231 protein-coding genes, 5 tRNA genes and 1 pseudogene (2 of these 237 running past the window's edge) are annotated in these 224,832 nt (G+C 69.4%); 114 read left to right on the forward strand and 123 right to left on the reverse strand.

Going from position 1 to position 224,832, the window contains the following annotated elements:
• The 5 genes from AB0230_RS06355 to AB0230_RS06375 all read left to right on the forward strand — a co-directional run.
• Positions 1–358, forward strand: the 3' end of a protein-coding gene (locus AB0230_RS06355; protein ID WP_366374649.1) for an acyl-CoA dehydrogenase family protein. Its footprint begins 803 nt before the window's first position; 358 of the gene's 1,161 nt are visible here — the last part of the coding sequence; its start codon lies beyond the left edge, outside the window; it ends in the stop codon at positions 356–358.
• Positions 358–1,632, forward strand: coding sequence for a DUF445 domain-containing protein (locus tag AB0230_RS06360; protein ID WP_315994702.1), 1,275 nt, complete (start codon positions 358–360; stop codon positions 1,630–1,632). Before AB0230_RS06355 ends, AB0230_RS06360 begins: the two co-directional genes overlap by 1 nt.
• Before the next feature lie 77 nt (positions 1,633–1,709).
• Positions 1,710–2,063, forward strand: a complete 354-nt coding sequence (locus tag AB0230_RS06365; protein WP_363578576.1) for a gamma-glutamylcyclotransferase family protein — start codon at positions 1,710–1,712, stop codon at positions 2,061–2,063.
• Positions 2,060–2,986 carry an arginase family protein gene (locus AB0230_RS06370; protein WP_366374651.1) on the forward strand — a complete coding sequence of 309 codons (927 nt, stop codon included), beginning with the start codon at positions 2,060–2,062 and terminating at the stop codon, positions 2,984–2,986. Before AB0230_RS06365 ends, AB0230_RS06370 begins: the two co-directional genes overlap by 4 nt.
• The gene (locus AB0230_RS06375; protein ID WP_315994705.1) at positions 2,983–3,447 is read left to right on the forward strand and encodes a histidine phosphatase family protein; all 465 of its coding nucleotides are present in this window, start codon (positions 2,983–2,985) and stop codon (positions 3,445–3,447) included. Before AB0230_RS06370 ends, AB0230_RS06375 begins: the two co-directional genes overlap by 4 nt.
• Here the strand turns inward: AB0230_RS06375 and hutI are convergent.
• The 3 genes from hutI to hutH form a co-directional block, all read right to left on the reverse strand.
• Positions 3,437–4,606 (reverse strand): imidazolonepropionase, encoded by a 1,170-nt coding sequence (hutI, locus tag AB0230_RS06380; RefSeq protein ID WP_366375469.1) that lies wholly within the window; start codon positions 4,604–4,606, stop codon positions 3,437–3,439. The two genes, AB0230_RS06375 and hutI, sit on opposite strands and share 11 nt — an antisense overlap.
• A gap of 101 nt (positions 4,607–4,707) precedes the next feature.
• On the reverse strand, positions 4,708–6,408 hold the full coding sequence (gene hutU, locus AB0230_RS06385; RefSeq protein WP_366374654.1) for a urocanate hydratase: 1,701 nt from the start codon (positions 6,406–6,408) through the stop codon (positions 4,708–4,710).
• The gene (hutH, locus tag AB0230_RS06390; protein ID WP_366374656.1) at positions 6,405–7,964 is read right to left on the reverse strand and encodes a histidine ammonia-lyase; all 1,560 of its coding nucleotides are present in this window, start codon (positions 7,962–7,964) and stop codon (positions 6,405–6,407) included. Before hutH ends, hutU begins: the two co-directional genes overlap by 4 nt.
• 61 nt (positions 7,965–8,025) lie before the next feature.
• Here hutH and AB0230_RS06395 point away from each other — a divergent pair, with 61 nt between their 5' ends.
• On the forward strand, positions 8,026–8,799 hold the full coding sequence (locus AB0230_RS06395; RefSeq protein ID WP_366374658.1) for an IclR family transcriptional regulator: 774 nt from the start codon (positions 8,026–8,028) through the stop codon (positions 8,797–8,799).
• 253 nt (positions 8,800–9,052) lie between these two features.
• On the opposite strand, the gene AB0230_RS06400 is transcribed toward AB0230_RS06395, so the two are convergent.
• Complete coding sequence (locus AB0230_RS06400; protein ID WP_363389687.1) at positions 9,053–10,057, reverse strand: LacI family DNA-binding transcriptional regulator; 1,005 nt, start codon at positions 10,055–10,057, stop codon at positions 9,053–9,055.
• 228 nt (positions 10,058–10,285) lie between these two features.
• On the opposite strand from AB0230_RS06400, the gene AB0230_RS06405 reads away from it, so the two are divergent.
• The 4 genes from AB0230_RS06405 to AB0230_RS06420 are packed head-to-tail and all read left to right on the forward strand — an operon-like array spanning position 10,286 to position 15,502.
• Positions 10,286–11,524 carry an extracellular solute-binding protein gene (locus AB0230_RS06405; RefSeq protein ID WP_363389690.1) on the forward strand — a complete coding sequence of 413 codons (1,239 nt, stop codon included), beginning with the start codon at positions 10,286–10,288 and terminating at the stop codon, positions 11,522–11,524.
• A 2-nt stretch (positions 11,525–11,526) separates the two neighbouring features.
• Positions 11,527–12,642 (forward strand): sugar ABC transporter permease, encoded by a 1,116-nt coding sequence (locus AB0230_RS06410; RefSeq protein ID WP_363389693.1) that lies wholly within the window; start codon positions 11,527–11,529, stop codon positions 12,640–12,642.
• A complete protein-coding gene (locus AB0230_RS06415) occupies positions 12,639–13,553 on the forward strand; it encodes a carbohydrate ABC transporter permease (protein WP_363389696.1) in 915 nt (304 codons plus the stop codon). Before AB0230_RS06410 ends, AB0230_RS06415 begins: the two co-directional genes overlap by 4 nt.
• Positions 13,550–15,502, forward strand: a complete 1,953-nt coding sequence (locus AB0230_RS06420; protein WP_366374661.1) for a glycogen debranching N-terminal domain-containing protein — start codon at positions 13,550–13,552, stop codon at positions 15,500–15,502. Before AB0230_RS06415 ends, AB0230_RS06420 begins: the two co-directional genes overlap by 4 nt.
• Before the next feature lie 236 nt (positions 15,503–15,738).
• Here AB0230_RS06420 and AB0230_RS06425 read toward each other — a convergent pair whose 3' ends face one another.
• Positions 15,739–16,215, reverse strand: coding sequence for a YbaK/EbsC family protein (locus AB0230_RS06425; protein WP_366374663.1), 477 nt, complete (start codon positions 16,213–16,215; stop codon positions 15,739–15,741).
• 222 nt (positions 16,216–16,437) lie between these two features.
• On the opposite strand from AB0230_RS06425, the gene AB0230_RS06430 reads away from it, so the two are divergent.
• The gene (locus tag AB0230_RS06430; protein ID WP_366374665.1) at positions 16,438–17,511 is read left to right on the forward strand and encodes a Glu/Leu/Phe/Val dehydrogenase dimerization domain-containing protein; all 1,074 of its coding nucleotides are present in this window, start codon (positions 16,438–16,440) and stop codon (positions 17,509–17,511) included.
• A 62-nt stretch (positions 17,512–17,573) separates the two neighbouring features.
• Here the strand turns inward: AB0230_RS06430 and AB0230_RS06435 are convergent, their stop codons facing one another.
• From AB0230_RS06435 to AB0230_RS06445, 3 genes are all read right to left on the reverse strand, one after another.
• A complete protein-coding gene (locus AB0230_RS06435) occupies positions 17,574–17,912 on the reverse strand; it encodes an Lsr2 family protein (RefSeq protein ID WP_315994716.1) in 339 nt (112 codons plus the stop codon).
• 68 nt (positions 17,913–17,980) lie between these two features.
• Positions 17,981–18,685 carry an acetolactate decarboxylase gene (locus AB0230_RS06440; protein ID WP_366374667.1) on the reverse strand — a complete coding sequence of 235 codons (705 nt, stop codon included), beginning with the start codon at positions 18,683–18,685 and terminating at the stop codon, positions 17,981–17,983.
• Between the two features lie 70 nt (positions 18,686–18,755).
• Positions 18,756–19,097 (reverse strand): Lsr2 family protein, encoded by a 342-nt coding sequence (locus AB0230_RS06445; protein WP_363543930.1) that lies wholly within the window; start codon positions 19,095–19,097, stop codon positions 18,756–18,758.
• A 189-nt stretch (positions 19,098–19,286) separates the two neighbouring features.
• On the opposite strand from AB0230_RS06445, the gene AB0230_RS06450 reads away from it, so the two are divergent.
• The 7 genes from AB0230_RS06450 (at position 19,287) to AB0230_RS06480 (ending at position 27,217) form a co-directional block, all read left to right on the forward strand.
• On the forward strand, positions 19,287–20,786 hold the full coding sequence (locus tag AB0230_RS06450) for an amino acid permease (protein WP_315994719.1): 1,500 nt from the start codon (positions 19,287–19,289) through the stop codon (positions 20,784–20,786).
• Between the two features lie 212 nt (positions 20,787–20,998).
• Positions 20,999–22,051: a hypothetical protein gene (locus tag AB0230_RS06455; RefSeq protein ID WP_315994720.1), complete on the forward strand. Its 1,053-nt coding sequence runs from the start codon at positions 20,999–21,001 to the stop codon at positions 22,049–22,051.
• Entirely contained in the window at positions 22,048–22,926 is an 879-nt protein-coding gene (locus AB0230_RS06460) for an ABC transporter ATP-binding protein (protein ID WP_366374670.1), read from the forward strand. The genes AB0230_RS06455 and AB0230_RS06460 overlap by 4 nt, the downstream gene beginning before the upstream one ends.
• Positions 22,926–24,224 (forward strand): ABC transporter permease, encoded by a 1,299-nt coding sequence (locus tag AB0230_RS06465; protein ID WP_366374672.1) that lies wholly within the window; start codon positions 22,926–22,928, stop codon positions 24,222–24,224. Before AB0230_RS06460 ends, AB0230_RS06465 begins: the two co-directional genes overlap by 1 nt.
• A gap of 171 nt (positions 24,225–24,395) precedes the next feature.
• Positions 24,396–25,139 (forward strand): ABC transporter ATP-binding protein, encoded by a 744-nt coding sequence (locus AB0230_RS06470; protein WP_363578647.1) that lies wholly within the window; start codon positions 24,396–24,398, stop codon positions 25,137–25,139.
• Positions 25,121–26,707, forward strand: a complete 1,587-nt coding sequence (locus tag AB0230_RS06475) for a hypothetical protein (protein WP_366374674.1) — start codon at positions 25,121–25,123, stop codon at positions 26,705–26,707. Before AB0230_RS06470 ends, AB0230_RS06475 begins: the two co-directional genes overlap by 19 nt.
• Positions 26,708–26,779: 72 nt before the next feature.
• Positions 26,780–27,217 carry a VOC family protein gene (locus AB0230_RS06480; RefSeq protein WP_366374676.1) on the forward strand — a complete coding sequence of 146 codons (438 nt, stop codon included), beginning with the start codon at positions 26,780–26,782 and terminating at the stop codon, positions 27,215–27,217.
• A 36-nt stretch (positions 27,218–27,253) separates the two neighbouring features.
• Here AB0230_RS06480 and AB0230_RS06485 read toward each other — a convergent pair whose 3' ends face one another.
• From AB0230_RS06485 to AB0230_RS06535, 11 genes are all read right to left on the reverse strand, one after another.
• Complete coding sequence (locus AB0230_RS06485; protein WP_366374678.1) at positions 27,254–27,451, reverse strand: hypothetical protein; 198 nt, start codon at positions 27,449–27,451, stop codon at positions 27,254–27,256.
• A gap of 495 nt (positions 27,452–27,946) precedes the next feature.
• Positions 27,947–29,428 carry a hypothetical protein gene (locus AB0230_RS06490; protein ID WP_366374680.1) on the reverse strand — a complete coding sequence of 494 codons (1,482 nt, stop codon included), beginning with the start codon at positions 29,426–29,428 and terminating at the stop codon, positions 27,947–27,949.
• A gap of 39 nt (positions 29,429–29,467) precedes the next feature.
• A complete protein-coding gene (locus AB0230_RS06495) occupies positions 29,468–30,682 on the reverse strand; it encodes a hypothetical protein (protein ID WP_366374682.1) in 1,215 nt (404 codons plus the stop codon).
• A 168-nt stretch (positions 30,683–30,850) separates the two neighbouring features.
• Positions 30,851–31,249 carry a 3'-5' exonuclease gene (locus tag AB0230_RS06500; protein WP_366374684.1) on the reverse strand — a complete coding sequence of 133 codons (399 nt, stop codon included), beginning with the start codon at positions 31,247–31,249 and terminating at the stop codon, positions 30,851–30,853.
• A 58-nt stretch (positions 31,250–31,307) separates the two neighbouring features.
• The gene (locus tag AB0230_RS06505) at positions 31,308–32,186 is read right to left on the reverse strand and encodes an IS3 family transposase (RefSeq protein ID WP_366374686.1); all 879 of its coding nucleotides are present in this window, start codon (positions 32,184–32,186) and stop codon (positions 31,308–31,310) included.
• On the reverse strand, positions 32,183–32,398 hold the full coding sequence (locus AB0230_RS06510) for a hypothetical protein (protein WP_366374688.1): 216 nt from the start codon (positions 32,396–32,398) through the stop codon (positions 32,183–32,185). The genes AB0230_RS06505 and AB0230_RS06510 overlap by 4 nt, the downstream gene beginning before the upstream one ends.
• 207 nt (positions 32,399–32,605) lie before the next feature.
• A complete protein-coding gene (locus AB0230_RS06515; protein ID WP_366374690.1) occupies positions 32,606–33,253 on the reverse strand; it encodes a hypothetical protein in 648 nt (215 codons plus the stop codon).
• Positions 33,243–33,398 carry a hypothetical protein gene (locus AB0230_RS06520; protein WP_336543719.1) on the reverse strand — a complete coding sequence of 52 codons (156 nt, stop codon included), beginning with the start codon at positions 33,396–33,398 and terminating at the stop codon, positions 33,243–33,245. Before AB0230_RS06520 ends, AB0230_RS06515 begins: the two co-directional genes overlap by 11 nt.
• 73 nt (positions 33,399–33,471) lie before the next feature.
• On the reverse strand, positions 33,472–34,449 hold the full coding sequence (locus tag AB0230_RS06525; protein ID WP_366374692.1) for an ImmA/IrrE family metallo-endopeptidase: 978 nt from the start codon (positions 34,447–34,449) through the stop codon (positions 33,472–33,474).
• 35 nt (positions 34,450–34,484) lie between these two features.
• Positions 34,485–35,150 (reverse strand): hypothetical protein, encoded by a 666-nt coding sequence (locus AB0230_RS06530; RefSeq protein WP_366374694.1) that lies wholly within the window; start codon positions 35,148–35,150, stop codon positions 34,485–34,487.
• 4 nt (positions 35,151–35,154) lie between these two features.
• Positions 35,155–35,676, reverse strand: a complete 522-nt coding sequence (locus AB0230_RS06535; protein WP_366374696.1) for a sigma-70 family RNA polymerase sigma factor — start codon at positions 35,674–35,676, stop codon at positions 35,155–35,157.
• Positions 35,677–35,864: 188 nt separating this feature from the next.
• Here AB0230_RS06535 and AB0230_RS06540 point away from each other — a divergent pair, with 188 nt between their 5' ends.
• Both AB0230_RS06540 and AB0230_RS06545 read left to right on the forward strand, forming a co-directional pair.
• Positions 35,865–36,326: a hypothetical protein gene (locus AB0230_RS06540; protein ID WP_366374698.1), complete on the forward strand. Its 462-nt coding sequence runs from the start codon at positions 35,865–35,867 to the stop codon at positions 36,324–36,326.
• A 574-nt stretch (positions 36,327–36,900) separates the two neighbouring features.
• Entirely contained in the window at positions 36,901–37,167 is a 267-nt protein-coding gene (locus AB0230_RS06545) for a helix-turn-helix domain-containing protein (protein WP_366374700.1), read from the forward strand.
• Position 37,168: 1 nt separating this feature from the next.
• Here the strand turns inward: AB0230_RS06545 and AB0230_RS06550 are convergent, their stop codons facing one another.
• From AB0230_RS06550 to AB0230_RS06585, 8 genes are all read right to left on the reverse strand, one after another.
• Positions 37,169–38,341 carry a TIGR02391 family protein gene (locus AB0230_RS06550; RefSeq protein ID WP_366374702.1) on the reverse strand — a complete coding sequence of 391 codons (1,173 nt, stop codon included), beginning with the start codon at positions 38,339–38,341 and terminating at the stop codon, positions 37,169–37,171.
• Between the two features lie 62 nt (positions 38,342–38,403).
• Positions 38,404–40,353 (reverse strand): AAA family ATPase, encoded by a 1,950-nt coding sequence (locus AB0230_RS06555; protein ID WP_366374704.1) that lies wholly within the window; start codon positions 40,351–40,353, stop codon positions 38,404–38,406.
• Entirely contained in the window at positions 40,350–43,502 is a 3,153-nt protein-coding gene (locus AB0230_RS06560) for a type I restriction endonuclease subunit R (protein ID WP_366374706.1), read from the reverse strand. The genes AB0230_RS06555 and AB0230_RS06560 overlap by 4 nt, the downstream gene beginning before the upstream one ends.
• On the reverse strand, positions 43,495–44,109 hold the full coding sequence (locus AB0230_RS06565) for a restriction endonuclease subunit S (RefSeq protein WP_366374708.1): 615 nt from the start codon (positions 44,107–44,109) through the stop codon (positions 43,495–43,497). The genes AB0230_RS06560 and AB0230_RS06565 overlap by 8 nt, the downstream gene beginning before the upstream one ends.
• Positions 44,106–45,350: a restriction endonuclease subunit S gene (locus AB0230_RS06570; protein WP_366374710.1), complete on the reverse strand. Its 1,245-nt coding sequence runs from the start codon at positions 45,348–45,350 to the stop codon at positions 44,106–44,108. Before AB0230_RS06570 ends, AB0230_RS06565 begins: the two co-directional genes overlap by 4 nt.
• Positions 45,347–46,147: a hypothetical protein gene (locus AB0230_RS06575; protein ID WP_366374712.1), complete on the reverse strand. Its 801-nt coding sequence runs from the start codon at positions 46,145–46,147 to the stop codon at positions 45,347–45,349. Before AB0230_RS06575 ends, AB0230_RS06570 begins: the two co-directional genes overlap by 4 nt.
• Positions 46,134–47,714: a type I restriction-modification system subunit M gene (locus AB0230_RS06580; RefSeq protein WP_366374714.1), complete on the reverse strand. Its 1,581-nt coding sequence runs from the start codon at positions 47,712–47,714 to the stop codon at positions 46,134–46,136. Before AB0230_RS06580 ends, AB0230_RS06575 begins: the two co-directional genes overlap by 14 nt.
• A 281-nt stretch (positions 47,715–47,995) precedes the next feature.
• Positions 47,996–48,580 carry a hypothetical protein gene (locus tag AB0230_RS06585; protein WP_366374716.1) on the reverse strand — a complete coding sequence of 195 codons (585 nt, stop codon included), beginning with the start codon at positions 48,578–48,580 and terminating at the stop codon, positions 47,996–47,998.
• A gap of 167 nt (positions 48,581–48,747) precedes the next feature.
• Between AB0230_RS06585 and AB0230_RS06590 the strand changes: the two genes are divergently transcribed.
• Entirely contained in the window at positions 48,748–49,866 is a 1,119-nt protein-coding gene (locus tag AB0230_RS06590; RefSeq protein WP_366374718.1) for a site-specific integrase, read from the forward strand.
• A pseudogene (locus tag AB0230_RS06595) lies at positions 49,863–51,032 on the forward strand (recombinase family protein); the annotation flags it as partial. The gene AB0230_RS06590 and the pseudogene AB0230_RS06595, both read left to right, overlap by 4 nt.
• Positions 51,033–51,681: 649 nt before the next feature.
• On the opposite strand, the gene AB0230_RS06600 reads toward AB0230_RS06595, so the two are convergent.
• From AB0230_RS06600 to galU, 4 genes are all read right to left on the reverse strand, one after another.
• Positions 51,682–51,757, reverse strand: a tRNA-Ala gene (locus AB0230_RS06600).
• Positions 51,758–51,902: 145 nt separating this feature from the next.
• A complete protein-coding gene (locus AB0230_RS06605; RefSeq protein WP_366374720.1) occupies positions 51,903–52,958 on the reverse strand; it encodes a large exoprotein in 1,056 nt (351 codons plus the stop codon).
• 168 nt (positions 52,959–53,126) lie between these two features.
• The gene (locus tag AB0230_RS06610; RefSeq protein ID WP_315994727.1) at positions 53,127–53,750 is read right to left on the reverse strand and encodes a GNAT family protein; all 624 of its coding nucleotides are present in this window, start codon (positions 53,748–53,750) and stop codon (positions 53,127–53,129) included.
• A gap of 14 nt (positions 53,751–53,764) precedes the next feature.
• Positions 53,765–54,655 (reverse strand): UTP--glucose-1-phosphate uridylyltransferase GalU, encoded by an 891-nt coding sequence (galU, locus tag AB0230_RS06615; protein ID WP_315994728.1) that lies wholly within the window; start codon positions 54,653–54,655, stop codon positions 53,765–53,767.
• Positions 54,656–54,718: 63 nt separating this feature from the next.
• Between galU and AB0230_RS06620 the strand changes: the two genes are divergently transcribed.
• The 3 genes from AB0230_RS06620 to mscL are packed head-to-tail and all read left to right on the forward strand — an operon-like array spanning position 54,719 to position 56,057.
• Positions 54,719–55,315, forward strand: a complete 597-nt coding sequence (locus AB0230_RS06620; RefSeq protein WP_315994729.1) for a 5-formyltetrahydrofolate cyclo-ligase — start codon at positions 54,719–54,721, stop codon at positions 55,313–55,315.
• Positions 55,316–55,333: 18 nt separating this feature from the next.
• Positions 55,334–55,603, forward strand: a complete 270-nt coding sequence (locus tag AB0230_RS06625; RefSeq protein WP_363389734.1) for an FmdB family zinc ribbon protein — start codon at positions 55,334–55,336, stop codon at positions 55,601–55,603.
• A 34-nt stretch (positions 55,604–55,637) separates the two neighbouring features.
• Positions 55,638–56,057, forward strand: a complete 420-nt coding sequence (gene mscL, locus AB0230_RS06630; RefSeq protein WP_315994731.1) for a large conductance mechanosensitive channel protein MscL — start codon at positions 55,638–55,640, stop codon at positions 56,055–56,057.
• Between the two features lie 436 nt (positions 56,058–56,493).
• On the opposite strand, the gene AB0230_RS06635 is transcribed toward mscL, so the two are convergent.
• Positions 56,494–60,192: an AAA family ATPase gene (locus AB0230_RS06635; RefSeq protein ID WP_366374723.1), complete on the reverse strand. Its 3,699-nt coding sequence runs from the start codon at positions 60,190–60,192 to the stop codon at positions 56,494–56,496.
• A gap of 226 nt (positions 60,193–60,418) precedes the next feature.
• Here AB0230_RS06635 and AB0230_RS06640 point away from each other — a divergent pair, with 226 nt between their 5' ends.
• Entirely contained in the window at positions 60,419–60,952 is a 534-nt protein-coding gene (locus AB0230_RS06640; protein WP_315994733.1) for a methylated-DNA--[protein]-cysteine S-methyltransferase, read from the forward strand.
• A gap of 81 nt (positions 60,953–61,033) precedes the next feature.
• On the opposite strand, the gene AB0230_RS06645 is transcribed toward AB0230_RS06640, so the two are convergent.
• Positions 61,034–62,650 (reverse strand): cation acetate symporter, encoded by a 1,617-nt coding sequence (locus AB0230_RS06645; RefSeq protein ID WP_363389744.1) that lies wholly within the window; start codon positions 62,648–62,650, stop codon positions 61,034–61,036.
• On the reverse strand, positions 62,647–63,000 hold the full coding sequence (locus AB0230_RS06650; protein WP_366374726.1) for a DUF485 domain-containing protein: 354 nt from the start codon (positions 62,998–63,000) through the stop codon (positions 62,647–62,649). Before AB0230_RS06650 ends, AB0230_RS06645 begins: the two co-directional genes overlap by 4 nt.
• Before the next feature lie 140 nt (positions 63,001–63,140).
• On the opposite strand from AB0230_RS06650, the gene AB0230_RS06655 reads away from it, so the two are divergent.
• Complete coding sequence (locus tag AB0230_RS06655) at positions 63,141–63,992, forward strand: LuxR C-terminal-related transcriptional regulator (RefSeq protein ID WP_363389747.1); 852 nt, start codon at positions 63,141–63,143, stop codon at positions 63,990–63,992.
• A gap of 113 nt (positions 63,993–64,105) precedes the next feature.
• Positions 64,106–64,393 carry a Fe-S cluster assembly protein HesB gene (locus AB0230_RS06660; RefSeq protein ID WP_315994737.1) on the forward strand — a complete coding sequence of 96 codons (288 nt, stop codon included), beginning with the start codon at positions 64,106–64,108 and terminating at the stop codon, positions 64,391–64,393.
• Positions 64,394–64,518: 125 nt separating this feature from the next.
• On the opposite strand, the gene AB0230_RS06665 is transcribed toward AB0230_RS06660, so the two are convergent.
• The 7 genes from AB0230_RS06665 to paaA form a co-directional block, all read right to left on the reverse strand.
• Complete coding sequence (locus tag AB0230_RS06665; protein ID WP_366374728.1) at positions 64,519–65,277, reverse strand: hypothetical protein; 759 nt, start codon at positions 65,275–65,277, stop codon at positions 64,519–64,521.
• A gap of 130 nt (positions 65,278–65,407) precedes the next feature.
• Positions 65,408–66,178 carry an enoyl-CoA hydratase-related protein gene (locus AB0230_RS06670; protein ID WP_315994739.1) on the reverse strand — a complete coding sequence of 257 codons (771 nt, stop codon included), beginning with the start codon at positions 66,176–66,178 and terminating at the stop codon, positions 65,408–65,410.
• A 73-nt stretch (positions 66,179–66,251) separates the two neighbouring features.
• On the reverse strand, positions 66,252–67,427 hold the full coding sequence (gene paaE, locus AB0230_RS06675) for a 1,2-phenylacetyl-CoA epoxidase subunit PaaE (RefSeq protein WP_366374730.1): 1,176 nt from the start codon (positions 67,425–67,427) through the stop codon (positions 66,252–66,254).
• Entirely contained in the window at positions 67,427–67,912 is a 486-nt protein-coding gene (paaD, locus tag AB0230_RS06680) for a 1,2-phenylacetyl-CoA epoxidase subunit PaaD (protein WP_366374732.1), read from the reverse strand. The genes paaE and paaD overlap by 1 nt, the downstream gene beginning before the upstream one ends.
• Positions 67,906–68,742, reverse strand: a complete 837-nt coding sequence (gene paaC / locus AB0230_RS06685) for a 1,2-phenylacetyl-CoA epoxidase subunit PaaC (RefSeq protein ID WP_366375471.1) — start codon at positions 68,740–68,742, stop codon at positions 67,906–67,908. Before paaC ends, paaD begins: the two co-directional genes overlap by 7 nt.
• A gap of 107 nt (positions 68,743–68,849) precedes the next feature.
• Positions 68,850–69,155 (reverse strand): 1,2-phenylacetyl-CoA epoxidase subunit PaaB, encoded by a 306-nt coding sequence (paaB, locus tag AB0230_RS06690; protein ID WP_315994742.1) that lies wholly within the window; start codon positions 69,153–69,155, stop codon positions 68,850–68,852.
• Positions 69,155–70,135 carry a 1,2-phenylacetyl-CoA epoxidase subunit PaaA gene (gene paaA / locus AB0230_RS06695; protein ID WP_366374734.1) on the reverse strand — a complete coding sequence of 327 codons (981 nt, stop codon included), beginning with the start codon at positions 70,133–70,135 and terminating at the stop codon, positions 69,155–69,157. Before paaA ends, paaB begins: the two co-directional genes overlap by 1 nt.
• Positions 70,136–70,268: 133 nt before the next feature.
• Here paaA and AB0230_RS06700 point away from each other — a divergent pair, with 133 nt between their 5' ends.
• Positions 70,269–70,931 carry an HAD family hydrolase gene (locus tag AB0230_RS06700; protein WP_366374736.1) on the forward strand — a complete coding sequence of 221 codons (663 nt, stop codon included), beginning with the start codon at positions 70,269–70,271 and terminating at the stop codon, positions 70,929–70,931.
• Positions 70,932–70,980: 49 nt separating this feature from the next.
• Here AB0230_RS06700 and AB0230_RS06705 read toward each other — a convergent pair whose 3' ends face one another.
• The gene (locus tag AB0230_RS06705; RefSeq protein ID WP_315994745.1) at positions 70,981–71,688 is read right to left on the reverse strand and encodes a PAS domain-containing protein; all 708 of its coding nucleotides are present in this window, start codon (positions 71,686–71,688) and stop codon (positions 70,981–70,983) included.
• A 158-nt stretch (positions 71,689–71,846) separates the two neighbouring features.
• Between AB0230_RS06705 and AB0230_RS06710 the strand changes: the two genes are divergently transcribed.
• The 5 genes from AB0230_RS06710 to AB0230_RS06730 are packed head-to-tail and all read left to right on the forward strand — an operon-like array spanning position 71,847 to position 76,075.
• On the forward strand, positions 71,847–72,809 hold the full coding sequence (locus tag AB0230_RS06710; RefSeq protein ID WP_363389764.1) for an ABC transporter substrate-binding protein: 963 nt from the start codon (positions 71,847–71,849) through the stop codon (positions 72,807–72,809).
• A 2-nt stretch (positions 72,810–72,811) separates the two neighbouring features.
• Positions 72,812–73,786: an amino acid ABC transporter permease gene (locus AB0230_RS06715; RefSeq protein ID WP_315994747.1), complete on the forward strand. Its 975-nt coding sequence runs from the start codon at positions 72,812–72,814 to the stop codon at positions 73,784–73,786.
• Positions 73,783–74,565 (forward strand): amino acid ABC transporter ATP-binding protein, encoded by a 783-nt coding sequence (locus AB0230_RS06720; RefSeq protein ID WP_363389767.1) that lies wholly within the window; start codon positions 73,783–73,785, stop codon positions 74,563–74,565. Before AB0230_RS06715 ends, AB0230_RS06720 begins: the two co-directional genes overlap by 4 nt.
• Entirely contained in the window at positions 74,562–75,686 is a 1,125-nt protein-coding gene (locus AB0230_RS06725) for an aminotransferase class V-fold PLP-dependent enzyme (protein ID WP_366374739.1), read from the forward strand. The genes AB0230_RS06720 and AB0230_RS06725 overlap by 4 nt, the downstream gene beginning before the upstream one ends.
• Complete coding sequence (locus AB0230_RS06730) at positions 75,683–76,075, forward strand: RidA family protein (protein ID WP_366374741.1); 393 nt, start codon at positions 75,683–75,685, stop codon at positions 76,073–76,075. Before AB0230_RS06725 ends, AB0230_RS06730 begins: the two co-directional genes overlap by 4 nt.
• A 12-nt stretch (positions 76,076–76,087) precedes the next feature.
• Here AB0230_RS06730 and paaK read toward each other — a convergent pair whose 3' ends face one another.
• The 8 genes from paaK to AB0230_RS06770 all read right to left on the reverse strand — a co-directional run bounded on the left by paaK (position 76,088) and on the right by AB0230_RS06770 (position 84,112).
• Positions 76,088–77,398 (reverse strand): phenylacetate--CoA ligase PaaK, encoded by a 1,311-nt coding sequence (paaK, locus tag AB0230_RS06735; protein ID WP_366374743.1) that lies wholly within the window; start codon positions 77,396–77,398, stop codon positions 76,088–76,090.
• A complete protein-coding gene (paaI, locus tag AB0230_RS06740) occupies positions 77,395–77,937 on the reverse strand; it encodes a hydroxyphenylacetyl-CoA thioesterase PaaI (protein WP_315994752.1) in 543 nt (180 codons plus the stop codon). The genes paaK and paaI overlap by 4 nt, the downstream gene beginning before the upstream one ends.
• On the reverse strand, positions 77,934–79,979 hold the full coding sequence (gene paaZ, locus AB0230_RS06745) for a phenylacetic acid degradation bifunctional protein PaaZ (RefSeq protein WP_366374745.1): 2,046 nt from the start codon (positions 79,977–79,979) through the stop codon (positions 77,934–77,936). The genes paaI and paaZ overlap by 4 nt, the downstream gene beginning before the upstream one ends.
• A complete protein-coding gene (locus tag AB0230_RS06750) occupies positions 79,976–80,902 on the reverse strand; it encodes a 3-hydroxyacyl-CoA dehydrogenase family protein (RefSeq protein WP_366374747.1) in 927 nt (308 codons plus the stop codon). Before AB0230_RS06750 ends, paaZ begins: the two co-directional genes overlap by 4 nt.
• Complete coding sequence (locus AB0230_RS06755; protein ID WP_366374749.1) at positions 80,899–81,774, reverse strand: enoyl-CoA hydratase/isomerase family protein; 876 nt, start codon at positions 81,772–81,774, stop codon at positions 80,899–80,901. The genes AB0230_RS06750 and AB0230_RS06755 overlap by 4 nt, the downstream gene beginning before the upstream one ends.
• Entirely contained in the window at positions 81,767–82,957 is a 1,191-nt protein-coding gene (locus AB0230_RS06760; RefSeq protein ID WP_366375473.1) for a thiolase family protein, read from the reverse strand. Before AB0230_RS06760 ends, AB0230_RS06755 begins: the two co-directional genes overlap by 8 nt.
• A 330-nt stretch (positions 82,958–83,287) precedes the next feature.
• Positions 83,288–83,363 (reverse strand) — tRNA-Arg (locus AB0230_RS06765).
• A gap of 14 nt (positions 83,364–83,377) precedes the next feature.
• On the reverse strand, positions 83,378–84,112 hold the full coding sequence (locus AB0230_RS06770; RefSeq protein ID WP_315994757.1) for an NRDE family protein: 735 nt from the start codon (positions 84,110–84,112) through the stop codon (positions 83,378–83,380).
• A 337-nt stretch (positions 84,113–84,449) separates the two neighbouring features.
• Here AB0230_RS06770 and coaBC point away from each other — a divergent pair, with 337 nt between their 5' ends.
• Complete coding sequence (gene coaBC / locus AB0230_RS06775) at positions 84,450–85,661, forward strand: bifunctional phosphopantothenoylcysteine decarboxylase/phosphopantothenate--cysteine ligase CoaBC (RefSeq protein WP_366374751.1); 1,212 nt, start codon at positions 84,450–84,452, stop codon at positions 85,659–85,661.
• Between the two features lie 64 nt (positions 85,662–85,725).
• Here coaBC and AB0230_RS06780 read toward each other — a convergent pair whose 3' ends face one another.
• From AB0230_RS06780 to AB0230_RS06795, 4 genes are all read right to left on the reverse strand, one after another.
• A complete protein-coding gene (locus AB0230_RS06780) occupies positions 85,726–86,958 on the reverse strand; it encodes a DUF2510 domain-containing protein (RefSeq protein WP_366374753.1) in 1,233 nt (410 codons plus the stop codon).
• Positions 86,959–87,024: 66 nt separating this feature from the next.
• Positions 87,025–90,555 carry an error-prone DNA polymerase gene (locus tag AB0230_RS06785; protein ID WP_366374755.1) on the reverse strand — a complete coding sequence of 1,177 codons (3,531 nt, stop codon included), beginning with the start codon at positions 90,553–90,555 and terminating at the stop codon, positions 87,025–87,027.
• A gap of 66 nt (positions 90,556–90,621) precedes the next feature.
• Positions 90,622–92,166, reverse strand: a complete 1,545-nt coding sequence (locus tag AB0230_RS06790; protein ID WP_363389805.1) for a DNA polymerase Y family protein — start codon at positions 92,164–92,166, stop codon at positions 90,622–90,624.
• Entirely contained in the window at positions 92,166–92,882 is a 717-nt protein-coding gene (locus AB0230_RS06795) for a hypothetical protein (RefSeq protein WP_315994762.1), read from the reverse strand. Before AB0230_RS06795 ends, AB0230_RS06790 begins: the two co-directional genes overlap by 1 nt.
• 304 nt (positions 92,883–93,186) lie before the next feature.
• On the opposite strand from AB0230_RS06795, the gene AB0230_RS06800 reads away from it, so the two are divergent.
• From AB0230_RS06800 to opgC, 4 genes are read left to right on the forward strand one after another with little or no spacing between them, the layout of a single operon-like run.
• Positions 93,187–95,103: a glycosyltransferase family 2 protein gene (locus tag AB0230_RS06800; RefSeq protein ID WP_315995263.1), complete on the forward strand. Its 1,917-nt coding sequence runs from the start codon at positions 93,187–93,189 to the stop codon at positions 95,101–95,103.
• Between the two features lies 1 nt (position 95,104).
• A complete protein-coding gene (locus AB0230_RS06805; protein ID WP_315994763.1) occupies positions 95,105–95,440 on the forward strand; it encodes an STAS domain-containing protein in 336 nt (111 codons plus the stop codon).
• Positions 95,433–95,849, forward strand: a complete 417-nt coding sequence (locus AB0230_RS06810; protein ID WP_315994764.1) for an ATP-binding protein — start codon at positions 95,433–95,435, stop codon at positions 95,847–95,849. Before AB0230_RS06805 ends, AB0230_RS06810 begins: the two co-directional genes overlap by 8 nt.
• On the forward strand, positions 95,846–98,452 hold the full coding sequence (gene opgC, locus AB0230_RS06815) for an OpgC domain-containing protein (RefSeq protein WP_366374758.1): 2,607 nt from the start codon (positions 95,846–95,848) through the stop codon (positions 98,450–98,452). Before AB0230_RS06810 ends, opgC begins: the two co-directional genes overlap by 4 nt.
• Positions 98,453–98,510: 58 nt before the next feature.
• Here opgC and AB0230_RS06820 read toward each other — a convergent pair whose 3' ends face one another.
• The 4 genes from AB0230_RS06820 to AB0230_RS06835 all read right to left on the reverse strand — a co-directional run bounded on the left by AB0230_RS06820 (position 98,511) and on the right by AB0230_RS06835 (position 102,797).
• The gene (locus AB0230_RS06820; protein ID WP_366374760.1) at positions 98,511–99,692 is read right to left on the reverse strand and encodes a GAF domain-containing SpoIIE family protein phosphatase; all 1,182 of its coding nucleotides are present in this window, start codon (positions 99,690–99,692) and stop codon (positions 98,511–98,513) included.
• 401 nt (positions 99,693–100,093) lie between these two features.
• Positions 100,094–100,591 (reverse strand): HNH endonuclease, encoded by a 498-nt coding sequence (locus AB0230_RS06825; RefSeq protein WP_315994767.1) that lies wholly within the window; start codon positions 100,589–100,591, stop codon positions 100,094–100,096.
• A 352-nt stretch (positions 100,592–100,943) separates the two neighbouring features.
• Positions 100,944–101,759 carry a M23 family metallopeptidase gene (locus AB0230_RS06830; RefSeq protein ID WP_315994768.1) on the reverse strand — a complete coding sequence of 272 codons (816 nt, stop codon included), beginning with the start codon at positions 101,757–101,759 and terminating at the stop codon, positions 100,944–100,946.
• A gap of 339 nt (positions 101,760–102,098) precedes the next feature.
• The gene (locus AB0230_RS06835) at positions 102,099–102,797 is read right to left on the reverse strand and encodes a metal-dependent transcriptional regulator (protein WP_315994769.1); all 699 of its coding nucleotides are present in this window, start codon (positions 102,795–102,797) and stop codon (positions 102,099–102,101) included.
• A 99-nt stretch (positions 102,798–102,896) separates the two neighbouring features.
• Between AB0230_RS06835 and serC the strand changes: the two genes are divergently transcribed.
• Positions 102,897–104,018: a phosphoserine transaminase gene (serC, locus tag AB0230_RS06840; protein ID WP_366374763.1), complete on the forward strand. Its 1,122-nt coding sequence runs from the start codon at positions 102,897–102,899 to the stop codon at positions 104,016–104,018.
• 63 nt (positions 104,019–104,081) lie between these two features.
• Here the strand turns inward: serC and AB0230_RS06845 are convergent, their stop codons facing one another.
• Both AB0230_RS06845 and AB0230_RS06850 read right to left on the reverse strand, forming a co-directional pair.
• Positions 104,082–104,714, reverse strand: a complete 633-nt coding sequence (locus tag AB0230_RS06845) for a DUF3027 domain-containing protein (protein ID WP_366374765.1) — start codon at positions 104,712–104,714, stop codon at positions 104,082–104,084.
• Positions 104,698–105,081, reverse strand: a complete 384-nt coding sequence (locus AB0230_RS06850; protein ID WP_307454093.1) for a cold-shock protein — start codon at positions 105,079–105,081, stop codon at positions 104,698–104,700. The genes AB0230_RS06845 and AB0230_RS06850 overlap by 17 nt, the downstream gene beginning before the upstream one ends.
• Before the next feature lie 106 nt (positions 105,082–105,187).
• Between AB0230_RS06850 and AB0230_RS06855 the strand changes: the two genes are divergently transcribed.
• The 5 genes from AB0230_RS06855 to AB0230_RS06875 all read left to right on the forward strand — a co-directional run bounded on the left by AB0230_RS06855 (position 105,188) and on the right by AB0230_RS06875 (position 111,476).
• Positions 105,188–105,469 carry a multidrug ABC transporter ATPase gene (locus tag AB0230_RS06855; protein WP_315994772.1) on the forward strand — a complete coding sequence of 94 codons (282 nt, stop codon included), beginning with the start codon at positions 105,188–105,190 and terminating at the stop codon, positions 105,467–105,469.
• Position 105,470: 1 nt separating this feature from the next.
• Positions 105,471–107,201: a helicase-associated domain-containing protein gene (locus AB0230_RS06860; RefSeq protein WP_366374767.1), complete on the forward strand. Its 1,731-nt coding sequence runs from the start codon at positions 105,471–105,473 to the stop codon at positions 107,199–107,201.
• Positions 107,202–107,248: 47 nt separating this feature from the next.
• Positions 107,249–108,898, forward strand: a complete 1,650-nt coding sequence (locus AB0230_RS06865; protein ID WP_315994774.1) for a DNA repair helicase XPB — start codon at positions 107,249–107,251, stop codon at positions 108,896–108,898.
• A 69-nt stretch (positions 108,899–108,967) separates the two neighbouring features.
• Positions 108,968–109,660 carry a response regulator transcription factor gene (locus tag AB0230_RS06870; protein ID WP_076676776.1) on the forward strand — a complete coding sequence of 231 codons (693 nt, stop codon included), beginning with the start codon at positions 108,968–108,970 and terminating at the stop codon, positions 109,658–109,660.
• Positions 109,661–109,796: 136 nt separating this feature from the next.
• On the forward strand, positions 109,797–111,476 hold the full coding sequence (locus AB0230_RS06875) for a HAMP domain-containing sensor histidine kinase (protein WP_315995264.1): 1,680 nt from the start codon (positions 109,797–109,799) through the stop codon (positions 111,474–111,476).
• A gap of 303 nt (positions 111,477–111,779) precedes the next feature.
• Here the strand turns inward: AB0230_RS06875 and groL are convergent, their stop codons facing one another.
• The 5 genes from groL to AB0230_RS06900 all read right to left on the reverse strand — a co-directional run bounded on the left by groL (position 111,780) and on the right by AB0230_RS06900 (position 115,794).
• Complete coding sequence (groL, locus tag AB0230_RS06880) at positions 111,780–113,399, reverse strand: chaperonin GroEL (protein ID WP_363389829.1); 1,620 nt, start codon at positions 113,397–113,399, stop codon at positions 111,780–111,782.
• A 172-nt stretch (positions 113,400–113,571) separates the two neighbouring features.
• Positions 113,572–113,772 (reverse strand): cold-shock protein, encoded by a 201-nt coding sequence (locus AB0230_RS06885; RefSeq protein ID WP_076676782.1) that lies wholly within the window; start codon positions 113,770–113,772, stop codon positions 113,572–113,574.
• A gap of 130 nt (positions 113,773–113,902) precedes the next feature.
• Positions 113,903–114,505 carry a LytR C-terminal domain-containing protein gene (locus tag AB0230_RS06890; protein WP_315994776.1) on the reverse strand — a complete coding sequence of 201 codons (603 nt, stop codon included), beginning with the start codon at positions 114,503–114,505 and terminating at the stop codon, positions 113,903–113,905.
• A 35-nt stretch (positions 114,506–114,540) separates the two neighbouring features.
• Positions 114,541–114,795, reverse strand: coding sequence for a DUF3263 domain-containing protein (locus tag AB0230_RS06895; protein WP_366374770.1), 255 nt, complete (start codon positions 114,793–114,795; stop codon positions 114,541–114,543).
• Positions 114,796–114,804: 9 nt separating this feature from the next.
• A complete protein-coding gene (locus AB0230_RS06900) occupies positions 114,805–115,794 on the reverse strand; it encodes a DUF2332 domain-containing protein (protein ID WP_363578532.1) in 990 nt (329 codons plus the stop codon).
• Between the two features lie 72 nt (positions 115,795–115,866).
• Between AB0230_RS06900 and msrB the strand changes: the two genes are divergently transcribed.
• Together msrB and AB0230_RS06910 are read left to right on the forward strand one after the other, a co-directional pair.
• Positions 115,867–116,286 (forward strand): peptide-methionine (R)-S-oxide reductase MsrB, encoded by a 420-nt coding sequence (gene msrB / locus AB0230_RS06905; protein WP_315994779.1) that lies wholly within the window; start codon positions 115,867–115,869, stop codon positions 116,284–116,286.
• A complete protein-coding gene (locus AB0230_RS06910; RefSeq protein WP_363389841.1) occupies positions 116,283–116,852 on the forward strand; it encodes a nitroreductase family protein in 570 nt (189 codons plus the stop codon). Before msrB ends, AB0230_RS06910 begins: the two co-directional genes overlap by 4 nt.
• Positions 116,853–116,995: 143 nt before the next feature.
• On the opposite strand, the gene AB0230_RS06915 is transcribed toward AB0230_RS06910, so the two are convergent.
• Complete coding sequence (locus AB0230_RS06915) at positions 116,996–117,937, reverse strand: DMT family transporter (protein ID WP_366375476.1); 942 nt, start codon at positions 117,935–117,937, stop codon at positions 116,996–116,998.
• A gap of 216 nt (positions 117,938–118,153) precedes the next feature.
• On the opposite strand from AB0230_RS06915, the gene AB0230_RS06920 reads away from it, so the two are divergent.
• The 3 genes from AB0230_RS06920 to AB0230_RS06930 all read left to right on the forward strand — a co-directional run bounded on the left by AB0230_RS06920 (position 118,154) and on the right by AB0230_RS06930 (position 120,804).
• Positions 118,154–119,962 (forward strand): amylosucrase, encoded by a 1,809-nt coding sequence (locus AB0230_RS06920; RefSeq protein ID WP_366375478.1) that lies wholly within the window; start codon positions 118,154–118,156, stop codon positions 119,960–119,962.
• Between the two features lie 14 nt (positions 119,963–119,976).
• A complete protein-coding gene (locus AB0230_RS06925; protein WP_315994783.1) occupies positions 119,977–120,258 on the forward strand; it encodes a hypothetical protein in 282 nt (93 codons plus the stop codon).
• Positions 120,259–120,330: 72 nt separating this feature from the next.
• Positions 120,331–120,804 (forward strand): nucleoside deaminase, encoded by a 474-nt coding sequence (locus tag AB0230_RS06930; RefSeq protein WP_315994784.1) that lies wholly within the window; start codon positions 120,331–120,333, stop codon positions 120,802–120,804.
• A 43-nt stretch (positions 120,805–120,847) separates the two neighbouring features.
• Here the strand turns inward: AB0230_RS06930 and AB0230_RS06935 are convergent.
• Together AB0230_RS06935 and AB0230_RS06940 are read right to left on the reverse strand one after the other, a co-directional pair.
• Positions 120,848–120,920, reverse strand: a tRNA-Thr gene (locus AB0230_RS06935).
• A 66-nt stretch (positions 120,921–120,986) separates the two neighbouring features.
• The gene (locus AB0230_RS06940; RefSeq protein ID WP_366374774.1) at positions 120,987–122,105 is read right to left on the reverse strand and encodes a tyrosine-type recombinase/integrase; all 1,119 of its coding nucleotides are present in this window, start codon (positions 122,103–122,105) and stop codon (positions 120,987–120,989) included.
• Positions 122,106–122,791: 686 nt separating this feature from the next.
• Between AB0230_RS06940 and AB0230_RS06945 the strand changes: the two genes are divergently transcribed.
• The 10 genes from AB0230_RS06945 to AB0230_RS06990 all read left to right on the forward strand — a co-directional run bounded on the left by AB0230_RS06945 (position 122,792) and on the right by AB0230_RS06990 (position 129,003).
• On the forward strand, positions 122,792–122,980 hold the full coding sequence (locus AB0230_RS06945; protein ID WP_366374776.1) for a helix-turn-helix domain-containing protein: 189 nt from the start codon (positions 122,792–122,794) through the stop codon (positions 122,978–122,980).
• 74 nt (positions 122,981–123,054) lie between these two features.
• Positions 123,055–123,351 carry a hypothetical protein gene (locus AB0230_RS06950; protein ID WP_366374778.1) on the forward strand — a complete coding sequence of 99 codons (297 nt, stop codon included), beginning with the start codon at positions 123,055–123,057 and terminating at the stop codon, positions 123,349–123,351.
• Positions 123,348–123,965, forward strand: a complete 618-nt coding sequence (locus tag AB0230_RS06955) for a hypothetical protein (protein WP_366374780.1) — start codon at positions 123,348–123,350, stop codon at positions 123,963–123,965. The genes AB0230_RS06950 and AB0230_RS06955 overlap by 4 nt, the downstream gene beginning before the upstream one ends.
• 368 nt (positions 123,966–124,333) lie before the next feature.
• A complete protein-coding gene (locus AB0230_RS06960) occupies positions 124,334–125,113 on the forward strand; it encodes a hypothetical protein (protein WP_366374782.1) in 780 nt (259 codons plus the stop codon).
• Positions 125,110–125,508, forward strand: coding sequence for a hypothetical protein (locus AB0230_RS06965; RefSeq protein ID WP_366374784.1), 399 nt, complete (start codon positions 125,110–125,112; stop codon positions 125,506–125,508). The genes AB0230_RS06960 and AB0230_RS06965 overlap by 4 nt, the downstream gene beginning before the upstream one ends.
• A gap of 192 nt (positions 125,509–125,700) precedes the next feature.
• On the forward strand, positions 125,701–126,243 hold the full coding sequence (locus AB0230_RS06970) for a hypothetical protein (protein ID WP_366374786.1): 543 nt from the start codon (positions 125,701–125,703) through the stop codon (positions 126,241–126,243).
• 188 nt (positions 126,244–126,431) lie between these two features.
• The gene (locus AB0230_RS06975; RefSeq protein WP_366374788.1) at positions 126,432–126,803 is read left to right on the forward strand and encodes a hypothetical protein; all 372 of its coding nucleotides are present in this window, start codon (positions 126,432–126,434) and stop codon (positions 126,801–126,803) included.
• 154 nt (positions 126,804–126,957) lie between these two features.
• A complete protein-coding gene (locus AB0230_RS06980) occupies positions 126,958–127,098 on the forward strand; it encodes a hypothetical protein (RefSeq protein WP_366374790.1) in 141 nt (46 codons plus the stop codon).
• Between the two features lie 128 nt (positions 127,099–127,226).
• Positions 127,227–127,706, forward strand: coding sequence for a hypothetical protein (locus tag AB0230_RS06985; protein ID WP_366374792.1), 480 nt, complete (start codon positions 127,227–127,229; stop codon positions 127,704–127,706).
• On the forward strand, positions 127,654–129,003 hold the full coding sequence (locus tag AB0230_RS06990) for a phage terminase large subunit (RefSeq protein ID WP_366374794.1): 1,350 nt from the start codon (positions 127,654–127,656) through the stop codon (positions 129,001–129,003). The genes AB0230_RS06985 and AB0230_RS06990 overlap by 53 nt, the downstream gene beginning before the upstream one ends.
• Here the strand turns inward: AB0230_RS06990 and AB0230_RS06995 are convergent.
• From AB0230_RS06995 to AB0230_RS07005, 3 genes are all read right to left on the reverse strand, one after another.
• Positions 128,986–129,462 carry a hypothetical protein gene (locus tag AB0230_RS06995; protein WP_366374796.1) on the reverse strand — a complete coding sequence of 159 codons (477 nt, stop codon included), beginning with the start codon at positions 129,460–129,462 and terminating at the stop codon, positions 128,986–128,988. The two genes, AB0230_RS06990 and AB0230_RS06995, sit on opposite strands and share 18 nt — an antisense overlap.
• 89 nt (positions 129,463–129,551) lie before the next feature.
• Positions 129,552–130,064, reverse strand: a complete 513-nt coding sequence (locus AB0230_RS07000) for a hypothetical protein (protein WP_366374798.1) — start codon at positions 130,062–130,064, stop codon at positions 129,552–129,554.
• Positions 130,065–130,140: 76 nt separating this feature from the next.
• A complete protein-coding gene (locus AB0230_RS07005; protein WP_366374800.1) occupies positions 130,141–130,752 on the reverse strand; it encodes a hypothetical protein in 612 nt (203 codons plus the stop codon).
• Between the two features lie 107 nt (positions 130,753–130,859).
• Between AB0230_RS07005 and AB0230_RS07010 the strand changes: the two genes are divergently transcribed.
• A complete protein-coding gene (locus AB0230_RS07010; protein WP_366374802.1) occupies positions 130,860–131,108 on the forward strand; it encodes a hypothetical protein in 249 nt (82 codons plus the stop codon).
• Positions 131,109–131,116: 8 nt separating this feature from the next.
• Here AB0230_RS07010 and AB0230_RS07015 read toward each other — a convergent pair whose 3' ends face one another.
• Positions 131,117–131,695 (reverse strand): hypothetical protein, encoded by a 579-nt coding sequence (locus AB0230_RS07015; protein ID WP_366374804.1) that lies wholly within the window; start codon positions 131,693–131,695, stop codon positions 131,117–131,119.
• Positions 131,696–131,925: 230 nt separating this feature from the next.
• On the opposite strand from AB0230_RS07015, the gene AB0230_RS07020 reads away from it, so the two are divergent.
• Positions 131,926–133,563, forward strand: coding sequence for a hypothetical protein (locus AB0230_RS07020; protein WP_366374806.1), 1,638 nt, complete (start codon positions 131,926–131,928; stop codon positions 133,561–133,563).
• A 19-nt stretch (positions 133,564–133,582) separates the two neighbouring features.
• Positions 133,583–134,743 (forward strand): phage minor capsid protein, encoded by a 1,161-nt coding sequence (locus AB0230_RS07025; protein WP_366374808.1) that lies wholly within the window; start codon positions 133,583–133,585, stop codon positions 134,741–134,743.
• Here AB0230_RS07025 and AB0230_RS07030 read toward each other — a convergent pair.
• On the reverse strand, positions 134,715–135,290 hold the full coding sequence (locus AB0230_RS07030; RefSeq protein ID WP_366374810.1) for an NUMOD4 motif-containing HNH endonuclease: 576 nt from the start codon (positions 135,288–135,290) through the stop codon (positions 134,715–134,717). The two genes, AB0230_RS07025 and AB0230_RS07030, sit on opposite strands and share 29 nt — an antisense overlap.
• Before the next feature lie 171 nt (positions 135,291–135,461).
• Here AB0230_RS07030 and AB0230_RS07035 point away from each other — a divergent pair, with 171 nt between their 5' ends.
• From AB0230_RS07035 to AB0230_RS07145, 23 genes are all read left to right on the forward strand, one after another.
• Positions 135,462–136,202, forward strand: a complete 741-nt coding sequence (locus tag AB0230_RS07035) for a hypothetical protein (protein ID WP_366374812.1) — start codon at positions 135,462–135,464, stop codon at positions 136,200–136,202.
• An 18-nt stretch (positions 136,203–136,220) separates the two neighbouring features.
• On the forward strand, positions 136,221–137,162 hold the full coding sequence (locus AB0230_RS07040; RefSeq protein ID WP_366374813.1) for a P22 phage major capsid protein family protein: 942 nt from the start codon (positions 136,221–136,223) through the stop codon (positions 137,160–137,162).
• Positions 137,163–137,224: 62 nt separating this feature from the next.
• Positions 137,225–137,836 carry a hypothetical protein gene (locus AB0230_RS07045; RefSeq protein ID WP_366374815.1) on the forward strand — a complete coding sequence of 204 codons (612 nt, stop codon included), beginning with the start codon at positions 137,225–137,227 and terminating at the stop codon, positions 137,834–137,836.
• Positions 137,837–137,893: 57 nt separating this feature from the next.
• Positions 137,894–138,202 carry a hypothetical protein gene (locus tag AB0230_RS07050; RefSeq protein WP_366374817.1) on the forward strand — a complete coding sequence of 103 codons (309 nt, stop codon included), beginning with the start codon at positions 137,894–137,896 and terminating at the stop codon, positions 138,200–138,202.
• A gap of 2 nt (positions 138,203–138,204) precedes the next feature.
• The gene (locus AB0230_RS07055) at positions 138,205–138,606 is read left to right on the forward strand and encodes a hypothetical protein (RefSeq protein WP_366374819.1); all 402 of its coding nucleotides are present in this window, start codon (positions 138,205–138,207) and stop codon (positions 138,604–138,606) included.
• Positions 138,606–138,941 carry a hypothetical protein gene (locus AB0230_RS07060; RefSeq protein WP_366374821.1) on the forward strand — a complete coding sequence of 112 codons (336 nt, stop codon included), beginning with the start codon at positions 138,606–138,608 and terminating at the stop codon, positions 138,939–138,941. The genes AB0230_RS07055 and AB0230_RS07060 overlap by 1 nt, the downstream gene beginning before the upstream one ends.
• A gap of 8 nt (positions 138,942–138,949) precedes the next feature.
• Positions 138,950–139,297, forward strand: a complete 348-nt coding sequence (locus AB0230_RS07065; RefSeq protein WP_366374823.1) for a hypothetical protein — start codon at positions 138,950–138,952, stop codon at positions 139,295–139,297.
• On the forward strand, positions 139,294–139,728 hold the full coding sequence (locus tag AB0230_RS07070) for a hypothetical protein (protein WP_366374825.1): 435 nt from the start codon (positions 139,294–139,296) through the stop codon (positions 139,726–139,728). Before AB0230_RS07065 ends, AB0230_RS07070 begins: the two co-directional genes overlap by 4 nt.
• 97 nt (positions 139,729–139,825) lie before the next feature.
• Positions 139,826–140,326: a hypothetical protein gene (locus AB0230_RS07075; RefSeq protein WP_366374827.1), complete on the forward strand. Its 501-nt coding sequence runs from the start codon at positions 139,826–139,828 to the stop codon at positions 140,324–140,326.
• Positions 140,327–140,400: 74 nt separating this feature from the next.
• A complete protein-coding gene (locus AB0230_RS07080) occupies positions 140,401–140,901 on the forward strand; it encodes a hypothetical protein (protein ID WP_366374829.1) in 501 nt (166 codons plus the stop codon).
• A gap of 95 nt (positions 140,902–140,996) precedes the next feature.
• Positions 140,997–141,167: a hypothetical protein gene (locus tag AB0230_RS07085; protein ID WP_366374831.1), complete on the forward strand. Its 171-nt coding sequence runs from the start codon at positions 140,997–140,999 to the stop codon at positions 141,165–141,167.
• 8 nt (positions 141,168–141,175) lie between these two features.
• Complete coding sequence (locus AB0230_RS07090) at positions 141,176–144,466, forward strand: tape measure protein (RefSeq protein ID WP_366374833.1); 3,291 nt, start codon at positions 141,176–141,178, stop codon at positions 144,464–144,466.
• Positions 144,466–145,254 (forward strand): hypothetical protein, encoded by a 789-nt coding sequence (locus AB0230_RS07095; protein ID WP_366374835.1) that lies wholly within the window; start codon positions 144,466–144,468, stop codon positions 145,252–145,254. Before AB0230_RS07090 ends, AB0230_RS07095 begins: the two co-directional genes overlap by 1 nt.
• Before the next feature lie 13 nt (positions 145,255–145,267).
• Complete coding sequence (locus AB0230_RS07100; protein ID WP_366374837.1) at positions 145,268–146,368, forward strand: hypothetical protein; 1,101 nt, start codon at positions 145,268–145,270, stop codon at positions 146,366–146,368.
• Positions 146,369–146,391: 23 nt separating this feature from the next.
• Positions 146,392–147,537, forward strand: coding sequence for a M23 family metallopeptidase (locus tag AB0230_RS07105; protein ID WP_366374839.1), 1,146 nt, complete (start codon positions 146,392–146,394; stop codon positions 147,535–147,537).
• Positions 147,538–147,564: 27 nt separating this feature from the next.
• Positions 147,565–147,729 (forward strand): hypothetical protein, encoded by a 165-nt coding sequence (locus AB0230_RS07110; RefSeq protein ID WP_366374841.1) that lies wholly within the window; start codon positions 147,565–147,567, stop codon positions 147,727–147,729.
• Position 147,730: 1 nt separating this feature from the next.
• Entirely contained in the window at positions 147,731–148,579 is an 849-nt protein-coding gene (locus AB0230_RS07115; RefSeq protein ID WP_366374843.1) for a hypothetical protein, read from the forward strand.
• A complete protein-coding gene (locus AB0230_RS07120; RefSeq protein WP_366374845.1) occupies positions 148,576–149,055 on the forward strand; it encodes a hypothetical protein in 480 nt (159 codons plus the stop codon). The genes AB0230_RS07115 and AB0230_RS07120 overlap by 4 nt, the downstream gene beginning before the upstream one ends.
• A 2-nt stretch (positions 149,056–149,057) precedes the next feature.
• The gene (locus tag AB0230_RS07125) at positions 149,058–149,354 is read left to right on the forward strand and encodes a hypothetical protein (RefSeq protein ID WP_366374847.1); all 297 of its coding nucleotides are present in this window, start codon (positions 149,058–149,060) and stop codon (positions 149,352–149,354) included.
• Positions 149,355–149,399: 45 nt separating this feature from the next.
• Positions 149,400–149,708, forward strand: coding sequence for a hypothetical protein (locus tag AB0230_RS07130; RefSeq protein ID WP_366374849.1), 309 nt, complete (start codon positions 149,400–149,402; stop codon positions 149,706–149,708).
• 110 nt (positions 149,709–149,818) lie between these two features.
• A complete protein-coding gene (locus tag AB0230_RS07135; RefSeq protein ID WP_366374851.1) occupies positions 149,819–150,283 on the forward strand; it encodes a hypothetical protein in 465 nt (154 codons plus the stop codon).
• Positions 150,283–151,713 carry a hypothetical protein gene (locus AB0230_RS07140; RefSeq protein WP_366374853.1) on the forward strand — a complete coding sequence of 477 codons (1,431 nt, stop codon included), beginning with the start codon at positions 150,283–150,285 and terminating at the stop codon, positions 151,711–151,713. The genes AB0230_RS07135 and AB0230_RS07140 overlap by 1 nt, the downstream gene beginning before the upstream one ends.
• Entirely contained in the window at positions 151,710–152,618 is a 909-nt protein-coding gene (locus tag AB0230_RS07145) for a hypothetical protein (RefSeq protein WP_366374855.1), read from the forward strand. The genes AB0230_RS07140 and AB0230_RS07145 overlap by 4 nt, the downstream gene beginning before the upstream one ends.
• Before the next feature lie 70 nt (positions 152,619–152,688).
• On the opposite strand, the gene AB0230_RS07150 is transcribed toward AB0230_RS07145, so the two are convergent.
• Positions 152,689–152,877, reverse strand: a complete 189-nt coding sequence (locus AB0230_RS07150; protein ID WP_366374857.1) for a hypothetical protein — start codon at positions 152,875–152,877, stop codon at positions 152,689–152,691.
• A 62-nt stretch (positions 152,878–152,939) separates the two neighbouring features.
• Between AB0230_RS07150 and AB0230_RS07155 the strand changes: the two genes are divergently transcribed.
• Entirely contained in the window at positions 152,940–153,494 is a 555-nt protein-coding gene (locus tag AB0230_RS07155; RefSeq protein ID WP_366374859.1) for a hypothetical protein, read from the forward strand.
• A gap of 81 nt (positions 153,495–153,575) precedes the next feature.
• Complete coding sequence (locus AB0230_RS07160; protein WP_366374861.1) at positions 153,576–153,896, forward strand: hypothetical protein; 321 nt, start codon at positions 153,576–153,578, stop codon at positions 153,894–153,896.
• Positions 153,897–153,967: 71 nt separating this feature from the next.
• Here the strand turns inward: AB0230_RS07160 and AB0230_RS07165 are convergent, their stop codons facing one another.
• The 6 genes from AB0230_RS07165 to AB0230_RS07190 form a co-directional block, all read right to left on the reverse strand.
• The gene (locus AB0230_RS07165) at positions 153,968–154,357 is read right to left on the reverse strand and encodes a hypothetical protein (protein ID WP_366374863.1); all 390 of its coding nucleotides are present in this window, start codon (positions 154,355–154,357) and stop codon (positions 153,968–153,970) included.
• Positions 154,357–154,800, reverse strand: coding sequence for a hypothetical protein (locus AB0230_RS07170; protein WP_366374865.1), 444 nt, complete (start codon positions 154,798–154,800; stop codon positions 154,357–154,359). The genes AB0230_RS07165 and AB0230_RS07170 overlap by 1 nt, the downstream gene beginning before the upstream one ends.
• Complete coding sequence (locus AB0230_RS07175; protein ID WP_366374867.1) at positions 154,797–154,943, reverse strand: hypothetical protein; 147 nt, start codon at positions 154,941–154,943, stop codon at positions 154,797–154,799. The genes AB0230_RS07170 and AB0230_RS07175 overlap by 4 nt, the downstream gene beginning before the upstream one ends.
• A gap of 334 nt (positions 154,944–155,277) precedes the next feature.
• Complete coding sequence (locus AB0230_RS07180) at positions 155,278–155,559, reverse strand: hypothetical protein (RefSeq protein ID WP_366374869.1); 282 nt, start codon at positions 155,557–155,559, stop codon at positions 155,278–155,280.
• A 465-nt stretch (positions 155,560–156,024) separates the two neighbouring features.
• Positions 156,025–156,399 (reverse strand): hypothetical protein, encoded by a 375-nt coding sequence (locus tag AB0230_RS07185; protein ID WP_315994785.1) that lies wholly within the window; start codon positions 156,397–156,399, stop codon positions 156,025–156,027.
• Positions 156,400–156,453: 54 nt separating this feature from the next.
• Positions 156,454–157,407, reverse strand: coding sequence for a thioredoxin domain-containing protein (locus AB0230_RS07190; RefSeq protein WP_315994786.1), 954 nt, complete (start codon positions 157,405–157,407; stop codon positions 156,454–156,456).
• A gap of 213 nt (positions 157,408–157,620) precedes the next feature.
• Here AB0230_RS07190 and ugpC point away from each other — a divergent pair, with 213 nt between their 5' ends.
• Both ugpC and AB0230_RS07200 read left to right on the forward strand, forming a co-directional pair.
• Entirely contained in the window at positions 157,621–158,724 is a 1,104-nt protein-coding gene (gene ugpC, locus AB0230_RS07195; protein WP_366374871.1) for a sn-glycerol-3-phosphate ABC transporter ATP-binding protein UgpC, read from the forward strand.
• An 81-nt stretch (positions 158,725–158,805) separates the two neighbouring features.
• Positions 158,806–160,128, forward strand: coding sequence for a DUF4032 domain-containing protein (locus AB0230_RS07200; RefSeq protein WP_366374873.1), 1,323 nt, complete (start codon positions 158,806–158,808; stop codon positions 160,126–160,128).
• A gap of 187 nt (positions 160,129–160,315) precedes the next feature.
• On the opposite strand, the gene AB0230_RS07205 is transcribed toward AB0230_RS07200, so the two are convergent.
• From AB0230_RS07205 to cysS, 3 genes are read right to left on the reverse strand one after another with little or no spacing between them, the layout of a single operon-like run.
• A complete protein-coding gene (locus AB0230_RS07205) occupies positions 160,316–160,957 on the reverse strand; it encodes an NAD(P)H-binding protein (RefSeq protein WP_315994788.1) in 642 nt (213 codons plus the stop codon).
• Between the two features lie 19 nt (positions 160,958–160,976).
• Entirely contained in the window at positions 160,977–161,975 is a 999-nt protein-coding gene (gene rlmB / locus AB0230_RS07210; protein ID WP_363578478.1) for a 23S rRNA (guanosine(2251)-2'-O)-methyltransferase RlmB, read from the reverse strand.
• The gene (gene cysS / locus AB0230_RS07215; protein ID WP_363389867.1) at positions 161,968–163,362 is read right to left on the reverse strand and encodes a cysteine--tRNA ligase; all 1,395 of its coding nucleotides are present in this window, start codon (positions 163,360–163,362) and stop codon (positions 161,968–161,970) included. Before cysS ends, rlmB begins: the two co-directional genes overlap by 8 nt.
• A 68-nt stretch (positions 163,363–163,430) precedes the next feature.
• Here cysS and AB0230_RS07220 point away from each other — a divergent pair, with 68 nt between their 5' ends.
• Positions 163,431–163,892, forward strand: a complete 462-nt coding sequence (locus AB0230_RS07220; RefSeq protein ID WP_363389870.1) for a GNAT family N-acetyltransferase — start codon at positions 163,431–163,433, stop codon at positions 163,890–163,892.
• A gap of 9 nt (positions 163,893–163,901) precedes the next feature.
• Here AB0230_RS07220 and ispD read toward each other — a convergent pair whose 3' ends face one another.
• A complete protein-coding gene (gene ispD, locus AB0230_RS07225; RefSeq protein WP_366374876.1) occupies positions 163,902–165,101 on the reverse strand; it encodes a 2-C-methyl-D-erythritol 4-phosphate cytidylyltransferase in 1,200 nt (399 codons plus the stop codon).
• An 89-nt stretch (positions 165,102–165,190) separates the two neighbouring features.
• A complete protein-coding gene (locus tag AB0230_RS07230; protein ID WP_013585821.1) occupies positions 165,191–165,673 on the reverse strand; it encodes a CarD family transcriptional regulator in 483 nt (160 codons plus the stop codon).
• A gap of 172 nt (positions 165,674–165,845) precedes the next feature.
• On the opposite strand from AB0230_RS07230, the gene AB0230_RS07235 reads away from it, so the two are divergent.
• The gene (locus tag AB0230_RS07235; protein ID WP_315994793.1) at positions 165,846–166,409 is read left to right on the forward strand and encodes a DNA modification methylase; all 564 of its coding nucleotides are present in this window, start codon (positions 165,846–165,848) and stop codon (positions 166,407–166,409) included.
• 67 nt (positions 166,410–166,476) lie between these two features.
• Here AB0230_RS07235 and AB0230_RS07240 read toward each other — a convergent pair whose 3' ends face one another.
• Positions 166,477–167,160, reverse strand: coding sequence for a response regulator transcription factor (locus AB0230_RS07240; protein WP_315994794.1), 684 nt, complete (start codon positions 167,158–167,160; stop codon positions 166,477–166,479).
• A complete protein-coding gene (locus tag AB0230_RS07245) occupies positions 167,157–168,371 on the reverse strand; it encodes an ATP-binding protein (protein WP_315994795.1) in 1,215 nt (404 codons plus the stop codon). The genes AB0230_RS07240 and AB0230_RS07245 overlap by 4 nt, the downstream gene beginning before the upstream one ends.
• A gap of 172 nt (positions 168,372–168,543) precedes the next feature.
• Between AB0230_RS07245 and phoU the strand changes: the two genes are divergently transcribed.
• Positions 168,544–169,227, forward strand: a complete 684-nt coding sequence (phoU, locus tag AB0230_RS07250) for a phosphate signaling complex protein PhoU (protein ID WP_315994796.1) — start codon at positions 168,544–168,546, stop codon at positions 169,225–169,227.
• A 57-nt stretch (positions 169,228–169,284) separates the two neighbouring features.
• On the opposite strand, the gene AB0230_RS07255 is transcribed toward phoU, so the two are convergent.
• On the reverse strand, positions 169,285–170,031 hold the full coding sequence (locus AB0230_RS07255; RefSeq protein ID WP_315994797.1) for a phosphoglyceromutase: 747 nt from the start codon (positions 170,029–170,031) through the stop codon (positions 169,285–169,287).
• Between the two features lie 60 nt (positions 170,032–170,091).
• On the opposite strand from AB0230_RS07255, the gene AB0230_RS07260 reads away from it, so the two are divergent.
• Positions 170,092–170,880 carry a class I SAM-dependent methyltransferase gene (locus tag AB0230_RS07260; RefSeq protein ID WP_366374880.1) on the forward strand — a complete coding sequence of 263 codons (789 nt, stop codon included), beginning with the start codon at positions 170,092–170,094 and terminating at the stop codon, positions 170,878–170,880.
• Positions 170,881–170,965: 85 nt separating this feature from the next.
• Here AB0230_RS07260 and AB0230_RS07265 read toward each other — a convergent pair whose 3' ends face one another.
• The 4 genes from AB0230_RS07265 to AB0230_RS07280 all read right to left on the reverse strand — a co-directional run bounded on the left by AB0230_RS07265 (position 170,966) and on the right by AB0230_RS07280 (position 174,183).
• Positions 170,966–172,075, reverse strand: a complete 1,110-nt coding sequence (locus AB0230_RS07265) for an FUSC family protein (protein ID WP_363578472.1) — start codon at positions 172,073–172,075, stop codon at positions 170,966–170,968.
• Positions 172,072–173,160 (reverse strand): folate-binding protein, encoded by a 1,089-nt coding sequence (locus tag AB0230_RS07270; protein ID WP_315994800.1) that lies wholly within the window; start codon positions 173,158–173,160, stop codon positions 172,072–172,074. The genes AB0230_RS07265 and AB0230_RS07270 overlap by 4 nt, the downstream gene beginning before the upstream one ends.
• A gap of 1 nt (position 173,161) precedes the next feature.
• Positions 173,162–173,761: an FABP family protein gene (locus AB0230_RS07275; protein ID WP_366374882.1), complete on the reverse strand. Its 600-nt coding sequence runs from the start codon at positions 173,759–173,761 to the stop codon at positions 173,162–173,164.
• Positions 173,762–173,892: 131 nt separating this feature from the next.
• Entirely contained in the window at positions 173,893–174,183 is a 291-nt protein-coding gene (locus AB0230_RS07280; protein ID WP_366374884.1) for a hypothetical protein, read from the reverse strand.
• 117 nt (positions 174,184–174,300) lie between these two features.
• On the opposite strand from AB0230_RS07280, the gene AB0230_RS07285 reads away from it, so the two are divergent.
• The 4 genes from AB0230_RS07285 to AB0230_RS07300 are packed head-to-tail and all read left to right on the forward strand — an operon-like array spanning position 174,301 to position 178,668.
• Positions 174,301–174,993 carry a response regulator transcription factor gene (locus AB0230_RS07285; protein ID WP_315994803.1) on the forward strand — a complete coding sequence of 231 codons (693 nt, stop codon included), beginning with the start codon at positions 174,301–174,303 and terminating at the stop codon, positions 174,991–174,993.
• A 56-nt stretch (positions 174,994–175,049) separates the two neighbouring features.
• Entirely contained in the window at positions 175,050–177,218 is a 2,169-nt protein-coding gene (locus AB0230_RS07290) for an RNA degradosome polyphosphate kinase (RefSeq protein ID WP_363578468.1), read from the forward strand.
• The gene (locus AB0230_RS07295; RefSeq protein WP_315994805.1) at positions 177,215–178,153 is read left to right on the forward strand and encodes an NUDIX hydrolase; all 939 of its coding nucleotides are present in this window, start codon (positions 177,215–177,217) and stop codon (positions 178,151–178,153) included. Before AB0230_RS07290 ends, AB0230_RS07295 begins: the two co-directional genes overlap by 4 nt.
• Positions 178,150–178,668, forward strand: coding sequence for a hypothetical protein (locus AB0230_RS07300; RefSeq protein ID WP_366374887.1), 519 nt, complete (start codon positions 178,150–178,152; stop codon positions 178,666–178,668). The genes AB0230_RS07295 and AB0230_RS07300 overlap by 4 nt, the downstream gene beginning before the upstream one ends.
• A 61-nt stretch (positions 178,669–178,729) precedes the next feature.
• On the opposite strand, the gene AB0230_RS07305 is transcribed toward AB0230_RS07300, so the two are convergent.
• Positions 178,730–180,028, reverse strand: a complete 1,299-nt coding sequence (locus tag AB0230_RS07305) for a M1 family metallopeptidase (protein WP_366374889.1) — start codon at positions 180,026–180,028, stop codon at positions 178,730–178,732.
• Positions 180,025–183,969: a Pls/PosA family non-ribosomal peptide synthetase gene (locus AB0230_RS07310; RefSeq protein WP_366374891.1), complete on the reverse strand. Its 3,945-nt coding sequence runs from the start codon at positions 183,967–183,969 to the stop codon at positions 180,025–180,027. Before AB0230_RS07310 ends, AB0230_RS07305 begins: the two co-directional genes overlap by 4 nt.
• A gap of 159 nt (positions 183,970–184,128) precedes the next feature.
• Between AB0230_RS07310 and AB0230_RS07315 the strand changes: the two genes are divergently transcribed.
• From AB0230_RS07315 to pstB, 4 genes are all read left to right on the forward strand, one after another.
• Positions 184,129–185,256, forward strand: coding sequence for a phosphate ABC transporter substrate-binding protein PstS (locus tag AB0230_RS07315; RefSeq protein ID WP_315994809.1), 1,128 nt, complete (start codon positions 184,129–184,131; stop codon positions 185,254–185,256).
• Positions 185,257–185,493: 237 nt separating this feature from the next.
• Positions 185,494–186,450 carry a phosphate ABC transporter permease subunit PstC gene (gene pstC, locus AB0230_RS07320; protein ID WP_315995265.1) on the forward strand — a complete coding sequence of 319 codons (957 nt, stop codon included), beginning with the start codon at positions 185,494–185,496 and terminating at the stop codon, positions 186,448–186,450.
• Positions 186,447–187,529, forward strand: a complete 1,083-nt coding sequence (gene pstA / locus AB0230_RS07325; protein ID WP_363389901.1) for a phosphate ABC transporter permease PstA — start codon at positions 186,447–186,449, stop codon at positions 187,527–187,529. Before pstC ends, pstA begins: the two co-directional genes overlap by 4 nt.
• Before the next feature lie 19 nt (positions 187,530–187,548).
• Positions 187,549–188,328, forward strand: coding sequence for a phosphate ABC transporter ATP-binding protein PstB (pstB, locus tag AB0230_RS07330; protein ID WP_366374894.1), 780 nt, complete (start codon positions 187,549–187,551; stop codon positions 188,326–188,328).
• A gap of 69 nt (positions 188,329–188,397) precedes the next feature.
• Here the strand turns inward: pstB and AB0230_RS07335 are convergent, their stop codons facing one another.
• The 4 genes from AB0230_RS07335 to sigK all read right to left on the reverse strand — a co-directional run bounded on the left by AB0230_RS07335 (position 188,398) and on the right by sigK (position 191,932).
• On the reverse strand, positions 188,398–189,282 hold the full coding sequence (locus AB0230_RS07335) for an aminodeoxychorismate lyase (RefSeq protein ID WP_366374896.1): 885 nt from the start codon (positions 189,280–189,282) through the stop codon (positions 188,398–188,400).
• Positions 189,283–189,817: 535 nt separating this feature from the next.
• Entirely contained in the window at positions 189,818–190,456 is a 639-nt protein-coding gene (locus AB0230_RS07340) for a DNA-directed RNA polymerase subunit beta (RefSeq protein ID WP_315994812.1), read from the reverse strand.
• Between the two features lie 64 nt (positions 190,457–190,520).
• A complete protein-coding gene (locus AB0230_RS07345) occupies positions 190,521–191,333 on the reverse strand; it encodes an anti-sigma factor (protein ID WP_315994813.1) in 813 nt (270 codons plus the stop codon).
• Positions 191,330–191,932 carry an ECF RNA polymerase sigma factor SigK gene (gene sigK, locus AB0230_RS07350; RefSeq protein ID WP_366374899.1) on the reverse strand — a complete coding sequence of 201 codons (603 nt, stop codon included), beginning with the start codon at positions 191,930–191,932 and terminating at the stop codon, positions 191,330–191,332. The genes AB0230_RS07345 and sigK overlap by 4 nt, the downstream gene beginning before the upstream one ends.
• Positions 191,933–192,231: 299 nt before the next feature.
• Between sigK and AB0230_RS07355 the strand changes: the two genes are divergently transcribed.
• On the forward strand, positions 192,232–192,906 hold the full coding sequence (locus AB0230_RS07355) for a fasciclin domain-containing protein (RefSeq protein WP_315994815.1): 675 nt from the start codon (positions 192,232–192,234) through the stop codon (positions 192,904–192,906).
• A gap of 110 nt (positions 192,907–193,016) precedes the next feature.
• On the opposite strand, the gene AB0230_RS07360 is transcribed toward AB0230_RS07355, so the two are convergent.
• Positions 193,017–194,069 carry an iron-siderophore ABC transporter substrate-binding protein gene (locus tag AB0230_RS07360; protein ID WP_366374901.1) on the reverse strand — a complete coding sequence of 351 codons (1,053 nt, stop codon included), beginning with the start codon at positions 194,067–194,069 and terminating at the stop codon, positions 193,017–193,019.
• A gap of 23 nt (positions 194,070–194,092) precedes the next feature.
• Here AB0230_RS07360 and AB0230_RS07365 point away from each other — a divergent pair, with 23 nt between their 5' ends.
• The 3 genes from AB0230_RS07365 (at position 194,093) to AB0230_RS07375 (ending at position 196,256) form a co-directional block, all read left to right on the forward strand.
• The gene (locus AB0230_RS07365; protein WP_366374903.1) at positions 194,093–195,145 is read left to right on the forward strand and encodes an iron ABC transporter permease; all 1,053 of its coding nucleotides are present in this window, start codon (positions 194,093–194,095) and stop codon (positions 195,143–195,145) included.
• Entirely contained in the window at positions 195,142–196,140 is a 999-nt protein-coding gene (locus AB0230_RS07370) for an iron chelate uptake ABC transporter family permease subunit (RefSeq protein WP_366374905.1), read from the forward strand. Before AB0230_RS07365 ends, AB0230_RS07370 begins: the two co-directional genes overlap by 4 nt.
• Positions 196,141–196,180: 40 nt before the next feature.
• Positions 196,181–196,256 (forward strand) — tRNA-Lys (locus AB0230_RS07375).
• A 140-nt stretch (positions 196,257–196,396) separates the two neighbouring features.
• Here AB0230_RS07375 and AB0230_RS07380 read toward each other — a convergent pair.
• The 8 genes from AB0230_RS07380 to AB0230_RS07415 all read right to left on the reverse strand — a co-directional run bounded on the left by AB0230_RS07380 (position 196,397) and on the right by AB0230_RS07415 (position 203,299).
• A complete protein-coding gene (locus AB0230_RS07380) occupies positions 196,397–197,590 on the reverse strand; it encodes a low temperature requirement protein A (RefSeq protein WP_366374907.1) in 1,194 nt (397 codons plus the stop codon).
• A gap of 93 nt (positions 197,591–197,683) precedes the next feature.
• Complete coding sequence (locus AB0230_RS07385) at positions 197,684–198,220, reverse strand: hypothetical protein (RefSeq protein ID WP_366374909.1); 537 nt, start codon at positions 198,218–198,220, stop codon at positions 197,684–197,686.
• 157 nt (positions 198,221–198,377) lie between these two features.
• Positions 198,378–199,325, reverse strand: coding sequence for a hypothetical protein (locus AB0230_RS07390; protein ID WP_366374911.1), 948 nt, complete (start codon positions 199,323–199,325; stop codon positions 198,378–198,380).
• Between the two features lie 137 nt (positions 199,326–199,462).
• Positions 199,463–200,068 (reverse strand): ATP-binding cassette domain-containing protein, encoded by a 606-nt coding sequence (locus AB0230_RS07395; RefSeq protein WP_366374913.1) that lies wholly within the window; start codon positions 200,066–200,068, stop codon positions 199,463–199,465.
• On the reverse strand, positions 200,059–201,102 hold the full coding sequence (locus AB0230_RS07400) for a hypothetical protein (protein ID WP_366374915.1): 1,044 nt from the start codon (positions 201,100–201,102) through the stop codon (positions 200,059–200,061). Before AB0230_RS07400 ends, AB0230_RS07395 begins: the two co-directional genes overlap by 10 nt.
• Positions 201,103–201,118: 16 nt before the next feature.
• Entirely contained in the window at positions 201,119–201,745 is a 627-nt protein-coding gene (locus AB0230_RS07405) for a hypothetical protein (protein ID WP_366374917.1), read from the reverse strand.
• 11 nt (positions 201,746–201,756) lie between these two features.
• Positions 201,757–202,017, reverse strand: a complete 261-nt coding sequence (locus AB0230_RS07410; protein WP_315994837.1) for a hypothetical protein — start codon at positions 202,015–202,017, stop codon at positions 201,757–201,759.
• Between the two features lie 340 nt (positions 202,018–202,357).
• Entirely contained in the window at positions 202,358–203,299 is a 942-nt protein-coding gene (locus tag AB0230_RS07415; protein ID WP_315994838.1) for a LysR family transcriptional regulator, read from the reverse strand.
• 120 nt (positions 203,300–203,419) lie between these two features.
• Here AB0230_RS07415 and AB0230_RS07420 point away from each other — a divergent pair, with 120 nt between their 5' ends.
• The 4 genes from AB0230_RS07420 to AB0230_RS07435 all read left to right on the forward strand — a co-directional run bounded on the left by AB0230_RS07420 (position 203,420) and on the right by AB0230_RS07435 (position 206,908).
• A complete protein-coding gene (locus AB0230_RS07420; protein ID WP_315994839.1) occupies positions 203,420–204,403 on the forward strand; it encodes a putative oxygenase MesX in 984 nt (327 codons plus the stop codon).
• 20 nt (positions 204,404–204,423) lie between these two features.
• Positions 204,424–205,452, forward strand: a complete 1,029-nt coding sequence (locus AB0230_RS07425) for a methionine synthase (protein WP_315994840.1) — start codon at positions 204,424–204,426, stop codon at positions 205,450–205,452.
• Between the two features lie 137 nt (positions 205,453–205,589).
• Positions 205,590–206,630, forward strand: a complete 1,041-nt coding sequence (locus AB0230_RS07430) for an aldo/keto reductase (RefSeq protein WP_366374920.1) — start codon at positions 205,590–205,592, stop codon at positions 206,628–206,630.
• A 92-nt stretch (positions 206,631–206,722) separates the two neighbouring features.
• Entirely contained in the window at positions 206,723–206,908 is a 186-nt protein-coding gene (locus tag AB0230_RS07435) for a hypothetical protein (protein ID WP_136586667.1), read from the forward strand.
• A 7-nt stretch (positions 206,909–206,915) separates the two neighbouring features.
• Here AB0230_RS07435 and AB0230_RS07440 read toward each other — a convergent pair whose 3' ends face one another.
• The gene (locus tag AB0230_RS07440) at positions 206,916–207,614 is read right to left on the reverse strand and encodes a hypothetical protein (RefSeq protein ID WP_366374922.1); all 699 of its coding nucleotides are present in this window, start codon (positions 207,612–207,614) and stop codon (positions 206,916–206,918) included.
• A 76-nt stretch (positions 207,615–207,690) separates the two neighbouring features.
• Positions 207,691–208,179 carry an Lrp/AsnC family transcriptional regulator gene (locus AB0230_RS07445; RefSeq protein WP_315994843.1) on the reverse strand — a complete coding sequence of 163 codons (489 nt, stop codon included), beginning with the start codon at positions 208,177–208,179 and terminating at the stop codon, positions 207,691–207,693.
• An 80-nt stretch (positions 208,180–208,259) separates the two neighbouring features.
• Between AB0230_RS07445 and AB0230_RS07450 the strand changes: the two genes are divergently transcribed.
• The 3 genes from AB0230_RS07450 to AB0230_RS07460 all read left to right on the forward strand — a co-directional run bounded on the left by AB0230_RS07450 (position 208,260) and on the right by AB0230_RS07460 (position 212,111).
• Positions 208,260–209,189 (forward strand): DMT family transporter, encoded by a 930-nt coding sequence (locus AB0230_RS07450; RefSeq protein WP_366374924.1) that lies wholly within the window; start codon positions 208,260–208,262, stop codon positions 209,187–209,189.
• Between the two features lie 94 nt (positions 209,190–209,283).
• Entirely contained in the window at positions 209,284–210,870 is a 1,587-nt protein-coding gene (locus AB0230_RS07455; RefSeq protein WP_315994845.1) for a molybdopterin-dependent oxidoreductase, read from the forward strand.
• A 116-nt stretch (positions 210,871–210,986) separates the two neighbouring features.
• On the forward strand, positions 210,987–212,111 hold the full coding sequence (locus AB0230_RS07460) for a PAS domain-containing sensor histidine kinase (RefSeq protein ID WP_366374926.1): 1,125 nt from the start codon (positions 210,987–210,989) through the stop codon (positions 212,109–212,111).
• On the opposite strand, the gene AB0230_RS07465 is transcribed toward AB0230_RS07460, so the two are convergent.
• The 14 genes from AB0230_RS07465 to AB0230_RS07530 form a co-directional block, all read right to left on the reverse strand.
• The gene (locus AB0230_RS07465) at positions 212,100–212,678 is read right to left on the reverse strand and encodes an isochorismatase family protein (protein WP_315994847.1); all 579 of its coding nucleotides are present in this window, start codon (positions 212,676–212,678) and stop codon (positions 212,100–212,102) included. The two genes, AB0230_RS07460 and AB0230_RS07465, sit on opposite strands and share 12 nt — an antisense overlap.
• A gap of 248 nt (positions 212,679–212,926) precedes the next feature.
• On the reverse strand, positions 212,927–213,322 hold the full coding sequence (locus AB0230_RS07470) for a hypothetical protein (RefSeq protein ID WP_315994848.1): 396 nt from the start codon (positions 213,320–213,322) through the stop codon (positions 212,927–212,929).
• 54 nt (positions 213,323–213,376) lie between these two features.
• Positions 213,377–213,910: a hypothetical protein gene (locus AB0230_RS07475; protein ID WP_363578447.1), complete on the reverse strand. Its 534-nt coding sequence runs from the start codon at positions 213,908–213,910 to the stop codon at positions 213,377–213,379.
• Positions 213,911–214,033: 123 nt separating this feature from the next.
• A tRNA-Thr gene (locus tag AB0230_RS07480) sits at positions 214,034–214,106 on the reverse strand.
• 65 nt (positions 214,107–214,171) lie between these two features.
• Positions 214,172–214,843, reverse strand: coding sequence for a deoxyribose-phosphate aldolase (gene deoC / locus AB0230_RS07485; RefSeq protein WP_366374929.1), 672 nt, complete (start codon positions 214,841–214,843; stop codon positions 214,172–214,174).
• A gap of 56 nt (positions 214,844–214,899) precedes the next feature.
• Entirely contained in the window at positions 214,900–216,441 is a 1,542-nt protein-coding gene (locus tag AB0230_RS07490) for an alpha/beta hydrolase (RefSeq protein WP_363389970.1), read from the reverse strand.
• On the reverse strand, positions 216,438–217,616 hold the full coding sequence (locus AB0230_RS07495) for a DNA polymerase III subunit delta' (protein ID WP_366374931.1): 1,179 nt from the start codon (positions 217,614–217,616) through the stop codon (positions 216,438–216,440). The genes AB0230_RS07490 and AB0230_RS07495 overlap by 4 nt, the downstream gene beginning before the upstream one ends.
• 65 nt (positions 217,617–217,681) lie before the next feature.
• Positions 217,682–218,356, reverse strand: a complete 675-nt coding sequence (gene tmk / locus AB0230_RS07500; protein ID WP_366374933.1) for a dTMP kinase — start codon at positions 218,354–218,356, stop codon at positions 217,682–217,684.
• The gene (topA, locus tag AB0230_RS07505; protein ID WP_366374935.1) at positions 218,353–221,262 is read right to left on the reverse strand and encodes a type I DNA topoisomerase; all 2,910 of its coding nucleotides are present in this window, start codon (positions 221,260–221,262) and stop codon (positions 218,353–218,355) included. The genes tmk and topA overlap by 4 nt, the downstream gene beginning before the upstream one ends.
• Before the next feature lie 60 nt (positions 221,263–221,322).
• Positions 221,323–221,652, reverse strand: coding sequence for an Rv3654c family TadE-like protein (locus tag AB0230_RS07510; protein ID WP_366374937.1), 330 nt, complete (start codon positions 221,650–221,652; stop codon positions 221,323–221,325).
• Positions 221,652–222,020: a TadE family protein gene (locus AB0230_RS07515; protein ID WP_366374939.1), complete on the reverse strand. Its 369-nt coding sequence runs from the start codon at positions 222,018–222,020 to the stop codon at positions 221,652–221,654. The genes AB0230_RS07510 and AB0230_RS07515 overlap by 1 nt, the downstream gene beginning before the upstream one ends.
• Before the next feature lie 110 nt (positions 222,021–222,130).
• Entirely contained in the window at positions 222,131–222,367 is a 237-nt protein-coding gene (locus tag AB0230_RS07520; protein WP_363578443.1) for a DUF4244 domain-containing protein, read from the reverse strand.
• A gap of 16 nt (positions 222,368–222,383) precedes the next feature.
• The gene (locus AB0230_RS07525; protein ID WP_366374941.1) at positions 222,384–223,283 is read right to left on the reverse strand and encodes a pilus assembly protein TadB; all 900 of its coding nucleotides are present in this window, start codon (positions 223,281–223,283) and stop codon (positions 222,384–222,386) included.
• Complete coding sequence (locus AB0230_RS07530) at positions 223,280–224,194, reverse strand: TadA family conjugal transfer-associated ATPase (RefSeq protein ID WP_366375480.1); 915 nt, start codon at positions 224,192–224,194, stop codon at positions 223,280–223,282. Before AB0230_RS07530 ends, AB0230_RS07525 begins: the two co-directional genes overlap by 4 nt.
• 501 nt (positions 224,195–224,695) lie before the next feature.
• Between AB0230_RS07530 and acs the strand changes: the two genes are divergently transcribed.
• Positions 224,696–224,832, forward strand: partial view of an acetate--CoA ligase gene (gene acs, locus AB0230_RS07535; RefSeq protein WP_366374943.1) — the start only. Its footprint extends 1,831 nt past the window's final position; only the first 137 of its 1,968 coding nucleotides appear in the window; it begins with the start codon at positions 224,696–224,698; its stop codon lies beyond the right edge, outside the window.

The following is a 224,832-nucleotide window of genomic DNA, read 5'->3' on the forward strand; positions in this document are numbered from 1 at the left end:
GAAGACGGGCACCACCTACGCCAACGACCCCGATATCCGCTGGCGCGTGGCCGACATGGCCCTCGCGTACGAGGCGCTCCCCCCGCAGCTCGCCGCCCTCGCCCACGACGTCGACGCCCTCGCCGACCACGGCGGGCGATGGTTCTCGCTGCTCGCGGGCGTCAAGCATCGGGCCGTGACGATGGCGAAGTCCGTCGTCGATGACGCGATCCTCGTCGGCGGAGGCTCCGCCTACTCGTCCCGCAACGAGCTCAGCCGGCTCTACCGCGACGTGCTCGCCGGGATGTTCCACCCCTCCGACCCGGAGTCCGCGCACTCGACCGCGGCGACCGCGTGGCTCGGACCGGTGACCGCCTGATGGCCCGCACACCCACGGCCGCCCTCAGCCCGGCCGACCAGGAGCGTCGGCGCGCGCTGCGCGTGATGAAGGGAGTGGCCCTCGGGGCGCTGCTGGCGATGGCCCTCGTCTTCGCCGTCTCCTTCTCGCTGCAGCGCGAGGTCGAGTGGTTGCAGTACGTGCGCGCGGCGGCGGAGGGCGGCATGGTCGGCGCCCTCGCCGACTGGTTCGCCGTCACCGCTCTCTTCCGGCATCCGCTGGGACTGCCCATCCCCCACACCGCGATCATCCCGCGCCGGAAGGACGAGATCGGGCGGCAGCTCGGCGAGTTCGTCGAGACGAACTTCCTCGAGGGCGACGTCGTGCGCACGAAGCTCGAGTCGACCCCGCTGTCGGCGCGGGCCGGAGCATGGCTGGCCGATCCTGCCCACGCCGACCGCGTCGCCGCGGAGGGGGCCACGCTCGCCACCAGCGTGCTCACGGCCCTCGACGACGACGACGTGCAGGGCCTGATCGAAGACCTCGCGCGCGAGCACCTGCTCTCGCCCGACTGGGGCCCCTCGATCGGTGGGTGGTTGCAGCGCGTGGTCGGCTCCGGCGCGCACCACGGCGCCGTCGACCTGGCCCTCGACAACATCGCCGTGTGGCTCGCCAACAACCGCGACACGTTCCAGGGGCTCGTGTCGCGGCGTCTGCCCTCGTGGGTCCCGAGCATGGCCGCGCGCCTCGTCGACGACACCGTCTACCGCGAGGCCGTGCAGTTCGTCGACGCCGTGCGCGCCGACCCCCGCCACCAGGCGCGCGGCGCCATCGACGGCTACCTCGCGCGCCTCGCCGACAATCTGCAGCACGACCCCGCCACCATGGTGCGCCTCGAGGAGGCCAAGGCCGCCGTGTTCGACAGCCCCCGGGTGCGCCAGCTCGCCGCCGACGCGTGGAACACCGCCAAGGCCGGACTGCTGCGCTCCCTCGCCGACCCCGAGAGCGCCCTGCGCCGACGGGCCTCCGCCGCGTTGGCCGAGGTGGGCGAGCGACTGCAGCACGACGAGACCCTGCAACGGCGGGTCGACGGCTGGGTCACCGATGCGGCGGTCTTCGTCGTGGGTCGGTACCGGCACGACATCGCCTCGATCATCACCGACACCGTCGAGCGGTGGGATGCCGAGGAGACCACCGAGAAGATCGAGCTCATGGTGGGCCGCGACCTGCAGTACATCCGCCTGAACGGCACGATCGTGGGGGCCCTGGCCGGGGTCGTCATCTTCACCGTGGCCCACTTCATCTGGGGCTCGTGATGATCCGCGGCCGGGCGCGCACATTCGTGTCGCGTCGCACCGCCCGCCGACACGCCGCGCTGGGTAGCCTGAGCCTCGTGAGCGACGGTTCGGGGCCGGCGGAGTGCCTCTTCACCTACGGGACGCTGCAGCTGCCCGACGTGCAGCTCGACACGTTCGGCCGTCTGCTTGAGGGAGAAGACGACGCGCTGCCGGGCTACCGTCTCGAGTGGACCGACGTGGGTGACGAACGGGTCGCCCAGCTGTCGGGGCTCGACAAGCATCCGATCCTTCGCCGCACCGACGATCCGCGCGACCGCGTGTTCGGACGCGTCCTCCGCCTCACGCCCGATGAACTCGACGCGGCCGACGAGTACGAGGTCTCGCTCTACCGTCGCGCGTCGGTCTCGCTGGCGAGCGGCCTGCGCGCCTGGGTCTACGTGGCCGCATGAGCGCGCTGTCGGTCGATCCCCTGTGGCCCCGGGCCGGTGACTGGCCCTCACCGGCGGAGGGGACGGATGCCGTCCTCCTCGGCGTGCCTGCCTGGCGCACCTCTCTGTCGCCCACCGGCGCCGGCGAGACCCCGGCGGCGGTCCGCGCCGCCCTGCGCCGCTTCTCACCGACGCTGATCGGCCCGCCCGCGATCGACCTGACCGCGCACCTGCGCATCGCCGACGCGGGCGACGTCGACGAGCCCGACGGCCGCGACGGCGAAGCTCGGGTGCGCGCAGCCGTCGCCGCGCTGGCGTCGTCGCGACTCGTCATCGCCCTCGGCGGAGACAACTCCGCGACGTACGCGGTGGCGCAGGGCCGCGGCTCACAGGGTCTCATCACCCTCGACGCGCACTTCGACCTGCGCGACGGCGAATCCAACGGCTCGCCCGTCCGCCGTCTCATCGCCGACGGTCTCGACCCTCACCGCATCGTGCAGATCGGTATCGCCGACTTCGCCAACTCGGCCGCGTACGCGCGCCGCGCCGCCGACGCCGGTATCACCGTCATCACCCTCGACGAGGTGCGCCGCCGCGGCATCGACGAGGTCGTGTCGCACGCCCTGCGCGTGGCCGGCGCGGCAGAGGCGCGCCCCACGAACGAGGACGCGGACGCCGCGGCCGCCGCCGGCGGCATCCACCTCGACATCGACGTCGATGTGTGCGACCGCGCCGTGGCGCCCGGATGCCCCGCGAGCGTGCCCGGCGGGCTGGCCGCGTGGGAGTTGCGCGCTCTCGTGCGCGGGCTCGCCCGAGACCCCGGCGTGACCAGCGCCGACATCGTCGAGGTGGATGCCACGGCAGACACCGACGACGCCCGCACGGTGCGACTCGCCGCCCTGTGCGTTCTGGAGCTCCTGGCAGGAATGGCGGAAAGACGATGATCCAACTCGTGCTCGCGCGTCACGCGAAATCCGACTGGGCCGATGAAGGCCTCGACGATCACGACCGGCCCCTCAACGATCGCGGCCGGCGCGACGCCCCGACGGTCGCGCGCGCAGTGCTGCGGGCGGGAGTGCGTCCCGAGATCCTGCTGTCGAGCACGGCCCTGCGGGCGCGCGAGACGGCTGCGGTGTTCGCGCGCACCTTCGACGCCGAGGTGACCGAGCAGGCCGAGCTCTACCTCGCCGAGCCGGATGGACTGCTGGCGGCGGCGCGCGACGCGGGTGGCGACGAGGTCATGGTCGTCGCGCACGACCCCGGCATGAGCGCCCTCGTCTCCCGTCTCGCCGATCGGGACGTGCGCATGGTCACGTGCGCGGTCGCCGTCTTCACGTGGCACGACGGAACCTGGGACGACGTGGATGCCGTCGCCCCCGACGAGTTCGAACTCTTCACGCCATAGGCCGCGGCTCCACGCCGTCCTTCCAGACACGGCGCACGAGCGGCACACCCGGCCGATAGGCGAGATGCACGCGGCTCGGCGCGTCGAGCAGCACGAGGTCGGCCCGCATCCCGGGCGCGATCGCACCGACGTCGGAGCGACGAAGCGCCCGCGCTCCCCCGGCCGTCGCTGCCCAGACCGCTTCGGCCGGCGTCATCCCCATCTCCCGCACCGCGAGGGCGACCATCAGGGGCATCGAGCTGGTGAAGCTCGACCCGGGGTTGCAATCGCTCGCGAGCGCCACGGTGACGCCGGCGTCGAGCAACCGCCGGGCGTCGGGATACGGCTGCCGCGTCGAGAACTCCACCCCGGGCAGCAAGGTCGCCACCGTGTCCGAGGCGGCGAGCGCCTCCACGTCGGCGTCGCTCAGGTAGGTGCAGTGGTCCACGGCGGCCGCACCGCACTCGACGGCGAGCCTCACTCCGTCGCCGTGACCGAGCTGGTTGCCGTGCACCCGGATGCCGAGACCCGCCGCCCGACCCGCCTCGAGCACCCGCCGCGCCTGGCCGGCCGTGAATGCGCCGTCCTCGCAGAACACGTCGATCCATCGCGCGGCGGGTGCGACCGCAGCGAGCATCGGACCGGCGACGAGATCGACGTAGGCGTCGGCCCGGCCGGCGAACTCCGCGGGCACCACGTGCGCGCCGAGGAAGGTGACCTCCTCGGTCACCTCGGCGGCGAGGCGGGCGAGGCGCGTCTCGGTCTCGACGTCGAGGCCGTAGCCGGTCTTGACCTCGATCGTGGTCGTCCCTTGCGCACGGCACTCGTCGACGAGGCTCCGCAGGCGCACGCGCAGATCGTCGTCGGACGCGGCACGAGTCGCGGCGACGGTGGTGCGGATGCCCCCCGCGGCATACGTCTCGCCCGCCATGCGGGCCGCGAACTCCTCCGCGCGATCCCCCGCGAAGACGAGGTGCGTGTGACTGTCGACGAAGCCCGGTATCACCGCGCGGCCCCCGGCATCGATGACGGGGAGACCATCGGGGCCCGGGAGCGGCGAGCCGTCGGCCCCACCCGGCCCGACCCACGCGACGCGCCCGTCGCGGACGAGCACCCCCGCATCGCAGATCGTGCCGCAGGGATCACCGCCGACGGCGACGTTGGTCGTCAGCTCGCCGATGCCGGTGAGCCAGAACGACCCTCCGGCGTCGACGGCCCCGGTCGACTCCGTCGCCGCCGATGCACCATCGACCGGCTCACCCGTGCCCCGCGCGGACGCGTTCACCACATCGGCACCGTCAGGCCGCGTTCGGCGGCGACCTCGCGAGCGCGGTCGTACCCGGCATCCACGTGGCGCATGACGCCGGTGCCGGGGTCGTTGACGAGCACGCGCGCGAGCTTCTCCGCGGCCAGCGGCGTGCCGTCGGCGACGCACACCTGTCCGGCGTGGATGCTGCGGCCGATACCGACGCCTCCGCCGTGGTGGATCGACACCCACGACGCTCCGCTGGCGGTGTTGAGCAGCGCGTTCAGCAGCGGCCAGTCGGCGATCGCGTCGGATCCGTCGGCCATCGCCTCGGTCTCGCGATAGGGCGAGGCGACCGAGCCCGCGTCGAGGTGATCACGGCCGATCACGATCGGCCCCGACAGCTCGCCAGACGCGACCATCTCGTTGAACTTCAGCCCCGCCAGATGCCGCTCCTGGTAGCCGAGCCAGCAGATGCGCGCGGGCAGCCCCTCAAAGTGCACCTGCTCTCCGGCCTTCTCGAGCCAGCGGTGCAGGGCGGTGTCGTGCGGGAACAGTTCCGCGACAGCGCGGTCGGTCTTGGCGATGTCGTCGGGGTCTCCCGACAGCGCCACCCAGCGGAACGGCCCCTTGCCCTCGGCGAACAGCGGGCGGATGTAGGCGGGCACGAAGCCCGGGAAGGCGAAAGCGCGGTCGTAGCCGCCGAGCTCCGCCTCGCGACGGATCGAGTTCCCGTAATCGAACACCGCGGCCCCGGCATCCTGGAAGCCGACCATCGCTTCCACGTGCGCGGCCATGCTCTCGCGCGCCCGGCGGGTGAAGTCCTCGGGGTCGCGGGCCGCCTCGGCCTGCCACTGGTCGACCGAGACGCCGGCGGGGAGGTACGACAGGGGGTCGTGCGCGCTCGTCTGGTCGGTGACGATGTCGATCCGGATGCCACGGGCCAGCAGCTCCGGGAAGACCTCCGCCGCGTTGCCCGCGACGCCGACCGACCGGGCCTCGCCCGCGCGGGCGGCGCTCACGCGCGCGATCGCCGTGTCGAGATCGTCGGCGACCTCGTCGAGATAGCCGTGGGCGACGCGGCGGTCGAGGCGCGCGCGATCGACGTCGACGATGAGCACGGCACCGCCGTTCATGGTGACCGCGAGGGGCTGCGCGCCGCCCATCCCCCCGCACCCGGCAGTGAGCGTGAGGGTGCCCGCGAGCGACTCCCGGCCGAGCGAGCGGGCGACGGCCGCGAAGGTCTCGTATGTGCCCTGCAGAATGCCCTGCGTGCCGATGTAGATCCACGACCCGGCCGTCATCTGGCCGTACATCGTCAGTCCGAGCTCCTCGAGCCGGCGGAACTCCGGCCACGTGGCCCAGTCGCCGACGAGGTTCGAGTTGGCGATGAGCACGCGCGGCGCCCACTCGTGCGTGCGGAAGACGCCCACGGGCTTGCCCGACTGCACGAGCAGCGTCTCGTCGGGCTCGAGCTCGTCGAGCGTGCGCACGATCGCGTCGTACGCGGCCCACGAACGCGCGGCGCGTCCCGTCCCGCCGTACACGACGAGGTCGTCGGGGCGCTCGGCCACTTCGGGGTCGAGGTTGTTCATGAGCATGCGCTTGGCGGCCTCGGCTCCCCAGCTCTTCGCGGTTCGGGTCGCGCCGCGGGCGGCCCGGATCCCGGATGCCCTGCGGCCAGCGTCCGCATCGGACGGGGTCGCGAGAGCGTCGGTCGTGGTGGTGTCGGTCATGCGTGATCTCCTTCGATCAGGGCGAGGGCGGTCCGGGCGACTGCTCCGGAGGCGACGAGCTCGGTGACGGCCTCGATCTCGGGCGCGACGAAGCGGTCGGGTCCCGGTCCCTGCACGCGCGCGCGCACGAGGTCGTGCACGGCTCCCGTGGCCGCCGCGGGCTGCAGCGGCGCGCGCAGGTCGAGGGCGCGGCATCCCGTGAGCACCTCGATGGCGAGCACGCGCGCGAGGCCGTCGACGGCGCGACGGAGCTTTCGGGCCCCGGCCCATCCCATCGAGACGTGGTCCTCCTGCATCGCGCTCGAGGGGATCGAGTCGACCGACGCGGGCGCCGCGAGCCGCTTGAGCTCCGACACGATGCCCGCCGCCGCGTACTGCGCGATCATCAGGCCCGAGTCGACGCCGACCTCGTCGGCCAGGAACGGCGGCAGACCATTGCTGCGCGCCACGTCGAGGGCCCGGTCTGTGCGCCGCTCCGACATGGATGCCACGTCGGCCACCGCGATCGCGAGGAAGTCGAGCACGTACGCCACCGGAGCGCCGTGGAAGTTGCCGTTCGACTCGACGCGTCCGTCGACGGTCACGACGGGATTGTCGACGGCGGATGCCAGCTCGCACTCGGCGATCTGCGCGGCGTGGGTCAGGGTGTCGCGGGCGGCGCCGTGCACCTGGGGCGCGCAGCGCAGCGAGTAGGCGTCCTGCACGCGCGTGCACTCGGGGCCGCGGTGGCTCGCGACCAGCGGTGAGCCGGCTAGCAGCGCACGGAGGTTCGCCGCGGAGGCGGCTTGACCCCGCTGCGGCCGCAACGCCATGAGGTCGGCCGCGAAGACGGCATCCGTCCCCAGCTGGGACTCGATCGAGATCGCCGCGGCGACGTCGGCCGTGGTCAGCAGCGTCTCGAGGTCGTGCACGGCGAGCAGGAGCATGCCAAGCATGCCGTCTGTGCCGTTGATGAGCGCCAGCCCTTCCTTCTCGCGCAGCACGAGCGGCTCGATCCCGGCGGCGGCGAGGGCATCGGCGGCGGGGCGGATCCGCCCCGCGGCGTCCCGGACCTCCCCTTCGCCCATCACGGCGAGGGCGACGTGCGAGAGCGGAGCGAGGTCGCCCGAGCAGCCCAGCGAGCCGTACTCGCGCACGACGGGGGTGATGCCCGCGTTCAGCAGCGCCGCGTAGGTCTCGACGACGGCGGGGCGCACGCCCGTGCGCCCGGTCGCGAGGGTCTGCAGGCGCAGCAGCATGAGGGCGCGGACGACCTCGCGCTCGACCTCCGCTCCGGTGCCGGCCGCGTGCGAGCGGATGAGGCTCGCCTGCAGCTGCGCGCGGCGGTCGTCGGCGATGAAGGTGGTCGCGAGTGCCCCGAACCCGGTCGAGATGCCGTAGTGCGGCTGCGGGTCGTCGGCGAGTGCTTCGATGAGGGCGCGCGTGTCGGCGACGCGCCGCAGAGCATCTTCGTCCACGACCACCCCGGCGCCGTGGCGGGCGACGTCGACGACGTCGTGGGGGCGGAGGGGGGTCGATCCGACGGTAACGGATCCGACGGTGAGGCTCGTGTGCATACGCCGATTCCATCGCGTCCCCTGTCGCGGAACGGCGGGGTTCTGGCATCCTGTGTCTGTCATGCCAGACAATGTCCGCCCGCAGGTGCCCGCCGCCGATCAGACGCTGCGGATCCTCTCGCTGCTCGCGCGGCAGCCGGGCCCGATGGCCGCTCAGACGATCGCGACGACTCTCGGGCTCCCCCGTTCCAGCGTCTACCACCTGCTGGCGACCCTCGAGCAGCACGGCTACGTCGTGCACCTGCCCGGAGAGCGTCGCTGGGGGCTGGGCACCGCCGCGTTCGAGCTGGGCGGCGGCTACGCCCGCCAGCAGCCGCTCGCGCGCCTCGGGCGTCCCCTGCTCGCCGCCCTGTCGGACCGCGTCGGCGAGAGCGCGCACCTCGCCGTGCTCGCCGGTCGCGACGTGCTCTACATCGTCGAGGAGCGCGCTCCGCGGCGCCCGGCGCTCGTGACCGACGTGGGCGTGCGGCTTCCCGCCCACCTCACGGCCACGGGCCGGGCGATGCTCGCCGCCCTCCCCCGCGAGCAGGTGCGGGCCCTGTTCCCGGATGCCACCGCCCTCACGCAGCGGCACGGCGTGGGCCCCGCGACCCCGCGCTCCCTGCGCGAGCTCCTGCGCGAGGTGCGCGCGGCCGGTCACGCGAGCGAGAACGGCGAGGTCACCCCCGGATTCCGCTCCGTCGCCGCCCCGGTGCTCGACCACGCCGGCTGGCCGGCCGCCGCGGTCGCGATCACGTGGCCGGCCGAGGGGCCGCTTCGCGACGCCGACGCGCTGGCGGAGGCCGCGATCGTCTCCGCCACCGAGCTCGCCCGCCGCATCGGCCGCCCCGCCTGACGCGGCCGCACACTCCGACGAGTGTCCACGACACGCCGCAGGCACCCGCGCCGGTACGGCGTCTCTCGGACACTCGAGCGGGCTTCAGGCGTTCCGCGCGGTTTCTCCGTCACGCGCGCCGACGCCCCCGGCAGCCCCACGCCCCGCACGGCGCGTCGATCGTCCACAACACCCGGACGGGTCTCGGAGACGTCCGGGGGTTCCGGACACTCGACAGCGGACTGCGGCCGCGACACGGAAAACGCCCCGCGCGTCAGCGCACGATGAGCCGCGGCTCCACGAGCACGTGCGCGGCTCCCGCCGTCGCGGGGCGGGGCGCCACCACCGTGCCATTCTCGCCCATCAGCAGGTCGAGGGCTCCGGATGCCACCCGCTCGGGCAGCTGTTCGACGCTCGAGAGCCCCAGAGCCTCGGCCGCGGGGGTGTTGTCGAACCCGATGACGCGGATGTCGGGGCGGCCGGTGAGGGCGGTCGCGAGGTGCGCGCCGATGGCGAGAGAGTCGCTCGCGCACACGATGGCGGTGACGTCGGCATCGACGCGCAGGCCCGCCTCGACCGCGTCACGGGCGAGGGCGACGCTGTCTTCGACGACCCAGCGCGGTCCGCGCGCTGCTCCGACGCTCTCGCTCCATCCGCGCTCTCGTTCGTCGCCCGTCCCCGACCCCTCGGGCCACCCGAGGAACGCGACGCGTCCGGTCGCGCGCTCGAGCGCGTGGACGGTCGCCGCCCGCGTCCCCGCCGCGCCGTCGACATCGACCCACAGGTGGGCGGGCGCCTCGACGTCGTCCTCGCCCCACGGCCGACCGAACGACACGAACGGCAGACCCCGGGCGTTCAGCCACCCGGTGCGGGGGTCGCCGTGGAAGGTGCCGGTGATGACGACGGCATCCACCTCTCCCCCCTCCAGCAGATCGGCGAGCCGGTCGATCTCCTCCTCCGCGGTCCGCGCGGCGTACAGCAGCACGCGCATGTCGCGCTCGCCGGCGCTCTCGGTGAGGGCGTGGACGAATCGGTCGAGCACGACCCCGGCGATGCCGCCGGCGTAGGGATCGAGATGGATGCCGATGGTCGAGCTGCGCCGCGTCCGCAGGCGCCGCGCGGCGGCGTGGGGGCGGTAGCCGAGCTCGGCGATGGCGGCCTCGACGCGCAGGCGCGTGGCCTCGCGGACGATGTCGGGAGTGTTCACGACGTTCGACACGGTCTGCCGCGAGACGCCTGCGATGCGCGCGACGTCATCGATGGTGGGCGCCTTGGTCATGTCTTCCTCCCCCCGGGGTGTCAGCCGTCGATCACGTCGGGCGGCCGGATCGGATGCCGTGCCGGCCTCCGTGGACGTGGCGGACGCCCGTCAGCCTAGGCCGCGTGTCGACGGCTTGACATCGCGCCCCGCCGTTCCTTACCGTAGTCGAACCGTCATTTGAACGTTCAAAAGACGGCCCTCCGCGCACTCGGAGGGGTCGCATGCCTCATCGAAGGAGAGAGACACATGACACGGCACCCTGTCCGCCTCTGGCTCACCGCCGGCGCCCTGCTCGCCACCGGAGCCCTCACGCTCACCGCGTGCGGGTCGGGCTTCACCGACACCCCCGGCGAAGGTCAGGCCTCGGGCGGCGGCAAACTCACGCTGCTCATCGGCTCCTCAGGCGACGCCGAGACCACGGCCGTCACCGACGCCGTCGCCGCATGGAGCGAGCAGTCCGGCGTCGAGGCCGAGGTCCAGACCGCCAACGACCTCCCCCAGCAGCTCTCTCAGGGCTTCGCGGCCGGCTCGCCGCCGGACCTGTTCTACCTCGCCCCCGAGGCCCTCGCCGGCTACGCCGCGAACGGCTCGATCCAGGCGTACGGCGACGACCTGTCGAACAAGAGCGACTTCTACCCCTCGCTCGTCGACAACTTCACCGTCGACGGTCAGTTCTTCTGCGCTCCCAAGGACTTCTCCACGCTCGCGCTGATCATCAACACCGACCTGTGGGCGGCAGCGGGACTCACGGATGCCGACATCCCCACGACGTGGGACCAGTTGGCATCCGTCGCCCAGAAGCTCACCACCGACGGGCGCGTGGGTCTGGCCTTCGGCGCCGAGTACCAGCGCGTGGGCGCCTTCATGGCCCAGGCCGGCGGCGGACTGGTCACCGACGGCACGGCCACCGCCGACAGTGCCGCCAACGTCGAGGCGTTGACGTACGTCAAGACGCACCTCAACGACGGCACCTTCGCCTTCGCCTCCGACGTGGGCGCGGGCTGGGGCGGCGAGGCGTTCGGCACCCAGAAGGCCGCGATGGTCATCGAGGGCAACTGGATCTCGGGCGCGATGTCGGCCGACTACCCCACCGTGAAGTACCAGGTCGCCGAGCTCCCCGCGGGCCCCGGCGGCAAGGGAACGCTGCAGTTCACCAACTGCTGGGGCATGGCCGCCGACAGCGCGAACCAGGAGCAGGCCCGTTCTCTCGTGGAGTACCTGACCGGCACCGATCAGCAGCTGGCCTTCTCGAAGGCGTTCGGCCCGATGCCCTCGATCCAGTCGGCCGCCGATGCATGGTCGACCGCCAACCCCGACAAGACCGCGTTCCTCGCGGGTGCCGACTACGCGCAGTTCCCGCCGAACATGGCCGGGGCGGCCGACGTCATCACCGACTTCAACGCCCAGCTGGAGTCGCTGAAGACCGGTGACCCGCAGGCGCTGCTGTCGACGGCGCAGTCCAACCTCGAGGCCATCGTCAAGTAATCATGAGCGCTCTCACCGCAGCGCCTCGTCGGGCCGGATCCCCCTCCGCGGGGATCCGGCGCGGCGAGGCCGCCGCCGGCTGGCTGTTCACCGCCCCGGTGCTGATCATTCTCGGCGTGTTCCTCCTCGTCCCCGTGCTCATGGCGCTGTGGGTGAGCTTCTCCGACTGGACCGGGCGCGGCAGTCCGTTCTCCTCGAACGTCGGCTTCGTCGGCCTCGACAACTACGCCGCCGTGACCACCGGCGGCGGGCTCGCCGAGCGCGACTTCGGCACGGCCCTGCGCAACAACGCCTGGTACGTGCTGCTGGTCGTCCCGCTGCAGACCGCCCTCTCGCTCTTCCTCGCGGTGCTCGTCAACCGCGCCGTGCTGCGCGGTCGCGGCCTCTTCCGCACCGCGTTCTACTTCCCCTCGGTGACCAGCTCGGTCGCGATCACCGTGCTGTGGCTGTTCCTCTTCTCGGCATCCGGGGCGGTCAACGAGGTGCTCTCGTGGCTCGGCATCAACGGGCCGAACTGGTTCAGCGATCCCTCGGGCGTCGTGCACAACCTTCTCGGCGCGCTGGGCGTCACAAGCGGCCCCGCCTTCCTCACCGGCAACACGATGCTCGGCGTGTCGTGGTGGGACTGGCTCGCCGGTCCGTCGGTGGCGATGTCGGCGTTCATCCTCATGGCCGTGTTCACGACCTCGGGCACCTTCATGCTCCTGTTCATCGCGGGGCTGCAGAACATCGGCGCCGACGTGCAGGAAGCCGCGATGATGGACGGCGCGAACGGCTGGCAGCGCTTCTGGCGTGTGACCCTGCCGCAGCTCAAGCCCGTGCTGTTCACCGTGCTGACCCTCGGCCTCATCGGCACCTGGCAGGTGTTCGACCAGATCTATACCGGCACCCAGGGCGGTCCCGGCAAGACGACCCTGACTCCGGCCTACCTCAGCTACTCGTCCGCGTTCCTCTCGCAGCAGTGGGGACAGGGTGCGGCGATCGCCTTCGTGCTGTTCGTCATCATCGTGGCCCTCACGATCCTCCAGCGCTTCGTGCTGCGCGACCGCCCGGTCTCGCGCCGGCGCCTCCGTCAGTACGAACTGCCCCGCGAGGGCGCGAAGGGAGCGAAGCGATGACCGCCACGGCATCCCCGCAGACGACGGTGCTCGCCGAGCAGCGCGTCGACGGCCCCACGCGCCCCGCGAAGCACCGCATGTCGGCGAAGACCCTGCGCTGGCAGATCGGCCTGTACGTGCTGCTGCTCGTGCTCGCCCTCGTGTACATCTATCCGTTCCTGGTGCAGGTGGCGACCTCCTTCAAGTCGGATGCCGCCGCCGCGGCCGACCCGATCTCGCTCGTCCCGCAGCCCTTCACGTGGGCCGCGTACGAGCGCCTGTTCCTGAACTCCGACTTCCCCGTGTGGTTCGGCAACTCCGTCGTCGTGACGGTGTTCGTCACCGCGGGCCGGGTGTTCTTCAACTCCCTCGCCGGCTACGCCCTCGCGCGCCTGCAGTTCCGCGGTCGCGGCATCGTGTTCGCCGGCCTCGTCGCGGTCATGGCCGTCCCGGCGGTGGTGCTGCTGATCCCCAAGTTCCTCGTGATCAATCAGCTGGGCATGTACGACTCGTACGCCGGCATGATCCTGCCCCTCCTCGTGGATGCCGCGGGCGTGTTCATCATGAAGAACTTCTTCGAGTCGATCCCGCCGTCCGTCGAGGAGCAGGCCCGCATCGACGGAGCGGGGACCTTCCGCATCTTCTGGTCGGTCGTGCTGCCGATGGCGCGCCCCGCGCTCATCACGATCGTGATCCTGTCGTTCCAGGGGTCGTGGAACGAGCTCAGCCACTTCGTCATCTCCACCCAGTCGCCCGAGCTGACCACGCTGACCAAGGGCGTGGCATCCCTCGCCAGCGGGCAGCTCAGCCAGGGCAGCCAATTCCCCCTCAAACTCGCGGCCGCGGCCCTGATGACGATCCCGGTCGCCGTGGTGTTCTTCATCTTCCAGCGCCGCATCATGAACGCCAGCGAAGGAGCCGTCAAAGAATGACCACCGCCCCCACCACCTCGCCGAACGGGACGACCACCGAGACCATGCCCCTGCAACCGCTCCTCAACGACGCCCTCATCGTGCTGCGCGCCCCCACCCAGGTGTGGTCGGACGCGACGGGCGCCATCGGCACGGCCGCCGTTCACGGGGTCTACCACGGCGACGTGCGTCACGTCAGCGCGCTCACGGCCTCGTGCGACGACTCGCCGATCGAGTGGATTTCGACCGCCCCCGACGGCGCCTCGCGCGTGGTCTTCGGCGGGCTCCTCCGCGGAGTCGACGACACCACCCCCGACCCGAAGGTGCGGCTGGTGCGCGACCGCCGGGTCGACGACGGTCTCGTCAGCGAGTCGTGGATCATCCGCTCGCGCGTCGACCGGCCCCTCCGCACCACCCTGCGTCTGCGCCTGACGCCGGAGTTCGCCCAGTTGCACGAGGTGAAGTCGGGCCACGCCCACCCCCGGGCCGCCGAGACGGTGCCCGAGCGAGAGGGCGTGCGCGTCGACGCCGGGGCCCAGGGACTCTCCCTCCACGCCCCCGGGGCCGGGATCTCCCTCGGCGACGCGGGCGTCGAGGCCGCGTGGGACGTCGACGTGCCCGCCTTCGGCGAGGTCCAGGTGGGCTTCACGCTGAGCCTTCGCGACGACACGCTCGTCGTCGACTCGCCCGCCGTCCCGGCCCGCTGGGACGCCGCTGCCGTGTCATCCGCCGCCGCCGACCCGCGCCTCGCCCGATGGCTGCGCACGGCGCTCGACGATCTCGACGCACTGCGCCTCGTGCTCCCCGACCACCCCGACGACGAGTTCTTCGCGGCCGGTGCGCCCTGGTTCTTCACGCTCTTCGGACGCGACTCGATCTGGGCCGCCCGCCTGGCCCTCCCCCTCGACCGCGAGATCGCGGCATCCACCCTCCGCGTGCTCGCGCGTCTGCAGGGGACCGACGATGACGCCCAGACGGCGCAGGAGCCGGGCAAGATCCTGCACGAGCTGCGGGCATCGTCGCTGGAGATCCCGGGCGAGGGCATCGTGCTGCCGCCGAAGTACTACGGCAGCGTCGATTCCACCCCCCTGTGGATCTGCCTGCTCGCCGATGCGTGGCGCGCCGGCATGCCCGAGGCCGAGGTGCGGCAACTCCTGCCGGCGCTGCGCGCGGCGCTCGGCTGGATCCGCGACAGCGGCGACAGCGACGGCGACGGCTTCCTCGACTACATCGACCGCCTCGGCACCGGCCTGTCGAACCAGGGCTGGAAGGACTCCGGCGACTCGATCCAGTGGCGCGACGGAAGCCTCGCCGAGGGTCCGATCGCCCTGTGCGAGGTGCAGGCGTACGCCTACGAGGCCGCCCTCGCCGGCGCCGATCTGCTCGAGGCCCTCGGAGCGGACACGGATGCCGACGACATCGCGTTCTGGCGCACGTGGGCGCTCGACCTCAAGGCGCGCTTCGCCGACACGTACTGGGTGCAGACGCCGGAGGGCCGGTACCCCGCCGTCGCCCTCGACAACGCCAAGCGGCCGGTCGACACCCTCACCAGCAACATCGGGCACCTGATCGGCACCGGCATCCTCTCCCCCGACGAGGAACGGCACATCGCGTCGCTTCTGCTGGGCGAGAGCATGTCGAGCGGGTACGGCATCCGCACGATGTCGACCGGCGCCGACGGGTACTGGCCCCTGTCGTACCACGGCGGCAGCGTCTGGGTGCACGACACCGCGATCGCCGCCCACGGCATGCTGCGTGCGGGCCTGACCACCGAGGCCCGGGCCGTCGTCGACGGACTCCTGGATGCCGCCGAGGGCTTCGCATACCGCGTGCCCGAGCTGCACAGCGGCGACCCGCGCACCGACTCCTCCGTGCCCACGCCGTACCCCGCGGCGTGCCGCCCGCAGGCGTGGTCGGCCGCGGCCGCCGTCGTCTGCCTCACCGCCCTCACGCCGTCCCCCCTGGCGTGAGCCCGCTGGGCGGCGCGGACCCCCCGCCGCGCCGCCCGGCCCTTCCCCCTCCGGTCGGGGCGCTCGAGGTGGCCCCGGGCGCCGGAAATGGCCCCGGGCCCACCCCGCGACCCGCTCCATCCCGCCCCGCGCCGGCCAATCACTCCGCCACGTGGCCCCGGGCCCCCGGAAATTGCCTCGGGGCCCACCCCGCGTCGCGTCGCGCCACCCTGACGCCGCGAATCTCCGGCGTGACCTCAGGCGACCCGCGCCACCGTGCCGCCCGTCAGCCGCACGAGCTCGTCGAAGGTCAGCGGGAACACCGTGTGCGGCGTCCCGCCCGCGGCCCAGATCTGCGGGAACGCGGCGAGGTCCTCGTCGACCACGGTCGTCAGCGCAGCGGGGTGCCCGGTCGGCGCGACTCCCCCGATCGGCTGACCGGTCGCGGCGAGGACCTGTTCCGGCGTCGCCCGCCGGATCGCGCCGCGCCCGAGTCTCTCGGCCAGCGCCGTCGTGTCGACGCGGTGCGCGCCGCTGGTCATCACGAGCAGTGGCTCGTCGTCGCTCCAGAACACGAGGCTGTTCGCGATCGCGCCCACCGCGATGCCGAGGGCTGCGGCCGCCAGGGCGGCCGTCGACGCGGCATCCGGCAGGACGACGATCTTCCCGTTGATGCCGGCCGCCTCCAGCGACGCGGCGACGAGGCGACTCCGGGCGGGCAGGGCGTCGGTCATGCCCGTCAGCCTAGGCCCGTCGTCGCGCCGCTCCGCCGCCCGAGGCCGGGCCGAGACCGCACATGCGGTGCGGCTCCGGCGCCGAACGGCGAACCTCGGCGGTCACCCGCGCGCGGCGGCGTCGCGCTCGGCGGCGGCGCGCGCCAGAATGGAGGGTGGATGCCGCAACGCCGCGGCGTTCGAAACGTGCCGCCCACAAGGCGACCGACGACAAGGAACGCGATGACCAACGCCCTGCCCCTGCCCGATTTCGCCCACGAGCGCGTGGAGGTGATGACGGGGCGCCGCAGCGGCCTGTTCATCGCCGTCGCGCTGCACTCCTCGGTCCTCGGCTCCGCCCTCGGCGGAGCGCGACTGTGGACCTACCCCTCCTGGACCGACGCCCTGGGCGACGCCCTCCGCCTCTCGGCGGCGATGACGCTGAAGAACGCGGCCGCCGGACTCGACGCCGGCGGCGGAAAGAGCGTCATCGGCCTCCCCGAGGGCACGGTCCTCGACGCCGAGCGCCGCCGTGCCGCCTTCCTCGACCTGGGCGACGCCGTCGAGAGCCTGGGCGGCCTCTACCGCACGGCCGAGGACGTGGGCTCCACCACCGACGACATGCTCGTGGTGAGCGAGCGCACGGCGCACGTCGTGGGCCTGCCCGACGCCGTGGGCGGGTCGGGCGAGCCGGCCGGGCCCACGAGCCTCGGCGTCTACGCCTCCCTCGTCGCGACGCTGGAGCGCGCGGTCGGCACGAGCGACGTGTCCGGTCGCCGCATCACGATCGCCGGTCTCGGCCAGGTCGGCAGCCGGCTCGCCGAGCGCCTCGCGACCGAGGGCGCGACGCTGACCGTCACCGACGTCAACCCCGCCAAGCGCGCGCTGGCCGCCGAGCTGGGCGCCGCGTGGGTCGAGCCGAGCGAGGCGCACCTCGTGCCGGCCGATGTCTTCGTTCCCGCCGGGATCGGCGGTGTGCTCACCGACGCGGTGATCGACGCCCTCGACGCGCGCGCGGTCTGCGGCCCCGCCAACAACCCGCTCGCCGAGCGTTCGGGTGCCGAGCGGCTCGCGCGGCGCGGCATCCTGTACGCCCCCGACTTCGTGGTGAACGCGGGCGGCGTGATCTACCTCGACCTCGTGGCCAAGCAGCGCGGGACGCTGGAGCAGATCATGGGGCGCGTGGCCGACATCGGCGACACCGTGCGCCGCGTGTTCGACGAGGCGCAGTCGCGCGGGGTCACCCCGCTCGCCGCCGCCGAGGGACTCGCCGCCGAGCGTCTCGCTGTCGGAGCGGGCGACGGCGCCTTCGTCTGACACGCCCGGGACGAAGAAAGCCGGATGCCGTTTCCCACGGCATCCGGCTTTCTTTCGACCACTCAGTGTGCAGCGTCGTACGCCGCGAGGACGACCTCCGAAATACGTCCGCGTGTATTGATGGAATAGCCGTTCTTCTCGGCCCACGTGCGGACGTCGACCAGGTCGCGGGTGGGCGCGGGGCGGCGCCGCGATTCCTTGCGGGCGGACGGCGAAGAAAAGCCGACGGCGCGACCGGCGGAGATGAAAGGCGAAAGAGCCTCGCGAAGCTTGTCGGCATTCTCACTCGAGAGATCGATCTCGTACGAACGCCCTTCGAGGGAGAAGTGGACGGTGGTTCCGTCATCGATGACCGAACCGTCGAGATCGTCGATCACCTGCGTGATGTGCTTTTTCGCCATGCGCCGATCGTAAGGCGGCAATTCGCGCCTCCCCGGGGCGCGATATTACGAATTCACCCGCTTCTTCGTCAGCTTTCACCGGTTTCCGGAACGGCCGGCCGACTCTCGACCGCGACGATCCGATGATCCTCGTCGTGCGTGAGTTCCGTGCGCCGGAATTGCTCGTCGTCCGGCAACCGGAGCGCGAAACGCGCATATGCCGTCATGCGCAGGCTGCCCTCGCCCACGCGCACGTCGAGAACGTGGCCGCCGACGGTGCGATCGTCGGCGAGGAAATGCAGGTGGAGCCCGGCGACCGTGATGCCCTGATAGATCCGGGGCATCCAGAACCCGACGAGAGAACCCGTGCAGTCGGACGCCACCGTTTCGATCTGCTCCGCGGCGACGTCCGCGAGCGGGCGGAACGGCGGCTCCTGCCGTCGCGTGACGCGCGTGCGCACCCGCGCCATCACGCCGTCGAGGCGCACGGCGTGGAAGAGGTTGCGGCTGGCCAGCCGGGCGTCGACGTGGCTCTCGAGGTCGGCGAAGTCGGCGTCGCGCACCACGGTGGCGACCCCCTCGCCCATCGCGCACACGTCGACGAAGGGCAGCGTCTCGCTCGGCTCCATCCGGCGCGGCGGGGCGTCCGGCGTGCACTCGAACGGCGTGCCGTCGAGGATGACGACTTCGCCGCCGAGACCTTCGCAGCAGCCGATCCCGGTGTCTCCGAGCTCCACCGCATCGGAAACCGGAATACCCGCGGAATACACGCCCGCCATCAGCGCGTCGAGCACGGCGAATTGGGTCACCGCGCTCGACGCGATGTCGGCCGTCGGCGAACCGACCGGCGAATCCGGAGCGACCTCAGGAATTCGCGTCGGCGTACGCGTCGAGAATGGTCGAGGGAACACGGCCGCGGTCGCTCACCGTGTGTCCGTTCGCCCGCGCCCATTCGCGGACGGCACCGAGGTCGACGTCGCTGGAGCGGCGGGGGGCGCGTGATCGACGCGTCGTGGAGGCACCGCGCGAGACCGAGCGAGCGGCATCCACGAAAGGTGCGATCGCCGAATAGAACTTGTCCGCATTCCGGTCGGAGAGATCGATCTCATAAGCACGGCCTTCGACCGAGAAAGTGATCTGCTTTCCTTGTCCGTCTTCGAGGACCGTTCCGTCGAGATCATCGACGAGGTGCGTGATGTGCTTCATAGCCATAATACGAAAAACCTTACACCGGCATTCGATGAATTACCCGCACGACTATCCGTGTGATAGCACCGGGACGGCGGGCCGCGTCACCGATAGGCGCGGGGGCGGCGAGGGACTATTCTCCGGGGGTGGTGTTCGCTCCGGGGACACCACCTGAGACAGACATCCGTCGAGACAGGGAAGCGTCGCGTGAGCCTTTTCCGTACCAAGTCGGTGGAGCAGTCCATCGCCGACACCGATGAACCGGAGTTCCGGCTCAAGAAGTCCCTGAGCGCGGTCGACCTGACCGTCTTCGGCGTGGGCGTCGTGATCGGCGCCGGCATCTTCACCCTCACCGGGCGCGCCGCGCACGACGTGGCGGGTCCCGCCGTGGTGATCAGTTTCGTGATCGCCGCGATCGCGTGCGGCCTCGCGGCCATGTGCTACGCCGAGTTCGCCTCGACCGTCCCCGTGTCGGGATCGGCGTACACCTTCTCCTACGCGTCGCTCGGCGAGCTGTTCGCCTGGATCATCGGGTGGGATCTCATCCTGGAGATGTTCCTCGGCGCGAGCGTCGTCGCCCAGGGCTGGAGCGCGTACCTCGGGACGTTCCTCGAACAGATCGGCATCGTGCTCCCGCCGGCCATCTCATACGGCGGTGTCGTCGATCTCCCCGCCATCCTGCTCGTGCTGGTGCTCGGCGGCCTGATGACCCTGGGCATCAAGGAGTCGCTCCGCGTCAACCTCGTCCTCGTGGCGGTGAAGCTGTTCATCGTGCTGTTCGTCATCATCGCCGGCATCCTGTTCATCAACCCGGCGAACTACAGCCCCTTCGTGCCCGACTCCGTGCCGACCGAATCCACGTCGGGACTGACGCAGCCGCTGCTGCAGTTCCTCTCGGGTCTGGAGCCCGCGACCTTCGGTGTCGGCGGCATCCTCGCGGGAGCCGCCCTGGTGTTCTTCGCCTACATCGGCTTCGACGTCGTGGCGACCACCGCCGAGGAGACCAAGCGCCCCCAGCGCGACCTGCCGATCGGCATCATCGCGTCGCTCGTGATCTGCACGATCCTGTACTGCGCGGTCGCCGTCGTGGTCACGGGAATGGTCCCCTACTCCGACCTCAACCCCTCCGCGGCCCTCGCGAACGCGTTCGCCTTCCACGGCCAGACGTGGATGGCGACCGTCATCGCGGCCGGCGCGGTGGCGGGCCTCACGACCGTCGTGCTGACCCTGCTGATCGGCGCCACGCGCATCATCTTCGCGATGTCGCGCGACCGCCTGCTCCCCGGCGGCCTCGCCAAGGTGCACCCGCGCTTCCGCACCCCGTGGGTCATCTCGATCATCGTCACGGTCATCGTGGCGATCGTCGCCGGACTCACCCCCATCGGCGTCCTCGAAGAAATGGTGAACATCGGCACGCTCTCCGCCTTCGTGCTGGTCTCGATCGGCGTCATCGTGCTGCGGCGCAAGCGCCCCGACCTGAAGCGCGGGTTCCGCGTGCCCTTCAGCCCGGTGCTGCCGATCCTGTCGGCGCTCATCTGCACCTATCTGATGCTCAACCTCTCGGTCGAGACCTGGCTGCGCTTCCTCATCTGGCTCGCCCTCGGGTTCGCGATCTACTTCGCCTACTCGCGCAGCCACGCGCGCCTCGCCACCGGCGCCCCGCTCGACCCCACGAAGCCGCACGTCGTGGCGCCGCCGAAGGACTGAGCCTCGCCCACCGGATGCCGCGGCCCCACCGTCTCGAACGGTCGGGGTCGCGGCATCCGTGCCTCCGTCATCCGAGGGGATGACATCGCCGATCGACGTCATCCCATCGGATGATCTCCGGCTCCCACGGCGCCGGGCGATACGTGCGCGATACACGCACCCCCCTAGGGTGGAGACGTTCGATGACGACGATTTCCGTTCCGGGGGGTTTCATGGGGATCGCACGCACGTGGGTCTTTCCGATTCTGCGTATCCTTCTCGTCGCCCTGGTGGCGGCGGCACTCATCAAGCTCGCGTTCTTCCCTGATCGCCCTGCCGACGCGTCTCCCGCGATCCCGACGGGGACCATCGTCGAACCGACGACCGTCGCGGCGTTGGGCACGATCACGAACGACGTGGTCGTCTCGGCCACCGTCTCGGCGGATCCCGCCCTGCCGATGAAGGCCACGGCCGCCGGCACGGTGAACAAGATCTTCATCGCCCAGGGCGCGAACGTGAACCAGGGTGACGTCGTCTTCGACGTCAAGGTCCCCATCGAGCGCGATCCCGCCGACAGCGTGGATGCCGAGGGCAAGCCCAAGCCGGCGATCTTCCGCTACGAGGACGTCACGGCGCCGGCGACCGGCATCCTGAGCTCCCTCTCGGTCATCTCGGGGCAGGACATCACGATCGGGATGACGGCGGGCACCGTGGCCCCGCCGACCTTCTCGGTCAGCGGCTCGCTCGAGCCCGCGCAGCAGTACCGCTTGCTGGACCGCCCGACCGAGGCCACGGTGACGATCACCGGCGGGCCCGCCGCCTTCGCGTGCGGGAACCTCCGCATCACCACTCCCCTGGCCGGGAGCACCGGCGGGAGCACGAGCGACGACACGTCCGCCACGGGCGGAGCGAGCACCGGTGGTGCGGGCGGATCATCGACGACGGCCACGTGCACCGTGCCGGGCGAGGTGACCGTCTTCTCGGGGCTCGCCGCCGAGATGACGATCGCCGGAGGTCGCGCCGAGAACGTGCTCGTCGTGCCGACCACCGCGGTGCGCGGGGCGGCTCAGAGCGGCACGGTGTGGGTGATGAGCGCGGACGGTGCCACCGAGGAGCGCCCGGTGGCGCTGGGCCTCACCGACGGCACGCAGGTGCAGATCACGCAGGGGCTGGCCGAGGGCGACGAGATCCTGGAGTTCGCCCCCGGCGCGATGGCCCCGGCGAACGACGGGTGCACGACCTATCCCGACGGGTCGATGTACTGCGAAGCGGCCCTCGGCGGATGAGCCTGCTCGCGCTGCGGGCGGTCACCCGCACGGTGATCCCGCAGGATCAGCCCGCGCTGACGATCCTGAACGGCGTCGACCTGCAGATCGAACCGGGCGACCACGTGTCGATCGTCGGACGGTCGGGCTCGGGCAAGTCGACGCTGCTGAACATGCTGGGGCTTCTCGACCTGCCCACCAGCGGCGAGATCCTCTTCGACGACCGCCCGGTGCGGTCGTACTCGTCGGCGCAGCGCGATCGTCTGCGCGGAGCGGCGATCGGCTTCGTCTTCCAGCAGTTCAACCTGCTGCCCGGACGCACCGCCCTCGAGAACGTCACGATGCCGCTCCTCTACGCGTCGGGGAGGACGTTCTGGCGACGCAAGAGGATCGCCGCCGACATGCTCGCCCTCGTCGGTCTCGAGCACCGACTGAACAGCATGCCCGATCGCCTGTCGGGCGGTGAGCAGCAGCGGGTGGCGATCGCGCGCTCGCTCGTCCGCGGGCCGCGCCTGATCCTCGCCGACGAGCCCACGGGCGCCCTCGACCTCGACACCGGGCAGAGCGTGATGGAGCTGATCGACGAGGTCGCCGTGCAGACGGGCGCCGCACAGGTCATCATCACCCACGACCCGACCATCGCCCGGCGCGCGCGTCGGCACTTCCGGCTCGACCGGGGCGTTCTGACCCCGGTCGGCGATCCGTCGCTGGAGCCGCTGACGAGACGCGACCGGCGCGAGATGGCTCCGGCGCCGGAGGAGGCGGCGTCGACCGGCACGGACGAGCTCGCCGTCCTCGGGCTCGGCACCGCGACGGCGACCGCCACCCTCTCCGACCCCGCCGACAGCGGACCCACCGACGACGCGCGCCTCGACGCGCCGGAGGGCGAGGACTGATGCGCGGCGTCAGCGCCGTGGTCGGCGCGCTGCTCGAGGCCTGGCAGGAAGTGCGGGTGCATCGCACGCGCGTCCTGCTCTCTCTCGTGGGCGTGGCCGTCGCCGTGTGTTCGCTCACGACCGTCGTCGCCCTCGGCGCGATCGTGCAGCAGGCGAACCAGGAACTCAGCGAGCGGCAGTCCGGGCGCCCGGCGAGCCTGTCCGTCTCGGCCTACCGCACCGACGGCGGCACCCTCGCCCCCGAGGCGATGGATGCCGCGTGGAGCGACGTCGTCGAGCGCTACGACATCTCCTACGCCACCCGCGTCGTGCAGACCACGCAGTCGGTGCCGTTCCGCGACGGCATCGTGCAAGTGCCGACGCAGGCCGTCGACCAGCCGTTCGGCGAGATGCACCGGGTGCGCATGGCCGAGGGCGACTGGTTCACCGAGCGGGACGTGCAGCAGCTGGCTCCTCGCCTCATCGTGAACGAGATCTTCTACGACCGCATGGGCCGCCCGCCCCTCGAGACCCACCCCATGGTGGCGCTCGGGGGCCAGGGCCTGCCGAACGCGGCATCCGGCATCCCCTCCGGCGGCGTGCGCGCCGTCGTCGTCGGCGTGACGCCCTCGGCCACGTGGGAGATCGAACCGTCGATGTACATGCTCGGCTCTCAGCTGCAGGCGATGCAGGCCGCGGCCGCCGGTGAGCGCGGAGACGCCGCCGCCGCGCCGAGCGATCCGTACGGCGGCGGGGGTCCCGTCATCCCGTCCTACGAGATGTGGGTGCCGCCCGAGATCGCCGACCAGCTCACCGAGGTGGTGAAGCGCGATCTGCGCGCGGCCCTGGGCACCGGTGTCGAAGTGACCGCCGATCGACGCGATTGGGCGACGTACGGCGACGATCCGTTCCTCGTCACGAAGATGGTCGTCATCGGCATCGCCGTGCTCGTGCTGCTGCTCGGCGCCCTCGGACTGGTGAACATCGCGCTCGTCACGGTGAAGCAGCGTGTTCGCGAGATCGGCATCCGCCGCAGTTTCGGTGCGACCGCGAGCCGGGTGTTCTTCGCGGTCATGCTCGAGAGCGTCGTGGCGACGGTGGTCGCAGGGGCCGCGGGAGTGACCGTGTCGATCCTCGTGGTGCAGTCGCCGGCCGTGCGCGAGCTCATCGGGCAGGGGATGGTCACCGACTTCCCCCCGTTCCCGGTGGACGCCGCGGTCACCGGCCTCGTCGCCGCCACGGCCGTGGGCGCGATCGCCGGGCTGCTCCCGGCCCTCGTCGCGGTGCGCGTGAAGGTCATCGACGCCATCCGATATTGACCCCCATTCCCCGCGGAGCCTGGCAAGGGTCCGCACCACGCAGATAGGTTCGAGATCGTGACCGACCACTCCCGCGAGACCTCGCAGACCGTGCCCCCGCAACCCGTCACGCCGCCGACCGTCCTTCCGGATGCCGTCGTGCCTCCGGTCGCGACCGATCAGCAGCCCGCGATGCAGCTGAGCGGACTCGCCAAGCGCTTCGGCGAGAAGACAGCCGTCGCAGGTCTCGACCTGACCGTGCCGACCGGGTCGTTCTACGGCCTGGTCGGGCCCAACGGAGCGGGGAAGACCACGACGCTGTCGATGGCCACCGGCCTGCTGCGACCGGATGCCGGGACCGCGCGCATCCACGGCGTCGACGTCTGGGCGCACCCCGTCGAGGCCAAGAAGCTGATCGGCAACCTCGCCGACGGCGTGCGCCTGTTCGACCGGCTCACCGGGGAGCAGCTGGTCACCTACACCGGCATGATGTTCGGCCTCCCCCGCGACGAGGTCGCCTCGCGGACGGCCGACCTGCTGCGCATCATGGACCTCGGCGAGGCCGCCGGCACCCCCGTCGTCGACTACTCCGCGGGCATGACCAAGAAGGTCGCCCTCGCGTGCGCCCTGGTGCACGCCCCGCGGCTGCTCGTGCTCGATGAGCCCTTCGAGTCGGTCGATCCGGTGTCGGCGGCGAACATCGAGGACATCCTCCGCGGCTACACCGCCTCGGGCGGGACGGTCATCGTGTCGAGCCACTCGATGGACCTGGTGCAACGCATGTGCGACCACGTCGCCGTCATCGCGCAGGGCCGGCTACTGGCATCCGGGACCGTCGACGAGGTGCGCGGCACCCAGACCCTGCAGGACCGCTTCGTCGACCTCGTGGGCGGTCGCCACCACTCGGAGGGGCCGCAGTGGTTGCGACAGTCCTGAAGATCCGGTTCCGCGTGCTGGGCAACACCCTCATGCGGAGCCCGATGCAGTTGGTCGGCTTCATCCTCGGCGTGCTCGGCGCGCTGTGGATGCTGCTGCTGGTGGGAACGGGGCTGTTCTTCGTGGGCACCCTCGACGCCGGCATCGCGCGCGCCGCGGTGACGGCCGCGGGCGCCCTGCTCACCCTCGGCTGGGTCATCGGACCGGTGTTCGCCGCAGGAATCGACACCACCCTCGATCCCGCCAAGCTCGCACCGTTCCCGATGACGACGCGCCAGATGATGCTCGCCATCACCGCCGGCGGCCTCACCGGCGTGCCCGGCATCGCGACGACCCTCGGCGCGCTCGCGACGTTCCTCGTGTGGGGGCGCGACCCGGTGTCGGCGATCGCCGCGGTCGTGTGCGTGCCGCTCGGCGTCCTCATCTGCGTCGTCGCGTCTCGTGCCGTGTCGGCTCTGGCGGCGGGCGTGGGCGGCGGCCGACGCACGCGCGAGATCATCGGTCTCGTCGGTTTCGCGGTGCTGATCTTCGCGAGCCCGCTCTTCATCGTGCTCACCAACGGCCTCGTCGCGGTCAGCGCACAGGGCACGCAGCTGCAGAGCATCGTGACCGCGGTGTCGTGGACGCCGATCGGAGCGGTGTGGGCCGTGCCCGGCGACCTCGCCGCCGGCTCCTGGCTGCCCGCGCTGGGCAAGTTCGCGATCGCCCTGGCGACCCTCGCCCTGCTGTGGTGGTTGTGGCGGCGGAGCCTGTCGGCCTCGGTCGTCGCGCCGCCCGCCCGTTCCGCCGCGCGTCGCAGCGCCGGCTCGCTCGGATGGTTCGGCGTCATGCCCTCCACCCCCGCGGGCGCCACCTGGGCGCGAGCGCTCACCTCGTGGACCCGCGACTTCCGCTACCTGCGGCAGATGTTGCTGCTCCCCTTCGCCCCCGTCCTCGTGCTCATCTACGCGGGGGGCGACATCACGGGTCCGTTCTTCGTGCTCTCGGGCGTGCTCGTCGGGTTCTTCGCCGGCACGATCGTCTACGCCGACGTCTCGTACGACGGCACCGCGTTCGCCACCGTCATGCAGACCGGCATCCGGGGGCGCGCCGATCGTCTCGGCCGCATGCTCGGGGCGGCGAGCGTCGGCATCCCCCTCACCCTGCTGGCGGATGCCGTGATCCTGGCGATCGCGAACCGCTGGGACCTCCTCCCGGCCGTCGTCGGCGCCTCGGTCGGCGTCGCGCTCGTGGGCTACGGCGTCAGCGCCGTCACGTCGGCGCTGCTCGTGATCCCCACGCCCGCGCCCGGTGATTCGCCGTTCAAGCGCGTGCCGGGGACGACCTTCACGATGACGCTGCTGTTCTTCCTCTGCTGGATCGTCGCGGCGGTCATCGCCCTGCCGGCCGTGATCCCGGCGGGGATCGCGGCCTTCGGCGGCTCGACGCTCGCGGGGTGGCTCGCCCTCGGGATCGGGCCGGTCTGGGGTGTCGCCGTGTTCGTCGTCGGTGTCGTCGTGGGGGGTCGCACCTTCGATGCGAGCGCGCCCCGCCTGCTCGCGCAGCTGCGTCAGTACCAGGGCGCGTGACGCACCTTCCCTCTCCCCCGCCGCGGGACTAACGTGAGGGCCGATCCGCTCTCGAAGATGAAGGATGCCCCCATGTCGACCTCTCTCGTCGTCTACATCTCGTTCGCCGGCGCCGCCCGCGAGGCGATGACCTTCTACCAGTCGGTCTTCGGCGGCGAGTTGACGGTCAACACGTTCTCCGACTTCGGCATCCCGGACGCCCCCGCCGACGGGGTGATGCACGCGGAGCTGCGCGCCGAGGGGTTCACGGTGATGGGCGCCGACGGCTTCGACGAGCCCGCCCAGGGGTGGGGCGCCAGTCGCACGCACGCCGCGTTCATGAGCGACGAGTTCGACCGCGTCCGCGGCTTCTACGACCGCTTCGTCGAGCGCGGCGCCGAGGTGAAGCAGCCGCTCGAGAAGCAGGTCTGGGGCGACTTCTACGGCGAGGTCGTCGACCCGTGGGGCGTGGCGTGGATGTTCAACGTCGCCGCTCCGGGCGGATGGGCCGAGGGCGCCGCGGCCGACTGACGCGGACGAGCGCACCCGGGCCCGACGGCCCGGTGGTCAGCGCGCGAACGCCTCAATACGGGCGACGAAACGGGCCGGATCGATGAGGTGCGGGTCGTGCGTCGACGGCTGCCACACCTCGTGGACGCTGTACGGGATGGTCTGCTGCAACCACGCGGCGTAATCCGGCCCCGCGTCGAGTCCGGTGATGACGAGATAGGGAACGTCGGCGGGCACCGCCGTGAGCCGGTCCACGAGCGCCGCCAGCTCTTCGGGCGAATGAGAACGGCGCCCCTGTGAGGAGGGACGCCGTTCGAGAAGTGGTGGACCTACTGCACGCCTACTCCAAACATTGCGACGCCCACGCGATACCTGATCTGGTGCGGAAGTCCACGAGATCTTGGCGGCCTGCGCCCATGCCTGCGCGAGCGAAGACGGCGCGCCAACTCCGCCCTGCCGAGGTGGATGCCATGGTCACTCGCTTCCAGGAGCTCGAAAGCGTCGCCGACGTCGCGCGGGAGTTCGGCATCACCCGCCAGACGGTGGGCATGCGCTTAGCCGCTCGTGGCATCAAAACCATCCGTCGGATGAGCGAGGCAGAGATTGCGACCGCCGCGGAACTCTACCGAGACGGCCGCTCCGCCGCGAGGATCGGGCGGCAGCTTGGGTTCAACGCTCAGACCGTACTGACGGCGCTTCGGAGCGTTGGAGTGCCAATTCGGCCACGCACCGGCGCACTGAGAGGCCGATCTACGCCTTCGAGCCGGATGGCTTGTTATCTGCTCGAGCGTCGATGAGTACGATCGAGGGCTCCGCGGCGAGCTTGAGTTCGTTGAGGATCTTATAGACCTTCCGCTCCTCCTCGGCGGTGTAGTAGACGATGACCTTGACTGATGTCCGCGTGTCGTTCGCTCGCTCGTAGATCTCGACTTGGCGCTCCAGGTTGCGCTTCAGCGCTGTATTGCTCGCGAGCTTAACCTCGATCAGGGACTTGTCGATCGATCCCTTACTCACTTTGAAGTCGACGGGACCGCGACCATTGTTCACCTCACGGTTCACGTCGAACTCGCTCCCGAAGAAGATGAGGCCGAAGAAGAGCTGCACGTCGGACTCCCTAGAGAACGGCTTCTTCAGACCTGCCCGGTTCAAGAGTCTGTAGCCATCGGAGTGCTCGACGTATCGTTTGAAGCCCTGCGCCCGCTCAAGCGCCTCGTCGTAGCTCGTCAGAGGTGCCGCATACAACGTGGTGTTCGTCGTGATCGCAGCGACGGCCTTCTGCACCATGTCGACAAGCAGGAGTTCGGTCTCCTCTCGGCGCTTGGCACTCAACCCGACGGCTTGGTCGCCGCGCTCCTCTTGCTGGCGGATGTAATAGTCGATGACCTCGGGGAACTCATGGATCGTTGCCTGCGCCGCCGCCGCGTACTCCCTCTCCGTGGGCTTCTTACTGAGCCGTGAATGAAGGTAATTGTTGACCTGAGCACGCAGTTGTGAGTCGTCTATTGCCTCCGCGATGTGGTGAAATCCACGGATCATGTCGGGACGGCTGATCCAGGTGTCATCGCGCGTCAGCAGATCCGCGGGAGTGAGCAGAACGTAGTCACCATGCAGGATCGGGAGCTCGTACTCTCTCGTCTCCCACGCCTCGGTCTGATAGTTGAAAGCGGCCCGAGTAACTGCGAACATCCCCCGCTGCTCCGCGCTCAGATGCAGATGGGCAAACTCCTGCGTGTACTCAAGAAGAAAGCCCTTGATCAGGTTGGTCGTGAAGTCGCTGATGTTGTCTCGACCGACCCCGTCGGTGATGAGCGCGAGCTTCTCCAGGTGGCTCCCTTGCGTGATCTGCTCCGCTCCAAAGCTCCGAAGGATCGAGCCGAGCGAGTCGTGGAGCGCTGTCGCGAAGGCTTTTCCGAGTCCACTCCCGGCGTTGCCGAGCACAGTGAAACCCAGCCAGTTCTGCTTCACCTCTTTGAACCGGTACCAACTGTCGATCAGGGCCGGATCAAGCTGACCGTCTGCCTTGTCACGAAGGAATGTGAGGTAGGTGACGATCGATTCGTGAAGTTCCTGGTAGCTCGCCTTCTTGCTGTTGAAAAGGAGGAAGGGGTCGATGAACAGGGGCAGATCGGAGACTACGGAAATGTCGAATGCCCCGTAGTCGGCGAGCGTCCGGGGCTCAACATCGAAGTACTGGGTGAAGTAGAGCGGAATCGAGTCGCTGGGCTTCGTCATCCGTGCGCTCGCAATTTTCCTCGTGACTTCAGCCTGGCACTAGGCACTTGGTTTCCCACCCTTGGCGACTGCCCCACCGACCGTGAGCGCGAGTACTCCGACGGCAGCGGCGCTCACCGCAGCCTTCTGCCCAACTTCTTTACCGGCCGTGCGGCGCTGCTGTGGATCGCGGAGCGCGTCTCTCCAAGGCGTTGTGGTGAGGGCCGCGCGCGTCAACTCGATACCCAATGGCGCGTGAAACTCATTGAGGAGGTCGGAGGTGGCGTTCAACGATCCGACCACCGATCGTGCAGCGCGGATGTGCAGAATGATGTTCTCATTCGCCACTCCGCCCGCGGCGTCCATCTGACCCATGAGGGCAACCGTCTCGTTGAGGATGTCTGTGCGTCGTTTGGTTCGCGCCGCACGAAGGCCCTCTCGGTGCCCCTCCAGGTTCTCCGGGGCAGTGGCAAGGACATGGTCGAGTTCGATCACACGAAACTCGTCATGGAGCTCGAAGCAGCGAGCGAGAACCGCGAGCTGGACCGCGACTTCCCGTTCGATCTCCCGCGTGAGCTTCTTGAGTTCTCCCGTGCCACGCTTGCCCTCAACCTTCGCGGCGAGCGAGCCGAGGGCAAGGAGCGCCTCTTCCTGCACGTTGAGAATCGCGGCTGACGCTCCGCTGACTTTGGCCCACAGCGTCATGGGATCTCCGTCGTGCGCACGGAGCAGCATGGCCTCCTCGATCTGAGCTGCGGCTCCCTTCATGCGTGCGAGCACGGCGTTGCGCTGATCTCGTCGCACGTCGTCGAGCTTGTCGTCGATCCTCAGCAGTAGCGCTTTGAGTTCCTTGGCCTCCGCTTGCTGCGCGAACTGGCTCATGAGTCCGCCGAGCCCTGACAGCACCGCGGGGTTGGTCAGAAGCGAGGCACGGCCGTCTTGCACCTGCAACCACTTGAGCGATGTCTTGCCGGTCTCGCCCAGCATTGCGTGGCTGACGCCCTTCGTCTTCGTCTTCATGAGGCCGCCGGCCTCCTTGAGACGCTGCGCGGATTCCGGGGTGAGCTTGAGGTAAAGCGCGGATCGTTCGGCGATCTCGGCCGCCGCCTGCGCCGTGTCTGCTGCACCCTTCAAAAGCTTGATCAGTCTAACCAGGTCGAAGGGAATCGCCTGCGATGAGAGACCTGCCTTCTTGAGGAATCTCTCGATCGCACCCCGGTCGCCCATCACGACCACACCGTCGTCGTCGCCCGCCAATTCGATCTCGTCTGCCACGATGTCTCCCCCTCACGCGGTGCGCTAAACGTAGCAAGGCTCTGCGACAGGCGACTCGGCGGGCACTCCGGCTAGAGCAAGGTGCGGCGCGTCGTGAACGACTTGTGCTGCCCTCGACCGCCGCGCATTAGTAAGGTTTCGAGGATGTGCCATCGTGTGGGTCCGGGCTTAGCGAGCCGCGATGTCCGTCCAACTCACCTGACTTAACCAGGCAACCAGATTCGCGGCGTCACGCGGATGGGCGGACGAAATCTGACCAAGGAACGACGATGGAGTCCGGTTCATGGGTCGGCCGTTGTTCGTCGGGATCGACGCGGCACGGCCCACAATCACGCCATCTCGAGCCCGTGACAGCATGACGGAGAGCACTCGGGCCTCTTCGGCCATCTCGTCAGCAGATGACACGCGGAAATTCGGAATCACGCCTTCCTCAAAACCGACGATTACTACCCAGTCGAACTGCTGGCCTTTGCCGACATGCCCAGTCAGCAAGTGGACACCGGGCGCCGATATCAGCGTGGTTGCGTCACCGACACGGATCCGCGCGCGGATGTCAGCCGGACCCACCCCGTCTGCAACGCGTCGAGGAGGCGGGCGCGAAGAACGAATCGGTGACAGGTGTGGTTCAGGCCGCGAGTGTGAGCGGCTCGGTTAGCTTGGCTTCGAACTCGATGGGCGTCAACCCGCCGAGGGTGTCCTGCGCTCGTTGCCGGTGATATTTCCGTTCGATCCAAACGACGATCGAGAGGCGCAGTTCCTGCCGGGTCGTCCACCTCTGCTGGTTGAGCACGTTCGTTTGCAGCAGCAACCAGAACGACTCCATCGCGGCGTTGTCGCCTGCGGCGTCGACGCGGCCCATCGATCCGACCATGTCGTGATGACGTAGCTCACGAGCCATCGCTCCGCTGCGAAATTGGCTGCCCCTATCTGCATGCAGGATGCAGCCGGCGACCTCACCGCGGCGTGCGACGGCGTTGCGGAGCGCGTCAACGGCGAGTTTCGCGGTCACCCGATCCGAGATCGAGCAGCCCACGATCCGGTTCGAGAACACGTCTTTGATCGCGCAACAGTAGAGCTTGCCCTCGGTGGTGGTGCGGTGCTCCGTGATGTCGGTGAGCCGGAGCCGATTCGGCGCATCCGCACGGAAAATGCGTTGCACGTGGTCGTCGAACACCGGCGGCCTAGCCTTCTGGCCCTTCCCGCGTCGCCGGCGTTGCGCGGACGAGAGGGTCCCGGCCTGCGAGCACAGCTTCCACGCCGCCCGCCGACTCATCCGCCACCCCGCGCGACGAGCTTCGTCGGCCTGGTATCGGTAGCCGAACGTTGGGTCATCGTGGTGCGCATCGTGGAGGGCGTTGAGCCGATACGCCCGAAGCACGTCGGCGTCCAGGATCGGCTCGTTTCGCCACCAGTAGTAGGGCTGTCTTGCGGGCTTCAGGACCCGGCACGACACCGTTACGGGGACTCCCGTTGCGGCGAGCTCAGCAACGAGCGGGTACGTCATTTTCGGGAGCCACCGAGTTTCAGATTCGCCTGCGACAGATACGCCGCCGCACGACGGAGAACTTCGTTCTCCTGCTCGAGCAGCCGGATCCGCTTCTTCAACTCACGGGCTTCCGCCGCGTCCGCGGCGGTCTGGCCGGGACGGCTGCCTTCCTCGATATCGGCGTGGCGGAGCCAGTTCTGAAGCGTCGCTCGGGGATAGGGACCGGGCATGATGACATCCTCCCCGCCAGTGCCTCCCCGCACTAACGATCAGTTGTCACCAGTTCGTTCTTCACGCCGTTCAGTACGAGCCGCTACATCTCCTCGAGGATCTGCCTTCGATTGACCTCCTGCTGGGCGTGCCCGCGAACGCGGTGTCGATGAACCCTTTCGGTTCATGGCCGAGCAGGTGCTTTCCCGACCAGCTGATGAAGACCCCTATGCTGCGGACGCCCACAGGTTGAGGTACTCGTCCAGATACGCGGTGATCGCGGCTTCGCTAGCGCGCACGACGGCGGATTGGGGGACGATGACCGCTCCCCGCCGCGCGTCGACAACGGCGACCCGCCCACCGGGGTACGCGCCCGCCAGAAGGGCGAGCAAGACCCCCGCCGCAACGGGGGTGAGCGGTTCCTTTGCAGTGTGTACGTGCACGAACATGTCCGTACCGTCATGCAAAGTGAGAGCGAACTGGGGGTATACAGATACCAGGTGCTCCCCGTCTGCAGCATGGTAGTAACTGCGATGACGGACGGTGCGCCCGTCAACCGCACCAAGGCCTTTCAAGGCGGGCACAAGACCATCAGCGACCTCCACGAAGGACGGTCGCTGCTGCGTCGACGCGCCGATGATCGCGCGGTCCACTTCGTCAGTGTCGAACCCCGCGCGCACGTGCCGACGAATCGCACCGAAGAGGCGCCCATAGAAGTATGCGAACTGTCGCTGATCGGTGGGTGCCTCGACCTGACGGTGGTGCTTGCGGACGCACGCAGGGCGGCGCGGGCTCTTCAGCATCACAAACTCCGCGAGGTGGGTCGCGGAAGGGATGTGCCGGCGGGCGTTCTCGTCAGCGCTGTCAGCGCTCATTGCGGACCCCCTTGTGCTGCTTCTCAGACCCATTCATAATTCGGCCTGTGGTGGCGTCGCGCTTGAACCACATGCCCTGGTGCTGGAATTCGCTACGCGAGCTGACGGCTCCCTTGCGGTAGCCCTTTCCGGTGTTCTTCGCCATGTTCATCTCCGATCGATGCGAGGAAGGAGTTCGCCCCGCACTAGGTAGTCGGATTCGGGCGATGAAGAGTTAGTCAGCCCCGACACTCCGCACACACACCATCGACGACGGTCGCAGGGGGCCTGAGCACAAAGCACTCCATGCACTGAACGTCCCGTGCGTCCCTGCGTTGATGCGCGCACTTCCCGCACCGAGGACAGAACGGCGCACCACACTCCGAACACGGGAACCCTCTCGTCTGAAACGTTTTCCCGCAGCATTCACCCCTGAGGGTGAGCCGGTCATCCCATTCACGGTCGAGAACCCGCGGCAGTCCGGGCGCACCCCAAAGGTCCTCGGCGGCAAAAACCACAACGATCCCGTGGGGGGTTCCGATGGCATTGACGAAGAAGTCCTCACTCTTGCCGAAGCGCCCCTGCCAGCTCACCCGCCGTGTCAACTCCACCCCGTCGCTGACGTTGCGAAGTTGATGACCGGGAGGAAGCTGCTGGCCGGGCCAGGGATAGATGAAAGACCAACCGTTGTCCGGGTCCGGAGTGACGCTGGAGCTGGTCACTTGCATCGTGGCGCGTTCGATGAGCGCTACGGCCCCGAACTTCGGCAGATAGTGGGCTATTGCTATCGCACAGACGGGTCTACTAGCCGATGAGCCGTCGAACAGGTCCAGCACATCTCGCGCTCGGGGGACCCGACCTTCCAAGAACTCGGCGACCGCGGCCGTGGGGAGCAAAAGCTGCTGGGCAATCTGATCACAGATCGTCTCGAGGATCGCCTCGTGGTCCTCCTGGTCGTAGACCCAGTCCGACACGCGCGCGTCGTTGTTCACCAGGTGGTGACCCACCTCGTGCGCGATGGTGAAGTTATGTCGCCTACTGAACTCCGTCGGAGCATAGAACAAGACGCCGTCGTCCAGGAAGGAAACGCCATCGCACGCGCCGCCCGCACCGCGGCGCTCGGCGAGACCATCAGAAGGCACGGCGCGGATGCCAAAGATGTCCTCGACTGTCCCCACAGGGTCAGCGGCGAAACGGAGCGCTCGCTCCTGCGTCACTCGCCGAAGGATTCGCTCCACTGCCTGCGCGACATTCATGGCATGGGCGGGTGGTCGTCCCCTGGCGACACCAGGTGGGCGAGAAGCTCATGCACCTGCTCTAGGTCCGGTTCTTCCCCGCGATGCACTGTGGCGCCCGCGCGACTCAGCAGTTGAGCTTCGGCAACAGACCTGGCAATACTCCGCATCTGGCGCCATTGGTCCACAAGCGCGTCAAACCAGTCCGTCGCACGCAAGGTCGTGTACAGAGACGGCGTGTTGCCAACTTGCCTGACAGTAAACGCATCAGGCGATGTCGACAACGCGGCACCGATGTCCTCCAGCAGAGCCGGGGAAAGCTCAATACCGGTCCGTGTCTGCCAACTGGCGACCTGTGGGCCGGTGACCTCCCACCCGCGTCCTGCGAGGTAGTCCCGCAGACCGCTGACGCTCACCTTCGATCTCAACCGGGCGGCCTTGAACCCCGCTGGGTCGACGGTCAAGCCCGGGGTCGGGGCGACACCCACCATCGCCGCAATCGGGTCTTCCTCCAGTGGGGGGATTTCCAGATTCGCGACCCATACGGCATCCGCAGTGCGGGCAAGTGTGAGAAGTTCTTCCCGCTCCGAGGCTGTGGCGCCGGCCTGCTCCAGAATAAGACCCCGGTGGGGTGGGTTCTCGATGAGCCGTTCCAGGAGCTCAGCTTTCTGCTGCTCGTTCACGACATCACTCTTTCTCCATGAGCGCGCGGAGCTTCTCCAGCGCGGACTTACGTATCTGGCTGATTCGAGGAGGCGTCACGCCGAGCTCATCGGCAAGCTCTGCTCGACTCGCTTCGTCGTACTCCTGTCGCGTGAGCACATATCTCTCGTTGTCGCTCAGCTGACTCATCGCGTCCATCAGCTCACCTCTGCGGGCAGCGATGTCCATGGCGGTATCCGCACGCTCGATGACTTCCTCGGCTTTGGGGTCGTGGAGATCGAAGTCATCGTCGAACGATGGTCCCCTCTTGTCGGCGTGCTGTTTACGTCCTTGGTCAATGGCGCGCTGTTTCGTGCGCTGCACGAGCAACGCTTCCCACGAGCTGACGTGTCCCATCGGCGGTTTCTGCTGCAGTTCGAAGAACACCTGCTGCACCACGTCCTGGGCTCCATCATGCAACCCGAGTTGGCGCAGCACCGCTGCGGCAACTCGGATCAACTTCTCCCTGTGCTCGAGGTAGAGCGCACCAAGGTTCGGCGTCGTCATCGTCGAATCTTCCTATCCGGCGTCAGCGTGCTCCGTTGCATAGTGTGCTCCTTCGAGGAGTAGTCGTACGAGTGGGCCAAAGAGTTAGCACCCCGAGGATCATCTGGACTGCACTTTATCGACGGCCCACGCTCACGTCTCGGTAGGCAAGACTTCGAGCGCACGCCAGGCGGGCGGGACAATGGCAGATGCCAAGGATCAACAACACCGACTACCGCAACCGCCGAGCCGCACTGCAGGCAGACTGGGAGAACGGTGGCCCGCTTCTTGCGCACCTCACTGGCGAGCAGCAGGACGCGCTGCGTGCGTTCTACCTCTTTGACGTTCCACTGCGCAGTACCAACTTCGCTAGCGCGAGACACGAGGCCATCAAACGCGATGCAAACCTCATCGGACGGGCGGGGCTCGCGTATCGAACCTTCGCCAGGCTCTCGGCGCCACGAAGGACGCCAGGCCAACCCAGTCACCGCTCAGCCCCGTCGTTGCCCTCCGCCACTGCACGCCAATCGACGACACCGCGACGACGAATCACCGTCTTCTCCGAGCTCAATCGGGATGTCGAGCCGGCCCAGATCGCGCGCATCTTCATCGCGATGGCCCAGGAGCAGCTGCTTCGGGAACGGGCACAGGACGAATACGAATCGAGGTGACGACCACTAGTCCAACCTGACCCGCTTGCGTCCGGGATGGACCGATCCCGTCCGACCGCGTATCCAAGTTCATGAGCGATACCGAGAACGCTTCGGCCGGGGGTTTCGGTGGATCGGTAGTCGGGGTGTCATATATCTGGTCGCGATCGATGACCAGCTTGCCTCAAACAATCGTTTCGGGCGGGTGTCCCACGGGCGGGCGCCGAGTGATGTACCGATACCGTGAAACGTACCCGTAGGCACCAGGCGGGATCCAAAACAGGGGGGGCTGAAAAAACCCAGTTCAGCGGGATAAACCCTAGTTCGACCGCGCTTCGCAAGACCGCCTAAACCAGGGAGGTCGCTGCCGGATCGGTACGCACAGGGGACCAAAAACGGCCGATCAGTCATGATTTCTCATGTCCGATCGGCCGTCTGTTCGGTGGACCTACTGCATGCCTACTCGAAACAATCGGGCAGTACTCCCCCGGTTCAGAGCCTTGTCACGAAGGCACGGGAATCCAGGCGACGAGCGACCGGCTCCCCTGTCGTGAAGCGTGCGCGACAGCTTCGGTCGGACGAGATAGAGGCGCTCGTGGCGCACTACCGCAAGCACGGGAGCGTGGTCGGCGCCGCGAACGCGCTGGGCGTCACGCGACAGACGGCCGGAAAGCATCTCGCACAGGCCGGTCTCGTGACGATTCGCCGAATGAGCGCAGCAGACATCGTCGTGGCGCAAACGGCTTACGAGCACGGCGAATCAGCAGCTAGTATCGGCCGACGTCTCGGTTTCTCAACCCACACGGTTCTGAAGGCGGTCAAGTCCGAGTGCGGTGCGACGTCGACCGATACCGGCACCTGACTCACTGATCGGCGGCGATTCGCTCCTCGGCCTCAGAAGAGATCGTGTGCGGATACTTGGCCCTGAGGTACTCGAGGAACAGAACTGTTCCGGCTTCCTGGCTATACCCGTTGCTGTCGACGGTGGGCAGTTCAAGCAGCTCATCGACGTCGGCCGCGGTCAACGCGTCCGCGACCACTTCGAGACGCATCAATGCGATATTGCTCTGGTCGTAGCTGCGGGTGAAGTCTGCTTCCCTCAACCACTTGTTCTTCAAGACCCGGCGCACTGAGGGTGACGAGAGCTCATTAGGCAACGCAAGGCCATTCAGCCACCGTCCACCCTCGAATGCTCGGTAGAACCTGGTCGCCGAGTATGACCTGCGTTCGGCGGCGATGAGCTCCTCTATCTGCGCGGTTAGCTCCTCACTCACGTAGCGGGTGATGAGGTCGTACGCGAGGCTCGCGAGTGAGATGTAGTGAATAGCCAGGTTGGGTTCGAGCGGCGACGCGAGCGTATGTGACTTCTCGTTCCGAAGGAACTGGATGGCCATGTTCAGGTACTTCACGCCGTCGAAGAAGTCCTTTTCAGCGTCGGTCGCCGGCAGATGCCCGAACAGCGCAGAATAGTTCTCCGGCTTGAACGCGTCAGTGGCCTTCTCGCTCCCGGTCTTTTCGCGAAGCGCTTCACGTACGACCTTGTACGACTCCTCGACCGCGTGGAAGTAGTCCTCAGTCGCGAGGAAGCGGTTTATGTGGTCGTAGATGTCCTGATGTATCTCGATCTGGATCTTGTTGTCGGTGACAGTCGCTTCCGTGGTGAAGCTTGCCGCGACGGACGGCACCAGGTCTGGGTTCGCACCGCTCAGACCGTCAGCGATGGCGCGAACTCGCTCGATGCTCTGATCGTTGATCTCGTGACTCAGCAGCCCGGTCAGCAGCTTGGCTTCGATGTAATCGAGGAGCGCGCGCAGCGAGGTCGCTACCTCTTCGTCTGAGCCACTCTTCCAAAGCGCGCGCAGCCGATTCGCCTTCGAATCCCCGAACCCTGGGAATCGTTCGGCGTCGTAGATATCGATGCTCAGATCGCGGAAGAAGTTCGCGAACGACGCGTTGCTGAAGTCCAGCACATACCCGCTCGACATTCCCAGAACCGACTCGAGCAGAACCTTGTCGGCGACGGCGAGACTACTCACGGCCCGCCCTCCTCAAGTGGTCGTTGGAGCCGATGTGCCATGACACGCGGGGCAAGGTCGCGTTAGCTGTCACTGTGCTGGTCCAGTCGGAGTGCGCTCACGAGGCGTTGGTGCACCGCAATGAGTGTTTCCCGACCGCTCTCGCTCGGTTGAGCCTTGCCGTGCGTCACGAGCCAGTTCGCCACTGCCACCTTGGATGGCACTCTCCAGCCCTTGTTCGTGATCCACTGCGCAAAGGTCTTCGCGGTCGATGCCGCATCCTTCACCTCGACGGACGCGAGCGACGAGAGGTCGGTCGCACTGAGGCCAGGGTTGGATTCCCCGACCAGTGCGACCAAGGCGCCGCGATAGCAGTCGAGGTCGACCACGTTCTCGATCCCAGGAACCGCCAACTCAACAATGAGGCTCGAAGGAGTATCCAAGTCCTCAAGGGAGCTCGCCAGCTTCTTTCCTCCGTCGTCACCATCGACGAGGTACACGACCCGGGCGGCCTCCAGGTCCAAGGTTGGAAGCAGGTCAGTCGGTGCCTCCGCCAGGCCAGCCGCAACTTGATACGGCAGCTCGCTCAGGTCGAGTGCCGCACGCATGAGGGTCGGGAGCAGGATCATCTCCGTTGCGCCCTCGGCGAGGACGACGTACCGCGCTGGGGTGAATGCGGCCGCTGCCGCTCCCATCGCCATCATGAGAGGTGAGAATCCTGCCGCCCCCTGCCAGAAGCTGTTCATGACGTCGCTGATCTGGAAGTTGTCTTTGCGTGGCGCGACGACGCGGATACCCGTCCCGAGATCCGGCGGCAGACATGCAGGGCTGTGTGTGGTGTAGATGACCTTCACCGCCTGCTCCTGAGCGACGAACATGTTGACGAGGTCGGCTTGGGCGTCGATGTGGAGGTGGTTCTCTGCTTCGTCGATAAGGAGAACCGGGGGCCGGTCTGAGCCACGAACCTTCAGGAATGCAATAAGAGCGATGAACATCCGAAGGCCGGCGCTGCGCTCTGAGAAGACGGTGACGTTGTCGCCGTCCTCCATTAGCTCGATGCGGAGCTCGGACCCGTCGACCTCAAAATGAACAGAGAGGCGGGACTGCTTCCACGCTTCCTCGAAGAGCGCGTCCATGCGCTTGTTCGCCTTCACGATCGCGCTGCGCCGCCGCGCGGTGTCGCCAGTCTGAATGAACTGGTAAAGCTCGGCGAGATCGAGCGCTGCCATACCGGCGAGGTTCGCCAGCGCGCGTGGCGGGTTCGCGACCTGCTCGAAGTTGTACGCGGATTGAATCGAGCGATCCTCTTCGTCAAATAGCACGAACCGTGGCGCGCGGCGCCAGATGATGTCTCTTGCTTCGTCGCCGGGTTCTTCCCGCTCAGCCCATGCGATCAACGCGTCGAGCGCCTCGGCCGCTCTTTCGCCGTCTGGACCATCGGTGAGCGTGACTGCCCGTAGCGAGCGAGCAGTTGAGAGCACATCCTCGGTCAACGCGGTGCCAGGAAGTTCGACCGCGCCAGTTGCAGCATCCACGACAACTTGCAGCTCCGCTCGATAATCCCGTGCGGCATCGGAAGCCGGATCGGCGTAGACGGTGTCGGGATCCACAAGTTGGTCGAGGTCGGACTGAGCCAACGTAGCAGCGAGCGCATCGAGTGCGTTCGAGAGAGGCACGACCGACTTCACGGGGCGAGGCTTCAGGTTGACGTAGAGGCTCCCTCCGGCTGCAGGTCTGGAGATGACGACCCGCTTCGGAGCCTCCTGGAGATCCAGGTCAACGAGCGCCGCCCTGTCGTTGTCGTCGAGCACGTAGTCGAGGGCGGTGACCTGCGTGTCGTCGCCGACCTCGCCCGCTCTGGATCGTTCCGGCACGGGGATCTCTCCGCCGCGATCGACGAAGGCGAGCGCGTTGAGGAGGGTTGTCTTGCCTGCTTCGTTCGGCCCCACGATGGCGATGACCTTTGCGTCGAGATTCACTTTCGAATCAACGATGCGTCCATACCCTCGTACGTGGGCGGAGATGAGCCTCATGAGACGTTCCCAGAGCCGAGCCCGAAGAAGCGCTCGAAGAAAGATGTCAGCGCGCTGGTCACGCGCTTCTTTGTCTCGCCGTGATTGGCCTGGCGATTGAAGCGGGATACGGGCGGGAGGATCCTCGTAATCTCGGTGCCTGTAGTGCGAAGCTGGCCGTCACGGAACGCGGCGTCGATGAACGCGCGCGTCGGTTCAGGCTTGAGCTTCTGCTCAGCGATGATCGCCTCGAGCTCGGCCTCGCGCTTCGCGGCGACGAAGGCTTGCCACTGCTCATCGACGGCGCCCTTGATCGAGACGGCGTCAACGAAGTCCTCGACCAGGTCCCGCTTAGATCGAAGACTCGGGCTTGCATCGACCGCGCGGGTGATCTGGGCCCTAATTTCCTTGTCGTCGCCGTCTCCGAAACTCGCACGATACTTCTCGACGAGCATCAGGATGTAGTCGACGTTGATCTCGACCTGCTTGACCAGCTCGATCTCGAAGACCACGTCCTCGTTGATCGGCTCCTTGTCACCGTCTCGCTCCTTGCGGAACTCGGCGTAGAGATCGAGGTAGACCGAGCGATAGTCCTGACTCTGTCGCTCGGTGAGCAGATCGCGGCCGGCGAAGTCGTCGAACGACGTCAGGATGTTCTGCAGGCGCAGGATCGCGCCGAACAAGGCGATGAAGGTCTTCTGCGCAGCTTCTCCGACGATCGGCTGACCGAGCGGGAAACGCTCTAGCAGCTCACTCACCTTCTCGGCGTACTGCTCGTAGTAGTCGCTGAACGGCTTCAGCAGTACGACGCCACGAGCATCCTTGTTACCGAAGAGCTCGAGCGCAGCGTTGGTCTCCTCTTCGAGGTCGCGAAAGGTGACGATGTTGCCGTACGTCTTGACCGAGTTGAGGATGCGGTTCGTTCGCGAGTAGGCCTGGATGAGTCCGTGCGTGCGCAGGTTCTTGTCGACGAAGAGCGTGTTGAGCGTCGTCGCATCGAAGCCGGTCAGGAACATGTTCACGACGATGACGAGGTCGATCTCGCGGTTCTTCATCCGCTGCGACAAGTCCTTGTAGTAGTTCTGGAACTTGTCAGCACTGGTGTCGTAGCTCGTCCCGAACATCGCGTTGTAATCGCGGATAGCTGATGCCAGGAAGTCGCGACTGCTCCCAGAGAGCGCCTCGGTATCGAACGCTTCGTCGTCGAGGATGCCGTCGTCAACGGCTTCGTTCGCGCCGTAGCTGAAGATGATGCCGATGCGCAGTCGGCGGTCGGGGATGAGCTCCTCCTGCGCCGCTTTGAATGCGAGGTAGTACGCCTGCGCGGCGTCGATGGAGGCGGTGGCGAACAACGCGTTGAAGCCCCGGACGCGCCGCTTCTCCTTAACGGCTTCGACCTGTCGGCGGGTGCGGACGGACTCGGCGACATTCATCACGACCGAGTGTTCGTAGGCGGAGGCGCGGCGAGTCTTCTGGTCGAAGTGGTCGAGGGTGTAGTGCACGATGTCGTCGATACGTCGTGGGTCCAGCAGCGCCTTCTCGCGGTCGATTGACGACACTTGCTTGTCGTCGGGATTGCCCACGCGCACTGTACGGATGTAGTCGATACGGAACGGCAGCACGTTCTTGTCGGTGATCGCGTCGACGATTGAGTATGTGTGGATCGCCATCTGATGCGGCTCGGGAGGGCAGTTCGCGGGATCGCCGTGCAAGAAGCACCCGAACGCTTGGGCAGTCGTTCGGAGCGTGGGCTGGCCGGCGCTTCCCGCGTTCGCCGCGAAGATTGGAGTCCCGGTGAAGCCGAATAGGTTGTAGCGCTTGAACGCGCGGGTGATGTCGGCGTGCATATCGCCGAACTGCGACCGGTGACACTCGTCGAAGATGATCACGGCGTGCCCGCCGAAGACCTCGTGCCCCTTGTTCGCACGAATGAAGGTTGAGAGCTTCTGAATCGTGGTGATGATGATCCGAGCATTCGGATCTTCAAGCTGCTTCTTCAGGATCGCGGTCGAGGCATTTGAGTTGGCCGCGCCTTTCTCGAAGCGGTCGTACTCACGCATCGTTTGATAGTCGAGATCCTTGCGGTCGACCACGAAGAGCACCTTGGCGACGTCAGGTAGTTTGGACGCGAGTTGCGCGGCCTTGAACGACGTGAGCGTCTTCCCCGAGCCGGTCGTGTGCCACACGTACCCGCCGGCTTCGATTGTTCCGAGCTTGCGGTAGTTGGTCGAGATGTCGATCTTCTGCAAGATCCGCTCTGTCGCGACGATCTGGTACGGACGCATGACGAGCAGATCCCGATCCGCAGTGAGCACGCAGTAGCGGGTCAGGATGTTGAGCAGCGTGTGCTTGGCGAAGAAGGTCTTCGTGAACGCGCGCAGATCTTGGATGGGCTTGTTCTGCGCATCCGCCCACCACGACGTGAACTCGAACGAGTTGCTCGACTTCTTGCCTCGGGCTTGCTTGCCCGAGGCCTCCTTGAGGTGCTTCGAACGGGTCGAGTTCGAGTAATACTTGGTGAGCGTTCCGTTGCTGATGACGAAGAGCTGGACGTAATCCAAGAGGCCCGAACCCGACCAGAAGCTCTCGCGCTGGTAACGGTTGATCTGGTTGAAGGCCTCGCGGATATCCACGCCGCGGCGCTTCAGCTCGATGTGCACCATCGGCAAGCCATTGACGAGCACCGTCACGTCGTAGCGGTTGGCATACACTCCCCCACCCTCACCTTGCGCCACCTCGTACTGGTTGATGACCTGGAGCCGGTTGTTGTGGATGTTCTTCTTGTCGAGGAGCGAGATGTTCTTGGTGGAGCCGTCGTCGCGCGTCAGAATCTGGATGTGATCCTCCTGGATACGCACGGTCTTCTCGACGATGCCTTCGTTCTGGCCCGCGAGCTTCGTCGTGAAGAAGCGGTCCCACTCTGAGTCCGAGAAGGTGAAGTTGTTGAGCGCCTGAAGTTGCGTCCTCAGGTTCGCAATCAGCGCCGCTTCTGATGTGAGCGGAAGATACTCGTAGGCCTGCCCTTGAAGCAGTTCGACCATCTGCCGCTCGAGGTCCGCCTCTGACTGGTACGCCGTCGCGCCCGAAGGATCGGCGATGTACTCAGACACCACCGTGCTCTCAGCGGAGACGGCAATCGGATCGTAGATGCGGGCGAGGGCGTCACTCATGGGTTGCCCCTCCAAACATCTCGCTCCGATAGTGCTGGTACTGCTGCTCGCGCGCCGCAAGTTCGGCAAGCAATGATTGGGACAACTCTTCTATCCGGGCGCCGAACGCTTCGAGCGTCCGCACGATCCTCTGTTGTTCACCCATGGGGGGCAACGGAATATGCAGACGACCCAGGTTTGATCCAGAGATCCGCTTCACTTTGGCGCGTGCGACGTACTTGTCCTTCTCCTGGATGAGTCCCTCGGTACGCAAGTAGTGAGCCACGTATCTCGGATCGAGGACCGCCGACCGAAAGAGGAAACAGTCGTCGTGAATCGCCACGTCCGTGCTGCCAAGCCACGCAACACCCCTACCAACGTCTTCAGCCGTCTCCCCAACGGCGGCGATCACGACGTCGCCGGGTTTGGCGAAGCGGAGCTGCGGACGAAGATCGGCACGCACCTGCGAGACGGTTTCGGTCGCGGAGATGCCGTAGCTGGTGTAGATCTCGCCGTAGTGGATGCTCGGAATCCCAGCGTCTACGACGTCGTTCTTGGTGAAGCGACGCCCTCGAATGAACTCGCCCACGGTGCCCATCTGGACGCGAGCGTATTTGGGCGCGGTCATGCGGCCAGCTCCCTGAAGCTGAGCAGCCGATCGCGGTGATACTCGTACTGCTGTCGGCGCCGCTGCCGCTCGGCGGAGAGTGAACCCCTGAGCGCTTCGACCGCCTCCGACAATCCGTCAAGGAGGGTCACGAGTCGCTTCTGGTCTTCAAGGGGTGGGACGGGGATACCGAAGCCCCTCACCTTCTTCGCATTGAGGTTCGATTGAGATCCCTCTCCGAGCGATCTCAGTGCCTCGTACTGGCTCGAAATCCAATGGAACACATAACGGGGGTCTGCGCGCTCGGCGTCAATCTCCAGATTGCAGCACGCCTGGTTTGTCGTGACCGGAATCGCATTCATTGCGACTTTGGCGGCTGTGGCACCATACATCGCGACGATCACGCAGTTTGCCGGAATCCACTTCGCAGCGGAATTTCGCAGGCCCTGTTCGGAGATCGTCTTGCCGGTCGCAGTGATGTAGCCGAAGTCGACTTCCTGTGTTCGAACCCACGGGATGCCGCCACCGTAGTAGTCGTCACGTGCGGTTGAGGGGGTGCCTCCTGACGAGACGTGCGCAGATACCTCGCCCAGCGTCGACCAGTTCTCCGGTGTGGTTAGACGTGTAAACGCCTCGGCTCGATAGTGCTCGTACTGAATGCGTCGCGCGTTTGACTCGGCCTCCAGTTCGAGATTGAGGTCGGCTTCGAGCCGAGTAGACGCCTCAAGGACGGCGACTATCTCCTCCTGAACTGCAACGGGCGGCACGGGGATTCGCACTTGCATGAAGCGCGGCTTGGAGACGTTGATCCGAGTCACGCCAGTCGCTGACTTCCTGATCTGCGATCGCACACCCTCGCCTCGGAACAGAAATTTGGTGAACGCTGGGATGAGCTCAGCGTCGTGAAATCTCACGGCGAAGGAGAAGCTGTTCAGGTAGAGGGACTCGGAGGGCTCTCGATCGACCACCGCTGACATGCCGACATCGTCTTGATTCTCAGATGAGCCTGTAATCACAACGTCGCCGAGTCTGAGTTCGTTCTGCCGCTCACCACTCTTGATGACTACGAACTCAGCTGCCGATTCGTCGACGACAGGACTCTGAAACACGTTCTTGAACGTGACGTACCGGGCGTTGCCATCCGAGAAGTCGCTCTTCGATTTACCACTGAGACCGGGGACAGTTGTTGCGACATCACCAAGCACCACGTGCCGAACGCCATCCGGACAGAGCGCATCGAGAAGCTCTTCGATGCGAGTCATGAACTCACCTCCTCTTCAACAACGTCAACATTCCAACCAAGCTCCTCGATCGCTTGGGCCACCACGTTGTCTTGGCGGACCTCGTTGACGACGCCGAGCACGAGCTGAAGGCAGGGCTTGAACTTCTGCAAGGCCTCAGCTTCGGTCGAGTCGCCGTGAATGATGCCGCTCAGCTCGCGGAAGAGCTGGTACCCGTCGCTCGAGAAGCGCTGCGGGATGATGTTGCGAATGCCATTGACCTCTTCGAGCACCACCGCGAAAGGGCGGGGGTTGCCGTTGGCCTTCTTGACCGCGATGTTGAGGATCTCAGCCACTTCCCACGTGACCTTCTCGAAAATCTTGCGGAGGTAGATAACTGCGCCTGCGCCGAGGTCATTCTCATACGCGAGCTGCGCACGCTTCACGAGGTCTGCGAATGGTCCGCTCGCGGCATCGATTCGCTCAGCTCGATCGCGCAGGTTCTCGGTGTAGCGCTCCACCTTCACATGAGGTGATTGACCGGCGATTGGTCCGTCACTGGCGACCAGGAACCAGGCCTCAACAGATGCCTCGCACTCTGTGCAGCGAAGCGTCACGTCGATGCTCACCTGGTCATCTCCGAGCCCCAGGCAGTCGAGCTCGTCGCCAGAGACGAACGTTCGCTGGTCGCCGCACCGGAGGCAGAGAAAGTTGTGGAATACCTTGCCGACCTTGATGCGGCGGTGCTTCCCCCACTTGAGCTCGGCGCTACCAAGGAAGCTCTCAACCTGAGCCGTCGTGGTAACCGGCACCCGTGAGAGCAGCTCAGGCAATCGCATGTCCCCCCGCTTCCAGATCTGCGACGATCTCATCGATCGATGTCCGGAGCTCAGATTGACGCGCGACGATCCGCGCGATCTCGGCGTTCAGCACGGCAATGTCGACGACCTCGCGCGTGTCTTCGGCTTCGACGTAAGACGTGACGGCGATGTTGTAGCCATTCGCCGCGATCGCCTCGTTACTCACGCACTTCGCGAAGTGGTCACTATCCTCGCGAGTTTCGTAGGTGTTGAGGATTCGTTGCTGGTTTTCGGCCGTGAGCTTGTTCTTGTTGCCGATGCGCTTGAACTCTTTCGAAGCATCGATGAAAAGCACGTCGCTGGTCTTCTTGGACTTCTTCAGCACAAGGATGCAGGTAGCGATCGTGGTACCGAAGAACAGATCTGCAGGCAACTGGATGACGGTGTCAACGTAGTTGTTGTCGATGAGGTACTTGCGGATCTTCTGCTCGGCGCCCCCTCGATACAACACCCCTGGGAACTCGACGATGGCTGCGGTGCCGTTCACGGCGAGCCAACTCAGCATGTGCATCGTGAACGCCAGATCGGCCTTCGACTTCGGTGCCAAAACGCCCGCGGGCGCGAATCGTTCATCATTGATGAGAATCGGATTCGCGTCGCCTTCCCACTTAATCGAGTAGGGCGGGTTGGAGACGATGGCTTCGAAAGGTTCGTCGTCGAGGTGCTGCGGATCGATCAGCGTGTCGCCGTGCGCGATGTTGAAGTCCGAGTAGTTGATGTCATGCAAGAACATGTTGATGCGCGCCAGGTTGTACGTAGTCAGGTTGATTTCCTGGCCGTAGAAGCCCTGACGAACGTTCGCCTTGCCGAGAACCTTGGCGAACTTGAGAAGCAGCGAGCCGGACCCGACCGCGGGGTCATAGACCTTGTTGACCTGTGTTTTGCCGACCACGGTGATCCGCGCGAGCAGCTCGGATACCTCTTGCGGGGTGTAGTACTCACCACCGGACTTGCCGGCGTTGGCGGCGTACATCTGCATGAGGTACTCGTAGGCGTCACCGAAGAGGTCGATCGAGTTGTCCTCGAAGCGCCCGAGTGGGAGTTCGCCGATGGCGTCGAGAAGCTTCACCAGCTTCTCGTTCCGCCGCGCCACGGTCGCGCCGAGCTTGTTGCTATTGACGTCGAGGTCGTCGAACAGCCCCTTGAGGTCGTCCTCGCTGTCCGTTCCGAGCGCCGAGCCTTCGATGTTCTTGAAGACACGTTCGAGAGTCTCGTTCAGATTCTCGTCGTTCTTGGCACGCGCTCGGACGTTTGCAAACAGTTCACTCGGAAGGATGAAGAAGCCCTTCTCGGCCACTACCTCAGCGCGGGCAAAGTCGGCCTCGTCGTCGGGCAGCGTGGCGTACTGGAACGCCGTCTCCCCCGCCTCGTGCTCGCCCTTGTTGATATAGGCGGCGAGGTTCTCCGAGATGAACCGATAGAAGAGCATGCCGAGCACGTAACTCTTGAAGTCCCAGCCGTCGACGGAGCCCCGAAGGTCAGTCGCGATCCGCCAGATCGTCTTGTGCAGTTCCGCGCGTTGGCCTTCTTTGGTCGTCGGTGCCATGTGATTGTTCTCCTGCGCCGTGGAGGCGCGTTACGTTGTCGACCAGGTGTCGTTCTCACCGTACCGGTGAGCGAAGACACGCCCCTATAACGTCGCTCGAAACCATTCGAGTCGCGTCGCGCCGACGGGAGGGATACCCCTCGACCAGATCGTCGCTGTCCGTGCGTAATTCTGACATGACCAGGCATTTTCGTGAACGGCGAGTTCGCTCGATGGTTTGCCGGATCGGACACGCGGAACGTAGGTCAGGGAGCGCGTCGCACCGCATCGGCGGGGTGCTCTTACGAATCCTCGTCACGAAGTTGCTCGATTTCCGCGTGCACCTTTCCGGCGACGGCCTGGAGCTCCGCGATGGTCAGGCTGGGTGCCTTGACGTACTTGTACACGAAGTTCGGGGCGAAGTGGTTGAACTCCTTCCGCCCGTGATGCGCCTGTGGCAACGGTGCCGGGAAGGCGAAGAACTCGGGATGAGCTCGCCCGATCTCTTCCCGCCTCTGGCGTGACTCGGGGGTGCGGCCGTCGATGCCGCGTCCCCAGAGCACGGCCACGCGGCGAAACTGATCGCCTTGCATCTGCCAGCGCAGCCGCATGTCGAGCCCGTCGACGCGCGTCCGCTCCAGCACTTCCACGAGCGGCGTCGAGTTGCTGAGATCGCCCTTGGCAGGTGACTCCAGGGTGGGAAGCGTGTCGCTAAGGAGCCGGGCGACGCGCTGCGCCCGGGCCTTCCGTAGGGCCGCTCGCATCTGCGAACTGGAGATCGCCGAGAGCAGGCTGTTCGGGAGCCAGACACACTCCTCAACGGACTGCACGTCAACCGCCGTCACGAGCTTGTGCAGGTCCGAGACGAGCGCGGCATAGCGACGCATCGTCTCGACATCGTAGGACGCATCGGAGGCGGGAAGCGCCTCGAGGATCCGCTGAGCGAGTTGCGCGTAGCTCAGATACTGCCACTCCCCCAGATCGAAGTTCGGCTCACTGACGGACAGGTGCCGCGCTCAGCCGCGCGGAACGCGAAGAGTACGTTCACCGCAACGTGGCCCGTCTCATCGACCTTCCGAGGTATCAGCCGAAAGAGATCCACCCGTGGAGCATCGACGAGGCCCGTACATTCCTCGAGGCGGTACACGGACATCAGTGGGAGATCGGGTTCTACCTTCTCGTCGTATACGGAGCCCGCCGCGGCGAGGCTATCGCCCTGCGCTGGGGCGACGTCGACTTCAAACGCGGCGCGATCCAGATTCGTCAACAGCTTCAGCGCATCGACGGCAAGGTTGTGGCGGGCGAAGTGAAGACTGCAGCCGGACGGCGCACGCTGCCCCTGCTCCCTGAGCTGCGCAGCCTAATCGAGCAACTTGCCGCGGCCAAGGCGATCGAGCTTGCCGATCCGACCTTCGCAGAGCATCTCATCCTGACCAGCAGCACCGGGCAGCCGGTCGAGCCCGGCAACTTCGCACGCACCTTCCATCTTGTCGTCGAGAAGGCTGGACTGCGGCGTATCACGGTTCACCAGACCCGCCACACAGCCGCGACGCTGCTCAAGTCGGCCGGTGTGCAGGCGCGCGATGTGCAACTGATCCTTGGCCACTCGAACGTCTCCACGACCCAGCAGCTCTACCAGCACGGCATGTTCGACGAGCAGCGCGAGGCCCTTCAGAGCGTCGCCGACGCACTCGCCCACAGCCCAGATCCGATCGCAGACGAAGCAGCAACGACGGACGCGCTGGTACATAGCGGCGATATTGGCCGTCACCGACGGCCAATCGAGAACAGCGAGACCACCGACGGCACCGCACGTCAAGCGACCGATGCCAACGAAAATCGCCATCTCACAGAGGTGGAGATGGCGAAATTCCATGGAGGGTCAGGCGGGGATCGAACCCACGACATTCTGCTTAAGAGCTGCTTTTTGGGCAGTCTCAGCGACCTCCCGACCCCAGTGATTGACGAGCTCCACACACGTACAATCCAGCGTTTCTGGGGTGCTTTAGCCGTCAAAATGGCCGTCAGATCGGGACCCCCTGCTTACTCAGCAGAGCGTCGAGGCGCGTCCCTCCTCGACCTGCGTGCGCTGCCGTTCCAGCAACTCCGCAAGCACACCTACCCATTCACTCTCCTGCCCTCCGCGCCGACGATCACGAAGGAGCTCACATGACCCCGCCACGCAACGGTCATTCCACCACCGCGCCCCCTGCCACCTTCACGACCCGGGCTCCGTCCGTGGCGCCGATCGTTGTCGAGGTCGACGGCGAGCAGGAGCTGGCGGACCTCATCGCGGGTAAGGGCCTCCTGGGAACGATCGCTGCACCGGGCACTCGGGCGGTCATCTTTCTGCGCGTGTCCTCCAAGGACCAGGTGAATACCGACTACGACCCCGAAGGCATCTCGCTGCCCGCGCAGCGCATCGCCTGCCGCCGCAAGGCAGACCAGCTCGGGCTCACGGTGATCGACGAATACATCGAACCGGGCCGCAGCGGAACCGAAATGGAGAAGCGCATCACCTTCCAGCAGATGCTGCAGCGCATCCGCACCGAGAAGGACGTCGACTACGTCATCGTCCACAAGCTCAACCGCTTCGCTCGCAACCGCATCGATGACGCGCTCGTCATGGCCGAGCTTCAGAAGCGTGGCGTCGCGCTCATCTCCGCCACCGAGCAAATCGACGACTCCCCCGTCGGCCAGCTCATGCACGGGATCCTCGCCGCGTTCAACGAGTACCGCTCACGGGAAGATGGCGCCGACATCGCCTACAAGATGGGCCAGAAGGCCAAGAACGGCGGCACGCTCGGCAAGGCGCCGCTCGGCTATCTGAACGTCACCGAGGTCTTCGAGGGGCGCAAGGTCAACACGGTCATCGTCGACCCCGAGCGGGCCCCCTTCATCAGTCTCGCGTTCAGGCTCTACGCGAGCGGCGAGTACACGATAGATGACGTCGTCGATGAGCTCAGCACCCGCGGCCTCACCACTCGACCGACGATCTCACGTCCACCGGGCCCCGTCTCAACATCCAAGATGTCGAGGCTGCTCCGCGATCCGTACTACATCGGGCAGGTCACCTATCAGGGCGAAGCCTACGACGGGCGCCACCCGCCCCTGGTAGATCGCGAACTCTTCGAACGCGTGCAACAGATGCTCGAAGACACCGGCCGAGCCGGAGAACGAAAGCGCGTCCATGAGAGCTACCTCAAGGGCAGCGTCTTCTGCGGTGAGTGCCAACTCGAACGCGGGAACGGCGACAGCCGCTTCATCATCCAACGCACCACCGGGCGCACCGGCGCGGAGTACTACTACTTCTTCTGCATCGCCCGCCAGCAGGGAACCTGCGATTCGCGCCATATCCCGATGCACGAGGTCGAAGAGGCGGTCATTCGTCACTACCGCACCGTTCGCTTGTCGCCGGACTTCATCACCTGGGTTGGGAACTGGATTGACAACGTGCTCGCAGACCAGAAGCAGGTCCAGAAGGAACTGCGCCAGCAGCTCAACACCCGGCTCGCCCAGCTCTCGACGAAGGCGGACAATCTCATCGACCTCGTGGCAGAGGGTGGATTCGTCGCAGCAAAGGCGAGCGCCCGTATCCGCGAGATCGAGGAGCAAAAACGCGCAGTTGAGATCCAACTCGGCAGCATCCAAGACGACCTCGCTGAAGGCGTCGCGCAGATCCGCGGCTGGGTGGAGTTGCTCCGCGATCCCCACGAGCTCTACCTCAACGCGAGCGACGATATGCGGCGACGCCTCAACCAGGCGATCTTCCGACGCATCTGGGTCATCGACCTCGAGCGCGTCGAGTCCGACCTCTCGGAACCCGCCCAGCTGCTCCTCGATGCCCAGATGGCCTGGCAGGCGGCTCATTTTGAACAGGCTCCAATGCAAAGTCCCCGCCCGCCGACAGCGGGTGGGGACTTTGCGGATGAAGCGGTTGGCTTGACTCGCGCCATGCACGATGGCAATGGTTCTAGTAAGCCGCGTTTGGTGGACCTGAGGGGATTCGAACCCCTGACCTCCTCGATGCGAACGAGGCGCGCTACCAACTGCGCCACAGGCCCGGAAACCTCGTCAACACTATCACGTCACGCGCCCGTCACCTGACGCGAGACGCAGCCCGGGCGCGCCGCGCGCCGTCGCCGCGGAAGGATATGCCGCCACGCGTATGAGGCCGCGACGAACGGCCCGGCGCCGAAACGCCGGTACTCACTCCCCCGACGCGCGGCGCGTCAGGAGGCGCTGAACGTGGCTCTCGATCTCGCTGTCGTCGACGTAGCCCATCGCCGCGTAGGGCGAGGCGACAGGGGCGACAGCGGCCGGGCGGGCTGTCTCGATGGGCGTGGGAGCCTGCTCGGCGGCGATGTGCCGGGCGGCCTCCTCGCGGGCCGCGGCCCGCAGGGCCTCGCGGGCGAGCTGCTCGTCGACGGTCGCGGCGGCGCGAGAGCCGACCGACGCGACGAGGGGGCGGGGCAGCTCACGCGGCGTCCACGTCGGGCGCGGCTCGGGCACGAGGGCGACGTCCTGCACCTCGCCCATGACCCGGGGCACCGACACCTCGGCCGGACGCGCCGCGATGCGGGTGGCGACGACCGAGATCCGACGCAGGATGACGAGGGATGCCACGACCACGGCCGCTCCGGCGACGAGGACGATCGGGGACGCTCCCCCGACGATCTGCACGGCACCGAAGCCGGAGGCGATGAGCCCGGCCAGGAGCGCGACCGAGACGGTGAGGCGGAAGCGACGACGCACACGCGAGCGACGAGCCGCCGGGACGGCGACCGAGGCAGCCTGTTCGGCACGCGCGCGCTCCACGGCGGAGGCGCGTTCCGCACGCGTCTTCTCGAGAGCCGCGGCGCGCTCGGCGCGAGCGACCTCGACGGCGGCGGCCCGTTCGGCACGGGCCAGCTCGATCGCGGCCGCGCGCTGCTCCTTCACGACATCGCGGTCACGCGCACTCTCGAGCTTCGCCACCTCGAGGCGCGCCTTGGCGGCGGCGAGCTCGGCCTGGGCCTTCTGCGCCTGCACCTGACGGGCGAGCTTCTGCTGCTGGTGCGCGGTGCGGGTGGTCAGCTCGAGGTGCACTTCCCGCGGCGTCTCGGCCGTCTCGGCGAGCACGCGAAGGGCCTGGTTGAGGCGCACGGCGTTGCGTTCGGCGGAGGTGAACCGATGCCGGCTCTGCCACGACGGCAGGAGATAGACCAACCACAGCGCGACCGCCACGAAGACGATCACCCCGCCGCTCAGCACCTGGCCACCCATGGGACAAAGGTAGGTCACCGAGAGATCACACCTCGGCATCCTCCCGCGTGTCGTCACGCCCGATCGCGAGAATGGTGTCCGGCTCCGGGCGTGCGGGGCGCTGACGAGCGGGCGACATCCTGCCGCCGAGATATCAGCGGGGTGCCGTCCCGCCGCGCCGCAACGCGCTCAGAGGCGGTCGGCCGGCGGGATGCGCGCCGCGTCGGGCGGCACCTGCCCCCGCGCCCAGCGGTCGAGCACGCCGTGCGGCACCTCTTCGCGCACGAGCGCGAAGGCGTAGTGGTCTCGCCAGTCGCCGTCGATGTGGATGTAGCGGCGACGGAGTCCCTCGTAGCGGAAGCCGAGCTTCTCGACCACGCGCAGACTCGCGTGGTTCTCGGGACGGATGCAGATCTCGATCCGGTGCAGGTTCAGCTCGGTGAAGCACACGTCGGTGGCCATCGCGACGCCGACCGTCGTGATGTTGCGACCGGCGAACTCCTCGGCCACCCAGTAGCCGATCGTGGCCGAGGCCAGCGAACCGCGCGAGACCCCCCACACGTTGAGCTGCCCCGCGACCTCGTCGTCCCACGCCATCACGAAGGGGACGCCGAGGCCGTCGCGGTACTGCTGGAGGAGGCGACGGATGCCGAGCCGCATGTCGAACGACACGGGGCCGTCGGGGCTCGTCGCCTCCCACGGACGCAGCCACGAGCGGTTGTCGATCAGCTGCTGCTGCAGCACGCGCGCGTCGCGGTTGCGGATGAGACGGATCGACACCTCGCCGTGCCGTCTCGGGATCGATAGATCCATAGTGCTCCGCCGGGTCAGAGACCCTGCGCGAACTCCTTGAACCACGGACGCAGCGCGGGGCCCAGGTCGTCGCGGTCGGCCGCGAGCTGCACGATGGCCTTGATGTAGTCGACGCGGTCGCCGGTGTCGTAACGGCGTCCGCGGAACACGACGCCGTACACGCCGCCCCCGTCGCCGCCGCCGGTCGCGAGCTCCTCGAGCGCGTCGGTCAGCTGGATCTCGCCGCCCTTGCCGGGCTCCGTGCGCTCGAGGATGTCGAACACGTCGGGGCCGAGCACGTAGCGGCCGATGATCGCGAGGTTCGAGGGCGCGTCCTCCGCCTTGGGCTTCTCGACGAGCTGCGTGACCTTGACGACACCGTCGTCTTCGGTGGGCTCGACCGCGGCGACACCGTAGAGGTGGATCTGTGAGGGGTCGACCTCCATGAGGGCGATGACCGTCGCGCCGCGCTTGTCGTACTCGGACATCATCTTCTCGAGCAGCGGGTCGCGCTCGTCGATGAGGTCGTCGCCCAGGAGGACCGCGAAGGGGTGGTCGCCCACGTGGCTGCGCGCGCGGAGCACCGCGTGACCCAGACCCTTGGGCTCGCCCTGACGCACCATGTGCACGTCGGCCAGGTCGGAGGAGTGCTCCACCTTGGCGAGCTTGTCGTGGTCGCCCTTCTCGCGGAGCTTCGTCTCGAGCTCCGGCATCGAGTCGAAGTGGTTGGCGATGTTGTTCTTGTTGCGTCCGATGATGATCAGGACGTCCTGGATGCCGGCACCGGTCGCCTCTTCGACGACGTACTGGATGGCCGGCTTGTCGACAACCGGCAGCATCTCCTTGGGCATGGCCTTGGTGGCGGGGAGGAAGCGAGTACCGAGTCCTGCGGCCGGAATCACGGCCTTGAAGGGCTTATGAGGCATGGGCATACCCTAGCGGGAGCGCGGGTCGTCGTCGTCAACACGCGCGCACGTAGACTTACCCGCATGCCGGATCGCATCGAGCAGGCCAAGCGCGCACTGCGCGCCGATCTGCGCGAACGTCGCCAGACCGTGTCGTCCCACGCCCGCGATGTCGCGGAGGCCGGCGTCAAGGAGCAGCTCGACGCCCTCGTCGATCGACTGGGCGCCCGCAGCATCTCCTGCTTCCTCTCGACGCCGACCGAGCCGGGCACGCACGCCTTCGTGTCCGCGGCGGTGGAACGCGGCATCCGCGTGCTCCTTCCCATCACGCGTGAAGACGGGCTGCTCGACTGGAGCGTGGCCACTGCCGACACCGAGATCGCGGAGGGACTGTTCGGACTGCCCGAGCCCGTCGGCGACGTGCTCGGCCCGATCGCCGTCAACGACGTCGACCTGCTCGTCATCCCCGCCGCGGCCGTCGACCGGCACGGGATGCGCCTGGGCTGGGGACGCGGCTACTTCGACAAGACCCTGGGCTCGATGGAGAAGTGCCCGCCCGTGTATGCGGTGATCTTCGACTCCGAGTTCGTCGACGACGTGCCCCGCGACGTGCACGACCAGCCCGTCACGGGCGTGGTCACGCCGACGCGCACCATCGCGCTCGACTCTCACCACGCCTGAACACCCGAAGGAAGACCGATGCCCACCTACTCCTACGCCTGCAAGCAGTGCGGCCACCGCTTCGACGCCGTGCAGTCCTTCTCCGACGCGGCCCTCACCGAGTGCCCGGAGTGCGGCGGCGAGGTGCGCAAGCAGTACGGCTCGATCGGCGTCACCTTCAACGGATCGGGGTTCTACCGCACCGATTCCCGCGGGTCGAGCTCGTCGTCCTCCGGTGGCGCGTCGTCGGGTTCTTCGACATCATCGAAGTCGGAAACGACGTCGTCCGCTCCCTCTTCGGTCTCCTGAGTCCGGGGCGGCGCGGCAGAAGGGGAGCCAGCGCATGATCAAAGGATTCAAGGAGTTCATCCTCCGCGGCAACGTCATCGACCTCGCGGTCGCCGTCGTCATCGGAGCGGCCTTCACGGCCATCGTCAACGCCCTCGTGCAGGGTCTGATCAATCCGTTGATCGGGTTCCTGTTCCAGGTCGGCGACCTGAGTGACCTGAACGTCACCGTCCCGACTCTGCTCGGCGGCACGTCCACGTTCGAGTTCGGCGCGATCCTCGTGGCGATCATCAACTTCGTCGCGGTCGCCGCGATCGTCTACTTCGTGTTCGTGTACCCCATGAACCGCTGGAAGGCCCGCGCCGCGGCTCGCGCCGGAGTGAACGAGGCGGCATCCGAAGAGCCGAACCTGCCGACCGAGCAGGAGCTGCTCGTGCAGATCCGCGATCTGCTGGAGCGCCAGAACAAGATCTGAGCGGCCTCGAGCCGACGACGCGGCGTCCGCGCCGGGACCACGCGTTCCGGCGCGGGCGCCGTCGCCGTTCCTGGTCAGTAGTGCGGGGGGACCTCGCGCATCATGCGCTCGTCGTTGGGCCCGGATGCCGTGGGTCGGGGGCCCGTGCCGCGTGCGGGGTCGTCGGCGGGCGCCGGCTCGGCCGTCGTCCCCGGCGCAGCGAGGAGCCGTGCGCGGCGGGCGCCACGGACGCGGACGACGGGCTGACGATCCGCCGGCGTGTCCGCAGAGCTCCTCGGGCCGGTCGAAGCGACCGGGCCCGACGCGGCGTCCGGGGCTTCGACGGACTCAGCCTCCGGAGAGGGCCCTGAGCCCGTCGACGGGACCGCACCCGACTCCGACTCGGAGGGTTCGACAGGCTCAGCCGGTGGCATCCGGATTCTCGGTCATCAGGGGATCAGCCGGGCAGGTCGAGAGGCTCGGTCGTCGAGTCGGGGGTGGCGGCGTCGTCGGGGGCGATGCCGAGCAGCTCCGCGATGCGCGCGGCGACGCCGGCGGGATCGCTGTACAAGTCGAACGCGTGCACCCGCACGTAGTGCCAGCCGAGGCGCCGGAGGATCTGCGGGCGCAGACGCAGCGTCTCGCGCAGGGACTCCCCGATGGTCTCGGGATCGCTCTCGGCGACGACCGCCTTGCCCTTGTAGCGGGCGACGAGCGGAAGCAGACCGCGGTAGTCGACGTCGACCTCGACACCCAGACGGCGCAGCTCCCGCGCCAGCGCGCGGGTGAGCGGATCGGCGAGGTCTTCGAGGCGGCTCTCGCGGCCGCGGGCGGCGACGTTGCCGAGGATGCCCATGAGGGTTGCGGCACCGTGCTCGAGGCGGCCGTCGTCGAAGGCCGAGGGGCGGATCGACGACACGATCACCATCGAGCGGCGGGCGCGGGTCATCCCGACCGTGAGCAGGCGCTCCCCGTCGGGCGTCGACAGGTCGCCGAAGTCGCTGAGCACGCGCCCGTGACGCGTGAGACCGAAGCCGAGCGAGAACACCACGCGGTCGCGGCTCTCGGCCACCGACTCCTCGAGGGTGAGCACGGCGAAGGGCTCGGCGGCATCCCGTGAGACGAACTCGGCGACGTCGGAGCGGCCGGCCAGCGCCGCCACGACCGAGGCGCGCACGCGCTCGGCGTGCTTGCGGCTCGCGGTGACGACCATGAGCGATTCCGAGGCGCGGTTCACGGCGTGCTCGACCACCAGGGTGACGACGCGGGCGACCTCGGCGTCGGGGCTCTCGACGGCACCGCTGACGGGGTCGGGGGCGCCGACACCACCCTCGACGTAGTCGACGCTCAAGCTGCCGCGGCCGAGGTACGAACCCGCCCAGGGCAGCGACACGATCTCTCCGCCGTAGAAGGCGTCGTTGACCAGCTGCGAGAGATCTTCTCCGCCGGCGCGGTAGCTGCGGGTGAGCGTCTCGACGGGGAGCAGCTCGGCGATGCGTTCGAAGACCGAGGTCTCGTCGAACGGCACCTCGTCGGCGTCCGCGTCGGCCCCGGCGGACTCGGGCGCGGCGGCGATCGCCGCACTCACGCGGAAGGGCGTCGGCTTCTGTACGACCGGGTCGCCGAACAGCACGACCTGACGCGCGCGGCGCAGCGCCGGGGTCGCCTCGGCGAGGCACAGGGCGGCGGCATCCGCGATGATCACGACGTCGAACGCGAGATCGTGCGGCACGTCGGGCACCTCGTAGGGCGACGCCAGCCACACCGGCGCGAGCGTGCGCAGCAGCGTGGGGGCGGCATCCGAGATCTCCTGCGCCGTGTGCAGGCCGTCCTTCAGCGAACGCTTGAGGGCGGCGGCCTCGTCGGCGTGGTCGACGATGCCGATACGCCACTGCGTCGCGAGCTGGGCGGCGAGCAGGGGCCCCGCGGCGGCCGCGTGCGCCTCGTCGACGAGCCGGAAGTCGCGCTCGAGGCGGTCGACGACGCTCGTGTTGGCTCCCAGCAGGGCCTTGTCGGTGCGCAGCAGGTGCTCGAGGGCGGACTGCCACCACGCGAACTCGAGTTCGGCGCCCACGCGCTCCTCGGGCACGTGCCGCACCGACAGTTCGACCAGGAGCTGCTCCAGCCCCAGGCGCGCGAGCTCGGAACGCAGCTGCGCGCGCTCAACGAGGTTGTCGAAGAACGTCGACTCGGCGGCGAGTCCGGCGAGGGTGCGGACGAGACGCTGCACGGGCAGGGTCGCCAAGCGGTCGGAGCCCTGGCGGCCGAGGATCTGGTCGAGCTCGCCGAGCAGCGCGTCGGTGCGCTGCCACGAGACGTGCACGTCGGCCAGGCCGAGCGGCACCTCGGGGGTGACGCCGGCCTCGACGACGCGCTGCCACTCGGTGCGCTGCTGCTGGATGCGCACGAGCGCCTCGTACATGTCGGGCACGTGCACGCCCGGGCGCACGTACTCCTTCGAGAGGCGCTTGAGCCGACGGCGGTTCGGACCGCTCATCGCCGAGGCGTCGCGGCGCGGGGAATGCGCGTCGATCAGCTCGCCGAGGGGGCGTTCGAACACGCTCGGGCTGAAGCGATCGAGCGACTCGCGGATGCCCTGCAGGAGCTTGAGGTACGCGCCGAGCTCGGAGACCGTCTGGAACGGCCGCATGCGGGTCTGCGCGATGAGCTCGTAGCCGCGCTCGAGCAGGCGCGGAACCTCGTGGGCGTGCAGTTTGCCCGCGAGATCGTGCGCGGCGCGCGCGTCTTCGGTGCGGGTGAAGCTGACGCCGTACCACGGCGAGTCGTCTGGGCCGAAGCGGAACTCGCCCAGGCGTGCCGCCATCGCCAGGGCGCGGGCCGCGGCGTCGCGGCGACCGGCGAGGCGTTCGAGCGTGGCGAGATCGAACCGCGCCTCGGTCGAGGGGGCGGGGGACGTGGATGCCAGAGACGTCAGCGCGCGAAGGACGTCGAGCGCGGAGACGCCCAGTGCCAGGTGCGGCTCGGTCACGGCCGAGCGGTAGTCGCGCAGCACGGTGCGCAGACGCACGAGAGCGTCGTCGATCTCGGCGACCTTGGGCTGCTCAGCCTTCTCGTTTCGGCCGATCGCGCGGATGAGGTCGCGGCGCACGTGGTGCGGCGAGACGGCGAGCCCGGTCAGTCCGACGCCGGCGAGACGGTGACGGATGCCGTCGAGCGTCGAGCGACGGGCGCTGACCACGAGCACGCGCTTGTTGTCGTGGACGAGCTGACCGATCGCGTTGATGACGGTCTGCGTCCCTCCGGTGCCGGGCAGCGTGTGCACGGCGAGGGAGTGACCGGCGGCGATCCGGGCGAGCACCCGCTCCTGCTCGGCGTCGGCGTCGAGCAGCAGGGTGTCGGCGGCGGGCGCACGCTCGTCGGGGCCGACGACCACGGGGTCGGCACGGCGCACGCTGACGCGGGCACGGTCGTCGGGATGCCCCGCGAGGGCGTTCAGCAGCGGGTCGTCGAGGTCGTGCGTGTCGCGCGCCATGCCCGAGCCCACGTCGGCGAACGACGAGATGACCAGGCGCGGGTGCACGACGAAGGTCGGCACGTGCGAGGTCAGGCGGCGGATGTGGTCGATGACCGGCTGCGGTTTGAACACGCCCTGGTCGTACGCGAGACCTGCGAGGGCGGCGCTGTCGATCTGGATGCCGAGATGCGTGCGGAACGCGCGCGAGAGCTCGGGGTTCATCACGAAGGCGCCGTGCAGCTTGAGCTCGAAGTCGCCGTGGTGCCGGCGGATGGCGAGGGGACGCAGCAGCACGGGGGCCGACCACTCCACTCCCCCGATCTTCCACGCGGAGAGGCCGACGGCCAGATGCACGGGCTCGAGACCGCGGGCGGTGCGCAGCTCGACGTTCTTCGAGGTGATGCGGTCGGCGGCCATGCGTGCCGTGCGCAGGGCGACCTCGTCGCGGAAGAGGTTGGAGAGCATCGTCGCGCGCCCCGTGATGAACTGCGGGAGAGAGCCCGGGTGCGCCTTGGTGATGTCGATGCCCGCGTCAAGCGCGTCGTCGAACCGCAGCAGTGTCGACCGCCCGCCCAGGGCTGCCGCCTCGGCGCGGATGCGATCGCGCTCGGGGTCGGCGACGTGGCGGACCACGATGCCGGGCTCCGACAATCGCAGCTCGCCCGGATCGACGGACGACATCGAATCGTCTCCGTCGGCACCGATCACGGTACCGTCCTCAGCTCGCCACACACCTGTCAGACTAAGCCGGTCGATCGGGTAACCCCCGTAGCGGCGGCGAGTTTCGCGACAATCGGCGACACGCCGCACCACCGGCGCTTCCTCCCCAGGCGGCGGATCAGCGGCATCCTCCCCTCTTCCGGGCGGCGGCCCCGCGGGGCTCCCCGACGGTGAAGAGGATGAGGGCATGAGCACAGTCACCAGCACTGAATACGACGGCCCCCTCGGGCCGATCCTGCTGACGTTCATCGACGACGCCCTCGTGCGTCTCGACGTCGCGCACGACGGGATCGACCTCGCCCGCGCCGAGATCTCGCACCGCCTGGGCGTCGTGCCAGAGCCCGACCCGTCGGTCGGCGACGGCCTCGTCGCGCAGCTCGACGAGTATTTCGCCGGCGAACGACGCGCGTTCGAGGTCGCCCTCGACTGGCGCCTCGTGCGCGGATTCACGCGGACGGCGCTCGAGGCGACGCTCGGCATCCCCTACGGAGAAGTGGCGTCGTACGGAGAGGTGGCGCTTATGGCCGACGCTCCGCGCGCCGCGCGGGCGGTCGGCACGGCGTGCGCGTCGAGTCCGTTCTCGATCGTCGTCCCCGTGCATCGGGTGGTGCGCGCCGACGGATCGATCGGCGAGTACGGCGGGCACCCCGAGGTCAAGGAGCAGCTGCTCGACCTCGAGAGCAGGGTCGTGCTCGGCGAGAGGCTGCGCGCCGCGGGGTAGGCGGGGACGCGCCTCTGTGCGGCGCCGGGGCCGCGCGCGACGACGCCCGGCCCCGCTGGAGCGGGACCGGGCGCGGCCGGATCAGTGGTTCGACGCCTTCTCGGCGCCGTACCCGGTGAGGGATCGCACGTCCATCTCGGCCGCCTTGCGGCGGTCTTCGGCGGTGCGCGAGGTGACCGAGCCCAGCCATCCCAGAAGGAAGCCGAGCGGGATCGACACGATGCCAGGGTTGTTCAGCGGCCAGATGGCCACCCCGGTGTTCACGAACACGCTCGTGGGCGTTCCCCAGAAGACCGGCGAGAGGAAGATGAGCACGAGCGCCGAGCCGAGCCCGCCGTACATGCTCCACACCGCGCCACGGGTGGTGAACTTGCGCCAGAACAGCGAGAACAGGATCGTCGGCAGGTTGGCCGAGGCCGCGACCGCGAACGCGAGGGCGACGAGGAAGGCCACGTTCTGGCCCTGCACGCCGATCCCGCCGAGGATGGCCAGGATGCCGATGACGATGACCGTCCGCCGCGCGACCTTGACCTCGCCGTCGGGCGGCACGTCGCCCTTCTTCACCACGTTGGCGTAGATGTCGTGCGCGAACGACGCGGCCGCGGTGATCGTCAGCCCCGCCACGACCGCCAGGATCGTCGCGAACGCCACCGCCGAGATGAAGCCCAGCAGCAGCGGCCCGCCGAGGGCGAAGGCGAGCAGGGGTGCCGCGGCGTTGACCCCGCCGGGGGCCGCGAGGATCGTGTCCGCCCCGACGAGGGCGCCGGCACCGTACCCGAGCACGAGCGTGAGGATGTAGAACAGTCCGATCAGCCAGATGGCCCAAACCACCGAGCGCCGCGCCTCCTTCGCCGTGGGCACCGTGTAGAAGCGCATGAGCACATGCGGGAGTCCCGCGGTGCCGAGGACGAGTGCGAGGGCGAGCGAGATGAAGTCCCACGGGTTCTTGCCGTACTGCAGTCCCGGGGCGAGGACCGCGTCGCCCTTGGGCGAGGCCGCCACCGCGCTCTCGAGAAGGGTGTTCAGGCTGAAGCCGTTGATCGCGAGCACCCAGACCGTCATCACGACGGCACCGCCGATGAGCAGGAAGGCCTTGACGATCTGCACCCAGGTCGTTCCCTTCATCCCGCCGATCAGCACGTAGACGATCATCAGGATGCCGACCACCGCGACCACGATCGACTGGCCGACCCGCTCGGTGATGCCGAGCAGCAGCGACACCAGTCCGCCGGCACCCGCCATCTGCGCGAGGAGGTAGAAGAAGCACACCGCGAGCGTCGTGATCGCGGCGGCCATGCGCACGGGGCGCTCCTTGAGGCGGAACGAGAGCACGTCGGCCATCGTGAACTTGCCCGTGTTGCGCATGAGCTCCGCGACGAGCAGCAGAGCCACGAGCCACGCCACGAGGAAGCCGATCGAGTACAGGAACCCGTCATAGCCGTTGATCGCGATGGCGCCGACGATGCCGAGGAACGACGCCGCCGAGAGGTAGTCGCCGGCGATCGCGAACCCGTTCTGCGGTCCGGTGAACGATCGCCCGGCGGCGTAGTAATCGGCCGCGGTCTTGCTGTTGCGACTGGCCCGGATGACGATGAACAACGTCACGGCCACGAATGCGCCGAAGATCGAGATGTTCAGCACCGGGTTGTTCTCGACCGTCTGGACGGCCGCGTCGAGGGCGGCGAGCACGTCGTTCATGCGCGTCCCCCCTCAGTCTGCTCGAGCTCGTGACGAAGCTGTTCGGCTCCGGGGTCGAGTTGCCGGTTGGCGTACGCGACGTAGCCCATGGTGATCGCGAACGTGGTCACGAACTGCCCGAGTCCCAGCAGCAGGCCGACGGTGATCGCTCCCGACACCGGCTGGGCCATGAACTCCGGGGCGAACGACGACAGCAGCACGTAGGCGAAATACCAGACGAGGAACACCACCGCGAGCGGGAAGACGAAGCGGCGTTGGCGCCTCTTCAACTCCTGGAACGGGGCGGACTCCTCGACCGCGATGTAATCGACGCCGCCCGTGTGGGCGTCGTCGATGCGACGGTCCGTCATGTGGCCTCCTTGCCTCATGAGTACGGCGCAACGCTGCGCCGTTCGGGGGAAAAGTCCGGGTCGGCTGGCGCTTCCCCGGTGGTAGGGTCGACGCTACGAAACGCGGCGACGAAGCCGTCACCCCCGGAAGTAGGTAGTGCGTGGCTGCACCGTCCACACTTCGAGACGACACGCGACTGGTCTCGCACGCCGTGAGCGAGCTCGCCCGGCGCACGCATTTCCCTGTGGCCTTCGGCGGGCTCGAGCACGACGGGGCGGTGCACGTGTCGACCATCGTCGGCGCCCGCACGCGGAGCATCGAGGGCCTCGTGGTCCATGCGACCCGCGGACTCGGTGGGCGGGCCCTCGTCGAGCGGCGCCCCCGCATGACCCTCGACTACCGCACGTCGCGGTCGATCACGCACGATTACGACCGCGCCATCCTCGGCGAGGGCATCGCCACGCTGTTCGCCGTGCCCGTGCTGGTCGGAGGTGCGGCCCGCGGCGTGCTGTACTGCGGCTCGTGGGCGCAATCCCAGGTCGGCGAGGTCGAGGCTCGACCGGCGTTCGATGTGGCGGGCGAGCTCGGCACCGAGCTGCGCGTGCGGGCCGAGGTCGAACGCCGGATGGCGGCTGCACCGGCGCCGGAGGGCGGCCTCAGCGCGGGCGCGCGCGAGGAGATCCGGGAGAGCTACGCGCAGCTGCGGAGCCTGGCCGCGACCGTCGGAGACGACGCCGTGCGCCGACGACTCGAGGACATCGAGGCGCGACTCGCCGCGCTCACCGGCGACAGTCCTGCCACGGGCGCCGAAACGGACGTCCACCTGTCGCGACGCGAGATCGACGTGCTCGCCTGCGCCGCGGTGGGCTCGACGAACGGGGAGATCGCGGCATCCCTCGGTCTGCGTGAGACCACGGTGAAGTCGTACCTGGCCTCGGCGATGTCGAAGCTCGACGCCTCCACCCGACACGCGGCAGTGACACGCGCACGACGGGCCGGGCTCCTCCCCTGACGTCTGGACGACCGGTGGGAAACCCCTGGAAATGGCGGCGAGGAGTTGAGAGCCGCCGCGATTCTCGGCATCGTGGCTGATTCCTGTCGTCGATCAGAGAAGGAGAGTCACCCATGCTGACACTCACCGAAGAGGCCACGACCGCCGTCAAGACCATCACCGCGCAGTTCCCCGACGCCCCGCAGGGCGGCGTGCGCATCGCCGGAGCGGGTTCGCCCGAGTCGCAGTTCGCGCTCTCGGTCGTCGACGCGCCCGAGCCCGCCGACACCGTCGTCGAGAACTCCGGAGCACGGGTCTTCCTCGACACCGACGCCGCCGCGGTGCTCGACGACCGCGTTCTCGACGCGCAGATCGACCCGCAGCAGGGATCCGTGCAGTTCGCCGTGACCACCGCTGCGTGACGCATGTGACACGCTGACGCGTTTCGACGATGCCCCGGCCGGTGTGCCGGGGCATCGTCGTGTGCGGCGGGGGCTTGCGTCCGACGCGGTTCTCGCGCGGCCGCGATCCCCGAGCAGCCTCGCCGTCAGCCGCGGAAGACCACGATCTGGTCTCGTCCCTGGTCGTAGACGAACTGCAAGGACGTGTCCGCGGGCAGATCCGTCGGCTCCCGCTCGGGGGTGTCCTCGGCGAGCAGGATCGTGAAGGTCGCCGGGAACGGGCCCGCCGCACAGGAGGGCAGGAGGAACTGCCCGTCGTACGAGAAGGAATCGTCACCGGTGTCGAGCAGGTCGGGTTGATACACCGTCATGCACCGGGCCGCGCCTTCGCCCGCGCGGAACGAGGGATAGGAGATGACGCGGAAACCCTCGAAGGCCGTATAGGCCTTCACGTTGCCGGTGATCCCGCGGTACAGGGAGCTGGGAATGTCGAACGAAGGGTCCTCCGCGAGCCGGGCGACCTGCGTGGCACCCACCTGGAGGGGATCGGTCTGCACGCGCTGCACGAGCACCAGAGCGGTCAGCAGTGTCGCCACGACGAGCCCGGCCCCGGCGAGCATCACCACCGTGGAACGCCGCAGACGCGGCATCCGGCGGCGGGCCGGGCGGGCCGACTCGCCGTCTTCTCCCCCCGCCTCCGCACCGACGGATGCCGCCTCGGGCTCCGTCTGTTCGCCGTCCGGCGCCGCACGGTCGTCCGCCGCGCCGCCGTCGCGGGCCGCCGCGCGCTGCTCGAGCTCGATCAGGCGCTCCAGCGCCGAAGGGTCGGCGGAGATGTCGGCGCCGGGGGCGTAAGCCCGGCGGCGGAGGGTCGCGAGTTCGTCGTCGTCGTCGATGCGCGGCATGGTCTGATTCAAGCAGGGCGACGACGAGGGATGCGCGACGACGACGCACGCCCTGCGCGCGGCGCGGAGCCGACTGCGCGCGCTGTCCGGCGCCCGGGCGGGGGCGCCGACGTGCGGTTCTCGCGCGGCGTCAGTGACCCGTGAACGACGGTGCGCGCTTGGCCTGGAACGCCGCGAACCCCTCGCGATAGTCGTCGGTGGCCGCGAGGGCCGCCTGGGCGCGGTTCTCGAGCGCCATGGCGTCCCACAGCCCCAGCCGCTCGTCGCGGATCGCCGAGACGATGCGCTTGCTCGCCCGGAAGGCGGCGGTGGGCCCGGCCGCCGCGCGGACGGCGGCGAGGCTCGTGGCATCCTGCACCTCGGCGGCGGGGAGCACGCGCGAGAAGAGGCCCGCCCGCACCGCTTCCTCGCCCGACAGCAGGCGACCGGTGTAGATGAGATCGAGGGTCGCGTGGATGCCGAGCCGCTCGGCGAACAGCGCGTGGCCGCCGGAGTCGAGGGTCGCTCCCAGGGCTGCGAAGGGCGAACCGATCCTGGCGGTGTCGGCGACGTAGACGACGTCGGTGGCGATGAGCAGGCCGAGGCCGACGCCCAGGCACGCGCCGTGGGCGACCGCGAAGGTGGGTGCGGGGAAGGCCGCCATGCGACGCAGCAGCGGCGCCAGCGTCTCGTCCAGGTAACCGCCGACGTCGTCGGTCGACGGGTCGACGCCGGAGATGTCGCGACCGGCGCAGAAGGACGGCCCCTCACCCCGCAGAAGAACGGCGCGGGCGCCGTCCGCCTCGGCGCGGTCGTAGGCCGCAGCCAGGGCGTGCAGATCGTCGAGACCCACGGCATTGCGGCGTGCGGGGGCGTTCAGGACGATCTCGGCGACACCGTCGGCGCCGGTGTACTCGATCATGCGACTCCCCCGCGGGCGCGCCCGGGTGACGGATCGCCTACGGAGATGCGGTGCGGGGTCATGGCATCCTTCGTCATCCGTCGTAGTCGACGCGAACGGCGTCGGAGGTCGGGTGGGACTGGCAGGTCAGGACGTAGCCGCGGGCGATCTCGTCGGGCTCGAGGGCGTAGTTCTCGGTCATCGACACCGCCCCCTCGATCACGCGGGCGCGGCAGGTTCCGCAGACACCGCCGGCGCACGCGAACGGCACGTCGGGCCGCACGCGCAGGGCCGCGGCCAGGATCGTCTCGTTCGCGGCGATCGGGCTCTCCACCGACGCCGACTGGCCGTCGAGGATGAAGTCGATGCGGCGTACCGGCTCGTCGGCGCGCAGGCGCACGGCGCGCGCTCCTCCGGTCTGCGCCGGCGCGTCGCCGTCTCCGGCGGTGAACAGCTCGAAACGCACGCGCTCGCGCGGCACACCGACCTCGGTGAGCGCCTCGCGGCACAGCTCGACGAGGGCGAACGGCCCGCACAGGAACCATTCGTCGACGGATGCCGGATCGATCAGGCGCGACAGGATGAGGCGCAGTCGCTCGTCGTCGATGCGTCCCGAGAACACCGGGGCCGCCCGCTGCTCGCGCGAGAGCACGTGATGCAGCGTGACGCGGGCGGGGTACCGGTCCTTCAGGTCGGCGAGCTCGTCGACGAACATCACGTCGGTCGAGGACCGGTTGGCGTAGACGATCGTCATCCGACTCTCGGTCGAGCGTTCGAGCACATCGGCGGCGAGCGCCATGATGGGGGTGATCCCGGAGCCGGCGGCGATGGCGACGACGTGTCCGGTCGCCGTCGAGGCTCGCGAGACGAAGGTGCCCTGCGGGCTCATCACGTCGATCTCGTCGCCCGGGCGCAGGTCCTCGTGCGCCCAGGTCGAGAACCGGCCGTCGGGGTCGCGCTTGATGCCGACGCTGATCGTCCCGCGCGTCGGAGGTCGGCAGAGCGAGTACGACCGCCGCAGGTCTTCGCCGTCGACGCGCGCTCGAAGGGCGACGTACTGGCCCGCGGCGTAGTCGAAGGCGTCGACGAGCTCGTCGGGGACGGCGAATGTCACCTCGATCGCCGTCGGGGTGAGGGGGCGGACGTCCGCGACCCGCAGGGTGTGGAACCGGGCACGGGCACGACCCCCGGTCTCGCGCACGGCACCGAGGGTCGGGCTTCCCGCGAACGCCGGGGTCACGGCATCCGCAGCCGTGTCGGTCGTCGTCATCAGAGGGCCTTGAAGTGGTCGAAGGGTTCGAGGCACGCCCGGCACTCCCAGTGCGACTTGCACGAGGTCGACCCGAAGCGCGAGACCTCGCGGGTGTCGAGGGAGCCGCACCGGGGGCACGCGACGCTGAGCTTCACGCGGATGGGGCCCGCGGGAGCCCGGCCGGACGGCGGGGCGATGCCGTACTCGGTGAGCTTGCGTCGTCCCGCGTCGCTCATCCAGTCGGTGGTCCACGCGGGGGTCAGCGTCGTCGAGACGACGACGTCGTCGAAGCCGGCGGAGGTGAGGGCGAGCACGATGTCGTCGCGGATCGCGTCGACCGCCGGGCACCCCGAGTAGGTCGGGGTGATCGTGACGGTCACGGTCTCCCCGTCCAGGCGGACGTCGCGCAGCACTCCGAGATCGTCGATCGTGAGCACGGGCACCTCGGGGTCGAGGACGGCCGCGACGATCTCGCGAGCACGGTCTCGCGTCGCGGTCACCATGTCGCCCCCGGATGCCGGCGGGCCAGCACCTGCAGCTCGGCCAGCAGCGGCCCGAAGGCGGGGTGATGCCGCCCCCGGCGTCCCCCCGCGGAGGACGAGGCGATCGCGGGGACCGGGACGTGCTCCTCCGCGAGCACCTCCGCGAGCACCTCGTCGACGCGGCCGCGCAGGATGGAGGGGCGCACGGCGATGCCCTCGAGACGATTGTGCAGCGGCAGGTCGCGGAACACCTCGTCGAGGTACGGCCAGGTGTCATCGAGGGCGACGAGGAAGCGGCGACGCGACTCGTCGGTACCGCCGGCGAGACGGAGCGTCCACTGCACGGCGTGATCGCGGTGGTAGTCGACCTCCTTCTCGGCCTTGGCGGCGACGGCGGACAGCACGGGATCGGTGGATGCCGACAGGTCGCGGTACAGCTCGAGGAGGTACGCGGATGCCAGGAGCTGGCGGGCGATCGTGTGCGCGAAGTCGCCGTTCGGAAGCTCGAAGAGCCACGCGCTGCGGAAATCGCGCTCGTCTCGCCAGTAGGCGAGATCGTCTTCGCTGCGCCCGTCGTGGCTGCCGGCGTAGCGCAGCAGCGAGCGGGCGTGGCCGAGGAGGTCGAGGGCGATGTTGCCGAGGGCGACGTCCTCCTCCAGCTCGGGGGCACGGGCGACCCAGCCGCAGAGGTTCTGCGCGAGGATGAGCGCGTCGTCGCCCAGGTGCATCGCGTACGCGGCGACGTCGGGATCGGTCGCCCGGTCCTCTCCCCCGGCGAGCTCGGCGGCGAGCTCGCGCGCGTCGAGCGAGACGTCGCCGTGGGTGCCGGTGGGTTCGACGGGCTCAGCCACCGGCGCCGTGGCCCCGGCCTGCGGCGCTGCGGCTCCGGTCACCGGGGCTGCGACCCCAGGTCCCTGAGCCTGTCGAAGGGACCGGTCCCCCTGATCGGTCGAGATGCTCACAGGTGCGGCACCCCCTCGGAGGCGGTGTAGTACACGGCGTGCCGATAGTTCTTGCCCGCCGGGGACTCGAAGAACGCGCCCTTGGCCCCCGGGTCGCTCGTGGTCACGGCATCCGAGGGCACGACCCACACCGAGACGCCCTCGCCGCGCCGGGTGTACAGGTCGCGCGCGTTGCGGACGGCGAGTTCGGCGTCGGGTGCGTGGAGCGAGCCGACGTGCACGTGACTGAGGCCGCGGCCTGCGCGCACGAAGACCTCCCACAGGGGCCAGGTCTCCGCGGGGCTCCCGCCGGGCGTGGCCATCAGGCGGCCGCCGTCGTCTCGGCGCGGGCGGCGCTCTTCTTCGCGGCGTAGGCCGCGGCGGCCTCGCGCACCCAGGCGCCTTCCTCGTGGGCGTCACGGCGGTGCTGGCGGCGCATCGTGTTGAGCGGACCGCGTCCGGCGAGCACCTCGTGGAACTCGGTCCAATCGATCTCGCCCATGCGGTACTCGCCGGTCGCCTCGTCGAACCGCAGCTCGGGGTCGGGCAGCGTCACGCCCAGCACGGCCGCCTGCGGCACGAGCATGGACACGAAGCGCTGACGCAGCTCGTCGTTGCTGAAGCGCTTGATCTTCCACGCCATCGACTGCGCCGAGTTGGGCGAGTCGTCATCGGGGGGTCCGAACATCATCAGGCTCGGCCAGTACCAACGGTTCACGGCATCCTGAGCCATCTCCCGCTGCTCCTCTGTTCCCTGCATGAGGGTGAGCAGGATCTCGAAACCCTGGCGCTGGTGGAACGACTCCTCTTTGCAGATGCGCACCATCGCGCGACCGTAGGGCCCGTACGAGGCGCGGCACAACGGCACCTGGTTGCAGATCGCGGCGCCGTCGACGAGCCAGCCGATCGCGCCCATGTCGGCCCAGGTGGGGGTCGGGTAGTTGAAGATCGACGAGTACCGCGCCTTCCCGTCGACGAGCTGCTGCGTCATCTCGTCGCGCGTGATGCCGAGGGTCTGCGCCGCGGAGTAGAGGTACAGGCCGTGACCCGCCTCGTCCTGCACCTTCGCGAGCAGGATCGACTTGCGCTTCAGGCTCGGTGCCCGCGTGATCCACGCCCCCTCCGGCTGCATGCCGATGATCTCGGAGTGCGCGTGCTGCGAGATCTGGCGGATCAGCGTGCGGCGGTAGGCGTCCGGCATCCAATCGCGCGGCTCGATGCGGCCGTCGGCCTCGATGAGGGCGTCGAACGTCGCCTCGCCATCGAGGGCGTGGGCGTCCGCGGGGGGTACGGTCATCGTCATCGTCGACTCCTTTTACAGACCGATCGTTCAGTAAAACTGTAGCCGAGGGCGCCCGGGACCGCAATGGGACTGACCTCGCGCGCGGCGGCGTGTGGGCTGCATGCACCCGACCACGACCGGAAGACGGAACCCCATGGCAGACACCGCGATCTTCGACGTCGACGGCACCCTCGTCGACACCAACTACCAGCACGCCCTCGCCTGGTACCGGTCATTCCGCCGCTTCGACATCGTGCTGCCGATCTGGCGCATCCACCGCGCGATCGGCATGGGCGGCGATCAGCTCGTGCCCTCCCTCACCGACGACGGGGTCGAACGCGCGCACGGCGACGACCTGCGTGCCGCGTGGGCCGAGGAGTTCGAACCGCTCATCGACGAGGTGCGCCCCTTCGACGGAGCGCACGATCTGCTCCTCGAGGTCAAGAAGCGCGGATTCCAGGTCGTGCTCGCCAGCTCCGGCAAGAGCGACCACGTCGAGCATTTCCTCGACCTCGTCGAGGCGCGCGACATCGCCGACGCATGGACGACCTCCGACGACGTGACCGCCAGCAAACCCGCCCCCGACCTCGTGCAGACGGCCCTCGGCCGCGTGTCCGGCACGGGCGGGATCATGATCGGAGACTCCCCCTGGGATGCCGTGGCGGCCGGCGACGCCGGCGTCGACACGGTCGCGGTGCGCACCGGCGGGTTCTCCGTCGACGAGCTTCACGACGCAGGCGCCGTCCGGGTCTTCGACAGCCTGCGCGATCTCATCGACGGCCTCGACGGCACCCCGCTCGCGCGGCCCGGCGTGTGAGCGGCGACCGCGCGGTCGCCGGCCGAGATCGAGTCGTCGTGGGGAACGCTCAGACCCGGGAGCGCCGCACCTGCGCGAGGTAGCGGTAGACCGTCGGCTCCGACACCTGGAGGGCGGTCGCCACCTGCGCCACCGCGCCCTTCAGCAAGAAGACGCCCGCGCGCTCCAGCTCACCGACCGTCGAGGTCTTCTCCTGCACGCTCATGCGATGAGGCTCGACACCTCGAGCGGCGACGATGCGATCGATGCCGTCCAGGGCCAGCTCGTCGACACTCGCGCTGAGTCGCTCCGCGACGGGCGCGGCGGTGCCGACACCCGGGTCCACCACCGCTTTCGGCACGCCGGTGGTCGCCGTGATGGCCTCGAGGAGATCACGCGCGCGGCGGAGCGGCTCATCGTCGACGTTGACGCAGAGCATGCCGACGACGGCACCCACCCTGTCGCGGATGAAGAACGTGGAAGAGCGGAAGGCGCCGCCCGTCCGCGAGACGGCCAGGTAATTCGCGAGGAAGTCCCGATCGTCGTGCTCGTGATTCTGCAGCACCTTGAGCACGAGATCCGTCGCCGGGCCGCCGACGGAACGGCCGCTCACGTGACCGTTGGTGAGGGCGACGATGGAGCGGCTCACGTCGCTGGTGTCGTGCAGCACCACCTCGGTGCGGGGTCCGAGCAGCTCCGCGAGGAAGTCCATCATCGGCAGATAGGGCGCGAACTCCGGCCGCATCACTCGCGTCTCATCGACGACCGTCCGTCTCATCACCGATCTCCTCCCCCGCCGCGTCTTCCGCATCGACGTGATGGTCAATTTAGATTGCGCGCACGTAACAATTCTGCTTCATCATGATAATATTCTCTTATTATCGCCGCGGAGTCGATAGCTTCCGATGACAACGACGTTTGGAAAGGCCCCCCTACATGACCCGTCACGCCCGCACCCTCACCGCCATCGGCGCTCTCGCCGCGAGCGCCGCCCTCACCCTCTCGCTCTCCGCGTGCGGCGGCCCGAGCGCACCCCAGCCCGGTGATGCGCAGACCGACGGCGCCGCATCGTCGATTCCCGACACGTCCGCGCTGCTCGACGGCGTCGGCGCCGACGACGCACTCGTCGCGATGGTCCCGAGCACGATCAGCGACGCCGGACAGCTCGTCGTCGGCTCGAACGTGCAGTCTCCCCCGAACAACTTCTACGCCGCAGACGGTTCCACCGTCGTGGGGTCGGACCACGACCTCATCACCGCGATCGCCAAGAAGCTCGGCCTCGACGTGCAGTACGAGAACCAGGACTTCGGCTCGCTCATCACGAGCCTGCAGTCGGGACGCGTCGACGTCACCATCGCCGCGATGAACGACACAGCCGAGCGGCAGCAGGCCATCGATTTCGTCGATTACCTGACGTCCGGCATCACGATCATGGTGCAGAAGGACAACCCCGCCGGGATCACCGGACCCGACACGCTGTGCGGTCACTCCGTGGCCGTCGTCACAGGCACGAGCCAGCAGGAGTTCGCCGAGTCCACCAGCGCGGACTGCACCGCCGACGGCAAGGAGGCCGTGGAGGTCGTCGTCACCGACAGCGACAGCCAGAACCAGACCCAGCTGCGCACGGGACGGATCGACGCGATCGTCAACGACCTCCCGAGCGCGGTCTACATCTCGCAGACCACTCAGGACGGAAACGCGTTCGAGGTCGTGCCGGGCGACGTCATCGACGGAGCCCCCTACGGCATCGGCGTCAACAAGGACAACGCCGGCCTGCGCGATGCGATGGCCCAGGCGCTCGATGCGCTCATCGACGACGGCACCTACGCCGAGATCCTCGACTCCTGGGGGATCTCCTCCGGCGCCGTGACCGAGGCCGTCGTCAACGGGGGCAAGTGACGGTGTCGATCTCCACATCCCGGCTGGGCGATGGACGCGGTCCGTCGCCCGCCGCGGGCGGGGAACGGCCCCTCCTCCCCCAGGTCCGACTGAAGCACTGGGGGCGGTGGGTCAGCGGAGTCGTCATCGTGCTCCTGCTGGTCGCCCTCATCGCCGCCGCCTCGCAGGGTGACATCTCCTACGGCGACATCCCGTACTACGTGATCTCGCCGATCATCCTTCAAGGTCTCGTCGGCACCATCGTGCTCGCGGTCGTCGCCCAGCTGAGTGCGATCGTCATCGGTGTCGTCATCGCTCTCATGCGCATCTCGAAGAACCCCGTCGCCCAGGCTTTCGCGGCCGGGTACACCTGGTTGTTCCGCGGATTGCCGGTACTGCTGCAGATCCTGCTCTGGTACAACCTCGCGCTGATCTTCCCGCGCCTGCAGGTCGGCATCCCGTTCACCGACGTGCTCTTCGTCGACGTGAGCACGAATGCCGTCATGACCACCTTCATCGCGGCGTTCCTGGGCCTCGCGCTCAACGAGAGCGCGTACATGGCGGAGATCGTCCGCGCGGGCCTCAAGAGCGTCGACCGTGGCCAGATCGAGGCCGCGCAGTCCATCGGCCAGACCCCGATGCAGCGCATGGCGCGGATCGTGCTCCCCCAGGCGATGCGCATCATCATCCCCCCGACCGGCAACGACTTCATCAACATGCTCAAGGGCACGGCCATGGCATCCGTGATCGGGTACGTCGAGCTCATCCGTGCCGCCAACAACATCTCGTCGTTCAACCTGCAGGTCATGGAGACGCTCATCGCCGCGGCCATCTGGTACATGGTGATCGTCAGTGTCGCCAGCGTCGGGCAGTTCTACCTCGAGCGCGCCTTCGACCGTCAGGATCGCCGGCCCGGCGGTCCGCGCAACGCACGCGCCCTTCGCCGGAAGATCGTCGGCGATCTCGGCCGTCCCCCGCTGATGAGGAGCGAGAAATGACCGTCACCCCCGACGCCGCACCTGTTCTCGAAGCGGTGCGCATCACGAAGTCCTACGGACACAATGTGGTGCTGAGCGACGTGTCGCTCACCGTCCGCAGCGGCGAGGTCGTCTGCATCATCGGCCCGTCCGGCGCCGGGAAGTCCACGTTCCTGCGCACGCTGAACCGTCTCGAGGAGCCCGACAGCGGCGAGGTCTGGGTGGGCGGCGAACCCATGGGCTACGAGCTCCGCGACGGCAAACTGCACGAGTTGACGGAGCGCCGCCTGTCGGCGCAGCGCGCGAAGACGGCGATGGTCTTCCAGCACTTCAATCTCTTCCCGCATCTCACGGTGCTCGGCAACGTGATGGAGGGGCCGGTGCGCGTGCAGCGTCGACCGGCGAAAGAGGTGCGGGCGGAGGCCGTCGCGATCCTCGAACGGGTCGGCCTGGGTGAACGGATCGACGCGTATCCGAGCCAGCTGTCGGGCGGTCAGCGGCAACGCGTCGCGATCGCCCGGGCGGTGGCCATGAAGCCGCTGTTCCTGTTGTTCGACGAACCGACCTCGGCCCTGGACCCGGAGCTCGTCGGCGAGGTCCTGACGGTGATGGGCGACCTCGCTCGGGAGGGGATGACGATGCTCGTCGTCACGCACGAGATGGCGTTCGCCCGCGAGGTCGCGGATCGCGTGGTGTTCATGGCCGATGCCGGCATCGTCGAGGAGGGGCCGGTGGAGCAGGTGCTCGGCGACCCTCGCGAGGCGCGGACGCGGCAGTTCCTGCAGCGGGTGCTGGCATGAGCTCGACGGCGTGGGAGAGATACCTCGCAGCGTTCCGCGAACCGAGCGGGTATCTCAACTTCGCCAGCTACGGTCCTCCGTCGCAGGCCGTGGTCGACACGATCGGCGGGCTCGCCCAGGCGGCCGCGGACGGCGAGGCCTCCGCACGGCTGCATGCCGAAGACCGGCGCGCCCTCGCGGCAGTCTCCCGTCTGAGCGGCTTCGCTACGGATGCCGTGACCCTGACCAGCAGCACCTCCCTCGGGCTGTTCCAGATCGCCTTCGGATTGCCGCCGGGCGAGGTCCTCGTCAGCGCGGCGGAGTTCCCCTCCAACCTGTACGCGTGGTGGCGGTCGGAGGAGGCGGGCCTCACCCGGGTGCGGACCCTGCCTCCCGTCGCGGGAGTCCCCCTGGCCCCGGTCACCGCCGCGCGCGTCGCCGAGGCCGTCACGGCCGATACCGTGGCCGTCGCCGTCAGTGCCGTCGACTTCCGCACCGGAGCCCGTGCGGACCTCGCCGCGCTCCGCGACGCCGTTGGCGACCGGCTGCTCATCGTCGACGGCATCCAGGGGTTCGGCGTCATCGAGGCCGATTGGACGCTGGCGGATGCGCTGGTCGTCGGCGGACAGAAGTGGCTCCGAGCCGGATGGGGAACCGGCTTCCTGGCGCTGTCCCCGCGGGCGCTGGAGCGCCTCCGTCCCCTTCTCGGCGGCTGGACCGGCGTCGAGGAGGCGGGGCTCTACGACGGACGTCCGCACCCGGCTCTTCCCGGAGCGCAACGCCTGTCGATCACCAACGCCTCCCCGTTCAGCTCAGGTGCCCTCGCGACCGCTCTCGAGCTGCTGGAGAGCGTCGGCGTACCGACCGTCGGCCGGCGCATCGCCGACAGGACCGGTCAGTTGTCGACCGCGCTGACGGATGCCGGTTTCCCCGTGCTGTCACCACAGGAGGACGGTGCGCGCGCCGGCATCGTCGTGGCGCACGTCGCCGACCGATCGGCCCCCACGACCGTCGCGCGTCTCGCCGAGCGCGGTGTGACGGCCACCGCGCACGGTTTCGACCGTGTGCGCTTCAGTGTGCACGCCACCACCTCGTCGTCCGCGGTCGACGCCACCATCGACGCCCTGAAGGGAACCCCATGACCATCATCTCCACAGTGACCTCGCCCGAAGCCCCCGCCGCCATCGGCGCCTACTCGCAGGCCGTCCGCACCGGGGAACTCGTCTTCGTCTCGGGACAGCTGCCCCTCGACCCCGCGACGGGAGAGCTCGTCGGCGCCGATGTGCGCGCCCAGGCCGCGCAGTCGCTGAGCAACGGCGCCGCCATCCTCGCCGCCGCCGGCTCGAGCATGGACCGCGTGGTCAAGACCACGATCCTGCTGACCGACATCGCCGACTTCGCCACGGTGAACGAGGTCTACGGCGAACGCTTCACCGGCGAGGTGCTGCCCGCTCGTGCGGCCTACCAGGTCGCCGCCCTCCCCCGCGGCGCGAAGGTCGAGATCGAATTCATCGCCGTCTGCGGAGACTGAGGGACCCGCGGATCAGCGCAGGTCGTAGACCCGCTTGTACTTGCCCTCGCTGCGGGGAAGGGCGCCCGGCTCCTCGACGCGCACGTCGACCGTCGTGCCGATGAGCACCTTGATGCGCTGCTGCAGCACGACGCCGGCGGCTTCGCACACCTCGCGTTCCAGGGCCGGATGCCTCTCGATGCGGACGGTCATGGCATCCATCCGCCCCTCGCGCCGCAGTTCGAGCACGAAGTGGGGCGTGAGGGTCTCGATGCCCATCACGATCTCCTCGATCTGCGTCGGGAAGAGGTTCACGCCGCGCAGGATGATCATGTCGTCGTTGCGGCCGGTGATCTTCTCGATACGGCGCATCGACGGGAACGCCGTGCCGGGGTGCAGCCGGGTGAGGTCGCGGGTGCGGTAGCGGATAACCGGGAACGCCTCCTTCGTGAGGGAGGTGAAGACGAGCTCGCCGAGCTCGCCGTCGGCGACGGGCTCGCCGGTCTCGCCGTCGATCGTCTCGGGGAGGAAGTGGTCCTCCCACACGTGCGGGCCGTCTTTGGTGAGGGCGCTCTCGGATGCCACGCCCGGGCCCATCACCTCGCTCAGGCCGTAGATGTCGACGGCGACGAGGTCGAGGCGGCGCTCGATCTCGCGTCGCATCTCGTTGGTCCAGGGCTCCGCGCCGAGCACGGCGACCTTGAGCGAGGTGGATCGCGGGTCGACACCCGCGGCCTCCAACGCGTCGGCGATCGTCAAGAGGTAGCTGGGCGTGCAGAGGATGGCATCCGGTTCGAAGTCCTGGATGAGCTGGGCCTGGCGCGCGGTCTGCCCACCCGACATCGGGATGACGGTCGCCCCGAGCCGCTCGATGCCCGCGTGCGCGCCGAGGCCCCCGGTGAACAGGCCGTAGCCGTACGCGTTGTGCACGCGGTCGCCCGCGCGGATGCCGGCCGCGCTCAGCGACCGCGCGACGAGGTCGGCCCAGCGGTCGAGGTCGCCGGCGGTGTATCCGACCACCGTGGGACGCCCGGTCGTGCCGGACGAGGCGTGGATGCGGCGGACATCCGACATCGGCACCGCGAACATCCCGAAGGGGTAGGTCTCACGGAGGTCGGCCTTCGTCGTGAACGGCAGCAGGCGGATGTCGTCGAGCGAGCGGATGTCGTCGGGGTGCACGCCGGCCTCGTCGAACGTGCGGCGGTACAGCGCGACGTTCTCGTACGCGTGGCGCACGGTCCACTGCAGGCGCTCGAGCTGTAGGGCGCGGAGCCGGTCGAGCGGGATGCCGGTGGGATCGACGGATGCCAGGAAGTCCGGGCGCGATGCGGTGGTCAGGGTCATCGGGACACCTCCGTGGTCGTCAGCGCGGCGTTGCGCTGGGGGTCGTTCGCGGGTCGGGGGCCGGAGGCATCGACAGGCTCAGCCACCGGCGCGTCCGAGCTCACTGCCACGTCAGAGGTCCCTGAGCTCGTCGAAGGGACCGGAACCGGCGGACGCCGGTCCGTCGTGATGCTGCGGCCGCGCACCTCGGCGACGAGGTCGCCCGTCTCATCCGTCACCCGGATGTCGTACAAGCCCGTCCGGCCGCTGCGGGCGCGGCGCGCAGCCGTCGCCGTGAGCGTCTGCCCGGCGGTCGTGGACTTCAAGAACGTGATGTCGGCGCCGCCGGCGACCGTCACGCGCTCGTCCTCGTTGCAGGCGATCGCGAAGGCCGTGTCGGCGAGGGTGAAGACGAGCCCGCCGTGGGTGATGGCGAAGCCGTTCAGCATGTCGTCGCGCACGGTCATCGACACCCGCGATTCTCCGGGCGCGTCGTGTTCGACGACCATGCCGAGCATCGCGGATGCCTGATCGCGCTGCATCATCGGCCGCAGACTCATGCCGGCACCGCCACCGGAGCCCACGTCTTGGCCACGAGCGTGAGCACGTCGTACTGCGCGACGATCTCGTCGTCCTGGTTGCGGATCACGGCATCCCACCGCACCTCGCCGTACTCGTCGGTCTCGCGCGGGGTGATCTGCTTCGCCGTGAGCGACACGCGGATGCGGTCGCCGGGTGAGACGGGGGTGACGAAGCGGAGGTTCTCGAGGCCCGAGTTCGCGAGCACGGGACCCGGCGCGGGGTCGACGAAGAGCCCTGCCGCCCACGACACGAGCAGGTACCCGTGCGCGACGCGTCCCGGGAAGAACGGGTTCGCCGCGGCCGACTCCTCGTCCATGTGCGCGTAGAACGTGTCGCCGGTGAATCTCGCGAACACCTCGATGTCGTCGAGGGTGACCTCTCGCTCGGCCGACTCCACGGCATCCCCGATCCGGAGATCCGAGAGGGGTTTGCGGAACGGGTGCGTCCCCGTGGAGTCGGTCTCGGCTCCCGGATGCCACACCCCGGTGAGCGCGGTCAGCATGCGCGGCGAACCCTGAATCGCGGTGCGCTGCATGGAGTGGAGCACGGAGCGGATGCCGCCGAGCTCCTCGCCGCCACCCGCACGACCGGGCCCGCCGTGCACGAGGTGCGGCACGGGGGCGCCGTGGCCGGTCGAGGTGCGCGCATCGTCGCGGTCGAGGAAGAGCACGCGGCCGTTCATCGCGCCCATGCGGGTGAGCAGTTCGGTCGCGACGTCGGGGTCGTGGGTGGCGATGCTCGTGACGAGCGAGCCGCCGCCCCGGCCCACGATGGTCGCGGCCTCGGCGACGTCGGCGTATTCGACGATGCTCGCGACCGGCCCGAACGCCTCGATGTCGTTGACGGCCGGGGTCGCGGCATCCGCGAAGGCCAGGAGCATGGGCCGGAGGAACGCCCCCTCTTCGGGTGTGCCCTCGGGCGCCTCGGCCGAGCCGACGACGAACCGCCCTCCTGCCGCCTGGAGCGCCGTCACCTGCCGCAGCACCTCGTCGCGCTGCTCGCGCGAGACGACCGGGCCCATCGTGACGCCCTCGGCGCGCGGGTCGCCGACGACCACGCGCTCGGCGATCTTGTCGCGCAGCGCCTCGGCCACGGCATCCGTCATTCCCGCCGGCACGATCGCGCGGCGGATCGCGGTGCACTTCTGCCCCGCCTTGGTCGTCAGCTCGACGAGCAGCTGCTTCACGTAGGCGTCGAACTCGGGGGTGCCGGGTACCGCGTCGGGGCCGAGGATCGAGGCGTTGATCGAGTCGGTCTCGCTCGTGAACCGCACCCCGGGCCTCGCCTGGGCGCGGAGGCGCTCGGCGGTCGCGGCGCTGCCGGTGAAGCCGACGGTGTCGCCGAGGTCGAGGAGGTCGAACAGGCCCGGGACGCTCCCGCTGATCAGCTGCAGGGCGCCCCCGGGCAGGAGGCCGGTCTCGACGACCATCCGCACCCACGCCTCGGCGATGTACGCCGTCGGGGTCGCGGGCTTCACGATCGTCGGGAGCCCGGCGAGGAACGCGGGGGCGAACTTCTCGAGCGCCCCCCACATCGGGAAGTTGAAGGCGTTGATCTGCACCGCGACACCGGGCAGGCGCGTGTACACGTGCCGACCGAGGAAAGAGCCGTCCTTCGACAGCGGCTCGACCGGTCCGTCGAGCACGACCTTTCCGGCGGGGAGTTCGCGACGGGCCTTCGACGAGAAGGTGAAGAGCACGCCGATGCCGCCGTCGACGTCGCTGAGCGAGTCGCGGCGGGTCGAGCCGGAACGCTCCGAGAGGGCGTAGAGCTCTTCGCGGCGGTCGTTCAGCGCGATCGCGAGGTTCTTCAGCACCATCGCGCGCTGGTGGAAGGTGAGGGCGCCGATGCTCTTCTGGCCCTCGCGCCGTGCGTAGGCGACGGCACCCTCGAGGTCGAGCCCGCGCGTGCTGACCCGCACGATCTCCTCCCCCGTCGACGCGTCCCGCACGATCGCCGCGTCGGGGTCGCCGTCCGGCGTCCACCACGCACCCTTCACGTAGCTCGGCAGAAACGTCATCGTTCGCTCCATTCGTAGAATCCGCGGCCGGTCTTGCGACCCAGGTGCCCCTGGGCGACGAGCTCTCGCAGCAGCGCGGGCGGGGTGAAGCGCGCGCCGAACGCGCGCTCGAGTTCTTCGGCGATGCCCAGGCGCACGTCGAGCCCGACGATGTCGGTCGTGCGGAGGGGGCCCATCGGATGCCGGTACCCCAGCTCCATCGCCGTGTCGATGTCGTGCGCCGACGCGACGCCTTCTTCGAGCATGCGGATCGCTTCGAGCCCCAGGGCGACGCCCAGGCGGCTGGACGCGAAGCCCGGCGCATCGCGCACGACGACGGCGGTCTTGCCGATGGCCTCGACCCAGTCGGTCGCCGCGCCGACGACCTGCGGTTCGCTGCGCGCCCCGGTGACGACCTCGACCAGCGCCGACGCCGGGACGGGGTTGAAGAAGTGCAGGCCGAGGAACCGCTGCGGGCGGCGGAGCGCGGCGGCGAGCGCATCGATCGAGATGGAGGAGGTGTTGGATGCCACGACCGCGTCGTCGTGCACGGCCCCCTCGATCCGCGCGAGGGCGTCGACTTTGAGCGCGCGATCCTCGGGGACGGCCTCGATCACGAGGCCCGCGTCGGCGAACGCGGCGGTGTCGACGCCGGTGGTCAAGGTGTCGGCATCCGGGATCTCGATGCCCTTCTGCGCGGAGCGGGCCAGAGCGGTCTCGACGCGCTCGCGGGCGGCCTCGGCGGCCGCGGCGTCGCGCTCGACGACGTGCACGCGGGCACCGGCGAGCAGGAACGCGTGCGCGATCCCGGCTCCCATGCGGCCCCCGCCGAGCACGCCGACGCTGGTGGGCACGGACGCCGGCACCCGGTCGGTCGAGGGGCGCGGCGCGGCGGCGGTTCCGGCGAGGGCGTGGGCCGGAGACGTGGTCTCGGGGAGGGTCACTTCTTCTTCCTCTCGAGGAACGCGGTCATGCGCGCGCGCTTGTCGGCGCTGTCGAACAGCTCGGCCTGGAGTTCGCCGTCGATGGCGGGGTGCTCCGCGCGGGGCGCGAGCAGGGCGCGCTTGGTGAGGATGGTCGCGCGCGCGGAGTTCGCGGCGATGCGGTCGGCGATCGCGTGAGCGGCATCCAGCAGCGCGTCGGGCTCGTGCACGCTCGACAGCAGTCCCCAGGCGAAAGCCTCATCGGCGTCGATCACCCGCGCCGTCAGCAGAAGCTCACTCGCGCGGGCGTGGCCGACGATCTCGGGCAGCCGCCACGACGCTCCGGCCGCGGCGATGATGCCGAGCCCCGGCTCGGGGTTGCCGAACCGCACGCGCGGGGTGCCGATGCGGATGTCGGCGGCGCAGGCGAGTTCAGCTCCCCCGCCGAGCGCGAAGCCGTCGACGGCCGCGATCACGGGCATCGGCAGGCGGCGGATGCGGTCGAACGCGGTCGCGTTGATCCCGCGGCGCGCGTCGTCGCCGGTGCGTTCGCGCAACTGCGCGATGTCGGCCCCGGCGGCGAAGATCCCCCCGGCGCCGGTGATGATGAGCGTGCGCGGGCGCTCCTCCAGCTCCTCACAGAGCGCGTGGAGTTCGTCGATCATCGCCTGGTCGATCGCGTTGCGGCGCTCCGGTCGGTCGAGGGTGGCGACGACGCGATCGGCGCGGTCGTCGATGCGGATGCGCGGTGTCGAGCCCGTCGCCCTGGTGGCTGAGCTCGTCGAAGCCCCCGGCCCCAGGTCTCCGCCGGCCCCGGTCCCTTCGACAGGCTCAGGGACCTGCGCTGGCGCATCGACCTGGGCCGAGGTTGCCGGCGTGTGCGTCTCAGCCATCGACCCGCTCCACGATCATCGCCGTGCCCTGCCCGACGCCGACGCACATGGTCGCCAGGCCGTAGCGCGCGTCCTCGCGCTCGAGCCGACCGAGCAGCGTCACGAGAAGCCGCGAGCCGCTCGACCCCAGCGGATGTCCGAGAGCGATCGCCCCGCCGTCGGCGTTGACGATCTCGGGGTCGAGCCCCAGCCGACGCATGCACGCGAGCGACTGCGACGCGAACGCCTCGTTGAGTTCGACCGCCCCCAGATCGGATGCCGACAGCCCTGCCTTCGCGAGAGCCTTCTCGGTCGCGGGCACGGGGCCGAGCCCCATGATCTCCGGCGCGAGACCGGCGGAGGCGTGGGCGACGATCCGCGCGCGGGGGCGCAGGCCGTAGCGTTCGACCGCGTCGGCGCTGGCGACGACGATCGCGGAGGCTCCGTCGTTGAGCGAGCTGGAGTTGCCCGCCGTCACGACCTCCCCGCCCTTCACGACGGGTCGGAGCCCGGCGAGCGCATCGAGCGAGGTGTCACGCCGCGGTCCTTCGTCGGTGTCGATGAGGCCCCGACCGGTGTCGACGGCGACGATCTCGTCGCGGAAGTGCCCGGCATCCTGCGCCCGCACCGCCCGCTCGTGACTCCGCAGCGCGAAGGCGTCGGCGTCGGCGCGCGAGATGCCGTCGACGCGCGCGACCTCCTCGGCCGTCTCGGGCATGGTGAACGTCGCTTTGTCGCGCGCGGCGAGACGCGGGTTCGTGAAGCGCCAGCCGATCGAGGTGTCGAAGGCGTCGCCCGGCTTCGCCCATGCTTTCGAGGGCTTCGCCTGCACCCAGGGCGCGCGCGTCATCGACTCCACCCCGCCCGCGACGACGATGTCGGCGTCGCCCGCCCGCACGGCCTGGGCGGCGAGCGCGATCGCGCTCATCCCCGAGGCGCAGAGGCGGTTCACGGTGAGGCCGGGGATGGCATCCGGGAGGCCTGCGAGCAGCACGGCCATGCGCGCGACGTTGCGGTTGTCCTCGCCGGCCTGGTTCGCCGCGCCGAGGATCACCTCGTCGATCGCCTCGGCGGGAACACCCGCGCGGGTCATGGCCTCACCGACCACGAGGGCCGCGAGATCGTCGGGACGAACGGATGCCAACGACCCGCCGTACCGCCCGACCGGGGTGCGCGCACCGCCGATGAGAAACGCCTGCGACATCGCCATCCTCTCCCCCGCCGGCTCTGGCGGGGACGCGTCCACCTCGACTGCGAGGTTTTCCGACCGATCGTTCAGTAATCATGCCATGCGGCGGACGCGGGGGCAACGGGGCGACTGAGGGCGAGGGCGGGGGGCGAGGGCACGGCCTCGACCACTACGCGAGAAAGACGACGGCCTCGACCTCGACGCGAGCGACGCGGGCGAGGCCCAAGCGATGTCGCAGACGCCGCGGATGGCCCCGGGGCCACCTGCGGGCACACGTCGTACGGCCAGTCGAGAGGGACGCCGGAACGAGGGGCGCGCGGCCGGAGAGCCGACCGCGGCGCGAGATGGTGCCCCCGACAGGATTCGAACCTGCGACGCCCGCGTTAGGAGTGCGGCGCTCTATCCCCTGAGCTACGGAGGCGGGATGCCACCAGCCTACCGCCGCGACAGCGGGTCGCCCGTGAGCAGCCGGGACGGGAGCCCGGCGTCCCAGTGCCCCGGCTCCGCCAGGCGCGCTTCGCGCATCTCGACGCCGTCCGGGCCGATACTCGCGGCACAGACGAGCAGCGACTCGAGAACGAGGCCATCGTGGGCGTCGCGGCGGAGGATCGATGACGCGGGGTCGTGCGTCGACTGTTCCACGACGCGCATCCACGGCTCCCACCACGCGGAGTCGGCTGCGAGTCCTGCGCCACGAAACTCCGCGAGCCACCGTGCGATGCGCGGGGTCCCGGCATCGTCCACCGCGTGGTGAGCGACCATGTGCGTACCGGGGCTCAGCGGCGTGCGCCGCACCGCGAGTCCGTCCCACTCGACGAGGCGGGCACCCGTGGCATCCACCTCGACGAGGTTGAACCCGCGGGTCGGAGGATGATCCGGGATGCCGTCACCCAGCGCATCGAGGGCGATCGCGCCGCGGCTGACGACCTCGTCATCCGCGCGCGTCGAAAGGTCCTCGCGGTTGAGGAGCACCGCCAGCCGACGTCGATCGGGATCGACCGTCAGCCACGCACCGCCCGCGCGGTCGTCGCGCACACCGAGGACCCCGGGGCGGTCGGGCCACCACGGTCCGAGGCCGCGCCACGGGCGGTCCCGGTCCTCATCGCGGACCGCGAGGAGGCGCACGGGGTCACCGGGCGCGGCGGGGACATCGATGACGACGGTGCACACCCGCTCTACGCTACCCGCGCCGTGAAAACAGGGGATGCCACGAGAACAGGGCGCACGGCGCCACATCGGCCTGTTCTCGTCGCATCCCCTGTTCCGGTGTCGGCGGTGACCCCCGCGTCGGCACCGACGTCCGCACCCGCACCTCCGAGCCCCGACGCATCCGGACCCGCCCCACGCCACCCGCGCCCTGAAAACAGGGGATGCCACGAGAACAGGGCGCACAGCACCGCAGTGGCCTGTTCTCGTCGCATCCCCTGTTCTGGTGACGGCGGCACCTGTGCCGCTCGCCGTGCCCGCACCACCCCCGCCGACCGATGCGACCTGGAAGACTGGGGCGATGTTCGTCGTGGTGGGAGTGACCGGGGGCATCGCCGCCTACAAGACCGTCGGCCTCGTGCGCCTGCTGGTGAAGGCCGGGCACGACGTGCACGTGATCCCCACCGACGACGCCCTGCGGTTCGTGGGACTGCCCACCTGGGAGGCGCTCAGTCGCCATCCCGTGACCACGTCGGTGCATGACGACGTCGCCAAGGTTCGTCACGTCGCGCTCGGCCAATCGGCCGACCTCGTGATCGTCGCTCCGGCGACGGCCAACACCCTTGCGGCGATGGCCGCGGGGCTCGCCTCCGACCTGCTCGGCACGACGCTGCTCGCGACCACCGCCCCCGTCGTGGTCGCTCCGGCCATGCACACCGAGATGTGGCGGCATTCGGCGACCGTCCACAACATGGAGGTGCTGCGCGCCCGCGGCGTGCACGTCGTCGGACCGGCCGACGGTGAGCTCACCGGCGGCGATTCCGGTCCGGGCCGCATGTCGGAACCCGAGGAGATCGCCGCAGCGGCCCTCGCCCTCGTCGAACGCCCGCGTGACCTCGACGGCGTCTCGATCGTGGTGAGCGCCGGGGGCACGCGCGAGCCGATCGATCCGGTCCGCTTCCTCGGCAACCGCTCCAGCGGACGGCAAGGTGTCGCGATCGCCCGCGCGGCCGCAGACCGCGGCGCGCGGGTGACCCTCGTCGCCGCGCATCTCGACGCCGACGTGCGCCCCGACCCCCGCGTCGAGGTCGTGGCGGTCGGAACCGCCGACGAACTCGGACGGGCGATGGATGCCACGGCTCCCGACGCCGATGTGATCGTCATGGCCGCGGCGGTCGCCGACTACTCCGTGGCCGAGGTGTCGGCGCACAAGCTGCGCAAGCAGGACTCCCCGGGTGGACTGACGCTGCACCTGACCGAGAACCGCGACGTCGTGGCCGGGCTCGTCGGAGCCCGGCGTGCGGGTCAGACGATCGTCGCTTTCGCCGCGGAGACCGTGGCCGATGACGACGAGCTCCTCGCGCGCGCCCGCGCCAAGGCCGCGCGGAAGGGCGTCGACCTCCTGGCCGCGAACGCCGTGGGGTGGACGCGGGGCTTCGAGGTGGCGGACAACGCCCTCACGATCGTGGATCGCGACGGACGCGTCGTGGCGACGGCATCCGGATCGAAGGATGACACCGCGCACGCGCTTCTCGACGCGATCGCGGCGGTGCGGGCGACGTCGCACGACTGACGGGCCTCGCCCGGAATCGCCGCGAGCCAGGTGAGGACGCCCTCGCCCTCACCCGCCCGCCGGCTCAGTATCCGTAGTACTGGAGCTCCTCGATCAGCGGGATGATCTGCCAGAGCAGGAAGATCCCCCACGCGATGATGGCGATGAGCGCCACGACGTTGACCGCGATGGCCGCCCACATCGGCGCGAGACCGCTCCGTGTGCGCTTGCGCAGGATCACGGCGCGACCGATGACGTACACCAGCCCGCTGCCGATGAGGAAGACGAAGAAGCTCCACGCCCAGTGGAACGGCCGCTCGACCCCGCGAGCGCGCAGCACACGCCAGTCGAGGAACGCGAAGAGCACCGTGACCGCCGAGAAGACGAGTCCCAGCACGGTGGTGACGGCAGACACCACCGCTTCGACGGGCGACGTCCCGCCGCCGTAGACCTGCGCGTAGAACGACTCCTGGATGAAGGTCGACCAGTCGAACAGGAACAGCGAGAGAACCCCGACCAGCGGGAGGAGGGCCACCAGCCAGACCCAGACGGTGTTGGTGCGGATGTCGGTGCGCGGGGCGGCATCCGGCGAGGCGGAGGCGCTCGAATACGCCGGAGCTCCCGGGTAGGCGGGCGGACTCGCATACCCCGCGGCGCTCGGCGAGCTCGTCGCGGTCGGATACGCGGGCGCGGGCGCCGGCGCCGACACGGGCGCTATGGGCGGGACGACGGGCGGCACGGCAGAGGCTGCCGCAGGAGCCGGATCGGTCGCGGCGCCATGGTCCGGGGCAGGATCCGGGGTCGCCGACGGCTCCGACGCGACGACGGGCTCCGGTGCAGCCGGTGCACCCGCCGCGAGGTCGCGCTCCGGGGTCGCCGACGGCTCCGACGCCACGACGGGATCCGGGGTCGCCGACGGCTCCGACGCCGCGGACGGCTCCGACGCGACGACGGGCTCGGGTGCGGTCGGCTCCGGGCTGCCCGCGGGCGCCGGCGCGGCCGGCTCCGGGCTACCCGCAGACTCCCCCGCGAGATCGGGCTCCGACGCCACGACGCGGTCACCGACCCCCGGCTCCGACGCGGTCACGGCCTCCTGCGGTTCGGCCGAGGCGAGGGGCTCGCGCGCGTGTGGGACCGCGTCGTGCGCGACGGCGCTGTCCTCGCTCGTCGGCGCGGCCGTGGCCTCTGGCGCGGTGGGCGCCGACCCGTCGACCGTGCGCACCTCGTCGGTCCAGCTCGTGCCGTCCCAGCGGCGCAGGCCGCCGCCTCCTGCGGGGTCGGGGTACCAGCCGTCGGGCGGTGTGGGCGTGTCGGTCATGGTCGTTTCCCCTGTCTGGTGCGGAACCGGGCGAGATCGCCCCGAGTCTAGTGAGGGCGCTCGAGGTCATCGGAAGTCCCTCGATGCGTGCGCGACCCCGACGCGCAGATCCGTGAACCCGTCGGCGACCACGTTGGTGACCCCCTCGACCGAGCGCTCGAGCATTCCGCGCACGATGAGAGCGGGCGATTCCCGGGCGACGCGCCGGTACCTGTTCCACACCCCCACCGAGCAGATGATGTTCATGAGCCCGTGTTCGTCTTCGAGGTTGAGGAAGGTGATCCCGGATGCCGTGGCCGGCCGTTGCCGGTGGGTCACCAGGCCCGCGACCTCGATGCGTCGGCCGGTCTCGAACGTGCGCAGTTCCCGCGAGGTGATCACCCCGCGAGCGTCGAGCGCGGAGCGGAAATGGGTCAGCGGATGGTCATCTGCCGAGAGGCCCGTCGCCCACAGGTCGGCGGCGAGCACCTCGTAGCTGGAGGGGTCGGTGAACAGAGGCGGCTGAACCGAGACCAGCGAGTCGGGGAGGAACTCGGGGCGATCCATCGCGGCCGATCCGGCGAGCCAGATCGCCTCGCGGCGGGTGTGCCCGAGGCACTCGAACGCCCCCGCCGTGGCGAGCGCCTCGATCTGCGCGGTGACGAGTCCCGTGCGCCGCACGAGGTCGCGCAGGTCGCGGTACGCACCCCCGCTTTCACGCTCGGCGACGATGCGCTCGGCGACCTTGACCCCGATCCCGGTGACCTCCGCGAGCCCGAGCCGCACGGCGAACCCCCCGTCTCGACGGTGGGCGAGGGTCTCGTCGGGGTCGGAGGGGTCGAACTCCCCCGTCGGCGGCTGATCCGTGTGCGCGCACGCGGGGCGACCGGTCGGCGCCCCGGCCCCGCGGCGGGGTGCGTCGTCCGCATCGGGGGCTCCCCCGGCATCCCCCGGCCCGCGCCGCGTCTCGCCGACCGACGCCCCCGCCGGAGCCCCGGCATCCCCTCCGTGCTGCGAACCGGCGTCGTCGTCGAGCACCTCGAGCGAGGCCTGGACCTTCGAGCGCAGCAGATCGGGCCGACGCACCACCACACCGTGACGGCGGGCGTCGGCGGTGAGGGTCGCGGGCGAATAGAACCCCATCGGCTGCGCGCGCAGGAGCCCCGCGAGGAACGCCGCCGGGTAGTGCAGCTTGATCCACGAGCTCGCGTAGACCAGGAGAGCGAACGACAGCGAGTGCGACTCCGCGAAGCCGAAGTTCGCGAACGCCTGGATCTTCGCGTACAGCTCGTCGGCGACCCGACCGACCAGGCCGTTCTCGGCCATGCCGGCGTACAGCGTCTCGCGGAGGGAGTCGATGCGTTCGAGCCCGCGCTTCGACCCCATCGCCCGGCGCAGCAGGTCGGCGTCTTCGGCCGAGCAGTTTCCCACGGCCACCGCCATCTGCATGAGCTGCTCCTGGAACACCGGGACACCCATCGTGCGTGACAGCACCGGCTCGAGCTTGGGGTGCACGTAGGTGATCTCCTCCTGGCCGAGCTTGCGCCGCACGAAGGGGTGCACCGCCCCGCCCTGGATGGGCCCGGGACGGATGAGGGCGATCTGCACGACGAGGTCGTAGAACTTCCGCGGCTGCAAGCGCGGCAGCAGACCCATCTGCGCACGTGATTCGACCTGGAACACCCCGATCGAGTCGGCCCGGCACAGCATGTCGTACACGGCCTTCTCTTCTTTGGGCAGGGTCGACAGCTCCCACTCCTCCCCCGTGGCATCCCGGATCAGATCGAAGCAGTACTGCAGCGCCGCGAGCATGCCCAGGCCCAGCAGGTCGAACTTCACCAACCCCATCCAGGCCGCGTCGTCTTTGTCCCACTGGATGACCGTGCGGTTCTCCATGCGCGCGTGCTCGATGGGCACCACCTCGCCCACCGGCCGGTCGGTGAGCACCATTCCCCCCGAGTGGATGCCGAGATGCCGCGGCGCCTTGAGCAGCTCGGACGCGAACTCGATGACCTGATCGGGGATGTCGTGATCCGACCCGGTCTCGAGCGTCGCCCCCCAGCGCTCGACCTGCTTCGACCAGGCGTCCTGCTGACCCGGGGAGTGCCCGAGAGCGCGAGCCATATCGCGCACCGCGTTCTTCGGGCGGTACTGGATGACGTTCGCCACCTGCGCCGCCCGCTCGCGCCCGTACTCGCCGTAGACCCACTGGATGATCTCCTCGCGCCGGTCGGAGTCGAAGTCGACGTCGATGTCGGGCTCCTCGTCGCGCAGGCTCGACAGGAACCGCTCGAACGGCAGCTTGTAGAAGATGGAGTCGACCGCGGTGATGTTCAACAGATAGCAGACGGCGCTGTTCGCGGCCGAGCCCCGCCCCTGACACAGGATGCCGCGACGACGGGCCTCGGCGACGATGCCGTAGACGATGAGGAAGTAGCCCGGGAAGTCCTTCATCTCGATCACCTCGAGCTCGCGCTCGATACGGCGGCGGTCGTCGTCGGAGAGGTTCGGATACTTCGTCGGCACCGCCTCCCAGACCAGGTGCCGCAGCCACGACATGGGCGTATGCCCCTCGGGCACTTTCTGCTTCGGCAGGGCCGGCTTGGCCCGACGCAGGGGGAACGCGATCTCGTCGGCGAGCGCCACCGTGCGCGCCACGGCTCCCGGATACCGGGCGAAGCGCGCGGCCATCTCGGCCCCCGAGCGCAGGTGCGCCCCGGCGTGGGCGGGGAGCCAGCCGTCGAGCTCGTCGAGGCCGCGGTTCGCCCGCACCGCGGCGACGGCGGCGGCGAGGAGCTGCTTCTGCGGGGCGGCGTAATGCACGTTGTTGGTCGCCAGGGTCGCGAGCCCCCGTTCGGCCGCGAGCCCGGCGAGCACGTCGTTGCGGCGTGAGTCGAGCGGGTCGCCCTGATCCATCAGCTCGACGTAGACGGCCTCGGCCCCGAACAGGTCGACGAGGGTGTCGAGCTCTCGCGCCGCACCCGCCGGCCCCTCGAACGCCAGGGCCTGTCGCACCGCCCCCTTGCGGCATCCGGTGAGCACCGCCCAGTGCGGATCGCGCGGACCCCCGGCGCGTTCGGCCAGGTCGTCGAGATCGTAGACCGGGCGTCCTTTCTCGGCGCCCTCGAGCTGCGCGTGGGTGATCGCGGCGGCGAGGCGGTGATACCCCTCTTCGCGCCGCGCGAGCACGAGGAGGTGCGAACCGGTCGGGTCGGCCTCGCCGTTCTGCGGGCCGCGGAGGCCCAGCGACAGTTCCGCGCCGAACACCGTCTTCACCGCGCGCGCCTCGGCGGCCTCGGCGAAACGCACGATGCCGTAGAACCCGTCGTGATCGGTGAGCGCGAGGGCGTGCAGGCCGAGGCGTTCGGCCTCTTCGACGAGCTCCTCGGGCGACGACGCCCCGTCGAGGAACGAGTACGACGAGTGGGCGTGCAGTTCGGCGTACGGCACGGTGTCGGCCGGACGCTCGATCGTCGGAGGCACGTAGGCGCCGCGCTTGTGCGACCACGCCGGACTGTCACCGCCGTCGCCGTTAGGCGGGGCACCGGTGGGGCGCCGCGCGTCGCTGAGCAGTCGTTCGAGCTCCGACCACTTCACCGGCGGATTGGTCCAGCCCATCACGCACCTCCCGATCCGAGGGGCGACGACCGAGCGGCGAGCGCGCGCGAGGAGAGCGGACGGGGGTCAGTCATAGCGCCCCTCCGCTCGCCATTCCCCCTCTTCGACGACGAGCAGCCACGCACCCCCGTCGGCGTCGACGACCTGGAACCGGTGCGCCCGCCGAGCGCGCAGGGGGTCCCACCCGCGCTCGCTGATCGGCCAGGGACCCGCCCACTCCTGGATGCGTCGACGCTGCCCCGCCGTCTCGAGCACCGCGGGTGGGGCGCTCAGCGCGTCTCGCTCGCCCACGGTCACGGGCGCCCCCGCGATGTCGGTGACCCCCACCAGGCGAGGCTCGGGATAGACGGTCGCCGGCAGGGGGTCGGGAAGACTCCCGGGCCAGGGGCGCGTGCGCTCCTTCGCCGTGACGGCACGGTCGCCCCACGGCACCAGCACCTGCCGTTCGGCGAGCCACCGCCCGCCGCCGATCACCGGCGTGAGCACCGCGCGATGGCCGAGCATCGCCTGCACGCGCGAGAGGGCGTGGTGCACGCGTTCGTCGGGCCCCGCACCGAACAGACCCCGGGCGTGGTGCGCGGCGGCATCGACGGCCTCGGGCTCGATGTGCACGCCCGCGACCCCGCTGCCGAAGATGCCCTGCGCGTCTTCGGCGAGCTGCCACCGCACGCGGTCGACCACTCCCGCCGCGTCGAACGAGCCGGGGTGCAGCCACACGCGTTCGCTGCGCTCGCCCCGCTCGCCGGTGAGGACGACACGCAGTTCGGTGCACACCAGGTCGTGCGCGCCGAGGCGCGCGATGAACTCCTCGGCCGCCACGCGCATGCCGAAGGCGATCTGGTCGGCCAGCTCGAGCGGGGGCTCGAAGGCGACGTCGCGATGGAGCTCGGGCGGGGGCGTGCGCGGCAGCACCGGCTGGGAGTCGAGACCCCCCGCCAGGGCGTGCAGACGCACCCCCCGTTCGCCGAACCTCTCCCGCATCCTCTCGACCGGCAGGCCGGCCAGCTCGCCCAGGGTGTGCACCCCGAGGCGCGAGAGGAGGCTGCCGAACTCGTCGTCGTCGAGGGTCGTGATCGACAGCGGCGCGAGGAACGCGCCCGCCTCCCCCGGCGGTACGACGCGCACGGGCTCGTCGACGTCGGCCGTGCGGGCCGCCTGCTCCGCGGTGAAGACGCCGTCGGCCACGCTCGCCCGCACTCCGGCGAACCCGTCGTCGTCGAGCAGGCGGATCAGCATGCGGGCCGCCTCGAGCTCGCCGCCGTAATAACGGGCCGGGCCCCGGGCCTTCACGGCGCACAGCCCCGGCCGCACCACGTGCACGCCGGGGGCGTGCTCCTCGACGCGAGCGACGACGGGGGCGAAGGCTCGGGCGTCGCGCACAGCGTCGGCGGGCACCACCTGCAGCCCCGGGCACAGGGCCTGCGCATCGCGCCGCTTCTGCCCGCGCCGCACGCCGTGCGCGCGAGCCGCCCACGAGCACGCGACGACGACGTTGTTCGCGAACACCGCCACGGCGGCATCCGGCTTCGGAGGAGACACGGCCTCGCGCACGAACGCCGTGATCGGCCAGTCGGGGAACCACAGCACGAGACTGCGCGTCGGCGCCGTCATCAGCCCACCGCCCGCACGGGATAGGCCTCGCGCTCGCGGGGCACGAGACGTTCGGTGGGGGCGCCGAGCAGTTCGATCGAGCCGTCGGCCGCGGGCAGCATCATGCGGGCGCGGCGGGCGTTCGGCGAGCGACGACTGCTGACCGACACCGTCAGTTCGCGCCCGGCCAGGTAGCCGTGCCCCTGCCCGAGCCCCGTCCAGTGCGGGTCGGCCACGTCGATCACGGCCTCCGCCTGCGGCCAGGCGCCCTGCACCAGCAGCACCGATCCGCGATCGCGCAGGCGCGCGGCCAGGCGGGTGGTCTCGGCCCCTCCCCGCGCGGCCGGGGAGCCGAGGGGCGGACGCACGGCCACCACGGGGAGCACCTCGGTGATCGTCGCTGTCACCGCGAGCCAGCGCGGTCCGGGATCGGGGATGAAGACGAGCCGGTCGAGGTCGAGCCCGTACTTCTCGGCCGCCTCGGCTCCGAGCTCGGGCATGCCGATGACCCCGCACCATGCTCCGTCTTGGGAGGGACGCGCCATCAAGGCCAGCAGAAGGGATGCCGAGCGGGCGAGCGCATATGCCGACCCCGAGCGCAGACCCCCGCCGGGCAGCAGCGACGAGAACGCCGGATGCGTGGGCAGCACGGGGGCGTCCATGCGCCGCCCCTGCATGCGCTCGAGGCGATCGCGCAGCGCGGTGATGTCGGGTACGGCCTGTACCTGGTCTCTCACGATCGCCCTCACTCCCACAGGTTAGAACATGTGTTCTAGTGTCTCAATCCCTGTGGTCGAAGATACGATCGACCTCCGACATCGTCGGCCGGCGACCCCGTCACGACGAACCCGCGCCCGCGGGAGCGTACCTTCTCGACTCGACGACGCGCGCGTCAAGGATCGACGCGAAAGCCCGTCTTCATAGAAGATGAAAAGCGACGAAAGGTCCCCCCAATTGGTCGTCGAAACAACGATCCGTCGCGATGATCTGCGACGGGATGCACGACGTCGCGACGTCTCGCGCACACGACGTCTCGCTCTGGTGCGCGTGATCGTCATCCTGTCCGCCGCGACGGGCCTCAACTACATCACGTGGCGCTGGCTGGCGTCGGTGAACTGGGAGTCCTGGTGGATCGCCGTCCCCCTCGTGCTGGCCGAGACCTACAGCCTCATCGACTCCCTCCTCTTCGGCCTCGGCGCCTGGAGGCTGCGCGAGCGCCACGACGCACCCCCGCTGAAGCACGAGGTGACGGTCGACGTCCTCGTGACGACGTACAACGAGCCCCTCGACCTCGTCATGGAGACCGCTCGAGCGGCCAAGGCGATCCGCTACCCGCACGAGACCTGGATCCTCGACGACGGCGACCGCCCCGAGCTGCGCGCCCTCGCCGAAGCCGAGGGCATCGGCGTGATCACCCGTTCGGAGGCGTGGCGCGATCGCCCGCGTCACGCCAAGGCCGGTAATCTCAACAACGCGCTGATGGTGACCGAGGGCGAGTTCTTCCTCATCCTGGATGCCGATCAGATCCCCTCCCCCGACATCCTCGACCGCACGCTCGGATGGTTCGAGGACGACCGCGTCGCCCTGGTGCAGACCCCGCAGTGGTTCACCAACGTCCCGGCCAGCGACCCCCTCGGCAGCCAGGCGCCCCTGTTCTACGGGCCGATCCAGCAGTCCAAGGACGGATGGAACGCCGCCTTCTTCTGCGGCTCCAACGCGATCCTGCGCCGCGAGGCCCTCATGCAGCTCGGCGTCTCGCGCTACGTCGGCGAGGTCACCCTCGCCGTCAACCGCGGCATCCGCTCGTCCCGTCGCGTGCTCGCCCGAGCGCGACGCGAGCACGCGACCGACGCCCGCATCGTGGCATCCCTCGATCGCGTCTCCCGCGCGCTCGACGACCTCAAGGCGGGCATCGCGCGCGGCGACGCCCTCGCCGATCTCACCTACGGGTTCCAGCGGCAGATCATGGCGGTGCGCCGCGAGCTCGCCGATCAGGACATCGCCGAGGTGCGCGCCGAGCTCGCCGAGCTGGCGGAGGTGACGGGAGACCCCGCCGCCCTCGCCGCGATCGACGACCTCGCCCTCGAAGCCCTCGGCGAGCGCAGCCTGTCGCCCCTGGCCGCGGTCGAGTCGGTCAGCATGCTGGTGGAGTCCTTCGACGTCGGGCGCGAAGAAGAGGCGCAGGCCATCATGCCCCTCGCCACGATCTCGGTCACCGAGGACATGGCGACCTCGATGCGCCTGCACGGCCTCGGCTGGAAGTCGGTCTACCACGACGAGGTGCTCGCGAAGGGTCTCGCCCCCGAGGATCTCCCGACCATGCTCACCCAGCGCCTGCGCTGGGCGCAGGGCACGATGCAGGTGATGTTCCGCGAGAACCCGCTCGTGCAGAAGGGCATGAGCTGGGGTCAGCGGCTGATGTACTTCGGCACGATGTGGAGCTACCTGTCGGGCTTCGCCGCGATCGTGTACGTCGCCGCCCCCGTGCTGTACCTGTCGTTCGGGGTCATGCCCGTCCAGGCATGGAGCGTGGACTTCTTCGCGCGCTTCATCCCGTTCTTCGTCATCAACCAGGTGCTGTTCCTGGTGGTGGCCAACGGCCGACCGACCTGGCGGGGCGCGCAGTACTCGCTCGCCCTGTTCCCCGTGTGGATCCGCTCCGTCACGAGCGCGTTCGACAACGTCTACCGCGGGCGTTCGCTCGGGTTCTCCGTCACCCCGAAGACGCGCTCGCTCGAGAACCGCCCCCGCTGGGACCTCGTGAAGCCGCAGCTGTGGGTCATGGGCGCCCTCGTGGCCTCGCTCGGCGTCGTCGCCGTGCGCTACGCCGCGGGGCAGGCCGAGGGCATCGCTCCGCTCATCAACATCGCGTGGGTCCTGTACGACCTCGCCGTCTTCAGCATCATCGTCCGCGCGGTGCTGTACTCCGCCTCCGATCACCAACCGAAGGGTTACTGACATGCTCCAGGTCGACATCGACTCCCGCCCCGACGGAACGGTCGTCACGCCGCGCGGCCGTCTGACCATGGTGTCGGCGAAGTCGTTCCGCGAAACGGTCACCGCCGAGATCACCCGAGGGAAGGGCGACATCGTGGTCGTGGACCTCTCGGAGACCGAGTTCGTCGACTCGTCGGGACTCGGCGCGCTCGTCGCCTGCCTGAAGACGGCGCGCCAGGCCGGCGGCGACCTGCGCCTCGCGGCCCCGAGCGAGCAGGTCACGATGGTGCTCGGCCTCACCAACCTCGACCGGGTGCTGCGTCCGCGTCCGAGCGTCGACGAGGCCCTCCGTGACTGAGCCCGCGGCGCGCCGCTCCCTCGACGCCGCCGTCGTCCCGGCGAGCCTCGACGCCATCTTCGACCTGCTCGCCGGGTGGTGGGACGAGGTGGGCGAGGTGACGCCCATGACGCGGTTCGGCTTCGAGACGGCGGTGATCGAGATCGCCGGCAACATCGTCGAGCACTCGCGCGGCGAGTCCGACGAGCGCCGGTTCACCCTCGATCTCTTCGCCGACGCGCAGCGGCTCGTCGCGACCTTCCGCGACGACGGCGACCCTCCCCTGCTCGACCTGGCATCGGTGCGCATGGCGGATGCCGACGAGGAGAGCGGCCGCGGCCTGGCCCTCGCCAACGCGGGGGTCGACGACGTCGACTTCCGTCGCGACGGCGACCGGAACGTCTGGACGTTGGAGACGAGACGAGAGTGAGGCACGCGGGACGACGGATCGCGGCGGCCGTGGGGGCCACCGCCGCACTCCTTCTGATCGGCGTCTCCCCCGCCCTGGCCGCGGCACCCGCGCCCTCGGCGGCATCCGGCACGGTCGCGGCACCCTCGACGCCGGATCCCCGCGCGACCCCCGACGCGCCCGGGGCATCCGTCACACCCTCCGCCACCCCGACCGCGACGCCGCCCGCCCCGGCGACCGACGGCGTGCGTTTCGGCCCCGAGCTCGACTGGGGCGACGACGGACCCGACGGCTACCGCACCCGCCTCGGCGAGACCCCGGCGATGTACAGCGTGCGCCTGTCGTACCCCCTCGACGCGCGTTCGATCTCGGAGTGGCAGCACGCCGCCCTGCAGGTCGCCGGGCAGGGGGCCTCGCTGGTGCTCACCCTGGAGCCCTCGGTCGAGCTCGAGACCCTGACCGACGCCGACGCGGCCGAGCTCACCATGCGCCTCGAGCGTTACCACTCGCAGTACGGCACCGAGCAGTTCGTGCGTTTCGCGCCCGAGATGAACGGCTCGTGGGTGTCGTGGGGGCAGCAGCCCACGGCCTACGTGGCCGCGTTCGACGACGTCGCCGCTGCCGTGCACGCCGGCACCTCCGGCGCCGAGATGGTGTGGAGCCCCTCCTACGGCGCCGGATACCCCTTCGAACGCGCCGACGGCCGCCTCGACGCCATCACCGCGCGCGACCGCGTCGCGATCGACACCGACGGCGACGGGCTGTTCACCGAGGCCGACGACCCGTACGGTCCGTATTTCCCGGATGCCGACTCCGTCGACCGCGTGGGACTGTCGCTGTACTACTTCGGCAAGGGCGAGGCGGCGGCCGCCGCCGGCCGCGACGTGCCGCTCGAGGAGAACGCCGCCCCGGAGGACGGCGAGGTCGCCGCACGGCTCGACGAGAGATGGGGCTACACGACCGGTCAGCGCTCGTCGTTCTACGACCGCTTCGCCGTCGGCCAGGGCAAGCAGCTCCTGCTCGACACCGGCGCGCTGTACGACTTCGGTCGCGAGGGCGACTCCGAACTGGCGGTGAAGCGCGGCTGGTGGACGCAGGTGCTCGCCGAGCTCGGCGACCACCCCCTCATCACCGGGATCACCTGGCTCGAGGTGGTCCGCGAAGAGGCCGAGGCCGGTGGACGCGAGGTCGACTGGCGCGCGACGGCGAACGGCGAGCTGGCCACCGCGCTGCGTGACGACCTGCTCTCGACGGGCCTCATCCGCTGGGGACCGGTCTCCGATGTCGTCACGCCCGAGCAGGGGGTGGCCGCCACGGTGCAGGTGCGTCAGGGCGCGGATCCGAACGAGGAGATGAACTGGATCACCGGCAGCGCAGCCGTCCTCGCGGTCGCGTTCCTGGCATCCGGGATCATCGGTCGCGCGCTGCCGAAATGGCGCTACGACGACACCTCGGCCAGCCGCGACCTGCGCATCGACATGGTGCGCGGCTTCATCATCGTGGTGGTGGTCGTGACGCACATCGAGGTCACGAGCCCGTTCGCCTACGCCTCGCTCAAGGCGATCGGTGCGATCACCGGGGCGGAGTTGTTCGTGCTGCTCAGCGGCATCGTGCTGGGCATGGTGTTCCCCGCGGCGGTCGCCCGCGCGGGCGAGTGGGGCGCGGCGGTGGCGGCGTGGGGACGCGCGCGCAAGCAGTACCTCGTCGCCCTGGCCGTGATTCTGCTGGTCTTCGCGATCGGCTTCCTCCCCTTCGTCGACGCCTCCGCAGTGACCACCTTCACCGATCGCGGGACGGGCGAAGGAGGCTCCGGCGACAGCGGACGCGTGTACGACCTCTATCCCAACGGCGAGCGCCTGCTCGACTATCCGCCGCCGTGGTACGCCGTCCGGCAGTTCCTCCTGCTCGAGATGGGCCCGTGGCCCTTCAACATCATGGGTCTGTTCGTGGTGCTGAGCCTGGCGTATCCCGCGTTGATGTGGCTCATCAAGAGGCGCCTGTGGTGGCTCGTGCTCGCTCTCAGCTGGGGCGTCTACGTTCTGCACGGCATCGCCCCCGACGTCCTGCGCCTTCCGTCGCAGTTCGACGCGGTGTTCCCCCTCGCGCTCTGGCAGGTGCTGTTCACGCACGGCCTCGTGATCGGGTACTACCGTCGCCGGATCATCCGCGCACTCACGTCGCTGCCCGGCAAGATCGGTGTCGGTGTCTTCGTGGTCGGCTATGCCGGCATCCTGGTCTACCTGTGGGCGGGGCAGACCTACGGCTTCACCCCCGTGCCCTTCCCGGCCGACCTCTACGCGGGTCTCTACGACTCCGGCTACCAGCGCATCTTCCTCGAGTGGGGGCGTCTGCTCGACCTGCCGCTCGTGCTGGTGTGCACCTACGCGGTGCTGACGGTCGCCTGGAAGCCGATCGAGAAGAGCATGGGCTGGCTCTGGATCCCCCTCGGCCAGGCGAGCCTGTACGTGTTCATCGTGCACGTGTTCTTCGTGCTCGCCGTGGCGAACATCCCGGGGCTGGACCGCGGGAGCTTCTGGCAGGGGACGCTCATCCACGCGGCGGTCATCGGGATCATCTTCGTCATGGTCCGCAAGCGCTTCCTGTTCACCGTCATCCCACGCTGAGGCCGCAACGACGGATGCCGGGTCCTCGCGCCGCGCGAGGACCCGGCATCCGGAGTGCTCAGTGCACCGACAGCACGACGGCGGTGACGTCGTCGTCGACCTCGTGGGTGGAGACCTTCAGCGCGAGCTCGTCGAAGAACCCGCCGGTGTCGGCGGCGGCGCGCAGATCGTCGCCGATCATGCGGAGACTCTCGAGCGTGGAGTCGTAGGCGTCGAGCGCCCCATCCGAGACGCTGACGAGCAGGTCGCCGCGACCGACCCGCACGTGACCGGGCTCCCAGGTCACATCGGCCGGGCGCAGCCCGAGCGGGAGGTTGCGCGAGTCGAGCCTCTCGCTCGTCCCGTCGGCGTGCAGCACGAGGGTCAGGCCGTGACCGGCGTCGACGAAGTCGACCGTGCCGGAGGCGGCGTCCACGACGGCATGGAAGACGGTCGCGAACACATCGCGGTAGCGGCCGTCGGCGCGGGCCTCGTCCTCGACCGAGAGCATCGCCTGCACGGGGTCCATGTCGCGCCGGGCCTGCAGGGCTCCGAGCAGCGCGTCGGCGACGGCCCCGGCGGCCTCGCCCTTGCCCATCACGTCGGCGAGGGTGACCACCACCCGTCCGCCCACCTGCTGCCAGCCGCTGCTGTCTCCGCTGACGACCCCGTGCGGGATGGCGAGGGATGCCAGGCCCACGCCGTCGGCGCTGCCCCGCTTCTCCCGTCCAGTCGCCGGGCCCGCTGCAGCGGCCGGATCGGCGGGGGCGGCCGGGGCGGACGCGTCGGCCTCGCTCTGCCGCACCTCCGCCTGGGCCCAGCGGCCGAGCTGCTCGAGGCTGCGCCGCTGCGCGTCGCTCAACGACCGGGCGTCGGAATCGAGCAGGCACAGCGTGCCCACGGCATCGCCGTCGTCGGTGCGCAGAGGGAAGCCCGCGTAGAAGCGCATCCCGAACTCCGTGACCGACGCGATGTCGCGGAAGCGCTCGTCTGCGGTCGCGTCGTCGACCTCGAGCAGACCATCCTGCTTGACCGTCTCGCCGCAGAACACCGCCTCGCGCGGCGACCGGCCGAAGCGCGGTCCCTCCGGTTGCGACTTCGTGTAGACCTCGTCGGTGTCGACGATGTTCACGAGCGCGTAGTCGACGTCGAAGAGCTCGCGCGCGAGGCGCGTGATGCGATCGAACCGTTCCTCGGGGGGCGAGTCCATCAGCCCTGTGCGCTCGACGGGGGATTCGGGGGTGGGCGTGTCGAAGGTCATCGGGGGGTCTGTCCTTCCGCGGGGCGTGACACCGCACGGATGAGCGGCGACCGACGCGCTCTCGCGGACGCGGACAGCTTCGACTCGGAAGACTCCCCCACGTCGTCGCGGAATCGATCGCGCCGACTCTTCGACTCTAGCGAGTGAGGGGCGATGCCGGGCGGAGCCTCCGCACGATCCCCGTTCTCGCCAAAGCGACCGGAGGTCCGCCTCCCTCGCCGCGATCTCGCCGATCACCGTCGGCACGAGGCGGTCGAGCACCGTCGCACGGGAACGCCGCCCACTGCGCCTCGAGACGTTCACCGCCGCGGCGACCGCACCGTTCCGGCCGCGCACGGGCACCGCCACCGAGGTGAGCCCGGGCGCGAGCTCGACCTCGACGACGGCCCCCACGCGTCAGATCATGCGGCGAGCGCCAGGTACGGCTCCCAGCGCGGGTCGCTCTTGTCGACGCCCCGCACCGTCCACGACGAGCCGCGCGGGGGCGCGGGCACGAGTCGCAGCTCCCACCGCATCTCCTGCGGGGTGCGATCGCCCTTGATGTTGTTGCAGGCCAGGCAGCAGGCCACGAGGTTCTCCCACGTGTCCTTCCCGCCGCGAGAGCGCGGCAGCACGTGGTCGATGGTCGACGCGGCCTTGCCGCAATAACCGCACCGGTGCGCGTCGCGCCGCAGGACCCCGCGGCGCGTGACCGGCACCTGACGCGCCCCCGGCACCCGGACGTATCGCGTCAGGATGATCACCGCCGGGCGGTCGTAGGTTCCCGCCGCCGCCCAGACGGGGTCTTCCTCGATGCGTTCGATGACCGTGGCCTTCTCGTTCATGACGAGCACGAGCGCTCGTTTGAACGACACGACCGCGAGGGGCTCGTAGCCCGCGTTCAGGACCAGTGTGCGCATTCCGCTTCCTCTCGAATGGCCGAGACGGCTTCTCGGATGTTCGACTCGCGACGACGGCTGAGGCGCAGGGGTATGAAAAAAGGCGCTGTCTAGGCAGACAGCGCCTGGGTGATCGCGGCGAAACCGCGGCATCCGAACACACGATGCCGAAGAACGAGCAGCCCGAGCGCATCCATGGTGCGGATGCGCGGGCTGGTGTTCATCGGCGTTCCCTCCGGTTCTTCCGACGTCGCTGACAGGCTAACCCACTGCGACACGCCCGGGGTCGGGTGCGGGGGGAAACAGGAAGCGGCGTGTCGGAGAACGATCGTCTCCGGCACGCCGCTTCAGGTCGCGATCTCCGCGACGGAGGTCAGCCCGCGTTCTGCTGCAGCCAGGCGTAGGGGTCGACGACCGAGCCGTTGATGTGCACCTCGAAGTGCAGGTGGTTCGCGGTCGAGCTGCCCGTCGAGCCGACGAGGCCGATCAGCTGGCCTGCGGCGACGGTCTGGCCCGCCTGCACCTGACGGCTGCCGTACGTCATGTGACCGTAGGTGGTCGACACCTTCTGGCCGTTGATCACGTGCTCGATGACGATGCCGACGCCGTAGCCGCCGTAGCTCTCGGACGAGACGCTCACGACACCCGCCGCGGCGGCGAAGATCGGCTGACCGCCGGGGGCGAGCAGGTCGACGCCCTGGTGGTAGCCCGAGTCCCAGAGACCACGGCCGAGGATGTAGCTGGTCAGCGGCCAGCGCACCTCGCCCGAGCCGGGAGCGGTCATCGTGAGATCGATGTTCGAGACCGACGAACCGGCGGTGGATGCCGACTGGCGGGCCCGCTCCGCGGCTGCCGCCGCGGCGGCTGCAGCCGCCTCCTCGTCCTTCTTCTTCTGGATCTCCTCCGCCGTGGTGGCGGAATAGCTGCTGCGGTCGAGGCTCTCGGCCGTCGCGTCCGACGCGACGACGAGCGACTGGTTGTCGGGCGCCGACATCTGCTGCAGCGACATCGTCTGGGCCGCGGGCACCGTGGCCGCGTACGCCGGGATCGCGACGGTGGCGACGAGCCCTGCGACCATCGACAGGATCACGGCGCTGCGCAGCGGCTTGACCCCGCGCCGCCGGGCGGCGCCGGTGGGGGCGGGAGCGGTACGGGCGACGGGTGCGGTCGCCGTGGAGCGGGACTGCATCGGGCGGCGGGTGGGTCGAGCGACCTCAGCGCGCGCGCTCTTGCGGGTGGGACCCGTTGCGGGGACCTCGGGTAGGTCCGCAGCGGGATCGTTGTGTTCAGCCAAAGTTCCTCCGGCGCCTCTGCGTCTGGGACGCTGGCTCGTCAGCACTCGATGGTTGGGGGCACGATGTGCGGGCTTCACCCTCTGCGGACGACGAGCCGATGAGGCAAACCGCGAGGGGTCCGACGGCGGGCTTCTCGCCTGTGGACCCTCAGAGGCTACCCGAAGATAACGAACAAGTCACGCTCTGCATCGAGTGACGGCCCGATGCCCGGCGAAGGCTCAGCCTCGGTCGACTCAGCTCTCGGCGACGAGGAAGATGTGCGACGCGACCTCGACCGGGAGTTCGAGCCCCTCGTCGACGCCTTCCATCTGCACCAGCACGTACCCCTCGTTGAAGCGGTAGTCGCCGCGCGCTCCGGGCAGGACCCCCGCCGCCTTCAGCTGCTGCAGGAGCTCGGGGTCGACCTGCGCCGGCTCGGCGAGCCGACGGACCGTGCCCGAGATCGGACCGCCCGCGTCGGTGAGCTTGCGCACCAGACCCACGACCCCGTCGTCGAACGTGGCGCTCGCGGTGTCGCCGAGCTGGTCGAGACCGGGGATCGGGTTGCCGTAGGGAGACTCGGTGGGGTGGCCGAGCAGCTCGACGAGCCGGCGTTCGACCTGCTCGCTCATGACGTGCTCCCACCGGCAGGCCTCGTCGTGCACGTAGGCCCAGTCGAGACCGATGACATCGCTCAGCAGCCGCTCGGCGAGACGGTGCTTGCGCATGACGTCGACCGCCTTCTGACGACCGTCGGAGGTCAGCTCGAGGCGCCGGTCCTCGGACACCACCACGAGGCCGTCGCGCTCCATGCGTCCCACGGTCTGCGACACCGTCGGACCCGAGTGGCCGAGGCGCTCGGAGATGCGCGCGCGCAGCGGCACGATCTTCTCCTCCTCGAGCTCCAGGATGGTGCGCAGATACATCTCGGTGGTGTCGATCAGGTCGGTCATTCAGCAGTCCTCGATGTCGCGCGGCAGGTCCTCCCAGCCTACCGACCCCCTCCGACATGAGCACCGGAGGGCCGGGACCGGGACCCTAGAATCGGTCCCATGCCGCACGTGGAACTGCCCAGTGACCTCCTGCCCGCCGACGGCCGCTTCGGATGCGGCCCTTCGAAGGTGCGCGGTGCGCAGCTCGAGGCCCTCGTCACCCGCGGGGCGTCGATCCTCGGCACTTCGCACCGCCAGGCGCCGGTGAAGAACCTCGTCGCCAGCACGCGCGAGCGCCTCGCGCAGCTGTTCCGCCTCCCCGAGGGGTACGAGATCATCCTGGGCAACGGCGGATCGACCGCGTTCTGGGATGCCGCGGCCTTCGGTCTCATCGAGAACCGCAGCCAGAACCTCGTCTTCGGCGAGTTCGGCGGCAAGTTCGCCTCCGCGGCCGCAGCCCCCTGGCTGCAGGCGCCCGACGTCCGCAAGGCCGAGCCGGGCAGCCGCACGGTCGCCGAGGCCGTCGAGGGCGTCGACGTGTACGCGTGGCCGCACAACGAGACCTCCACGGGCGTATCCGCGCCCGTCCAGCGCGTTCAGGCGGATGCCGGCGCGCTCACCGTGATCGACGCGACCAGCGCCGCGGGCGGCATCGACTTCGACGTGACGCAGGCCGACGTCTACTACTTCGCCCCGCAGAAGAACCTCGGCTCCGACGGGGGCCTGTGGTACGCCGCCGTCTCGCCGGCCGCGATCGAGCGCATCGAGGGCATCGCGGCATCCGACCGCTACATCCCCGAGTTCCTGAGCCTGAAGAACGCGCTCGACAACTCCCGCCTGCAGCAGACCCTCAACACCCCGGCCCTGGCCACCCTGCTCCTGCTCGACGAGCAGCTCGGCTGGATCCTCGACAACGGCGGCCTGTCGTGGGCGGCCGGCCGAACGGCGGAGTCGTCGGCGGCACTGTACGACTGGGCGGATGCCAGCACGGTCGCGACCCCGTTCGTCGCCGACCCGGCCGACCGCTCCCCCGTCGTCGTCACGATCGACTTCGACGAGAGCATCGACGCCGCGGCGATCGCGAAGAGCCTGCGCGCCAACGGCATCGTCGACACCGAGCCTTACCGCAAGCTCGGCCGCAACCAGCTGCGGGTGGCGACGTTCGTCTCGATCGAGCCCGACGACGTCCGCCGCCTCATCGGCGCGATCGACTACACGATCGAACGCCTTCCCGGCGCCTGAGCCGGTCACGACGAAGGCCGCCCCGCATCACGCGGGGCGGCCTTCGTCGTTCGGGGCTGCGCGTCAGTAGCTGCGGTCGCCCTCGTCGCGATCGTCGTCATGATCGTCGTCGTACGCGTCCGCGTCGTCGTCGTCGTCATCCGCGTCGTCGCCATCCGCGTCGTCGCCGTCCGCCCGATGGTCGGGGGCGTGGTCCGCGTCGAGTTCGTCGATGTCCACGCCGTCGAGGTCGCCCGCGTGGAAGCGGGCCTTGGGCTCGTCCTCTTCTTCGTCGTCGTCGTCATCGGAATCGTCGTGCTCGTCGTCGACGTCGTCGTCATCCGCTTCGTCGTCGGCATCCTCTGCCGCCGCAGCGGCCTGGGCCGCCTGGTACTCGGCCAGTCGCGTCGCCCACGGCACCCAGTCGGGGGCGAGCAGCGCGCCGTCTCCGGGGAGCAGCTCGACCTCGAGCACCGTCGGCTCGGAGTCCTCGACGACCGCCACGCTCACCGTCCAGAACCACCCCGGGTATCCCGACAGGCGCGTGTGGAAACGGAGCGAGACGACGCCGTCGTCTTCGAGGGTGTATCCCGCGGCGGGGCCGACGGTGTCGGCCGCGGTGATCTCGTGCAGGGCCGCGAGGGCGAGATCGTGCGCGCCGGTCAGCCGCTCGTCGGCGACCGGCGAGGGCTCACCCTGCTCAGGCTTCGAAGTCATCGGCGACCTTGCGCAGGACCGCGGCGATCTTCTGGGCGTGCGGGCCGCTGGGGTAGCGACCGCGACGCAGGTCACCGCCGATGCCGTCGAGGAGCTTCACGAGGTCCTCCACGATGATCGCCATGTCGTCGGCCGGCTTGCGCGACCGCTTCGACAGGCTCACCGGAGCGTCCAGCACGCGGACCGACAGCGCCTGCAGTCCGCGCTTGCCGTCGGCCACGCCGAACTCGAGGCGCGTTCCGGCCTTGGGAGCGGGGGTCCCGGCGGGCAGAGCCGTGGCGTGCAGGAACACGTCCTGGCCGTCATCGGTGCTGATGAAGCCGAAGCCCTTCTCGTCGTCGTAGAACCTGACCTTGCCGGTGGGCATGGACACCTCGCTGGATATGTGCGCGAACGCGCGGCGGAACGCGGGAACCGAGCGGATCCCGGTCTTCCAGCCTACGACACCGGCGCCAGGCAGTAGGCTGAGCGCGATGAGCACCCGCACCACCGGCGGCAGCACGCCGGGCGACGACGTTCCCGTCCGACGTATCGACCGCATCCTGGCGTTCATGTCGCTGGGGCTCCTCGTGCTGTCGATCGTGTGCTTCTTCGCGATCATCGTGGGCTCCAGCTCCGGAGCCGACATGGGCTCGGGCATCTGGCCGACGATCGGGGTCATCGTCTACATCGCCCCACCGGTCGCCTTCGTGTGCCTGCTGGCCGTGCTCATCATGAGCTTCGCCCGAAGGGCGCGGGCCAACAAGGCCCGCTGACGTGCCCGAGACCTCCGCACAACGCGCACTGGCGGTCTCGTTGGGCGCGCGCGACGACGCCTCCCTCGCACGCCTGTTCACGGGGCGGCACGTCGCTCCCTCGAGCGCCTGGCGCGACATGTTCGACGCCGCCGAGGCGCTTCTCGATCCGGCCTCGGTCGCTCGGGAGCTGCCCGCCCTGACGCGCGACGAGGCGATCGCGCTGCTCGACGCCGTCGCCGGCAGCCCGGCCACCGGCGCCGCGCGCGACGCGCTGATCGCGCGCGCCCTGGTCGGCGACGACGGCATCCCGTTCCCGACGGTCACGAGCGCGGTGCACGAGGCGCTCCCCGACGGACTGCCCGCGGCCCCGTCCGCGACGGCGCCCGCCCCGGCCGCGGAGACGGCCTCGGCAGCGGCGGAGGCCGCTTTCACCAACGCCGCCTCGGTCGCCGACATCCTCATGCTCACGCTCGAGTCCCCCCTCGGCCGTATCGGGTCGGGGTCGCTCGGCGCGACGGAGCGGCGACGACTCGTCGACGCGGGGGCGGTGACCACCGCCGCCGAAGCGGACCTGCTGGTCGGCCTCGCCTCCGACGTCGGCCTCCTGGGCGCGAACGACCGGGCGTGGCTCGTTTCGCCCCGGGGCCGCGAATGGCTGCGCCTGCCGACCCTCGAGCGCTGGAGCCGCACGGCGGTGGCCCTGCGCGATGCTCTCCCCCGCGCGTATCGAGCGGATGACGGAGGCTGGATCCCCAGCGAGCACTGGGCCGACGCCACCCCCTTCGACCCCGAGGGGCCCGAGCGCGCGACGCTGTGGATCCGGCGGCTGGTGCGCTGGGGCCTGCTCGACGCGGCGGGACGCGTGGCGCCCTGGGCGGCCCCCCTCGCGGCCGGCGGCGAGCTCGACACCTCCGCGTTGAAAGAGCTGCTGCCCCCCGAAGTCGACCGCGTCTACCTGCAGAACGACTTGACCGCGATCGCGCCGGGACCCCTGGCGCCCCACCTCGACGTACGGCTGCGCACGATGGCCGCGCGCGAGTCCCGCGCCCAGGCCTCGAGCTACCGTTTCAGCGCCGGCACGGTGGGCGCGGCGATCACCGCGGGCGAGACCGCGGAGTCGCTCCGGAGCTTCCTCACCGAGATCTCCCTCACGGGCCTGCCGCAGCCGCTCGCGTACGTCATCGAACGCACCTCCGCCGAGCACGGCCGCGTGCGCGTGGGCGTCGACGCCGACACCTCTCTCACGCGGGTGACCACCGACGACGAGACCCTGCGACGCTCGATGGAGGTCGATCAGTCGTTGCGCTCGATCGCCCTGGCGCGCGACGACGGCGACGACCTCGTCTCCCACGTCTCGGCCGACGTCGTTTTCTGGGCCCTCACAGACGCGCACTATCCCGCTGTCGCCGTCGACGCCGACGGCCGCCCCCGCGCTCTCGAGCGCGCGAAGCTCGCCGGCGCCGAGCAGCCGGCAGCCGACCCCGACGAGCTCTACGCCCCGCTCCTGGAGCGCCTGCGCAACGGCGCCCAGGACTCCGATGCCGCGTGGCTCGAGCGCGAGCTCGATCACGCGGTCCGCGCCCGCGCCGTGGTCGACGTGACCGTGCGGCTGCCCGACGGATCGGCGCGCGTGTTCCGGCTCGAGGCGACGGGTCTCGGCGGCGGACGCCTGCGCGGACGCGACCGCGCGGCCGACGTCGAGCGCACGCTCCCCCTCTCGCACATCGACGGGGTCGCCCCGGTCGACTGAGACCAGGGGACGCCGGGCTGCTCGCGACCCCGGTAGACTCGAACGCTATGTCTGACGGCCCCTTGATCGTGCAGAGCGACCGCACCGTCCTCCTCGAGGTCGCGCACCCCCAGGCGGAGACGGCGCGGCACGAGCTCGCGGTCTTCGCCGAGCTCGAGCGCGCACCCGAGCACATCCACACCTACCGGATCACGCGGCTCGGCCTGTGGAACGCCCGCGCGGCCGGCCACGACGCCGACGCGATGCTCGAGACGCTCGACACGTGGTCGCGCTTCCCCGTCCCCGCATCCGTCAGCACCGACATCCGCGAGACGGTCAACCGGTACGGGCGCCTCGTCATCGAGCGCAACGACGAGGGCGCCCTCGTCCTGCGGTCGACGGATGCCGCCGTCCTCGGCGAGGTCTCGCGCAACAAGCGCATCGCTCCCCTGCTGATCGGGCATCCCAGCCCCGACAGCTACCTCGTCGACGCATGGGCACGCGGTCACATCAAACAAGAGCTGTTGAAGATCGGCTGGCCCGCCGAAGACCTCGCCGGATACACCCCCGGCACCCCGCACCCGATCGACCTCGCCGAAGACGGCTGGAGCCTGCGCCCCTACCAGCGTCAGGCGGTGGACTCGTTCTCCGAGGGCGGGTCCGGCGTCGTGGTGCTCCCCTGCGGCGCCGGCAAGACGCTCGTGGGCGCGGGGGCGATGGCCGACACGCGCACGACGACCCTCATCCTCGTCACCAACACCGTCAGCGCCCGTCAGTGGCGCGACGAGCTGCTGCGGCGCACGACCCTGACCCCCGACGAGATCGGCGAGTACTCCGGTCAGGTGAAGGAGATCAAGCCGGTCACCATCGCGACGTACCAGATCCTCACCGCCAAGCGGAAAGGCCAGTACGCCCACCTCGCCCTGCTCGACGCCCTCGACTGGGGCCTCGTGCTGTACGACGAGGTGCACCTCCTCCCCGCCCCGGTCTTCAAGCTCACCGCCGACCTGCAGGCGCGCCGCCGCCTCGGCCTCACTGCGACGCTCGTGCGCGAGGACGGACGCGAGGGCGACGTGTTCAGCCTCATCGGCCCCAAGCGCTTCGACGCGCCGTGGAAGGAGATCGAGGCCCAGGGCTTCATCTCCCCGGCCGCCTGCTACGAGGTGCGCATCGACCTCCCGGCCGACGAGCGCCTCGAATACGCCGCCGCGGCCGACGAGGATCGCTATCGCCTCGCCGCCACCGCCCCCGCGAAGATCGACGTCACGCGCCGCCTGGTGCAGCGGCATCCGGGTGAGCGCGTGCTGGTCATCGGGCAGTACCTCGATCAGATCGACGAGCTCGCCGAGGCGTTGAACGCCCCGCAGATCACCGGCGCCACCCCGATCCCCGAGCGCGAGGAACTGTTCCAGGGCTTCCGCGACGGCAGCATCCCGCTGCTCGTCGTCTCGAAGGTGGCGAACTTCTCGGTCGACCTCCCCGAGGCGTCCGTCGCGATCCAGGTGTCGGGCTCGTTCGGCTCGCGGCAGGAGGAGGCGCAGCGCCTCGGACGTCTGCTGCGACCCAAGCAGTCGAACCACACGGCGAGCTTCTACACCCTCATCGCGCGCGACACCGTCGACCAGGATTTCGCGCAGAACCGTCAGCGCTTCCTCGCCGAGCAGGGCTACGCCTACACGATCCTGGATGCCGACGGGATCGACGCCGCGGCCGCCTGACGCATACCAGCACGCGGCTTTCCGTTCCATATCCAGGACATTGCGGGGTCGGATCACGATAATGAGGGGATGACAGCTCCTCGCATCCTCGTCGTGGACGACGAACCGAACATCCGCGACCTGCTCATCACGAGCCTGCGCTTCGCCGGTTTCCAGGTGCGAGCCGTGGCCAACGGCGCGCAGACGATCTCGGCCGTGCTCGAAGAAGAACCCGACCTCATCGTGCTCGACGTAATGCTGCCCGACATGAACGGCTTCAGCGTCACCAAGCGGCTGCGGGGTGCGGGCTACACCGCCCCCATCCTCTTCCTCACCGCGAAGGACGAGACCGAGGACAAGATCGAGGGGCTGAATGCCGGGGGCGACGACTACGTCACCAAGCCCTTCAGCCTCGATGAGATCGTCGCCCGCATCCAGGCGATCCTGCGTCGCACGATGCAGGCCGATGAGGAGTCGATCATCCGCACCGGCGAGCTGACGATGGACCAGGACACCCACGACGTCAGCGTCGGCGACGTCTCGATCGACCTCAGCCCCACGGAGTTCAAGCTCCTGCGTTACCTCATGCTCAACCCCAATCGCGTGCTGTCGAAGGCCCAGATCCTCGACCACGTCTGGGAGTACGACTTCAACGGCGACGCCGGCATCGTCGAGAGCTACATCTCGTACCTGCGTCGCAAGATCGACCCGCACTCCTCCGAGCCGCTCATCCAGACCAAGCGCGGCTTCGGCTACATGCTGAAGTCGGGCAAGAGCGCCTGAGCGGAAGGCGTCCGCCCTGTCGCCCTCCGACGATGCCCTGACGCGCTGGTGGCGAGGTCTGAGCCTTCGGACCAAGGTCACCGGTGTGACCGTCGCGCTGCTCGCGATCGGTCTGTTCACCGCGGGTATCGGCACCATGGTGTTCCTGCGCACCACGCTGGTGAACAATCTCGACGAGCAGTTGGCCCAGCAGGCGGCGGGCAGCATCGCCAACAGCATCTTCACCACGACACCGGTCGACGGCGGCATCGAGTTCACGCAGGTCGAGAACGCCCCGCAGATCGGGTCGATGGTCGTGGTCTACGGTCCTGACGGCCGACGCGAGGCCTTCTACAACGGCACGTCGTCGAAGGCGCTGCCGCAGCTGCCCGACACCTTCACCGTCGAGCAGACGTACGGCCAGATCGACCGACGCATCGAGTTGGAGGACCCGGACTCCGGAGCGCACTTCCTCGCGCGCGTCGGCGTCCTGCAGGTGCCGGGCAACCCCGGCGTCTACACGCAGATGGTCGTGCAGCCCCTGGCGCCCACCGACCGCATCGTCGCCGCGTACGTCGGCATCTACGCGTTCGTCGCGCTGCTCATCCTCATCGCCACGGCCCTGCTCACGAGGTGGCTGGTGACGCTCGCCTTCCGCAACCTGCGCCAGGTCGAGACGACCGCGATGGACATCGCCGCGGGCGATTTCAGCCAGCGCCTCACCGACATCGTGCCCGACACCGAGGTGGGGCGGCTCAAGACCGCCATCAACGCCATGCTCGCGCGCATCGACGGCGCGCTCGGGCAACGGGATGCCACCGTGCGGCAGATGCGCCGGTTCATCGGTGACGCGAGCCACGAGCTGCGCACCCCGCTCGTGACGATGCGCGGCTATGCCGAGCTCTACCGCATGGGGGCGATCCGCTCCGACGAGGACGTGGCGCAGTCGATGGAGCGCATCGAGAAGGAAGCGATCCGCATGGGGGCGCTCGTCGAGGATCTCCTCGCGCTCGCCCGCCTCGACGAACGCCGTGATGTCTCGATCACCGAGCTCGACCTGCGTCCCATCGCACGTGACGCCGCCCTCGACCTGCGGGTGACCTCGCCCCAGCGCGAGGTCACGGTCGACGACACCACTTCTCGCGGTCCGCTCGTGCTGCCCACGATCACCCTCGATCCACTGCTCGATTCGGGCGGACACCCCGCCGAGGCCGCGACGCGACGCCGCACGGCTCCCACCACGTCGGCCATGGCGATCGCCGGAGCCACGCTGTCGCGCCTGCGCCGCCGCCAGAAGGACGGCACCGATCCCGCCACGACGACCGGGGAGGCACCGACGACCGAGCCGGCCGCACCGCCGGCCGGAGCGATGCGTCCCACACCGCGGCTGGCGCCGATCGTGCTGGGCGACGAGAACAAGGTGCGTCAGGTGGTGGCGAACCTCCTGGGCAACGCGCGTCGATTCACCGCCGACGACTCCCCCATCGGGCTGCGCGTGGGAGTGGATGCCGAGAACGACATGGGCTGGATCGAGATCATCGACCACGGCGAGGGCGTTCCCGAGCAGATCCGCGACCAGATCTTCCAGCGCTTCTGGCGCGCCGACACCTCGCGCACGCGCGAGACCGGCGGATCCGGCCTCGGTCTGTCGATCGTGGCATCCATCGTCGATCTGCTGCACGGTACGGTCGAGGTCGTCGACACCCCCGGCGGGGGCGCGACGTTCCGGGTGTCTCTTCCGCTGGCCGATCGTCGCGACGCCGCGGAGCATGCGCTGATCGAGACGCAGCCGCTCGAGCGCCTCCCCGACGATCACCGGCCCGACACCCCGGCCTGAGACGCCGCGCTCCGTTTCCCGGCGGGGATCGTCCGGCCGGGACCGCGTGAGCGAGTCCCTTCGGCAGATCACGCCGCCTGGTCGTCTCGCGACGTGGGCGAAACGATCCGCAGCACGCCGGAAGGACACGCGGCAGGCTCGAGCGCTCGCGCGAGCGAGAGGGCTCGGCGGCGTCGTTCGTCGACGCGCCGCCTCGGGCGACCGGGGCACCGTCATCGGCGTGTGAGACCGCGCCACCCGGCCCGCCGGAACGGAGAACGCCCCCTCCCGGAGGAGGGGGCGTTCTCGGGCGTCAGGCGTGGATCAGAAGTCCATGCCACCCGTCGGGTCGCCCGCGGGAGCGGCGACCTTCTCGGGCTTGTCGGCGACGACGGCCTCGGTCGTGAGGAACAGACCGGCGATCGACGCGGCGTTCTGCAGAGCAGAGCGGGTCACCTTGGCGGGGTCGATGATGCCCTGTGCGAACAGGTCACCGTACTCGCCGGTCGCGGCGTTGAGGCCGTGGCCCACGGGGAGCTCCGACACCTTGTTCGCGACGACACCGGGCTCGAGACCGGCGTTCAGCGCGATCTGCTTGAGCGGAGCCTCGATGGCGACCTTGACGATGTTCGCACCGGTCGCCTCGTCGCCCGAGAGCTGGAGGTTCGCGAGAGCGTTCTTGCCGGCCTGGATGAGCGCGACGCCACCACCGGCGACGACACCCTCTTCCACGGCGGCCTTGGCGTTGCGCACGGCGTCTTCGATGCGGTGCTTGCGCTCCTTGAGCTCGACCTCGGTCGCGGCTCCGGCCTTGATGACGGCGACGCCACCGGCGAGCTTCGCGAGGCGCTCCTGGAGCTTCTCGCGGTCGTAGTCGCTGTCGGTGTTCTCGATCTCGCGGCGGATCTGGGTCACGCGACCCTCGATCAGCTCCGACTCACCGGCACCCTCGACGATCGTGGTCTCGTCCTTGGTGATGATGACCTTGCGAGCACGGCCGAGCAGGTCGACGGTCGCGTTCTCGAGCTTGAGGCCCACCTCTTCGGTGATGACCTGGCCGCCGGTGAGGATCGCGATGTCCTGCAGCTGAGCCTTGCGGCGGTCGCCGAAGCCGGGAGCCTTGACGGCGACCGACTTGAAGATGCCGCGGATCTTGTTCAGCACCAGGGTCGCGAGCGCTTCGCCCTCGACGTCCTCGGCGATGATGAGGAGCTCCTTGCCCTCCTGGATCACCTTGTCGACGATCGGCAGAAGGTCCTTGATGTTGGAGATCTTCTGGTTGGCGATCAGGATGTACGGGTCTTCGAAGACCGCTTCCTGACGCTCGGGGTCGGTGACGAAGTAGGGGTTGATGTAACCCTTGTCGAAGCGCATGCCCTCGGTGAGCTCGAGCTCGGTGCCGAAGGTGTTGCTCTCCTCGACGGTGACGACGCCTTCCTTGCCCACCTTGTCGATGGCCTCGGCGATGAGCTCGCCGATCGCGGGGTCGGCGGCGGAGATCGACGCGGTGGCGGCGATCTGCTCCTTGGACTCGACCTCCTTGGCGGAGGAGAGCAGCTCGTCAGTGACGGCCTTGACGGCCTTCTCGATGCCCTTCTTGAGCGAGATGGGGTCGGCGCCGGCCGCGACGTTGCGCAGGCCCTCGCGCACGAGCGCCTGGGCGAGAACGGTGGCGGTGGTGGTGCCGTCACCCGCGACGTCGTCGGTCTTCTTGGCGACCTCCTTGACCAGCTCGGCGCCGATCTTCTCGTACGGGTCGTCGAGCTCGATCTCCTTGGCGATCGAGACACCGTCGTTCGTGATCGTGGGGGCGCCCCACTTCTTCTCGAGCACGACGTTGCGACCGCGGGGGCCCAGGGTCACCTTGACGGCGTCGGCCAGCGTGTTGAGGCCGCGCTCGAGACCGCGACGGGCCTCTTCGTCGAAAGCGATGATCTTTGCCATAAGTGTGTCGTCCCTCCCGGACGGGTGACTTCCAGATTTTGGCACTCGACAAAAGCGAGTGCTAACTCATTCTGGCACTCGCCCCTGGGGAGTGCAAGCCGCGAGGCCGTCCGTGAGACGACGAACGCCGTGGCATCCCGGTGAGGGATGCCACGGCGTTCGAGCCAGCGGATCAGGCCAGTCGCACGGACTCCGCCTGCGGGCCCTTCTGACCGGTGCCGACGGTGAATTCGACCGCCTGACCTTCCTCGAGGACGCGGAAGCCCGACATCTCGATGCTCGAGTAGTGGACGAACACGTCCTGCCCATCGGACACGGTGATGAACCCGTAGCCCTTCTCGGCGTTGAACCATTTGACGGTGCCCTGCGTCATGCGAATCTCCTGTTGCTGGATGACTCGGTCATCGTAAGCACGCCGGATGCCGCCGAACCGGCCCCTCCGGGGATTGTTGACGCGCGTGCCCCCAACTTGTTACGCCGCGGAAACACGCGGCGCGAGAGGGTCACTGCGCGGTGGCGGAGGGGGTCGCGCCGGCGGCGCGGTCGAGGCCGATCACCACGACGAGTCGCTTGACGGCGCTCTCGTCGTCGGGGGTGTTCGGGTCGTCGGTCGGCTGCAGGAAGTCGCTCTGCGCGACCTCGGCGCCGCCGATGGTCTGCGCGAGGCCCCGCGCCGCCGCCTCGTCGCCGTCGCGCAGGTAGTAGATCGTGGTCTGAGCGAAATCGGTGGAGTCGGAGTCCCCCGTCTCGACGGTGTCACCGGCCCACCCCGCCGCCACGATCTGATCGCGCACCGTCGCGGCGAGGCCGTCCTGGCCCGTGCCGTTCAGCACCACCACGGAGTACGAGGTGTCGACGACGACGGCCTCGGTCGGTTCTGCCGACACGGTCGGAACGGGTGCGTCATCGGCGCCGAGGCTGATGCGGCCCGAGGCCACGAGGGACCCGAAGATGCCCACGATGATGAGCACGAGCGTGGCGATGGCCGCCCACAGGAACACGATCCATCCGCGCGTGCGCGGTCGCTCGGCCCGGTGCGCCCCGACCCGGCCGGTGGAATCGGGCAGGTCGTCGAAGCGATCCCGAGGGAAGGTCGATCTGGCCATTGGACGATGCTATCGGTCGACGCCTGAGCACCCCGTCAGCGGGCCGCCGTCCGACCCAGCCGGGCGCGCTGCTGCGCCACTGCGTCGTCGCGTCGCCGCCGCAGACGGCGAACGAGCATCGGGTCGTGCGCGAGGGCGTCGGGGGTGTCGATCAACCGCCCCAGCAGCTGGTAGTAGCGCGCCGGCGTGAGGTCGAACTCCGCCCGGATCGCCTCCTCCTTCGCACCCGCGTGGCGCCGCCATTCACCCTCGAAGGCGAGGAAGGAGAGGTCGCGGTCCGAAAGATGCACGGCGCCACGCTACTGCGCCGACGACGCCCCTCCCGGATGCCACGCCACCCACGCGCCGAGTGGATCCACTTCGGCCAGCACCTCCCCGTCCAGCGCCAGGGCGAAGCCGCCCCGTTTCACGCCCGGTGCTGCCGTCCATCCGTCGTGGAGGCCGGGGGCGTCGAGCGTCACCCAGCGTCCCGCGGTGCGGGCGGCGTCGATGACCGCCCCGCGCCGAGCGCGCGGCACGTGCGCGAGCACGCCCGGCGTCGTGACCACGAGCGTGGCGTCGGCGGGGGCCTGCGCGGCGAGCGCGGGCAGGGCGTCCGCGCCGTCGCCGGAGACCAGGAGCGGCGGATCGACGGCGGCGATGTCGAGAGCGGCGACGATGCGCTCACGTCGCCCCTCCTCCCCCGGCCACACGAGCCCCTCGAGCCACGCCCGGTCATCCGCGTCGCGGGCGTCGAGCGGGTTGAGGTCGATCCCGGCGCGCCAGACGATCTCGGGCATTCGAAGGACGGGGTCGCCGGTCAGGTCGCTGTGCAACTCGACCGTCGAGGGGCCGTCGACCGGGTCGAGGGCGATGAGCTCGTCGCCTCGGCGGTAGCGGTACGAGTACCGGTCGGGGTACAGGCACAACCCGGCGCTCGCGCCGACCTCGAGCAGCGCGATCGGACCGTCGATGCGGGCGAGCGCCGGCAGCAGAGCGGCGCACCGGAGCGGCTCGTTGGTCTGCACGCTGCGCACCCGGCACTGCGCGGCGATCTCATCGGCGTGTGCGACGACCCACGGGGCCCACGCGTCGACGTCGTCCATCGGCGCCCCGCGCACGCGCATCACCGCGAAGACGAGCGGGGGTTGACGGCGGGTCTCGGGAATCGGCGCGAGCGCGGCAGCGACCGTCGGATCCTTCGCCACGCGATGCGCCCAGGCCTCGTAGACCGCGGATCGGCCGGGCGCCTCATCGCGGGCGAACCGTCCATAGCGTTCGACGACGGCATCCACGGCATCCTGATCCACTCACGAATCATCGCAGCACGACCCGGTCGGCGCCGGGCACGAGACAATGGGAGCAGACGAAGGAGAGAACACATGACCTACGCCGTCGACAAGTCCGACGACCAGTGGCGCGCCGAGCTCAGCCCCGAGCAGTACGCGGTGCTGCGCCAGGCGGGAACCGAGCGCGCCTGGACCGGTGAGCTGCTCGACGAGAGCCGCGCCGGCCTCTACACCTGCGCCGCGTGCGGCAACGAGCTGTTCCAGAGCGGCACCAAGTTCGACTCGCACTGCGGATGGCCCAGCTTCTACGAGTCGGTTCGACCCGAAGCGGTCGAGCTGATCGACGACAACAGCCACGGGATGCAGCGCACCGAGGTGCGGTGCGCCAACTGCGGCTCGCACCTGGGACACGTCTTCCCCGACGGCTTCGGCACCCCCACCGGCGACCGGTACTGCATGAATTCGCTGTCGCTGAACTTCACCCCGGCCGACTCCCCCGCCGACGGAGCATGAGCGCCCTCGAAGCCATGCGCGACCGTCGGTCGTGGTCGAAAGTCACCGACCTCGCCCCGACCGGCCCCGAGCTCGAGGCCTTCGTCGCCGCGGCCGGTCGCGTCGCGGATCACAAGAGCTTGAAACCATGGCGCCTGATCGAGATCCGCGGTGCGGATCGCGACCTCCTCGCGCGTGCGCTGAACAAGGCCGACGGCAAGAAGGGGTATTCCTCCAAGCCCCGGCGCGCTCCGCTCATCATCGCGGTCGTGGCCGATCTCGGCTCGAAGAAGATCCCCTCGTGGGAGCAGGAGGCCGTGGCATCCGGTGTCGCCCACATGCTGAGTCTCGTGCTCGACGAGGCGGGGTTCGGGGTGTTCTGGCGCACCGACGACAACACCCGTCACAAGGTGCTGGCGAAGGCTCACGGCCTGGCGAAGCACGAGGTGCTGCTGGGCTGGCTCTACGTCGGCGGCAAGCCGAAGATGTCGCGGCCGGTCCGGCGCAAGACGCTGGATGCCGCGAAGCACCTCTCGCGCATGCCGGGGGGCAAGAAGAAACGCACGGTCGACGAAGCGCGCCTCTGACGCGCGCGATGCCACGGCCTCGACGCCGCCGACTCCGGTCGGCGGCGTCGTCGTGTCTCCGGCGGAGCATGAACGCGCCGCGGGCGCGCGGCGTGAGCCGCGCGAACGGCCGACGTGTCGGGCCGCGTCCGGGGGGAACGCTCCTAGCGGCTCCGGCGCCTCCACGGCACGGCGGCCACGGCGACCCCGGAGATCGCCACGGCGGCGGCGAGAAGCGCCACCGGGCTGGCGGGTGCGGCGGGGGCGGGCCAGAGGGCGTCGAGCAGCACCGAGGTGGTGAGCAGGCCGACCACCGACCCGAGACCCAGCAGCAGCACGCCCGTTCGACGCACGACCACCGCCGACAGGAAGATGTAGATCACGCCGACCGCCCCGCCGACGTAGAGCCACGGTTCCGTCGGCACGGCGCGGGGAGCGCCCACGACACCGACGTGAACGAACGCGGCCACGAGCAGCACCACGGTGCCGCCGATGAAGTTCACCAGCGTCGCCGTCAGCGGACTCTCCACGCGCACGCGCAGTCGCCCGTTGGTCCCCTGCTGCCAGGCGACGCCCGCTCCGGCGATCGCCGGAACGATGAGCATCCACAGCGGCACACCGTTGACGGCATCCCCCGACAGGCACACCACGACCCCGGCGATCGCCAGGAGCGCGCCGATGACGCGTCGCACCGTGACGGGCACGACGCCCGCCGGTCCGAAGCCGACGCGGTCCAGCACGAGCCCCCCGGTGGTCTGCCCGGCGACGAAGCCGACCGTGAAGAGGGCGACTCCGATGGTCGCCACGGTCAGCCCCTGACTCGCGACGGTGAACGCTCCCGCAAGACCGCCCAGCAGCATCCACGCGGGGATCGTTCGCGATCGGATGCCGGACACGAGGCGCTCGAATCCGCGGCGACCCTGCGGAACCAGGCCCGACAGCGCGATGAGGATGACCAATCCCGACCCGAACGAGATCGCGGCCGCGACGAACCCGTCACCGATCTCCGCCCCGAGCGTGCCGTTGATGCGGGCCTGGAGGGCCGTGAGGGCGCCGATGAGCACCGCTCCGGCGACGGCGAGGCCGACCGATCCGCGCTCCGCCACCGCTCTCCCCTCGTTCCCCCGCTCGGGGGCCACGGTCGATCGTAGGGGACGGCCGGTCGCGGCCGACGCGCGCCGATAGGTCACGCGCTCCGATCGTTGTCGACGGGAAACCCCGGCATGCGTCAGGATTTCCCCGTGACACAGCTCCAAGGCACCTCCCACGACGTCCCCTCGATCCTCGCCGACCTCGCCGCCGACCAGGTCGATCGCGAGTTCCTGGCGAACGCCGAGGTGCATCTCCCCCGCCTCCACGACCTGTTCGCCCAGCTCTACGGCGACCGCGCCGACGGCTTCGAGCGTCTGGCGTCCGTGGTCGACCTCGCCCGACGTTCCTGGGCGGCGCGTCCCGCCGACCTCAAAGCACTCGACCGCGCGCGAGAGAGCGAGCCGGAGTGGTTCGAGAGCGAGCGCATGGTCGGAGGGGTCTGCTACGTCGACCGGTACGCCGGCGGACTCAGCGGCATCCGGGACTCCATCCCGTATTTCCGCGAGCTCGGCCTGACCTACCTGCACCTCATGCCGCTGTTCGAGAGCCCCGAGGGCAACAGCGACGGCGGCTACGCGGTCTCGAGCTACCGCCGCGTCAACCCGAAGCTCGGCACGATGGCCGACCTCGCCGAACTCGCCGCCGAACTGCGCCGGGCCGGCATCTCGCTCGTCGTCGACTTCATCTTCAACCACACCAGCAACGAGCACCGCTGGGCGCAGAAGGCCGTCGCGGGCGAGCGCGGGTACGAGGACTTCTACCTCATCTTCCCCGACCGCGAGATGCCCGACGCGTACGAGCGCACCACTCGCGAGATCTTCCCCGACGACCACCCGGGCTCGTTCGTGCAGCTCGACGACGGCCGGTGGATCTGGGCGACCTTCTACCACTTCCAATGGGACCTGAACTACGCCAACCCCGCCGTCTTCGAGGCCATGGCCGGCGAGATGCTGTACCTGGCGAACCAGGGCGTGGAGATCCTGCGGATGGATGCCGTGGCCTTCATCTGGAAGCGCCTCGGCACCACGTGCGAGTCGCTGCCCGAGGCGCACCTGCTGCTGCAGGCGTTCAACGCCGTGCTGCGGATGGCCGCTCCCGGGCTGCTGTTCAAGTCGGAGGCGATCGTGCACCCCGACGAGGTCGTGTCGTACATCTCCCCCGACGAATGCCAGATCTCCTACAACCCCCTGCAGATGGCGCTGACCTGGGAGGCGCTGGCCACCCGAGACGGACGCCTCCTCCAGCAGGCCCTCGAGCGGCGCCACGCCCTGCCCGCGGGCACGGCCTGGGTCAACTACGTGCGCAGCCACGACGACATCGGGTGGACCTTCGCCGATGAGGATGCCGCCGAGCTCGGGATCGACGGCTCCCCGCATCGCCGCTTCCTCAACGACTTCTACGTCGGCCGAGCCGAGGGCACCTTCGCCCGCGGCGTGCCGTTCCAGGAGAACCCCCGCACGGGGGATGCCCGCGTCACTGGCACCACGGCATCCCTCGCCGGGATCGAGGCGGGCGACGCCGGTGGCGAGGACCGCGTCATCCTGGCGCACGCGCTGGCCCTGTCCACCGGCGGCATCCCGCTGCTCTACCTCGGCGACGAGGTGGCCCAGCTCAACGACTACGGCTATTCCGACCGCCCGGAGGAGGCGGGCGACAGTCGATGGGTGCACCGCCCCTTCCGTCCCGCGCAGAACTACGCGGACCGGAGGGATGCCGACACCCCGGCCGGACGCGTGTTCGCCCGTCTCACGCGTCTGCTCGACGTCCGCCGCGCGACCCCGGAGTTCTCCGGCAACGAGCTGATCGCCTTCGACGCCCACGTCCCCTCTGTCGTCGCCTTCCTCCGCCCGGGCGACAACGGATTCGCCGTCCTCGTCCTCGCCAACGTCGCCGACTCGGCCGTCGAGATCGACGCGCTGACCCTGTCGGGCATGGCGCCCGAGGCGCTAGACCTCGTCTCGTCCGCGCCGATCTGGTTGGGAGCCGGTGTGACCCTCGCTGCGCACGGGACGCGGTGGCTGCGCGTGCGGCCGCGCTGACGAACGACGCGTCCATGAGCTCCGAAGCCGCCCCGCCCGGCAACCACGTCCGCCATGTCGTGGCGTTGCTCGCGGGGGTGGCGGCGATGGCGAGCGTCGTGTGGGCGCCGGTCGGTCTCGTGGGAGACCTCATCATGCTCGTCGTCGGCGTCGCGGCCCTCCTCTTCGCCGGGGAGGCGGGTACCCGCCCCGGCCCCCTGCGCGCCCTCGCCATCGCCGGTGCACTGCTCGCGGGGCTGGTCACGGTCGCCGCGGGGGGCGTCTTCCTCGTGGCGCTCGCGAACGCCCTGTCGTGAGCCGTCACTAGCACGGTTCTCCCCCGCCGCCCAGCCCCGGACCGCGGACGACCGGACGCCTAGCGTCGAGCCATGAACCACCAGGAGCTGTCCGCCCTCACCGTCTCGCGCGCGCACGAGAACGTCGATGCCGGAGGCAAGCCCTTCGCGTGTCTCATCGTCAAGGACGGCGAGATCGTCGTCGAGGCGGTCAATCACGTCGCCCAGGACGGCGACCCGACCGCGCACGCCGAGATCCGCGCCATCCGCGCGGCCGCCGAGAAGGGCATCCGCGACCTGGCCGGTCACGACATGTACGTCACGGCCTATCCGTGCCCGATGTGCCTGGGCGCCGTGTACTACGCCCAGCCGGACCGTCTCTTCTTCGCCGTCACGCGCGAGCAGGAGGGCGAGCACTACGAGGACGGCAACCGGCTCATGACGCTGGCGTCGTTCTACGACGAGTACACGATGGCACCCGAGGACCGTGCGCTGCCCGCCGAGCAGATCGAGGTGGATGACGCGACGGCGCCGTTCCGGGAGTGGACCACGCGTCACGGATCCTGAGCCCCGTGGCGTCGGCGGGCGGACCAGATCGTCACGGGCGACGTGCCGGCTACAGGACTTGAACCTGCAACCCCCGTATTACAAGTACGGTGCGCTACCAATTGCGCCAAGCCGGCTAGCCGCGGAATTCCGCGGATCTTACGAAGTACGGTGCATCTCTACCCCGCACAAACCCCGCACATTCACTCTCGTTTCCGATGGGTAAACGATGGGCCGAGGAGAGAGTCTACGGCGTCCGCCGCGCGCGTGCCGCCCACCGTCTTCGACATGTAGACCGTCTGCGTGAGTGCCGGGTTCGTGTGCCCGAGATACTCGGCTATGTCGCGCGCCGTGAGCCCGGCCTGATCGAGTAGCGTCGCCATGGTCTTGCGGAAGGCGTGGAACGTGTACCGGTTAGGGAGGTCGAGTCGCTCGCGCGCATCGGCCCATTCCCGAGCAGCTGCGCGTGGGTCGCGCGGTCGCCCAAGGACCGTGGGGAAGACGACTCCGTCGTCGTTCGGGCCGCCGCGCACGCGCCGCGCCATCAGCATGGCGACGACCGTCGACGAGACCCGGATGCGGCGCTTCCCGGCATTCGTCTTCGACTTGCGGATCTCTACGATGCCCGCGTCGAGGTCGACGTCAGGCCACGCGAGCGCGCAGCCCTCACTGATGCGGGCACCTGTCCCCGCGAGGAAGACGATCAAGTCGACGAGGTCGATGTCGACGAGGCGCGCGTCGGTGCGCACGCGATCCAGGATGCCCGAAAGGTCGGCGAGGGGGATTGCGATCGCACCGTGCGCGCCGGTGGACTCCGTTCGCTCGAGTTCGCGCACTGGGTTGCCGTGCACGGCCTCGGCGCGCGCGGCGACGCCCATCATGCCCGACAGGACGGCGCGGGCGGTCTTCGCGGCGCCGGGACCGCTCTCGGCGGCGACGACGTCGAGGAAGCGCTGCAGCCGGTCGGGGCCAGCCTCGGACACGGCGAGGTCGCCGATGCGCGGGACGATGACGTTGCGCACGATGCGGGTGTAGTCGGCGAGAGTGCGCGGGGCTATCTTCGTCTTCGACTCGAGGAACCGCTCGCCGAGATCGCACACCCGGGTCTCGCGCCGCACGTCCGCCGCGGTTGACGCCTGAATGGTCACCAACGCTTCACGCAGCTTCGCCTTCGCCTTGGCTTCGCTGGGCGCGAATCGCTCGACCTGCCGCAGGCGCCCGTCGTCAAATCTGTAGCGCGCCCGGGCGCGCCATTTCCCGGGCTCAATCCGAACAGCGTGGATGGTGCCGTAGCTACTCAGCGGCGTTCGCGGCCGGACCATCGACCACCCCTTCCATCAAGCCTCTGTCCTTCGCCAGCGCGATCCATCGAGACGCAGTACGAGGAGGTATGTCGAGGGTCTCCTCAACCCCCTTAGCTGGCCGACCTCCAACAGCCGCGAACCAGGTGTACACGCGAGCCACCCATTGAACGGTCTCATCGCTCGGACCGGGCCGCCCCGCTTCCGCCTGAGCTCGACGTCGCCAGACGGGGAGTCCGTTTTGGTCAACGACCGTGCGCAACTTCTCTCGATCCGCGCGGGCGTTCGTGACCATAATCCCGAGGGGGTCGCCGGCCGCGAGCGTGTGCAGGAGCCGCGGCAGCGCCGTCTCCCGAACGTCTTGTGCGCTGAGTCCATTTGACGCGTTCAGCTCCAAGACGTTCACCCGGTAGCGCACCTCGTCGGAGTCCAATAACAGCACCAGCGTGTAGGAGATCCCGCCGCCCGTTCCAGATATCTCTGCCTGGAGGGCCAGTGGGAGCGTAAGGCCGTGCGCTACCGGGCGACTGAGCAGCGCGGTCCCGACACCCCCTGGGATAGGCGTCTCAAGGTGTCGCAGATCTACTCGGGTCACAGGCACACCATACCGAATCTGGCCGAACCTTTGACAACCTCCGCCACTATCTCCTATCGTCAGAGCTGTCGGCGCAGCTTTTGAAAATCGCCGCCAGAATCGGAGGTAGCTCATGTCTGACCAAATCGAGCTTCGTGAGTATTCCACCCGTGAACAGATCGCCGACTTCTTGCAGGTCAAGAAGCAGACCCTCGCGGTGTGGGCCGTCGAGGGCAAGGGGCCGAAGTTCATCAAGGTTGGTCGAGCGGTGCGTTACCGCCGGGCCGATGTAATGGCCTGGCTCGATTCGCCGGCTCGCTGAACCCACCAACCACATTGAAAATGCCCTCGCCGCGCGGGAACGCGGCGAAGGCCAAACCCACAGGAGATGACCCCGTGAGCAAGACCACCATAGCAACACAGACCCCGTGCACTGACAGCCGGTGCCGCGAGACCGTCCACACCGGCACCGAGTTTGAGCACATCGCCGGTGAGGTGAAGACCGAGCGCTGGGAGATCAGCGTCTTCCGATTCGTCGATCCCGAAGTCATGGACCAGGAGTTCGCCCTCTGGGTGAAGATCGAGGATGCGCTGATGGGCGATGAAGTCGCTGAATTCGTCAACGACCTGTCGAGGCTTGCGGAAGTGTGCCGCCTGGCGAACCTTTGCGGCGCGTTCGAGGTCGTATCATGACCGCCCAGAGCGCCCGCGCCGCTCGCGCGATCGAACTCGAAGAGACCCGGCAGAGGGCTGGCCTCAGCGTCGAGCAGCTCGCCGGCCGCATCGTCGACAGGTGGGATGCCCTGCAGCGCAATGGCCGCCGCACGACATGGGACCGAAGCGTCGCCAAAGCCGCGCGTCAGATTGCGTACCTCGAGAAGGCGTCGGAAGGCGCATATGAGCGCTCAGAGGCCTGGTGGCAGGCCCCGGAGGAACAGAGGGGCGCCCGTCCGCGCGTACAGCTGTCCATGTGGCGCGAAGCCATGGCCGCGGCACACCATGCGAACCCCGCCGAGGCAACAGCAGAGGTGTTGCTACTCGACGTCCTCTGGCAGGCCGACAACAGGCGCAAAATCGAGCAGCGGGTTCGCGAATCTACACGCGAGCGCGGCCATGACGTCGCCACCCTCGTCTGGAACGCCGCTGAAGACCCTGAATTCCTCGACCACGCCCTCGTCGAAGAACTCCGCGCGGTGCCTCCCCGGCATGCCGACTACCTTCTTCGCGCGGCCCTCATCGAACTCGCCCGAGAGATCCGCGTGACCTTCCCCGACCGACCCTCGCGCGAGCTGCGGTCCTTCGCATGAGTGCCAGGTTGTACACCCGGTTCGCCGGCGGCTCCGTCGCGGTCGACACTAGCGACCTCCAGGGCTCCCCAATCGTGACCCTGACCCTCCCATCCCCCCGCGCCGACCTACGCCCCGATGAAGCCCGCCGCCTCGCCGCGACAGTTATCGAGCAGGCCGGCCGCCGTGCCCACAACCCGCCTGAGGCCGATACATGACCATGACGCCCGCCGTGCCCGCGCTCGCGGCCGTCGCTTTATCACCCACCGCTGATGCCCTGAGAGATGTCCAGGCGCTCCCGGCGCGTCAGCGCGCCCGAAAGGCTCCCGCCCAATGATCTGCTTCCCACTCTCGCCAGTCCTCGGCGTTCAGGCGATGAGACCTCGCTGATGGCCCGACCCAAGACGAAAGGTGCGTACACGCCGCTCGCGGCCATGTACTTCATGGACGACGCAATCCTCGAAGCCGGCACGGACGCCGAGCTTCTGTTCGTCCGATGCCTGTCGTTCCTGGCGTCGGTGCCGTCGGACGGATTCATCACGGACCGCCAGCTCAACATCGTGGGCAACGGTCTGCGGGCGATGCCGCGGCGCGTGGAATCGCTGCTCAAAGCGGGACTAATCGAACGCGTTTCCGGCGGCTTTGTTGTCCGATCGTGGCTCAAGTGGAACCGAAGTGCCGATGAAGTTGGCCGCCTTCTCGCGAAGGACCGGCAGCGTAAGGCGCAGGATTTCGGCTCGAAGGCAGCTAATTCCATTCGGAATCCGGGTGGAACGGTGTCGGAATCCGCCCTCCAGAGCAGTACAGAACAGAGCAGTACAGAGCAGACACCACCTAACGGTGGTGGAACGCGCTCACGCGCGACCCGCATCCCCGAGCCCTTCCGCCTGACGCTGGCAATGCGCGAATGGGCCGCTGTGGAGGTTCCTGGCCTCGACGTCGACCGTTCGACTCGCACATTCGTTGACTACTGGCGAGCTGAATCGGGGTCGAAGGCCGCGAAGCGCGACTGGGTAGCGACCTGGCGCAATTGGATGCGCCGCGACGCTGAACGCACCGCCCCGCGCGGCGGACATCAGACACGCCCTACACGTGACGACGAGAACCTCGCCGTCGTAGCCCGACTGGCAGCTCAGGAGGCCGCCACCCAGGAAGGACTCACCGCATGAACACCTCCGAAGCAGCGAAGCTTCTTACCGTGGCAGCGGGCTTTGACCGCCGCCAGGTGACCGACGTCACCGCAACAGCCTGGGCAGCAGCGCTCAAAGGTCACACCTACTCCGAGTGCGAGCGCGCGATCATCGCCCACCATCGCGACCCCGCGACTCGCACGACGTACCTCACGGTCGGTCACGTGCTCGATCGTGTTGAAGCTGGAGATCGCACAAGCGCCGCCGACGTCGAAACTGACGTGCGGGCGGCGAAGGCCCGCGGGATCATCGTCCAGGACTGGCCGCGGCGCGAACCGCTTACGCCGGAGGCTGCATACAAGCTGCGCGCCGCCCGGGAACGCGACCGGCAAGAGGCAATCCGGCACACGTCAGATGCGATCAGCCCCTCATAAGTGGAGCCCTCAAGGGCCGCCGGATCCGACACGCCGATGACGGAATGACCGGAAAGAAATACGCAATATCCGCAAACGCCGCAGGATAGAACGTAGATGGTGGAGCACTCCGCCCAGACGACGAAGGCCTCTCGATCCCTTTGTGGGCCGCGGGGCCTTCGCTGTGCCCGGCGTCCGTGCGAGACTCACGACGTGAACGAAGAACCCGACGAGCCGGTCATCGAAGTCACCGCGGACGACGGGGTTTCAGCCGCCGATCTGTCGCGGGCGTACGTGAGGCTCAACGAAGGACTCGCCAATTCGATGGGCGCCGCCGCGATGCAGCCGTTCATCGAACAATTTCGTGAGACCATCGGCCACCAGGCCGACATCGCCCGCATCGCCAAGAGCCTCACGCCCACGTACGATCTGCCCGACCTCCGCGTGAACCTCCCTCACGACGCCTTTGACTCGCAGCCGCCGCCCGTGCCAATCGACCTTCACTCGCCGACCGCAGCGATCGCGGAGTCCACGGCCGAGGTCGCCGATCTTATGAACCGGCAGCACGAAGCCATCGCACAACTGGTGGCTCTCACCGCCGCCAACGTGCAACACACCGAGTCGCAACGCGAAATTGCTGAACGTACGGAGAAATTCACCCGCGGCATGGCATGGGCATCGCTGATTGTGTCAGGCGCATCCCTCATCGCCGCCGTCGCCGCGATCGTTGTATCCATCGCTACAGCTGGAAGCTGACGCCACGCCGGCTGCTCGGACGCGGACGCGATTCCTCCTTTTGAGGAAGTGGCCGACGTATTGTCACGATGTGGCGCCCGCCTGCTCCGTAACGCTTGCGATCATCCGTCACGACTTCCTACCCAGCGGCCAGGTACGGCGCGAGCTTCCCTCGCCGACCTCGAACTCTTCCGAGCGGAGATGACCGCATGACCCGCGACTCGTCAGGCCTCACCGGCCCCCGCAAGGGCGGCAACACCTCCCGCAGCTCCCGCGGCCTCGGCCGCCGCCCGAAGTACACCCCCGAGCCCGACCCGCTCAAGGCCGTCGAGTACACCGGGAACCTCGCGCAGGACGCCGCCACCGAGATCACCGCACTCGAGCAGGGCTACCGCGACCGTGCCAAGGCCGAAGCCGACCGCTTCAAGCGCGCCACCGACTCCGAGTTCTGGATCGCCGTGTGCTTCGACTCCCGCGAGGAGAAGGAGCGCTTCCTGCAGCGCGCCGGCCTCATGGACATCGGCGACAAGTACCTCGACGGCCGCGAGGTCGCGAACCGCCTCGCTGTCGACCTCGACTGACACACCGGGGGGAGGTGACCCCCATGCGTAACGCCATCTCCAGCGCCGTCGCGCGAGCCCGAGCCGGTATCGCCCGCGCCTTCCGCCCCCGCCGCGCCGCCGCCGCCTCCTCCGCCCGCACCTCCGGCAGCTGACCCCCAGGGAGCGTCTCGCCATGCGCCAGTCCATCCGCCAGTACATCCGAGGCGGCATCAACTCCGCCGAGGGCTTCGCGAACCTCATGGGCGGAACTGGGTTCTCCGGCCGCCGTCGACGGGCCGCGTCCGCCCGCTCAGCACGCACCAGCGGCAGCTGAGTAATTCCGCACAGCACCGAGCCCCCGGGGATCGACACACCGTCTCCCCGGGGGTCCGGCACGCCCCGGCCAGGCGCCGACGGCATACCCCCTGACCCGCCAGGCGCGGGCCGCGAGAGGAACACCCCATGGGGAATGAAACCAACCGTCGCGCGACCGCAGCGGAGAAGCGCAAGAAGGCCCTCGAGCTGCGTCGCGCCGGATGGTCCTTCGACGACATCGCCGAAGAGGTCGGCTACGCGAACAAGGGCGGCGCCTACAAGGCCGTCAAGCAGGGCATCGCCGACATCACCCGCGAGTCCGCCACCGAGCTGATCGAGCTGGAGCTCTCACGCCTCGACGACCTCCTCGCCGGCCTCTACGAGAACGCCCGCAACGGTGACCTGTTCGCCGTCGACCGCGCGCTCAAGATCGTCGACCAGCGCGCCAAGTTCCTCGGCCTTTACGACCACAAGCCCGACGACACCTCGGCAGAGGTTCGCGCCGCTCTCACCGGCTTCAAGGAGGGCCTGCGCGGTCTCTTCGGCACCGACGACACGTACGGGCAGGTGACTGATGGCGACCCGAGCCCCGAAGACGTTTCAGGCGACGGCGAGCCTCGGCCGTAACCAGGTCCGGTCGCTGAACGCGTGCCTTCTCCCCGGCGCGACGTTCAACCTGTGGGAGGGCTCGATCCGCGCGGGGAAGACGTACGTCTCCGTGCTCGCCTTTCTCATGGCCGTTGCGTCTCTCGACGACAGTGCCGCCGCTGGTGGGCAGCTGGTCGTCATCGGGAAGAATCTCGGCTCGATCTACCGCAACTTCTTCCGCACGATCGAGGACTCCCCCGGCCTTCGTGCGTTCCGGGGCGCGGTGTCGTATCGGCAGAACGCGCCGACGGCTCACATCTTCGGCCGCGAGGTGCAGGTCATCGGCGTCAACGACGGGCGCGCCGAGTCCAAGATCCGAGGCATGACGATCCTTTACGTCTACGTCGACGAGGCGACCGTCATCGACGAGACCGCGTTCAAGCAGACGCTGAACCGCATGTCGCTTGACGAGTCGAAGCTGTTCGCCACGACGAACCCCGACTCGCCGGCCCACTGGCTGAAGGTCGACTTCATCGACCAGATGCGACGCCTCCACGACTGGCGCCGGTACCACTTCATGATGGACGACAACCCGTCCCTCTCCGCCTCCGTGAAGCTCCGCCTGCAGTCGCAGTACGTGGGCCTGTGGTTCCGTCGCATGATCCTCGGCGAGTGGGTGTCGGCCGACGGCGCGATTTACGGCATGTGGGACCCCGCCCGCCACGTCCGCCCGTGGGCGCAGCTCCCGCAGATGCGGCGCCTGTTCGGCGTCGGCGTCGACTTCGGCACTAACAACCCGTCGACGGGTCTCCTCCTCGGCCTGTCCCGCGAGAAGCGTCGCGACGGTGGCTACGGCTCCCGCCTGTGGCTCGTCGACGAGTGGCGGCATGACACCCGCGGCCAGGAAGCGGCGCAGCTGTCCCCCTCGCAGCAGGCGGGACTCTTCGCCCGGTGGCTCGATCAGCCACACACGCCGTACGACACCGCGCTCCGCCCGGAGTTCGTGATCGTCGACCCCGCGGCGCTGCACTTCCAACGTGAGCTGAACCTCCTCGGCATTCCCACCGCCGGCGGGCTCAACAACGTCTCGTACGGCATCGCCACGCAGGCATCCCTCCTTTCGGAGGATCACCTCGTCGTGTCGGACCGGTGCCCCGGCTTCATCGCCGAGGCCCCGGGCTACTCGTGGGACGCGAAAGCCGCGCTCGGCGGGAAGGACGAACCGGTCAAGGTCAACGACCACTCGCTCGACGGAGGCCGGTACGTCATCGCCACGACCGAGAACATGTGGCGGCCGATGCTCGACTGGCCGGCGGAACTACTTCTTGCGGCGTAGACGAGAGTCGAAGGCCGCTGATACCGCCACACCCGCGGCAGTGCCCGCGACGACGATGGGCAACCATTGGTCGATGCCGCCAGCAGGTGCGGCTGCATCTTGTCGACCGCCGAGGAGCCAGGCATAGACCAAGGGGCCAATCACGGCCACGACGATCAATACCGGGATGCCATACCGTCGCCACGCGGGCGGCTTCGAGTCGCTGTCTGCGATCCGCTGCGCAAGGCGATCTCGCGCCTCCTCGAAGCGCTTACGTACCTCACCCGCTTGTGGCAGGCCAGTCAGTGCCTCGTTCATCGCCTTCAGCTGACGTAGCGCCGCCGATTCCCCTCGGGTGTTCCACCAGGCAGTTCCGAGCGTGGTCGCTGCAACGACGAACGCCACGAGCAGCGGTATCCAGGGGACCAGCGAGAAACCGCCGCCGTCTACATCGGAGGCGGCGTCTGCAAGGGTCAGCATCCGCCGATCGTATCGACTTCCCGGCACACGGCCGGGTCGACCCCGCGACCGGGCTCTTGTGGCAACCGAGGCTGGACTGGCCGACTGAGCTACTTCTCGCCGCCGGACGGGCGCTTGAAGATGCTCTTCGCTTCGTGGTGTCGCTCCACCACGTTCCCGAGCGGACTCGACCAGTGGACGCGGAACGGCGGGTGTAGGGGCACCAGGTCGTGGTTCTTGTCCATCCAGAACGCCGCCGCCTCGGACGTGAAGCCGGCCTTGTACCCCGGCAGCACCTCCTCCGCGGTGAGCACGTCAGCCGTTCCCCAGCCGTCAACCTCGACTACGAACGTCACATCGCGAGCGGGCGTCAGCCCGACGTTGCGGAAGGCGACTCCGGTGAAACGTCCGCCGCTCCAGGCACTGTCGACGTCGATCTCCCAGCGCACGTCAGTGAACTCCCGGGCTCGCTCGTCGATACGCCGCTGCAGATCAAGCGCCTCCTGCGCGCGGTCGTTCGCCACGGCGGCCTGAGCGTTCGCGACGTCCGCCCGACGGTTCGCCCGGCCGGCCACGATGAGCGCGCCCGCAGCGATGAGCGTGCCGGCGACGGCGGTGCCCACGCTGATCCAATCCGGGTCCATGGGCCCGAGCGTAGCGACTGGCCGGCCAAGCGATTGTCGGCGGCGTGAACTGACGTCAGCTCTGGTTGCGAAGCTCTGGGTCCCAGACGGTGCTTTGGAACCGGCTTGGGTGGCCAGCAGGGCTCTGCCAATGGATGTCGATTGGTACGGCCCGACGGGCGAGAACTGCTGCTGCCAAAGGTCCACGTCCCTCCGTACGTTGCACCTGTGCGTGAGCGGCATCGTCAGCGCGGATGTTGCCGAGCTCGAAAACCTGGCGCCCCTGAGGGACGTCCATGGTGAGCGTGACCTTCTCGGCGGCCGTCGTCCCCGTGTTGGTGAGTTCGAGTGTGGGCGGTTGGTCTGCGTCCACCTTGATAAGCCACTGAGCACTCCAACTGACGTCCCGGCGCTCAACCAGACGTTCGTCACGTCGCCTCTCGAGCGCGAGTTGATCATCGACAGCGGCCTTCGCGGCGCGCGCGATTTCATTCGCCTCAGTCAGAGCCTGCGCGGCATTCTGTTGCGCCTCAACAGCACGGCGGCGAGCTTCCGCAGCGTCCGCACTCGCGGCCTGCGCATCGTTACCGCTGCGGCGAGCTTGGGCGGCCTGCCACCACGCGACGGCTGCAGCAACGGCCGAAATGAGCAACAAACCGACGTTTACGAACAACTCAGCCAGGTCCATGGCGCTGAGCGTACCGACTTCCATCCTCCGGGGTGGACACCCCACAACACGTCCCAGCGCACGGCCGGGTCGACCCCGCAGAGCCGGGGAGGACGAAGGAGGGGAGCATGGCAGAGTCCACGTTTCCCACCCCTACCGTTGGAGACCGCGCCCGCGCCCGGTTCTTCACCGCCGCGTCCGGCCAGCCCCCGCAGCGCGGCGGCGTCGCCGCGATCAACGCGGCCGTCGTCGCCCTCGCCGTCGAGATCGAACGGCATACCCCGAAGTCGCGGAACCAGTCCCTCGCGCTTACCGCGCTCGAGGATGTGTCGATGCGCGCCGACCGCTCGATCTTTGCCACGGGGCCGACGGCATGACCGCAGGCTCAACGACCTGAGTTCACGAATTCAAACCAGTCGCGCGCGTAGTCGTCCAGTTCCTGCGAGAGTTCGCCAAGGAGACCGTTCACGAGGTTCTCCAGATCTTCGTAGGACATCACGCCGAACAACAGCCCGTCACCGCTGACTCCGATACCTAGCTTCTGGTTGGGCAGGGCTCCGATGCCACTCTTCAAAGCCCTCGGATTGCGAGCAGTGGCGATCCAGGTTTCTTCGTCGATATCCGCCTCGTCGAGATGCTCGATGGCGTTGCGAAGCCTCTTGAGGTTCTCGAGGGGTTTGGGCTCGCGTCTGCGACGTGCGCGGTACAGCTTGCGCGTCCAAGCTTCGAGATTTGCAGCGCTGATTATGAGCAGACAATCCGTGCTCCACACCTCACGGATTGCGCGTTGCAACCTCGCCAGATCGACCGCGTCGCCGTCCATCCGGTCGTAGGACCTGCTTACCCAGCGGTAGTCGCGTCGGCGCTTCCTGGACAGCTCGAGCATCTCGAACGTGGAGTCCGCCCAACTGCGGGCCAGCATGAGCGGAACGTCATCCCCATCGGCGTCGAAAGTGTTCAGCATCCCTGACATGTCGCTCAGCGTAATGGCGAGCAATCAAGACCCGGGAGGGGCGTCAACGCGGAATGTGTGCCGCGAAGGACGCTCACGAAGCCGTCGCCTCTTCGGCCAGGCGTACCTGCGCCCCTCCCCACTGAAGAGCGCCGCCGACGAGCGGTCCACCAACGCCCCGGGTAGCTCGGAACCCGGTGAGGCGGCGCTCCCCACCCGATCGACCCCCGAAGGGAGTCCCCATGCCGCTCCCCGACACCAACGTCGTCTGGCCGCCGAAGCCGTTCGAGGAGTTCTTCGACCTGCTCGACATTTACGACGGCTGGTACGCCGGCGACGTCGAACGACTCTCCTCGAGCTACCGGCACACCCCGATCACCCACCGCGGTCAGTACAACGGCGGCATCGTCGGCGCCGCCACTCGCGCGTGGCTCGGCAAGCCGCCCGCCGCGGGCGAGTCCCGGGCACGCCTGCACATCCCCCTCGCGGCCGACATCGCGACCCTTTCCGCCGACTACCTGTTCGGTGAGGCCCCCCGCGTCGTCTTCCCCGGCGAGCGATCGGAGAACGGCGACAGCGAACGCGACCTCCTGCAGGCGCGTGCCGAAAAGGTCATCAACACCTCCCGCTTCCACTCAACGCTGCTCGAGGCGGGTGAGGTCGCGGCTGCCCTCGGTGGCACGTACCTCCGCCTCGTCTGGAACGCCGACCGCCTCAAGACCGTGCGCGCCGAGGTCGTCTTCGCCGACGCCGCGATCCCCACGTTCCGCTACGGCGACCTCGAAGAGGTCATCTTCTGGTCCGAGCTGTCGAAAGGCACTGACGACACGGTCGTCTACCGCCACCTCGAGAACCACCGCGCCGGCATCATCGAGCACGGCCTCTACGCCGGATCGAGCGACCGCCTCGGCCAGCGCGTCCCGTTCGAGGACCGACCCGAGACCGCATGGCTCGCAGAGCCGGGCGTCGTCAACGAGAACTCGGAAATCGTCACCGGCGTCGAAGGCCTGACCGCGGCGTACGTGCCGAACATGCGCCCCAACGCGCAGTTCCGCCGCACCCCGCGCCTGCAGATGCTCGGCCAGTCCGACTTCGCGCAGATCACCCAGCTGTTTGACGCCGTCGACGAGGTGTGGTCGTCGTGGATGCGCGACATCCGCATCGCGAAAGCCCGCATCGTCGTCGCCCAGCAGTACCTCCAGTCCAGCGGATTCGGTCAGGGCGCGTCCTTCGACTACGACCGCGAGGTCTACGAGGGCATGCAGGCCATCACGGGCCCCGAGGGCCAGCCGTTCGGCTTCCACGCGCACCAGTTCGAGATCCGCACCGCCGAGCACTCCGACACGATCCGCGAGCTGCGCGACCAGGCCATGCGCTCCGCAGGCTGGACTCCCGCGTCCGCCGGCGGCCAGGGCGAAGGCCTCCGCACGGCCACGGAGATTCACGCCGACGAACGCCTGTCCGAGCGCACCCGTGACAAGAAGTCGAACTACTGGCGCACCCTCGCCCCGTTCTTCCTCACGTGGATGCAGCTCGACGCGCTGATCTACGGCGGGCAGTCGCCGCAGGATGAGCCCGAGTTCCGCTTCCCCGCGGAGTCGCAGGTCGATCTCGAAAAGATGGCGCGCACGACGTCGCTCATGCGCTCTGCGGACGCGGTGTCGGTCGAGACGGCGGTGCGGATGCATCACCCCGAGTGGGACGGCGAGACGGTGAACACCGAGGTCGGCCGCATTTACAAGGAGAAGGGCATCGGCGTCGCCGCGGACCCGACGAAGGTCACAGGCCTCCCGGGCACCGAGCCGACGGCCGACGACATCGCTCGCATGCGCGCGCGTATGGAAGCCGAAGCCGCCCGCGAGACGCCCGCGGACGACTGACGCGCGAGGGGGGTGACCCGTGGCAGGGTTCACCCCCGAGCACGACGACTTCCAGGCGCTGGTCTACCGCATCTCGCAGCAGGTGTCAGCGACGTTCCAGGACGCTGAGACCCGCCTCCTGGCCGAGATCGCCCGCCGCCTCATCCGCGACCTGCCCGAGCTCCCCGAGCTGGACCGACAGCTGCGCATCGTGCAGGAGCTGGAACGGTTCGCCGGGGAGCTGACGGCAGGCATCACCGCCGATCTCGCTGAGCAGATCATCGCGCAGGCGTCGCGCGACGGCGCCGCAGCAGTACTCACCGACCAGCTACCCCGCATCCCCACGATCTCTGCCCTCGCCGACTCCCACGTGCTCGCCGCGGCGCTCATCGCGTGGGACCTCGGCAACGCCTTCGCCGACGTCAAGGCCCGCATCCTCCGTTACCCGCGCGACGCCATGAACCAGTTCATGATCGGCGGCGACGTCTATCAGGACGTCATCGCCGCAAACGCGCCCATGGTCGCGCTCGGCGCGTCAACGTCGACGGCACGCAAGGCCGCGCTGCAGGAGTTCCTCGAGCGCGGCATCACCGGCTTCACCGACATCTCGGGCCGCAACTGGCGCATCGGCACCTACACCGAGATGGCCACGCGCACGGCTGTCGCCCGCGCGTACACCGACGCCGGCGTGTACCGGAACGCGCAGCTCGGCATCGACCTGTGCTCGATCCTCGGCGGCCGGAACTCGTGCGACAACTGCGCCCAGTGGTTCGGCAAGATCATCGCCGCATCCGGCCCGACCGGGCGCCGCCTCGTGCCCCACGCGTACGAAGACCGCCTCATCGAGGTCGACATCGCAGGGACCCTCGCCGAGTGGCGACAGTCCGGCGCCGGGCACCCGAACTGCACCTGCCGCCCCGTCGGCTACCTCCCCGGCTTCCGGCTGCCCGTCGCGGCGTCCGGGTACGACCCCGCCGCGCACGCCGCCCGCGACCGCCTCCGCGAGCTCGAGGTGCGCGAGCGCGACGCGAAGCGGAAGTACGAGATCGCCGTCGCCGCCGGGAACACCGAGAAGGCGCTCCGCGAACGTCGCCGCGTCCTCGTCATCCAGGCCGAGACCCGCGAGCACGTGAAGGCCACCGGCCAGAGACGGCGCTACGAGCGCGCGGCAGTCAAGTTCGCAGATGGAGCGCAGTCATGATCTCCAGGTATTTGGCATCCGCAAGATCGACATCGAAACGACCGCCCCGACGACGGACGAGAGCCCAGGTGCGTGCGCACGCGAGGCAAGACCGCACGCCGTTGGCAGCGTGATGACGGGTGAGGTTGGGCGCAGTGAGCAAGTGCCCGCGCGGGCAGACAGATTTGGACGATTCGTTGTGCGTTCCGTGGACGACACGGTCTCGTGTGTTCTCCGACTGCGTGTCCCATCTCAGGTTCTCGAGTCGGTTGTTGCTCGGGTCGCCATCGTTGTGACAAGTCTCGTGACCTGGGGGGCGGGGCCCGACGAATGCTTCGAGCACCAGCTGATGAATGCGACGCTGCGAGCGAACGCCGGGTGACTTCAAACTCACTTGTAGGTGCCCGTTCGGCTCGGGGGATGCCACCAGGTCGCGACTGCGCACCCGCAGGGCCACGCCGTTCCGCCGCATGACGACCCGCGCCAGGGAACGGACGCGTCCCTCGTCGCTTACTTCGTACAGTCCGTCCCATCCCGGGACGGGCAGCCACCGCTCAGTAGAATTCACGGCAGCCCTCCAATCGATCGCATTCGATTCAGGGTGAGGCCCCGGCTTGAGCGCTACCAACGCTTGTCGGGGCCGTTCTCATTTTAGGCCGTGCCGGCTTCCAGTAGACCCCCGTGTCGAGGTGACGCGGCTACCCCAACCCCGGCCAGGTGCCGGAGAGGAGAACCCACCATGTCCAAGCTCCACACGCTCGGCGTCCAGTTCCCGCCCTCGTACGACCGCCCCTTCCTGCGGTACTTCGACGGCGACAACGGCGCCCCCGGCGGCACCCCGACGCCGACGCCGCCCGCCCCGCCCGCTGGCGACGCGACGCCGCCCGCCGGCGACGACGCGCCGTGGAAAGCCGAGGACTTCGACTCCGAGCGCGCCTGGCGCAAGATCCAGGCGCAGCGAGCCGACCTCGAAGCCGAGAAGGCGAAGCGCGCCCAGGCCATCAAGGACGCCGAGACCGCCGCCGAGAAGCGCGCGGCCGAGAAGGCGTACAAGGAGATCGGGAAGACGCTCGGCGTCGTGAAGGACGACGACACCCCGACGGTGGAATCCCTCACCACCGCGCTCCAGGAGCGCGACACCAACCTCACCTCCACCCAGGCCGCACTCGCGGCCCAGCGTGCCGAGAACGCCGTGCTCCGCTATGCGGGCAAGCACAACGGCGACTCCGACGCGCTCCTCGACTCCCGTGACTTCGAGAAGAAGCTCGCGGGCATCGACTCGGCCGCCGATGACTACGCCACCCAGGTGGAGGCGCTCGTCAAGGCAGAGGTCGAGTCCAACAGCCGTTACCGGAAGGTCCAGGTGGCCCCCAAGTCGAGCGACGGCGACACCCCTCCTGCCGGCGGAACCCCCGCCGGCGAGAAGTCCATCGACGACATCCGCAAGGACCGTCAGAAGCGCCGCGGCGTCGAGCTGTAGGCAGAAAGGGCCACCACCATGGCTAACACCCTCCTCACCACTCAGGCGATCGCCGACCAGGCGCTCGCGACCCTGTACGAGAACACGTTCCTCGGCCCCCTGGTCTACACCGACTACGGCTCGGAGCTGTCGACCCGTAAGCAGGGCGACACCATCAACATCCGCAAGCCCGCGACCTTCACCGCCCAGAAGTTCGACCGCGCCCAGGGCATCCAGATCCAGGATGCTGCCGAGGGAAACGTCGCGGTGAAGCTCGACAACATCGCGGACGTGTCGTTCGCCGTGACCGACGAGGACATGAGCCTCAAGATCGCGGACTTCGACACGCAGCTGCTCAGCCCCGCCCTCGAGGCCATCGCGCAGCACGTCGACACCGCCGTGCTCGAACTGCGCGACCAGGTCACCCAGGTCGCCGGCACCCACGCGGGCGCCGCCGACGAGGGCCAGACCTGGGACCACCCCGAGGTGCTCATCGAGGCTGGCCGCCTGCTCGACCTCAATGCGGTTCCGCTCACCGATCGTTACGCGGTCGTCGGCCCCACGACGAAGGCGAAGTGGCTCAACACGGATCTGCTGAAGCACGCGGACAAGTCCGGCTCGACCGAGGCGCTCCGCCAAGGTTCGATCGGCGGCGACCTGTTCGGCTTCGAGGCCTTCAAGACCAACCTCGTCGGCCAGCCGAAGGCGCCGGGCGCCCAGGTCCCCGGTGACCCCACCACCGAGGTCGGCCTCGCGTTCCACCGCTCGGGCCTCGCGCTCGCGTCGGCGCCGCTCGCGATCCCCGCGGGCGCCAACCAGGGCCAGGTGTCGGTCGCGTCCTACCGCGGCCTCTCCGTGCGCGTCGCGTACGGCTGGGACATCAAGTACAAGCAGTCGGTCGTGTCGGTCGACTTCCTGTACGGCGTGAAGATGCTCGACGCCAAGCGCGCCGTGCTCCTCAAGGGCCCGAACAAGGCCTGACCCTCTGGGGCGGGCGGCATCACGTCGCCCGCCCCTTCCGGCTCGCAACCAAGGAGAAGGACATGAGCCCGAAGTACACCTCGCTCGAGGACGGTCAGGTCATCGAGACCGACGAGCCTCGCGCCGACCTCGACGCGCTCGCGCGGTGGGAGCGCGACGACTCGCCCCCGACCACGGCGCCGAACGGTCCGGCAGCGCCGGGCACGACCCCTGTCGCCGGCCCCGTGAACACCAACCCCGAGACGGGCGGCAACCCGCCCCTCAAGTCGACGAGCGCCGGATTCTCGAACCCCGCCGAGATCATCAGTTCCGAAGAGGCTCAGCGTCGCGCCGAACAGGCCGCCGCGGACGCCGCCGCCGCTGCCGAGGCCGCGCGCGAGGAGGGTGAGACGCCGGACGCTTCCGACGACGAGCCCGAGCGCCCCGCGCTGAACGGCACGACCGAGGACTGGGCGGCATTCGCCAAGCACCCCTCAATCGCGCTCGACGTCGCCGACGACGCTGGCCGCGACGCCATCGTGGCCGCGTACATCGAGAAGTTCGCGCCGGCAGGGAGCGCCTCCACCGAGAAGTGGGCCGCGTACGCCGAGAAGCACGGCGTCACGGTCGACGAGAAGGACGGCCGCGACAAGATCCGCGCCGCCGTCGTGGAAGCCGGCTGGGCCAAGGCCTGACCACGCGGGCCGGGGCCGCCACGAGCGCGCCCCGGCCCCGACACGAAGGAGACGCCCATGGCGTACCGCATCACCCTGCCCTACCCGCACACCGGCCCGAAGCTGGTCGGCGGGCTTCTCTTCCTCGACGGGGCTGCCACCGTCACCGAGCTCGGCGACAACCGCCGCCGCTACCTCACCGTCTCCGGCGCGAGCATCGTCGACACCGACGTGCCCACCCCGCAGGACGCCGCCGAGGTCGCAGCGCTCACCGTGCCCCAGCTGAAGCGCCTCGCCGAGCACCACGGCATCACGCACTCGTCGAAGACGCGGCACGACCGCCTCGCGACGCTCATCAGTGCACACCTGTTCCCCGAGGAGGCCTGACTGTGTGGTTCCCCTTCGTCGAGGTGTCCGAGATCGGCGACCTCGCCGCCGCGTTCGAAGATCCCGCTCAGTCGATCCGCACGGCCTCGTACCGTGTGTTCGACGAGCTGCGTACCGCGTCCTTCGACGTGCACGCCGCCGGCGACGACGAGGGGCACCCCGTCGACTGGCACGTCACCGCCGCGATCAAGGACGCGACGAAGGCGCAGCTCTCGTTCTGGGCGGAGACCGGCGACGAGTCCGGCGCAGGCGCTCAGAACGGTGGCGGCTCGATCCTCTCCGTCTCGCTCCCCGGCGGTGGCGGCACGACCTCGCTCGCCGCGAAGCAGGAAGCCCGCGTCGCCCCGGCCGTCGCCGAGATCCTACGCGCGGCCCCCGGCATCCGATGGGGAGTCGGGTACTGATGCGCCGCCTCCCCGAGCGGATGATGCCGCACCGCGACCTCATCTCCTACAAGCCGAAGAAGGGCGAGGGGACCTACGGGCCCGTCTACGGCGACGAGGTGATCTGCAAGCGCGGCGCGATCAGCGACAAGCGCCGATACGTCCGCGACCGCGACGGCAACGAGGTCATCTCCGAGTCGCGAATCGCGCTCGACCTGCCGGACCATGACGTGCCCGACGGGTCGCTCGTCACGATCTGGCGCGGCACACCGCAGGAGCGCGAGACGACGGCGATCGTCACGGCCGTCGCCGACTGGCCTCGACTGCCGCACTTCATCGAGATCTCGCTCGCGTAGGAGGCCCCGTGCCGGTTCAGTGGAACGACCCCGAGCGCCACATCCGCGTCGGCGCGGCGCGCGGTCTGAACCGAGGCGCAACGGTCCTCATGGGCGAATCGCAGTCGCGAGCGCCCGTCGACCAGACTGACCTCCGCAACAGCGCCGCCACGCACGACGCGACGCCAGACAACCTGCAGTCGGCCGTGACCTACGACACCCCCTACGCGGTGGTGCAGCACGAGCGCCTCGACTTCAATCACCCCACCGACCACAACCCCAACGCGCAGGCGAAGTACCTCGAGAGCGCGGCGATCGAGCTGCGGGACGACATCAGCGCCGTCGTCGCGGCCGACATCCGACGAGAGACGGGGTGACGATGTCGCACTTCGGCGCCGTCCTCGACGGCCTCGCCCAGCACCTCGACCGGCACGGCCGCGGCGTCTACAACGTCGACGGCGTCTTCGCGGCGGACGAGCGGGGCATCGTCATCTCGGCGTTCCCCGCGGCGCCGCGCGAGATCGTCGCTCTCACCCTGTACTCACCCGAGTACACCCGCACCTCCCCCACGGCCACGCGGCAGATGACCGCGTGCAGGGTGCAGATCAAGTACCGCCTCCACGGTCAACCTCTCGCGGTCGTCGAGTTCTTCGAGGGCCTCAAGGACCTGCTCGACGGCAAGCACCTCCCGCTCGGCGATGTCACCGCGCACAGCGAGTTCCAGTCGTACACCCCGCTCGGCCAGAACAACGCCGACACCTGGGTCGCCTCGACGAACTGGCGCCTTAGCTCGCTCCGAGCCCTCTGACTCCCGGCCCTCGGGACCGCCGCCAGGCGCGGCACACCACACGCCTCGTGACCGTCCGGCGCGGGGCTCTCCGTCGTCCACGAAAGGACACCCCACCATGACCGAATACGCGGACGTGGAGCCCACCGAGGGCACCATCGCTCAGTCGTACGAGTACATCCTCGACATCGCGAAGAAGCCCGTCGGCGCTGCGGCCCCGACCTACGTCAACGTGCCCGACATCACCGCGCTGAACCCCCAGTTCCCCGCGCAGCTGCAGGCGATCACCACCTACGCCCACAAGGGCAAGGAGCGCCAGACCAAGATCAGCTCCAACGCGACCCTCGGCTTCAACATCCTGAAGGTCCGCGACAACGTCGGCGAGTTCCAGCCCGAGTGGCTGATCCTCAAGGAGGCCTCCGACGCCGACGGCAGCGACAACGAGATCCTCGTCCGCTGGTACGACGCGCTCGGCGCATCCGACGCCTACGAGGGCACCTTCCTCGTGCAGCGCGACGGCCGCCCCGAGACCGGATCGCAGGGCCCCGGCTGGGACGCGTTCACGCTCACCGGCGCCGGCAACGTCAAGCCGATCGCGAACCCCATCGCCGGGTCGTGAACCCACGGGGCGGCGCGCACGCGCGCGTCGCCCCACCCCTACCCCTCCGCGCACAACCCATCCAGGAGCACCCCATGACCACCACCGCCGCCGAACGAGGCCGCAGCCTCATCGTCACCTTCGGAACACCCGGAGAGGACGATGCCCGCGAGATCGTCGTCAAGCCGATCAACGCCAAGCTCGGCCTCTCCCTCTACGCCCTCTGGGCCGGCATCGCCTTCGCGCAGTCCGAGCAGGTCGAGGCCGACGCCGTCTCGATGGGCAAGCTCGCCGTCGGCGAGGAGCACTGGACCCTCATCGACGAGGAGCTCCGGTGGAAGGAATCCGAGGACCTCATCCACTGCGCGTTCCTCTGGAACGTCCAGGGCGGCGGCATCGACCTCGTGAACACCTACCTCGAGCAGAACGGCGCGACGGGTGGCCTCCCAAAAGCGCACGAGCTGCTGGTGGCCCGCAACGGACACTCGAAAGCTTTCGGACTGTTGAGGACATTGCTCAGTTCGGGCGAGGGCGCCGAGACCCCCGAACCGGACGCTACGAGCGGTACGAGTACCCCGACTGGTTCCGAGAGCTGATCCAGGCGCAGCGCGCTCCCGGCTCCTCCAAGCCCGCCGCCGCACCCGACAAGCCTCAGGCCAAGACGATCACCGACCGCGCGTTCTGGACCGTCGTGCTCACGCACTGGGAGCGGTACACGCTCCCCGACCTGCGCGAGTACTTCCAGATCGACGCCTGGTCTGACAGCTCCGACATGGAGCGCCCATGGCGGTGGCTGCGCGGCTTCATCCTCTCGCTCGCCGACATCCCGCAGTCCCGCATCGCGAGGGCGCTCGAACAGTGAGGTAGTCCATGTCGTTCAACGCCGCCGCCCTCGTCGCCACCATCCGCCTCGACGGCGCGGAGAAGCTCGGCCGGGACCTCAACACCGTCCGCGGCCGACTGAACGACACGGACGCCGCAATCGCGAAGGTCCGCGCGGCGGGCAAGGCGGCCTTCGATCAGACCGCGGCCGGCGTCGGAGCGGCGTCGGTCGCGGTCGGCATCCTCACGTCAAACCTCTTCGCCCAGGGCGTCGCATACAACCAGCTGCAGCAGACGTCCCGCGCGGCCCTGCGCACGCTCCTGGGCGGCGCGGAGGCCGCGAACGCACAGATGGACAAGCTCGACGCGTTCGCGCGCACGAGCCCCTTCTCCAAAGCCGTCTTCATCTCGGCGCAACAGCAGCTCATCGGCTTCGGCTTCGAGGCGCAGAAGGTCATCCCGATCCTCAACGCCGTGCAGGACTCGGTCGCCGCCGTCGGCGGCTCGAACGCGCAAATCTCCGAGATCGTCTCGATTCTCGCCAAGATCCGCTCCTCCGGGAAGCTCACGGCCGAAGACCTCAACATGCTCGGCGAACGGGGCCTCGACGCGGCCACCCTGCTCGGGCAGGGGTTCAACAAGACAGCCGCCGACATCCGCAAGGACATCACCGACGGCACCCTCGACGCGAACGAGGCCATCGACGTGCTCGTCTCCCAGATGGGCACCAAGTTCGCGGGCGCCGCCTCCAACGTCAAGGAGACCTTCGCCGGCACCACGGACCGGATCAAGGCCGCGTCGCGCGACATCGGCGCCGCCCTCGCCGAGCCGTTCGTCGCCAAGAACGGCGGCGGCCAGGCCGTCGTTTGGGGCAATCAGGTCGCCGACGTCCTCCGCGCCGTCGAGTCGCACGTGAAGCCCGTCGTCACGATCCTGTGGGACGAGGCGACACCCGCCGTCAACGGCGTCACCGAGGCGCTCGACCGGGCACGCGTGCAGATCCGGGCGTGGGACTCCTCCCGCGTCTCCGACGGGCTCAAGCTCATCGGCGACAACGGCCCCGCCGTCGCCGCGGCCGCGGCCGCCATCCTGGCGGTCAACAGCAAGCTTCTGGCCGGTATCCCGATTCTCGGCTCCTTCCTGCCTGCCATCGGCCCCATCCCAGCCGCCCTGGTCGGTATCGCCCTGGCCTCTCCCGAGGTGCGAACCGCACTAGGTGATCTGCTCGGCGAAATGAAGCCGCTGGTGCCCGTCGCGGTCGAACTGGCCGGAGTGGTCTCGGACAATCTCAACTTGGCCCTGCCGATCGCTGCCGACGTCATTGGCCTGGCGGCGGGCGCTGCGAAGCCACTGGTGGAGATCATCAGCGCCATTCCCGCGCCCATGCTGGCTACCGTGGCCGCCACGATCGCAGTGACCAGCGCGCTGCGGTCTAACGCCCCGGCCCTGCAGCGTTTCGTCGACGGCATCCGCAACATCGCCGACCAGGTGGCCGTGCAGTCGGCCCTAGCCGCGATGGAGGGCAACACCGGACGGTTCTCCGGCGCGCTCGAACTCGCACGCGCGAAGGCCACGGGCCTGATGAACAGCCTCAAGGCCGCGTTCATCTCCAACCCGGTCGGCCTCATCATCCTCGGCCTGTCCACCGCGGCGGCGGTCCTCACCGCAGCCTTCACCGCGCAGGCGGAGGAAGCGAAGGCCGCTCGCGAACAGATCGACACCTACCGCGACACCCTCGATCAGGCGACCGGTGCAGTACTCCGCGCCACGCGCGCAGAGGTCGAGAAGACGCTCGCCGACAAGGGCGCGCTCGACGCTGCCGAGAAGCTCGGCCTCAGCCGGCAGACGGTCATCGACGCCGTCTTTGGCGAGGAGGAGGCTCTCGCGGCCGTGCGCAAGGCGTACGAGGACAACGCCGGTGCGACCGGCGACTACCTCACGGCCGGCGCGGATCTCCGCAAGGAGGCCGGTCTCCTCAACTCGGTCGTGAAGGAACAGTCGGGGCTCCTGCAGGATGCCGAGCAGCAGACCCGCGACGATGCGCAGGCCAAGCGCGAGGCGGCGGCAGCATCTACCGAGCTCGAGCGGTCCAACACTCGCGTCAACGAGGCGCTGGCCATCGCGCGCGACGTCAGCCGAGACGCCACCGAGCGACTGAAGGCGCTGAAGCTGGCGCTCGACGAGCTCAAGGGCGGCGCGAAGTCGCAAGCCGAGGTGACCCGCAACCTCAACGAGCAGACCGACCGACTGCGCGAGGTGTTCCTGGCCACGAACGACGCTGGCGAGCGACTCGCCAGCGGGCTCGTGAACGGTGCAGGGCAGATCGACACGACCACCGCTGCGGGACGGGCCCTGTTCGACGAAGTCGGACGGCTGAACGACCAGATGCTCGACGCCATCCTCATCGCGGACAAGGACGCAAAGGCGAGGGGCGAGTCGGGAGTCTCGATGGAGACCGCGCGAGAGATCGCCAGCCGCTATCAGGGGACGCTCCGCGACCTCGCGTCCGAAGCTGGCCTGTCCGAAGAGCAGGTGAGCGGCCTCATCGCGACCATGCTGTCCACGCCCGAAGTCGTTGCCTACGCGGTGACCGACGACGGAACGATCGACGCGAACAAGCTCCGCATGGTCGACCTGGCCACGCAGATCCTCGCGACACCCGACAAGCAGTTCGAGATCCGGAACGAAGACGCACCTGCCCTCATGGAGGCGCTCAGGGTGCTCGGCGTCACGATCCAGACGCTGCCCAACGGCACGGTCTCCGTCAAGAAGGACGACGTCACCTTCGGCACAGTCGAGAGCGCGCTGAACGCCATTGCCCGGGATCGCACGGCGTCGATCCGCACGCAGCTGCTCACGACGGCGATCGGTGGCGGGGCAATCCCTGACCAGACGCCCGAGATGTTGCGACGAGCGGGCGGCGGCCCCGTGTGGGGGTCTGGCACGAGCACGTCGGACTCCATCCCCGCGAAGCTGTCGAATGACGAGCATGTGGTGGCAGCGTCTGAGGTGCGCGGGTTCGGCGGCCACGCTGAGTTCGCTCGGATGCGTGCCCTCGCCAAGGCCGGCCGCTTCACCGTCCCTGCCTTCGCTGAGGGTGGGCGTGTCGGACTCGGAGTGCAGCGCGATCTCCTACCCGTGCCGGCGCCGATCACGCTGCGCGCAAACCCAGCGCATTCGCCCGGATCAAACCGAACTGCGGATGCGCCTGTCCTGCCGCCGATCCACTTCGGCAACATCGTCGTCCCGCCCGGGATGACGTACGCCGAGGCCGTCGCGATGGTCGAAGAGGCCGTCGCGAGCGCGATCCGATCCGTCATTCCGGGAGGGAGCTACTGATGGAAAAACCCGACGCTGACTTCCGCGCCAGTGCCGGGTCCATCGCCTACACCGGAGGACGTTTCGACTACGAGCCCGGGTGGTACGTCCAGGAGGTCGAGGGGCTGACTGACGGCGCCTCGACCTCCTCAGAGGAGGTCCCTCGCGACCAAGGCGAGGGGCAGCACGACATCCCCAACCGGCTCGACGACGCCCGCTCGATCCGGCTTAGCGGGTTCGCATACGCCCAGTCCCTCGGCGACCTCGGCCGCATGGCGCGTGAGCACGGCGCGCTCCTCGCAATGCCGGAGCAGTCAGGTGCGTTCACGTGGCTGGAGTTCGGCGATTGGTTCACGACCGACGTGCGCCGCGGGTCGAACTGGCGGTTCATGCGCGACGGCGACACCGGCTTCGCGAGCTTCACGCACCGGTTCCGTGCCCCGTCGCAGGTGTACTTCGGTGTCGAACCGGAACGGGCGTCTGGCACGGACGTGTACGTCACGAACCGCGGCACAATCCCCTCCGCCCCCGTCATCACGGTTACCGGGAACATGCCCGGCGGGTACACGATCTACGGCCCCGATGAGCGGGTCTATCAGATCACCGCGGGCCTCGCACCGGGGCAGGTCGACGTCATCGACATGTCGGTCGGCGCCCTGTACCGCGACGGGGTCATCCTCACGGGCGGCGTGTACGGGTCCCGGGTGGACGTGTGGACGATCGCCGCCGGCGAACGGCAGAACCAGGCGCTACTCCCCGCCGCCGGTGCGGGTTCGATGACCGTCGAACTGTTCCCTGCGTTCTTCTGAGAGGAGGCCCCGCGTGGTCAGAAAGACCTACTGGGCGGTCAACTCCCTCACCGGCCGACGACAGCTGCAGCTGTTCCCCTCGGCGGGCGGGTGGCGGTCGAAGATCAACGGCGTCGATAACGGTTCGACTTACGACGTCATGGTTCGCGACCGTCACGCTCCCTACGGCGCCGAGGCGTGGGCCGCTGCGCTCGAGCCGTGGGCAATGCGCCTCGTCGCCGAATGGGACGGGAAGATCAAGTACGCCGGGTGGATTCTCGGCTACGACTGGGATTCGCCCACCGGCCGCGTGCGGATCAAGCACGCCGATTTCCGAGCGATCGCCGCGCGCCGCGCCCTGTTCGGTGTCGGGCCGATGGACCTGCCGGACATCGTCATCGAGAACCGCTCCCTCCGTGGCCTGATGGGCGAGTACGCATGGAAAGCGCTCGTCGACGGCGCGTACCGGTGGGCGCTGCGCGTCGTCATCGACCCCGCTGACCGGCTCGAAGCCGGCCCCCACACCGAGCGGATCCCCCGCTACCGAGTGGACAGCGCCGAAAGCCTCTGGCGAGATGTGCAGGACCGTGAGAACGGCCCCGAGATGCACTTCTTCCCCCGCTGGTCCCCTACCGACGGGGCGCTCGAAGACGTTCTCCGCATCGGCAATCCCACCCTCACGACGAACAGCATCGACCTCATCCACGCACCGAAGACACCGCTCATCGGCTTCGGCTTCACGATGGACGGGGAGAAGCAGCGCACGGGCGTATTCGGCACGGCGCAAGGTCGCGGCGACGACGGGAAGATCGGTCTCGCCGGCATCTTCGATGAGGGCGTCGGCGACGGCCCCATCATCCCGTTCCTCGACGCGAAGCACGACATCAGCGACACCACCGACCAGGACATCGCGAACTCGAAGTCCCGCGAGCTCCTCAAGTCCCTCCGCAAGCCGATCAAGCAGTACCGCTTCCAGATCGCCGACGAAGACCTCTCCGCTCAGGCCGAGAACGGTACCCGCGTGAACGTCTACTACCAGGGCGACGAGATGCAGCGTCCTGGGTGGATCAACGGCCGCGTCATCGCCATGTCGCACAAGGTGCGCGATCGCTACCCCGAGCTGGAGGTTCAGTGATCCACAACACGAACGACTCCCCGATGGACGACCTTCGAGACTCGGTCACACGACAGCGGCGAGAGAACCCGTTCGAGTCATCATCGATCCGCGACGGGATGGTGCGCTTCATCCGAGGGCTGCTCAAGCTCGAAGGAGGAGCAGTCCTTGACGGCGACGGCACGTTTCGGTGGCGCGGGCAGGGCTCCATCGCGGGGGACTGGGAAGTTCTTGACGGAGGAGTTCTCCGAGTCGGCAGCGTACTTATAAGCCCCATTGGCGGCGGACGCATCATGGTCGGCGCTGGCCCCAACGGAATCATCCTGGACGGAGGCGCGGGCTCGCTCACGAACGGGAACGTGACCATCGAAGGCGGCAAGGTCAGGGCCGGTGTCGGGCTGGCTCAGGTCCTCATCGACGGCGGGACCGGCACGGTGACAGTCGGCAGCGGCGCGGAGAGAGTCGTCATCGACGGAGCAACGGGACGCATCCTCTCTGGCGCTCTGACTATCGACCCGAGTGTGGACGGCGGCGCCGTGCTCTTCGCCAACGGCTCGAAGCTCTACTCGAACGTCACCGCCATCGGCCTGCGCAAGGGCAACAGTTCCGTCACCATCGGCGACACAATCGCGTCCCTGCTCGTCGGGGGGAAGGTGCTGTCGGTCACCGAGGATGGCATCGCCCTGATCGGTGTACGGGAGGTCACGAGCACAGACGGAATCAAGTGGCTCGGCATCACCAACACCGGTGAGGTCGTAAAGGTCGCGCCCGGCGTCGGCGGCCCGGGAGGGTCGCTGTCGTGGCCGTTCCCGCCTTCCACCGTGACGGACGAATATGGGCCCCGCGAGTCCCCGGGCGAAGGGGCGTCGGCGTTCCACGAGGGCATCGACTTCGGCGCGGCGGACGGCACCCCGATCCCCGCCGCGGGGCCTGGGCTCGTTGAGTTCGCCGGCTTCGACACCGACGGCGGCTACGGCAACTACGTGCTCATCAACCACGGCAACGGCGTCAAGACGCGCTCCGCCCACATGAACGCCACCCCGCCCGTCTCGACCGGGTCCCGCGTCGCGCGCGGGCAGATCATCGGCGCGGTCGGCAACACCGGCACCTCGTTCGGCAACCACCTGCACTTCGAGGTCGAGGTGAACGGCGTGCGCGTGAACCCCCGAAGCAAACTCCCCGCCGCCTGACCGCGGCCCAACGGAAGGACATCTCTCATGGCCGACATTCCGGGCCAGGACGCCATCATCGCGATCCTCTCCGCGGACGGCGCCCCGCCGCACATCATCCTCGACATCGGGGGAAGTGCCGACCTCAACGGCGACGGCCTCGTGAAGGCGTCACTCGACGCCGCCGGCGCGCTCGTGTTCGAGGACGCCTGAGATGGGCTACAACTTCCCCGGCACCCGCGTCGACCTCGGCGGTGGCCGCGGCTGGCTCGACGCCCCCGCCGCCGCATCCATCTTCCGCATCGACCGCGCGATCGGCCACCTCTGCCAGATCAGCGAAGCCGGCCGCACGTGGGACCAGCAGATGCGGTTCTGGCAGATCTTCCTCAACGGCGGAAACATCGCGCTTCACCCGGACACCCCGAGCGAGCACCAGAAGGGCAAGGCCGTCGACTCCAACGAGGCGCAGCAGTTCGTCGCCCTCATGGAGGAGCACGGCTGGCGCCGCACCGTCTACCGGTGGGTCAACGGCGTCTGGACCCTCGTCGAGCGCTGGCACTTCGAGTACTTCGCCCACCTCGACAAGCACATCAACGACGGCGCGCCCGCGTCGGACACCGCAGCACCGATCCCGAAGGAGTGGGACGAAATGGCATCCAAGGACGACATCCGCGCAGTCGTGGCGGAGGAGATCTACAAGACCCGCACGAACGAGCACTTCATCGTGTCGTACGCGTCGGAGACCGACCGCAACGGCATCGTGCTGGCCGGCTTCGGCTACTGGCACAAGCTCACGAAGGAGGAGTGGGACCACTTCAACTGGCTCAAGAGCAACGGCGGCCTCACGATCTTCGCCGGTCTGCACATCTTCACCCCGATCAACGACCGCTCGTACGACATCCTCCGCGACGTCTGCCTCACCGATGGCGTCGCCCAGGGCGAGGGGGGCGTCACCTTCGAGCAGGTGAAGCAGCTCATGGAGTCGGCACCGCCGCTGAAGATCAAGACCCTGGCGCTGGACGGCACCAAGCCGACCGTCGGCCTCGTCGACGACCCCGCATGAGCGTGCCTTCCTCCATCGCGCGCGCGGCCGTGTGGATGTGGCTTGTCGCCGCCCGCTCGGTCGCGCGCGCCTGGGGCGGGATTCACGAGCCGCGTGTCGCGAAGGTCTTCCACCTCATCGGCTACCTGCTCACGGTCGGCATCGGCGCCGTCACCCTCTGGCGTCCACCGACCTCGATCGAAACGCCGCTCGGACCGACCCTGACGACCATCTGGGGGGCGCTCATCCTCACGGGCGCGATCGCCGCAGCGGTCGCCGTGCTGCCCGGCTGGTGGTGGCTCGAACGCCTCGGCATCTACTCCATCGCCGCCGGCGCGCTGATCTACTTCGCCGTCGTCCTGACCCTGCACGCCCAGGGGTCGCCCGGTTCGTCACGGCTCACGCAGGCGGGCGTCATTCTCGCCTTCGCGTGGCTGGTCAGCGCGAACCGGCTCTGGGAGATCCGGGGCTACACCTTCGAACCACGCGGGAGGTAAACGTGGACCCCGCCGCTCAGGAGCTCACCCGCGCGGTGCTCCTCGTTCTGGGTGGCGTCCTCGGCACCGAGATCTTCAAGTCGATTCGCGACGGCATCACCGGGTCCATGAAGCGACGACGCGCCGAGGTCGACCGCATCGCGCGCGAGAAGGCCGGCCGCGAGGACGAGATGCACGACCTCGAGACGTGGACCCGCATCGTCACCGAGCACGCGCACGCAGTGCGCGTCATCGCCATTCAGGCCGGTCTCCCCATTCCCGATTTCCCCTCACGACCACCCGAGCACACCAAGACCTGATCTCCCGGACCGACCGGAGACCGACAGTCCAGAAAGGACACCACCGTGACATCACTCATCCCCGCCGACGCGCAGCTCGCCGCCAAGCGCGGCTTCGTGCGCACCACCTCGCAGGCGTACGGCACCGCCCTCGCCGGCGGCATCAGCACCACCGTCATCCTCGGCGTCGTCACCGGCGAGGTGCAGCCCGTCCCGCTGCTCGTCACGGTCGGTGTCGTCCTCGTGTCGCCGCTCATCGCGGGCGCGGCATCGTTCTTCTCGATCCTGTCGCGCGGCATCCCCGCCGACTACGAACCGGAGATCTCCGACGCCGGCCTCCCCGTCACGACCGAGGGCGAGCGATCCGCCGGATGACACCCGAGGCGGCGGTTCGAGCGTTCGGGCCGCCGCCTCATCACCCGGTTATCACCCCCTCATCACCCTGCCGCCTTCACCCCATCGGGTGAGGGCTGAAAGGAACCGTTATGCCCCTGGTGACCGGTAGCGTCCGCACCTGGCAGCTACAGCCACTTCCCCCGAACGAACGCCTCCTCGTGCGTTTCGTGCCCTCCGCCGCTACCTCCGCCGGCACAACCGTTCTCCCGCTGCGCGAAGAAGCCGTCGAACCCCCACCCGACGGGTCCATCAGCGTGAACCTCGCGCAGACCACGAACACCCGGAACGACGTGTTCTTTCGCGTCGTGCTCGAGTGGTTCGTGCGCGACCGCCTCAACGAGAAATGGGTCACCCAAGGCCGTTCCGAGCTTCCGGGTGAACTGCGTGTCCCGGCCGCCGGCGGCGACCTCGCCGAGCTGCTCTCCATCAAACCGCGCCCCGGATCCACCCTCTACGGTCTGGGCGCTCCCCCCAGCTCGCTCCGCGGCGTGCAGTACGTCGACATCACCGGACCGAAGCTCCGCTTCTACGCGCCGAAAGGAACCCGCGTCTAATGGTCGACGATCTCACCCTGCCCGAGCTTGAGCTCGTTGGAGAATTCGAAGCAGCCAGCGACGATACGCTCAACTTCATCCTGCGAACCATCGGCACGCAGAGCCGGCAGGCGGTCATCGACCTCATCACACCCGCACTCGCCGCCAACCCCGACGTAACGCAGGCGGGCGCGGTCGCCGCGGCAACGGCAGTCGCTGACGCGCTTTTCAAATCCGACGTCATCACCGGGCCGGACCGCCGCATCCCGCAGATCCTCCGCGCGGCGGGATGGGTGCACGGCATCGTCGACCCCGACACCCTCGCCGTGCTGCAGGGCATCGACGAGGGCGGCAAGACGAAGCTGTGGCTGCGAGAAGACTCGCTCACCGACTACGGAACAATCGGCGATCGAATGGCGCGGGTCGTCCGAAACGACGAATGGCTCTGGGCGATCGCGGACCCGGCGACGCAGGCGGTCTTCCTCGGCGTTCGACGCACAGGTCACGTCTACGCCTTCGGCCTCGACGGGTCCACCGCGCAGTCGGGCGCCGTCGTCCCCGCGGAGCGCGGATCGGTCGCGGTCGGCGACAGCCTCACGTACAGCGACGGGACTAACTTCCCGGAGACCGTCGAGCCGGGACTGACGAATCAGCCGGGCGCCCGCCTGGCGATGTTCGGCCAGTCATCGCAGCATCAGGCACTGCTACTCGGCACCCTCGACGCGCAGCTCACCTTCGCCAGCAACCAGCTCCCCGCAAACGGGCCCGCTGCTGTCACCCTTATGGGGCCGACGAACCGGGACTGGTCCTCGAGCAGCGGGGGCGCCGACTGGATCTTCCCCGGCACCATCGTCACCGCCGACCACACCGTGGTCCGCGGGCAGCTCGCGATCAAGCAGAACGGCGCCGGGATCGAGTTCCGCTACCCGCCACTCACCGCGGCGAAGACCGTCCGTGCGGGCGTCGCGTTCGTCTCCGACTACCGGGACGTCATGACGCGCCGTACGCACGACATCTGGCTCGGACGCAACAACGCGTCCCGCGGGTACATGGACTACCTGCACGCCGACATCGACTCGATCATCGCCCGAATCGAGTCGACGGAGAAGCGGTTCATCGTCTACGGCATCACCGGCCGCACAGACGAAGGCCTCTCCGCCACCGGGACCGCAGCGATCAGCCGCGCGCGATGGGTTGCGGGGAACGCGTCGAGCCTCGCCAAGTGGGGGTCGGTGGCTGCCGGAGGCAACTACTTCGACATGCACGGGTGGATGCGTGACAGTCTCCTCGGCGTCCTCGGCATCACCCCCACGTCGACTGACCTGGCCGACATCGCCGACGACCGGATCCCGTCCCGGTTCTACATCGACACCACGCATTTCACCCCCGAGGCGTACACCGCCATCGGGCAGAAGCGTGCACAGCTCAAGATCGCGAAAGGTTGGACATGAGCCGCATCCAGTACACGGAGCCCGGGGCCGCGTCGATCGCACCCTCCGACCTGGCCCAGATGGAGAAGCTCTCCATCCCCGGGTTCCAGGGCCTCACCGTCCCGCTCAGTCGTGCGTACGCGCTGCGCCCCATGTCACAGACGTATACGGGGGCGCTCGTTCGCGTGCGACGCGCAAGCGACAACACCGAGCTCGACTGCTTCAGCGTCGCCCAGGCGACGTCGTTCGTCGGCTCCGGGTCGGGGTACGTGAGCATCTGGTACGACCAGTCCGGAAACAACCGGCACATCCAGCAGACGACGCTCGCCGCACAGCCCGCGATCGTCGCGAACGGCGTCCTCGTCACCACGAACGGGAAGCCCGCGGTGCAGTTCGACTCGACCGACGACTTCCTCTCGGGCGCATCGGTGGGGGCGTACGCGGCCGGCGGAGCGGGTCAGTTCGCCGTCCTCGAGACCGTGTCGGGCACGGCGCTGGGACGCGCTCTCTGGCACGAGGGCATTCTCTCCGCGACCACCCGTTACGCGCTCGCGCACATCGTCACCGGGCGCACCCTGTCGCAGTTCGTGAAGAACACGGAGAACGCCACCCTCGCCGCGGCGGGCTCGACAGCGGAGGCGCCCGCCCTGGCGTCGGGTCAGACGGTCGGAGTTACCGTGATCGACGACGGCTCCACCATCCGCAAGCGAGTAAACCGCACGCTCCTCGCAGACGTGGCCTACACCCGCAGCGGGACGATGAACGTGAACACGTTCTACGTCAACGGGCAGTCGAACGGCACCGCCGTCAACCAGGCGGCCGGGATGATCCTCGCCGAGCTGTACGAGATCCGCGGAACCGTCACCACCGCGAACCGTGACGTCATCGAATCGAACCTCCGCGCGCGCTTTCCCGCGCTCGGTTGACCCACAGACGCAAACACCCCTGGCGTCCCTCTTCGGAGGCGACGCCAGGGGCGTTTCGTGCGTTCAGGGATCAACGGATCGCGAAATAGTCCGCCTCGCATTCGCGCTCCCACTCGGCGGCGCAGCGGGGGTTGCAGAAGCGCTGTTCCGCTGTCGGCATCAGGGCTGAGCAATGCCGGCACCGCAGCCGATACAGCTCGACACGCAGTCGTACTCCGCTGACGGCGGCGCGCAGCAATTGCTTCAAGGCGGAGGCCATAGCGCCGAGACTAACGCAGTGGCCGCGCAGCGTCAGGTCGGTCCCGGGGATACTCTTTCGTCGTGACTGAACCCACCGTCGTCGATTGGCTCACTCTCGCTGCGGCAGGCGTAGCAGTGTTGATGTCGGGGGCGTCAGTCTGGGCGTCTCTTCACCTCGGTAGGGCGACGCGCCAACACGCGGATCGCTCCTGGCAAAGGGAGCAGCGGCGGCAAGCTATCGAGTCCTTCGTTACGGCGTTCATGGAGATGCTCAGCTTCCTCACCTCCGACGTCCCCAAGGCCGCCACGGAGGGGAACGTGACCGAAGAGGTACGCGCGGAGTTCCGATCCCGGCAGCAACGGGTGCAATCCGCCTACACCGCGCTCACGCTCTGGGCATCACAGGCTTCGCTTGCGCTGGCCGAGCCTGCCGTTCGTTGGATGGACACGGGCATTGAGGCATTCCCGTCCGTGGGCGGGCCCTTCGAGAGCGATGGACCCGCCGAGATATTTGTCCGCAGTGTTCAGACTGGGCAGAGCTTATTTGCCCCGGCGCTCTCGGCACTCCGCGTCGAGCTCGGGAACGATCCAATCGACCTTCACGCGGAACTCACCGTCAACACCTACGGCAAATAGACGAAGCGCCCCCGGCGTCCCTCTTCGGAGGTGACGCCGGGGGCTTCTCTGTGTTCTTGCTCGCGCGAGACAATGCCGAGCATGAACCGCTACATGCTGATAGGTGGACCGCTTCGGGGCCACGCCGTTGACGAACTACCCGATGGGTACGAGGTGTCCGAAGCGTCCGATCGTATCGGGGTCTGGACGCAAGATCGTGAAAACTTCGACGAGATGGGCGCCATCATCGCGCTCATGACTTCGGCGCAAGCACGCCTCGATGCTCAGTCCACCGGTGAAGTTCTGGACGGCGTACCCGTCTTAGCCGATGGAGAAGAAACTCGGCAAGCGATCAAGGACATGCGCGAGGCCAACGCGCGCCAGGAGGTGCTGCTGCGTCGGATGGCACCCGACCTGTTCTGACGCGACAAAGCGCCCCCGTCTTCACGCAAAAGTGATGATGGGGGCACTTTATCGCGGGGTCAAAGGTAGAGCTAGAAGGCGTACGCCATGTCGCGTAGCTCGGTGCTGGCATCCGCCATGTTGATGTTGAGAGTCGCCGCGCCTGGGTGCATCCGAAGGTAGGCGACATACATGGCCATTGAGGTGTTGTCGTGCGCCCGCTGCACCTCGGCGTCATGCGTGCGATCGGGGCCGAACGAGAATCCGATCAACGCGATCTGGTCGGGCATGGCCACGAAGATGTTGGCCGCTCCATCGAACTCCTCGTGGACGTGACGAGCGATGTCGATTAGACGGTCGTCCGGGAGGGCAACCACGATTGGCAGGGAGCCGTCTGCGCCACGCACCGGCAAGGTCTCATAGGTGGATCGGCGTGCGATGGTCTTCATGACCCGACGCGTCGCGATACTGCGTTCGCTCATCACGATCCTCCTTCGCACATGTGGTCGTGGCGCGATTGCACACGGTCGTAACCGTTGTCGAAGCATTCTTGCACGTCGACCTGAGAGTACAAGGGCCTGATGTCTCTGCGGTCGTTGGGCCTCTGGTGGCCAGCGGTGTGCTCGTGGAAGTACCCATGCCCGGTGTCGACGGAGTAGCGCTCGGTCCAGGTCCCGAAGGAGTTTCTCCTGCTCCAGACGATGGCAAAGTACACGAGCGCGTGGTCAACAGTGAGCAGACGTTGGGAGATGCGGCACTTGCACATGAGCGCGACCGGATAGCGCTCCTCCTCGGCATCGAGCGGGTGCTCGTAAAGTGTTGGCTCCGGCGTTGCGGATAGAGCGGCACGATCGCGCTTCGCTTGCTGCCTTCTGTCACTTCGTCGCGCCATGAACATGAGCGAGAGCCTAGGCGAGTCGGTCACCCCGCACGACGCACGGTAACGAGTGCCCACCCGTCGGGCACCTGCGCGTCGAGCGCGGCCCGGTCGGCGGCTTCAATATCGCGCGAACCGTCGTGACGGACGAACGTCCCCACCGCGGTGAGGAGCGTGGTGCCTTTGCCCATCGTGACGGGGGTGTTGCTTCGGCGAGGGAGTGCGCCTCGACCTCGATGGTGCGGGTTTCGACGGGGCGGATGGTCCCGATAAGCACCACGTCAGCCTATGCTCGCGCTGTGGGATTGTTCTCGTGGCGCAAGAAGGAAGCGACGAAGCCTCGCACGTTCTACTACTGGCGCTGCGAGTGCGGTGCCACGTCGCGCGGTGGAGACACGTGGGAGCAGCGTATGCACCAGCTCGCGTGGCAGCATCAGTGGCGGAACGGAGTCAGCCACCCCCTGCCCGAGGTGTACTCGGAGGTAGTCCAGGTTCCATCCGACTCGCCCTGACCGCGGGGCGAGTTCACATTCGTCGCACGGTGACGGCGTTGCGCCAGACGACAGGCTGCCAGTGCCCGCCGTCGCAGGGCACCTCGAGCACGACGACCCGGTCGTTCGCCCCCATCGCCCACGCTTCGACGCGTTCGGCGGCTCGGTTGGGCCACTGCACCCACGCCCACACCGGCCGCTTGGGGTCGAACCATTCGACCGGCCGCGGCCCGTACGCCTGCAGCGGGAGCGTCATCGGATGTACGGACGCCAGCGTGCGCGAGAGCATCTCGTCGCTGACCTTCGTCGAACCCATAGACCGGTCCCTTCCCCGGCCAGGCAACAGACTACGTCGCGGTGCCAACGTATCTCCCCCACACTTGGGGGCATGGATCACAAACAGCGGGCGCTTCACGATGTTGCGCAGATCGTGCGTCAGCAGGGAGTCATCCTTGACGGTCTCACGGCGCAGCAGGCTGCGGAACGTGCGTGGCGACCCGGCGGTCCGTCAATTGAGAGGCTTGTTCAGATTGCCGCGGCGCGCGGGTGCGCGCTCGGATGAGAGCGACCCCGCACTTACCCCGCACATTCGAACGAATCCAAATCAATTTGCGGGAACTCTGTACGTTCACCTTTCCGCCGATCATGAAGCGAAAAGCATCGAATCGAATGATCACGAATGCCGAGCGGGGGTTTTACAAGTACGGTGCGCTACCAATTGCGCCAAGCCGGCGTGAGGCGCTCAGCGCCTCGGCGATCGAGTCTACGACGCGCGACGACCTCAGTCGTGCCGCCCGCTCTGGCGATCCCACTCCAGCGATTTGAACTGCAGGAAGGAGCAGAGATTGCCGGCGATGACCAATTCGGCGGCGAGGCTCGCCATGTCGTGGGGGCTGAGCGTGAGGTCATCGGGGCGCGCGGTGAGCGTCGCCTCCCACAGGGGGTCGTCGTAGCCGCGCGGCTGCATGTAGATCGACGCCTTGGTGTTGCGGAGGTTCATGACCACCAGCCCGGTGTCCTGACCGTCGGCATCTTCCTGGTCGACGACCTTGATGGTGCCGGCCACGGCGTGACCCTGAGTGAGGAACTCTTCGACCCACACCGTCAACTGACCACGGGACCGCCGCGGCGGGGAGTCCTCGATCTCGTCGTCCATGTCACCAGAATCTCATACGTCGGGTATGTCGCACGTGCTGCGTCGAGCGGCCGATCAACCCGCGGGAGTCGCCGAGGGGGTGGGCGTCGGAGTGGCCGTGGAGTAGTACGCGTTGCTGTCGACGGTGAGCACGAACTGCGCGAACTCCTTCGCGTCATCCATGTTCCCGACATACTCCGTGCCGTTCACGAGCACCGTCGGAGTCGCGGTGAGCGCGTGACCGTCGGTACCCGGCAGGCCCTTGATGGCGCGGTCGGTCGCCGCCTTCGCCCACGAGGTGTACGTCTCGTCCTCGATGCAGTCGCGCACGGTCGCCACGTCGCTGACGCCGGCGCCCTGGGCCATGTCGGCGAGCTGCTGGTCGCTGTAGCCGTCGGAGTCCACCGCGGGCTGGTTGGTCAACAGCTCGTGGTTGTAGGCGAAGAAACGGTCCGAGGCGTGGGTCGCGACGCACGCCGCCGCACCCGCGGCCCGCAGGCTGTACTTCGTGCCGTTGGATTTCGAGGTCAGCATGGCGACCGGGTAGTAGGTGAGGGTCGCCGCGCCGTCGTCGACCCACTTCGACAGCTGGGTCGCATTGGCCGCCTGGAACTCGTGCGCCTCGGTCGACATGTAGTCGACGTACACGCGGATGTCGACCGGAGCGGCCGTTCCGGTCGGTTCCGGAGTCGCGGCGGGCGAGGGGGCGGCATCCGTCGACATCGTCGCGGCGCTGCCGTCGACGGTCTGATCGGCGAGGGGGTCGGCGACGCCCGTCGCGGAGGTCACCACGAAACCGTCGTCGGTCGCCGTGTCGGGCAGGGCCTGCGAGCGCGCCTCGCGCGAGTTCAGCGCGGCGGAGACCCCGACCGCACCCACGGCGATGACCGCGACGGCCCCGACGCCCAGCAGCGATCGACGCGCGATCCGCCAGCGCGTCTGCTTCGCCTTGACCTGCTGCGCCTTCTCACGCACCGCCTCGCGACGGTCGCGTTCGGCGGGAACGTTCGGGGACTGGTCGTGGGACATGAAACCTTCCGGGCATAAACGTCTGCCGCATGAAATCGGGGGGAACGCGCGGGTGGAGCGAACGATCAACGATGCTAACGAGGCTGGCTGAGAAATGACCAGACACGTGCGATACTGACCCTGCGTCCACTGTCGGGCGCACGGGGTCGCCCCCGTTCATTCCATTCACTACGGATCGTCCGGCACGTACCTGCCGGTGAAGGAGAAGAAAACATGGCGTCCGTCACCTTCGACAACGCAACCCGTCTGTACCCGGGCGGAACCCGCCCCGCCGTCGACAAGTTGAACCTCGACGTCGCAGACGGCGAATTCCTCGTCCTCGTCGGCCCCTCGGGCTGCGGTAAGTCCACCTCCCTGCGCATGCTCGCGGGTCTCGAGGAGGTCAACTCGGGTCGCATCCTCATCGGCGACCGCGACGTCACCGACGTGCCCCCGAAGGACCGCGACATCGCGATGGTCTTCCAGAACTACGCGCTGTACCCCCACATGACCGTCGCCGAGAACATGGGCTTCGCGCTCAAGATCGCCGGCGTCGGCAAGGAGGAGCGCGCTGCGCGCGTCCTCGAGGCCGCCAAGCTCCTCGACCTCGAGCAGTACCTCACCCGCAAGCCCAAGGCCCTCTCGGGTGGTCAGCGTCAGCGTGTCGCCATGGGCCGCGCGATCGTGCGCCAGCCCCAGGTCTTCCTGATGGACGAGCCGCTGTCGAACCTCGACGCCAAGCTCCGCGTCCAGACGCGCACCCAGATCGCCTCGCTCCAGCGTCGCCTCGGCGTCACCACGGTCTACGTCACCCACGACCAGACCGAGGCCCTCACCATGGGCGACCGCATCGCGGTCCTCAAGGACGGCCTGCTCCAGCAGGTCGGCACGCCGCGCGACCTGTACGAGACCCCGAAGAACGTCTTCGTGGCCGGCTTCATCGGCTCGCCCGCGATGAACCTCTTCACCGCCGACCTGGCCGAGGGTGGCGTGCGCTTCGGCGACCTCGTCGTCCCCGTCGACGCCGACACCATCGGCAAGGCCCACGGCTCCGAGGTCACCATCGGTGTGCGCCCCGAGGACATCCAGGTCGCCCCCGCCGACGGCCGCGGCCTCTCGGTCGTCGTCGACCTCGTCGAGGAGCTCGGCGCCGACGGCTACCTCTACGGCCACACCGACATCAACGGCAAGCGCACCGACCTGGTCGCGCGCGTCGACGGTCGTCGTCACCCCAACGCGGGCGAGACGGTCGTGCTGGCCCCGGTTCCCGGACACGTCCACGTGTTCGACCTCGAGTCGGGCGAGCGCCTGACCGACCGGGCCATCGCCTCCGCCTGACCCTCGCACCGACGCGGCGCGTCCTCGATTCCCGACCTCGTCGGGTCGGGGGCGCGCCGCACCGTTTTCCCGGAGGTACCCGTGTCCGAATCGCTCAGCATCACGGCCAGCACCGTCGACCCGGGCCTTCTTCAGCTGCCGTGGTCGACCGGCCTCGCCGATTGGCCGAGCAGCCACATCGTCGCGCTGCCGAAGGGCATCTCGCGTCACCTGGTGCGCTTCGCGAACCTCTCCGGTCGCGTCGTGGCCATCAAGGAGACGACCGAGGAGATGGCCCGTCGCGAGTACGACATGCTCGGCAACCTCGACCGCCTCGACGCCCCGTGCGTCGATCGCGTCGCGGTGATCGCGGGCCGCACCGACGCCTCGGGGCGCCCCCTGCCCGCGGCCCTGGTCACCGCGCACCTCAAGTTCTCGCTCCCCTATCGCGCGCTCTTCACGCAGGTCCTGCGCCCTCACACCGCGACGCGCCTGGTCGACGCCCTGGCCGTCCTCCTCGTGCGGCTGCACAACGTGGGCTTCTACTGGGGCGACGTGTCGCTGTCGAACACCCTGTTCCGGCGCGACGCGGGCGAGTTCGCCGCCTACCTCGTCGACGCCGAGACCGGCGAACTCCACGGCAACCGCCTGAGCCCGGGTCAGCGGGCGCACGACCTCGACATCGCCCGCACCAACATCGCCGGCGAGATCATGGACCTCGAAGCCGGCGGGCGCCTGGAGGGCGGGGTGGACGCCATCGCCATCGCCGACGGTCTGGTCGCCTCGTATCACTCGCTGTGGGGCGCCCTCACCGACAAGGAGACCTTCGCCGTCGACGAGTCGTGGCGCATCACCGAGCGCGTGCACCGCCTGAACGCCCTGGGCTTCGACATCGGCGAGATGTCGATCCGCACCGCCAGCGACGGCACGCAGGTGTCGATCCAGCCGAAAGTCGTGGATGCCGGGCACCACCAACGCCGTCTCCTGCGGCTCACGGGTCTCGATGTCGAGGAGAACCAGGCCCGTCGCCTGCTCAACGACCTCGACGAGTTCCGCGCGCGCGTCTCGCGCCTCGGCGCCGACGAGGAGATGGTCGCCCACGAGTGGCTGACGCGCGTCTTCGAGCCGATCGTCATGGCGATCCCCTGGGACCTGCGCGCCAAGCTCGAGCCCGCCGAGGTGTTCCATCAGGTGCTGGAGCACCGCTGGTACATGTCGCAGGCGCGGGGCCGCTCCGTTCCCCTCGCCGAGGTCGTCAGCTCCTACATCGACGACGTCCTGCGCCACCGCCGCGACGAGGCGACCGTCATGGGCCCGCCCACCGACACCATGTCGCTTCCGACGGTGTCCGACGCCGACGCTCCGGCGACGGGCGAGGTCCCGACCACTGACACCGACCTCGTCGACTGGCGCGACCTGGTCTGAGACGCGGCGGTGTCGCAGGCGTCCCCCGCCGCCGAGGGCACGCGACCGCGTCGAGGTCACAGGGGTCGGCGTGTCACCTCCTCACGGTCACGTGATCCCGCGGGTGGGTCGACACGCTGGCGGAACGACCGAGGCCGTGGCATCCGGAATCAGGATTCGGATGCCACGGCCTCGGTGTCCAGCGGGTTCAGTACCCGACGGTGAAGCGCTCCCGCGAGTGCGCGGGGTTCTCGATCTCGTCGAGCACGGCCACCGCGAAGTCGGCCCCGCCGATGAAGGAGTCGCCCTCGTCGTCGACGACGAGCACGTCGCCGCCGTCGCGGTAGGAGCCGGTGCGCTCCCCCGGCGCCCACGAGCCGAAGCCGCCGGCCGGGTGCACGTAGAACCAGTCGCGCCCGGTGTCGTCGGCCTGCAGGTCCTCGAGGATGCCGATGGCTTCACGGGCCTCGGGCTTGTACTCCTCGGCGAAGCCCTCGGTGTCGATCAGGCGCGGGCCGCCCTCGGCGACCAACGATCCACCGGCACCGCCGACCACGCCCACGCGGACGTTCTCGGGCAGAGCCGTGACGAGTTCGGCGATGGCGGGGCGGAGCTTGCCCTCCATGTCGCCGCGGGGGGCGGCGGCCGACACGACCACGTCGACGCCCTCGAGCTGAGCGACGAGTCCGGGGACGTCGAGAACGGTGCCCTCGAGGTAGGTGGCCCCCTCGACGCGCTCGGCGGGGACCGAGCGGGCGATGGAGACGACGGTGTGACCGCGGCGGACGGCCTCGGTCACGATGTGGCTGCCGGCGTAGCCGGTGCCTCCGATGACGGCGATGCGGGGCATGAGCGTTCCTCTCGACGGGTCAGACGGTGCCGCGCAGCGTCGACACCTGGTACAGGGCGACGGATGCGGCGATACCGGCGTTCAGCGATTCGGTGGCGGCGGAGATGGGGATGGAGACGACCTGGTCGCACGTCTCGGTGACCAGGCGCGACAGGCCCTTGCCCTCCGAGCCGACGACGATCACGACGGGACGGTCGGCGAGTTCGAGGGCGGGCAGCGACACGTCGCCGTCGCCGTCGAGGCCGAGGACGAAGACGCCCTGCTTCTTGAACTCCTTCAGCGTCGCCGTGAGGTTCGCGGCGAGGGCGACCGGGATGCGGGCGGCGGCTCCCGCGCTCGTCTTCCACGCGGCGGAGTTGACGCTCGCCGATCGACGCTGCGGGATGATCAGTCCCTGACCGCCGAACGCGCCCGTCGAGCGGATGATCGCGCCGAGGTTGCGGGGGTCGGTCACTCCGTCGAGGGCCACGAGCAGCGGCACCTCGCCGCGGTCGATGATCTTCTCGAGCAGATCCTGCGGGTGCGCGTACGCGTACGGCGGCACCTTCAGAGCGACGCCCTGGTGCACGCCGTCGAAGCCGGCCATGCGGTCGAGCTCGGGTCGGGTGACCTCGAGCACGGGGATGCCGCGGTTGGTGGCGATCGACAGCATCTCCTTGACGCGGTCGTCCATCTCGACGCGCTGGGCGATGTACATCGCCGTCGCGGGGATCTTCGCCCGCAGCGCCTCGAGCACCGAGTTGCGGCCGGTGACCGTCTCGGTGTCGTCGGCGGCCTTGGGGCTCTTGCGGTTGGGGTTCCCGCCCACCGCGCGCACGCCGGGGCGCCCCTTTCCGCCCGCTGCGGCGTAACGCTCTTCGGCGGCCTTGCGCTTGCCGGCGGGGTGCCAGGCGCGGTCCTCGGCCTTCGGGGTCGGGCCGCGTCCCTCGAGCGCCTTGCGGGAGTGCCCGCCGGTGCCCTTGAGAGGGCCCTTCTTCTTGCCGGGGTTGCGTGCTCCCGGGCGTCCTGGCTTAGGCATCGATACTCCAATTGGTTCCGGCCGGAGTGTCCTCCAGCGTGATTCCGGCGGCGGCGACGGCATCGCGGATGCGGTCGGCGGCTGCCCAGTCCTTGTCGGCGCGAGCGCGGGCGCGCTGCGCGATCATCTCGTTCACGAGAGCGTCGAGGGTCGTGTCGACCGCCCCCGTCGCCCCGGTCGGCTCCTCGGCATCCAGCCCCAGGATGCCGAGCATCGCCACCACCGCGCGGTGAGCGGCGACGGCGGTCTCGAGGTCTCCCCCGTCGATGGCCGCATTGCCGGCGCGCACGGTCTCATGCAGGGTCGCGATCGCCTGCGGTACCCCGAGGTCGTCGTCCATCGCCGCCGCGAAGTCCGTCGGCACCTCGCCGGGCACGACGACCAGCGGGTCGGCTGCGGCGGCACGCAGAACGCGCTGGCGGAAGGTCGAGATCCGCTCCAGCGCGCTCGCCGCTTCAGAGAACGCCTTGTCCGACACGTCGAGGCTCGAGCGGTAGTGCGCCGCCGCGAGGGCGTACCGCACGACCCGGGGGTCGTGCGTGGCGAGCACGTCGGCGGCCAGGGTGAAGTTGCCGAGCGACTTCGACATCTTCTGCCCGTCGACGGTGACCAGGCCGTTGTGCACCCAGTACCGCGCGAAGGCGTCGCCCGCGGCGCTCGACTGGGCGATCTCGTTCTCGTGGTGCGGGAAGCGCAGGTCGAGGCCCCCGCCGTGGATGTCGAACTCGGGCCCGAGATAGCGGCGCGACATGGCCGAGCACTCGATGTGCCACCCGGGCCGTCCCGCACCCCACGGCGACGACCAGGTCGCCGAGGCGGGCTCGCCGCGCTTCGCGCCCTTCCACAGCGCGAAATCGTGCGGGTCGCGCTTACCCCGGGGATCCGCGTCGGCGGCGGGTTCCATGGCATCCAGGCTCTGCCGCGTCAGCTCGCCGTACGCGGGCCACGAGCGCACATCGAAGTAGACGTCTCCTGAGGCGGCGTAGGCGTGCCCGCGCTCGATGAGCTCGGCGATGAGCTCCTGCATCTGCGTCACCGAGGCGGTCGCCCGCGGCTCGTACGTCGGGGGCAGGATGCCGACGGCGGCATAGGCCCGCGTGAACTCGAGCTCCATGCGGTACGCGAGCGCCCACCACGGCTCCTCGTCCGTGGCATTGGCGAGCACCTTGTCATCGATGTCGGTGACGTTGCGAACGAAGGTGACGCGCCCGAAACGGTGCTCGAGCCAGCGGCGGAGAAGGTCGAACGCGAGGGCGGCGCGGACATGGCCGATGTGCGGACCGGACTGCACGGTCGGACCGCAGACGTAGAGGGTGACGTTCGAGGGGTCGAGAGGGACGAACTCGCGCAGAGCCTGCGCTTTCGTGTCATACAGCCGAACGGTCACCCTCCCAGCCTACCGGCCGCCCCTCCGCGCGACCCGTGCGTGAAACACGACCCGGCTAGGGTGCCGGAGTGCCTCTGCTCATCCGCCCCGACGACCTCTCCTCCGATGCCACGCGCGCCCTGGCGGCCGCGCACCTCGCGGGGATGCATGAGAACACCCCCGCCGAGAGCGTGCACGCCCTCGACCTCGACGGCCTCACCGCCGACGGCATCACGGTGTGGTCGGCGTGGGTCGACGACGAGCTCGCCGGGATCGGCGCGTGCAAAGACCTCGGCGACGACCGGGCGGAGCTGAAGTCGATGCGCGTGGTCGACGCCTTCCTCGGGCAGGGCATCGGTCGTGCGATCCTGCGACACATCGTCGAGGACGCCGACGAGCGCGGTATCCGCAGCCTCTGGCTCGAGACGGGCAGTACCGACGACTTCCTCCCGGCGCGCCGGCTGTATGCCAGCGAAGGGTTCGAGGAGTGCCCGGCGTTCCCGCCCTACGTCCCCGACCCGCTGTCGACGTTCATGACGCGACGGCTCTGACGCGCGCGCTCAGGCGGGGACCACGAGCGCCGTCGCGAAGGCGGCCACACCTTCGCTGCGCCCGGTGAAGCCGAGACCGTCGGTGGTCGTCGCGCTGACGGAGACCGGGGCGCCCACCGCGGCGGAGAGGATCCGCTCCGCCTCGACGCGTCGCGCCGCGAACCGCGGCCGGTTCGCCTGCACCTGCACCGAGACGTTGCCCACCCGCCACCCTGCGGCGGAGAGCAGCCCGACGGTGTGCGAGAGGAAGGCATCGGCGTGGGCGCCGGCGAACTCGGGCCGGTCCGTCCCGAAGTGCGTTCCGATGTCGCCGAGCCCCGCGGCGGCGAGCAGGGCATCGACGATCGCGTGCGCGACCGCGTCCCCGTCGGAGTGCCCCGACAGGGCCACCTCGCCGGGCCACTCGAGTCCCGCGAGCCACAACGCGCCCTCCCCGCCGAACGCGTGGACGTCGGTGCCGATACCCACCCGGGGTCCCCGCGGTGCCGGAGTCGCCGCGGCGACGGGCGACAGTCGTTCGGAAAGGAGCGCCCGTGCGCGGTCGAGATCGGGGGCCGTCGTGATCTTGAACGCCACCGCGTCCCCCTCCACCGTCGCGACCGAGTGACCGGCGGATGCCACGGCGGCGGCATCATCGGTGTGATCCGCGTCCGCGTCCCGCAGCGCAGCCTCGAGCACGTCACGACGGAAGCCCTGCGGAGTCTGCGCCGCGGCCAGCTCGGAACGATCGACCGCAGCGACCACGCGGCCGTCGGCGTCGACGCGTTTGATGGTGTCGACCACCGGCACGGTCGGGATGACGGCGACGGATCCCGCGTCGATCGCGGCCACGACCCGGTCGAACACCGCGGGCGGCGTGAGCGCGCGGGCCGCGTCGTGGACGAGGACGGTCTCCACATCGGCCCACAGCGCGGCCAGCCCGGCGGAAACGGACTCCTGGCGCGTCTCGCCGCCCGTCACGATCGTGACGAGGTCGGCGCGTCCCCCGGCGGCGTCGCGCGCATCGGTGAGGGCTTCGCCCTCGAACCCCCGAGGGACGACGACGACCACCTGCGCCGGCTCGGCCGCGAACACGCCGACGAGACAGTGGTGCAGGATGCTGCGCTCGTCGAGGCCGACGAAGGCCTTGGGCGCTCCGCCCTTCAGGCGGGTGCCGGAACCGGCGGCGACGACGATGACCGCGAGACGCGGAACCGGAGTGAGAGTCACCCGTTCACGCTAGCGCGGCCGTGCGCGCGCAGCGGCCGCGACGACCATCGACGCGCGCCCGGGCAGGACGCGCGCCGATGTCGATGTCGTCAGGACGCGAGGACCTCGTCGAGCACGACGCTCGCACGGTCTTCGTCGGTCTTCTCGGCCAGAGCGAGCTCGGACACGAGGATCTGGCGCGCCTTGGCGAGCATGCGCTTCTCGCCGGCGGACAGGCCGCGGTCCTGGTCGCGGCGCCACAGGTCGCGCACGACCTCGCTGACCTTGATCACGTCGCCCGACGCGAGCTTCTCGAGGTTCGCCTTGTAGCGACGCGACCAGTTGGTCGGCTCCTCGGTGAAGGGCGCGCGCAGCACGTCGAAGACGCGGTCGAGACCTTCCTTGCCGATCACGTCACGGACGCCGACGAGGTCGACGTTGTCGGCAGGGACCTCGATGACGAGGTCTCCCTGGGTGACGTTGAGCTTCAGGTACTTCTTCGTCTCGCCCTTGATAACGCGTTCTTTGACCTCGATGATCGTGGCCGCGCCATGGTGCGGGTAAACGACGGTCTCGCCAACCTCAAAAAGCATGGAGTTATGTCCTTTCGGCAACATCCAGGATACCACAGGCCCGCATGCGCTAAGGTTCCGCCCACCGTCGCACCCCTCAGCCCTCTGCGCGCGCGAGGCCGAAGCGGGACCGGGGCGCCGCCGTGGACCGCGTAGGATGATTCCGATGTCGTCTGCCGTTCTTGGAGGATCCGTGAAAACGCGCCTGATCGCGTCCATCGCCGTGGGTGCCGCTGTCGTGCTGGGCACGACGGGGTGCAACCTCATCGCACCGCAGGCGACCACCATCGACTATTCCGCCTCCGACGGCGTGAACGTCCCGGCCGCCGCCGGTCCTCTGCACGTGCGCAACGCGCTCATCGTCGCCGACGAAGAGGGCACGACCGGCAACCTCGTCGCGGCCATCGTCAACGACACCACCGACTCGCTCACGCTGCGCGTCGAGGTCGGCGAAGGATCCTCGGCCGTGAAGTCGACCGTGATCGTGCCGGCCAACCGCACCGTCAGCCTGGGCGACCTCACGAGCGACACCGAGCCGCTCCGTCTCGACGGCATCGACGCGATGCCCGGCACCACGGTCCCCGTCTACTTCCAGTCCGGCGACGGCGAAGGCTCGCTCATGCAGGTGCCCGTGCTCGACGGCGCCCTCGAGTACCTCTCCCCCCTCGCCCCGACGCCGACGCCGTCCTTCTCGGTCACGCCGATCCCGGTCATGCCGACCGTGACGCCGTCGCCCTCCGCGACCCCCGCGTCCTGACGCGGACGACGAAGGCGCCGACGGTTCTCCGTCGGCGCCTTCGTCGTTCGCGGGGGCGGATCGAGCGTCAGGCCTCGAAGCGGTAACCGAGACCGCGCACCGTGACGAGCATGCTGGGCTCGCTGGGGTTCTGCTCGATACGCGAGCGGATGCGCTTGATGTGCACGTCGAGCGTCTTGGTGTCGCCGAAGTAGTCGGTCCCCCAGACGCGGTCGATGAGCTGACCGCGCGTGAGCACGCGTCCGGCGTTGCGCATGAGCACCTCCAGGAGCTCGAACTCCTTGAGGGGGATGCTGATCTCGCTCCCGTCCACCGCGACCGTGTGACGGTCGATGTCGAGCACCACCCGTCCGCCCGAGAGCACACGGTCGTCGAGATCGGCGTCATCGGGGGTGCGGCGGCGCAGCACGGCCCGCATCCGCGCGAGGAGCTCGCGCGTGGAGTAGGGCTTCGTGACGTAGTCGTCGGCGCCGAGCTCCAACCCCACCACGATGTCGACCTCGGAGTCCTTCGCGGTCAGCATGATGATCGGCACCTGAGAGGTCAGGCGCAACTGCCGGCACACCTCCGTCCCCGGCATCCCGGGGAGCATGAGGTCGAGCAGCAGGATGTCCGCTCCGCGCTCGCGGAAGGCCGCCAGGGCGAGCGCGCCGTCTTCGGCGATCTCGACCTCGTATCCTTCGCGGCGCAGCAGGTAGGCCAGCGGGTCGGCGAGGTCGGGCTCGTCCTCGACGATCAGAACGCGGGTCATGCGGTGTCTCCCTTCACGGGTGAGGCGATCGCTGCGGTGGCCTTTCGACCCTTGCGACGCGGTTTGGAACGGACGCTGTCGAGATCGGGGGTCTCCGACAGCGGAAGGCGGATGGTGAACGTCGACCCGCGGGAGGGCCGGGACCACAGGCGCACCTCGCCGCCGTGCCGCTGCACCGCGTGCTTCACGATGGACAGGCCGAGACCCGTTCCCCCGGTGCGTCGCGAGCGGGCCTGGTCGGCGCGGTAGAAGCGTTCGAACACCCGGTGCTGGTCGCTCTCGGGGATGCCGATCCCCCGGTCGGTGACGGCGATCTCCACGACGCCGTCGTCGAGCTTGACCCCGACGCCCACCTTCGAGCCCTCCGGTGAGTACGCGATCGCGTTCGCGACGAGATTGCCGAGCGCCTCGGTGAGGATCTGCGGTTCCCCGCGCACCCACAACCCCTTCGTGCCGCCGCGCACCACGGTCACCTGCGCGGCGTCGGCCTGCACCGTGTAGGCCTCGACCGCGGCGGTCACCACTTCGTCGATCGAGACGTCGCGCACGTCGCGCAGCTCGTCGGCCGCCTGCAGGCGCGACAGGCTCAGGATGCGATTGACCAGCGCGCTCAACCGGGTCACCTCGGCCTGCAGACGCGTGGAGAAGTGCCGCACCTGTGCGGGATCGTCTGCGGCGGACTCGATGGCCTCAGCGAGCAGGCTCACCGCACCGACGGGCGTCTTCAACTCGTGGCTGGTGTTGGCGACGAAGTCTCGCCGCATCTCCTCGACGCGCTCGCGCTCGGTGATGTCGCGCAGCACCAGCAGCGTCAGGCGTCCCGAGATGGGGGTGGCGCGCACCGCGACCAGCCGGGGTTCGGCGGGGGCGGCACCTCGGCGCAGACGCAGGTTCTCGGCGATGCCGGCGCCTGTGTCGCGGGCCACGCGGGCGACGCGCTTGAGCTCGTCGCTGGCGATCACCTCGCCCACCTGGACGCCGAACACCTCGGCCGCCGGCGAGAGCGCCAGCACCGTCGAGGAGGTGTCGCAGACGAAGGCGGGGTCGTCCATCGCATCCAGCATGGCCTCCACGCCCTCCGGAACCTCGGTCGAGGTCTGAGCCAGAGTGCGGTTCCGGGCGCGGATGGCTCCGGCGATGAGGCCGACCACCGCGGCCCCGATCAGCAGGCCTGCCAGGAGCGCGAGCAGCGAGAGCTGCGGTTGTTCCATATCCACAGCGTAAAGGGGTGGATGCGACGTCACCCGCCGTTCACCCCCGCCCGGGCCCGGGCAGCGGCTACTATTCACTGTCACAGCACCACTCGTTAACCTTCGCTGGGAAGAATCCCCGAGGGTTGCGGGACACCCATGTGCCGTGCCGCCGACGAGGAAGGTACCCGCGATGCGCGAAGTATTCCACCAGTCCCTCGAGGACGTCCAGAGCCGCCTGGTCGAGATCGCCGACCTCGTGACGGTCGCCATCGACCGCGCCACGCGCGCCTTCGGAACGAGCGACGTCGCCCTCGCCGAGGAAGTCATCGAGGCCGACGCGATCATCGATGAGAAGGCCGTCGAGCTCGACGAGCTGGCCATCGAGATCCTCGCCCGCCAGCAGCCCGTCGCCCGCGATCTGCGCATCGTCGTCACCGCCCTACGAGTGAGTGCGTCGCTCGAACGCATGGGCGACATGGCCGAACACATCGCTCAGCTCGCCCGCTCGCGCTTCCCCGAGCGCGCCATCCCCAAGGGACTGCGCACGACGTTCACGCGCATGGGCGAGCTCGACGTCGAGGTGGCGCGCAAACTCGCCGAGCTGCTGCGCACGCAGGACCTCCGCATCGCCGAGTCCATCCGCGACACCGACGACGACATCGACGAGCTGCACATCAGCGTGTTCGAGAAGGTCCTCGGCGAGTCCTGGAAGGGCGAGGCCACCGCCACGGTCGACGCCACCCTCGCCAGCCGCTACCACGAGCGCTTCGCCGACCACGCGGTGTCCGTCGCGAAGAAGGTCGTCTACCTGGCCACGGGCGACTGGGCCGGTGCCGACGAGGAGGCCGAGCACGAGCCCAGCCCGGTCATCTGACCGCGTACACGACGAAGGGGTGGATGCCATGGCATCCACCCCTTCGTCGTGTCGGCGTCAGTGCTTGTTGCCCTGCGCGGCGACGGCGGCCGCGCCGGCGGCGGCGGCCTCGGGGTCGAGGTACTCACCCGGGCCGAGGGGCTTCAGGTCGTCGTCGAGGCGGTACACGAGCGGGATACCGGTGGGGATGTTGAGCTCGGCGATGTCGGCGTCGCTGATGCCCTCGAGATGCTTCACGAGGCCGCGCAGCGAGTTGCCGTGCGCCGTCACGAGCACGGTCTTGCCCGCCTGCAGGTCGGGCACGATGTCGGAGTGCCAGTAGGGCAGCATGCGGTCGATGACGATGGCGAGCGACTCCGTGTCGGGCACCTCGCCGTCGATGCCCACGTAGCGCGGGTCGCCGACCTGGCTGTACTGGTCGTCGGCGGGCAGCGGCGGCGGCGGAACGTCGAACGACCGGCGCCAGAGCATGAACTGCTCGTTGCCGAACTCTTCGAGGGTCTGCGCCTTGTCCTTGCCCTGCAGGGCGCCGTAGTGGCGCTCGTTGAGGCGCCACGAGCGCTTCACGGGGATCCAGAGGCGATCGGCTGCGTCGAGAGCGATGTTCGCCGTCTGGATCGCACGGCTGAGCACCGAGGTGTGCAGCACGTCGGGCAGCACGCCGGACTCGGCCAGCAGCTCGCCGCCGCGCTTCGCCTCGGCCTTGCCCTGGTCGGTGAGTCGCACGTCGACCCAGCCGGTGAACTGGTTGGTCTTGTTCCACTCGCTCTGCCCGTGGCGGAGGAGGATCAGCGTGTGAGGCATGACTCCATGCTATCGACGCGGGACCCGCGCTCTGCGAGTGGGTGCTGGCATCATGTCCGAGTGACACCCTCTCCCGTCGGACGCCCCACGCGCGGCACCACGGGGACCAATCGCCTGCGGCGCGTCGACCGGTGGATCGCGCGCCACCCCGTGCTCCGGCGCACCGACGACCCCCTCGCCGTCGACCTCGGATTCGGCGCGAGCGCGGTGACGCCCCTCGAACTCCTCGCCCGGCTGACGCGCCAGCGAACGGATGCCACCGTCCTCGGCCTCGAGATCGACCCCGAACGGGTCGCGCGTGCGCGGGAGCAGGCCGCGGGGGTCGCCGGCATCGCGTTCGCGCGGGGCGGCTTCGAGGTCCCCGTGTCGGACGGTCGACGCCCGGCCGTCATCCGGGCGATGAACGTGCTGCGCCAGTACGACGAGGCCGACGTCGCCGATGCGTGGGCACGCATGTGCGGCCGCCTGCAGCCCGACGGCATCCTCGTCGAAGGCACGTGCGACGAGATCGGACGCATCGCCACCTGGGCGGAGGTGGGGGCGGATGCCGTGCCGCGCAGCCTCACGGTGTCGCTGAGCCTGAGCCACCTGGACTCCCCCGCCGTCGCGGCGGAGCGACTGCCGAAGGCGCTCATCCATCGCAACGTCGCCGGAGAGCGCGTGCACGAGTTCGTGGCATCCCTCGATCGGGAATGGACGCGCGCGGCGGTGGTGGCGCCTTTCGGCCCGACCCATCGCTGGCGCACGGCGATGGCCGCCCTCGCCGCCGAGGGCTGGCCGCTGGTCCGGCGCGAGAGATGGCGACTGGGTGAGGTCGGGGTCGCGTGGGAGGCGGTCGCTCCGCGGTGAGTCGCGCGGAGCGCCCGATGGCGGCGGGATCGCCGACGACGACTGCGCCGAATCGCGACGAAGGGAGCCCGCCGGCGGGCAGCCGTCAGATCCGCGGCAGGAGTGCGCGCGCCTCGGCTGAGGGCATCCCCGCCGCGACGAGCAGGTCGACGGCGAGCGGGCGCATCGCGGCGACGAGATTGAGTTCGCCGATGCCGCCGTCGGGCAGGAGCCGCGCGGGGTCGAGGCGGCGGGTGAGGCCGGTGAGCGCCTCCCGCGCCGCGGGCTCCATCGAGATGTCGTCGAGGCCGTCGCGCACGAGGGCGGCCGCTCGAGCGAGCTCGGCGAGGAGGTCGGCGGGCACCGGGCGAGGCTGGCCGTCGGCGCAGAGGTAGGCGGCGCGCCGCGCCACGACGCGCAGGTTGCGCGTCGCGAGGTCGAGCGCCTCCCGCACGCGCTCGTGGCGCTGCAGCTCGGTGCGCTGACGGCGCAGGAACGGTGAGATCCTCGCCACCTCGCGGCCGGACTCCAGCGACCCGCTCCAGGCGTCGACGTAGGTCTGCAGTGAACGCGCCCGCTCCAAACCCCGCTCCGCCCGAGCGCGGTCGCCCTTGCGCAGGGCCCGGACGATCGTGGCCATCGCCGCATCCACGGCGTCGAACAGCTCGTCGGCGTCGCGCAGCTCCGTGCGCCGCAGCGTTCGTGGGATGAGGGCCGTCACCGCCAGCGCCGCGACACCGCCGACCGCCCCGTCCACGAGGCGCAGGAACGGCGCGCCCGAGACGAGCACCAGCGCGATGAGCGACTGCACCACCGCGGCGAGCGCGAACCCCGGCTGCGGAGAGAGGAAACGCGCAACGACGAGTGTGACGGCCATCGCCACCGCGATCTGCCACCACCCGGCGCCCGCCACGAGCAGCACCACCTCGGCGATGAGGATGCCGACGAGCATGCCCAGGACGGTCTCCGCCACTCGCCATGGTCTCGCGTCGCGCACCAGACCGAGGCTCGATACGGTCACGGTGGCGGCAAGCAGGGGCACGGGATGGCCGAGCACGAAGTGCGCGAAGGCGAAAGCGGCCGTCGCGGCGACGACGATCTGCGCGATCGCGGGCACCGACTCGCGTACACGATGCAGCCGGCGCGACAGCGTCGACCGCCAGCGTGAACGAGGGACGACGACCCCGACGGTCGTCGACGACTCGTCGGTGCTCATTCCGTGGCGCGGCGGCGGCCCAGGCGCGGCAGTCGCGGGACCGCGGCGGTCGCTCCGGCATCCGCCGGGACGACCGTCTCGGCGGATGCCGCGAGCGGGCCGTCGGCGGTCATGACGACCAAGGGCACGTCCTCGGGAGCGGTGCGCTTCACGAGGGCGAGGGCGATCGGCCCCTCCTCGTGGTGGACGGCGACCGACGTGATGGTCCCGATCACCGCGTCTCCGGCGCGCACCTCGTCGCCCCGAGCGGGCAGGATGTTGTCGCTGCCGTCGAGCTGCAGGGCGACCACACGGCGCGGCGGATGACCGAGGTTGTGCACCTTGGCCACCGTCTCCTGCCCGCGGTAGCAGCCCTTCGACAGGTGCACGGCCGTGCGCAGCCAGTCCATCTCGTGCGGCAGCAGCCGCTCGTCGGCGTCGACGCCCACGCGCGGGCGCCATGCCGCGACACGCAGCGCCTCGACGGCATCGAGACCGGCCAGCGCGACCTCGCCGCGCACGGCGGCATCCACCAGACGCGCGTACTCCTCGGCATCCAGGATCGCCTCGGACCAGTCGCGCTCGGCACCCGGGTGCGGCTCGACCCGGGCGTAGGCCCACCCGCCGGGAGAGACCTCCGGCCACGGGTCGACCCACACGGGTGCGACCGTCGTCAACGCCGCCACGGCTGCGCGCGTGCCACCCACGACGAACAGGTCGTCGGAGCGATCGCGCACCTCCACGCGCAGGCGGAAGCGCATACGGGTCAACCACGCCGCGAGGGCCTCGGCGTCCGTCGCGTCCACGAGCAGCCACGTGGTCTCGCCGTCGTCGACCACCGCGGCCGCGTGCTCGACACGACCCTGCGGATCGAGGATGAGCAATTCGGTCGAGACGCCGGGAGCGAGGTGAGTCAGGGCCTGCGACGACAGCGAGTCCAGCCAGCTGCGGCGGTCCTCACCACCGACCGAGATGACGCGACGGTCACCGAGCGGGGCGAGGGCCTGCCCGGATGCGAGCTTGCGCTGCTCCGTGACGGGCGAGCCGACGTGGCGGAGACCCCGCTCGTCGGCGACGGCACCGGGGACGTCCGTGAGCGCGCTCACGTCACTCCGCCCGCGCGAGACGGGCCGAGGCGTGCGATCCGAGCTCGCGCCCGAGGGCGGCGATGTCCCACGCCCAGAGCAGGTGGTTGTCGACGAGACCGTAGAGGCGCGTGGCGGCCGTGTAGGGCTTGGCGCCGGCGGTGCGCACGACCGCGTCGGTCGCGAGGTCGATCCGCGGGCCCTTCACCTGCCCGACGTAGAGCTCGAGCACGCCGTCGGCGTGCGCCAGGCTGACCTCGATGTCGAAGCCGCCGTCGGCGTTGCGCAGGGCTTCCACGTCGTCGGCGGAGCGCTCGGCAGCTGCGGCGGTCGCCGGCAGCAGCGCCGGGCCCGCATCGGCGTCGGAAGCGGGGCGCACCAGACGCCAGTACCCGATCTCGGAGACCAGGGGGCGACGTTCGTTTCCGTCGAGCAGCCAGGCGTCGGCCGAGTAGTTGAGGAAGGCGCCTCCGTCGTGGCTGAAGCTCACGCGATGCGCGAACTCACCGGAGAAGGTGCGACCGCCGGCCTCGTAGTCGATGACGCCGGTGCCCTCCCAGACGCCGACGAGCCAAGACAGGGGGACGAGGTCGGCCGGGAGGTCTGTCGGGATCTCGATCACGAGAGCGCTCAGCGCTGGCCGCGATAGAGGTTCCAGATGACCGTTCCCGACACGAAGGCGATCGCCAACGAGGCGAGGCCGAGAAGTCCCACGAAGAACAGTTCGAGCGCGAGGAGGTCCATACGTCGATCTTAGAGGGCGGCGAGCTCGGCCAGCGCGAAACCGACCGTGATGACGCCGAGGACGACGAGTGCGCCGAGGCTGCTGAGCGCCATCCGCTGGATGAACGCCTGCGACCGGCCGTACCAGAGCTGCACGGCGAAGGCGGCGATGATGCAGCCGCCCAGAGCGACGCTGATCCACTGGGCGCGCCATTCCGCCGGGACGAACACCCCGATCGCCACGCCGGCCAGAGCGGCCAGCACCCAGATGGCGACGATCCCGCCGAAGGTGCGCCGCGGAGCGAGGTCGGGAGTGGACATGCCCCCCATCATCGCCCAGGAGGCGTCGTCGGCGCACGCGAAGCGCCGGTGACGGTGCGCCGCGGCGCGTCACCCTAAGATGATCGGGTGCGCGGCAGGCCGCGCGGGGAGGTCCACTTGGCTCAGCTTCTCGTTCTCAGCTCCGCCCCCGGCGGCGGTGCGGCGCTGCCCGCGCTCGAATTGCTGAGCCACCGCGTGCGCCAGATCCCCGCCGAGGCAGCGCAGCTGATCAACGCCCCCAGCGCCGACGTCATCTTCATCGACGCCCGCTTCGACCTTGTCGGCGCGAAGTCGCTGTGCAAGATCATGTCGACCACCGGCGTCGAGGCCCCGCTGGTCCTCATCGTGACGGAGGGCGGGCTCACGGCCGTCTCGACCGACTGGGGCATCGACGACGTCGTGCTCGTGGGTGCCGGCCCGGCAGAGATCGACGCGCGCATCCGCCTCGCCATGGGGCGCCGCACCGTCGACCAGGTCTCCACGCGCATCCAGACCTCCGGCATCACGATCGACGAGTCGTCGTACTCGGCGAAGGTGCACGGCAAGCCGCTCGACCTCACCTACAAGGAGTTCCAGCTCCTGCACTTCTTCGCCACGCACCCCTCCCGCGTCTTCACGCGCGAGCAACTGCTCAGCGAGGTGTGGGGCTACGACTACTTCGGCGGCACCCGCACGGTCGACGTGCACGTGCGACGCCTGCGCGCCAAGCTCGGCGATCTCGAGCAGCTCATCGGCACCGTGCGCAACGTCGGCTACCGCTTCAACGTCTATGAGGACGACGCGCCCGCCACAGCATCCGCCCCGGCCTGAGACGCGCGGAACCGCCCGTTCACTCCCGTGTCACCGACCCCTGCAATGATGTGGGGATGATGGAACACGACGCGCTGGATGCCGGACTCGGCGACGCCGACGACGACGACTTCGACGAGGCGGTCGAAGCCGAGGATGACCAGCTCCCCGACCACCGGTACCTCGACCGCGAGGTGAGTTGGCTCGCGTTCAACCAGCGTGTGCTCGAGCTCGCCGAGGACCCGACCGTCCCGGTCCTGGAGCGCGCGAACTTCCTGGCCATCTTCGCCAGCAACCTCGACGAGTTCTTCATGGTGCGCGTCGCGGGTCTCAAGCGCCGCATCGTCACGGGGCTCGCCGTCCCCACCAACGTCGGTCGCGCCCCGCTCGACGTCCTGGCCGACATCTCCGCCGAGGCCCACCGCCTGCAGCTGCGTCACGCCGCCGCATGGACCGAGAAGGTGCGCCCCGCCCTCGCCGAGGCCGGTATCGAGGTCGTGACCTGGGACTCGCTCGACGACGACACCGCCGCGCGCCTGACCGAGTACTTCCAGCGCAACGTGTTCCCGGTGCTCATGCCCCTCGCGGTCGACCCGGCGCATCCGTTCCCCTACATCTCGGGGCTCTCGCTCAACCTCGCCATCCGCATCCGCAACGCCCGCACCGGGCGCCAGGAGTTCGCCCGTCTCAAGGTGCCGCCGATGCTGCCGAGGTTCGTCGAGGTCGCCGGCGACGGCCCGGGGGTGCGCTACCTGCCCCTCGAGGAGCTCATCTCGAACCATCTCGGCGACCTCTTCCCGGGAATGGAGGTGCTCGACCACCATGCGTTCCGCCTCACCCGCAACGAGGACATGACGATCGAGGAGGACGAGACCGAGAACCTCATCCAGGCCCTCGAGGCCGAGTTGCTGCGTCGCCGCTTCGGCCCGCCCATCCGTCTCGAGATCACCGAGGACATGGATGACGTGACCCGGGCGCTGCTGCTGAGCGAACTCGACATCACCGAGCAGGAGGTCTACCGCCTGCCCGGGTCGCTCGATCTGCGCGGCCTGTTCGATCTCTCGCGGATCGACCGACCCGACCTGCACTACCCCCCGCACGTGCCCAAGACCGCCCTGGCCTTCCAGCCGCCGGAGCAGAACGGGCGCGCCGACCTCTTCGGGGCGATCCGCAAGGGCGACGTGCTCGTGCACCACCCCTACGAGTCGTTCGCGACCAGCGTGCAGGCCTTCCTCGAGCAGGCCGCGCGCGACCCGCACGTGCTCGCCATCAAGCAGACGCTGTACCGCACCTCGGGCGACAGCCCGATCGTGCAGGCGCTCATCGACGCCGCGGAGGCCGGCAAGCAGGTGCTCGCGCTGGTGGAGGTGAAGGCGCGCTTCGACGAGGCGAACAACATCGTCTGGGCGCGCAAGCTCGAGAAGGCCGGCGTGCACGTCGTCTACGGACTCGTGGGCCTGAAGACCCACTGCAAGCTCGCCCTCGTCATCCGCGAGGAAGAGGGGCGTCTGCGCCACTACAGCCACGTCGGCACCGGTAACTACAACCCCAAGACGAGCCGCATCTACGAGGACTTCGGTCTGTTCACGGTCGACGACCAGGTCGGGCGTGATCTCACCCGCCTGTTCAACGAGCTGAGCGGCTACGCAATCGAGAAGAAGTTCAAGCGGCTGCTCGTCGCGCCCCTGCACCTGCGCAAGGGCCTGCTGCGCCACATCGAGAAGGAGCGGCAGAACGCCCTCGCCGGCAAGCCGTCGGGCGTGCGCATCAAGGTCAACTCGATGGTCGACGAGCAGATCATCGACGCCCTGTACCGGGCCAGCCAGGCCGGCGTCCCGGTCGAGGTGTGGGTGCGCGGCATCTGCTCGATCCGGCCCGGCGTCCCGGGGATGAGCGAGAACATCACGGTGCGCTCGATCCTCGGCCGCTACCTCGAGCACTCGCGCATCTTCTCGTTCGCGAACGACGGGGATCCGCAGATCTTCATCGGCAGCGCCGACATGATGCACCGCAACCTCGACCGCCGCGTCGAGGCTCTCGTGCGCGTGATCGACGAGAACCAGCTGCGCGAGCTGACGACCCTGTTCGATCTGGCCATGGACGACGGCACCAGCTCGTGGCACCTGGGGTCGGAAGGCGAGTGGACGCGTCACAGCGTCGACGCCGAGGGCGCCCCGCTGATCGACCTGCAGGAGCACACCATGGCGCTCGTGCAGCGCAAACGACGCGCCCGGACGGCCCGGTGACGGAGACGGCCGTCTACGCCGCGGGCGGTGTCGTGTGGCGGGTGGTCGAGGGGAAGCTCCGTGTTCTCCTCATCCACCGCACCAAGTACCGCGACCTGACGCTGCCCAAGGGCAAGGTCGACCCCGGCGAGACCCTCGCCGAGACCGCCGTGCGCGAGATCCGGGAGGAGACCGGCATCCGCGTGGCCCTCGGCGTGCCCGTGGGGGTGTCGCGATATCGGATGCCGAACGGCCGGACGAAGATCGTGCACTACTGGGCGGCCGAGGCGACCGACGCGGCCGTGCGCACCTCCAGCTTCGTGCCGAACAAGGAGGTCGCGGCGATCGAGTGGATGAGCCTGAAGAAGGCACGGAAGAGCCTCAGCTATCCCGTCGATGTCGAGATCCTCGACGAGTTCCAGCGCTTGGTCGACGAGCGTGCTCTGCCGACCTTCCCCATCGTCGTCCTCCGACACGCCAAGGCGCGCTCGCGCGACGACTGGGACGGCGCCGACGACGCGCGTCCCCTCACCCCTCGCGGTCGGCGGCAGTCGCAGGCGATCGTGGGACCGCTGCTCGCGTTCGGCGTGCGGCGGGTCATCTCGAGCCCCGCCGAGCGGTGCGTCCGCACCGCGACGCCCATCGCGCAGGCCATCGGCCAACGCGTGCAGTTCTCCGCGTCGATCAGTCAAGACGCGTGGGAGGAGGGACGCGCCGACGCGCGGTCGGTCATCGGCCAGCGGGTGCGGTCGCGCAAACCCGTCGTGCTCACCAGCCACGGCCCGGTGCTCCCCGACATCCTGCATGAGCTCGCGCTGGCCACCGGCACGATGAGCGGGTCGTACCTGGGCAGCGCCTCGGCGCTCGAGCCGGCCGCGTTCTCGGTCGTGCACGTGCCGGTGGAGCACCCGGGCGCGGGGATCGTGGCGATCGAGACACACGAGCCGCAGGTGTGACGCTCCCCGCCGGGCTCACCGTCGCCTGGGGCGAGGTCCCCGCGGGCGTCGCGCGTCGCGCGGTGTCGCGGCGCCTCCTCGGCCGGCTCCTGCCCGAGGCGCGCTTTGCCTCGCGGTGCCCGGCCTGCGCGGGCGACCACGGTCGCGTGCACGTGGAGGGGGCGGATGCCACGGTCTCGGTGTCGTACGCACCGGGATGGGCGGTCGTCGCGATGATCCGCGAGCGCACGCGGCTCGGTGTGGACGCTGCTCCCCGTGAGGTGCGCGGGTTGGAGCGGGTGCGACCTGACGCGACGGCGCAGGCCATCGACTGGGCCCGTGTCGAGGCGGTGCTCAAGGCGGACGGCCGAGGACTCGCGGTCGACCCGGGGCGGGTCGAGGTCCGCTCGGACGGCACCACCTGGACCGCGACCATCCGGCCCGGCGCTCTCGACGGTGCGACGTCGTCCGTCGTCTGGCGCGGCTGGGACCTCGACGCCCCCGATGGACTCGTCGCAGCGGTCTCCCTGCCCTGAGGCGATCGCGCTATCGAGTCCCACGACGTGATCGCCCGAGAGGGCGCGGCGCGCGACCCGCTCAGGGACGAGGGGGAAGAGCCCGGTGGTCGATCCATCGCGACAGCACCGTCGCGGCATCCCCTCCCCCGGCAGCCTCCACGGCGCGGCGGAAGTCGTCGGTCGTCACGAGGCGGTGACGATGCTCGGCCGTCCACGCGCGCAGCAGGTCGAAGAACGCGGCGTCACCGACCTCGCGCCGAACCGCGTGCAGGGCGATCGCGCCACGTTTGTAGACGCGGTCGTCGAACATGTCGTCGGGACCGGGGTCGACCAGCAGCAGGTCGCGGGGCTTCGCCACCAGACCCGCGTAGTTCTCGGCGACGCAGGTCTCGACGTCGGTGCCGCCGGACTCCTCCGACCACAGCCACTCCGCGTAGCAGGCGAAGCCCTCGTTCAGCCAGATGTCGCTCCAGCGCGCGAGTCCGACGCTGTTGCCGAACCACTGGTGGGCGAGTTCGTGGGCGACGAGCCGCTGCGCAGCGGGGACGAGGTGGTTCATGCCGAAAACGGCGAGCCCCTGCGCCTCGAGCGGGATCTCCAGCTCGTCGGCCGTCACGACGAGGCTGCACGCCTCCTGGGGATAGGGGCCGAACAGCCGGTCGAACAGCCGCAGCATGTCGGGCACCGTCGCGAATGCCCGATCCGCGGCCGACGTCAACGCGGGCGGAGCCGTGACCGACACGGGCGGGATGACTCCGTCGCCGCTGCCGACGAGCGGACGCGTCCGGTACCGACCGACGTGGACCGCCGCGAGATAGGTCGCCGTGGGCACGTCGGAGGTGAAAGTCGTCGTCACCCGTCCGCCGCGGCGGGCGGTCGCTCCCCCCACCCCGGTGGCCGCGACCGCGTAGCCGTCGTCGACGGTGATCGCCATCCGCATGCGCGCCCGGGCATCGGGGCGGTCGTTGCACGGGAACCACGTGGGGGCACCGATCGGCTGCCCCGCGACCAGGGCGCCGTCGGTCAGCTCCTCCCAGCCCACCGTGCCCCACCGCGAGCGTCGAGGGGCGGGGGCACCACCGTATGTCACCTCCACCGCGAAGCGCTCCCCCGGCGCGATCGTGCGGCCGGGGGTGACGCGCAGCACGCGCGGTCCCGCGGCGAAACGCGCGGGGGCGCCGTCCATCCGCACGCGTCCGGTCCGCAGGCCGACGAGGTCGAGGGCGAACGACGACAGGGACTCCCGGGCGATGCCCACGATCGTCGCCACCCCGTCGAGGCGGTTGGTGCGGACGCGATAGGTCAGAGACAGGTCGTACGACTCGACGTCGTACGACCTGTCTCCGCTCTGCGGGGCGTAGGAATCGGCGCCGCTCACGTCGTCGACTGGTAGGCGCGCACCTTCACCGCGCGCCAGGGGCCGATGGGGTTGCCGCTCCACCGCGAGCCGACGGGGACGGTCTCCCCGCGCATGACCAGCGAGGCCGGACCGACGGTCGCGTGCGCGCCCAGGGTCGAGGCGGGCAGCACCACGCTGTGAGGCCCGAGGGTCGCCCCGGGCTCGAGCTCGACGGTGTCCATGCTCATGATTCGATCATGGAAAAGGTGCGTCTGCACCACGCAGCCCCGATTGACCGTCGATGCGTCGCCGAGGGTCACGAGATCGGGCTCCGGCAGCCAATAGCTGTCGCACCACACGCCCCGGCCGATGCGCGCGCCCAGGCTGCGCAACCAGACCGCAAGGGCCGGCGTCCCGGCCGCCGCGCGGGCGAACCAGGGTGCGGCGACCATCTCGGTGAAGGTGTCCGACACCTCGGTGCGCCAGACGAAGCTCGACCACAACGGCTGCTCCCCCGCCCGGATGACGCCGACGATGGCCCACTTCGCCGCGGTCGACATCCCGGCCGCCACCGCACCGGCCGCGAGCATCACGACCCCCGACAGCAGCAGCGTCCACACGGGGCCGAGGCCCTCCCACAGCGCGGCGAGCGCGAAGATCACGCCGAGGCCGATGCCGCACGTCACGACCACCGGAACGAAACGGCACAGCTCCCACAGCGTACGGGCCAGCCGGAGCCGCGCCGTCGGCCGGTACGTGCGCGACTCGTCGCCCTCCGCGGACAACCGTCGCAGGCGCACCGCGGGCGAACCGAGCCACGACGACCCGGCCTTCGCTTTGCGCGGCGCGGCCGACAGCACGGCCACGAGCCCGTCGCGCGGCACGCGGTGGCCCGGAGCCGCCATCCCCGAGTTGCCCAGGAATGCGCGCTTCCCGATGCGCACGGGCCCGAGTCGCAGCCACCCGGCGTGCAGTTCGTAGGAGGCGACCATGGTGTCGTCGGCGAGGAACGCACCGTCCTCGATGCGGGTCATCGACGGGATGAGCAGAACCGTGGACGCCTCGACGTCGCGACCGACGCGCGCGCCCAGCATCCGCAGCCAGACGGGGGTGAACAGCGACGAGTACAGCGGGAAGAGGATCGTGCGCCCGGCATCCAGGAGGCGCTCGATCGTCCAGGCCTGCCACGCGACGCGGCTGCGCACGGGATGCGTCCCCTCGACGAGACCGAGCGAGAGCAGCCGCACGAGCAGCACCACGGATGCCGCGAACACGAGGCCGGTGACCGCGACGGCGGGCACGAGCCACGCGAAGGCCGCTCCCGCGGCGGCGCCGAGGGTCGCGGATCCGCGCACCCCGTGCGCGAGCACGAGCCCGCCGACGGTGAAGGCGGACAACGGTAGGAGGGCGAGCAGCACCGCCGAACCGGCGTAAGCCCAGAGCCACCGCGTCGGTGTGGCCGGGCGCTCCGTCGGCCAGTCCTTGGCGGTGCCGCCGACGCGGACGGCGGGGGAACCGGCCCAGGACTGGTCGGCCTTCACGCGGCCGAAGACGGCCGAACCCGGCGCGATCTCGGCGCGTCGCCCGATGCGCGTTCCCGGCGCGAGGGTGGAGCGCGCCCCCACCGTCGCCTCTGCGCCGATGCGCACCTCGCCGATGCGCACGAGGTCGCCGTCGATCCAGTACCCGGTGAGATCCACCTCCGGTTCGATCGACGCACCGTCGCCGACGACGAGCAGCCCCGTCACCGGCGGCAGCGCGTGCAGATCGACGTCGCGCCCGATCCGCGCGCCGAGCGCGCGCGCGTAGTACGACACCCACGGCGCCCCCGCCAGGCCGACCGCATCCACCTGATCGGAGATCTGCTCGGCGAGCCAGAGTCGGATGTGCACCCAGCCTCCGCGCGGATAGTCACCCGCGCGGACCCCCGCGAGCAGGAGACGAGCGGATGCCACGGCGATCGCCATGCGCCCGAAGGGCGTCGCGAACACGAGCAGGCCGATCACCAGCACGGGCCACGGGACGCTCGGCAGCACGTCGAATCCGGGCAGGAGCCGCAGGATCGCGGACGCGGTGAGCAGGTACAAGAGCCATCGGATGCCGGAGAGGATGAACAGCGGAGCGCCCAGCACCGTCTGCACCCATTGCGTCGTGCGCGGCGTCGGGGCGGCCCGGTGGAAGGATGCCGGCGTCTCATCGGCCAACTGCGGTCCAAGCGCCTTGGCCATCGCACCCAGCCGCGGCACGTCGTAGATGTCGGCCACCGAGAACTCCGGCACACGGGCGCGGATGCGCGAGACGAGCTGCGCCGCGGCGAGGGACCCGCCCCCGAGGTCGAAGAAGTCGGCCTTGCGATCGGTGACCGGCATTCCCAGCACCGCCTGCCACTGCTCGGCGAGCCAGGACTCGTCGGCCGAGAAGTCGGTGGCGGCGGGGGTTTCCACCCCGGGCAACGGCCACGGCAGCGCCGCGCGATCGACCTTCCCCGAGGTGCGCACGGGCAGCGACTCGACGACACCCAGAAGCGGGATGGTCGCCGCCGGCAGACGCTCGGCCAGCAGCTCTCGGGCCGCGTGCCGGTCGAGCTCACGACCCTCCTCCATCACGAGGTATCCCACGAGCACCGGTACGCCGGCTTCGGTCGTGCGCACGGCGACGGTCGCCGCGCTCACCTGCGGCAGGTCCTGGAGGGCCGACTCGACCTCGCCCAGCTCGATGCGGCGGCCCCCGACCTTCACCTGATCGTCGGCGCGACCCTGGAACACCAGCCCCTCCGTGTCGAAGCGCACGAGATCGCCCGAGCGGTACGCCCGCTCCCAGCCGAGTGTCGGCATCGGCGCGTATTTCTCGGCATCCTTGGCCGGATCGAGATAGCGCGCGAGCCCCACACCCCCGATGATCAGCTCGCCGACCTCTCCCTCGGCCACCGGCCGACCCTCGCCGTCGACCACGGCGAGCGCCCACCCGTCGAGCGGCAGGCCGATGCGCACGGGAAGCGAGCCGTCCAGCCGTGCGGCGCAGGCCACGACGGTGGCCTCGGTCGGGCCGTAGGTGTTCCACACCTCGCGCCCCTCGGCGACGAGGCGGGCGGCGAGCTCGGGCGGACAGGCCTCGCCGCCGAAGATCAGCAGGCGCACGTTCTCGATGGAGTCCGCGGGCCACATCGCGGCGAGGGTGGGCACGGTGGACACGACCGTGATGCCCTGACGCAGCAGCCACGGCGCCAGGTCCTCCCCGGACCGCACGAGAGAGCGAGGGGCGGGGACGAGGCACGCGCCATGCCCCCAGGCGAGCCACATCTCCTCGCACGAGGCGTCGAAGGCGACGGAGAGACCGGCCAGCACGCGGTCTCCCGGGCCGAGCGGCTCGTCCTGCACGAAGATGCGTCCCTCGGCTTCGACGAACGCCGCCGCGGATCGGTGCGAGACGGCGACTCCCTTCGGCACCCCCGTCGACCCCGAGGTGAAGATGATCCAGGCGTCGTCGTCGACGGAGGGCGGCGCCACGATCGGCACGGCGCTCGTGCTCGGGTGGGGCGCCTCTCCCTCGTACAACCGCACGAGGTCGCCCGTACCGTCGCCCGAGACGAACTCCCCGTCGCCCGCGACGATCCCGCGCACGCCCGCCTCCCCGAACACCAGCCGCGCGCGCTCGTCGGGGTCGTCGGCATCGACGGGAACATAGGCCGCCCCCGCGGCCATCACCGCGAGGATCGAGACGTAGAGCTCCTTCGACCCCGACGGCATCCGCACCCCCACCCGGTCACCGCGGCGTACGCCGGCATCGTGAAGGGCCGCGGCCGTCCGCCAGACGCGGGCCAGCAGCTCGCGGTAGCTCAGGGCGCCCGATCCGTCGTCGATCGCCGATGCTTCCGGATGCCGGGCGGCCACCGCCGACAGCAGATCGATGAGCGTGCGCGCGGGGGCGGCGGCATCCGTTCGATCGAGCGGGCCCTGGGCGGCGAAGGCAGAGGTCGTCACGGGGCTGAACAGTACAAGGCCCAGGCGAACACCCCGGACGGGCCACCCCGGTTCACCTTCCGTTCACCCATGCAACGCACACTCTTAAGAGTCGCTGTTTACCGTTCCCGACGAACCCTGCACCGGGTTCCGTCCCCAAACATGCGAAGGATTCACATCGTGAAGCTCTCCCGACTCGCCCAGCTGGGCACCGTGGCCGCCGTGGCCTCCCTGACTCTCGCCGGCTGCGCCGGCACCTCGGGCTCCGGCGACGCCGCGGGCTCCTCGGCATCCCCCACGTCGTCCGACGTGGCGTTCAGCATCGACCCGAACCTCTCGGGCACGATCACCGCGGGCGGCTCCAGCGCCCAGTCCAACGCGCAGGCCGCGTGGACCAGCGCCTACAACGCGCAGGCCAAGGGCGTCACGATCAACTACGACAAGTCGCAGGGCTCCGGCGGTGGCGTCACCAACTTCCTGAGCGGCGCGTACGACTTCGCCGGCTCCGACGCCCCCCTCAACGCCGACCAGACCACCCAGTCCGAGGCCCTGTGCACCGAGGGCGGCGTCAACATCCCCGTCTACCTCGACGGTGTCGCGATCATCTTCAACATCCCCGGTGTCACCGACCTGAAGCTCTCGGGCGAGACCATCGCGAAGATCTTCGCTCTGCAGATCACCGACTGGTCCGACCCGGCCATCACGAAGGACAACGGCACCGCGCTTCCCGCCGGCGCCATCACCACCGTCGCACGCTCGGACGGCTCGGGCACGACCCAGAACTTCACGAACTACCTCGCCGCGACCCAGTCGTCGGTGTGGACCTCGCCCGCCGGGAAGGACTGGCCGATCGAGGGCAACGTCTCGAAGCAGAAGGGCGGCTCGGGCGTCGTCGAGGCCGTCAAGGCCGGCTCGGGCACGATCGGCTACGCCGACCACTCGGCCATCGGCGACCTCAACGCCGCGTCGATCGTCCAGGACGGCACCGCCGTCGCCTACAGCGCCGAAGCCGTCACCGCGACGTTTGAGGCCGCGGCCGTCGACGCCTCCACCGGTGTCACGGGCGACCTGGCGAAGAAGTTCGACTACTCGAAGCTCACGGCCGAGACCTACCCGATCCCGCTCGTGTCGTACGCGATCACCTGCACCACCTTCAAGGACGCCAAGCAGGCCGAGCTCGTGAAGTCGTACCTCGGCTTCGTCACCAGCTCGCTCGGCCAGCAGGTCGCCGCGAAGAACGCCGGCTCGGCGCCGCTGCCCGACTCGGTGCTCGAGGCCGCGGCCGAGACGCTCGCCGCCATCAAGTAAACATCTCTTCGGTTTCGGCCCGGCCCGCATTTTTCGTGCGGGTCGGGCCGGGCTGATCGGAACGTTCGACCCGGGTCGAACGCTCCGCTGAGCCGAATCCTCAGAGAACACCCGACCGAGGAGCACCCATGACCCGTGCCGAGCGTGAGGTCCCCCGTGACTGACACCGTCTCCGACACCGAGACCGCCCCGTCCGCACCGACCGATCCGACCACGTCGACCCCGGCCCGCACGAGCATCGTGGGCAAGCGCCGGGTCGGCGACTCCGTCTTCCTGGGTCTGTCGACCACCGCCGCGGTGTCGATCATGATCATCCTCGCGGGTGTCGCGATCTTCCTCATCCTGCGCGGTCTCCCCGCGATCACGGCCAACTGGAGCGAGGGCGACCTCGCCGGCTACCAGAACGGCCAGTGGTCGAACTTCTGGGAGTACGTCGGCCCGCTGCTCTTCGGCAGCGTGTGGGCGGCCTTCATCGCCATGATCATCGGCACCCCCGTGGCCATCGGCATCGCGCTGTTCATCTCGCACTACGCGCCGCGCCGCATCGCCGGCGCCCTGGGATACGTCGTCGACCTGCTCGCCGCGGTCCCCTCGATCGTGTTCGGCCTGTGGGGCATCATCGTCATGCGCCCGCTGCTCCTGCCCGTCGGCGAGTTCCTGAACGAGTACCTCGGCTGGATCCCGCTGTTCCAGGGCCCCGTGTCGTCGACAGGCTCCACGATGCTCACCGGTGGGGTGGTGCTCGCGGTGATGATCCTCCCGATCGTCACCTCGATCACCCGCGAGATCTTCCTGCAGACCCCGCGTCTGCACGAAGAAGCCGCCCTGGCCCTCGGCGCGACGCGCTGGGAGATGATCCGCCTGTCGGTGTTCCCCTACGCCCGCAGCGGCATGGTCTCGGCCACTCTGCTCGGACTCGGTCGGGCCCTCGGCGAGACCATGGCCATCGCGCTGATCATCTCGCCGAGCCTCATCTACTCGGTGCTGTTGCTGACCGACGGTTACAACTCGCAGACCATCGCGGCCAACATCGCGCTGAACTTCCCCATCGCGACCGACCTGCAGCGCTCGGCGCTCATCGGGACCGGTCTGATGCTGTTCGTCATCTCGCTGGCGGTCAACATGTTCGCCCGCTACATCATCGGCGCGACGGGCCCCGGCGCCAAGGGTCGCAAGAAGGGCAAGCGCTCATGACCGTCACGGCTCCCTCCGCGCCGCTGGCCCTCACCAGCGGCCAGCTGCCCCGCTTCATCGAGCCGATGGTGCTCGCGGGCGTCGCGATCGTCGTCGCCGTGCTGCAGCTGCTGTTCGGCGGTTTCAACCTCGCGGCGTGGCTCATCCTCACCGCGCTGCTGTACCTGATCGCCATCGGCATCGGCTCGGCCATCGTCGAGAACCGCCGTAAGGCCGTCGACCGGGTCATCCGCGGCCTCGTCACGGCGGCCTTCCTGCTCGCCGTGGCGCCCCTCATCTCGACGCTCTACACGGTCGTGTCCAAGGGCCTCGCCGTGGTGAACCTGCCGTTCATCACGCAGGTCGGCGGCTCGGCATTCAACCCCGACACCCTCGAGGTCGTGGCGACCGCGGGTGCCTGGCAGGCGATCACCGGAACGCTCATCATCACGGGTATCGCCGCCCTCATCTCGGTCCCGATCGGCATCCTCGCGGCCGTCTACCTGGTCGAGTACGCCCAGCCGAACAACCCGCTGCGCCGCGCGATCACCTTCCTCGTCGACGTCATGACGGGCATCCCCTCCATCGTCGCCGGTCTGTTCGCGTTCTCGCTGTTCAGCCTGATCGTCGGCCCGAAGGCGTTCAGCGGGTTCTCGGCATCCATCGCCCTGTCGGTGCTGATGATCCCGATCGTGATCCGCTCCACCGAGGAGATGCTGCGTCTGGTGCCCGCCGACCTGCGCGAGGCCTCCCTCGCGCTGGGTGTGCCGCGGTCGGCGACCATCATCAAGGTCGTGCTGCGCACGGCCGCCTCGGGCATCATCACCGGTGTCGTGCTCGCGGTCGCCCGCGTCGTCGGCGAGACCGCTCCGATCTTCATCGCGGCGAGCTTCACCGACAACTTCAACGCCAACCCGTTCGAAGGCCCGATGCAGACGCTGCCCGTGATGGCGTACACCGCCTACAGCTTCCCCGGACAGGACATCGACGCGTCGCAGGCCAACGCCTGGGGCGCCGCGTTCCTCCTCGTCGTCCTCGTCGTCATCTTCAACCTGATCGCCCGTATCGTGGCGGCGGTGTTCGCGCCCAAGGCGCGCTGAGCCCAGAAAGGCACCTCTCGTGTCCAAGAGCATCGAGGTCCAGGACCTCAACGTCTACTACGGCGACTTCCTCGCGGTCGAGGGCGTCTCGATCGACATCGAGCCCCGCTCCGTCACCGCCTTCATCGGTCCCTCCGGCTGCGGCAAGTCCACGTTCCTGCGGACGCTGAACCGTATGCACGAAGTCATCCCCGGTGGTCACGTCAAAGGCCGCGTGCTGATCGACGGCGACGACCTCTACGGACCGGGCGTCGACCCCGTCCTCGTCCGTCGTCACGTCGGCATGGTGTTCCAGCGGCCGAACCCGTTCCCCACGATGTCGATCCGCGAGAACGTCCTCGCCGGCGCGCGCCTGAACAACAAGCGCCTGTCGAAGAGCGACGGCGACGCGCTCGTCGAGAAGTCGCTGCAGGGCGCCAACCTCTGGAACGAGGTCAAGGACCGTCTCGACAAGCCCGGCGGCGGCCTCTCGGGCGGTCAGCAGCAGCGTCTGTGCATCGCCCGCGCGATCGCCGTCTCCCCCGACGTCCTGCTGATGGACGAGCCCTGCTCGGCCCTCGACCCGATCTCGACGTTCGCGATCGAGGAGCTCATCTCCGAACTCAAGAACGAGTACACGATCGTCATCGTCACGCACAACATGCAGCAGGCGTCTCGCGTGAGCGACAAGACCGCCTTCTTCAACATCGCGGGTACCGGCAAGCCCGGCAAGCTCATCGAGTACAACGACACCTCCACGATCTTCACGGCACCCACCGTGCAGGCCACCGAGGACTACGTCTCGGGACGCTTCGGATAAGCACTCGCCCCCGCGAGAACGAAGGCCCCCGCTGTTGCGGGGGCCTTCGTCGTTCTCGAACGGGACGGATCAGTCGCGGCGACCGAGCAGGAAGGTGTTCAGCTCGTCGGTGAGCCCCCGGTCGACGGCGACGGCGCGGCCGTCGACGGCGGAGATGGGAGCCGCGAGGCGCACGCTCGACAGCAGCCAGGCGGCATCCGCCCGCTCGAGATCACCCACGGGGACGTTCTCGTACCCGGTCTCGAAGCCGCGCTGCTCGAGGTGCGCGAACACGCTCAGCTGCGTCGTGCCGTGCAGGATCCCCGCGCTCGGCGACGGAGTGACGAACCGGCCGTCGATGCGGAGGAGAAGGGACGCCGTGGGCGCCTCGAGGAGGAACCCGTCGGTCGTGACGAAAACGGCATCGTCGGCACCCCGTCGCTTCGCCTCGCGGATCGCGGCCATGTTGACGGCGTACGAGAGCGTCTTGGCTCCCAGGAGCAGCCAAGGCGCGCGGGCGGGCACGTCGAGGGGGTACCCGCGATCGAGCGTCACGACGCGCACGCCGTCGCGTCGGGCCGCGGAATTGTCGGGGGCCGTCGCGAGAGTGACCCAGGCGGCCGGCATCGCGCCGCCCTCGATTCCGCGACTCAGGATGAGCTTGATGACGCTCTCCCCCGGCCCCGCCTCGGCGCTGACGCGCTGGATCGCCGCGCGCCACTGCGCGAGATCGGGTGCCGGCAGATCACACAGGGATGCCGAGTGCGCAAGTCGTTCGAGGTGCGGGCCGACCTCGTGCGGGTGCCCGTCGACGACCCCGATGGACTCGAAGACGCCGTCACCGCGCTGCGCGCTCAGGTCGCCGAGTTCGAGGGCGGGAGCAGACGGGTCGATCACGCGGAGCGTGCTTCGCAGATCGCCGCCCTTCTCGAGGGATGCCACGGGGTCGATCATGAGAGCGAAGCGCAGAACCATGACGTGAGCCTACGGGGAGACCCCGACACGCCCGGGTCTTGTCAACGGGGGTCGCGGAGGGAATGTCTCGGGGGTGGCCTTGTTACACTTATCTAGCCGGGCCGCAGTAACCCCGGGCTCCATCTTCTGCCGCTCTGAGCGGCCTTGCGCCGAGAGGCGTTCTGCGGTCCGGCACTTATCTTTTCCGGCGTTCATCATCGATGCGGCGTGCAGTCCTCCCGCCCGTCGACCGCCTCGTTCTCTCCCGACCGCCGCGCTCTCCCATGCGTCCGTGCTCTGCGCCCTCCTGGGCCGCGTGTCCACGACGCGCCGCGACCGGCGCGTGCCTTCGGCGTGTCCTGGACAGTCGACGGAAGAAGGCGCCGCCGCGTGACCCGATGTCGGCCTCTGCGCCGCGCGGTGCCCGAAGCAGCACGCGCCGCGGCATCCTGAGACGAGTGTCCGGGACACGCCGCGACCGCCGTGCGGATGCGGCGCGTCCTGGACACTCGAGGAGAAAGCGGCCGGGGTTGCGCGGAAAGGAGGCGGGGGCGGCTCAGGTGAGGGCGTCGCGGCGCCAGAGCGACGCGGAGGCCGACAGGTCGTCGGCATAGGTGGCGAGACGGAGGGCGCGGGTGGTGAGCGCCGTCGCGCGCTCCGACTCGGTGTTCTCGTAATCGTCGGCCAGATGCGTCGAGCCGGCCGCCTGGACGCGGCAGAAAGCGGCGGCGCGGTCGAGAGCCACCGCGAAATCGCCGTCGAAAAGCCCGCGGAGGATGGTGTCGATGAGCTGCACGAGCTCCTCCGGGCCGGCCGGGGCGGGCGCCCCCGCAACCACCGCATCGACGGTGGCCATCTCCACCCGTCCCCGCTCGTACAGCAGCGCCGCCGTCGCCGCGTCGTCGTGGATCATCAGCTGCAGGAGGTAGAGACGCCACAGGGCACCGGGGAGCGACCGGGCCGGCGAGCGCGACCAGAGTTCGGCGATGTCGTCGATCCCGTGATCATCGGTGAAGGCGACGAGGCGTTCCACCACGTCGACGCTCGGGTCGGCGCGAACCCGCGACAGCAGCGCCTGAGCCGTGCTGTGGGCGACGCGCGACACCTCGGCGGGATCCTCTGCCGAGAACAGGCGGTCGAAGAGTTCGGCGGGACGCCGGACCGGCTTGTGGAATTCGCGGGGTGAGTCGCTCATCATTCCAGGCTAGAGCGTGCCCCGCCGCGGGCGGGCCGCGGACGACCCGCTCACCGGCCGTGGATCACGCCGTGGCGACGGCGACGACCGGAGCAGAGCTGGGCGTTCCGTCGGGCGACCCGCCCGCCGGCTCGATCGTCACGGCGATGACATCGCCGCTGTGCATCTCGCCCTGCAGGACCGCCGTGGCCTTGCCATCGGCATCCGGTTCGAAGGTGCCCGCGGCGATCGGCGTCTCGCCGCGCACAAACCACAGCTCGTAGGTCTTCCCCTGCTCGGGGGCCGGCATGCCGTCGGTGACCAGCACGCTCTGCCCCGTCGACGGCGACCAGTGCGCGGTCGCCACGGTGCCGTCGGGCATCGTCGCGGTCGCCGACTGCGCGTCGGGGGCGTCTTCGATCTGCTGGAGCGCCACGACGGCGGCCGGGGGAGCGAAGATCTGGCTGACGGTCACGGCACCGAAGCCGAGCACGAGCACGGCCGCGAACGAGGCCGCCAGCGTGAACCACCGACGCGGTCCCCATCCGGATGCTGCGGACGGACCGATGGTGACGCTCTCGCGCTCGGGTGCGACCGGAGCGGCACCCACGGCCGCGAAGTCCTCCTCATCGAGACGCGAGGAGGACTCGTCGACCGGTGAGGCCGAGTCCTGCGGGAGCTCCGAGATACGCGCGAACAGGGATGCGCGGACGGAGGGCGGGGGCTCGACGGGCTCGACGGAGGCGCTGATCGCCGTCACGATGTCGCTCGCGTCGCGCACGTGGTGGTCCCAATGCGGATTTCCCGCCAAAGCCTCCTGGTACGCGCGCTCATCTGCCTCTGACAACGCGTTCAACGCGTGTCCGACGGCGAGGTCGGCGAAATCCCTCTCGTTCACTTGTCCACCCCCATTTCCATCCTCAAGCGCGACAACCCGTCGCGCATTCTGGTCTTGACCGTTCCGAGCGGCGCCCCGACGAGGGTCGCGATCTCACTTTGGCTGTACCCGCCGAAATAGGCGAGCGTGAGGGCTTCCTTCTGGGCGTCGGGAAGCGCCGCCAATGCATCGACGACGCGCCGCCCTTCCATTTTCAGTTCTACTCTCTCGGAGACATCGTCATAAGCGACGTCCATATCGCGGAATCCCGCGCGCACATCTCGATCCGTACTCGACTGCGACGACCGGACCCGGTCCACCGCTCGCCGGTGCGCGATCGTGAGCACCCACGATCTTCCTTGACCTCTGTTCGGAGTGAACCGTGAAGCGGATTGCCAGACTTCGAGGAAGACCTCCTGCAGGACCTCCTCGCTCTGGGCACGGTCGACGAGCACGCGCAGGATCAGACCGAAGGCCCGCGCGGAGAGAGCGTCGTACACGCCCGCGAATGCGGCACGGTCGCCGGCGGCGACGCGCATCAGAAGGGCGCCGATCTGGTCGACCGATCCCGTCCCGTCGTCGGGGAGGTCGAAGCCGTCGATCACCATGTCATCCATCATTGCCTACCGGCCTGGAGAGTCCCACGCATACGCGCGCGCGTCGCGGTTGAGCTAAGGAGGGCGGGAACGAACCCCGACGGGGTGCTCGAAAAATATTCGCAAGAATATTTACTCAACTCTGATCTGGGCTTTTCCTTCAAATGGGACGACATTTTGGGGTCCGTGCGCAACATTCCGCAATCCGATCCCCGGGGGGTCCCGAAGACCCTGTGTAAGCCGCTCCACGGCGAACCGCCCCTCGCACCGGGGTGTCCCTGCCGGGTCGCAGACCGCGATCCGAACGATTTCGGAGGAATGTCATGCTCACCAACAAGAAGCCTGTCGTCGCCGGTCTCGCCCTCGTTCTGGGTTCGGCCTTCGCTCTCACCGCATGTTCGGGTGGCACCACCTCGGGCAGCACCGCCGAGGAAAGCTCGTCGGCGCCCTCGATGGCCGCTTCGCCCTCCGCGTCGGCGTCGTCGTCGATGATGGACCCGGCCGCCAACCTCGTGGGCCCCGGTTGCGCCGACTACGCCGCCGCCGTTCCCTCGGGTGCCGGTTCGGTCGAGGGCATGGCCGCTGACCCGGTCGCCGTCGCCGCCTCGAACAACCCCCTCCTCACCACGCTCACCGCGGCCGTCAGCGGTCAGCTGAACCCCAACGTGAACCTGGTCGACACCCTCAACGGCGGCGAGTTCACCGTCTTCGCTCCGGTCGACGACGCCTTCGCCAAGATCGACGCCGCGACGATCGACTCGCTGAAGACCGACACCGACACCCTGACCAAGATCCTCACGTACCACGTGGTTCAGGGTCAGCTCTCGCCCGACGAGATCGACGGCACGCACACCACCGTCGAGGGCCAGGACGTCACCGTCGCCGGCTCCGGCGACGCGATCACGGTCAACGGCTCGACCAACGTCATCTGCGGTGGCGTCCAGACCGCCAACGCGACCGTGTACCTCATCGACTCGGTGCTGATGCCCCCGATGTAAGTCCTCGGAGCGTGAGCAATCACGCATCCGACCGATCGACGACCGATCGGACCTGACGGCGAGCGCCGGACCCCAGGCGAGGGGGTCCGGCGCTCGCTTTCGTCTGCCGGTCAGCCGGCATCGACCTCGCTGATGATCTCGTCCTGCACGAGCCGGGCTGCCGTGGGTCCGGCATTCATGAACCACGGGTCGTAGTCCACCGGTACGGCCCGCCCGTCGGTGACCGCTCCGAGCGTCGTCCACAGCGGAGCGCTCTCGATGAACGCGACGCCCTCCCCCGTGCCCGCGTAGAACACGTGGTCGGCGTCGGCGAGATCGATCTGCTCCGCGCTGATCTCCTGCGACGTCTCGTCGAACTGCTGCGACGAGGGGCGACCGAGGCCGAGATCCTGCGCGAGACCGCCGGCGAAAGACGGCACACCCATGATGCGCGTGCGGTCACCCGTCGACTGCAGGAACGACACGGTCGTCGCTTCCGCCTCGCGTCCGGCGGCGAACGCCGCGCTGTCACCCTGGAGCGAGTCGAGAACGCCCCGCGCCGCGCCCTCGTCGCCGAGCGCGTCGGCGATGAGGAGGAAGTCGCTCTTCCAATTGACCCCGTTTCCCTTGGTGACGACCGTCGGCGCGATCGCCGACAGAGCGTCGTAGAGCTCGGCGCCGCGCGTGGCGTTGACGAGGATGAGATCGGGGGCGGCTTGCGCGATCGCCTCGAGGTCGGGCTCCGTGCGCTGGCCGATGTCGGTCATGGCGTCCAGGGCCGCGGCATCCTGGGGGAAAGCCTCGCGAAGGTACGCGGGCAAGAGTCCGCTGTTCTCGGCGCGGGTGGCGGCGGTGGGCACCCGGCCCAGAGTGAGCAGGGCGTCGAGCTGGCCCGTCGACACCACGGCGATGCGGGTGGGGGCCGCGGGGATCTCGGTCACACCCGCGAAGTGGGTCACCGAGCGGGGGAAGACCCCGTCGCCCTCGGTCGAGCCCATCCCGGGCTCGAGGTCGCGCGCGACGACCCACTCCCCGGTCGAACCGGCCTCGGAGTCGATGGATGCCGCGGGGGCGGCCGTTCCGGCGCACCCGGTGAGGGCCAGGATGGTCGCGGCGGCAAGGATGCCGAGCAGGCGTCGGGGACGGAAACGGTCGGTCACGGACGAAGAACGAAAGACGATCACCCAGTTAGGTTATCCTTACCTGTGTGACCGACGTGACCGCCGCCGTTCTCCCGTCGGCCGTCGCGGAGCGCGTCATCGAGCGGCGTCGTCGCGTACGCGCGCGCGCCCTCGTCTTCACCCTCGTGATGCTCGGGGCCGTGGCCCTGCTGGTGGTCGCGAGTCTCGCCGTCGGGTCTCGCCCTCTCGCCCCCGGCGATGTCGTCGCCGCCCTCTTCTCGGATCGGCGGGATGCCGTGGGCGTCATCGTGCACGAGCTGCGAGCGCCGCGGACGCTCACGGCACTGCTGACGGGCGCGTGCCTCGGCGTGGCCGGAGTGCTCATGCAGGCCGTGACGCGCAACCCCCTCGCCGATCCGGGCCTGCTGGGCGTGAACGCGGGGGCCGCGGTGGGAGTGGTCACCGCGATCGCCATCTTCGGCGTCGGCACGGCGAGCGGATACGTGTGGTTCGCCTTCGCGGGAGCCGCGGGTGCGGCGGTGCTGGTGACGGCCGCAGCACGATCGGGTCGGCGCGGCGACACCGTGGGTCTCGTGCTGGCGGGGGTGGCGCTGAGCGCGTGCCTCGGGGCGCTCGTGCGGATCATCACGCTCGTGGACGACGACACCTTCGAGTCCTTCCGCTTCTGGGCGGTCGGCTCGTTCGAGCGCCGGGATCCCGACGTCGCCCTGCAGTTGCTGCCGTTCGCCCTCGCGGGTGTGATCCTCGCCGTCATCGTCTCGCGCGGTCTCGATGAGCTCCGCCTCGGCGCCGACCTGGCGCGCGCACTCGGGGTGTCCCCCGTCCTCGTGGTCCTCGGCGCGGGCGCGGCCATCACGTTGCTGTGCGCGACGGCCACCTCCGCCGCGGGACCGCTCGCATTCATCGGACTGCTCGTCGCTCATCTCGTGCGCGGGATCGTCGGCGTCGGCGTCCGCTCGTCGCTTCCGGTCGCCGCGGTGACCGGCGCCGCCCTCACGGTCGCGAGCGACGTCATCGGGAGGGTCATCGCTCCCCCCGGGGAGATCGAGGCGGGGATCGTCGCCGCGTTCCTGGGCGCCCCGCTCCTGCTGTGGCTCGTCATCCGGAGGGCCTCGTGAGCTCCGTCGCGGCCGTCGCCCGACGACGTCGGTACGCCCTGGTCACGGCGGCGATCGTCACCGTCGCCCTCGGCTCCGCCCTCGTGGGGGTGACCACGGGGTCCTTCCAGACGTCGCTGGGCGATGTGGCGTCCGTCTTCTCCGGCGGCGCCGATGCTCGCACGAGCGTCGTGGTGCTCGGGCTGCGCGTGCCCCGCGTGCTCGCGGCGCTGCTGATCGGCACGGCACTGGGTCTGGCGGGCGCCGTCTTCCAGACTCTCGCCCGCAACCCGCTGGCGAGCCCCGACATCGTCGGCTTCACGGCCGGCTCGGCCACCGGCGCGCTCGTCGGCCTGATCGTCGTGGCGCCCACGGCGTCGCCGGCCGCGGGGGCGTGGATGGGCGGACTGCTCACAGTGGCCGTCGTCATGCTCATCGCGCGCAGCGTCGGCGTCTCCCGCGAACGCACGATCCTGGCCGGCATCGCCCTGTCGATGCTGCTGGCCGCGGCGAACGACTACCTGCTGACGCGCGCGCCGATCGAGATCGCCCGCAACGCCGACCAGTGGCTCCACGGCAGTCTCGCCGCCACCTCGATGGATGACGTCGCCCTGCTCGCCGGGGCGATCGGCATCCTGAGTGTCGTGCTCATCCTGCGCCGGCGGGATCTGCGCGCCCTCGAACTCGGCGACGACACCGCCCGGTCGCTGGGGGTGCGCACCCCGCGGGTGCGGCTGGTGCTGCTCGTCGTCGCCGCACTGCTGACCGGCACGGCCACCGCGGTGTCGGGTCCGATCGGCTTCGTCGCCCTCGCGGCTCCCCAGCTCGCCCGGCGCCTCTTCGGCACGAGCGGAATCCCGTTGCTCGGTTCGGCCCTGACCGGCGCGACCGTCCTCGTGATCGCCGACGTCGTCGCGCAGCGCGCGCTCGCGCCGCTGCAGATCCCCGTCGGTCTCCTCACCGGCGTCGTCGGCGGGGCCTATCTGTTCTGGATCGTCGCGCGCTCGCGCGGGTGAGCACGTCGGGCTCGGGCGTCCCGGTAGGCTGGAGTCATCAGGGCCTGTAGCTCAGTTGGCAGAGCATCGGACTTTTAATCCGCGGGTCGAGGGTTCGAGCCCCTCCGGGCCCACCACGTCAGCGTTCCCCGCATACCGACCTCGGCGATCCCCAGGGGAGACGCACTGTCCGAGCACTCACACCGCCTTCTTTCCAGAGGCGGTTTTCCGCGTGCGCGAACTCTTCGTCCGTAGCGAGCGGCTCGCGAACGCGGAGTCATCCCCCCGCCCTCCTTCCGCGACGTATCCGCTCGACGGTCTCCCCCGCTGCCACGCCCACGAGAAGGACCGCGGCCGCGATCGACAGCCTGAGCGCGTCGAAGAACGGGAGGAAGAAGGCCACCCCCGCGAGCGCGACCAGACCGACGAGGCCGATCAGCTGAGCTCGCGACCACCGTCTTTCGAGAGTGCGCCGGAAGAGCGCGGTGCCGGCGAGGAAGAGCATGGGTGCGCCGACGATGACGATCGTCGCGGAAACACTCCGCTGGTCGGGATGCGAAAGCATCTCTTTGTCGCCCACGCTCATCAGGACGATTCCCGCGATGATCGGGAGATGCACCCAGGTGTACGCGGTGCGGGCGAGTCGGGCCGGTTCGTCCGACGCCTCGATCGCCTCCGCACCGATGCGCTCGCCGTGGTCGAAGTAGATCCACCATGCGGCCGCGGCGGTGACGAAGGCCGTCACCAGCGACGCGACCGACGACGCTGACGACTCCTTCTCGACGAAGGCGAGGCCGGTTATGAGCAACCCCTCGCCGACGGTGATGAGGACGAAGAGCGAGGTCCGTTCGGCGATGTGAGGGCCGGACAGATCCCACGATCGAAGAAGCACTTTCCCTCGACCCGGTATCGGGTACCCGAGGGTCGTACCGAGCAGTTCGAGAGCGAGAGCCGCGGTCCACAACGGCAGCTGCCACGCATGCGGCAGCACGGCGCCGACGATCCAGAGGGCGCCGCCCGCGGCGGTCCACCCGAGGATCAGAGCGAAATCGTGCGCCACCCGCCGGTCGTGGCGCGCCGTCGCCCACACGATGAACGCCGTTCGACCGACCTGGAGGACGACGTAGGAGAGCGCGAACGCCCACGCCCGATCACCGAATGCTTCAGCGATCGACACACTCATCACGAGCGCGACGAAACCCAGTGCGACCACCGCGCCCCGAACGGGGAGCTTCACCGGGTCGAGCCAGTTGGTCACCCACGTGGTCGACACCCACGCCCACCACAGGGCGCACACCATGATGATGCCCTCGAAAGCGCCGAGCGGAGTCTGGTTCTCGTACAGGTAGGCCGACAGCTGCGTCAGCGCCAGGACGAACATCAGGTCGAAGAACAGCTCGACGTAGGTCACCCGATCCGCGCGCGAGGAGTCCGAGGGACGGAGGACGTCGCGGGCCATACCGAATGCCATGCCCCATCCTGACACCGGTGCAGGGGGCTCAGACGGATCTCCGAGGCCGGCCGTGACGGGCCCGCCTCCCACGGTGGGGTCTCACCGGCCGCCTCACCCGCCCGGGCAGTCGCAGGTCCCGCCACTGGCGCACTGGCACGGCAGCGACGGGTAGTCCTCCGCGGTCACCGTGCGGCGCACGTCGAGTCCGTCGATCGGCTCCGGCTCCCCGTAGCGCGAGTAGTCGATGACGTCGGCGACATCGGCGAGACCGTGGCCGGCGCCGTCGGTGCAGTCGGAGGAGAGGGTGTGGATCTTCCGCTCACCGGCAGGGAAACGCAGCTCGAAGCAGACGGCCGCGCTGCGCTGGTCGTAGAAGAGTCCACCGCCCGTCTCGACCCCCGCCGAGGTCGCGAGGATCAGAGTCGTTCCGTCATCGGATGTCGCGAGGCCGAGGAGCTTGTACAACCCCCCGGCCGGGACGACGGCGGGGTCGGCGTACGCGGGTCGCACATCGGAGACGAATCCGATCCGGGCGATCGCCGCCTCCGGGTCGGAGACGATGTCGGCGCGATACGGCCAGAAGGTGTCCTGCGCCCCGTCCACCGAGCGCGCGAGCGCGTCCTTCAGCTCCGCCTCCGGCGAGGGCATCACCCCGCACCCCGCCGCCAGCAACGCAGACAGGCCGATTGCCACCGAACAGATACCGCGTCGTGCTCCCCCGTGCATGCGGGTCAGTGTGCCGCATCCCCCATCACCGCAGCGGCATGCGGGTGCCCCGCACCGTGACCAGAGGCACCGGCCCTGCCTAACGCTCACGAAAATACGAGAGCGCGCGTCCTGCATCGACCGATGCGACCCCCAACAATGCGCCGCAGAGCGCGCCGGCCATTCCCACGGCTGCGGAGAACAGGGAGAACTCCATCGCCGGAGGAAAGGCGCCCCTCGCCTGCACCGCGGATAGCGCAGACGTGGCCACGAGCGAGACCGCCGACGAGACCGTCAGCCAGACGCTCGACTCGAGAAGGAGCATGACGCATTGATGAAAGGGGCGGATGCCGATCAGTCGAGCGGCAGCCAGTTCCAAACGCCTGGACCGCACGGCGAAGAAGCCGAGCGATGCCCCCAGAACCACGAGCGATCCCGGTACAAGCACGCTGGCACGTCCGCGATACTTCGCTTCGCCATTGAAGCTCATTCCCATCGACGCGTTGAGCTGACCTACCGTCGGGGGGCCCTGACCCGCGTCGTCTCCTCCCACCACCGTCGAACTGGCTATGGACTGGATGCGGGGCGACTCCGGCCACACGTCCACCCAACATTGATCGAAGACCCCCGAGACGAGAGCCGTCTCGATGGCGGCATAGCCGAGAATCGCCCTTCGACCGTCGTCCGGGTAGGCGAAGGTGCCTGCCAGATGAGCTTCGCCCGTGACGAGCTCCAACCTGGACCTGTCTGCACCGAGGGCTCTCGCCGCCTCTGCGGACAGGAAGACACCATATGCGTCACCCGTATCGGGCCGCAGCATGGGGAGGAGGCCGGGGGTGACATCGAAGGTGGGAAGCTCCACCCCCGGAGTGATGGTCGGCGTGATCTGTCGCGCGGCGGACCGCAGCGCGCCGGCATGACGGACATTGGGTAGATTCGCGAGATTCGCGCACCGCAAGCCGTCGACGCGACCGGCGGCTTCGACCACGATGATGTTGGCGCCCGCGTCACGGTATGTCGCCGACGCAGCGAGGAGATCGGCGGTCACTGCCGCGTTCCATGCCAAGACGACCGAGAGCAACACGCACCAAACAGCGCCGAGAAGGACCGCTCGGGTCGTTCCCGACACCAGGTTTCGCCCCGCTTCGGAACACAGCACTCTCGGCCGGATCGTCGACCCGTCTCTCACGATTGATACCCGGCCAAGTCCAGGACGTCGGTGCAGGAGTCTCGCGTACCCGCATCGTGCGTGGCGATGACCACGATGCATCCTCGTTCCGCCAGGCGTCCCAAGAACTCGTTCACAACGGCGGCCGTTCGCACGTCGAGTTGCGCGGTGGGCTCGTCGACCAGCAGAACGCCGGGCGCTGCGGCGATGGCACGCGCCAGCATCAGACGCTGCGCTTCCCCTCCCGAGAGGTGGCGAAACCGTTCCTCCGCCACGGAGCCCAAAGCGAATTGCTCGAGGAGATCCCGCGCCTTGCCCTCGGCCTCGGCGCGACTGTCGCCACGAGCAAGAAATGCCAACGCGACGTGATCGAGGGCGCGTCTTCCCGGGACCCCGTGGGGATTCTGAAACACCCAGTTCGACGTGGTCGACCTCGCACGGACGACACGCCCTCGGGTCGGTTGGAGATTGCCGGACAGGATGTTCAGAAGAGTGCTCTTCCCGGCACCCGACGGGCCCACGACGGCATAGGTTCGGCCCGGGATCAACTCCACACTGATCGCCGAGAAAAGAGCACGTCCCGTCTCGTATTCATGGCCGACGTCGTCGAGGATCAGGGACATGTCTGCTGATCGTCAGGAGCGATGAGGACCTCCGAGGGGCTCCCCGACGCGAAACTCATCAACGTGTAACCCAGCTCGCTCGTAAGGATCTCTCCCTCGTACGTCTGCACGCCGTCCGAGACGCACCCCTTACCTGTGCGCGTGCCGAAAATGGCGGACGGAGGGATCCGAGAAACCTGGATTGGGGTCGTCAGCTGAACGTCACCTTTGAGTACGACCGTCTTCGGATCCGCCACGTACGCCTCGAAAGAGGGCGTCTCCGAAATCTCCGGCCACGACTGTCGATCGACGTTTCCCTGCTCATCGACTGCCGCCGAGACGCCGTCGATGACGACGGTCCGCGGCAGGTCAGGCATGGCGACCGGCAGAGTGCCGATTCTCAACGCGGAGATACGAGGCGGGAGTTCCGCTAGGACGTCACCCGGATGGACCACGCTTCCCACGGGGACGGGGCAGCTCGCGCCGGTCACCGACTCTTCGGGGAGCCAGACGATGTCGGACGGTGCGATCTCGGTGACAAGGGGAGCATCTGATGCGATCGCGCGCCGCAGACCGTTGAAGAAGGCGATGGTCTGCGGCCCCACGACCCCATCGATCGCTCCGCGAAACCCGAGGCTCGCGAACGAGCGCTGGAGCTCGCGGACGTCTCCCCCCTTCGCATCGGCGCCGAGCGGCCGCCATAGCGGATGCGGGGTGGACAGATCGATGAGCGGCGTGCCGTCGACGGCGAAGACCGAGTCGCCGCTGACGATGGCCGCCTCGGGCGCACAAGAACTCGAGGTCACGATTCCGCTCGTCTGGACGAGCACCCTCCAGCTGGTGTGGAGCGAGACCTCCATCACCACGGTGTGCCGGTCGGAGAAGTCGTTCACCTGAACGTCGGAGCGTTCCACCGCGAACGGGGGCGCGAGGTCGGTGGGCACGGAAAGCCTGCCCTGCACGTATCCGACCGCCGCCCCACAGCCGACCAGAAGGGTCAGCGCGCCAACGAGGATGACGACCCGCTGGCGCCTCTCCGCTGATCGGCTCTTCATGACTCGATCGCACCTGCTAGGGCGCACCCACGACGCCCAACGGATCTTGGACGCATCGTCGGACGTCATCTGCCGACCAATTCACTCCCGTTTGGTCCGCCAGATCTTTGTCGTATTGCGCCACGGTGTAGGCCACGGCGACGATGTGGTGCCGTTTGAAGCACTCGACCACGATGAGGGATTCATCTTTGCGCTCGGGATTCCGTCGGATCTGCTCGTAGAGCATCGCGACCGATCCGACGGTCTTCTTCTCACACCCGGGCACCGCGTCGGTCGTCACCTGAGCCTCCGTGAGCTTCCCGTCAGCCCGGACGGAGAACCCGCCATCGGGATCGAGCACGACAGAGACACCGAGGTCCTCCAGGCAGCGGGTGAAATCGTTGCGAAGACCGGCGTACTCGGTGTCGGTGACGATGCCGTCGGCGAGGATGTCCCTCTGTGCGGATGTCGTGTCGGGATTCTCGAAGATGCGTGTGAACCAGTCCGACCACGGTCCGTGGAATGCGGGAGAGGTCGCGACGCGGGGCGGCTCGCCCCGACCACTCGACGCACCTGCGTTCGTATCCGGATCGGCGCACGCCGAGAGGACACTGACGCACACCAATCCAATGAGTACCGCCCGAAGACGCGACCGCTCCCGCACAGCAGGGTTTCTCACACCGTGTGGAAGGCGTAGGTGTACCACACCACGTTCGCGTAGCTCGCGCTCTGCCACGACGTCTGGCCCGTGGGCGCCCAGCGCGCGTAATGGATTGTGCTGCCCTCCTTCACCTGGCTCTGAACGACCTTGTTCGCACAGAATGACGTGCTGTTGACAGCTCGGGACTCGGAGTAATACCCGCACGAGCCGTTGTCCGCGAAAGCGGCGGGAGCGGCGACGAGAGTCGCTCCACTCACTGCGATTGCGATGGTCATCGCGGCCGCGATTCTCGTCGTTGGCTTGATCATGATCGTTCCTCTCCTCCGTTGATGGCGGACGACGTCGAGTCGTCCACGCGCTCAGAGAAGCACCGGAGGACCATGCGGTGCAGGGAATGCGTGCTGCGTCATGCGAAGGTGAAGCCAGCGAGCCTGTCCGCGCTCCCGCGCTGGGCACGAGCTGCACATGCGCCTGAATGAGGAGGCGCGCCGCGACAGATCACCCATCTCATCGATCCCGCGGGAGCGGAGATTCGCCCGCCTCGACCACTTCCCGCACAACCGACGTCCCGGCGCGGAGGTCCTCCCGCATGCGGCGCCAGCCGAAGCCCGCCTCTCAGTCGAGCAGCTCCACCCCGAACTCCGCGACGACCGCGCGCACCTCGCCGAGGTAACGCTGGGCCTGCTCGGTGAGGGGGATGGCGGTGCGGTCGATCCAGCCGATCTCGATCTGCTCGTCGATGTCGAGGGGCACGGCGACGATCTCGGGATCGAGGTCGTCGCTGATGATGCCGGTCGAGATCGTGTAGCCGTCGAGGCCGATCATGAGGTTGAAGATGGTCGCGCGGTCGGACACGCGGATCTCCTGCCGGCTCGACAGCGTCGAGAGGATCTCCTCGGCGAAGTAGAAGGAGTTGTTCGCGCCCTGGTCGAAGGTCAGGCGCGGGAGGTCGACCAGGTCGTCGAGCGTCGCGCGCGGACGGGATGCCAGGGGGTTGCGGCGCGAGACGAAGATGTGCGGCGCCGCGACGAACAGCGGATGGAAGGCCAGGCCCGAGTCGCGCAGCAGCTTGTCGAGCACGTTGCGGTTGAAGTCGTTGCGGAACAGGATGCCGAGCTCGCTGCGGAGGGTGCGGACATCTTCGATGATGTCGAACGTGCGCGTCTCGCGGAGGGAGAACTCGTACTCGGCGGCATCCGTCGCCTTCACCATGCGCACGAACGCGTCGACGACGAACGAGTAGTGCTGCGCCGAGACGCCCAGCAGGCGCCGGGAGGGAGGGCGGCCGAGGTAGCGCTGCTCGAGGAGCTCTGCCTGCTCCACCACCTGCCGGGCGTAGCCGAGGAACTCCACGCCGTCGTTGGTCAGTGTGATGCCCCGGGCCGAACGCGTGAGCAGGTCGCGGCCGACCCGCGTCTCGAGATCTTTCATCGCGGCCGACATGGTGGGCTGTGCCACGTAGAGCAGATCGGCGGCGGCGGAGATGGACCCCTCGGCCGCGACCTCGATGAAGTACTGCAGCTGCTGCAGGGTGATCCCGCTCGCGCGCTTTGCCATAGGTACAAGCTATATCAGTGCATAGTCGACGGGAATTACCCGATGACCCGGGGGGCGGCGCACGATGGAGGACACCACCGTCCGCGGGCTCATCCGGCCCCCGCACCCGATTGGCCCGTCATGGCGAACGACATCGCGTTCAGCATCACCACCACCCGTTTCGACGAGGACTACGCTCCGGCCGAGTCCTCGCGCGTCACGACGAACTTCGCCAACCTCGCGCGGGGCGAGGGTCGTCAGCAGAACCTCCGCAACGCCCTGTCGATGATGAACCACCGTCTGAACGAGCTCGTGCCCGGCGAGGCGGACCAGTACCGCGTCGAGCTCGACATCGTCTCGGTGCACCTGCGCTTCGCAGACGGGGCCGATGACGAGGAGTTCCCCGTCATCGAGGTGCTCGACGTGAGCATCGTCGACACGCGTACCGGCGAGCGCCACCGCGGCATCGTCGGCAACAACTTCTCGTCGTACCTCCGCGACTACGACTTCAGCGTCGTCCTGCCCGCGGCGAATGCCGGCGGCGCCGGGTTCACGGTGCCGGAGGACTTCGGCATCCTGCACGGGAAGATCTTCCAGCACTTCCTCGACTCCGACGCCTACCGCGAGCGCTTCGCACAGGCGCCGGTGATCTGCATCAGCGTCTCGACGAGCCGCACCTACCGGCGCACGGGGGTCGTGCACCCCGTGCTCGGCGTCGAGTACGAGCAGGACTCCTTCTCGCTGACCGACGACTACTTCGGCCGTATGGGCCTGCAGGTGCGGTACTTCATGCCGCGCGGCAGCGTGGCACCGCTGGCGTTCTACTTCCGCGACGACCTCACGGCGGAGTACTCCGACCTGCAACTCGCGGGCACGATCGCCACGATGGAGACGTTCCAGAAGATCTACCGCCCGGAGATCTACAACGCCGTCAGCCCCGCGGGCGAGGTGTACCGCCCGACTCTCGACGAGCCCGACTTCGTGCGCACCGGCATCGACTACGACCGCGAGGAGCGCAGCCAGCTCGCCGTGACGCAGGGCCGCTACGCCGAGGAGCACTTCGTGAAGCCCCACCGTCACATCCTCGACGCGTGGGCCGCCGACTACGCCGCACCCGTCCGATGACCACCGAAGGATCCGCCGCCGTGACCACGCTCCTGCCCACCTCGACCGTCGGCAGCCTCCCGAAACCCGCTTGGCTCGCCAAGCCCGAGGTGCTCTGGTCGCCGTGGGAACTCGAGGGCGACGTCCTCGTCGAGGGCAAGCACGACGCCCTCCGCTCGGCGGTGCAGGAGCAGGAGCGCCGCGGCCTCGACATCATCAGCGACGGAGAGCAGACGCGCCAGCACTTCGTGACCACGTTCATCGAGAACCTCGACGGCGTGGACTTCGAGAACCGCGAGACGGTGCGCATCCGCAACCGCTACGACGCCAGCGTTCCGACCGTCGTCGGCGCCGTGAGCCGTCGCGGTCCGGTCTTCGTGGAGGATGCCGCGTTCCTGCGCGCGCAGACCGACCGGCCGATCAAGTGGGCTCTGCCCGGTCCCATGACGATGATCGACACCCTCTCCGACCGTTACTACGGCAGCCGCGAGAAGCTCGCGTGGGAGTTCGCGACCATCCTGAACGACGAGGCGCGCGAGCTCGAGGCCGCCGGCGTCGACATCATCCAGTTCGACGAACCGGCCTTCAACGTCTTCTTCGACGAGATGAAGGACTGGGGCGTCGCCGCCCTCGAGCGCGCCGCCGAGGGACTGCGCGCCGAGACGGCCGTGCACATCTGCTACGGCTATGGCATCAAGGCGAACACCGACTGGAAGGCCACGCTCGGTTCCGAGTGGCGCCAGTACGAGGAGTCGTTCCCCCTGCTGCAGCGCTCGAGCATCGACATCGTCTCGCTCGAGAGCCACCACTCGAACGTGCCGATCGACCTCGTCGAGCTGGTCCGCGGCAAGAAGGTCATGCTCGGCGCCCTCGACGTCGCCAGCGAGCGCATCGAGACGCCCGAAGAGGTCGCCGACACCCTCCGCCGCGCCCTGGAGTTCGTGGATGCCGACAAGCTCATCCCCAGCTCCAACTGCGGCATGGCGCCGCTGCCGCGCCGCGTCGCCTTCGACAAGGTCAGCGCGCTGACCGCGGGTGCCGCACTCCTGCGCGAGGAGCTCGCGGGCTGATTCCGCGACGGGTCGGGAAGCCACGGCATCCCGGCCCGTCTTCGATCGCCCCCCACGCGGAGCCGGTTCCGTCGCGAACGCGGATGCCGTGGCAGAGTCGGAACGATCCCTTCCCCGTTCCGAGGAGCAGCAGTCCCATGCCCATCGCCGCCGATGATCCCCGCCTCGTCTCGCCCTTCGACGCCGCCGCGACCCGCTACGACGACGTGCCGTTCCAGCGCGCCGGCGCCAGCGGCATCCCCCTCCCCCGCATCTCGCTCGGCCTGTGGCAGAACTTCGGCACCGGGCGCACGCTCGACAGCCAGCGCGCGATCCTGCGGCACGCGGTCGACCGCGGCGTCGTGCACATCGACCTCGCCAACAACTACGGCCCGCCCTACGGCGCCGCCGAGGCCACGTTCGGCACGGTGCTCGACAGCGACCTGCGGCGCTACCGCGACGAGCTGTTCCTGTCGACGAAGGCCGGCTACGACATGTGGCCCGGGCCCTACGGCGACGGCGGTTCGCGCAAGTACCTGATGCGCTCCCTCGAGCAGAGCCTCACGCGCATGCGCACCGACTACGTCGACGTGTTCTACTCGCACCGCGTCGATCCCGACACGCCGATCGAAGAGACCGTGCACACCCTCGCCGACATCGTCCGCAGCGGTAAGGCCCTCTACGCCGGCATCTCGAACTACCCCGCCGACCTCACGCGCCGCGCCCAGGACCTGCTCGCGGCCGAGGGGGTGCGTCTTTTCATCCACCAGCCGCGATACTCGCTCTTCGACCGCACGCCCGAAGCGGAGCTCTTCCCGACGCTGCGCGAGCTCGCCGTGGGGAGCGCGGTGTTCTCGCCTCTGGCGCAGGGCCTGCTGACCGCCAAGTACCTCGACGGCACCGTGCCCGCCGACTCGCGCGCGGCCGACAGCCGCTTCCTCGACGCATCGGCGCTGACCGACGACTACCTCGAGCGCATCCGCGGCATCGACGGCATCGCTCGCGAGGCCGGGCTGTCGATCCCCCAGCTCGCCGTGGCGTGGGTGCTGCGCGACCCGGTCGTCACCACCGCCATCATCGGCGCCTCGCGCACGAGTCAGATCGACGACGCCGTCGCGGCCAGCACCACGCCGCTGTCGGACGACGTGATCGAGGCCCTCGAGCCCTTCGCCGCCGGCGTGGGCGAACGCATCGCCTGAGCGCACAGCACACCGTCGTCCGCGGCGCAAGCGGCATGGCATCCCCCGGTCCGTCGCGTTGGCTGGGACTCCAGCTGACTGAAGGAGGCGCCATGGGTGTTGCACGATGGATCGGAACCGGGGCCGTGGGACTGGCCGGAGCGGTGATCGCGCGGACGGCGATCGGACGCGCGGTCGCCGCCGGGACCGTGGCCTACCGCGTGTGGACCGACCCGAAGGTGCAGAAGGTGCGTCGTCGGGTGGTGGCGAAGCTCGCGAAGCAGCGCCGCGCGCGCTGACAGCGCCTCACCGCCCGGGAATCAGCCCGAGGATGACGCAGGCGACGCCGGCGACGCCGAGGACCACCGCGTACAGCGCGCGGTGGTCCTTCTCGATCAGCCGCACGTAGACGCCGTTCACCCGCGCCGCCGTCGTGGGGAAACGCGTCCATGCCGTCGCAAGCAGGACGAAGGGGGCGGCGAGCGCCGCGAGGAACACGGCGTACGCCAGCCACCGCAGGAGCGGGTGATCGCTGACCCCATCGGCCACGCGGCCCGTCATGTACATGATCGGCAGCGTGGTGAATCCCACGATCGAGCAGCTGACGCCCAGCACGTACGAGCTCCAGCCATGGGCGTGCGACGACGCGGTCGTGCGGTGCGGTGGGCGCGCGGGTCGTCGGACCCTCCAGATCCCCATGGCGACCGCGCCGGCGAGGAACACCGCACCGGCCGCGAGGTCGACCCGGCGATCGAGCACCGCGTCGGTCGTGCCGCGTTCCGCCGCCGCGACGAACTCGGTCGGGTCGAAGCTCTGCAGCACGAGGTAGAGCACGGTGGCGCCGGTCGCGAGACCCGCGACCATCCACCCGACGCGCGCGCCGACCCGGGTGTTCTGCGCGAGGGCATCCGCCGTCGCGGCGTAGAGCGCCGGGTTGAGGCCGAGAGTCACCCCGAGACCGACCATCGTGGTCAGGGCCGCCGTCCAGCGCGCGAAGTCATCCACGTCGCGGGGCTCCTCTCAGAGGGTCAGGGCCCTGGTGACGCTCGGGCGGGATCGTCACATCGTAGCGAGGCACGCGTCAGTGGCTGTCCGACGAGCGCGCACCCCCGACGGGGAGCGGCGAGAGCGGCTTGGTGACGCCGAAGGCGAACGTGGTGTCGATCGACGAGAGGGAGGGGATCGCGCGCAGGTGCTCGCGCAGCAGGCGTTCGTACGCCTCGAAGGTCGGTGTGACGATGCGGACGAGGTAATCCCAGTCGCCGGCGAGAAGGTGCGCCTCGACGATCGACGGGATCGCGCGCAGTCGCTCCTCCACGGCATCCACCGTCGCCCCTTCGTGCGAGGCCAACCGCAGGCGGACGAACGCCGTGATCTCGAGATCGACGGCCTTCGGTGACACGACCGCGCGGTAGCCCGAGATGACCCCCGCCTCCTCGAGCCGGCGCACACGACGCAGACACGGCGAGGGCGAGAGGCCGACCCTGTCCGCCAGGTCTTGATTGGTGAGGCGGCCGTCGCGCTGCAACTCGGAGAGAATGAGGCGGTCGATCTCGTCGAGGGCGTCCATCCGGCAGATTCTGCCAAACCAGACCCGGTACGAGCAATATTCGCAATCCTCTGCGCCCATGTTGTTCCTACGCTCGCAACGTGACCACCTTCGCCCTGCCCCGCCCGTCGGCGCTCTCGCGACGCACTGTGGTCGGGATCGCGGCCGTGACCGCCGTCGTCTGCCTGTGGTCGTCGTTCGCGCTGTCGACACGGGCGCTCGAGGCGACGGGGATGAGCATCGGCGACGCGGCGATCGCGCGATTCGGCGTCCCCGCCCTCGTGCTCTCCCCCTGGATCCCCCGCACGCTCCGCCGCCTCCGCGGCGAGCCCACGACGGTCATCGCCCTCGTCCTGCTCGCAGGGCTGCCGCACTTCCTCCTCTTCGCCTGGGGCGCGCACCTCACCTCGGCCGCTCTGACCGGCCTCCTCGTCCCCGGCACGGTCCCCCTCTTCGTGACGATCCTGCTCTTCCTGCACCGGCGGACGACGGTGTCTCGGACCCGGCTCATCGCCCTCGCGGCGATCGTCGCGGGAGTCGCGGCGAGCGCCGTCCTCATGGGAGGGGTGGCGGATGCCGGGGGCATCGCGGTTCTGCTCGCGGCCGGTCTCGTGTGGGCGGCGTACACGCTCGGGCTGGGGCGGACGCGACTCGACCCGGTCGGGGTCATCGCGCTCGTCTCCGTCGTGTCGCTCGTCGCCGCTCTCGCGCTCACCGCCACCGGTGCGATGCCGTCGCACCTGTTCGACGGACGCGTCGACGTCTCCGCCTGGGTGGCCTACGGCCTCCTGCAGGGCGTCGGAACGGGGCTCCTCTCGACCGCCTGCTACGTCGTCGCGGTGAAGAGCCTCGGCAGCAGCATCCCCGCCGCCGCCGGGGCCCTGAGCCCCGTGCTGACCGCCCTCGTCGCGGTCCCCCTCCTCGGCGAGCAGATCTCCCCCGGGCTCGTCGTCGCGCTGGTGCTGATCGTCACCGGGGTAGCCGCTTTCGCCCTCGCCCCCGCACGGACGACCTCGCCGCCGCCGCCCTGACGGCACCCGGCCCCGGCGGCATCCGATTCCGCTCCCGCTCCGAACAAAGGACGAGGCAGGCTCGCGCGTGCGCGGTGCCGGAAACGAGGATGCCATGACCACCGACACCACGGCACGCACCACCGAGACCACGAAGGTGCGCCGGCCGCACGCCTGGATCTGGGCCGCCCTGGCCGGAATCGTGTCGGCGGCGACGTTGCTGGCGGTCGCCGAACTGTTCGCCGCCCTCGTGGCGCGCTCCGCGAGCCCCGTGCTGGCCGTCGGCTCGTTCATCGTCGACGTCGTGCCGCGCCCCCTGAAGGAGCTCGCGATCACGCTGTTCGGCGAGACCGACAAGATCGCGCTGCTCGTGGGCGTCGGCCTCGGTGCGGTCGTCGCCGCCGCCGTGGCCGGGGTGCTGCAGTACCGGTTCCGGCCGGTGGGCGCCGTGCTGCTCGGGATCGGCGGCGTGCTCGCCACCGCCGCGATCATCACCCGCGCAGGCGCCGGAGCCCTCTCGTGGCTGCCGCCGGTGCTCGGCACCGTGGCCGGTGTCGTCATCCTCATCCTCACGATCGCTCGCCTGAAGCGCTGGGTCGCTGCGGCCGATGACCGCGACCTCGACGGGGTACGCGCCGGGCGTCGTCAGTTCCTCCTGCTCACCGGATTGACCGCCGTCGGCGCCGTCGTCGTGGGTGTGGGCTCCCGTATCCTCAACGCCACGACCTCCTCCGTCGCCGCTGCGCGCGACGCTCTGCGCCTGCCCGCGCCGCGCACCACGGTCACCGTGCCGGAGGGCGCGAACTGGGAGGTCGATGGACTGAGCCCGATCATCACGCCCAACAGCGACTTCTACCGCGTGGACACCGCTCTGACGGTCCCCAACGTCGACCCCACCACCTGGCGCCTGCAGATCGACGGCATGGTCGACACCCCCGTCGAGCTCAGCTTCGACGATCTCGTGAACATGGGCCTGAACGAGTACGGCGTCACCCTGACCTGCGTCTCGAACGAGGTCGGCGGAAATCTCGTCGGCAACGCGATCTGGACCGGCGTTCCGATCCGCGACGTGCTGCGTATGGCGGGCGTCCAGTCGGACGCCGACATGGTGCTCTCCGAGAGCGTCGACGGGTACACGGCATCCACTCCCCTCAGCTCACTGACCGACGACAACCTCGACGCCATCTTCGCGGTCGCCATGAACGGCGAGCCCCTGCCGTTCGAGCACGGCTTCCCCGTGCGCATGGTGGTGCCGGGCCTCTACGGCTACGTCTCGGCGACGAAGTGGGTCACGAAGCTGACGGTGACCCGCTTCGACAAGGACGAGGCGTACTGGACGCCCCGTGGCTATGCGGCGCAGGCGCCCATCAAGATGTCGTCGCGCGTGGACACGCCCAAGATCGGCGCGCCCGTGCCCGCCGGCACCGTGGTCATCGCGGGGATGGCATGGGCCCAGCCCATCGGCGTGCAGAAGGTCGAGGTGCAGATCGACAACGGCGACTGGCAGGAGACGCAGCTCTCGACGCCGATCAACGATCAGTCGTGGGTGCAGTGGCGCCTCGAGTGGACCGCCGAGGCCGGCAGCCACTACATCGCCGTGCGCGCGACCGACAAGCAGGGCAACGTGCAGATCCAGGAGCAGGCTCCCATCGCGCCCGACGGCTCGAGCGGATGGCAGCGCACGCTCGTGACCGTCTCGTGACCGTCTCGTGATCGGGCGGAGTCGGCGAGCGGATGTCAATCGCTGTCGCTCCCGGCCGGTGACGGGCATGATCGAGCCATGCCTTCAGCAAGCATCCCCGCCCGCTTCCGTGCCGCATGAGCACCGTGCCCGATGAGCCGTCGACCCTGCCCGCCACCCCGGGGGTGATCCCCGACCACCCGCTGACGAGCATCCGTCGCTCGATCCCGCGCGACTGGGACGAGCAGGTCGACCTGTTCGCGATCGTCAAGCTGGACAGCGGCGGGTTCGTCCGCGGGTGGAACCTCGGTGCGGAGCTCATCAAGGGCTACACCGAGGACGAGATCCTCGGCTCCCATTTCTCGCGCTTCTACCGCGAGGAGGCTCAGCGGCGCGGTGTGCCCGATCAACTGCTCGCCGCCGCTCAGCGCGACGGCCACGTCGAGGACACGGGCTGGCGCGTGCGCAGCGACGGCACCGAATTCTGGGCGCGCGTGACCATCTCGGCCATCCGCAACGATCAGGGTCAGGTCCTCGGTTTCGTCAAGATCGTGCGCGACCTCACGAGCGAGAAGCAGGCGGCCGACGAGCGCGCCTCCCTCCAGAGGACCTTCGCCCACGACCTCCTCTCCCCCGTCACCGCGCTCCGCGGCTACCTCGACCTCATCGCCGAGGAACTGCCGCCGGATCACCGCCTCCTGCGGCTCGCCGGCGACGCGAGCGACCACATCGTCGCCATGGCCCGGGCGCTCATGGCCGACGTCACCTCGTCCGCCGAGCGCGGTCGCCGCCGGGCGACCCTCGACCTCGTCGCGCGCGGCGCCGTCGCCCTCGTGCTCCCGGGCGAGCTCGGCCGCGTCCGGTTCGGCACCATGGATGCCATCCCCGTCCGCGCCGACGTGTTGGGACTGCGACGCGCGATCGCCAACGTGCTCGAGAACGCGGCGAAGTACTCCGACGACGTCATCGAGCTCGACGCCTTCGAGACCGACGAGGGCGCGGCCGTCCGCGTGCGCGACCACGGTCGTGGCATCCATCCCGACGATCTCGCGACGATCGTCGAGGAAGGCCGCCGAGGGCGCTTCGCGGTCACGACGGACGGCGGCCAGGGGATCGGCCTGTCGAGCGTGCACCGCGTCGTCGCCGAGCACGGGGGGAGCCTGCGCATCACGAGCACCCCGGGCGAGGGCACGACGGTGACCCTGACGATCCCCCGCGCCGACGACGACGAACCCGTCGTCCGCGACGACTCAATCGACTGAGCGGGCCAGCACCGCGCCGGCGGCCTCGATCTCGCGGAGGGCCTCGGCACTCGAATCGGGGTGCACCCCGGCGATCAGGTCGGTGAGCACCCGCACGCCGCGACCCGCCGCGACCGCGTCGAGAGCGGAGGCGCGGACGCAGTAATCGGTCGCGATGCCGACGATGTCGATGTCGCGGATGCCGTGCGACTCGAGGATCTGCGCGGCGGTCTCGCCGTCGTCGGACACCCCCTCGAACAGCGAATAGGCGGGCTTGCCCTGCCCCTTCTTCAGGTGGTGGGTGACGCGTTCGGTGTCGAACACCTCGTCGTAGTCGGCGCCGTACGTGCCGCCCACGCAGTGCACCGGCCAGGTGTCGACGAAGTCGGGGGTCGCGGAGAAGTGCCCGCCGTTGTCGTCGTCGCCGTGGTGCCAGTCGCGCGAGGCCACCACCACCGCGTAGTCGTCGGCGTGCGCCTCGAGATAGCGCGAGATGCGGGCGGCGACCTCGTCGCCGCCCTCCACGCCCAGCGCCCCGCGCTCCGTGAAGTCGTTCTGGACGTCGACGATGAACAGGGCGCGGCTCATGAGGCGAGCCTACGCGCGTCGGGCGGGCCGCGGATCGCGTGCGGCGTGGCTCCGTGAGGTGCGGCGCGAGCTGCCGACGGGCGCGGGCGGGCGCGGCCGGCCACGGCCGGGCGCGGGCGGGCGCGGGCGGTCGAGGCCGGGCGCGGGCGGTCACGGGACGAGCCCGGGTGGCCGGGCCTCCCGGAGGGGTCGCGTCATCCGCGAGTGGTCCTGGGGCGCGCCCGATGACCGGGCGGGGAGGAGTCGGGTCACCCGCGGGCGAACAGCAGCACGATCGAGACGACGAACGCCACCGCGCCCAGTGTCAGGACGCCGGCGGAGAGCAGCGAGAGGAACCGCACCACGGGCGAGGACCGCGTGAGCCGCATGCGGTGCGACGCACCGCGGCGGTAGAAGATGTCGGCCATGTCGGCCGCGCCGATCTTCGCGTCGTCGTGCGCCGACAGGGGCGCCTCGTTGACGCCGCCGCCGTCGTCGAACCAGCGCACGACACGTCCGCCGTCGACCGGTTCGACCACGGCCCGAGCCGGAGACCACGTGCCGTCGAGCAGAAGGAGGACCACCGCCGCGAAGGCCAGGACGAGCCCCCCGCCCAGCCCGACCCACGTGAAGATCTCGATGAGGGCATCGAGGGCGTTCGACACGGGTGCTCCTGCAGGCTGACGACGCGTCACGCGGACGCGGAACGGCTCTTCAGCCTATCGGCCCGTGACGGGCGCTCTTCGGCCTTCCAGGGCCTCCAGACGGCGCGTGGCGACGAAGGCGACGATGAGCGGTACGGCGGCCACCAGGCCGAACGAGATGTCGATCAGCTGCCAACCGAGCGGCAGCCCGCGCAGCGCCCCCGCGATGAGGGCGAGGGGCACGATGCCGGCGCACGCGATCAGCCCCCACACCGTGATCCAGACGTTGCGCACGGGGTCGAAGAGCGGCCCCACGAACGCGACGGCGATGAGCAGGTGCGCGAACGCCAGCCAATCGGTGCCGTAGGCGATGAACGGGAACGCCGCAGCCGTGGCATCCAACCCCTCCCCCACCCGGTCCACCCAGCCCGTGAAGGCGGGGGCGGATGCCGCGACACCCGTGGATCGCAGAACCTCTCGAGCGAGGGCGAGTTCCTCCCGCAGCGGGAACGCGGTGACACCGCTGACCACGAGACCCGCGATGACCACGCCGAGACACAGACGGATGACGCGACGCAGACCCCTCGCGTCCGAGACGAGTGCGGTCACGGTGCCCCCTTCGGGGCGCGTCGCCCCTGCGCCGACCATACGGCCGCGGCCGACAGCCCACGCGCACTCGTCTCGACGACGAAGAAAGGCCCCCACCCGGTGGAAGCGGGTGGGGGCCTTCGGAGCCGCCTAAGGGAATCGAACCCTTGACCTATTCATTACGAGTGAATCGCTCTGCCGTCTGAGCTAAGGCGGCATGTGCGCGCTGTCGCGTGCACGATCATCGATCTTACATGCTCCAGCGGCCCTCGCGGTACGCGGTCAGTAGTCGCCCGTCGCGGAGCGGTCGGCGAGGATGTCCCGGCTCGACGACAGGCCGAGACGCGAGGCGCCCGCGGCGATCATCTCTTCGGCCGCGGCGCGCGTGCGGACGCCGCCGGAGGCCTTGACTTCGGCGCGGTCTCCGACCGTGCGCTTCATCAGCTGCACCGCGTGAACGGTCGCGCCGCCGGCGGGGTGGAAGCCCGTCGAGGTCTTGACGAAGTCGGCTCCCGCCGCGACCGCGGCCTCGCACACGGCCACGATCGCCTCGTCCGACAGGGCGGCGGACTCGATGATGACCTTCAGGACGGTGGGCGCCGGCGCCGCGGCGCGGACGGCGCGGATCTCGGCCTCGACGACCTCGTAACGCCCCTCGATGGCGGCGCCGATGTCGATGACCATGTCGATCTCGTGCGCGCCCTGGGCGACCGACAGCGCCGCCTCGGCGGCCTTGACCTCGGCGTGGTGCTTGCCGCTGGGGAAGCCGCACACGACGGCCAGTTTGAGACCCTCCGGCAGCTGGACCGGGAGGAACGACGGCGAGAGGCACACGCTGTAGGTCCCGAGCTCGGCGCCCTCGGCGATGATGCGCTCGACGTCGGCGCGGGTGGCCTCGGGCTTGAGCAGCGTGTGGTCGATGTAGCTCGCCAGTTCGGCGATGGGCGCGGTCATAGGGGTCTCCTCCGGATGTGACGGATCAAGCGTAGGCGCACGACGTCGCCATGGGGCTACTCGCAGCGCAGATCGGGGCCGGGCACGGTGCCATCGACGAGGTAGTCGTCGACCGCGCCGTTCACGCAGTCATCGCCCTTGTTGTAGGCCAGGTGGCCCTCGCCGACGTAGGTGACGAGGACACCCTGCGAGAGCTGATCGGCGAGCGCCTGGGCCTCGGCGTAGGGCGTGGCCGGGTCTCCTGTCGTGCCGAGCACCAGGATGGGCGGCGACCCCGGGGCCGTGATGGCCGCCGGCCGGCCCGTCGACGGCGCCGGCCAGGCCGCGCACGCGTCGGGCCCCACCCAGTAGGGCGCGACGACCGGAGCCTTCTGCTCCAGCTCCTGCTGCAACGCCGTCTCATCGGCGTCGTCCTCGCGGGGGTAGTCGACGCAGTTGTAGGCGCGCAGGGCCTGCATGGTGTTGTCGGTGTACTGCCCGTCGACGCGGCCGTTGTAGAAGTCGGCGAGCTGGAAGGCGACGGAGGCGTCGCCGTTCTGCACGTCGGCGAGGGCCACGCGCAGATACGGCCAGTTCTGGTCGCTGTACAGCGCGGCGACGATGGCTGTCAGCAGCGTGTCGGCGCCGAGGAGGCGTCCGTCGGAGCCCGCGAGAGGGCGGGCGTCGGCGCGGGCGAGCAGCGAGGCCACGTCATCCATCGCATCGTCGACCGACCCCGAGAACGGGCACTCCGAGGTGCGCAGGCAATCGGCCATGAACGCACGCAGCGCGTTCTCGAAGCCGACCGCCTGGGCGATTCCGCTCTCGCTCCCGGCAAGGCTCGGATCGATACCGCCGTCGAGCACCATGCGCCCCACGCGCTCCGGGAAGAGCCCGGCGTAAGTCGCACCGAGCAGGGAACCATACGAGAAGCCGAGGTAGCTGAGCTTCTCATCGCCGAGGACGGCGCGCAGCAGATCCATGTCGCGCGCGGCGTTCTCCGTGGAGATGTAGGGCAGGATGCCGTCGCTCCCCGCCTCGCAGGCCTTCGCGAAGTCCGCCTGCCGCTGCTCGAGGGCCGCGTTGCGCTCGTCGCTGCCGCGCGCGCCCGGCGGGACGTCGTACAGGTAGGCATCCATTCCGGCGGCGTCGTAGCACGACACCGCCGTCGACCGGCCCACGCCGCGGGGGTCGAACCCGATCACGTCGAAGGATCGCGTCAACGCCTCGTCGGCGACGAGCGACAACGAGTCGCGGACGGTGTCGACGCCGCTCACCCCCGGGCCGCCCGGGTTGGTCAACAGCGACCCGAGCGGTTCGCCGGAGGTCGCGCGGTGCCGGATGACCGCGAGCTGCAACTCACCCGCAGAGGGGTCGGAGTAGTCGCGCGGGGCGGTGACGGTGGTGCAGTCGAAGCCGGCGCTGCCGCACGCGGTCCAGGTCAGTGTCTGGCCGTAGTAGGGCAGCAGAGCGGCATCGATGCCCTCCGTCTGAGGGGCGAGGGAGCGACCGCCGTCGGGGGCCATGGGCGGGATCTGCGCATAGAGGCAGCCCGTCAGTGCCAGCGCGACGCCCACGAGACCCGCGACCAGCGCGGTCAGGCGCCGTCGCACGCTCACGGGGCCGAACCGTTCGCCACGGTGATCATGAGACTCTCCAGGGCGAGCAGCGGCGCGGCGTTCTGCTCGAGGTTGCGGCGGGTCGCCGAGATGCGATCGAGGACGCCGAGGCTGCGCGCGGGCGTCCATTGCGTCGCCAGCGCGCGCAGAGCGTCGAGGCGTTCGACGTTGACCAGGTCGGCCTCGCGGCCGTATTGGACCATCACGACATCGCGGAACAGGGATTGCAGATCGGTGAGCACACGATCGATGCCGTCGCGCAGGCTCCGCGTGGCCCGGCGCTTCTGATCGTCTTCCAGCGCGTTCACCTGCCCCCGCACCGAGGGCGGGACCGCCGCCCCCTCGGCCACCCCGAGCATGCGCAGCAGAGCACGTCGCTCCTCCTCGTCGCGAGTGGCGGTGAGCGCCTTGGCGTCCTCCGTGGCCAGGCGCACGATCTGCCCCGCGACCTCGACGGCGTCGCCGATCCCCCGCACGGCCAGCACGGCCGCGAGGGTCTCGGCGCGCCGCGCCCGGGCGTCGTCGTCGGTGGCCAGACGCTGCGCCATGCCGATGTGCCTCTGCGCGTGACGCGCCGACTCTTCGGCCACGTCGGGCGTGACCCCGGTGCGCTCGACGATGAGACCCGCGACATCGGCCACGGAAGGTTCCCGCAGCCGAAGAACGCGCACCCGCGAGCGGATGGTGGGCAGCAGATCGGCGTCGCTCGGGGCGCAGAGCACCCAGACGGTCTTCTCCGGCGGCTCCTCGAGAGCCTTCAGCAGCACGTTCGACGTGCGCTCGGCCATGCGATCGGCGTCCTCGACGACGATGACGCGGTGCCGACCGAGCGAGGGCGCGAAGGAGGCGCGCTCGACGAGACGGCGCGCCTCGTCGATGCGGATGACGACCTGCTCCGTCCGCAGAGCGGTGAGATCGGGGTGCGTCCGCGCGAGCACCTGATGCTGCGCCCGCTCGTCGCCCGGGTCGGCGATGAGCTCCGCGGCGAACGCGTAGGCGAGCGTCGAACGCCCCGAACCGGGCGGCCCCGTGATGAGCCACGCGTGGGCGAGCGCGGAAGGGTCGGATGCCGCATGGCGCAGGGCAGCGACGGCCTCGTCCTGACCCCACACGGCGTCCCACGGGAAGGGGGCCGCACCGGCGGCCTGCGGAGACGGCTCGAGCGCGACGGACATGCGTTCCAGCCTAATCCCGGGGTCGGACAGCGCTGCTGAGCATCGACTGTCGGTGCGCGTCCGACTCAGCGGAACCGCGCGACGACGGCGTCCCGTACCCGTGCGGCTAGGACCTCGGGCGACTGCGTCGCGTCGAGGACGACGAACCGATCGGGCTCGCGTTGCGCGAGGGCCAGGAAACCCTCGCGGACTCGGGCGTGGAAGTCGTTCTTCTCCGCCTCGAGCCGATCGAACGGCTTGTCATCGGCGTCGAGCCGATGACGCGCGGCCGTCGGATCGAGGTCGAGCAGCACGGTCAGGTCGGGGAGCAGGCCTCCGGTCGCCCACAGCGACAGCGCTCGCACGTCATCGGCGTCGAGCACCCGGCCCGCACCCTGATAGGCCACCGACGAGTCGAGATAACGGTCCTGGATGACGACATCGCCACGGGCGATGGCCGGCTGCACGACGGTCTCCACATGGTGCGCCCGATCGGCGGCGTACAACAGCGCTTCAGCACGCGCGGCGATGTGACCGCGGTGGTGCAGGACGATCTCGCGAATGCGCACGCCCACCTCGGTGCCGCCCGGCTCGCGCGTGCGCACGACGGTGCGCCCGTCGCCCGTGAGCCACTCCTCGAGCATCGACGCCTGGGTCGTCTTGCCCGCCCCGTCTCCCCCCTCGAAGGTGACGAACAAGCCGGGACCCCCGGCCGACGCCGCCCGAGGGGCGTGCAGCGGCCGAGGCTCGAGGGCGGTCACGAGTTCTTCGCCGGGGCCTTGCGGGTGGTCGAGGTCGTCTTGGCCGCGGTGGTCTTGGCCGTCGTCGTCTTGGCTGCCGTCGTCTTGGCAGCCGTGGTCTTGGCAGCCGTCGTCCGCGTCGCGGTCGTCTTGGCGGCGGCCGTCTTCGTCGCGGCGGTCTTGGTCGCCGTGGTCTTGGCCGCCGTGGTCTTGGCAGCGGCGGTCTTGGCGGCCGTCGTCTTGGTGGCAGCCGTCTTCCGCGCGGTGGTCGTCTTCTTGGGCGCCGGTCCCTTGGCGCGCTTGTCGGCGATCAGCTCGACCGCGCGCTCGAAGGTGATCTCCATCGCGTTCTCGCCGCGGGGAACCGTGGCGTTCGTCTCCCCGTCGGTGACGTACGGCCCGAAGCGACCGTCCTTGAGCTTGATCGGCTTCCCGCTCACCGGATCGGCATCGAACTCCTTGAGCGCGCTCGACGCGCGACGCGCGCCGTACTTCGGCTCGGCGTACTTCGCCAGCGCCTCCTCGAGCGTGATGTCGAAGATCTGCTGCTCGTTGTCGAGCGACCGCGAATCGGTGCCCTTCTTCAAGTACGGACCGAAGCGACCGTTCTGCGCGGTGATCTCGTCACCCGTCGACGGGTCGGCGCCCACGACGCGCGGAAGGGAGAGCAACTGCAGGGCGGCGTCGAGCTCGATGGTGTCGACCGACATCGACCGGAACAGCGACGCCGTGCGGGGCTTCGGGGCCGCCTCCTTCTTCGCACCGCGCTTCTTCGGGGCCTCGACGACCTCCCCCGTGGCCTGATCGACCTCTTCGGGCTCCTCGGCGTCGACCTCCTGCACGTAGGGGCCGAAGCGACCGTCCTTGACGACGACGAGCTTGCCGTTCTCAGGGTTCTCCCCCAGCACGCGGTCGCCGGCGACGGGCGCGTCGATCAGCTCCCGGGCCTTTTCGGGGGTGAGCTCGTCGGGCGCCAGGTCTTCCGGAATGTTCACGATCCTCGGCTTGGCCTCGGCGTCGCCCGAGGGGTCGGCGACCTCGAGGTAGGGACCGTACTTGCCGAACCGCAGCGTCGCCGTGTCGGTGATGCGCGTCGAGTTGAGCTCGCGGGCATCGATCTCGCCGAGGTTGTCGACGATGTGACGCAGGCCGACCTGCTTCTCCGACCCGAAGTAGAACGACTTGAGCCACTCGGTGCGGCGCTGCTCGCCGCGGGCGATCGCGTCGAGGTCGTCTTCGAGTGCTGCCGTGAAGTCATAGTCGACGAGGTCGGCGAAGTGCTCCTCGAGCAACCGCACCACGCTGAAAGCGAGCCAGCTCGGGACGAGCGCCTGCCCCCGCTTGGTGACGTAGCCGCGGTCGAGGATCACGCCGATGATGCTCGCGAAGGTCGACGGGCGACCGATGCCCTTCTCCTCCAGCGCCTTGACCAGGCTCGCCTCGGTGTAGCGCGGCTTGGGAGAGGTGCTGTGCCCCTTGGGCTCGACGTCGCTCATCGAGAGCTCGTCGCCCACCGCGACGGCAGGCAGCGACTGGTCGGCGTCGTCGTCATTGCGCTTCTCGTCGGCGCCTTCTTCATAGGCCTCCAGGAAGCCCTTGAAGGTGTAGACGGTCCCGGATGCCGTGAACTCGGCGACCTGCGCGGCGGCCTGCACCGTGAGGGTGACCGTCGTCGTCTCGTACTTGGCATCCGCCATCTGGCTGGCGACGGTGCGCTTCCAGATGAGGTCGTAGAGCTTCTGCTCGTCGCGGTCGAGCGACGAGGTCAGCGAAGCAGGGGTGCGGAAGGTCTCGCCCGAGGGGCGGATGGCCTCGTGCGCCTCCTGGGCGTTCTTCGACTTGCTCTTGTAGACGCGGGGATTCGCGGGGACGGCCTTGTCGCCGTACAGAGCCACGGCCTGCGCGCGGGCGGCCGAGATGGCCTGTCCCGACAGCGCGACCGAGTCGGTTCGCATATAGGTGATGAAGCCCTTCTCGTACAGACGTTGCGCCACGCCCATGGCGTGCTTCGCGCTCATCGAGAGCTTGCGACCGGCCTCCTGCTGCATGGTGGACGTCGTGAAGGGCGCGCGAGGGCTGCGGGTACCCGGCTTCGCCTCGACCTTGGACACCGTGGCGCGACCGGCGGCGGTGATCGCGTCGGCCAGCGCACGGGCGGCCGCCTCATCGAGCACCACGACGGCCTTCTTGAGCTGACCGTTGTCGTCGTAGTCCCCACCGCGGGCGATCGGAGCCCCATCGAGACGGTTCAGGCGCGTGGTGAACGACGAGCCCGACCGCGAGGCGAGCGCCTCGACGTCCCAGTACGACGCCGACACGAACGCCATGCGCTCGCGCTCGCGCTCGACGACCATGCGCGTGGCGGCCGACTGCACACGGCCGGCGCTCAGCGCCGTGCCCTCGCGACCGGAACCGACCTTGCGCCAGAGCACCGGCGAGACGTCCCAGCCGTAGAGGCGGTCGAGGACGCGACGCGTCTCCTGTGCGTCGACGAGCGAGACGTCGAGGTCGCGCGTGTGCTCCGCCGCGTCACGGATGGCGTCCTTGGTGATCTCGTGGAAGATCATGCGGCGGACGGGGACCTTGGGCTTGAGGACCTCGAGCAGGTGCCACGCGATGGCTTCGCCTTCGCGGTCACCATCAGTGGCGAGCAGGACTTCGTCGGCGGTCTTCAGCGCGCGCTTGAGCTCGGCGACCGTCTTCGTCTTGCGATCGTTGACCACGTAGAAGGGATCGAAGTCGTTCTCGACGTCGATGGAGTACTTGCCGTACGCCGCCTTCTTGTCGGCCGGGATCTCTTTCTTCGACGCGAGGTCGCGGATGTGACCGACCGAGCTGAGCACCTCGTAGTCGTCGCCGAGGTATCCCTGGATCGACTTCATCTTCGTCGGGGACTCGACGATGACGAGCTTCTTTCCGTTTGCCACTGGGGTCCTTTCTTCGATGCACACCATACACACGCCTCCCTGTTCGGGTTCCGGGAGGTCTCACGGGCTCGAGACGACGGGAGGTCCGGCTCGCGAGCGCGCATCGAGGGGAACTCCACCGTACGCCCCGGCGACCGTGACCGTGGCGACCAGGCCGTCGACATGGCACTCCGCCAGCTCCCACCCCGCTGCCGCGGTCACCCGTGCGGCCGCGTCGCACGGGTAGCCGGTCACCGCACCACTGGCCGTGTCGGCCGCCGCGAGAGCCGCCGCATCCGCCGTCCCCGCCACCCGCCGCGCCGTCACCGCAGCACCGCCGACCGCGGCCACCGCCACCGTCAGGGCGGCGACGACCGCCCCGACGCCGACGGTCGACGCGCTGCCCGCCATCAGCGGCCGCCGTCGAGGGCGCAGGCCCGCGCCTCCGCGGGCGGGAGCGGAAGGGCGATCGGGATGGAGCGCGTCGCCGACGTCGACACGCAGACGAGACCGTCGCCGCGCACCACGGTCATCGAGCCGCCTGCCGCGGCGAGCGCGGCCGACGCCCCCGCGTCGTCCCCCCGACCGAGGAGCCGGGCTCCCTCGGTCGCCGCCTGCTGCAGACGGAGCGTCGTCATGGCCGTGCTGAGCACCCCCACCCCGAGCGCCAGGACGATGAGCACGGCGGGGAGGGTCACGGCGAACTCGGCCGCGACCGCGCCCCGCTCCCCCAGCGGAGAGAGCGGGATCCCGGTCTCCCCCCGATCCTCCCGCTGCACGCGCGTACCCGCGGCCGTGACAGACCCTCCCCGCGGGAGTCGCGAACCCGCGCCCGTTTTCCGCTCCCCGGGCGGGACGCTCGAGCCCGCCCGCGACCGACCTGGCGTCGTCATTGCACGGTGAGCGCGCGGCGAACGAGGTCGGTGAGGATGCCGCGCACCTCGTCGCTGCGCATGATGGCGACGAGCAGCCCCGCGAAAGCGACAGCGGCCATCGTCGCGATGGCGTACTCCGCGGTGGCGGCGCCGCGCTCGTCGAGGAACACGCGTCGCGCGCCGGCTCCGGTCAGCAGCGGGAACGGCGACGTGTCGCGGGTGAAGAGCGATCGGGGGTCGAGGTCGGACATGGGTTCTCCTTGTTCTTCAGAGGGGTTCGGGTCGACGACGTGGTAAGGGGACGACGTCGGAGCGGAGCAGGCCGAGCACGATCGGGGCAACGGCGAGCAGGAGGAACGCGGGCAGGGTGCAGATGCCCAGCGGGAGGAGCAGCCGCGTCGACAGGCGCGCGGCCGCCTCTCGACCGTCGGTGCGTGCCCGGTGTCGCGACGCCCAGGCGTCGGCGCGGAGCAGCTCGGCGGCGGGGATGCCGGCTCGCAGCGCCAGGTCGAGCGTCTCGTCGATGGCACGCGTCCCGGACTCGCCGGGGCTGCGCGCGCGGCGCGCGATCACGGTCCGGGCCCGCTCGGGGGACGCGCCCGCGGAGAGCGCGACCGCCCACAACTCGGCTTCGAGGCCCGGCACCGACGCGGACGGACGCGCGGACCGCGCCAGCCTCCGCGTCCAGACGCGCGCAGCAAAGACCAGGGCGACTCCGCCGGCCAGGCACCCGCGTCCGATCGGATCGGCGAGGAGCGTGCCGACGGTATCTGCTCCGAGAAGCATCCCCAACGGCACGCCGGCAACGGGGAGCCATCCGAGCAGGCGGGCCGTCGCGAGCGGCTCGGCCACCGCGACACGCACGTCCGAGGTGACTTCGGCTGCATCGCGAAGGGCCCCCGCGACGGAACGGAGCGTCTCCGCCAACGGTGCGCCCGTCTCGACGGCGACGCTGTAGACGGCGGCGATGTCGGCCCATGCCCCTCCGGCGGCGGTGAGCACGACGCCGACGTCATCGCCGCCCTCGGCGGCTCGGGCGGCGGCCAGCACGGCGGGGTCCCCTCCCGCTGCCAGGTGCTGCCACGCGAGGGCGGGCGCGGCACCACCGCCCAGCAGCACCGCGAGCCGCACCACGACCGCGTACGGGTCGGTCCGCGGCGCCGTCACGACCACTCCTGCGGGCGGATGGTCAGTCGGCGGCCGCGCAGGACGGGGCGCCCCCACGCTGTCACGCGTCGGAGTCCGTCCGAGCGCTCGACATGCACCACCGCGCCGACGGCGCTCACGACCTGCCGCGCCGTGGTCACGGCATCCATTCCGGAGAGCGCGCCCAGCGCCTCCAGACGCGTCGCGACGTCGGCGAGGCTGCTCGCATGGAGCGTGCCGGCGCCCCCGTCGTGTCCCGTGTTCAGGGCCATCAGGAGCTCGCGCAGCTCTTCGCCGCGACACTCTCCCAGAACGAGACGATCGGGCCGCATGCGCAGCGCCTCCCTTAGGAGCCGCGCGAGGGGGATGCCGCCTGCTCCCTCGATGTTGGCCTGGCGGGCCTCGAGGGCGATGTGGTGAGGATGCGCGGGGCGCAGCTCCGCCACCTCCTCGATGGTGATGACACGCTCCGTCGGGGGCGCGCATGACAGCAGGGCGGAGAGCAGAGTCGTCTTCCCCGCGCCCGTCGCCCCCGTGATGAGTACGTTCTCGCGTCGGTCCACGAAGCCCTCAAGACGCTCGCGCTGCGCGGCCGACAGCATCCCGGTCCGTTGCAGCAGCGCGAGGTCGGGTGCATGCCACCGGGGGACGCGGATGGAGATGGTCGTCCCGCGGGCGGCGACGGGGGCCAGTACCGCGTGCACCCGGACGCCCCGCTCCCAGCGCACGTCGACGCACGGAGAAGCATCGTCGAGATGCCGTCCGCCTCGCGCGATCAGCCGGACCGCCAGACGGCGCACCTCCGTCTCGGTCGCCCGCCACGACGCCACGCGCTCGATTCCCGCGCCCCGATCGACGAACAGGCCGTCCTCTCCGTTGATGAACAGGTCGGTGACGAGGGGGTCGTCGAGGAAAGGGCGGAGGAAGGTCACCGCGGCGTCGTCGTCGGCCGCGACCGCGCCGTCGTCCTGCGCCGCCGGCCGGGATTCGGCCGGGGCGATGCGTGCGGGGGAAGGGAGGGATGCCACGACCACGACGGTAGGCATCGCCGGAGCCCCGGCACGGGGCGGAGACGGGCATCCGTGGACAACGGCCCGGATCTCCTCGCTGGGGAGGAGGGGTCCGAGGGCCCGGAAAAGAAGGGGGCGGCATCCCTACAGTGGGGGGCGAGGGATGCCGCCGCGCGCCGGAGGAAAATTGGGGGGCTCCCCCCGACGCGAGTGCCGGAAGCGATGTTCGGGCGTTCCTAGAGTACGCGCGCCGATGAGCCCGGCCAACTCTCGCGACCTATTCATCGCGATATATCACCTGTTTCCCGGGCGGCGCCGATCCCAACTATCGGAGGTGGCCCCGGTGCAGAGCGGTCGCTAGCGTGACCCGGGTAGAACGCCGCGCATCGACGCGGCGTGACGTGAACGCGAAGGAGCGCCGCGATGAGCAGCCAGATCGACCACCTCCTCAACGAGACCCGGCGGTTCGCACCGTCGGCCGCTTTCGCCGAGAGCGCCGTCGCAGACCGGAGTCTGTACGAGCGCGCGGCCGCAGACCGCGAGGGCTTCTGGGCCGATCA

The sequence above is a fragment of the Microbacterium sp. NPDC089190 genome, assembly GCF_040701795.1.
Taxonomy (GTDB): domain Bacteria; phylum Actinomycetota; class Actinomycetes; order Actinomycetales; family Microbacteriaceae; genus Microbacterium; species Microbacterium galbum.

What these genes read in the sequence shown, in the direction of transcription:
- AB0230_RS07340 (WP_315994812.1), bottom strand. Translation starts at nt 190,456, where the DNA reads ATGAGCGACTCACCCCGCGAATTCCACAAGCCGGTCCGGCGTCCCGCC.
- AB0230_RS07205 (WP_315994788.1), bottom strand. Translation starts at nt 160,957, where the DNA reads ATGCCCCGCATCGCCGTCATCGGAGGCACCGGCTACGCCGGCAGCCAC.
- AB0230_RS06565 (WP_366374708.1), bottom strand. Translation starts at nt 44,109, where the DNA reads ATGACCGCGCCCAAATACGCTCGCGTCCAGATGGGCACCGTGGGCGAG.
- phoU (WP_315994796.1), top strand. Translation starts at nt 168,544, where the DNA reads ATGCGCGAAGTATTCCACCAGTCCCTCGAGGACGTCCAGAGCCGCCTG.
- paaD (WP_366374732.1), bottom strand. Translation starts at nt 67,912, where the DNA reads ATGGTGACCGCGACGCGAGACCGTGCTCGCGAGATCGTCGCGGCCGTC.
- AB0230_RS07165 (WP_366374863.1), bottom strand. Translation starts at nt 154,357, where the DNA reads ATGAGCGAACGCAGTATCGCGACGCGTCGGGTCATGAAGACCATCGCA.
- AB0230_RS06785 (WP_366374755.1), bottom strand. Translation starts at nt 90,555, where the DNA reads ATGGGCTGGACCAATCCGCCGGTGAAGTGGTCGGAGCTCGAACGACTG.
- hutH (WP_366374656.1), bottom strand. Translation starts at nt 7,964, where the DNA reads ATGCACACGAGCCTCACCGTCGGATCCGTTACCGTCGGATCGACCCCC.
- AB0230_RS06980 (WP_366374790.1), top strand. Translation starts at nt 126,958, where the DNA reads ATGCGCCAGTCCATCCGCCAGTACATCCGAGGCGGCATCAACTCCGCC.
- AB0230_RS07395 (WP_366374913.1), bottom strand. Translation starts at nt 200,068, where the DNA reads ATGTCCCTGATCCTCGACGACGTCGGCCATGAATACGAGACGGGACGT.
- AB0230_RS07435 (WP_136586667.1), top strand. Translation starts at nt 206,723, where the DNA reads ATGGGTGTTGCACGATGGATCGGAACCGGGGCCGTGGGACTGGCCGGA.
- AB0230_RS06455 (WP_315994720.1), top strand. Translation starts at nt 20,999, where the DNA reads ATGGGGATCGCACGCACGTGGGTCTTTCCGATTCTGCGTATCCTTCTC.
- AB0230_RS07140 (WP_366374853.1), top strand. Translation starts at nt 150,283, where the DNA reads ATGGTCGACGATCTCACCCTGCCCGAGCTTGAGCTCGTTGGAGAATTC.
- AB0230_RS06375 (WP_315994705.1), top strand. Translation starts at nt 2,983, where the DNA reads ATGATCCAACTCGTGCTCGCGCGTCACGCGAAATCCGACTGGGCCGAT.
- paaI (WP_315994752.1), bottom strand. Translation starts at nt 77,937, where the DNA reads ATGAGTCTGCGGCCGATGATGCAGCGCGATCAGGCATCCGCGATGCTC.
- paaZ (WP_366374745.1), bottom strand. Translation starts at nt 79,979, where the DNA reads ATGACGTTTCTGCCGAGCTACGTGAAGGGTGCGTGGTGGACGCCGGAC.
- AB0230_RS06515 (WP_366374690.1), bottom strand. Translation starts at nt 33,253, where the DNA reads ATGAGCGCTGACAGCGCTGACGAGAACGCCCGCCGGCACATCCCTTCC.
- AB0230_RS06995 (WP_366374796.1), bottom strand. Translation starts at nt 129,462, where the DNA reads ATGCTGACCCTTGCAGACGCCGCCTCCGATGTAGACGGCGGCGGTTTC.
- AB0230_RS06370 (WP_366374651.1), top strand. Translation starts at nt 2,060, where the DNA reads ATGAGCGCGCTGTCGGTCGATCCCCTGTGGCCCCGGGCCGGTGACTGG.
- AB0230_RS06960 (WP_366374782.1), top strand. Translation starts at nt 124,334, where the DNA reads ATGGCCCGACCCAAGACGAAAGGTGCGTACACGCCGCTCGCGGCCATG.
- AB0230_RS06710 (WP_363389764.1), top strand. Translation starts at nt 71,847, where the DNA reads ATGACCCGTCACGCCCGCACCCTCACCGCCATCGGCGCTCTCGCCGCG.
- AB0230_RS06725 (WP_366374739.1), top strand. Translation starts at nt 74,562, where the DNA reads ATGAGCTCGACGGCGTGGGAGAGATACCTCGCAGCGTTCCGCGAACCG.
- AB0230_RS06400 (WP_363389687.1), bottom strand. Translation starts at nt 10,057, where the DNA reads ATGACCAAGGCGCCCACCATCGATGACGTCGCGCGCATCGCAGGCGTC.
- AB0230_RS06465 (WP_366374672.1), top strand. Translation starts at nt 22,926, where the DNA reads ATGCGCGGCGTCAGCGCCGTGGTCGGCGCGCTGCTCGAGGCCTGGCAG.
- AB0230_RS06560 (WP_366374706.1), bottom strand. Translation starts at nt 43,502, where the DNA reads ATGAGTGACGCCCTCGCCCGCATCTACGATCCGATTGCCGTCTCCGCT.
- AB0230_RS07465 (WP_315994847.1), bottom strand. Translation starts at nt 212,678, where the DNA reads ATGAGCCGCGCCCTGTTCATCGTCGACGTCCAGAACGACTTCACGGAG.
- AB0230_RS06480 (WP_366374676.1), top strand. Translation starts at nt 26,780, where the DNA reads ATGTCGACCTCTCTCGTCGTCTACATCTCGTTCGCCGGCGCCGCCCGC.
- paaB (WP_315994742.1), bottom strand. Translation starts at nt 69,155, where the DNA reads ATGGCCACGCCCGGCGGGAGCCCCGCGGAGACCTGGCCCCTGTGGGAG.
- AB0230_RS07180 (WP_366374869.1), bottom strand. Translation starts at nt 155,559, where the DNA reads ATGGGTTCGACGAAGGTCAGCGACGAGATGCTCTCGCGCACGCTGGCG.
- AB0230_RS06820 (WP_366374760.1), bottom strand. Translation starts at nt 99,692, where the DNA reads ATGACCTTCGACACGCCCACCCCCGAATCCCCCGTCGAGCGCACAGGG.
- AB0230_RS07495 (WP_366374931.1), bottom strand. Translation starts at nt 217,616, where the DNA reads ATGTCCGTCGCGCTCGAGCCGTCTCCGCAGGCCGCCGGTGCGGCCCCC.
- AB0230_RS06665 (WP_366374728.1), bottom strand. Translation starts at nt 65,277, where the DNA reads ATGCCGCGCATCGACGACGACGACGAACTCGCGACCCTCCGCCGCCGG.
- AB0230_RS07415 (WP_315994838.1), bottom strand. Translation starts at nt 203,299, where the DNA reads ATGGCAAAGCGCGCGAGCGGGATCACCCTGCAGCAGCTGCAGTACTTC.
- AB0230_RS06835 (WP_315994769.1), bottom strand. Translation starts at nt 102,797, where the DNA reads ATGACCGACCTGATCGACACCACCGAGATGTATCTGCGCACCATCCTG.
- AB0230_RS07455 (WP_315994845.1), top strand. Translation starts at nt 209,284, where the DNA reads ATGACCACCGACACCACGGCACGCACCACCGAGACCACGAAGGTGCGC.
- AB0230_RS06395 (WP_366374658.1), top strand. Translation starts at nt 8,026, where the DNA reads ATGCCAGACAATGTCCGCCCGCAGGTGCCCGCCGCCGATCAGACGCTG.
- AB0230_RS06535 (WP_366374696.1), bottom strand. Translation starts at nt 35,676, where the DNA reads ATGACGACGCCGAACCTTGGTGCGCTCTACCTCGAGCACAGGGAGAAG.
- ugpC (WP_366374871.1), top strand. Translation starts at nt 157,621, where the DNA reads ATGGCGTCCGTCACCTTCGACAACGCAACCCGTCTGTACCCGGGCGGA.
- AB0230_RS07400 (WP_366374915.1), bottom strand. Translation starts at nt 201,102, where the DNA reads ATGAAGAGCCGATCAGCGGAGAGGCGCCAGCGGGTCGTCATCCTCGTT.
- AB0230_RS06620 (WP_315994729.1), top strand. Translation starts at nt 54,719, where the DNA reads ATGCCGGATCGCATCGAGCAGGCCAAGCGCGCACTGCGCGCCGATCTG.
- AB0230_RS07080 (WP_366374829.1), top strand. Translation starts at nt 140,401, where the DNA reads ATGACCACCACCGCCGCCGAACGAGGCCGCAGCCTCATCGTCACCTTC.
- paaE (WP_366374730.1), bottom strand. Translation starts at nt 67,427, where the DNA reads ATGACGACGACCGACACGGCTGCGGATGCCGTGACCCCGGCGTTCGCG.
- deoC (WP_366374929.1), bottom strand. Translation starts at nt 214,843, where the DNA reads ATGACCGCGCCCATCGCCGAACTGGCGAGCTACATCGACCACACGCTG.
- AB0230_RS07190 (WP_315994786.1), bottom strand. Translation starts at nt 157,407, where the DNA reads ATGTCCCACGACCAGTCCCCGAACGTTCCCGCCGAACGCGACCGTCGC.
- AB0230_RS06670 (WP_315994739.1), bottom strand. Translation starts at nt 66,178, where the DNA reads ATGATCGAGTACACCGGCGCCGACGGTGTCGCCGAGATCGTCCTGAAC.
- AB0230_RS06760 (WP_366375473.1), bottom strand. Translation starts at nt 82,957, where the DNA reads ATGTCGCAGGCGTTTCTCATCGGCGGTGCGCGCACCCCGGTCGGGCGG.
- AB0230_RS07040 (WP_366374813.1), top strand. Translation starts at nt 136,221, where the DNA reads ATGGCTAACACCCTCCTCACCACTCAGGCGATCGCCGACCAGGCGCTC.
- AB0230_RS06885 (WP_076676782.1), bottom strand. Translation starts at nt 113,772, where the DNA reads ATGACGCAGGGCACCGTCAAATGGTTCAACGCCGAGAAGGGCTACGGG.
- AB0230_RS06850 (WP_307454093.1), bottom strand. Translation starts at nt 105,081, where the DNA reads ATGCCCACCGGCAAGGTCAGGTTCTACGACGACGAGAAGGGCTTCGGC.
- AB0230_RS07430 (WP_366374920.1), top strand. Translation starts at nt 205,590, where the DNA reads ATGCCCATCGCCGCCGATGATCCCCGCCTCGTCTCGCCCTTCGACGCC.
- groL (WP_363389829.1), bottom strand. Translation starts at nt 113,399, where the DNA reads ATGGCAAAGATCATCGCTTTCGACGAAGAGGCCCGTCGCGGTCTCGAG.
- AB0230_RS06555 (WP_366374704.1), bottom strand. Translation starts at nt 40,353, where the DNA reads ATGAGGCTCATCTCCGCCCACGTACGAGGGTATGGACGCATCGTTGAT.
- AB0230_RS07050 (WP_366374817.1), top strand. Translation starts at nt 137,894, where the DNA reads ATGGCGTACCGCATCACCCTGCCCTACCCGCACACCGGCCCGAAGCTG.
- AB0230_RS06490 (WP_366374680.1), bottom strand. Translation starts at nt 29,428, where the DNA reads ATGACGAAGCCCAGCGACTCGATTCCGCTCTACTTCACCCAGTACTTC.
- AB0230_RS06585 (WP_366374716.1), bottom strand. Translation starts at nt 48,580, where the DNA reads ATGCGTCGCTATGCCGCGCTCGTCTCGGACCTGCACAAGCTCGTGACG.
- AB0230_RS06825 (WP_315994767.1), bottom strand. Translation starts at nt 100,591, where the DNA reads ATGCGCACACTGGTCCTGAACGCGGGCTACGAGCCCCTCGCGGTCGTG.
- AB0230_RS07160 (WP_366374861.1), top strand. Translation starts at nt 153,576, where the DNA reads ATGAACCGCTACATGCTGATAGGTGGACCGCTTCGGGGCCACGCCGTT.
- AB0230_RS07115 (WP_366374843.1), top strand. Translation starts at nt 147,731, where the DNA reads ATGGGCTACAACTTCCCCGGCACCCGCGTCGACCTCGGCGGTGGCCGC.
- AB0230_RS06870 (WP_076676776.1), top strand. Translation starts at nt 108,968, where the DNA reads ATGACAGCTCCTCGCATCCTCGTCGTGGACGACGAACCGAACATCCGC.
- AB0230_RS06520 (WP_336543719.1), bottom strand. Translation starts at nt 33,398, where the DNA reads ATGGCGAAGAACACCGGAAAGGGCTACCGCAAGGGAGCCGTCAGCTCG.
- AB0230_RS06445 (WP_363543930.1), bottom strand. Translation starts at nt 19,097, where the DNA reads ATGAAGCACATCACGCACCTCGTCGATGATCTCGACGGAACGGTCCTC.
- AB0230_RS06945 (WP_366374776.1), top strand. Translation starts at nt 122,792, where the DNA reads ATGTCTGACCAAATCGAGCTTCGTGAGTATTCCACCCGTGAACAGATC.
- AB0230_RS06790 (WP_363389805.1), bottom strand. Translation starts at nt 92,166, where the DNA reads ATGACGGCGCCGACGCGCAGTCTCGTGCTGTGGTTCCCCGACTGGCCG.
- AB0230_RS06360 (WP_315994702.1), top strand. Translation starts at nt 358, where the DNA reads ATGGCCCGCACACCCACGGCCGCCCTCAGCCCGGCCGACCAGGAGCGT.
- AB0230_RS06410 (WP_363389693.1), top strand. Translation starts at nt 11,527, where the DNA reads ATGAGCGCTCTCACCGCAGCGCCTCGTCGGGCCGGATCCCCCTCCGCG.
- AB0230_RS07105 (WP_366374839.1), top strand. Translation starts at nt 146,392, where the DNA reads ATGGACGACCTTCGAGACTCGGTCACACGACAGCGGCGAGAGAACCCG.
- AB0230_RS07020 (WP_366374806.1), top strand. Translation starts at nt 131,926, where the DNA reads ATGCCGCTCCCCGACACCAACGTCGTCTGGCCGCCGAAGCCGTTCGAG.
- AB0230_RS07185 (WP_315994785.1), bottom strand. Translation starts at nt 156,399, where the DNA reads ATGGACGACGAGATCGAGGACTCCCCGCCGCGGCGGTCCCGTGGTCAG.
- AB0230_RS06430 (WP_366374665.1), top strand. Translation starts at nt 16,438, where the DNA reads ATGACCAACGCCCTGCCCCTGCCCGATTTCGCCCACGAGCGCGTGGAG.
- AB0230_RS07060 (WP_366374821.1), top strand. Translation starts at nt 138,606, where the DNA reads ATGCGCCGCCTCCCCGAGCGGATGATGCCGCACCGCGACCTCATCTCC.
- AB0230_RS07290 (WP_363578468.1), top strand. Translation starts at nt 175,050, where the DNA reads ATGATGGAACACGACGCGCTGGATGCCGGACTCGGCGACGCCGACGAC.
- AB0230_RS07380 (WP_366374907.1), bottom strand. Translation starts at nt 197,590, where the DNA reads ATGGCATTCGGTATGGCCCGCGACGTCCTCCGTCCCTCGGACTCCTCG.
- AB0230_RS07150 (WP_366374857.1), bottom strand. Translation starts at nt 152,877, where the DNA reads ATGGCCTCCGCCTTGAAGCAATTGCTGCGCGCCGCCGTCAGCGGAGTA.
- AB0230_RS06635 (WP_366374723.1), bottom strand. Translation starts at nt 60,192, where the DNA reads ATGTCGTCCGTCGATCCGGGCGAGCTGCGATTGTCGGAGCCCGGCATC.
- AB0230_RS07385 (WP_366374909.1), bottom strand. Translation starts at nt 198,220, where the DNA reads ATGCCCTCGCCGGAGGCGGAGCTGAAGGACGCGCTCGCGCGCTCGGTG.
- sigK (WP_366374899.1), bottom strand. Translation starts at nt 191,932, where the DNA reads ATGATGGATGACATGGTGATCGACGGCTTCGACCTCCCCGACGACGGG.
- coaBC (WP_366374751.1), top strand. Translation starts at nt 84,450, where the DNA reads ATGTTCGTCGTGGTGGGAGTGACCGGGGGCATCGCCGCCTACAAGACC.
- AB0230_RS06470 (WP_363578647.1), top strand. Translation starts at nt 24,396, where the DNA reads ATGCAGCTGAGCGGACTCGCCAAGCGCTTCGGCGAGAAGACAGCCGTC.
- AB0230_RS06425 (WP_366374663.1), bottom strand. Translation starts at nt 16,215, where the DNA reads ATGACCGACGCCCTGCCCGCCCGGAGTCGCCTCGTCGCCGCGTCGCTG.
- AB0230_RS06570 (WP_366374710.1), bottom strand. Translation starts at nt 45,350, where the DNA reads ATGACTCGCATCGAAGAGCTTCTCGATGCGCTCTGTCCGGATGGCGTT.
- AB0230_RS06700 (WP_366374736.1), top strand. Translation starts at nt 70,269, where the DNA reads ATGGCAGACACCGCGATCTTCGACGTCGACGGCACCCTCGTCGACACC.
- AB0230_RS06405 (WP_363389690.1), top strand. Translation starts at nt 10,286, where the DNA reads ATGACACGGCACCCTGTCCGCCTCTGGCTCACCGCCGGCGCCCTGCTC.
- AB0230_RS06975 (WP_366374788.1), top strand. Translation starts at nt 126,432, where the DNA reads ATGACCCGCGACTCGTCAGGCCTCACCGGCCCCCGCAAGGGCGGCAAC.
- AB0230_RS06955 (WP_366374780.1), top strand. Translation starts at nt 123,348, where the DNA reads ATGACCGCCCAGAGCGCCCGCGCCGCTCGCGCGATCGAACTCGAAGAG.
- AB0230_RS06845 (WP_366374765.1), bottom strand. Translation starts at nt 104,714, where the DNA reads ATGACTTCGAAGCCTGAGCAGGGTGAGCCCTCGCCGGTCGCCGACGAG.
- AB0230_RS06805 (WP_315994763.1), top strand. Translation starts at nt 95,105, where the DNA reads ATGCTCCAGGTCGACATCGACTCCCGCCCCGACGGAACGGTCGTCACG.
- AB0230_RS07075 (WP_366374827.1), top strand. Translation starts at nt 139,826, where the DNA reads ATGACCGAATACGCGGACGTGGAGCCCACCGAGGGCACCATCGCTCAG.
- AB0230_RS06510 (WP_366374688.1), bottom strand. Translation starts at nt 32,398, where the DNA reads ATGCCCGGTCCCTATCCCCGAGCGACGCTTCAGAACTGGCTCCGCCAC.
- AB0230_RS07410 (WP_315994837.1), bottom strand. Translation starts at nt 202,017, where the DNA reads ATGACCATCGCAATCGCAGTGAGTGGAGCGACTCTCGTCGCCGCTCCC.
- AB0230_RS07255 (WP_315994797.1), bottom strand. Translation starts at nt 170,031, where the DNA reads ATGCCTCACACGCTGATCCTCCTCCGCCACGGGCAGAGCGAGTGGAAC.
- AB0230_RS06990 (WP_366374794.1), top strand. Translation starts at nt 127,654, where the DNA reads ATGGCGACCCGAGCCCCGAAGACGTTTCAGGCGACGGCGAGCCTCGGC.
- AB0230_RS07015 (WP_366374804.1), bottom strand. Translation starts at nt 131,695, where the DNA reads ATGCTGAACACTTTCGACGCCGATGGGGATGACGTTCCGCTCATGCTG.
- AB0230_RS06910 (WP_363389841.1), top strand. Translation starts at nt 116,283, where the DNA reads ATGAGCGCCCTCGAAGCCATGCGCGACCGTCGGTCGTGGTCGAAAGTC.
- AB0230_RS06855 (WP_315994772.1), top strand. Translation starts at nt 105,188, where the DNA reads ATGAGCACCCGCACCACCGGCGGCAGCACGCCGGGCGACGACGTTCCC.
- hutU (WP_366374654.1), bottom strand. Translation starts at nt 6,408, where the DNA reads ATGACCGACACCACCACGACCGACGCTCTCGCGACCCCGTCCGATGCG.
- AB0230_RS06730 (WP_366374741.1), top strand. Translation starts at nt 75,683, where the DNA reads ATGACCATCATCTCCACAGTGACCTCGCCCGAAGCCCCCGCCGCCATC.
- pstA (WP_363389901.1), top strand. Translation starts at nt 186,447, where the DNA reads ATGACCGTCACGGCTCCCTCCGCGCCGCTGGCCCTCACCAGCGGCCAG.
- AB0230_RS07265 (WP_363578472.1), bottom strand. Translation starts at nt 172,075, where the DNA reads ATGAGCACCGACGAGTCGTCGACGACCGTCGGGGTCGTCGTCCCTCGT.
- AB0230_RS06705 (WP_315994745.1), bottom strand. Translation starts at nt 71,688, where the DNA reads ATGAGACGGACGGTCGTCGATGAGACGCGAGTGATGCGGCCGGAGTTC.
- AB0230_RS07520 (WP_363578443.1), bottom strand. Translation starts at nt 222,367, where the DNA reads ATGTCCGACCTCGACCCCCGATCGCTCTTCACCCGCGACACGTCGCCG.
- AB0230_RS07005 (WP_366374800.1), bottom strand. Translation starts at nt 130,752, where the DNA reads ATGGACCTGGCTGAGTTGTTCGTAAACGTCGGTTTGTTGCTCATTTCG.
- AB0230_RS06580 (WP_366374714.1), bottom strand. Translation starts at nt 47,714, where the DNA reads ATGGCACCGACGACCAAAGAAGGCCAACGCGCGGAACTGCACAAGACG.
- paaK (WP_366374743.1), bottom strand. Translation starts at nt 77,398, where the DNA reads ATGACCCTGACCACCGCATCGCGCCCGGACTTCCTGGCATCCGTCGAT.
- AB0230_RS06985 (WP_366374792.1), top strand. Translation starts at nt 127,227, where the DNA reads ATGGGGAATGAAACCAACCGTCGCGCGACCGCAGCGGAGAAGCGCAAG.
- AB0230_RS06640 (WP_315994733.1), top strand. Translation starts at nt 60,419, where the DNA reads ATGAGCACAGTCACCAGCACTGAATACGACGGCCCCCTCGGGCCGATC.
- paaA (WP_366374734.1), bottom strand. Translation starts at nt 70,135, where the DNA reads ATGACGATGACCGTACCCCCCGCGGACGCCCACGCCCTCGATGGCGAG.
- AB0230_RS06540 (WP_366374698.1), top strand. Translation starts at nt 35,865, where the DNA reads ATGCCAAGGATCAACAACACCGACTACCGCAACCGCCGAGCCGCACTG.
- AB0230_RS07245 (WP_315994795.1), bottom strand. Translation starts at nt 168,371, where the DNA reads ATGGAACAACCGCAGCTCTCGCTGCTCGCGCTCCTGGCAGGCCTGCTG.
- AB0230_RS07335 (WP_366374896.1), bottom strand. Translation starts at nt 189,282, where the DNA reads ATGGTTCTGCGCTTCGCTCTCATGATCGACCCCGTGGCATCCCTCGAG.
- AB0230_RS07090 (WP_366374833.1), top strand. Translation starts at nt 141,176, where the DNA reads ATGTCGTTCAACGCCGCCGCCCTCGTCGCCACCATCCGCCTCGACGGC.
- serC (WP_366374763.1), top strand. Translation starts at nt 102,897, where the DNA reads ATGCCGCACGTGGAACTGCCCAGTGACCTCCTGCCCGCCGACGGCCGC.
- AB0230_RS07445 (WP_315994843.1), bottom strand. Translation starts at nt 208,179, where the DNA reads ATGGACGCCCTCGACGAGATCGACCGCCTCATTCTCTCCGAGTTGCAG.
- AB0230_RS06645 (WP_363389744.1), bottom strand. Translation starts at nt 62,650, where the DNA reads ATGAACGACGTGCTCGCCGCCCTCGACGCGGCCGTCCAGACGGTCGAG.
- rlmB (WP_363578478.1), bottom strand. Translation starts at nt 161,975, where the DNA reads ATGCCTAAGCCAGGACGCCCGGGAGCACGCAACCCCGGCAAGAAGAAG.
- AB0230_RS06610 (WP_315994727.1), bottom strand. Translation starts at nt 53,750, where the DNA reads ATGGATCTATCGATCCCGAGACGGCACGGCGAGGTGTCGATCCGTCTC.
- AB0230_RS07035 (WP_366374812.1), top strand. Translation starts at nt 135,462, where the DNA reads ATGTCCAAGCTCCACACGCTCGGCGTCCAGTTCCCGCCCTCGTACGAC.
- AB0230_RS06965 (WP_366374784.1), top strand. Translation starts at nt 125,110, where the DNA reads ATGAACACCTCCGAAGCAGCGAAGCTTCTTACCGTGGCAGCGGGCTTT.
- AB0230_RS07145 (WP_366374855.1), top strand. Translation starts at nt 151,710, where the DNA reads ATGAGCCGCATCCAGTACACGGAGCCCGGGGCCGCGTCGATCGCACCC.
- msrB (WP_315994779.1), top strand. Translation starts at nt 115,867, where the DNA reads ATGACCTACGCCGTCGACAAGTCCGACGACCAGTGGCGCGCCGAGCTC.
- AB0230_RS06890 (WP_315994776.1), bottom strand. Translation starts at nt 114,505, where the DNA reads ATGGCCAGATCGACCTTCCCTCGGGATCGCTTCGACGACCTGCCCGAT.
- AB0230_RS07230 (WP_013585821.1), bottom strand. Translation starts at nt 165,673, where the DNA reads ATGCTTTTTGAGGTTGGCGAGACCGTCGTTTACCCGCACCATGGCGCG.
- AB0230_RS06415 (WP_363389696.1), top strand. Translation starts at nt 12,639, where the DNA reads ATGACCGCCACGGCATCCCCGCAGACGACGGTGCTCGCCGAGCAGCGC.
- AB0230_RS06830 (WP_315994768.1), bottom strand. Translation starts at nt 101,759, where the DNA reads ATGCAGTCCCGCTCCACGGCGACCGCACCCGTCGCCCGTACCGCTCCC.
- AB0230_RS07355 (WP_315994815.1), top strand. Translation starts at nt 192,232, where the DNA reads ATGCTCACCAACAAGAAGCCTGTCGTCGCCGGTCTCGCCCTCGTTCTG.
- AB0230_RS06875 (WP_315995264.1), top strand. Translation starts at nt 109,797, where the DNA reads ATGGTGTTCCTGCGCACCACGCTGGTGAACAATCTCGACGAGCAGTTG.
- AB0230_RS06625 (WP_363389734.1), top strand. Translation starts at nt 55,334, where the DNA reads ATGCCCACCTACTCCTACGCCTGCAAGCAGTGCGGCCACCGCTTCGAC.
- AB0230_RS06605 (WP_366374720.1), bottom strand. Translation starts at nt 52,958, where the DNA reads ATGGGTGGCCAGGTGCTGAGCGGCGGGGTGATCGTCTTCGTGGCGGTC.
- AB0230_RS07240 (WP_315994794.1), bottom strand. Translation starts at nt 167,160, where the DNA reads ATGACCCGCGTTCTGATCGTCGAGGACGAGCCCGACCTCGCCGACCCG.
- AB0230_RS06660 (WP_315994737.1), top strand. Translation starts at nt 64,106, where the DNA reads ATGCTGACACTCACCGAAGAGGCCACGACCGCCGTCAAGACCATCACC.
- AB0230_RS07135 (WP_366374851.1), top strand. Translation starts at nt 149,819, where the DNA reads ATGCCCCTGGTGACCGGTAGCGTCCGCACCTGGCAGCTACAGCCACTT.
- AB0230_RS06780 (WP_366374753.1), bottom strand. Translation starts at nt 86,958, where the DNA reads ATGACCGACACGCCCACACCGCCCGACGGCTGGTACCCCGACCCCGCA.
- AB0230_RS06720 (WP_363389767.1), top strand. Translation starts at nt 73,783, where the DNA reads ATGACCGTCACCCCCGACGCCGCACCTGTTCTCGAAGCGGTGCGCATC.
- AB0230_RS07420 (WP_315994839.1), top strand. Translation starts at nt 203,420, where the DNA reads ATGGCGAACGACATCGCGTTCAGCATCACCACCACCCGTTTCGACGAG.
- AB0230_RS07045 (WP_366374815.1), top strand. Translation starts at nt 137,225, where the DNA reads ATGAGCCCGAAGTACACCTCGCTCGAGGACGGTCAGGTCATCGAGACC.
- AB0230_RS07280 (WP_366374884.1), bottom strand. Translation starts at nt 174,183, where the DNA reads ATGTCCACTCCCGACCTCGCTCCGCGGCGCACCTTCGGCGGGATCGTC.
- AB0230_RS06925 (WP_315994783.1), top strand. Translation starts at nt 119,977, where the DNA reads ATGAGCTCCGAAGCCGCCCCGCCCGGCAACCACGTCCGCCATGTCGTG.
- AB0230_RS07510 (WP_366374937.1), bottom strand. Translation starts at nt 221,652, where the DNA reads ATGGCGGGCAGCGCGTCGACCGTCGGCGTCGGGGCGGTCGTCGCCGCC.
- AB0230_RS07110 (WP_366374841.1), top strand. Translation starts at nt 147,565, where the DNA reads ATGGCCGACATTCCGGGCCAGGACGCCATCATCGCGATCCTCTCCGCG.
- AB0230_RS06435 (WP_315994716.1), bottom strand. Translation starts at nt 17,912, where the DNA reads ATGGCGAAAAAGCACATCACGCAGGTGATCGACGATCTCGACGGTTCG.
- AB0230_RS07120 (WP_366374845.1), top strand. Translation starts at nt 148,576, where the DNA reads ATGAGCGTGCCTTCCTCCATCGCGCGCGCGGCCGTGTGGATGTGGCTT.
- AB0230_RS07175 (WP_366374867.1), bottom strand. Translation starts at nt 154,943, where the DNA reads ATGGGCAAAGGCACCACGCTCCTCACCGCGGTGGGGACGTTCGTCCGT.
- AB0230_RS06865 (WP_315994774.1), top strand. Translation starts at nt 107,249, where the DNA reads ATGTCTGACGGCCCCTTGATCGTGCAGAGCGACCGCACCGTCCTCCTC.
- AB0230_RS06575 (WP_366374712.1), bottom strand. Translation starts at nt 46,147, where the DNA reads ATGCGATTGCCTGAGCTGCTCTCACGGGTGCCGGTTACCACGACGGCT.
- mscL (WP_315994731.1), top strand. Translation starts at nt 55,638, where the DNA reads ATGATCAAAGGATTCAAGGAGTTCATCCTCCGCGGCAACGTCATCGAC.
- galU (WP_315994728.1), bottom strand. Translation starts at nt 54,655, where the DNA reads ATGCCTCATAAGCCCTTCAAGGCCGTGATTCCGGCCGCAGGACTCGGT.
- AB0230_RS06460 (WP_366374670.1), top strand. Translation starts at nt 22,048, where the DNA reads ATGAGCCTGCTCGCGCTGCGGGCGGTCACCCGCACGGTGATCCCGCAG.
- AB0230_RS07095 (WP_366374835.1), top strand. Translation starts at nt 144,466, where the DNA reads ATGGAAAAACCCGACGCTGACTTCCGCGCCAGTGCCGGGTCCATCGCC.
- AB0230_RS06930 (WP_315994784.1), top strand. Translation starts at nt 120,331, where the DNA reads ATGAACCACCAGGAGCTGTCCGCCCTCACCGTCTCGCGCGCGCACGAG.
- AB0230_RS07010 (WP_366374802.1), top strand. Translation starts at nt 130,860, where the DNA reads ATGGCAGAGTCCACGTTTCCCACCCCTACCGTTGGAGACCGCGCCCGC.
- AB0230_RS07460 (WP_366374926.1), top strand. Translation starts at nt 210,987, where the DNA reads ATGAGCACCGTGCCCGATGAGCCGTCGACCCTGCCCGCCACCCCGGGG.
- AB0230_RS06755 (WP_366374749.1), bottom strand. Translation starts at nt 81,774, where the DNA reads ATGGCTGAGACGCACACGCCGGCAACCTCGGCCCAGGTCGATGCGCCA.
- AB0230_RS06420 (WP_366374661.1), top strand. Translation starts at nt 13,550, where the DNA reads ATGACCACCGCCCCCACCACCTCGCCGAACGGGACGACCACCGAGACC.
- AB0230_RS06940 (WP_366374774.1), bottom strand. Translation starts at nt 122,105, where the DNA reads ATGGTCCGGCCGCGAACGCCGCTGAGTAGCTACGGCACCATCCACGCT.
- AB0230_RS06650 (WP_366374726.1), bottom strand. Translation starts at nt 63,000, where the DNA reads ATGACGGACCGTCGCATCGACGACGCCCACACGGGCGGCGTCGATTAC.
- AB0230_RS06505 (WP_366374686.1), bottom strand. Translation starts at nt 32,186, where the DNA reads ATGACGTACCCGCTCGTTGCTGAGCTCGCCGCAACGGGAGTCCCCGTA.